The organism is Nocardioides aestuarii, assembly GCF_039527245.1.
In the GTDB taxonomy this organism is placed as follows: Bacteria; Actinomycetota; Actinomycetes; order Propionibacteriales; family Nocardioidaceae; genus Nocardioides; species Nocardioides aestuarii.
In genome coordinates this window covers 1,421,279-1,625,197 of record NZ_BAAAJT010000002.1, presented here as the reverse complement: position 1 = coordinate 1,625,197, position 203,919 = coordinate 1,421,279, and the positions used below count along the sequence as shown (strand labels likewise).

Annotated in this window: 186 protein-coding genes and 2 tRNA genes; 93 read left to right on the top strand and 95 right to left on the bottom strand. The window is 72.8% G+C overall.

Going from position 1 to position 203,919, the window contains the following annotated elements:
• From ABD091_RS08245 to ABD091_RS08235, 3 genes are all read left to right on the top strand, one after another.
• The coding region (locus tag ABD091_RS08245) for an nSTAND1 domain-containing NTPase (protein ID WP_343917254.1) at positions 1 to 3,924 on the top strand (3,924 nt) is incomplete at its 5' end.
• Between the two features lie 100 nt (positions 3,925 to 4,024).
• Entirely contained in the window at positions 4,025 to 4,228 is a 204-nt protein-coding gene (locus tag ABD091_RS08240) for a hypothetical protein (RefSeq protein WP_343917252.1), read from the top strand.
• A 94-nt stretch (positions 4,229 to 4,322) separates the two neighbouring features.
• Complete coding sequence (locus tag ABD091_RS08235) at positions 4,323 to 5,669, top strand: hypothetical protein (protein ID WP_343917250.1); 1,347 nt, start codon at positions 4,323 to 4,325, stop codon at positions 5,667 to 5,669.
• Positions 5,670 to 5,697: 28 nt separating this feature from the next.
• Here ABD091_RS08235 and ABD091_RS08230 read toward each other — a convergent pair whose 3' ends face one another.
• Positions 5,698 to 7,167, bottom strand: coding sequence for a M1 family metallopeptidase (locus ABD091_RS08230; protein ID WP_343917248.1), 1,470 nt, complete (start codon positions 7,165 to 7,167; stop codon positions 5,698 to 5,700).
• 48 nt (positions 7,168 to 7,215) lie between these two features.
• Positions 7,216 to 8,643, bottom strand: coding sequence for an FAD-binding oxidoreductase (locus ABD091_RS08225; protein ID WP_343917246.1), 1,428 nt, complete (start codon positions 8,641 to 8,643; stop codon positions 7,216 to 7,218).
• Positions 8,644 to 8,784: 141 nt separating this feature from the next.
• Between ABD091_RS08225 and ABD091_RS08220 the strand changes: the two genes are divergently transcribed.
• Complete coding sequence (locus ABD091_RS08220) at positions 8,785 to 12,114, top strand: ATP-binding protein (RefSeq protein WP_343917244.1); 3,330 nt, start codon at positions 8,785 to 8,787, stop codon at positions 12,112 to 12,114.
• Here ABD091_RS08220 and ABD091_RS08215 read toward each other — a convergent pair.
• Both ABD091_RS08215 and ABD091_RS08210 read right to left on the bottom strand, forming a co-directional pair.
• A complete protein-coding gene (locus ABD091_RS08215) occupies positions 12,102 to 14,231 on the bottom strand; it encodes an MMPL family transporter (protein ID WP_343917242.1) in 2,130 nt (709 codons plus the stop codon). The two genes, ABD091_RS08220 and ABD091_RS08215, sit on opposite strands and share 13 nt — an antisense overlap.
• 106 nt (positions 14,232 to 14,337) lie before the next feature.
• Positions 14,338 to 14,913 (bottom strand): RNA polymerase sigma factor, encoded by a 576-nt coding sequence (locus ABD091_RS08210; protein ID WP_343917240.1) that lies wholly within the window; start codon positions 14,911 to 14,913, stop codon positions 14,338 to 14,340.
• A gap of 55 nt (positions 14,914 to 14,968) precedes the next feature.
• Between ABD091_RS08210 and ABD091_RS08205 the strand changes: the two genes are divergently transcribed.
• Positions 14,969 to 16,465 (top strand): serine/threonine-protein kinase, encoded by a 1,497-nt coding sequence (locus ABD091_RS08205; protein ID WP_343920916.1) that lies wholly within the window; start codon positions 14,969 to 14,971, stop codon positions 16,463 to 16,465.
• A 3-nt stretch (positions 16,466 to 16,468) separates the two neighbouring features.
• Here ABD091_RS08205 and ABD091_RS08200 read toward each other — a convergent pair whose 3' ends face one another.
• Positions 16,469 to 17,182, bottom strand: a complete 714-nt coding sequence (locus ABD091_RS08200; protein WP_343917238.1) for a hypothetical protein — start codon at positions 17,180 to 17,182, stop codon at positions 16,469 to 16,471.
• A 38-nt stretch (positions 17,183 to 17,220) separates the two neighbouring features.
• Here ABD091_RS08200 and paaN point away from each other — a divergent pair, with 38 nt between their 5' ends.
• Complete coding sequence (gene paaN, locus ABD091_RS08195) at positions 17,221 to 18,909, top strand: phenylacetic acid degradation protein PaaN (RefSeq protein ID WP_343917236.1); 1,689 nt, start codon at positions 17,221 to 17,223, stop codon at positions 18,907 to 18,909.
• An 88-nt stretch (positions 18,910 to 18,997) separates the two neighbouring features.
• Positions 18,998 to 20,494, top strand: a complete 1,497-nt coding sequence (locus ABD091_RS08190) for an amidohydrolase (protein WP_343917234.1) — start codon at positions 18,998 to 19,000, stop codon at positions 20,492 to 20,494.
• Position 20,495: 1 nt separating this feature from the next.
• On the opposite strand, the gene ABD091_RS08185 is transcribed toward ABD091_RS08190, so the two are convergent.
• A complete protein-coding gene (locus tag ABD091_RS08185; protein ID WP_343917232.1) occupies positions 20,496 to 21,608 on the bottom strand; it encodes a PucR family transcriptional regulator in 1,113 nt (370 codons plus the stop codon).
• Positions 21,609 to 21,723: 115 nt separating this feature from the next.
• On the opposite strand from ABD091_RS08185, the gene ABD091_RS08180 reads away from it, so the two are divergent.
• Positions 21,724 to 22,815: a ferredoxin reductase gene (locus tag ABD091_RS08180; RefSeq protein WP_343917230.1), complete on the top strand. Its 1,092-nt coding sequence runs from the start codon at positions 21,724 to 21,726 to the stop codon at positions 22,813 to 22,815.
• A gap of 21 nt (positions 22,816 to 22,836) precedes the next feature.
• Entirely contained in the window at positions 22,837 to 24,075 is a 1,239-nt protein-coding gene (locus tag ABD091_RS08175) for a fatty acid desaturase family protein (RefSeq protein WP_343917228.1), read from the top strand.
• Positions 24,076 to 24,093: 18 nt separating this feature from the next.
• Here ABD091_RS08175 and ABD091_RS08170 read toward each other — a convergent pair whose 3' ends face one another.
• Genes ABD091_RS08170 through ABD091_RS08160 form a run of 3 tightly spaced genes read right to left on the bottom strand, consistent with a single transcriptional unit; the run spans position 24,094 to position 28,053 of the window.
• Positions 24,094 to 24,975 carry a GNAT family N-acetyltransferase gene (locus ABD091_RS08170; RefSeq protein WP_343917226.1) on the bottom strand — a complete coding sequence of 294 codons (882 nt, stop codon included), beginning with the start codon at positions 24,973 to 24,975 and terminating at the stop codon, positions 24,094 to 24,096.
• A gap of 15 nt (positions 24,976 to 24,990) precedes the next feature.
• Complete coding sequence (locus tag ABD091_RS08165; RefSeq protein ID WP_343917224.1) at positions 24,991 to 26,040, bottom strand: NAD(P)-binding domain-containing protein; 1,050 nt, start codon at positions 26,038 to 26,040, stop codon at positions 24,991 to 24,993.
• Between the two features lie 27 nt (positions 26,041 to 26,067).
• A complete protein-coding gene (locus ABD091_RS08160; RefSeq protein WP_343917222.1) occupies positions 26,068 to 28,053 on the bottom strand; it encodes an MMPL family transporter in 1,986 nt (661 codons plus the stop codon).
• Positions 28,054 to 28,149: 96 nt separating this feature from the next.
• Here ABD091_RS08160 and ABD091_RS08155 point away from each other — a divergent pair, with 96 nt between their 5' ends.
• Entirely contained in the window at positions 28,150 to 28,569 is a 420-nt protein-coding gene (locus ABD091_RS08155) for a MarR family winged helix-turn-helix transcriptional regulator (protein WP_343917220.1), read from the top strand.
• Between the two features lie 4 nt (positions 28,570 to 28,573).
• Here the strand turns inward: ABD091_RS08155 and zwf are convergent, their stop codons facing one another.
• The 3 genes from zwf to ABD091_RS08140 form a co-directional block, all read right to left on the bottom strand.
• Entirely contained in the window at positions 28,574 to 30,022 is a 1,449-nt protein-coding gene (zwf, locus tag ABD091_RS08150; protein ID WP_343917218.1) for a glucose-6-phosphate dehydrogenase, read from the bottom strand.
• 31 nt (positions 30,023 to 30,053) lie between these two features.
• On the bottom strand, positions 30,054 to 31,265 hold the full coding sequence (locus tag ABD091_RS08145) for an HNH endonuclease signature motif containing protein (RefSeq protein WP_343917216.1): 1,212 nt from the start codon (positions 31,263 to 31,265) through the stop codon (positions 30,054 to 30,056).
• A 121-nt stretch (positions 31,266 to 31,386) separates the two neighbouring features.
• Positions 31,387 to 31,653 (bottom strand): hypothetical protein, encoded by a 267-nt coding sequence (locus ABD091_RS08140; RefSeq protein ID WP_343917214.1) that lies wholly within the window; start codon positions 31,651 to 31,653, stop codon positions 31,387 to 31,389.
• A gap of 230 nt (positions 31,654 to 31,883) precedes the next feature.
• Here ABD091_RS08140 and ABD091_RS08135 point away from each other — a divergent pair, with 230 nt between their 5' ends.
• Positions 31,884 to 32,243, top strand: coding sequence for an MmcQ/YjbR family DNA-binding protein (locus ABD091_RS08135; protein WP_343917212.1), 360 nt, complete (start codon positions 31,884 to 31,886; stop codon positions 32,241 to 32,243).
• On the opposite strand, the gene ABD091_RS08130 is transcribed toward ABD091_RS08135, so the two are convergent.
• A complete protein-coding gene (locus ABD091_RS08130; protein ID WP_343917210.1) occupies positions 32,240 to 32,716 on the bottom strand; it encodes an SRPBCC family protein in 477 nt (158 codons plus the stop codon). The genes ABD091_RS08135 and ABD091_RS08130 overlap by 4 nt on opposite strands.
• Complete coding sequence (locus ABD091_RS08125) at positions 32,713 to 33,039, bottom strand: ArsR/SmtB family transcription factor (RefSeq protein ID WP_343917208.1); 327 nt, start codon at positions 33,037 to 33,039, stop codon at positions 32,713 to 32,715. Before ABD091_RS08125 ends, ABD091_RS08130 begins: the two co-directional genes overlap by 4 nt.
• Positions 33,040 to 33,247: 208 nt before the next feature.
• Here ABD091_RS08125 and ABD091_RS08120 point away from each other — a divergent pair, with 208 nt between their 5' ends.
• Together ABD091_RS08120 and ABD091_RS08115 are read left to right on the top strand one after the other, a co-directional pair.
• On the top strand, positions 33,248 to 33,613 hold the full coding sequence (locus tag ABD091_RS08120; protein ID WP_343917206.1) for a hypothetical protein: 366 nt from the start codon (positions 33,248 to 33,250) through the stop codon (positions 33,611 to 33,613).
• Entirely contained in the window at positions 33,610 to 34,086 is a 477-nt protein-coding gene (locus tag ABD091_RS08115; protein WP_343917204.1) for a SigE family RNA polymerase sigma factor, read from the top strand. Before ABD091_RS08120 ends, ABD091_RS08115 begins: the two co-directional genes overlap by 4 nt.
• Here the strand turns inward: ABD091_RS08115 and ABD091_RS08110 are convergent.
• Both ABD091_RS08110 and ABD091_RS08105 read right to left on the bottom strand, forming a co-directional pair.
• On the bottom strand, positions 34,076 to 35,092 hold the full coding sequence (locus tag ABD091_RS08110) for a serine hydrolase domain-containing protein (protein WP_343917202.1): 1,017 nt from the start codon (positions 35,090 to 35,092) through the stop codon (positions 34,076 to 34,078). The two genes, ABD091_RS08115 and ABD091_RS08110, sit on opposite strands and share 11 nt — an antisense overlap.
• Before the next feature lie 9 nt (positions 35,093 to 35,101).
• Positions 35,102 to 35,953, bottom strand: coding sequence for a helix-turn-helix transcriptional regulator (locus tag ABD091_RS08105; RefSeq protein ID WP_343917200.1), 852 nt, complete (start codon positions 35,951 to 35,953; stop codon positions 35,102 to 35,104).
• Between the two features lie 86 nt (positions 35,954 to 36,039).
• Between ABD091_RS08105 and ABD091_RS08100 the strand changes: the two genes are divergently transcribed.
• From ABD091_RS08100 to ABD091_RS08090, 3 genes are read left to right on the top strand one after another with little or no spacing between them, the layout of a single operon-like run.
• Positions 36,040 to 36,969: an SDR family oxidoreductase gene (locus ABD091_RS08100; RefSeq protein WP_343917198.1), complete on the top strand. Its 930-nt coding sequence runs from the start codon at positions 36,040 to 36,042 to the stop codon at positions 36,967 to 36,969.
• 59 nt (positions 36,970 to 37,028) lie between these two features.
• On the top strand, positions 37,029 to 37,460 hold the full coding sequence (locus tag ABD091_RS08095; protein ID WP_343917196.1) for an iron chaperone: 432 nt from the start codon (positions 37,029 to 37,031) through the stop codon (positions 37,458 to 37,460).
• Between the two features lie 10 nt (positions 37,461 to 37,470).
• On the top strand, positions 37,471 to 38,052 hold the full coding sequence (locus ABD091_RS08090) for a DUF1294 domain-containing protein (protein ID WP_343917194.1): 582 nt from the start codon (positions 37,471 to 37,473) through the stop codon (positions 38,050 to 38,052).
• Positions 38,053 to 38,158: 106 nt separating this feature from the next.
• Here the strand turns inward: ABD091_RS08090 and ABD091_RS08085 are convergent, their stop codons facing one another.
• The 4 genes from ABD091_RS08085 to ABD091_RS08070 all read right to left on the bottom strand — a co-directional run bounded on the left by ABD091_RS08085 (position 38,159) and on the right by ABD091_RS08070 (position 43,116).
• Entirely contained in the window at positions 38,159 to 38,833 is a 675-nt protein-coding gene (locus tag ABD091_RS08085) for an MBL fold metallo-hydrolase (protein WP_343917192.1), read from the bottom strand.
• A gap of 298 nt (positions 38,834 to 39,131) precedes the next feature.
• Entirely contained in the window at positions 39,132 to 40,124 is a 993-nt protein-coding gene (locus ABD091_RS08080) for an LLM class flavin-dependent oxidoreductase (protein WP_343917190.1), read from the bottom strand.
• Positions 40,121 to 41,974 (bottom strand): GMC family oxidoreductase, encoded by a 1,854-nt coding sequence (locus ABD091_RS08075; RefSeq protein WP_343917188.1) that lies wholly within the window; start codon positions 41,972 to 41,974, stop codon positions 40,121 to 40,123. The genes ABD091_RS08080 and ABD091_RS08075 overlap by 4 nt, the downstream gene beginning before the upstream one ends.
• A 104-nt stretch (positions 41,975 to 42,078) precedes the next feature.
• Positions 42,079 to 43,116 (bottom strand): zinc-binding dehydrogenase, encoded by a 1,038-nt coding sequence (locus tag ABD091_RS08070; protein ID WP_343917186.1) that lies wholly within the window; start codon positions 43,114 to 43,116, stop codon positions 42,079 to 42,081.
• 125 nt (positions 43,117 to 43,241) lie between these two features.
• On the opposite strand from ABD091_RS08070, the gene ABD091_RS08065 reads away from it, so the two are divergent.
• From ABD091_RS08065 to ABD091_RS08050, 4 genes are all read left to right on the top strand, one after another.
• Positions 43,242 to 44,330 carry a heme-binding protein gene (locus ABD091_RS08065; protein ID WP_343917184.1) on the top strand — a complete coding sequence of 363 codons (1,089 nt, stop codon included), beginning with the start codon at positions 43,242 to 43,244 and terminating at the stop codon, positions 44,328 to 44,330.
• A 338-nt stretch (positions 44,331 to 44,668) separates the two neighbouring features.
• Positions 44,669 to 45,241, top strand: a complete 573-nt coding sequence (locus tag ABD091_RS08060; RefSeq protein ID WP_343917182.1) for a CGNR zinc finger domain-containing protein — start codon at positions 44,669 to 44,671, stop codon at positions 45,239 to 45,241.
• An 83-nt stretch (positions 45,242 to 45,324) separates the two neighbouring features.
• The gene (locus ABD091_RS08055) at positions 45,325 to 45,654 is read left to right on the top strand and encodes a PadR family transcriptional regulator (protein WP_343917180.1); all 330 of its coding nucleotides are present in this window, start codon (positions 45,325 to 45,327) and stop codon (positions 45,652 to 45,654) included.
• Positions 45,651 to 46,019, top strand: coding sequence for a hypothetical protein (locus ABD091_RS08050; protein ID WP_343917178.1), 369 nt, complete (start codon positions 45,651 to 45,653; stop codon positions 46,017 to 46,019). Before ABD091_RS08055 ends, ABD091_RS08050 begins: the two co-directional genes overlap by 4 nt.
• Positions 46,020 to 46,030: 11 nt before the next feature.
• Here the strand turns inward: ABD091_RS08050 and ABD091_RS08045 are convergent, their stop codons facing one another.
• From ABD091_RS08045 to ABD091_RS08035, 3 genes are read right to left on the bottom strand one after another with little or no spacing between them, the layout of a single operon-like run.
• Positions 46,031 to 46,609 carry a dihydrofolate reductase family protein gene (locus tag ABD091_RS08045; RefSeq protein WP_343917176.1) on the bottom strand — a complete coding sequence of 193 codons (579 nt, stop codon included), beginning with the start codon at positions 46,607 to 46,609 and terminating at the stop codon, positions 46,031 to 46,033.
• Positions 46,610 to 46,662: 53 nt separating this feature from the next.
• Positions 46,663 to 47,625: an SRPBCC domain-containing protein gene (locus ABD091_RS08040; RefSeq protein ID WP_343917174.1), complete on the bottom strand. Its 963-nt coding sequence runs from the start codon at positions 47,623 to 47,625 to the stop codon at positions 46,663 to 46,665.
• On the bottom strand, positions 47,622 to 48,005 hold the full coding sequence (locus ABD091_RS08035) for a cupin domain-containing protein (RefSeq protein WP_343917172.1): 384 nt from the start codon (positions 48,003 to 48,005) through the stop codon (positions 47,622 to 47,624). The genes ABD091_RS08040 and ABD091_RS08035 overlap by 4 nt, the downstream gene beginning before the upstream one ends.
• Positions 48,006 to 48,107: 102 nt before the next feature.
• On the opposite strand from ABD091_RS08035, the gene gndA reads away from it, so the two are divergent.
• Positions 48,108 to 49,553 (top strand): NADP-dependent phosphogluconate dehydrogenase, encoded by a 1,446-nt coding sequence (gndA, locus tag ABD091_RS08030; protein ID WP_343917170.1) that lies wholly within the window; start codon positions 48,108 to 48,110, stop codon positions 49,551 to 49,553.
• On the opposite strand, the gene ABD091_RS08025 is transcribed toward gndA, so the two are convergent.
• From ABD091_RS08025 to ABD091_RS08000, 6 genes are all read right to left on the bottom strand, one after another.
• On the bottom strand, positions 49,543 to 50,424 hold the full coding sequence (locus ABD091_RS08025) for an RNA polymerase sigma-70 factor (protein WP_343917168.1): 882 nt from the start codon (positions 50,422 to 50,424) through the stop codon (positions 49,543 to 49,545). The genes gndA and ABD091_RS08025 overlap by 11 nt on opposite strands.
• Positions 50,421 to 51,017, bottom strand: coding sequence for a carboxymuconolactone decarboxylase family protein (locus tag ABD091_RS08020; protein ID WP_343917166.1), 597 nt, complete (start codon positions 51,015 to 51,017; stop codon positions 50,421 to 50,423). The genes ABD091_RS08025 and ABD091_RS08020 overlap by 4 nt, the downstream gene beginning before the upstream one ends.
• Before the next feature lie 137 nt (positions 51,018 to 51,154).
• A complete protein-coding gene (locus ABD091_RS08015) occupies positions 51,155 to 51,421 on the bottom strand; it encodes a hypothetical protein (protein WP_343917164.1) in 267 nt (88 codons plus the stop codon).
• A gap of 83 nt (positions 51,422 to 51,504) precedes the next feature.
• Entirely contained in the window at positions 51,505 to 52,332 is an 828-nt protein-coding gene (locus tag ABD091_RS08010) for a hypothetical protein (protein WP_343917162.1), read from the bottom strand.
• 136 nt (positions 52,333 to 52,468) lie between these two features.
• On the bottom strand, positions 52,469 to 54,376 hold the full coding sequence (locus ABD091_RS08005) for a hypothetical protein (RefSeq protein ID WP_343917160.1): 1,908 nt from the start codon (positions 54,374 to 54,376) through the stop codon (positions 52,469 to 52,471).
• Between the two features lie 6 nt (positions 54,377 to 54,382).
• Positions 54,383 to 54,967: a hypothetical protein gene (locus tag ABD091_RS08000; protein WP_343917158.1), complete on the bottom strand. Its 585-nt coding sequence runs from the start codon at positions 54,965 to 54,967 to the stop codon at positions 54,383 to 54,385.
• A gap of 430 nt (positions 54,968 to 55,397) precedes the next feature.
• Between ABD091_RS08000 and ABD091_RS07995 the strand changes: the two genes are divergently transcribed.
• The 7 genes from ABD091_RS07995 (at position 55,398) to ABD091_RS07965 (ending at position 61,095) form a co-directional block, all read left to right on the top strand.
• Entirely contained in the window at positions 55,398 to 56,366 is a 969-nt protein-coding gene (locus tag ABD091_RS07995) for a hypothetical protein (RefSeq protein WP_343917156.1), read from the top strand.
• Positions 56,367 to 56,390: 24 nt separating this feature from the next.
• Positions 56,391 to 56,840, top strand: coding sequence for an SRPBCC family protein (locus tag ABD091_RS07990; protein WP_343917154.1), 450 nt, complete (start codon positions 56,391 to 56,393; stop codon positions 56,838 to 56,840).
• Positions 56,841 to 56,924: 84 nt separating this feature from the next.
• Complete coding sequence (locus ABD091_RS07985; RefSeq protein ID WP_343917152.1) at positions 56,925 to 57,908, top strand: RNA polymerase subunit sigma-70; 984 nt, start codon at positions 56,925 to 56,927, stop codon at positions 57,906 to 57,908.
• Positions 57,905 to 58,360: a DUF6069 family protein gene (locus ABD091_RS07980; protein ID WP_343917150.1), complete on the top strand. Its 456-nt coding sequence runs from the start codon at positions 57,905 to 57,907 to the stop codon at positions 58,358 to 58,360. Before ABD091_RS07985 ends, ABD091_RS07980 begins: the two co-directional genes overlap by 4 nt.
• Positions 58,357 to 59,019, top strand: coding sequence for a hypothetical protein (locus ABD091_RS07975; protein WP_343917148.1), 663 nt, complete (start codon positions 58,357 to 58,359; stop codon positions 59,017 to 59,019). The genes ABD091_RS07980 and ABD091_RS07975 overlap by 4 nt, the downstream gene beginning before the upstream one ends.
• Positions 59,020 to 59,059: 40 nt before the next feature.
• Positions 59,060 to 60,454, top strand: coding sequence for a sensor histidine kinase (locus tag ABD091_RS07970; RefSeq protein ID WP_343917146.1), 1,395 nt, complete (start codon positions 59,060 to 59,062; stop codon positions 60,452 to 60,454).
• Positions 60,445 to 61,095: a response regulator transcription factor gene (locus ABD091_RS07965; protein ID WP_343917144.1), complete on the top strand. Its 651-nt coding sequence runs from the start codon at positions 60,445 to 60,447 to the stop codon at positions 61,093 to 61,095. Before ABD091_RS07970 ends, ABD091_RS07965 begins: the two co-directional genes overlap by 10 nt.
• Before the next feature lie 20 nt (positions 61,096 to 61,115).
• On the opposite strand, the gene ABD091_RS07960 is transcribed toward ABD091_RS07965, so the two are convergent.
• A complete protein-coding gene (locus tag ABD091_RS07960) occupies positions 61,116 to 65,363 on the bottom strand; it encodes an nSTAND1 domain-containing NTPase (RefSeq protein ID WP_343917142.1) in 4,248 nt (1,415 codons plus the stop codon).
• A 146-nt stretch (positions 65,364 to 65,509) separates the two neighbouring features.
• Between ABD091_RS07960 and ABD091_RS07955 the strand changes: the two genes are divergently transcribed.
• Positions 65,510 to 65,830, top strand: a complete 321-nt coding sequence (locus ABD091_RS07955; protein ID WP_343917140.1) for a hypothetical protein — start codon at positions 65,510 to 65,512, stop codon at positions 65,828 to 65,830.
• 28 nt (positions 65,831 to 65,858) lie between these two features.
• On the opposite strand, the gene ABD091_RS07950 is transcribed toward ABD091_RS07955, so the two are convergent.
• The 3 genes from ABD091_RS07950 to ABD091_RS07940 all read right to left on the bottom strand — a co-directional run bounded on the left by ABD091_RS07950 (position 65,859) and on the right by ABD091_RS07940 (position 68,020).
• The gene (locus tag ABD091_RS07950; protein WP_343917138.1) at positions 65,859 to 66,305 is read right to left on the bottom strand and encodes a cupin domain-containing protein; all 447 of its coding nucleotides are present in this window, start codon (positions 66,303 to 66,305) and stop codon (positions 65,859 to 65,861) included.
• Between the two features lie 106 nt (positions 66,306 to 66,411).
• Entirely contained in the window at positions 66,412 to 67,323 is a 912-nt protein-coding gene (locus ABD091_RS07945; protein ID WP_343917136.1) for a CPBP family intramembrane glutamic endopeptidase, read from the bottom strand.
• The gene (locus ABD091_RS07940; RefSeq protein ID WP_343917134.1) at positions 67,304 to 68,020 is read right to left on the bottom strand and encodes a hemerythrin domain-containing protein; all 717 of its coding nucleotides are present in this window, start codon (positions 68,018 to 68,020) and stop codon (positions 67,304 to 67,306) included. Before ABD091_RS07940 ends, ABD091_RS07945 begins: the two co-directional genes overlap by 20 nt.
• Positions 68,021 to 68,158: 138 nt before the next feature.
• On the opposite strand from ABD091_RS07940, the gene ABD091_RS07935 reads away from it, so the two are divergent.
• Entirely contained in the window at positions 68,159 to 71,512 is a 3,354-nt protein-coding gene (locus ABD091_RS07935) for an ATP-binding protein (protein ID WP_343917132.1), read from the top strand.
• Here the strand turns inward: ABD091_RS07935 and ABD091_RS07930 are convergent.
• The 4 genes from ABD091_RS07930 to ABD091_RS07915 form a co-directional block, all read right to left on the bottom strand.
• Positions 71,509 to 72,804, bottom strand: a complete 1,296-nt coding sequence (locus ABD091_RS07930; RefSeq protein WP_343917131.1) for an RNA polymerase sigma factor — start codon at positions 72,802 to 72,804, stop codon at positions 71,509 to 71,511. The genes ABD091_RS07935 and ABD091_RS07930 overlap by 4 nt on opposite strands.
• A 16-nt stretch (positions 72,805 to 72,820) precedes the next feature.
• On the bottom strand, positions 72,821 to 73,171 hold the full coding sequence (locus ABD091_RS07925; RefSeq protein ID WP_343920914.1) for a YciI family protein: 351 nt from the start codon (positions 73,169 to 73,171) through the stop codon (positions 72,821 to 72,823).
• 186 nt (positions 73,172 to 73,357) lie between these two features.
• Positions 73,358 to 74,269, bottom strand: coding sequence for a glutaminase (locus ABD091_RS07920; protein ID WP_343917129.1), 912 nt, complete (start codon positions 74,267 to 74,269; stop codon positions 73,358 to 73,360).
• A gap of 10 nt (positions 74,270 to 74,279) precedes the next feature.
• Positions 74,280 to 74,705 (bottom strand): hypothetical protein, encoded by a 426-nt coding sequence (locus tag ABD091_RS07915; protein ID WP_343917127.1) that lies wholly within the window; start codon positions 74,703 to 74,705, stop codon positions 74,280 to 74,282.
• 95 nt (positions 74,706 to 74,800) lie between these two features.
• Here ABD091_RS07915 and ABD091_RS07910 point away from each other — a divergent pair, with 95 nt between their 5' ends.
• Positions 74,801 to 75,460: a GntR family transcriptional regulator gene (locus ABD091_RS07910; protein ID WP_343917125.1), complete on the top strand. Its 660-nt coding sequence runs from the start codon at positions 74,801 to 74,803 to the stop codon at positions 75,458 to 75,460.
• 28 nt (positions 75,461 to 75,488) lie between these two features.
• Complete coding sequence (locus ABD091_RS07905; RefSeq protein WP_343917123.1) at positions 75,489 to 76,499, top strand: 1-aminocyclopropane-1-carboxylate deaminase; 1,011 nt, start codon at positions 75,489 to 75,491, stop codon at positions 76,497 to 76,499.
• Positions 76,500 to 76,515: 16 nt separating this feature from the next.
• Here the strand turns inward: ABD091_RS07905 and ABD091_RS07900 are convergent, their stop codons facing one another.
• Positions 76,516 to 77,175, bottom strand: a complete 660-nt coding sequence (locus tag ABD091_RS07900; protein ID WP_343917121.1) for a DedA family protein — start codon at positions 77,173 to 77,175, stop codon at positions 76,516 to 76,518.
• A gap of 68 nt (positions 77,176 to 77,243) precedes the next feature.
• Here ABD091_RS07900 and ABD091_RS07895 point away from each other — a divergent pair, with 68 nt between their 5' ends.
• Complete coding sequence (locus ABD091_RS07895) at positions 77,244 to 77,981, top strand: lipoyl protein ligase domain-containing protein (RefSeq protein WP_343917119.1); 738 nt, start codon at positions 77,244 to 77,246, stop codon at positions 77,979 to 77,981.
• Between the two features lie 70 nt (positions 77,982 to 78,051).
• Here ABD091_RS07895 and ABD091_RS07890 read toward each other — a convergent pair whose 3' ends face one another.
• From ABD091_RS07890 to ABD091_RS07880, 3 genes are read right to left on the bottom strand one after another with little or no spacing between them, the layout of a single operon-like run.
• Positions 78,052 to 79,071, bottom strand: coding sequence for a LacI family DNA-binding transcriptional regulator (locus tag ABD091_RS07890; protein ID WP_343917117.1), 1,020 nt, complete (start codon positions 79,069 to 79,071; stop codon positions 78,052 to 78,054).
• Positions 79,072 to 79,081: 10 nt separating this feature from the next.
• Positions 79,082 to 80,254 carry an MFS transporter gene (locus ABD091_RS07885; RefSeq protein ID WP_343917114.1) on the bottom strand — a complete coding sequence of 391 codons (1,173 nt, stop codon included), beginning with the start codon at positions 80,252 to 80,254 and terminating at the stop codon, positions 79,082 to 79,084.
• Positions 80,251 to 81,156 carry an ABC transporter substrate-binding protein gene (locus tag ABD091_RS07880; protein ID WP_343917112.1) on the bottom strand — a complete coding sequence of 302 codons (906 nt, stop codon included), beginning with the start codon at positions 81,154 to 81,156 and terminating at the stop codon, positions 80,251 to 80,253. Before ABD091_RS07880 ends, ABD091_RS07885 begins: the two co-directional genes overlap by 4 nt.
• A gap of 150 nt (positions 81,157 to 81,306) precedes the next feature.
• Between ABD091_RS07880 and ABD091_RS07875 the strand changes: the two genes are divergently transcribed.
• The 4 genes from ABD091_RS07875 to ABD091_RS07860 are packed head-to-tail and all read left to right on the top strand — an operon-like array spanning position 81,307 to position 86,149.
• Positions 81,307 to 82,425 (top strand): alpha/beta hydrolase family protein, encoded by a 1,119-nt coding sequence (locus ABD091_RS07875; protein WP_343917110.1) that lies wholly within the window; start codon positions 81,307 to 81,309, stop codon positions 82,423 to 82,425.
• Positions 82,426 to 82,428: 3 nt separating this feature from the next.
• Entirely contained in the window at positions 82,429 to 83,397 is a 969-nt protein-coding gene (locus tag ABD091_RS07870) for an NAD(P)-dependent oxidoreductase (protein WP_343917108.1), read from the top strand.
• Between the two features lie 13 nt (positions 83,398 to 83,410).
• On the top strand, positions 83,411 to 84,664 hold the full coding sequence (locus ABD091_RS07865; RefSeq protein WP_343917106.1) for a M24 family metallopeptidase: 1,254 nt from the start codon (positions 83,411 to 83,413) through the stop codon (positions 84,662 to 84,664).
• A gap of 24 nt (positions 84,665 to 84,688) precedes the next feature.
• A complete protein-coding gene (locus ABD091_RS07860) occupies positions 84,689 to 86,149 on the top strand; it encodes an NAD-dependent succinate-semialdehyde dehydrogenase (protein ID WP_343917104.1) in 1,461 nt (486 codons plus the stop codon).
• 18 nt (positions 86,150 to 86,167) lie between these two features.
• Here the strand turns inward: ABD091_RS07860 and ABD091_RS07855 are convergent, their stop codons facing one another.
• The 3 genes from ABD091_RS07855 to ABD091_RS07845 all read right to left on the bottom strand — a co-directional run bounded on the left by ABD091_RS07855 (position 86,168) and on the right by ABD091_RS07845 (position 88,948).
• Entirely contained in the window at positions 86,168 to 86,782 is a 615-nt protein-coding gene (locus tag ABD091_RS07855; RefSeq protein ID WP_343917102.1) for a hypothetical protein, read from the bottom strand.
• Complete coding sequence (locus ABD091_RS07850) at positions 86,766 to 87,299, bottom strand: SigE family RNA polymerase sigma factor (RefSeq protein WP_343917100.1); 534 nt, start codon at positions 87,297 to 87,299, stop codon at positions 86,766 to 86,768. Before ABD091_RS07850 ends, ABD091_RS07855 begins: the two co-directional genes overlap by 17 nt.
• Before the next feature lie 83 nt (positions 87,300 to 87,382).
• Entirely contained in the window at positions 87,383 to 88,948 is a 1,566-nt protein-coding gene (locus ABD091_RS07845; RefSeq protein ID WP_343917098.1) for a peptide chain release factor 3, read from the bottom strand.
• Positions 88,949 to 89,010: 62 nt separating this feature from the next.
• Here ABD091_RS07845 and ABD091_RS07840 point away from each other — a divergent pair, with 62 nt between their 5' ends.
• Positions 89,011 to 89,622, top strand: coding sequence for a M23 family metallopeptidase (locus ABD091_RS07840; RefSeq protein ID WP_343917096.1), 612 nt, complete (start codon positions 89,011 to 89,013; stop codon positions 89,620 to 89,622).
• A 9-nt stretch (positions 89,623 to 89,631) separates the two neighbouring features.
• Here the strand turns inward: ABD091_RS07840 and ABD091_RS07835 are convergent, their stop codons facing one another.
• On the bottom strand, positions 89,632 to 90,870 hold the full coding sequence (locus ABD091_RS07835; RefSeq protein WP_343917094.1) for an HNH endonuclease signature motif containing protein: 1,239 nt from the start codon (positions 90,868 to 90,870) through the stop codon (positions 89,632 to 89,634).
• 351 nt (positions 90,871 to 91,221) lie between these two features.
• Here ABD091_RS07835 and ABD091_RS07830 point away from each other — a divergent pair, with 351 nt between their 5' ends.
• From ABD091_RS07830 to ABD091_RS07810, 5 genes are all read left to right on the top strand, one after another.
• Positions 91,222 to 92,049: a TIGR04255 family protein gene (locus ABD091_RS07830; protein WP_343917092.1), complete on the top strand. Its 828-nt coding sequence runs from the start codon at positions 91,222 to 91,224 to the stop codon at positions 92,047 to 92,049.
• Positions 92,046 to 92,855: a hypothetical protein gene (locus ABD091_RS07825; protein ID WP_343917090.1), complete on the top strand. Its 810-nt coding sequence runs from the start codon at positions 92,046 to 92,048 to the stop codon at positions 92,853 to 92,855. The genes ABD091_RS07830 and ABD091_RS07825 overlap by 4 nt, the downstream gene beginning before the upstream one ends.
• A 331-nt stretch (positions 92,856 to 93,186) precedes the next feature.
• Positions 93,187 to 93,666, top strand: a complete 480-nt coding sequence (locus ABD091_RS20230) for a Fic family protein (RefSeq protein ID WP_379189419.1) — start codon at positions 93,187 to 93,189, stop codon at positions 93,664 to 93,666.
• A 147-nt stretch (positions 93,667 to 93,813) separates the two neighbouring features.
• Positions 93,814 to 95,145 (top strand): ApeA N-terminal domain 1-containing protein, encoded by a 1,332-nt coding sequence (locus ABD091_RS07815; RefSeq protein WP_343917088.1) that lies wholly within the window; start codon positions 93,814 to 93,816, stop codon positions 95,143 to 95,145.
• Positions 95,146 to 95,457: 312 nt separating this feature from the next.
• The gene (locus ABD091_RS07810) at positions 95,458 to 96,033 is read left to right on the top strand and encodes a hypothetical protein (RefSeq protein WP_343917086.1); all 576 of its coding nucleotides are present in this window, start codon (positions 95,458 to 95,460) and stop codon (positions 96,031 to 96,033) included.
• 195 nt (positions 96,034 to 96,228) lie between these two features.
• Here the strand turns inward: ABD091_RS07810 and ABD091_RS07805 are convergent, their stop codons facing one another.
• Both ABD091_RS07805 and ABD091_RS07800 read right to left on the bottom strand, forming a co-directional pair.
• Positions 96,229 to 96,771: a dihydrofolate reductase family protein gene (locus ABD091_RS07805; RefSeq protein WP_343917084.1), complete on the bottom strand. Its 543-nt coding sequence runs from the start codon at positions 96,769 to 96,771 to the stop codon at positions 96,229 to 96,231.
• Positions 96,772 to 96,856: 85 nt separating this feature from the next.
• Positions 96,857 to 97,078, bottom strand: coding sequence for a hypothetical protein (locus tag ABD091_RS07800; RefSeq protein WP_343917082.1), 222 nt, complete (start codon positions 97,076 to 97,078; stop codon positions 96,857 to 96,859).
• A 118-nt stretch (positions 97,079 to 97,196) separates the two neighbouring features.
• Between ABD091_RS07800 and ABD091_RS07795 the strand changes: the two genes are divergently transcribed.
• Together ABD091_RS07795 and ABD091_RS07790 are read left to right on the top strand one after the other, a co-directional pair.
• Positions 97,197 to 98,834: an alpha/beta fold hydrolase gene (locus ABD091_RS07795; protein ID WP_343917080.1), complete on the top strand. Its 1,638-nt coding sequence runs from the start codon at positions 97,197 to 97,199 to the stop codon at positions 98,832 to 98,834.
• Positions 98,831 to 99,058, top strand: a complete 228-nt coding sequence (locus ABD091_RS07790) for a hypothetical protein (RefSeq protein WP_343917078.1) — start codon at positions 98,831 to 98,833, stop codon at positions 99,056 to 99,058. The genes ABD091_RS07795 and ABD091_RS07790 overlap by 4 nt, the downstream gene beginning before the upstream one ends.
• Before the next feature lie 9 nt (positions 99,059 to 99,067).
• Here ABD091_RS07790 and ABD091_RS07785 read toward each other — a convergent pair whose 3' ends face one another.
• From ABD091_RS07785 to ABD091_RS07745, 9 genes are read right to left on the bottom strand one after another with little or no spacing between them, the layout of a single operon-like run.
• Positions 99,068 to 99,751 (bottom strand): fumarylacetoacetate hydrolase family protein, encoded by a 684-nt coding sequence (locus ABD091_RS07785; RefSeq protein WP_343917076.1) that lies wholly within the window; start codon positions 99,749 to 99,751, stop codon positions 99,068 to 99,070.
• Between the two features lie 7 nt (positions 99,752 to 99,758).
• Entirely contained in the window at positions 99,759 to 100,199 is a 441-nt protein-coding gene (locus ABD091_RS07780; RefSeq protein ID WP_343917074.1) for a cupin domain-containing protein, read from the bottom strand.
• Positions 100,196 to 101,116, bottom strand: a complete 921-nt coding sequence (locus ABD091_RS07775; RefSeq protein ID WP_343917072.1) for an NAD(P)-dependent oxidoreductase — start codon at positions 101,114 to 101,116, stop codon at positions 100,196 to 100,198. Before ABD091_RS07775 ends, ABD091_RS07780 begins: the two co-directional genes overlap by 4 nt.
• An 8-nt stretch (positions 101,117 to 101,124) precedes the next feature.
• Positions 101,125 to 102,054 (bottom strand): alpha/beta hydrolase family protein, encoded by a 930-nt coding sequence (locus tag ABD091_RS07770; protein WP_343917070.1) that lies wholly within the window; start codon positions 102,052 to 102,054, stop codon positions 101,125 to 101,127.
• Complete coding sequence (locus ABD091_RS07765) at positions 102,051 to 102,686, bottom strand: carboxymuconolactone decarboxylase family protein (protein WP_343917068.1); 636 nt, start codon at positions 102,684 to 102,686, stop codon at positions 102,051 to 102,053. The genes ABD091_RS07770 and ABD091_RS07765 overlap by 4 nt, the downstream gene beginning before the upstream one ends.
• Before the next feature lie 10 nt (positions 102,687 to 102,696).
• The gene (locus ABD091_RS07760; protein WP_343917066.1) at positions 102,697 to 104,733 is read right to left on the bottom strand and encodes a xanthine dehydrogenase family protein molybdopterin-binding subunit; all 2,037 of its coding nucleotides are present in this window, start codon (positions 104,731 to 104,733) and stop codon (positions 102,697 to 102,699) included.
• Positions 104,730 to 105,197 carry a (2Fe-2S)-binding protein gene (locus ABD091_RS07755; RefSeq protein WP_343917064.1) on the bottom strand — a complete coding sequence of 156 codons (468 nt, stop codon included), beginning with the start codon at positions 105,195 to 105,197 and terminating at the stop codon, positions 104,730 to 104,732. The genes ABD091_RS07760 and ABD091_RS07755 overlap by 4 nt, the downstream gene beginning before the upstream one ends.
• A complete protein-coding gene (locus tag ABD091_RS07750; protein WP_343917062.1) occupies positions 105,194 to 105,862 on the bottom strand; it encodes a GntR family transcriptional regulator in 669 nt (222 codons plus the stop codon). The genes ABD091_RS07755 and ABD091_RS07750 overlap by 4 nt, the downstream gene beginning before the upstream one ends.
• Complete coding sequence (locus ABD091_RS07745; protein WP_343917060.1) at positions 105,859 to 106,362, bottom strand: VOC family protein; 504 nt, start codon at positions 106,360 to 106,362, stop codon at positions 105,859 to 105,861. Before ABD091_RS07745 ends, ABD091_RS07750 begins: the two co-directional genes overlap by 4 nt.
• A 134-nt stretch (positions 106,363 to 106,496) precedes the next feature.
• Here ABD091_RS07745 and ABD091_RS07740 point away from each other — a divergent pair, with 134 nt between their 5' ends.
• The 4 genes from ABD091_RS07740 (at position 106,497) to ABD091_RS07725 (ending at position 115,188) form a co-directional block, all read left to right on the top strand.
• Positions 106,497 to 108,677, top strand: a complete 2,181-nt coding sequence (locus tag ABD091_RS07740) for an alpha-ketoacid dehydrogenase subunit alpha/beta (RefSeq protein ID WP_343917058.1) — start codon at positions 106,497 to 106,499, stop codon at positions 108,675 to 108,677.
• Positions 108,677 to 109,978, top strand: a complete 1,302-nt coding sequence (locus tag ABD091_RS07735; protein WP_343917056.1) for a 2-oxo acid dehydrogenase subunit E2 — start codon at positions 108,677 to 108,679, stop codon at positions 109,976 to 109,978. The genes ABD091_RS07740 and ABD091_RS07735 overlap by 1 nt, the downstream gene beginning before the upstream one ends.
• Positions 109,979 to 110,027: 49 nt before the next feature.
• On the top strand, positions 110,028 to 111,419 hold the full coding sequence (locus tag ABD091_RS07730; RefSeq protein ID WP_343917054.1) for an amidohydrolase family protein: 1,392 nt from the start codon (positions 110,028 to 110,030) through the stop codon (positions 111,417 to 111,419).
• Positions 111,420 to 111,501: 82 nt separating this feature from the next.
• Complete coding sequence (locus ABD091_RS07725) at positions 111,502 to 115,188, top strand: AAA family ATPase (protein ID WP_343917052.1); 3,687 nt, start codon at positions 111,502 to 111,504, stop codon at positions 115,186 to 115,188.
• On the opposite strand, the gene ABD091_RS07720 is transcribed toward ABD091_RS07725, so the two are convergent.
• Positions 115,175 to 116,170, bottom strand: coding sequence for a hypothetical protein (locus tag ABD091_RS07720; RefSeq protein WP_343917050.1), 996 nt, complete (start codon positions 116,168 to 116,170; stop codon positions 115,175 to 115,177). The two genes, ABD091_RS07725 and ABD091_RS07720, sit on opposite strands and share 14 nt — an antisense overlap.
• Before the next feature lie 197 nt (positions 116,171 to 116,367).
• Between ABD091_RS07720 and ABD091_RS07715 the strand changes: the two genes are divergently transcribed.
• Positions 116,368 to 119,619, top strand: a complete 3,252-nt coding sequence (locus ABD091_RS07715) for an MFS transporter (protein WP_343917048.1) — start codon at positions 116,368 to 116,370, stop codon at positions 119,617 to 119,619.
• Here the strand turns inward: ABD091_RS07715 and ABD091_RS07710 are convergent.
• A complete protein-coding gene (locus ABD091_RS07710; protein ID WP_343917046.1) occupies positions 119,603 to 121,144 on the bottom strand; it encodes a phytoene desaturase family protein in 1,542 nt (513 codons plus the stop codon). The genes ABD091_RS07715 and ABD091_RS07710 overlap by 17 nt on opposite strands.
• A gap of 226 nt (positions 121,145 to 121,370) precedes the next feature.
• Between ABD091_RS07710 and ABD091_RS07705 the strand changes: the two genes are divergently transcribed.
• From ABD091_RS07705 to ABD091_RS07690, 4 genes are read left to right on the top strand one after another with little or no spacing between them, the layout of a single operon-like run.
• Positions 121,371 to 122,618: an amino acid ABC transporter substrate-binding protein gene (locus ABD091_RS07705; RefSeq protein WP_343917044.1), complete on the top strand. Its 1,248-nt coding sequence runs from the start codon at positions 121,371 to 121,373 to the stop codon at positions 122,616 to 122,618.
• Complete coding sequence (locus ABD091_RS07700) at positions 122,618 to 123,502, top strand: branched-chain amino acid ABC transporter permease (protein ID WP_343917042.1); 885 nt, start codon at positions 122,618 to 122,620, stop codon at positions 123,500 to 123,502. Before ABD091_RS07705 ends, ABD091_RS07700 begins: the two co-directional genes overlap by 1 nt.
• Positions 123,499 to 125,370 (top strand): branched-chain amino acid ABC transporter ATP-binding protein/permease, encoded by a 1,872-nt coding sequence (locus tag ABD091_RS07695; RefSeq protein ID WP_343917040.1) that lies wholly within the window; start codon positions 123,499 to 123,501, stop codon positions 125,368 to 125,370. Before ABD091_RS07700 ends, ABD091_RS07695 begins: the two co-directional genes overlap by 4 nt.
• Entirely contained in the window at positions 125,367 to 126,149 is a 783-nt protein-coding gene (locus ABD091_RS07690; protein ID WP_343917038.1) for an ABC transporter ATP-binding protein, read from the top strand. Before ABD091_RS07695 ends, ABD091_RS07690 begins: the two co-directional genes overlap by 4 nt.
• On the opposite strand, the gene ABD091_RS07685 is transcribed toward ABD091_RS07690, so the two are convergent.
• The 4 genes from ABD091_RS07685 to ABD091_RS07670 all read right to left on the bottom strand — a co-directional run bounded on the left by ABD091_RS07685 (position 126,146) and on the right by ABD091_RS07670 (position 130,818).
• On the bottom strand, positions 126,146 to 127,417 hold the full coding sequence (locus ABD091_RS07685) for a zinc-binding dehydrogenase (RefSeq protein ID WP_343917036.1): 1,272 nt from the start codon (positions 127,415 to 127,417) through the stop codon (positions 126,146 to 126,148). The genes ABD091_RS07690 and ABD091_RS07685 overlap by 4 nt on opposite strands.
• Entirely contained in the window at positions 127,407 to 128,912 is a 1,506-nt protein-coding gene (locus ABD091_RS07680; RefSeq protein WP_343917034.1) for a PTS mannitol transporter subunit IIBC, read from the bottom strand. The genes ABD091_RS07685 and ABD091_RS07680 overlap by 11 nt, the downstream gene beginning before the upstream one ends.
• Positions 128,909 to 129,649, bottom strand: coding sequence for a nucleoside/nucleotide kinase family protein (locus ABD091_RS07675; protein ID WP_343917032.1), 741 nt, complete (start codon positions 129,647 to 129,649; stop codon positions 128,909 to 128,911). The genes ABD091_RS07680 and ABD091_RS07675 overlap by 4 nt, the downstream gene beginning before the upstream one ends.
• Before the next feature lie 176 nt (positions 129,650 to 129,825).
• A complete protein-coding gene (locus ABD091_RS07670; RefSeq protein ID WP_343917030.1) occupies positions 129,826 to 130,818 on the bottom strand; it encodes a sugar-binding transcriptional regulator in 993 nt (330 codons plus the stop codon).
• Positions 130,819 to 130,947: 129 nt separating this feature from the next.
• Here ABD091_RS07670 and nagA point away from each other — a divergent pair, with 129 nt between their 5' ends.
• Positions 130,948 to 132,084 (top strand): N-acetylglucosamine-6-phosphate deacetylase, encoded by a 1,137-nt coding sequence (gene nagA / locus ABD091_RS07665; protein WP_343917028.1) that lies wholly within the window; start codon positions 130,948 to 130,950, stop codon positions 132,082 to 132,084.
• Between the two features lie 55 nt (positions 132,085 to 132,139).
• Here the strand turns inward: nagA and ABD091_RS07660 are convergent, their stop codons facing one another.
• A complete protein-coding gene (locus ABD091_RS07660) occupies positions 132,140 to 133,417 on the bottom strand; it encodes a TolB family protein (RefSeq protein ID WP_343917026.1) in 1,278 nt (425 codons plus the stop codon).
• Between the two features lie 289 nt (positions 133,418 to 133,706).
• Here ABD091_RS07660 and ABD091_RS07655 point away from each other — a divergent pair, with 289 nt between their 5' ends.
• Complete coding sequence (locus tag ABD091_RS07655; protein WP_343917024.1) at positions 133,707 to 133,844, top strand: hypothetical protein; 138 nt, start codon at positions 133,707 to 133,709, stop codon at positions 133,842 to 133,844.
• A 116-nt stretch (positions 133,845 to 133,960) separates the two neighbouring features.
• The gene (locus tag ABD091_RS07650) at positions 133,961 to 134,101 is read left to right on the top strand and encodes a hypothetical protein (RefSeq protein ID WP_343917022.1); all 141 of its coding nucleotides are present in this window, start codon (positions 133,961 to 133,963) and stop codon (positions 134,099 to 134,101) included.
• Here ABD091_RS07650 and ABD091_RS07645 read toward each other — a convergent pair.
• The 5 genes from ABD091_RS07645 to ABD091_RS07625 are packed head-to-tail and all read right to left on the bottom strand — an operon-like array spanning position 134,079 to position 139,394.
• Positions 134,079 to 135,128, bottom strand: a complete 1,050-nt coding sequence (locus tag ABD091_RS07645; RefSeq protein ID WP_343917020.1) for a serine hydrolase domain-containing protein — start codon at positions 135,126 to 135,128, stop codon at positions 134,079 to 134,081. The two genes, ABD091_RS07650 and ABD091_RS07645, sit on opposite strands and share 23 nt — an antisense overlap.
• Entirely contained in the window at positions 135,125 to 136,756 is a 1,632-nt protein-coding gene (gene pgm, locus ABD091_RS07640) for a phosphoglucomutase (alpha-D-glucose-1,6-bisphosphate-dependent) (RefSeq protein ID WP_343917018.1), read from the bottom strand. Before pgm ends, ABD091_RS07645 begins: the two co-directional genes overlap by 4 nt.
• 39 nt (positions 136,757 to 136,795) lie before the next feature.
• Positions 136,796 to 137,743 carry an oxidoreductase gene (locus ABD091_RS07635; RefSeq protein WP_343917016.1) on the bottom strand — a complete coding sequence of 316 codons (948 nt, stop codon included), beginning with the start codon at positions 137,741 to 137,743 and terminating at the stop codon, positions 136,796 to 136,798.
• On the bottom strand, positions 137,740 to 138,546 hold the full coding sequence (locus ABD091_RS07630) for a maleylpyruvate isomerase family mycothiol-dependent enzyme (protein WP_343917014.1): 807 nt from the start codon (positions 138,544 to 138,546) through the stop codon (positions 137,740 to 137,742). The genes ABD091_RS07635 and ABD091_RS07630 overlap by 4 nt, the downstream gene beginning before the upstream one ends.
• Positions 138,543 to 139,394, bottom strand: a complete 852-nt coding sequence (locus tag ABD091_RS07625) for an NAD(P)-dependent oxidoreductase (RefSeq protein WP_343917012.1) — start codon at positions 139,392 to 139,394, stop codon at positions 138,543 to 138,545. The genes ABD091_RS07630 and ABD091_RS07625 overlap by 4 nt, the downstream gene beginning before the upstream one ends.
• Positions 139,395 to 139,450: 56 nt before the next feature.
• On the opposite strand from ABD091_RS07625, the gene ABD091_RS07620 reads away from it, so the two are divergent.
• On the top strand, positions 139,451 to 140,197 hold the full coding sequence (locus tag ABD091_RS07620) for a YqjF family protein (protein WP_343917010.1): 747 nt from the start codon (positions 139,451 to 139,453) through the stop codon (positions 140,195 to 140,197).
• A gap of 50 nt (positions 140,198 to 140,247) precedes the next feature.
• Here the strand turns inward: ABD091_RS07620 and ABD091_RS07615 are convergent, their stop codons facing one another.
• Positions 140,248 to 140,460 (bottom strand): DUF6458 family protein, encoded by a 213-nt coding sequence (locus ABD091_RS07615; protein WP_343917008.1) that lies wholly within the window; start codon positions 140,458 to 140,460, stop codon positions 140,248 to 140,250.
• 138 nt (positions 140,461 to 140,598) lie between these two features.
• Complete coding sequence (locus tag ABD091_RS07610; protein ID WP_343917006.1) at positions 140,599 to 142,488, bottom strand: acyl-CoA dehydrogenase; 1,890 nt, start codon at positions 142,486 to 142,488, stop codon at positions 140,599 to 140,601.
• 193 nt (positions 142,489 to 142,681) lie between these two features.
• Here ABD091_RS07610 and ABD091_RS07605 point away from each other — a divergent pair, with 193 nt between their 5' ends.
• The 3 genes from ABD091_RS07605 to ABD091_RS07595 all read left to right on the top strand — a co-directional run bounded on the left by ABD091_RS07605 (position 142,682) and on the right by ABD091_RS07595 (position 144,489).
• Positions 142,682 to 143,140, top strand: a complete 459-nt coding sequence (locus ABD091_RS07605) for an RrF2 family transcriptional regulator (protein ID WP_343917004.1) — start codon at positions 142,682 to 142,684, stop codon at positions 143,138 to 143,140.
• 84 nt (positions 143,141 to 143,224) lie between these two features.
• The gene (locus ABD091_RS07600) at positions 143,225 to 143,734 is read left to right on the top strand and encodes a SigE family RNA polymerase sigma factor (RefSeq protein ID WP_343917002.1); all 510 of its coding nucleotides are present in this window, start codon (positions 143,225 to 143,227) and stop codon (positions 143,732 to 143,734) included.
• 11 nt (positions 143,735 to 143,745) lie between these two features.
• Positions 143,746 to 144,489, top strand: coding sequence for a hypothetical protein (locus tag ABD091_RS07595; RefSeq protein ID WP_343917000.1), 744 nt, complete (start codon positions 143,746 to 143,748; stop codon positions 144,487 to 144,489).
• A gap of 5 nt (positions 144,490 to 144,494) precedes the next feature.
• Here ABD091_RS07595 and ABD091_RS07590 read toward each other — a convergent pair whose 3' ends face one another.
• The 4 genes from ABD091_RS07590 to ABD091_RS07575 are packed head-to-tail and all read right to left on the bottom strand — an operon-like array spanning position 144,495 to position 147,974.
• A complete protein-coding gene (locus ABD091_RS07590; protein ID WP_343916998.1) occupies positions 144,495 to 145,142 on the bottom strand; it encodes a DUF2461 domain-containing protein in 648 nt (215 codons plus the stop codon).
• Positions 145,139 to 145,738, bottom strand: a complete 600-nt coding sequence (locus ABD091_RS07585) for a DUF2238 domain-containing protein (RefSeq protein WP_343916996.1) — start codon at positions 145,736 to 145,738, stop codon at positions 145,139 to 145,141. Before ABD091_RS07585 ends, ABD091_RS07590 begins: the two co-directional genes overlap by 4 nt.
• Positions 145,739 to 145,757: 19 nt before the next feature.
• Positions 145,758 to 146,834 (bottom strand): hypothetical protein, encoded by a 1,077-nt coding sequence (locus ABD091_RS07580; protein WP_343916994.1) that lies wholly within the window; start codon positions 146,832 to 146,834, stop codon positions 145,758 to 145,760.
• Positions 146,835 to 147,974, bottom strand: coding sequence for a papain-like cysteine protease family protein (locus ABD091_RS07575; RefSeq protein WP_343916992.1), 1,140 nt, complete (start codon positions 147,972 to 147,974; stop codon positions 146,835 to 146,837). It abuts the gene before it with no gap.
• A gap of 193 nt (positions 147,975 to 148,167) precedes the next feature.
• On the opposite strand from ABD091_RS07575, the gene ABD091_RS07570 reads away from it, so the two are divergent.
• On the top strand, positions 148,168 to 148,581 hold the full coding sequence (locus tag ABD091_RS07570; protein WP_343916990.1) for a hypothetical protein: 414 nt from the start codon (positions 148,168 to 148,170) through the stop codon (positions 148,579 to 148,581).
• Positions 148,582 to 148,671: 90 nt separating this feature from the next.
• On the opposite strand, the gene ABD091_RS07565 is transcribed toward ABD091_RS07570, so the two are convergent.
• Together ABD091_RS07565 and ABD091_RS07560 are read right to left on the bottom strand one after the other, a co-directional pair.
• Positions 148,672 to 148,747: transfer RNA gene (locus tag ABD091_RS07565), tRNA-Gly, on the bottom strand.
• 28 nt (positions 148,748 to 148,775) lie between these two features.
• The gene (locus tag ABD091_RS07560) at positions 148,776 to 149,558 is read right to left on the bottom strand and encodes an SGNH/GDSL hydrolase family protein (RefSeq protein WP_343916988.1); all 783 of its coding nucleotides are present in this window, start codon (positions 149,556 to 149,558) and stop codon (positions 148,776 to 148,778) included.
• Between the two features lie 37 nt (positions 149,559 to 149,595).
• On the opposite strand from ABD091_RS07560, the gene dcd reads away from it, so the two are divergent.
• The 6 genes from dcd to ABD091_RS07530 all read left to right on the top strand — a co-directional run bounded on the left by dcd (position 149,596) and on the right by ABD091_RS07530 (position 155,195).
• A complete protein-coding gene (gene dcd, locus ABD091_RS07555) occupies positions 149,596 to 150,171 on the top strand; it encodes a dCTP deaminase (RefSeq protein ID WP_343916986.1) in 576 nt (191 codons plus the stop codon).
• Positions 150,172 to 150,273: 102 nt separating this feature from the next.
• The gene (locus ABD091_RS07550) at positions 150,274 to 151,326 is read left to right on the top strand and encodes an iron-siderophore ABC transporter substrate-binding protein (RefSeq protein WP_343916985.1); all 1,053 of its coding nucleotides are present in this window, start codon (positions 150,274 to 150,276) and stop codon (positions 151,324 to 151,326) included.
• Positions 151,323 to 152,357: a FecCD family ABC transporter permease gene (locus ABD091_RS07545; RefSeq protein ID WP_343916984.1), complete on the top strand. Its 1,035-nt coding sequence runs from the start codon at positions 151,323 to 151,325 to the stop codon at positions 152,355 to 152,357. The genes ABD091_RS07550 and ABD091_RS07545 overlap by 4 nt, the downstream gene beginning before the upstream one ends.
• Positions 152,354 to 153,403 (top strand): FecCD family ABC transporter permease, encoded by a 1,050-nt coding sequence (locus tag ABD091_RS07540; RefSeq protein ID WP_343916982.1) that lies wholly within the window; start codon positions 152,354 to 152,356, stop codon positions 153,401 to 153,403. Before ABD091_RS07545 ends, ABD091_RS07540 begins: the two co-directional genes overlap by 4 nt.
• The gene (locus tag ABD091_RS07535; RefSeq protein WP_343916980.1) at positions 153,400 to 154,245 is read left to right on the top strand and encodes an ABC transporter ATP-binding protein; all 846 of its coding nucleotides are present in this window, start codon (positions 153,400 to 153,402) and stop codon (positions 154,243 to 154,245) included. Before ABD091_RS07540 ends, ABD091_RS07535 begins: the two co-directional genes overlap by 4 nt.
• Positions 154,242 to 155,195, top strand: coding sequence for a siderophore-interacting protein (locus tag ABD091_RS07530; protein ID WP_343916978.1), 954 nt, complete (start codon positions 154,242 to 154,244; stop codon positions 155,193 to 155,195). The genes ABD091_RS07535 and ABD091_RS07530 overlap by 4 nt, the downstream gene beginning before the upstream one ends.
• A gap of 5 nt (positions 155,196 to 155,200) precedes the next feature.
• On the opposite strand, the gene ABD091_RS07525 is transcribed toward ABD091_RS07530, so the two are convergent.
• The 4 genes from ABD091_RS07525 to ABD091_RS07510 form a co-directional block, all read right to left on the bottom strand.
• The gene (locus ABD091_RS07525) at positions 155,201 to 157,051 is read right to left on the bottom strand and encodes a CocE/NonD family hydrolase (RefSeq protein ID WP_343916976.1); all 1,851 of its coding nucleotides are present in this window, start codon (positions 157,049 to 157,051) and stop codon (positions 155,201 to 155,203) included.
• A gap of 51 nt (positions 157,052 to 157,102) precedes the next feature.
• Complete coding sequence (locus tag ABD091_RS07520) at positions 157,103 to 157,270, bottom strand: hypothetical protein (protein WP_343916974.1); 168 nt, start codon at positions 157,268 to 157,270, stop codon at positions 157,103 to 157,105.
• 78 nt (positions 157,271 to 157,348) lie between these two features.
• Positions 157,349 to 158,173: a DUF4097 family beta strand repeat-containing protein gene (locus ABD091_RS07515; protein WP_343916972.1), complete on the bottom strand. Its 825-nt coding sequence runs from the start codon at positions 158,171 to 158,173 to the stop codon at positions 157,349 to 157,351.
• Between the two features lie 95 nt (positions 158,174 to 158,268).
• On the bottom strand, positions 158,269 to 158,802 hold the full coding sequence (locus ABD091_RS07510; RefSeq protein ID WP_343916970.1) for a toxin-antitoxin system HicB family antitoxin: 534 nt from the start codon (positions 158,800 to 158,802) through the stop codon (positions 158,269 to 158,271).
• Positions 158,803 to 158,993: 191 nt separating this feature from the next.
• On the opposite strand from ABD091_RS07510, the gene ABD091_RS07505 reads away from it, so the two are divergent.
• Positions 158,994 to 160,718: a sodium:solute symporter family protein gene (locus tag ABD091_RS07505; protein WP_343920910.1), complete on the top strand. Its 1,725-nt coding sequence runs from the start codon at positions 158,994 to 158,996 to the stop codon at positions 160,716 to 160,718.
• A 10-nt stretch (positions 160,719 to 160,728) separates the two neighbouring features.
• Positions 160,729 to 160,965, top strand: a complete 237-nt coding sequence (locus ABD091_RS07500) for a hypothetical protein (RefSeq protein ID WP_343916968.1) — start codon at positions 160,729 to 160,731, stop codon at positions 160,963 to 160,965.
• Positions 160,966 to 160,995: 30 nt separating this feature from the next.
• On the opposite strand, the gene ABD091_RS07495 is transcribed toward ABD091_RS07500, so the two are convergent.
• Entirely contained in the window at positions 160,996 to 162,123 is a 1,128-nt protein-coding gene (locus ABD091_RS07495; protein WP_343916966.1) for a glycerate kinase, read from the bottom strand.
• Positions 162,120 to 163,163: a LacI family DNA-binding transcriptional regulator gene (locus tag ABD091_RS07490; protein WP_343916964.1), complete on the bottom strand. Its 1,044-nt coding sequence runs from the start codon at positions 163,161 to 163,163 to the stop codon at positions 162,120 to 162,122. Before ABD091_RS07490 ends, ABD091_RS07495 begins: the two co-directional genes overlap by 4 nt.
• 128 nt (positions 163,164 to 163,291) lie before the next feature.
• Here ABD091_RS07490 and ABD091_RS07485 point away from each other — a divergent pair, with 128 nt between their 5' ends.
• From ABD091_RS07485 to ABD091_RS07445, 9 genes are all read left to right on the top strand, one after another.
• On the top strand, positions 163,292 to 164,527 hold the full coding sequence (locus ABD091_RS07485) for an amino acid ABC transporter substrate-binding protein (RefSeq protein WP_343916962.1): 1,236 nt from the start codon (positions 163,292 to 163,294) through the stop codon (positions 164,525 to 164,527).
• 43 nt (positions 164,528 to 164,570) lie between these two features.
• Positions 164,571 to 165,449: a branched-chain amino acid ABC transporter permease gene (locus ABD091_RS07480; RefSeq protein WP_343916960.1), complete on the top strand. Its 879-nt coding sequence runs from the start codon at positions 164,571 to 164,573 to the stop codon at positions 165,447 to 165,449.
• Positions 165,450 to 165,453: 4 nt separating this feature from the next.
• A complete protein-coding gene (locus ABD091_RS07475) occupies positions 165,454 to 166,572 on the top strand; it encodes a branched-chain amino acid ABC transporter permease (protein ID WP_343916958.1) in 1,119 nt (372 codons plus the stop codon).
• Positions 166,569 to 167,345, top strand: coding sequence for an ABC transporter ATP-binding protein (locus ABD091_RS07470; protein WP_343916956.1), 777 nt, complete (start codon positions 166,569 to 166,571; stop codon positions 167,343 to 167,345). The genes ABD091_RS07475 and ABD091_RS07470 overlap by 4 nt, the downstream gene beginning before the upstream one ends.
• Positions 167,335 to 168,081 carry an ABC transporter ATP-binding protein gene (locus ABD091_RS07465; RefSeq protein ID WP_343916954.1) on the top strand — a complete coding sequence of 249 codons (747 nt, stop codon included), beginning with the start codon at positions 167,335 to 167,337 and terminating at the stop codon, positions 168,079 to 168,081. Before ABD091_RS07470 ends, ABD091_RS07465 begins: the two co-directional genes overlap by 11 nt.
• Positions 168,082 to 168,115: 34 nt before the next feature.
• Positions 168,116 to 169,252 carry a Gfo/Idh/MocA family protein gene (locus tag ABD091_RS07460; protein WP_343916952.1) on the top strand — a complete coding sequence of 379 codons (1,137 nt, stop codon included), beginning with the start codon at positions 168,116 to 168,118 and terminating at the stop codon, positions 169,250 to 169,252.
• On the top strand, positions 169,249 to 170,433 hold the full coding sequence (locus ABD091_RS07455; RefSeq protein WP_343916950.1) for a dihydrodipicolinate synthase family protein: 1,185 nt from the start codon (positions 169,249 to 169,251) through the stop codon (positions 170,431 to 170,433). The genes ABD091_RS07460 and ABD091_RS07455 overlap by 4 nt, the downstream gene beginning before the upstream one ends.
• Complete coding sequence (locus ABD091_RS07450) at positions 170,430 to 171,329, top strand: sugar phosphate isomerase/epimerase family protein (protein WP_343916948.1); 900 nt, start codon at positions 170,430 to 170,432, stop codon at positions 171,327 to 171,329. The genes ABD091_RS07455 and ABD091_RS07450 overlap by 4 nt, the downstream gene beginning before the upstream one ends.
• A gap of 77 nt (positions 171,330 to 171,406) precedes the next feature.
• The gene (locus ABD091_RS07445) at positions 171,407 to 173,020 is read left to right on the top strand and encodes an FAD-binding oxidoreductase (protein ID WP_343916946.1); all 1,614 of its coding nucleotides are present in this window, start codon (positions 171,407 to 171,409) and stop codon (positions 173,018 to 173,020) included.
• Here the strand turns inward: ABD091_RS07445 and ABD091_RS07440 are convergent.
• From ABD091_RS07440 to ABD091_RS07430, 3 genes are all read right to left on the bottom strand, one after another.
• A complete protein-coding gene (locus ABD091_RS07440) occupies positions 173,002 to 173,817 on the bottom strand; it encodes an endonuclease/exonuclease/phosphatase family protein (protein WP_343916944.1) in 816 nt (271 codons plus the stop codon). The two genes, ABD091_RS07445 and ABD091_RS07440, sit on opposite strands and share 19 nt — an antisense overlap.
• Entirely contained in the window at positions 173,814 to 174,392 is a 579-nt protein-coding gene (locus tag ABD091_RS07435; protein WP_343916942.1) for a GrpB family protein, read from the bottom strand. Before ABD091_RS07435 ends, ABD091_RS07440 begins: the two co-directional genes overlap by 4 nt.
• Before the next feature lie 115 nt (positions 174,393 to 174,507).
• A complete protein-coding gene (locus tag ABD091_RS07430; protein WP_343916940.1) occupies positions 174,508 to 177,762 on the bottom strand; it encodes a (Fe-S)-binding protein in 3,255 nt (1,084 codons plus the stop codon).
• 156 nt (positions 177,763 to 177,918) lie between these two features.
• Between ABD091_RS07430 and ABD091_RS07425 the strand changes: the two genes are divergently transcribed.
• Positions 177,919 to 179,085 carry an ADP-ribosyltransferase family protein gene (locus tag ABD091_RS07425; protein WP_343916938.1) on the top strand — a complete coding sequence of 389 codons (1,167 nt, stop codon included), beginning with the start codon at positions 177,919 to 177,921 and terminating at the stop codon, positions 179,083 to 179,085.
• A 116-nt stretch (positions 179,086 to 179,201) separates the two neighbouring features.
• Here the strand turns inward: ABD091_RS07425 and ABD091_RS07420 are convergent, their stop codons facing one another.
• The 3 genes from ABD091_RS07420 to ABD091_RS07410 all read right to left on the bottom strand — a co-directional run bounded on the left by ABD091_RS07420 (position 179,202) and on the right by ABD091_RS07410 (position 183,832).
• Complete coding sequence (locus ABD091_RS07420; protein WP_343916936.1) at positions 179,202 to 181,679, bottom strand: amidohydrolase family protein; 2,478 nt, start codon at positions 181,677 to 181,679, stop codon at positions 179,202 to 179,204.
• A gap of 82 nt (positions 181,680 to 181,761) precedes the next feature.
• Positions 181,762 to 182,535 (bottom strand): IclR family transcriptional regulator, encoded by a 774-nt coding sequence (locus ABD091_RS07415; RefSeq protein ID WP_343916934.1) that lies wholly within the window; start codon positions 182,533 to 182,535, stop codon positions 181,762 to 181,764.
• 34 nt (positions 182,536 to 182,569) lie between these two features.
• Positions 182,570 to 183,832: a choice-of-anchor P family protein gene (locus ABD091_RS07410; protein WP_343916932.1), complete on the bottom strand. Its 1,263-nt coding sequence runs from the start codon at positions 183,830 to 183,832 to the stop codon at positions 182,570 to 182,572.
• A 256-nt stretch (positions 183,833 to 184,088) separates the two neighbouring features.
• Here ABD091_RS07410 and hutH point away from each other — a divergent pair, with 256 nt between their 5' ends.
• The 8 genes from hutH to ABD091_RS07370 all read left to right on the top strand — a co-directional run bounded on the left by hutH (position 184,089) and on the right by ABD091_RS07370 (position 190,622).
• On the top strand, positions 184,089 to 185,639 hold the full coding sequence (hutH, locus tag ABD091_RS07405) for a histidine ammonia-lyase (protein ID WP_343916930.1): 1,551 nt from the start codon (positions 184,089 to 184,091) through the stop codon (positions 185,637 to 185,639).
• On the top strand, positions 185,636 to 187,300 hold the full coding sequence (gene hutU, locus ABD091_RS07400) for a urocanate hydratase (RefSeq protein WP_343916928.1): 1,665 nt from the start codon (positions 185,636 to 185,638) through the stop codon (positions 187,298 to 187,300). The genes hutH and hutU overlap by 4 nt, the downstream gene beginning before the upstream one ends.
• Before the next feature lie 94 nt (positions 187,301 to 187,394).
• On the top strand, positions 187,395 to 187,802 hold the full coding sequence (locus ABD091_RS07395; protein ID WP_343916926.1) for an MmcQ/YjbR family DNA-binding protein: 408 nt from the start codon (positions 187,395 to 187,397) through the stop codon (positions 187,800 to 187,802).
• Positions 187,799 to 188,365 carry a TIGR03086 family metal-binding protein gene (locus tag ABD091_RS07390; protein ID WP_343916924.1) on the top strand — a complete coding sequence of 189 codons (567 nt, stop codon included), beginning with the start codon at positions 187,799 to 187,801 and terminating at the stop codon, positions 188,363 to 188,365. The genes ABD091_RS07395 and ABD091_RS07390 overlap by 4 nt, the downstream gene beginning before the upstream one ends.
• Entirely contained in the window at positions 188,362 to 188,529 is a 168-nt protein-coding gene (locus ABD091_RS07385) for a nucleoside/nucleotide kinase family protein (RefSeq protein WP_343916922.1), read from the top strand. The genes ABD091_RS07390 and ABD091_RS07385 overlap by 4 nt, the downstream gene beginning before the upstream one ends.
• Positions 188,530 to 188,537: 8 nt before the next feature.
• Positions 188,538 to 189,578, top strand: coding sequence for a M48 family metallopeptidase (locus ABD091_RS07380; protein ID WP_343916920.1), 1,041 nt, complete (start codon positions 188,538 to 188,540; stop codon positions 189,576 to 189,578).
• A 25-nt stretch (positions 189,579 to 189,603) separates the two neighbouring features.
• On the top strand, positions 189,604 to 190,317 hold the full coding sequence (locus ABD091_RS07375) for a maleylpyruvate isomerase family mycothiol-dependent enzyme (RefSeq protein ID WP_343916918.1): 714 nt from the start codon (positions 189,604 to 189,606) through the stop codon (positions 190,315 to 190,317).
• Positions 190,314 to 190,622, top strand: coding sequence for a hypothetical protein (locus ABD091_RS07370; protein WP_343916916.1), 309 nt, complete (start codon positions 190,314 to 190,316; stop codon positions 190,620 to 190,622). The genes ABD091_RS07375 and ABD091_RS07370 overlap by 4 nt, the downstream gene beginning before the upstream one ends.
• On the opposite strand, the gene ABD091_RS07365 is transcribed toward ABD091_RS07370, so the two are convergent.
• From ABD091_RS07365 to ABD091_RS07335, 7 genes are all read right to left on the bottom strand, one after another.
• Positions 190,614 to 191,480 carry an HpcH/HpaI aldolase/citrate lyase family protein gene (locus ABD091_RS07365; RefSeq protein WP_343916914.1) on the bottom strand — a complete coding sequence of 289 codons (867 nt, stop codon included), beginning with the start codon at positions 191,478 to 191,480 and terminating at the stop codon, positions 190,614 to 190,616. The two genes, ABD091_RS07370 and ABD091_RS07365, sit on opposite strands and share 9 nt — an antisense overlap.
• On the bottom strand, positions 191,477 to 192,553 hold the full coding sequence (locus ABD091_RS07360; RefSeq protein WP_343916912.1) for an HpcH/HpaI aldolase/citrate lyase family protein: 1,077 nt from the start codon (positions 192,551 to 192,553) through the stop codon (positions 191,477 to 191,479). The genes ABD091_RS07365 and ABD091_RS07360 overlap by 4 nt, the downstream gene beginning before the upstream one ends.
• Positions 192,554 to 192,617: 64 nt before the next feature.
• Positions 192,618 to 193,160 carry a DnaJ family domain-containing protein gene (locus tag ABD091_RS07355; protein WP_343916910.1) on the bottom strand — a complete coding sequence of 181 codons (543 nt, stop codon included), beginning with the start codon at positions 193,158 to 193,160 and terminating at the stop codon, positions 192,618 to 192,620.
• Positions 193,161 to 193,192: 32 nt separating this feature from the next.
• Entirely contained in the window at positions 193,193 to 194,638 is a 1,446-nt protein-coding gene (locus ABD091_RS07350; RefSeq protein ID WP_343916908.1) for an MFS transporter, read from the bottom strand.
• Positions 194,635 to 195,972: a M20/M25/M40 family metallo-hydrolase gene (locus ABD091_RS07345; RefSeq protein WP_343916906.1), complete on the bottom strand. Its 1,338-nt coding sequence runs from the start codon at positions 195,970 to 195,972 to the stop codon at positions 194,635 to 194,637. Before ABD091_RS07345 ends, ABD091_RS07350 begins: the two co-directional genes overlap by 4 nt.
• 27 nt (positions 195,973 to 195,999) lie before the next feature.
• Positions 196,000 to 196,071 (bottom strand) — tRNA-Gln (locus ABD091_RS07340).
• Positions 196,072 to 196,105: 34 nt separating this feature from the next.
• Positions 196,106 to 196,726, bottom strand: a complete 621-nt coding sequence (locus ABD091_RS07335; RefSeq protein ID WP_343916904.1) for a nitroreductase family protein — start codon at positions 196,724 to 196,726, stop codon at positions 196,106 to 196,108.
• A gap of 86 nt (positions 196,727 to 196,812) precedes the next feature.
• Here ABD091_RS07335 and ABD091_RS07330 point away from each other — a divergent pair, with 86 nt between their 5' ends.
• From ABD091_RS07330 to ABD091_RS07310, 5 genes are all read left to right on the top strand, one after another.
• Complete coding sequence (locus ABD091_RS07330; RefSeq protein ID WP_343916902.1) at positions 196,813 to 198,006, top strand: allantoate amidohydrolase; 1,194 nt, start codon at positions 196,813 to 196,815, stop codon at positions 198,004 to 198,006.
• Positions 198,003 to 199,265: a formimidoylglutamate deiminase gene (locus ABD091_RS07325; protein ID WP_343916900.1), complete on the top strand. Its 1,263-nt coding sequence runs from the start codon at positions 198,003 to 198,005 to the stop codon at positions 199,263 to 199,265. Before ABD091_RS07330 ends, ABD091_RS07325 begins: the two co-directional genes overlap by 4 nt.
• Entirely contained in the window at positions 199,262 to 200,410 is a 1,149-nt protein-coding gene (gene hutI, locus ABD091_RS07320) for an imidazolonepropionase (RefSeq protein ID WP_343916898.1), read from the top strand. Before ABD091_RS07325 ends, hutI begins: the two co-directional genes overlap by 4 nt.
• Positions 200,411 to 200,536: 126 nt before the next feature.
• Entirely contained in the window at positions 200,537 to 200,689 is a 153-nt protein-coding gene (locus tag ABD091_RS07315) for a hypothetical protein (protein ID WP_343916896.1), read from the top strand.
• A 38-nt stretch (positions 200,690 to 200,727) separates the two neighbouring features.
• Positions 200,728 to 203,640 (top strand): helix-turn-helix transcriptional regulator, encoded by a 2,913-nt coding sequence (locus tag ABD091_RS07310; RefSeq protein ID WP_343916894.1) that lies wholly within the window; start codon positions 200,728 to 200,730, stop codon positions 203,638 to 203,640.
• Positions 203,641 to 203,919 lie beyond the last annotated feature (279 nt).

Here is a 203,919-nt window from a genome sequence, read left to right as displayed (position 1 = left end):
GTGCGCGGCCGCGGTGCGTCCCCCGGCCGCGCGGGACCCGGGCTCGAGCTCCAGCTCGCTGGCCCCGACGAGGAGGCGCCCGGCACCGTCGTCGACCTCGGACCGCTCGACGCCGCCGCGCTGCGGGAGCTGGTCTCCGGCCACGTGGGCGAGGTCGACCTCGACGACGCCGCAGCCACGGTCCGGGAGCGGTCCGGTGGCTGGCCGGGCCGGGCGCACGCGGCTGCCCGGTCGTGGCAGCGCGAGGCCGCGCGGGCCTCGGTGCGGGTCGCGGCGGCTGAGCTCGACGAGTCCGCGGCACGGGCCCACGAGGCCCGACGCCGCTTGGCCGAGGGGGTCCTCGACCTGCAGGGGGAACAGGGTCCCCAGTCCGACGGGTCCCGCTGCCCCTGGCCCGGGCTGGCGGCGTACGACGTCGCGGACGGGGCGTGGTTCGCCGGCCGCGAGCGGCTGGTCGCCGAGCTCGTCGCGCGGGTGTCGGGACCCTCCTTCCTCGCGGTCGTCGGCGCCTCCGGCAGCGGCAAGTCGTCGCTCGTCCGGGCCGGCCTGCTGGCCGCGCTGGCCGACGACGCCCTGCCCGGCAGCTCCGGGTGGACCCACCTCGTGCTGCGACCCGGCCCCCACCCGATGCGCGAGCTGGCGCAGCGGGTGCTCGGCGCGCGACGGCCCGACCGCGGCGCGATCCTCGAGAGCCTCGTGCGCGACGGCGAGCCCGGCGACCGCACGGTGCTGGTCGTCGACCAGGCTGAGGAGCTCTGGACCGTCTGCGACGACGAAGGGGAGCGCGAGGCGTTCCTCGACACCCTGGTCGAGGTCGCCTCCGATCCCGGGTCGGGCGTCACGCTGGTGATCGCGCTGCGCGCCGACTTCCTCGACCGGCTCGCCGGCCACGCCGCGATGACCGCGCAGGTCAACGACCACGCCGTCCTCGTCGGTGCACCGAGCACCGACGACGTGCGCCGCGTCGTGGAGCGTCCCGCGCGACGGGCCGGTCTCCGCCTCGACGTCGGCCTCGTCGACGCGGTCGTCGAGGACGCGGGCGCCGAGCCCGGGCTGCTGCCGCTGCTCTCCACCTCGCTGGCCCAGCTGTGGGAGGCGCGCGAGGGCGACCGGCTGACGTTCGCCGGCTACGTCGGCAGCGGCGGGCTGAGCGGCGCGATCGGCCACCTCGCCGAGCAGGCGTGGGGTGAGCTGTCGGAGGAGGACCAGGAGGCGGCACGGGCCGTGCTGCTGCGGCTGGCCGGGCCGGGCGAGGGTGTCGCCGTGGCCCGCCGGCGCGTGTCGCTCGCCGAGCTCGGCGCGCTCCCCGCGACGAGGGACGGCGTGGTCGAGCGGCTCGCCGACGCCCGGCTGCTGACCCTGTCCGACGGCCACGTCGAGGTCGCCCACGAGGCGCTCTTCCGCGAGTGGCCGCGGCTGCGTGGCTGGCTCGCCGAGGACGCCGCCGGGAGGGCTGTCCAGCGGCGGCTCGCCGTGGCCGCCGGCGACTGGGCCGAGGAGGGACGCGAGCCAGCTCTGCTGTGGCGGGGCGCCCGGCTCGAGGCCGGGATCGAGGTCGCGGCGCTGCGACCCGAGGAGGTCACGGCGACGGAGCGGGAGTTCCTCGACGCCGGCGCCGCGGCGGCCGACGCGGAGCGACGGGAGGTCGAGGAGCGGGCCGCGACCGAGGTGCGCCGCAACCGGCGCCTGCGCGGGCTGCTGGCCGGGGCGGTCGTCCTGCTGCTCGTCGCCGCGCTCGCCGGCGTCGTCGCGCTGGTCGCCCGCGACCGGGCCGACGCGGCTGCCGAGGAAGCCGAGCAGGCCGCCGTGGCCGCCGACGCCAAGCGCCTGGCCGCCAGCGCCCTGAACGTGGAGTACCCCGACCTCGCGCTCCTCACGGCCGTCGAGGCGACGCGCCTGGAGCAGAGCCCGGAGACCTACGGCGCGCTGCTGACCCTGCTGGCGCGGCAACCCGACGTCGTGACCCGGTTCCGCACCCCCGACCGGTTCCTGCGGAACGCCGTGAGCCCGGACGGCCGGACCGTCTACGTCAGCGAGAACGGCGGCGTCATGTGGGCGCTCGACTCGGCCACCGGCGACGTGCGGTGGCGCGCGGAGCTGGCCGGCCAGGCGGCGAGCATCTCGCCGTCCCCCGACGGCCGGCAGGTCAACGTCGTCGTCTTCGCCGACGGCTACGACGAGGTGGTGGCCCTCGACCCCGCGGACGGCAGCGAGGTCGACCGGCTGGGTCCGCAGGGATACCGCCGGTTCTTCGCCCGGGGCGCCCCGCCCTACCTCGGCTTCGGGAGCGGCTGGACGACGCACGACCGGTTCGTGATCGGCAACGACACCCATGCCCTCGTGCTGGACGAGCAGCTCCGGGTCGTCGACTCGTTGCGCTGGCCCGGTCCCGCGGACAGCCCCTTCGGGCTGGTCGTGTGGCCTGACGGGTGGGTCAGCGTGAACGGCGACGGCGAGTTCGGGCCGACGACGGTGATCGACCTCGACCGTGGCGGCCGTGAGGTCGGCCGGACCGCAGCCTGGATCGCGGCGGTCTCACCGGACGGCAGGCGCGCCCTGGAGATGCGCGAGACCACGGTGGGCATCTCGGTCCGGCTCCTCGACGGGAGGACGCTGCGGCCGGTGTCGCGCACCTGGCCGATCGAAGGTTTCGTGCAGAGCGCGACCTTCTCCCCGGACGGCCGGACCGTCGCGCTCGGCGTGGGCGAGGAGCTCCAGCTGCGCGACGGCCGGACGCTGGCCCCGCAGCAGGTCATGCTCGGCCACAGCGGAGCGGTGATGGCGCTGGCGTGGACGGGGGAGCAGGGCGAGGTGCTGTGGACGGCGGGACGGGACGGCTCGGCCGTGGCCTTCGACACCACCGGCGGCCGGGGCGTGGTCTCCGCGGTCCCGAGCCGGGGGGAGCCCAACGCCGGGGAGGAGTCGGGCGACCTCGCGGTGTGGACCGACGCGCAGGCCGACCGGGTCAACCGCGCCTACCTGCTCCGCCCCGGCGACGACCGGGGCCGGCCGCTGCCGATGACGGGGCTGGGCGACTGCCTCTGCCAGGCCGCCGCCACGGACCTCCTCGCCGACGGGAGCACCGTCCTGGCCGGCATCGAGATCTTCACGCCGCAGATCGAGCCGGTCACCGACCGCGGCCATCTGCTCGCCTGGGACACCGGATCACGCCAGGTGGTCGGGTCGGTCGAGCTGCCGTGGCCGGTGCGCGGGGTGGGCAGCTCGCCCGACGGGTCGACGGTCGTGGTGCAGTCCGAGGAGGGCGCGGCGGTGGTGGACACCGACACCTGGACGGTCGTGCACGGACCGGTGGAGCTCGAGCCGGGCGCCGTGATGGCTGACGGCGTCGCGACCGTGGAGTTCTCGCCCGACGGGCGCCGAGTCGTCCTCGTGAGGGGGGAACGCGTGGTGGTGCGCGACCCCACCACGGGCGAGGTGGTGGCCGACGAGCCGCTGTGGAGCGCCGACGCGGACGAGCCGATCTCGGCCGCGTTCACCCCCGACGGCGAGGACCTCCTCGTGGGCTCCCTGTCCGGCTGGCGCTACGTGCTGGACCCCGAGACGCTCGAGCCCCGGGTGCCGCGCCGGCTGATCGTGGGCGGGTTCGTCCTCGACGTGGAGATCAGCCCGGACGGGCGTACGGCGGCGACGCTGGGCACCGACGGTGACGTGGTGCTCTGGGACACCGCGACGTGGCGCCCCTACGGCGAGCCGGTGCTCGACGACCGGGGGTGGGGCCTGCTGGGCTTCGACGACGACTCGACCACGCTGCGGGTCGACTACCAGGCCGGCCCGTGGATGGAGGTCGACGTCCGGCCCGCGGCCTGGGTCGACGCCGCCTGCCAGGCGGCCCACCGCGACCTGACGGCCGACGAGAACGCGGTGCTCCGCCCGGGCCTGCCCGCACGACCGACCTGCGACTGAGCTGACACCGGGTCGACACCGGTCCGCGGTCGAATTGCGACCGGTCCCACCCAGCCTGAGGTCAGAGGCAGCACCCGCTGCCCGTTCCGAGGGGGACACCATGGACATCATCGCGATCGAGTACGCCGCCCAGGCGGCCCGGATCCGTCAGGAGGCGGCCGCCGCCGCCGCCGAGCAGCAGCGGCTGCTGCGGGAGGCGCGGCGCGCAGGACGACCGGCCGAGACGCCGGCAGGCGATCGGCGCCGCCACGCGACGGGACCGTCGGTGGCGTGGCTCTGGCTCCACGGCCGGCTCGCCCGCTGAGCGCTGCGACCGCGCTGCGACCGGGTCGCGACCGGCGCTGCCGAGGCTGCTGGCACCGGGCGGCACCCGCTGCCCCGGGGGAAGGAGTGGAGCAGTGGACTCTCGCAGCACAGCATCGATCGGGGGCCTCGCGGCCCTTGCCGTGGCAGCGGCGGGCCTGACGGTCACCGCGCCACCGGCCAGCGGCGCGGCCTCGGCCTCGGGCCTGGTGCCCGGCGAGTGCCGGGTCGTCCGGATGAAGCAGGCCGCCGGCTTCCGCGACGGCAGCATCATCGACCTCGAGCGGGTCGGGGACCAGGTCCTCTACTACGGCAACGGCTTCACCGGGCCACGCGACCGCGAGCGGCAGCGCGCCTTCCTGTGGTCCGGGCTGAGGGCGGAACCGCAGATGATCGGGCCCCGCGCGAAGCGCTACGCCTACGTCGTCGCCCTCGAGCTCACCGAGTCGGGGATGGTCAACGGGACGGCCGAGAGCCGGGACGGCAGCATCGCCCGGAGCTGGGTCATGGACCTCGCGACCGGCGACCTCCAGTGGTACGACGTCGACTCCGGCCCGCGTGGTGAGGACCACGGCTTCACCTGGATCCGTCGCATCGACGACGCCGGCGCCGGAGCGGGCACGGCCGTGCGCAACGACGACGGGGAGACCGAGCCCGGCACCGACGCCGTCGGCTTCGACGACCCCGGGGCGCAGATGGAGTTCCTGACCCACCCGGTCGACTACCTCGAGTCCGGCGCCTTCGGGATCAACAACCTCGGGCAGCGGGTCGGCTACTACGCCGACGAGTTCTTCTATCCCGAGGAGCAGTTCTGGACGATCTGGCAGCCCTCGGTGTGGGAGGCCGACGGCAGCCGCACCGTGCTGCCGACGCCCTACGGCATCGAGGGCTTCCCCCGGGTGATCGAGGACGACGGCGGCATCGGCGGTGCGATCGCCGTCGGCGACACCCCGGAGACGTCGCACGTCGAGGCCGGCTACTGGCCGGACCCGGAGACCAACATCGGTCTCGGCCTGCTGCCGGGAGGCGACTACTCCGAGGCCTACGGGGGCGACGCGGCCGGCCACCTGACAGGGCTCGCCAACCGGCGTTCGGAGAGCCGCTTCGCCCGGCACGGCTACGTCGACCACACCTTCTGGTGGGCGCCGGAGACCGGTGAGGGCCGGATCCGCGTGCTGCCGTCGGTCTACGGCGACCGCCGCGACCTCGGGTGGCGCACCTGGGTGGCGGGAGCCGGGCACGCCGTCGACAGCGAGACCGACCGGGCCGGCACCACCACCCACGTCGGGTTCGACGGCCGCCGACTGGTCTTCGCCCCGACGGTCTACGTCAACGCCAGCGCGTGCGGTCGCGAGGTCACGACCAGCCACGAGCTGCCCGCCGACGGCCGTCGCGATCCCGGCTCGCTGCTCCGCGACTGGAAGCGGACAGCCCTCGACTAGGGGGAGGCAGGTCGACCCAGCCGGTCGCTCAGGCGGCCGGCTGGGTCCTACCCAGCAGGTGGGCGCGGAAGAGCGGCGCCAGGTCGGTGCCGGACTCGTCCGACCACCACGCGACGATCTCGTCGTAGTCGGCGTTGCCGTTGTCGCGGCTCGCCGGCCACTCCTTCATCAGCCGGAAGAACGTCCGGTCGCCGATCTCGCCGCGGACGTCGTGCCACATGACCGCGGGCAGGTAGTAGACGTTGGGCTCGGCGAACTTCGCCGCGTCGTACGCCGCCGGCGGGCCGGTCTCGTCGCGCAGCGCCTGGCCCCCGGCCGCCCACTGGTCCATCCGCTCGTCGAGCGCGAGGCCGCCGTTCTCGGACTCCCACATCGCCTGGAGGTACATCGTCATGCCCTCGTTCATCCAGACGTCGCGCCAGTCGCGCGGGGTGACCTGGTCGCCCCACCACTGGTGGACGACCTCGTGGACGAGGACGGGCATCGAGAAGGTGTAGTCGGTGGTGCCGAGGGTGATCATCGTCTGGGTCTCCATGCCGCTGGTGGAGTCGACGTAGAGGAAGCCGAGGGTGTCGAACGGGTAGTCGCCGAGCAGGTCCTCGGTCCAGTCGACGGCGTCGACCGCGTCGCGCCGCAGCTGGTCCATGCGCTGCCCCGCGATCGGCTTCGGCAGCCACAGGCTGATCGGGATGCCGCTGGCCGAGGTCACCTCGTCGGTGGCGTAGTCGCCGAACGCGACGGTCATCAGGTAGGACGCCGCCGGCTCGGCGAGCCGCCACTCGGTCGTCGTCGTGCCGCCCTCGCTGTTCCGGGAGACCAGCTCGCCGTTGCTGACCCCGACCATCGGGTCGGGCACCGACAGCGTGACGTCGTAGAGCGCCTTGTCGGACGGCTGGTCGTTCACGGCGTACCACGTGTAGGCGCCGAAGGGCTCCTGCATCGTCCACACCGAGCCGTCGCCGGTCGTCGTCCAGCCCAGCGCCGGCACGTCGGCGCGGGTCGTGGGCGCCCTCACCGGTGCCGGCGTCCCGACGTAGTCCAGCGTCAGCGTGTAGCGCTCGTCGGCCACGACGTCGGTGCGGAGGACGAGGTCCTTGCCCCGCCGGTCGAACTCGACGGGCTCGCCGTCGATCCGGGGCTGGCCCACCGTCAGCTCCGGCGACAGGTCGAGCCGCACGAGGTCGGCGTCCTGCGTCGCGCGGAAGGTCAGCGCCTCGGTGGCGTCGAGGTCGCGGGCGTCCGGGTCCCACGTCAGCTCGAGGTCGTAGTGGAGGGCGTCGATCCCCGGATCGCCGACCCGGGGATAGACCCGGTCCTCGACCGGGTCGCTGAGCCCCGGATCGTACGCCGGGTCGTCGGCCGGGTCGGGGGTCCTGCTCGCCGAGGGAGCGGCCTCGGTGTTCGCGGAGTCGGGCGGGTCCGCGGGCTCCTCCGTCCCCGAGCAGCCGCCGAGGAGCAGGGCCGTGACGACGAGCGCAACCAGGGGGCGCACGGTCATGGGCTCTGCTCCTCGGTCGGCGACGGGTGCCGCCGAGTGTAGGTCGGCTCAGCCGTCCCGGTGCTGCTCCTCGTGGAGCCGCGGCACCGGGTGGTTGCCGACGAAGCGGCCGTCGGGGTCGACGGCCGACCGCACGCCCTGGAGCACCTCCCACGCCCCGGCCGGGTAGCCGCGGCGGGCGTCGGTCGGCTCCTCCTCGAAGTTGAGGTAGGTCCGGTCGCTGCCCCAGGGCGCCATCGCGGCCACGAGCTCGGCGGCCGCCGCGTGGGCGGCCGCGCCCATCTCGGGGGTGGCGGCGATGCCGACCGCGAACAGCAGGAAGGCACCGTCGAGGTGGGTGAGCACCCCGGCGTCGGGGTGGGGCCGGCCGACCGCGCCGCCGAGCTGGCGGAGCTCGGCCAGCAGCAGCGGGCTGGTCCGGCCGGGCCCGACGAGGTCGAGCATCCGCTCCATGGCGTCGGTCGGGAGCTCGGCCAGGGTGAGCGTCCCGGACGCCGCCGGGGTCGGACCCTCAGGGTCCATGTGGATCCGGACGAGCGCGGCTGCGGGGACGCGGGCGAAGGTGTCGATCTCCGGCTCGAGCGCCCGCAGCGGCGCCAGCACCGCCTCTGCGTCCTCGTCGGTGCCGAGGACGGCGCCGTCGACGACGACGAGCTCGCGACCCCGCAGGAAGTCGGGCAGCTCGGGCATCGGCGGCAGCCGGAAGAGCCTCAGCGACGTGGTGACGCAGTCGGGCGCCGTCTCGGCCCAGGCCGCCCAGGCGGGCAGCACCTCGGGGGCGCGGGTCAGGTCCCACACCATCATCCCGCCGAACGCCGTGTGGTGGTCGAGCAGCCGCAGCTCCAGCGCGGTGACGACGCCGAAGCTCCCGCCCCCGCCGCGGACCGCCCAGAACAGCTCGGGGTGGTGGTCGGCGTCGGCGCGGACCAGCTCACCGCGGGCGTCGACGAGCTCGACGGCGACGACGTGGTGGGCCGAGAGGCCGTGCTGGCGGGCATACCAGCCCATGCCGCCGCCGAGGGTGTAGCCGACGACGCCCACGTCGGGCGAGGAGCCGTGGAGGACGCTGCGGCCGACGGCGGCCGCGGCCGCCACCACGGGCTCCCAGGTCACGCCCCCGCCGACGCGGACGATCCCGCGCTCGAGGTCGACGCTGACCTCGTCGAGGTGGCGGGTCTGGAGCAGGACGACGTCGTCGAGCCCCTGGCCCGCGAGCGGGCCGGCGTTGTGGCCGGTCGACTGGGGCGCGACGCGCAGCCCGAGCTCGGCGGCGCAGCGGACGACGGCGGCCACGTCCGTCGGCGTACGGGGGAAGGCCACGGCGGCCGGTCGTTGGTCGACGGCGACCGCCCACGGGCTGCGAGCGGCGTCGTAGCCGGGGTCGCCGGGCAGGTGGACGTCGCCGCCGCACAGCTCGCGCAGCGGTGCGAGCGGCTCGTGGGTGACGGGACGGGTACCCAGGACGGGTGTGGTCATGACGGGTTCTCCTCTGAGGATGTCCAGGTGTGGTCGGGACGCCGGTGGGCGTGGAGCCACGGTCGGTCACGAGGCTTGAGGACCGCTTGACGTTGACTTGACCTCTCCCCGGACGGGCCTCGGCGGACCTATGCTCTGGCCGTGCAGCTGGCGGTCCTCGGCCCGGTGGAGGTGCGCCGCGACGGGGAGGCCCTCGACGTCGGCGGCCCGAAGCCGCGCGCCCTGCTGGCGGCGCTCGCGCTCGCCGAGGGTCGCGCGGTCCCGGTCGACACCCTGCTCGACCTGCTCTGGGGCGACTCGCCGACGCCCGGCGCGATGACCAGCCTCCAGGCCTACGTCTCCGGGCTGCGCAAGGTGCTCGAGCCCGACCGCGCCCGCCGGGGATCCGCACGCGTCCTCGTGACGGTCGCGCCCGGCTACGCCCTCCGGCTTCCCGGCGACGTCGACGCCGCCGCGTTCGCCGCGGCGGTCGCGACCGCCCACCGGGTCGTCGCGGGGCCGCTCCTAGGACCCCCCTCCGCGTCCGCTGCGGAGCTCGACGCCGTCGTCGCCGACCTCGACCGGGCCGTGGGTCTCTGGCGCGGGACGCCGTACGTCGAGCTCGGTGACGCCGCGGTGGCGGAGGCGGAGCGGGCGCGGCTCGAGGAGCTGCGGCTGGTCGCGGAGGAGGACCGGGCCGCCGCCCGGCTCGCGCTCGGCGACCACGGCACCGCCGCCGCCCAGCTCGAGGCGCTCACGGCTGCCCACCCGTTGCGCGAGCGGCTCTGGGCACTGAGGGCGCTGGCGCTGGTGCGGGCCGGTCGCCAGGCCGACGCGCTCGAGGTGCTGCGCGAGGTCCGTGACCTGCTGGCCGACGAGCTCGGCCTCGACCCCGGTCCCGAGCTCGCCGACCTGCAGACCCGGGTGCTCCAGCAGGACCCGGCGCTGGCGTGGTCGGCCCCGGCGGCCGGGTCGGCACCGGCCCCCGAGGCGGTCGAGCCGCTCCGCGCCGAGACCGCCGACCCGGTGGTGCCCGGCCAGGACTGGCCGATGCTCGGCCGCGACGGCGAGCTCGCCGGCCTGCGCGCGCTGCTGTCCCGGGCGGTCGCCGGCTCACCCGCCTTCGCCGGGGTCACCGGCGAACCCGGGATCGGCAAGAGCCGGTTGTGCGCGGAGCTGACCGCCGAGGCACGGCGCCGGGGCGCCCGGGTCGTCGTCGGCCGCTGCTCCCAGGACGACGGCGCCCCGCCGCTCTACCCGTGGGCCGCGGTGCTCGCCGACCTCGGCGCCGCGCTGCCGAGCGGCGGCAGCGCCGAGGCGGCCGACTTCCGGCTGCGCGAGGAGGTCGTCCGGACGGTGCTCGACGCGACGGCCGACGGCCCGCTCGTGGTGGTGCTCGACGACCTCCACTGGGCCGACACCGCGACGTTGCGCGTCCTGCGGCTGCTGGTCGAGTCGGCCACCTCCGAACCCGTGCTCGTCGTCGGGACCTGGCGCGACCGGCCCGCCCCGGCCGGTGACCTCGCCGACGTCGTCGAGGCGCTCGTACGCCGCCACGCCGACCGGATCGTCCTCCAGGGGCTCGACCCCGGCTCGACCGAGGCGGTGGTCACCGCGGTCACGTCGCGACGGCCGTCCGCGGCCGAGGTCTCCGCGCTCCAGGAGCGCACCAACGGCAACCCGTTCTTCCTCGTCGAGTACTCCCGGCTCGTCGGCCGCGGCGACGACCTCGCGCGGGTCGTCGACGACCCCGACCCGCCGACCGCGGTGCAGGAGATCGTCGGGCGTCGGCTCGAGCGACTGCCGGACGACAGCCGCCGAGCACTGCTCCTCGGGTCGGTCGTCGGTCGGCAGTTCGAGCTCGGCGTGCTGGCCGGCGCCGCCGAGGCCGACGAGGAGGAGCTGCTCGACCTGCTCGATCCCGCCCTGGCCGTCGGGCTGCTGCGCGAGGACGGCGTCGACCGCTTCTCCTTCGACCACGCGCTGGTCCGCGACACCCTGGTCGCCCAGCTCTCGCCCAGCCGTCGTGCCCGGCTCCACGCCCGCGTCGCCGGTGCGCTGGCCGACCTCCCGGGTCGTCGGTCGGAGGAGGCGCGCCACTGGCTCGACGCCGGGCCGGCCTACGCCGACCGGGCGTGGCGGGCCGCGCGCGACGCGGGCGACGAGGCCGCGTCGCTGCACGCCCACGTCGAGGCCGACGTCCTCTACGCCCAGGCGCTGGCCCGGTGGGCCGACGACCCCGCCCGAGAGGAGGACGACCGGTTCGAGCTCCTCATGCGACGTGCCGACTCGCTCCGGCGTGCCGCCGACTGGACGGCGCTGACCGCGGTGGCCCACGAGGCGCTGGCCTCCGCCCGCCGCATCGGCGATCCGGAGCTGGTCGCCCGCGCCGCCTGGTCGACGACGCAGGGCGCGCTCTGGCAGCCGACCCGCTACGGCGAGGTGGACGAGGAGATCGTGGCGGCCCTGCGGGAGTGCCTCGACGTGCTCCCGCCCGGGGACTCGGACGCCCGCTGCCGGACGCTGATGGTCCTCGCGTGCGAGGCCTACCACGTCCTCGAGCCCGAGCAGCGGCGTGCCCTCGTCGACGAGGCGCTGCCGATGGCCGAGCGGATCGGTGACCCGCTGCTGCTGGCCCACGTCCGGCTGATCGCCTGCATCGCCGCGTGGGAGCCGGCCACGGTGCACGACCGGCTCTCCCTCGCGTCGGAGGCCGCCACCACGTTCGAGGAGCGCGACGACCTCCACTCCCTCGTGCACGCCCTGACCCATCTGGCGATCACGGCGAGCGAGGCCGGGGACCCGCGGCTGATGTGGGAGGCGCACGCCCGAGCCTCGGTGCTCGCCGCCGAGCTGCGGCTCACCTACGCCCAGTTCGTCCTCGAGGGGCTCGCCGGCCCCTGGTTGCTCATGCAGGGCGAGGTCGAGAGGGCGATGCAGAGCTTCGCGGCCTTCGAGAGCGCCCTCGCCCTGGCCTCGCTGCCCCACCTCGAGGACGGCCGCATGGCCGCGATCGTGGCCGTCGCGCTCTGGCTCCACCGGTTCCCGATGCCGGTGCCGGAGCTGGTGAAGCTGTCGGTCGGGATCCCGATGCCGGCCGGCCCCGCCCTCGCGATGTGCCTGTGGGTCAACGGCGAGGAGGAGCTGGCGCGACAGTCCTTGGCGAGGGTCGGCTCCGACATGCGCCCTCGGGACTGGTACTCCCTGTTCAACTGGGCGACGGGGTGCGCGGTCGGGCTGATGATGGACGACCCGGCGCTGGCCGCCGACGCCTACGCGCGCCTGCTGCCCTATGCCGACGGTTGCGTCGGTGCGGGCAGTGGTGTCTCGTCCGGACCGGCTCACGGCTACCTGGCGATGGCCGCCGCCGCGATGGGCGAGCAGGAGGCTGCTCGCGAGCACGCGACGGCGGCCGAGGCGCTGGCTGCCGACTGGCGGATCCCCGTGTTCGCCGAGTGGTTCACGGGGATCCGCCGCCGCTACGCGTTCTGAAGCACGCGGTCCTCCTCGCCGGCCGGTGCCGTCTCCCCGGACCGTCCCTCGACGTCGAGGTGCGGCAGCACCCGGTCGAGCCAGGCCGGCAGCCACCAGTTCCAGCGGCCGAGCATCGTCATCGTCGCCGGCACCAGGACCATCCGGACGACCGTGGCGTCGAGGACGACGGCGACGGCCATCCCCAGGCCGATCTGCTTCACGATCACGTCGGTCTCCGTGGCGAAGCCGAGGAACACGGCGACCATGATCGCGGCGGCTGCCGAGATCACTCGACCGGTGTCGGACAGGCCCCGCACGATCGCGTCCCGCGGCTCCTGCCCGGCCAGCCAGTTCTCACGGATCCGCGAGAGCAGGAACACCTCGTAGTCCATCGACAGGCCGAAGAGGATTGCGAAGATCAGGATCGGCACCCAGCTCGACACCGGGAACGTCGAGTCCAGGCCGAGCAGGTCCGCGCCCCAGCCCCACTGGAAGACCGCGGTCATCGCGCCGTAGGCGGCGCTGACCGACAGCACGTTCATCAGGGCTGCCTTGACCGGCACGGCGATCGAGCGGAAGACGAGCATCAGCAGCGCGACCGAGACCAGGACCACGAAGAGCACCACCACGACCAGCCGGTCGGCCAGCATGTCGGCGATGTCGTCGAAGAAGGCCAGGTCACCGGTCAGCTCAGCGCCCTCCGGCAGCTCGGCCCGGATCGTGTCCACGAGGCCGGGCACCCGCTCGTCCGTCGCGCCGTACGCCGGGGTCAGGTCGATCACGGCAACGGCGCCGTCGGGCGACTCCATCGGAGGAGTCACCGCCACCAGGTCGTCCTCGGCCCGCAGCGACCGCTCGATGCCGGCGAGCTCGCCGGCGTCGACCCGGCTCAGGTCGGCGACGACCACCAGGTCGGTGGCGGCGCCGGGGCCGAACTCCTCGGTGACCAGGTCGTGGGCCCGACGGGTGGTGAGCTCGGTGCTCTGGGCGCCGGCGTCCTGCGGCCAGGTCCGCATGTCGACCACCGGGAGGGCGATCAGCACCATCAGGGTGGCCGCGGCGATCGCCCACGGCGCCGGGCGGCGCGTGACCACGCGGGCCCAGCGGGCGGTCAGCGGCGTGGTGTCGCGCACCCGGCCGCGGCGTACCCGGCGCGGCAGCACCTTGCGCCCGGCCAGCCGGCACAGTGCCGGGACCAGCACCAGCGCCGAGACCATCACACAGAGCACGGCGATCGCGGTGGCGTAGCCGAAGGCCGAGTAGGTCGCGAGGTTCGCGAGCCGCAGGCCCATCAGCGAGACCAGGACGGTCGTGGCCGCGAAGACGACCGAGCGGCCGGCGGTGGCGGTCGCCCGCGCCGCGGCCTCGACGGGGTCGAAGCCGGCGCGGAGGAACTCGGTGTGGCGCACGACCATCAGCAGGGCGTAGTCGATGCCGACGCCGAGGCCGACCATGGTCGCGACCATCGGGGCCGACGGGCTGACGTCCATGACCGCGGCGAGCAGGGCGAGCCCGCCCGAGGCGAGCACCAGCCCGCCGACGGCCACCGCGACCGGCAACCCGGCCGAGACGACCGAACCGAAGGCGAGGACCAGGATCAGCAGGGCGGCGACGATGCCGATCATCTCCCCGTAGCCGGCCATCGGAGCCGCGGCGGTGTCGGGCAGCGCCCCCCTCAGCTCCACCTGCAGGCCGGCGTCGCGCAGCGGCTCGGCGACCTCCTGGAGCGGGCTGATGTCCTCGAAGAGGTCGGCGTGGGTGACGGGGACGTCGTAGCCGACGTGGACGACCGCGGTGTCGCCGTCCTCGGAGAGCTGCGGCGGGGCGACGGTGGCGACGTGCGGCAGGGCGGCCAGCGAGTCGCTGAGGCCGGTGAGGGCCGACTCCTCGATCGCGCCGTCCTCGTCGTGGACGACGACGTCGGCGTAGGCGTTGCCGGCGCCGGGGACGTGGTCGCGCAGCAGGTCGACGCCGGCCTGCGAGGCGACCCCGGGGACGTCCCAGTCCTCCTGGGTCTCACCCCCGAAGGCAGCGGCGGCGCCGAGCAGCGCCACCATCAGGGTCAGCCACGTGGCCAGCGCGCGCCACGGGTGGGCGGCTGCTGCGTGGCCCGTGCGGTACAACAGCCGGTCCATGTCGATCTCCTCGGTGGGTGGGTTGGTGCACCCACCGTCACGGGGACCTCTTGGACCTCACTTGGCCCCGACTTGCAGCCGCCTTGCGGTCAGCCTCGCTCCCGGCTCATTCCTGGCCGCGGAGCATCGGCCGGACCAGCTTGCGGCCGTGGTGGATCTGCGCCTTCACGGTGCCGAGCGGCGCCTCGACCAGGCGCGCGATCTCGTCGTAGGGCAGGCCGTAGACGTCGCGCAGCAGCAGCGGCTCGACGAACTGGGGATGGTCGCGCTCGAGGCTCTCCATGGCCTCGAGCAGGTCCAGCCGGGTGCCGGCGATGACGCTCGTGGTCCGCGGGTCGGGCCGGTCGACCTCGGCGACGTCGATGCCGCTGGCCGTCGCCTGGTTCTTCAGCCGCCGATAGGTCGAGCGCGCGGAGTTGACCGCGACCGCGTGCATCCAGGTCGTGAACCGGCCGTTGCCGTGCCACGAGCCGATCTTGCGGCTGATGTTGATCAACGCCTCCTGGCAGGCGTCCTCGGCGTCGGCGGAGTAGGGGAGGACGCCGCGGCAGACGTTGAGCGCCCGCGGCCGGACCGCTCCCAGCAGCGCCTCGAGCGCGTCGCGGTCGCCGTCCTGCGCGCGACGCGCGAGGTCGTCGATCTCGTCCGGTGTCGTGGGGTCCCACCCCGACTGACCCGCCATGTGCTGACCCTTCCCCCGTGGTACGTGTGCGTCCGAACATAATGCAGGCGTGTCCATGCCCTCTCGGATCGGTCGCTACGTCGTCCGACGTCGCATCGGCTCCGGAGGTTTCGCCACCGTCTGGCTGGCCTACGACGAGCAGCTCGACTCGCCCGTCGCGGTGAAGGTGCTCGCCGAGAACTGGACCGAGGACCACCACGTCCGCCAGCGGTTCCTCGAGGAAGGCCGCTTCCTCCGCAAGGTCGAGTCGCCGCACGTCGTGAGCGTCTACGACGCAGGCGAGCTCGACGACGGCCGGCCCTACCTCGTCATGTCCTACGCCGACCAGGGGACGCTCGCCGACCGGCTGGAGATCGACGGCCTCTCGACCGCCCAGGGCCTGGAGGTGGTGCGGCAGGTCGGGGCCGGGCTCACGGCCCTCCACGAGCGTGGTGTGCTCCACCGCGACGTGAAGCCCGCGAACGTCCTGTTCCGCACCGTCGAGTCGCGCACCGGCGATCCGCAGGTGCGGGCGATGCTGGCCGACCTCGGCCTCGGCAAGGCGCTCGACATGTCCTCGCGGCTGACGATGATCGCCGGCACCCCGTCGTTCGTGGCCCCCGAGCAGGCGCAGGGCGAGTCGCTCGACCCTCGCGCCGATCTCTACGCGCTCGCGGCCCTCACCCACCTGCTGCTCTCCGGCAGCGCGCCGTTCCGCTACTCGTCCCTCAAGGAGGCAGCCGACCCGGGGCCGGCGCCCGACCTCAACGACGGCCCGCGCCGCTATCCCGCCGTGGTCGCCGACGTGGTGCGGCGGGGGCTGGCGGCCGACCGCGACGACCGGTGGCCCGACGTGACGGCGTTCGTCGACGCGCTGGGCCGCTCCCTCGGCCCCACGCTCGCCACCGAGCTCGGGACCGACGGCGAGGCCCTCCCCGGACCCTGGTTGCCGGTCGACCCCCAGCTCACCCAGCCCGGACCGCGGCCGAGCTCGTTCTCCCCCGGGGGATCCCTTCCGGACCCGGCGCCGCCACCGAAGCCCCCACCCAGCCGTCGGAGGCGGCTGCTGGTCGCGGCCGCGGCGGTCTTCGCGCTGGTCGCCGGTGCGGTTGCCGGCGCCGTGCTCCAGCAGGAGCAGGACCTCGACGTCGTCGTGCGCGACTCCACCGGTGCGCTCGAGGTGACCGTGCCGGAGTCCTGGAGCGCGGCCGTCGACACCGGGCAGTGGTCACCGCCCGACCAGGACGCCACGCTGCCCGCGCTCTCGGCCGGCACCAGCGGTGACTGGGAGTCCACCGACGCCGGCCAGGGCGTCTTCCTCGGCATCCTCGACGTCGACGACATGCCGGAGGAGCTGCCCGGTCACCCCGGGTGTGACGCCACGCTCGACCCGGTCACCGACGTCGTCGGCGACGACGCGGTGCTCACCCAGGTCAGCACCGGCTGCCCCGGGGTGGTCGTCGAGCGGGTGCGGCAGGTGGCGACCAACCGCTACCTGTGGGTGCAGGTGCGCAGCGCCGAGCGCAGCCTGGCCTACGACGTGCTCGAGGGCGTCAGCGCCCCCGGCTTCTGAGGCTCACCCGGCCGGCGTCGTCGACGGTGCCTCGCTGGGCTCGGGCCGTTCGTCCGGGGGGATCGCCGGCGCCTGGCGCCGCACGCCGGACGCGATCCGTGCCACCAGCTCCTCGAGCCCGCGCTCGTCGACCAGCCGCCCCACGGCGGCGATCTCGACGTCGGCGCTGCCGCCGCGGAAGCTGACCCAGCGGATCACCTGCAGCTGGCGGTAGCCGCCGAGGACGTAGGTCGCGGTCAGGGTGTCGCCGCTGGAGTCGAGGATCTCCAGCGACCCGTCGGCGAGCCGGTCGTCGAACCGGAGCGCCGCCTCGCGCTCGGCGACCTGCTGGATGAGGGAGCGGTCGTCCTCGGGGAGGCTGTGGACCCGGACGAAGTAGGACCCCGGCGGGTTGCCCGGAGCGGTCCACCGGCTCTGGATGCCGGTCTCGTAGTCCACCCGGTCCCAGCCGTCGGGGACCGGGACGATGAGTCCCTCGGAGGTCTTGGGCCCCATCTTCTCCTCGTGGGTGGCGATGCCCTCGCCGAGCGGCGGGAGGTCGCTGTCCTCCTTGACCTTCTCGGGCGCCGTGTAGGGCAGGGAGGGATCGGCGGCACCGACCGGGGTGGGGGCGTCCTGCGTCGTCACCGACGTGTCGCGGCCCTCGGCCCATGCCCAGCCGCCCACGCCGCCGACGAGGGCGAGCGCGAGCAGCAACCCGAGCGTGCGCAGTCCCACGGGGCGAGCGTATCCCGGCCTGTGGTTGCATCTGCGGTATGACCACCGTCACGTCCACCGGGCTCGCCCTCGACCTGCTCGGTCGCCACCGCGACCGCCTCGAGGCCGCCGTCTCCGCCTGCGCCACCCGCGAGTTCTACGCCGCCTTCGACGAGTCGCCGTCGCCCCGTGTCTACGGCGAGACCGCCGCGGCCGACGGCAAGGCGGCGTACGACGCGTGGCTGGGGACCGACTTCCCGCTGGAGACCCCGGGTGCGTCCGGGACGGTCGCGACCGAGCGCTCGCCCTTCGGCATCGACCTCGAGGTGCGCTACCCCCGCGTGACCGACGTCGACGCGCTGATGGCTGCCGCCCAGCGGGGGATGAAGGGCTGGCGCGACGCCGGTCCCGGCGGCCGGACCGGCGTCTGCCTGGAGATCCTCGACCGGCTCCATGCGCGGGTCTTCGAGCTCGCCAACGCCGTCCAGCACACGAGCGGCCAGGCCTTCGTCATGGCCTTCCAGGCCGGCGGCGCCCACGCGCTCGACCGGGCGCTGGAGGCGATCGCCTACGCCCACACCGAGATGACCCGGACGCCCGCGACCGCCCGCTGGGAGAAGCCCGGCAAGCACCCGCTGGTGATGGAGAAGACCTTCACCGTGGTGCCGCGCGGCGTCGCGCTGGTCGTCGGCTGCAACACCTTCCCGACGTGGAACTCCTGGCCCGGCCTGTTCGCGTCGCTCGTGACCGGCAACCCGGTCGTCGTGAAGCCCCACCCCGGCGCGGTGCTGCCGCTGGCGATCACGGTCCAGGTCTGCCGCGAGGTGCTCGCGGAGGCCGGCTTCGACGCCGACCTGGTCACCCTCGCGGCGGAGGAGCCCCACGACGGGCTGGCCGCCGAGCTCGCCGTACGCCCCGAGGTGAGGCTGGTCGACTTCACCGGCGGCAACGCCTTCGGCGACTGGCTCGAGGAGCACGCGACCCAGGCGATCGTCTTCACCGAGAAGGCCGGCGTCAACACCGTCGTCGTCGACTCGACCGACTCCTTCCGGGCGATGTGCCAGAACCTCGCCTTCTCCTTCTCGCTCTACACCGGCCAGATGTGCACCGCCCCCCAGAACGTCTACCTCCCGGCGTCCGGGATCCTGACCGACGAGGGCGTGAAGTCGCCCGCCGAGGTCGCCGAGGGCATCGGTGCGGCGTTCGAGAAGCTGCTCGGTGACGACGCCCGCGCCGTCGAGCTGCTCGGCGGCGTGGTCAACGGCGGCGTGCTGGAGCGGCTCTACGCCGCGGGCGAGCGCGGCGAGGTGCTGGTGCCGTCCCGCGAGGTCACCCACCCGGCCTATCCCGACGCGGTGGTCCGCACGCCCACCCTCATCGGGCTCGACGCGGGTGAGGACGCCGACGTCTACGAGCAGGAGTGCTTCGGCCCGGTCGCCTACCTGATCTCGACCTCGTCGACCGACGTCTCGATCGAGCTCTTCCGCGACACGGTCCAGCGCCACGGCGCGATGACCGCCTCGGTCTACTCGACCTCCGACGCCGTCGTCGGCGACATGCGGGAGGCTGCCCTCGACGCGGGTGTCGCGCTGAGCGAGAACCTGCTCGGCGGCGTCTTCGTCAACCAGTCGGCCGCCTACTCCGACTTCCACGGCACCGGCGCCAACCCCGCCGCCAACGCCTCCTACACCGACGGCGCCTACGTCGCGAGCCGCTTCCGCATCATCCAGTCCCGCCGCCACGTGTGAGCGCGTCGTACCCGACCTGAGGGTCGTCGTGTCCCGAAATCACGACCCTCATGTCGGGTACGACGGCGCGGTGCTTACCGTGGCGGCCATGAGTGCGCACCCCCGTGACTTCGTGCTCCGTCATGCCCGGCTGGCCGACCTCGACGGCAACGGTACGCCGGACGCGCCGGTCGACCTGCGGATCGTCGACGGCGGCGTGACTGAGGTGGCGCCCGGGCTCGACGCGGGCGGCCTCGAGGAGGTCGACGCCGGCGGGCGCTGGGTGATGCCCGGGCTGTGGGACCACCACGTCCACCTGACCCAGTGGGCGCTGACCAGCGCCCGGCTCGACCTGGCCTCGGCACGCTCCGCGGCCCAGGCGGTCGCCATGGTCGAGGCACGGATCGCCGAGTGGCCCGACCTCGCCGTCGTCGGCTGGGGGCACCGGCCGACCGACTGGCCCGAGGACCCGGTCGTCTCCATGCTCGACGCGATCGACACCTACGTCCCGATCATCCTCATCGCCGGCGACGGCCACCACGCCTGGCTCAACACGACCGCCCTGCTGACCCTCCACCTGCCGCTGCGCGAGGGGGTCGTCGCGGAGGCCGAGTGGTTCGCCGCCTACGGTCGGCTCGGGGCGACCCTCGGCGACGACGGCACCGGCCCCGAGGCCATCCTCCGCACCCAGCAGCTCGCCGCCGAGCTCGGCGTCGTCGGCGTGACCGACCTCGAGTTCTCCGGCGGACCGTCCGCGTGGAGCGAGCGGTTCGAGGCCGAGGCCGGCCTGCTGCGGGTCCGCGCGGCGACCTACGCCGACGGGCTGGACGACGTCATCGCCGCCGGGCTGCGGACCGGCGACGTCCTCCCCGGCTGCGACGAGCGCGCCCGGATGGGGCCGCTGAAGATCATCAGCGACGGCTCGCTCAACACGAAGACGGCCTGGTGCTGCGAGCCCTACGCCGGGCCGTCGCCGCTCGGCTTCCCCCACGGCTCGCCCAACCAGACGCCGGAGGAGCTGCGCGAGCTCCTCAGCCGCGCGACCGCGAGCGGCCTCGACGTCGCCGTCCACGCGATCGGCGACCGTGCGGTCGGCGAGGCGCTCGAGGCCTTCGGCGACACGGGCGCGCGCGGCACGATCGAGCACGCCCAGCTCGTCCGCCGCGAGGACCTGAAGCGGATGGCCGACCTCGGCATCGTCGCCAGCGTCCAGCCCGCCCACCTCGTCGACGACCGCGACGCGACCGACCGGCTCTGGCCCGACCGCGGCGAGCGCTGCTTCGCCTTCCGCTGGATGCTCGATGCCGGGGTGCGCCTCGCGATGGGCTCCGACGCCCCGGTCGCCAGGCTCGACCCGTGGCTGGCCGTCATGGCGGCCGTCCATCGCTCCGTCGACGGCCGCGAGCCGTGGTACGCCGACCAGGCGATCACCCTCCGCGAAGCCCTCGCCGCCTCGACGGACGGGTGGGGCACCGTCGCCGCCGGCCACCCGGCCGACCTGGTGCTCCTCGACGAGGACCCGCTCGGCGACTGGTCGGAGCGGCGTACGTCGCCCACCGTCGCCGCCACCTGGGTCGGCGGCCGGCTCGTCCACGACGCCCGCTGACTCAGGCGAGCGCCAGCGTCAGCATCAGCACGGTGTGGGGGTCGTCGAGCGCGTCGCCGTAGAGCTCGCGCAGCTGGCCCATGCGATAGCGGACGGTCTGGGGGTGGACGAAGAGGTCGGCGGCGACGTCGTCGCGCCGGCCCTGGTGGAGCAGCCACGACTTGAGCGTCGCCTCGAGCTTCTCCGCGGTCGCGGGCTTGAGGTCGGCGAGCGGCGCGAGCGCGCGGGCTCGCAGGTCGGCGTGGGCCTCGGGATCGGCGGTGACGACGAGCGAGGCGAGGTGGGTCTCGGTGTCGACGGGGTCGGCGCCGTGCCGCAGCGGCAGGGCCCGGACGGCGCGTGCGTACGACGAGCGCGCCTCCTGCCAGGGGCGCGCCGGGCCGACCACGGCGTGCCGGTGGGCGAGCGTCTTCAGCAGTCGGGGGCGGGACCGGCCGCCCATGTCGGGGACGAGCGCCACGACCAGGTCGTCGGGCAGCCCGGCGTCACCGACGACGAGGGCGCGCGAGGTGATCAGCCCGAGGAAGGGCCGGACCTGCGAGGGCGGCAGGAGGACGGCGGTGAGGGTCTTGGGCGGCGCCCAGTCGGCGCGATCGGCGGCGTCGGCCAGCGCGTCGGGCGCGTCGCCGCGGATCAGCGAGGTCGCCAGCCGCTCGAGGTAGCGCTGCTGCACCCGGCCGCTCGTCTCGAGCTCGTCGGTGTGGCCCGCGACCGAGGAGGCGGACAGCTCGTCGATGTAGGCGAAGACCATCTCGGCGAAGGAGGCCAGCGTCGCCGCCGACACCCCGCTCGAGACCGCGGTCGCCGAGAGCTCGCGCCAGGCGACCCGCGCCCCGACGCGGTAGGCCGCCAGCAGGGCGTCCGCCGACCGACCTGACCGCGCCTCACCCCGGCCCAGCGCGTAGGCGCCCTCGACGGTCGGCGACAGCGGCGTCCCGGGGTCGGTCGCCCGGCCCGCGACCCGCAGGAACCCGGCCAGGGCCATCTGCACGGCGTTCTCGATCGTGGCGGCCATCTGCTCGCCCATGCCCTCGCCGTAGGCCGGGACCTCCTCGCGGACCGCCGTCACGACGTGGACCGCCACGTCGGGCAGGGTGCCCCGCAACAGGTCCACCAACGGTCTCTCGAGCCTCAGCGGTGCGCCCATTTGTTCACTCCGAACAATCGGTGGCGTGATATTCACGCCGTGATGTCATGAGTTGAGCCTAGCGTTCAGTCAGGCTGGAGGCATGCCCCCGAGTATTCGTGACCACGCGCGCACCTTCGTGCACGCCGCCACGACCCCGCTCGTGCCGGCCGACTTCCTCGACCTCGTCGCGCCCCTCCGCCGCGGCACCGACCTGCGCGGTCGCGTCGAGCAGGTCGTCCCCGAGACCCGCGACGCCGCCACCATCGTGATCCGCCCCGGCAAGGACTGGGCCGGCCACGTCCCCGGCCAGTACGTCCGGATCGGCATCGACGTCGACGGCGTCCGCCAGTGGCGCGCCTACTCCCTCACCCACGGCCCGCGTCGCGACGGCCGGATCGCGGTGACGGTCAAGGCCGTCCCCGACGGGCTGGTCAGCCACCACCTCGTCCACGACCTGCGCCCCGGCACCATGGTCCACCTCGAGCAGGCGGCCGGCGAGTTCGTGCTGCCGCCCGGCGGCGGCCGCTACCTCTTCGTCACCGCCGGCTCCGGCATCACCCCGGTCATCGGGATGCTGCGCAACCTCTTCCCCAGCACCGACGAGGGCGTCCTCCACGCCGACCGCGCCCAGACCCACGACATCACCGTCGTCCACGTCGCGCCGAGCCACCCCGACTCGATCTTCATCCGCGACCTCGAGGCGCTCGCCGCCGCCGGCGCGATCCGACTGGTCGCGCGCTACGACGACGTCCACGGCGTCCTCGACGTCGACGAGCTGCCGGCCCTCGTCCCCGACCTGGTCGACCGCCGCACGCTCGCCTGCGGCCCGGCCCCGCTGCTCGACGCGCTCCAGCGGCTCTACGACGACAAGGGCCTCGAGCTCGTCACCGAGCAGTTCCGTACGGCGCGGGTCGAGGCGGGCGAGGGCGGCACCGTCACCTTCGCCGACGGCCGCGTCGTCACCGCCGACGGCGCCACCCCGATCCTCGACGCCGCCGAGGAGGCAGGCGTCCTGATGCCGAGCGGCTGCCGGATGGGCATCTGCTACGGCTGCGTCCTCCCCATGCGCGAGGGCAGCGTCCGCGACCTCCGCAACGGCGACATCACCACGGCCGTCCCCGGCGAGAGCGGCGCCATCAAGATCCAGACCTGCATCCACGCGCCCGCCGGCGCCTGCACCCTCGACCACTGACCTGAGAGGACTGACACCACCGTGACCGTCATCCAGAAGAAGTCCGACAACCCGATCGCCCACCTGAGCCCCGAGGACATCGAGGAGCTCGGCCGCAAGCTCGACGCGATCCGCCAGGAGGTCATCGAGTCCCGCGGCGCCGCCGACGCGGCCTACATCCGCCGGGTCATCAAGACCCAGCGCGGCCTCGAGGCCGGCAGCCGCGCCGTGCTGCTCTTCAGCGCCTTCCCGCCGGCCTGGCTGCTCGGCACCGCCGGCCTGTCGGTGGCGAAGATCCTCGACAACATGGAGATCGGCCACAACATCCTCCACGGCCAGTGGGACTGGATGCGCGACCCGAAGATCCACTCCACGACGTGGGAGTGGGACATGGCGAGCCCGTCGGAGCAGTGGAAGCACAGCCACAACGAGCTCCACCACACCTACACCAACGTCATCGGCAAGGACAACGACCTCGGCTACGGCATCATGCGCGTCGACGAGGACCAGACCTGGTACCCCTTCCACCTCGGCCAGCCGGTGTGGTGCTTCATCAACGCCATGTTCTTCGAGTACGGCATCGCTGCCTACGACCTCGACCTCGGCGCCGCGATCAAGAAGAAGCAGACCAAGGACCCCGAGTTCCGCCGCCGCGCCAAGGAGGTCCTCCAGAAGGTCCGCAAGCAGGTGACGAAGGACTACGTCGTCCACCCGCTGCTCTCGGCCCCGACCGGCTCCTTCCTGCCGACCCTGGCCGCCAACTTCACCGCCAACATCGTGCGCAACCTGTGGTCGAACTCGGTCATCCTCTGCGGCCACTTCCCCGAGGGCGTCGAGACCTTCGAGAAGCGCTCGATCGAGGGCGAGACCAAGGGCGAGTGGTACGTCCGCCAGATGCTCGGCAGCGCCAACATCTCCGGCTCCAAGGCGCTCCACATCGCGACCGGCAACCTGTCGCACCAGGTCGAGCACCACCTCTTCCCCGACCTGCCGTCCAACCGCTACGCCGAGATCGCCCCGAAGGTGCGGGCCCTCTTCGACGAGTACGGCCTGACCTACTGCACGCGGCCGATGCCGCAGCAGGTCTACTCGGCCTGGCACAAGGTCGTCCGGCTCTCGCTGCCCAACGGCTGGCTCGACGCGACCAACCGCAAGAACCTGCCCCGCCAGCTCAAGGCCCTCTACAAGATGGCCACCGGCACCCCGCGCGAGCGTCGCGTCATCCAGATGGCGATGCAGCGCGAGGCGAAGAAGGCCCAGCAGGTCGCCAAGGCCGCCTGACCGCGACGGGTCTCGGCCTCACACCGGACGCGCCCACCGCCACGAGCCGTACTGCTGCTCGTAGCCCAGGGCTGCGTTCACGTGGCGGATGCCCTCGTTGTGCTGCTCGTTCTCCGTCCCGAGGACCCGTACGCCGCGGCGGCGGGCCTCGGCGTGCACGGCCTGCTTGAGCAGCGACCCCAGGCCGCGGCCGCGGAAGGCGGGGTCGACGCCGGTGTAGCCGACGTAGCCGTCCTCGGTGGCGTGCATCGCGGCGACGATCGCCGCCGGCGCGCCGTCGACGCGCAGCACGCCGAGCAGCAGCCGGTCGCCCTCCTGCTGGTGGACGAAGTCGCCCAGGGTGAGGACCGACCCCGTCAGGCGTTCGGGGTTGGTCTGGCTGCGGTCGAGCATCGCGTCGACCGCGTCCCGGTCGTCGAGGTCGACGTGGTCGAGGGTCTCGACGCTGACGCCGGCCGGCAGCTCGGGGTCGTGCGCGCTCGAGACGTCGACGGTCGAGGCGATCGAGAGCTGCAGCGGCTCGTAGCCCCAGTGGCGGGCGATCTCGCACGAGACAGTGTCGTCGTCGTAGGTGATCGCACGGAGCCGGTCGACGCGCTCGGGCAGCCGCTGGAGGACCGCGTCGTAGAGGCGCCCGCCGACGCCGTGGCCACGCTCCGGGGTGGCGACCACGACCCACGCCAGCTGGTCGCCCGGCACCTGCCAGGGGAGGTGGGTGAGCAGGCCGAAGCCGACCAGGGTGCCGGCGTCGTCCAGGGCCCCGACGACCCGGCGGCCGTGGGAGGTGGCGTCGTCGAAGAACATCGTCGCCTCGGCCGGCACCAGGTGGGTCAGCTCGCGCAGCATCAGCGGCACCGCGAGGTCCCGCTGCTCCGCGGTGTCGAGCTCACGCACCTCCATGCGCCGAGTGTGGCGTCAGGAGGCGGCTGACGTCACGCGTTCGAGCTCGCGGATCACGCCCAGCGTGGCGGTCCGTCCGGCCCGGTTCGCGCCGATCGTGCTCGCCGACGGCCCGTAGCCGACCAGCTGCACCCGCGGGTCCGCGACCGCCGTCGTGCCGTCGAGCTGGATGCCGCCGTGGCGGCTGCGCAGCCCGAGCGGTCCGAGGTGCGCGACGTCGGGCCGGAAGCCGGTCGCCCACACGACGACGTCCACCGGCTCGAAGGAACCGTCGTCCCACCGGGCGCCGTCCCGCTCGAGCCGCGCGAACATCGGTCGGCGCTCGTAGGCCCCCAGTGCCGCCGCCGCCTGCTCCTGAGGTCGCAGCGCCAGGCCGGTCACGCTCACCACCGACGCCGGTGGCAGGCCGCGGCGTACCCGCTCCTCGACGAGGGCGACCGCCGCCCGGCCGGCGTCGGGGTCGAAGTCGTCGGTCCGCCAGACCGGCGGCTTCCGGGTCACCCACACCGTGTCGGCCACGGGCGCGAGCTCGCCCAGCAGCTGGACCGCGGACGCGCCACCGCCGACGACCAGCACCCGTCGCCCGGCGAAGTGGTCGGCGCCGGGGTAGCGCGAGCTGTGGAGCTGCTCGCCCCCGAAGTCGTCGGCGCCGGGGTAGTGGGGGACGAAGGGCCGCTCCCACGTCCCGGTCGCGTTGACCAGGGTCGGCGCGCGCCAGCTGTCGGCGTCGGAGTGGACGACGAGCAGCCCGTCCTCGTCGGTCACGCTCGTGACCCGGACCGGGCGGACGACGGGCAGGGCGTGCTCCTGCTCGTAGTCGGCGAAGTAGGCCGCCACCGCGCGGTTGGCCCGCTCGTCACCCCGCGCGGGCGGGTCGCTGTCCGGCAACGCCGCGACGCCGTGGACGTCGTCCATCGTGAGGCTGTCCCAACGGTGCTGCCACGCACCGCCGGGGGCGCCGTTCGCGTCGAGGACGACGTGGCGCACCCTCCGGCGGCGGAGGTGGAAGGAGGCGGACAGGCCCGCCTGCCCGGCCCCGACCACCACGCTCTGCAGCTCGCTCACGGGGTCGGAACGCTCGAGGCTCCCCGGCTATGCCCCCGAGCCGACCTTCCGCGGCCACCAGAACTTCTCGCCCAGCAGCCAGGTCAGCGCCGGGACCAGCACCGTCCGCACCAGCAGCGTGTCGAGCAGGACGCCCACGAAGATCACGATGCCGAGCTGGGCGAGCACGACCAGCGGCAGCACACCGAGGACCGCGAAGACCGCCGCGAGCAGGATGCCGGCGCTGGTGATCACGCCACCGGTCGCCGTCAGCCCGCGCAGCATCCCCTCGCGCAGGCCGTGGCCGCGCGCCTCCTCGAGCGCCCGCGTCACCAGGAAGATGTTGTAGTCGACGCCGAGCGCGACCAGGAACAGGAAGGCCAGCAGCGGCACCCCCACGTCCATCGCCTCGAAGCCGAACACCCCGGTGTAGACCCACCACGACGCGCCCAGCGCGCCGAAGTAGGTCCCGACCACGGTCGCCACGAGCAGCAGCGGCGCCGCGATGCTGCGCAGCAGCAGACCGAGCCCGAGCAGCACCAGGCCGAGGATCAGCGGGATGAGCAGGAAGCGGTCGCGCTGCGCCGCGTCATCGGCGTCCAGCGCCTCCGCCTCGGAGCCGCCGACATACGTGCCGTCGTACGCCGCCAGCGCGGAGCGCAGGTCGACGACCGTCTCCTCGGCCTGCTCCGAGCCGGCGCGGGCGTCGAGGACGACGTCGAGGCGGGCCAGCCCGTCCCCCTCCTGCCCGGGCCGCACCGACGCGACCCCCTCGACGCCCTCCGCGGCGGAGGTGACCTCGGCCGGGTCGGCACGGGTGAGGACGATCGTCGGGTCGACGGCACCGGCCGGGTAGGACTCGGCGAGCCGGTCGGCGGCGGTGATCGACTCGGGCGTGTCGAGGAACTGCTCGCTCTCCGACAGCCCCTGCTTCACCTGCGTCAGTCCGAGCGCGAGGGACGCCACGACGAGCACGGCGGCGCTGGCGAAGATCGCTGGGCGGGCGGCGACCCGCTCGCCGAGCCGGCGCCACAGCGAGGTCCTGGAGTCGACCAGCGCGTCCTGTCCGACCCGCGGCACCAGCGGCCAGAACACCCACCGGCCGAACAGCACGAGCGCGCACGGCAGGACGGCCAGCGCGAACGTCGCGGCGATGACGACACCGATGGCGCAGGCGAGGCCGAGGCCGCGGGTCGTCGGGATGACCGACAGCAGCAGCGTCAGCAGTCCGAGCACGACGGTCGTCGAGCTGGCGAGCACGGGCTCGAGGGTGCCGCGGACGGCGGCGCGCATCGCGACGTACCGGTTCTCGTGGCGACGCAGCTCGTCGCGGTAGCGGCTGATCAGCAGCAGCGCGTAGTCGGTGCCGGCGCCGAAGACGAGGACGCTGAGGATCCCGACCGTCGACTCGTCCCACGTGACCCCCGCGAACGCGAGGCCGTGGGTCGCCACGACCGCCGCGAGCCGGTCGGCGACCGCGACCACGATGAGCGGCACCAGCCAGAGGAACGGGCTGCGGTAGGTCGCGATCAGCAGGACGGCGACCACCGTCGCGGTGGCGAGCAGCAGCGTGAGGTCGGCCCCGTCGAAGACGCCCGCGAGGTCGGCCTGGATCGCGGCCGGACCGGTCAGCTGGGCGGTGACCCCGTCGGGCGCGAGGTCGCCGATCTCCGTGCGGAGGTCGGCCACCTCGTCCGCGATCTCCGTCGCTCCGGTCGCCTCCACCGGGATCACCGCGATGACGGCGGTCCCGTCCTCGCTCGGCTGGATCGCGTCGTACTCGCTCCCGAGCTGGCCGAGGAACGCCTGGTCGAGCTCGCCCTCGTCGGCGGTGAACAGGGCGATCGCGACCGACCCCTCGCCGCTCGGGAGCTCCTGGCTCAGGTCGGCGACGGTCGTCGAGTCGTAGCCGTCGGGCAGGTTGTCGCTCACGCTCGGGGAGCGCTCGGCCTCGCCCACGGCGCCGATGAGGGCGCCCGAGGAGAGCAGGGCGAGGAGGACGACGACCACCGCGGTCAGTGGACGGAACGACATGGGGGACTCCTGGCGGTACAGTGGTAGTTCAGGAACTGAGTCAGCAATTTAACTAAGTTGGTGAGTTAAATCCAGCCCGAGGACGTCGAGACCCAGATGGGGACCTCCACACTGGTGCTGCTGCGCCGGCTGCTGGACCTGTCCCAGCGGGCCAACCCGGCCCTCGCGCGGCGCGCTGACCTCAGCCACTCCGAGCTCACCGCGCTCGAGATGCTGACGCGCGAGTCCGTGGGTCCCGGCGACCTGGCCCGTCACCTCGGGGTCACCTCGGCCGCGGCGACCGGCATCGTCGACCGCCTGGTCGCCCGCGGTCACGTCGAGCGGCAGCCCCACGCGGCCGACGGACGGCGTACGCAGGTCGTCCTCACCGACTCCGGCCGCGCCGAGGTCATCGGCCACCTGATGCCGATGTTCCTCGCCCTCGACGAGCTCGACCGCTCCCTCGCGCCCGACGAGCGCGACGTCGTCGACCGCTACCTGACGGGCGCGATCGAGGCGATCCGCCGGATCCTCTGAGGTCTCAGGCTCCGGTCGCGTTGGGGTCGCGCCAGCTGCGCTCGAAGGGCAGGCGCCAGGTGAAGGGCGCGACGAGCTGGTGGATCTGGTTGGGTCCCCAGGACCCGGGGCTGTAGGGGCGCACGACCGGCGGGTTCTCGAGGATCGGTGTCGAGATCTCCCACAGTCGCTCGATGCCCTCGGCGCTGGTGAAGAGGGTGCGGTCGCCGCGGGCGGCGTCGTGGATCAGCCGCTCGTAGGCCTCGAGCACCGAGCCGGCCCAGCCGGTGTCGTGCATGGCGAACTGCATCGACAGCTTGTCGAGGTGCATGCCCGGCCCGGGGCGCTTGCCGTAGAAGGACAGCGACATCCGCGACTGGTCGGCGAGGTCGAAGGTGAGGTGGTCGGGGCCGTGGTCGCCGACGCCGGAGCGCTCGGGGAACATCGAGCGAGGCGGCTCCTTGAAGGCGATGGAGATGATGCGGGCCCCTTCGGCCATCCGCTTGCCTGTGCGCAGGTAGAAGGGGACGCCGGCCCAGCGCCAGTTGTCGATGTAGCACTTGAGGGCCACGAAGGTCTCGGTGTCGGACGCCGGGTCGACCCCGTCGAGGTCGCGGTAGCCGACGTACTGCCCGCGGACGACGTCGTGGGGCTCGATCGGCAGCATCGAGCGGAAGACCTTGTTCTTCTCCTCCGAGATCGCTGCCGGGTCGAGGTTGGTCGGGGGCTCCATCGCCGCGAAGGCCAGGACCTGGAAGAGGTGGGTGACGACCATGTCGCGGTAGGCGCCGGTCGCCTCGTAGAAGGACGCGCGCTGGGCGAGGCCGAGCTCCTCGGGGACGTCGATCTGGACGTGGTCGATGTGGTGGCGGTGCCAGATCGGCTCGAAGAGCCCGTTCGCGAAGCGGAAGGCGAGGATGTTCTGGGCCGCCTCCTTGCCGAGGAAGTGGTCGATCCGGAAGATCTGCTCCTCCTCGAAGACCTCGTGGAGCTGGGCGTTGAGGTCGATCGCCGAGGCGAGGTCGGTGCCGAAGGGCTTCTCCATGATGATCCGGCTGCGCTCGACGAGGTCGGCGTCGCGGAGCTGGTGGACGACGGGGAGCGCGGCCTTCGGCGGCACGCTGAGGTAGTGGAGGCGGCAGGTGTTGCTGGCGTCGTCGAAGGTCGACTCGGCCTCCTCGACGGCCTTGCGCAGGCCCTCCGGCCCCTCGTCGCCGGGCGCCCAGTAGAGGAGCTTGGCGAACTCCGGCCAGGCCTCGGTGTCGCTGTCGTCGTCGCCGAACTCGTGGACGGCGTCCTTGGCGAGGTCGCGGAAGCTGTCGGTCGTGTGCTCGTCCAGGGACGTGCCGACGACGCGGAGCTCGCGCAGGAGTCCGGTCTTGAAGAGGTGGAGGAGTCCGGGCAGCAGCTTGCGCCGGCTGAGGTCACCGGTGGCGCCGAACAGGACAACGGTCGTGGGTCGCTCGGAGGACACGCCTCCACAGTAGGGCGTCACGCGCTGGGCTTCACGTGCGGAGCGGAACGGATCCGCGGGCGTGGAGGCGTCGGTGGTGGTGGCCGCAGAGGGGGATCATGTCGGCGAGGTCGGTGTGTCCGCCGTTGGCCCAGGGTCTGCGGTGGTGGAGCTCGCACCAGGCGTAGGGGATGTCGCAGCCGTCGGCGGCGCAGGTGGAGTGTGTGGTGGCGCCGGCGACTCGTTGGGCTTGGCTGAAGAGTCGTTTCTCGCGGCCGAGGTCGAGCGGCTGGCTGTGACCGTCGAGGACGGCGGGGACGAGGCCGGCGTTGCAGGCGAGGCGGCGGGCGTGGGCGGCGGAGACGAGGTCGCCGGTGTCGAGGCCGGCGGCCTTGAGCTGGTCGCGGAGGGTGTCGAGGTCGAGGGTGATGACGATGGTGGCGGCGACCTTGCCGTGGAGGTGGTCGGTGGGGAGGTGCTCGAGGACCTGGGCGAAGGCCTGGCCGCGAGCCTGGGCCCAGTCGGTCCGCTGGCCGTTCTCAGCGGCCGCGCGGGTCCGGCGGGGTGCGGTCATCGCGTCGAGGACCTTCTTGAGGACCATCGCGGCGAGGGTCGGGACGGTGAAGTGGCCGGTGGTGGTGCCGTCACCGTTGTCGTGGAGGGTGAGCCTGGTCTTGGCCCAGGCTGCTTCTTCCTCGTCCTGGACCTGGGTGTTCTCCTCCGCGTCGACCGTGTCCCGGTCGGGTTCGACGGCCTCGATGGCGCGGCGGGCGACCTTGCGGAGCTGGTCGGGGGTGAGCGTGCGGGCTTTGCGCACCAGCGAGGCCTCGACGGTGGAGCGCTGGTCGTCGTCCAGCCGCGAGGGCAGGCGGCGCATCGCGGTCGCGATCGCTGCGGCGTGGGCGGCGGAGATGTCGCCGGTGCTGAGGGCGTCGGCGGTGTCGGTCAGCGGGCCGTCGAGGTCGTCGGCGAGGCGGGAGTCGCGGGAGGCCGGTGCGGACCCGGACCTGGTCTGCTGGGAGAGCCAGTCGCCGGTGGAGCGGGCGCCGGACTGTGTCGGGACGTCGGCCTTGGCGGCAGCGGCGACGAGGCGGAGCTTGAGTGATTCCAGGCGGCGCACGGCCCGGTCGACGTCAGTGAGGACGCCGGCGTACTCGCCGGGATCGAGGTCGACCGGTCCGACGGAGTCGAGCATCTCGTGGACGGCCGTGACCACGACGCCGGGGTGGCCCGGGTCGGGGTGGAGGTCCAGGAGTGCTGACATGCCCTCAGGTTAGTCGAACACATGTTCGAAAACCAGTGATGATTCAGTGGTGTTTGCGCAGCTCAGCAACGGTTTCGGTGGTCGATGCGCCGAGTGGTCAGAAGCGGCAAGAGTGCCGCGGTCAGTCCCTCGAGAAGCTGTCCGTCAAGTCGCTGAAGGTGCCGGTTCCCAGAGCCGGCCACAGCAGCACCGGCACCACGACCACGACGAGTCCGAAGATCAAGAGGCCCCACCACGGTCGCCCCTTCCCGACGTGGAGCACGCCTCCGCCCAGCACGGCCGCGGGCACCACGAACGGAAGCGTCTGAGGCAGTTGCCACCAGGCCCACGCCACGGCGGCGCCGTAGAAGATGAGTCCCGCAAGTCGGACGCCCACCGCGCGGGCCACGGAACGGCTCCGTCGTGTGCCTGAGGAGTGGCGGACGACGTCGGCCATCGGGAGGGGGCAGGGCCGACAGCCGGACGAACCAGCGGCGACCGACCCCCCGCACAGCGGACAGGTCAGCTCGGCACCACGGCGGCTGCTCTCGATCGGCACCGCCACAGGCTAGGCAGCGACCGCCGTCGCCGCAGGCGAATCCCGATGACTTCGTCACCGGAGGGTGGTCCACTCCCCACATGGCGACCGTCGACGACGTCCGGGCCCTCGGGAGCGAGCTGGAGCGCTCCTACGAGGTCTTCGTGCGCGGGCGCCTGAAGTTCCGGGTGGGCCAGATCGTCTACGTCGCCTTCGACCTCGAGGAGACGGTGATGGGGTTCGCGTTCCCCAGGGAGGAGCGCGAGGCACTGGTCGGCGGGGCGCCGGAGACGTTCGAGATGCCGGGGGAGTCCGACCTGCGCTTCAACTGGGTCCACGCCCGCTTGGCGGCGCTCGACCCGGGCGAGGCGCGCGAGCTGGTCGTCGATGCGTGGCGGATGGTGGTGCCGCAGAAGGTCTGGCGCGCCTACGACAGTGCCCACCCGGACGGGCCGGGCTAGGCCGACTGCCAGTCCGTCAGCAGCTCCGCCCACCGGCCGTCGGCCGGCCGCCGCGGCCCGCCGGCCACGTGGTCGCCGAGGTCCTGGAGGTGCAGCTCGTTGCCGGCGCCGTACGCCGCGAGCAGGTCGAGCGGCAGGCCGCGCTCCTCGAGCACGAGCAGCGTGCGGTCGCCGTCGGCGGTGAGGGTCACCTCGATCTCGCCCTCGTCGGACGTCTCGTCGTCGACCGTCGAGACCAGGAGGCGGCGGGGTGCGTCGCACGCCTCGACCCGGCCGGTGCCGCTCCACTCCGAGGCGTAGAAGCGGGCGGTGAACGCGCCGCCGACCGTGAGGTCGCCGGACACCTCGCCGAGCCAGCGGCCCAGACGTGCGGGGTCGGTGATCGCCTCCCACAGGTCGGCGGGGTCGGTGTCGTAGTGCTCCTCGAGGCGTACGGCGCCACGTGCGTCGCCCGGGACCTTGGTGCGGTTCATGTGTCGCTCCTTCGGGCCCGCTTGCCGCGGGCGACCTCGGTGTGGAGGGCGTCGAGGCGCTGCCGCCAGACCCCCTGGTGGTGGGCGAGCCAGGCCTCGACCTCGCCGAGCGGTTCGGGACGCAGGTCGTAGATGCGCCGTTGCGCGTCCTGCCGGACCTCGACCAGGCCCGCCTCTCGCAGCACCCGCAGGTGGCGGGAGACGCCCGGTCGGGCGATCGGCAGCAGCGCGGCGAGCTCGCCGGCGGTGGCCGGACCGGAGGCGAGGGCCTCCAACAAGGTGCGGCGGCCCTCGTCGGCGAGGGCGTGCAGTGCTGCGTCCATGGAGTTTAGGTAACTAGTTAGTTACGTACCCGTCAAGGTACGCACCAAGCCCATGTCAACCGCCCGACCCATCCACTCCGTCTTCATGGCATGGACACCTTGCAGGACGACCTCGAGCGGGCCGTGCCCCACGTCGACGCCGGGCCGGACGGGCTCGAGGAGCTCCTCACTGCCGGTCGTCGCGCCGTACGCCGCCGGAGGACTGGTCGTGGCGACCCTCGCAGTGGGCGCGACCGGCATGCTCCCCGCGGACGACCGTCGGGAGGCGGGCGACCCGGCGGTTGCATCCGCGCCGAACGCCCCTCAGTCCGCGGCGCCGGAGGTGGAAGGGCCCCACGTGCGGTTGACCCTGTCCGACGTGCTCGAGGTCCGGACGACGTGCGGACGGCGCGGCGATGCCGAGCGCGTCGACGAGGTGCGTGGCGACGGCTGGGCCGCGGTCGAGTTCGCGTGTGGCGGCACCACGGTCCGGGTGTTGCGCACCTCCGGCGGCGGGCTGGTCGAGCGCCTCGAACGGGGCGACGGGAGCACACTGGAGCAGTGGGGAGAGGCGAGAGTCGGCTGCGGCCGGTGAGCCGCGACGCCGAGTTCACCGACTTCGTCACGGCCCGCCGCTCCCACCTGTTGCGGATCGCCCTGGCGCTCACCGGAGACCGCCACCGGGCGGAGGACCTGCTCCAGACCGCGCTCGTGAAGCTGTACGTCGCGTGGTCGCGCGCCCGCAACCCCGAGGCCTACGTCCGTACGACGATGGTGCGCGCCAACGTCGACGAGTCCCGCCGGCCGTGGCGCCGCGAGACCAGCACCGACGCCCTGCCGGAGGCGGCGACCAGCGACCCGGAGCCCGGGGACGGTGGGCTGTTCGCCGCGCTGCAGGCGCTTCCGCCCATGCAGCGCAAGGTGATCGTGCTGCGCCACTGGCTCGACCTGTCCGTCGCGAGGACCGCCGAGGAGCTCGGCATCTCCGAGGGCGCGGTGAAGACCCACAGCCACCGCGCCGTCGCCGCGCTCCGCGGGAGCCGGTCGCTCAGCGACGTCAGCGACTGAGCTCGGCGTCGATGAGGTCGTCGAGCACGCCGACCACCGGCCACGCCCCCTCGCTGCTGTTGCCCAGCACGGTCACGGTCGTCGCGCTGTCGACCAGGTGGGTCGACCGGAAGGAGGCGCCGGCGTCGTAGCCCTCGAGGATCACCGCGTGGCCGGTCGCGTGGAGCCAGAAGCCGAGGCCGTAGCGCTTCCGCTCCTGGGGTACGTCGTGGCGCGGCGTGGTCATCAGGTCGACGCTCGCAGGGGAGACGATCCGCCCGTCGAGGACGGCGCGCCAGAACAGGTCCACGTCGTCGGCGGTCGTGAAGACGCCGCCGTCGCCGTTGCCGAGGATCGGCAGGTGGAGGGTGTTGGTGAGGTCGCCCTCGTCGTGGACGTAGGCCGTCGCGGCGTCGCCGGGCAGGGCGTTGAGCGGCAGGAAGTCGGTGCGGTCCATCCCCGCGGGCGACAGCACGAGGCGGCGTACGACGTCGTGGTAGACCTCGCCGGTCGCCCGCTCGAGCAGCAGCGCCAGGACCATGAAGCTGCCGTTGCAGTAGGAGAACCGCGCCCCGGGCTCGAACTTCTGCGGATAGCCCTCGAGGGCGGGCAGGAAGGCCTCGGTCGAGGTGAGCGTGTGGACCGGCATCGGCAGGACGTGGGCGGCGGGCTCCCAGTCGCCCTCCTCGTCGAGGTAGTCGCCGATCCCCGAGGTGTGGTCGAGGAGCTGCTCGACGGTGACGTGGTCGTCGATCAGCGGCAGGTCGTCGCCGAGCAGCGTGCGGACCGGCTGGTCGAGCGCGAGCGTGCCGTCCTCGACGAGGCGCATGACCGCCAGCGCCGTGAACCCCTTGCCGCCGCTGGCGACGGCGATCCGGGTGTCGACGGTCATCGGGACGCCGTAGCCGCGGTGCCGCCACCCCTCGACGCGCTCGAAGGTGCGCTGCCCCGCGACGTGCACGGTCGCGACCCCGGTGAACGAGCTCCTCGTCACCGCGTCGTCGAGCGCACCCTCCGGGACCTCCATCCCTCGATGCTAGGAGCCGGAGACCCCGGCGAGCACCCTGATTAACGCCAGCTTCTCGTGGCTCTCGCTGCCGGGCACGGCGGTGTAGACGAGCAGCGCGTGCGACTGCTCGGGGTCGTGCAGCACCTGGCAGTGGAGCTCGAGCAGCCCCACCTCGGGGTGGACGTAGCGCTTGAGCTCGCGCGGCTGGATGCCGACCTCGTGGCGCTCCCACACCTCCCGGAACTCCTCGCTCTCCTCGAGCAGCAGGTCGGCGTACGCCGCCGCCCGCGAGCCCGGACCGCGCTGCGTGGCCACTCCGCGCAGGCCGGAGGCATACATCCGGGAGTAGAACTCGTGGTCCTCGGCCGGGTGGAGGTCGCGAGCCCCGGGCTGGGCGAACCAGCGGTAGCCGATGCTCCGCATCGCCCCGTCGTACGCCGTGTTGTCGCCGACGAGCGCGGCGCCGAGCGGTGTCTGGCGCAGCGTCTCGCCGAGCTCGGTGACGATCTCGGCGGGGGTGTCGCCGAGGCGGTCGAAGATCCGCAGCATGCCCGGTCCGACGTGGTCGCTGCCCGGGCCGCGGGCGGGTGGTGCGAGGCCGGCGAGCCGGAAGACGTGGTCGCGCTCGGCGACGGTGAGGTGGAGGCCCTGGGCGATCGAGGCGACCATCTGCTCGGAGGGGTGGGGCCCCTTCTCGCGCTCGAGGCGGGAGTAGTAGTCGGTCGACATGTGGCACAGCGCCGCGACCTCCTCGCGCCGCAGCCCCGTCGTACGCCGCCGCTGGCCGCGCGGCAGGCCGACGTCCTCGGGCTGCAGCGCCGACCGACGCGTGCGCAGGAAGTCGGCCAGCCCGGCGCGGTCGATCCTCGGAGCGGTCATGGCGCCATCGTGCCCGGCCTCGGACGGGGGAGCCACGGATCGTCAGGCCGTGGTTGGAGTTCGAGAGCCGAGGCAGCCTCGATGGCATGCCCCGGACACATGACCTCGACCTCCCCGACCTCAGCGGCCGCCGCGCCGTCGTGACCGGTGCCAGCGACGGCATCGGCCTGCGGATCGCGTCCCATCTCGCCGGCGCCGGCGCCGAAGTGGTGATGCCGGTGCGGAACGCCGACAAGGGCCGCGCCGCCGCCACGCAGATCCGCGACCGACACCCCGACGCCGACCTGGTCCTCGCCGACCTCGACCTGTCGTCGCTCGAGTCGGTCGCCGACCTGGGGGAGAAGCTTCGGGCCGACGGCGCGCCGATCCACCTGCTGGTCAACAACGCCGGCGTCATGACACCGCCCGAGCGCCGTACGACGGCGGACGGCTTCGAGCTCCAGCTCGGCACCAACCACCTCGGTCACGTCGCCCTGACCGCCCACCTGCTGCCGCTGCTGCGCGAGGGTCGCGCGCGGGTCGTCTCGCAGACCAGCGTCGCCGCCCGCAGCGGCTCGATCCACTGGGACGACCTCCAGTGGGAGCGGTCGTACGACGCCATGAGGTCCTACCGGCAGTCCAAGATCGCCTGCGGACTCTTCGGGCTCGAGCTCGCGCGTCGCAGCGAGGCCGCCGGGTGGGGGATCACGAGCGTGCTGTCCCACCCGGGCGTCGCGCCCACCAGCCTGCTCGCCGCCCGCCCCGAGATGGGTCGCGACGGCGACACTCGCGAGGTGCGGATGATCCGCTGGCTCTCCCGCCACGGCCTGCTCGTCGGCACCCCCGAGACCGCCGCCCTCCCCGCCGTCCTCGCGGCGACGACGTCGAACCCGGCCGACTTCTACGGCCCGCAGGGCCTCGGCAACGCCGGCGGCCCGCCCGGACCGCAGAAGCTCTGGAAGCCGCTGCAGGACACCGAGACCGCCTCCCGGCTCTGGTCGGTCTCGGAGGAGCTGACCGGGGTCTCCTTCGGCTGACCGCACATCGGTCAGGAATCGAGAAGGCGCCACCGCCGACCGGGGCTAGCGTCGTCCCCATGACCAAGACAGACGGATTCTCCGAGGCCGAGCGGGCCGCGATGAAGGAGCGCGCGGCCGAGCTGAAGGCCAGCGGCAAGAAGGGCGCGAAGAAGGCCGACGAGGCTCAGGCGTGCCTCGACAAGATCGCCGAGATGGGCGACAGCGACCGCCAGATCGCCGAGCGCTTCCACGCGATCGTGACCAAGCACGCGCCGATGCTTGACCCGAAGACCTGGTACGGCATGCCGGCGTACGCGCTCGACGGCAAGGTCGTGACGTTCCTCAAGCCGGCCGAGAAGTTCGGATCGCGCTACGTCACCGTCGGCTTCGAGGACCCCGCCACGCTCGACGAGGGCAACGTGTGGGCGACCTCCTACGCGGTCACGAAGCTGACCAAGGCCGACGAGAAGACCCTGGCCGATCTGGTGAAGAAGGCCGTCGGCGGCTAGAACTCTCCCCATGGCCACGGGGGAGATCACGAGCTGGAACGACGACCGCGGCTTCGGCTTCATCACGCCGACCGGCGGCGGACCGCGGACCTTCGTCCACATCACCGCCTTCCCCGGCGGTGGCCGCCCGCGGGTCGGCCTGAAGGTCTCGTACGCCGAGTCACGCGACGAGCGCGGCCGCCCGAACGCCTCGGCCGTGCAGTACGTCGGCCGCGCACCGCGGCCCCGACGGCGGGGCGTCAGGCCGGCGGTCGCCGTGGCCGCGGTCTTCCTGCTCCTCGTTGTCGGCCTGGCGCTGACCGGCAGGGTCTGGACCTGGCTGCCGCTCGCCTACCTCGTCCCGAGCCTGATCTCGCTGCTGCTCTACCGCACCGACAAGCGCGCGGCGGAGACCGGCCAGCAGCGCGTCATGGAGATGGTGCTGCACCTCTGGGACGCGGTCGGCGGCTGGCCCGGCGCCCTCGTCGCCCGCCACCTCTACCGCCACAAGACGACCAAGCAGCCCTTCGTCACGATCTTCTGGCTCACCGTCGGCGTGAACTGCCTGGTGCTCGCCTGGCTCGCCGCCGGTATGCCGACTCGCCTCGTCTGAGCTTCCTCGATCCGCCGCGTCTGACCTTCGCCGTGGCGGACGGCAGCACGTGGCCGTGGCCGACTCGTGCCGTGACGTCGTCCGCACAGCCCGCACTACGGCTCGATCAGGATTCAAAGTCACCCGTGGTCTTCGGGGTTGGTGGCGTCGATCGCCACGGCTCGCGCACGTGCGCGAGCCACACCTTCTCGGGATCGAGCGCACGGATGAGCCGCTGTCCCTCGGTCAGCGGCTCGTCCAGCTCTCCGAACCACACTGCGGTATCACCGCAGATCACATCTGGTCGTCCCCCTGTCTCCACCACGACGACCTGTGAACCGGGCGTGTGACCCGGCGCTGGGACGAGCCGAATACCGGGAAGCAGCTCGAGCTCTCCGTCGATCGCCACGTATCTCAGGTCGGGCGCGTCGGCCCACTCGCGAATCGTGTAGCCCTCCTCGCGACGAGCGTCGTCGAGCTCGCGGCGCTGGACGTAGATCGGCCGTCCCGCGAAGAGATGATTGCCGCCGCAATGGTCGGCGTGCAGGTGGGTGTTGACAACGATGTCGATGCCGGCGACGTCGAAGTCCTGCTCACTCAGTGGATAGAGGCGCGGCTCGAAGGCGGCTACGACCGCGGGGTGCAGCTCCGTCATGCCGGTGTCGACCAGGACCCGACCATCCGGATGGTCGATGACGTGCACGCACACGGGCATCACCTCGCCCTCGACGTGCAGGTCGGCGACGACGATCGGCGTCACGGTGATGGCCGCCTCGGCGTCCATCGGTCTCGGGCTCTTCATGCGTCCTCCTCGGGCCTTGGGGTACGCCGGCACGGCCGCGCGGTCCCGGGCAGTGGTCATGGTTGCGGGCGTCGGAGTGTGGTCCCCGGTCAGCTGATAGGTGTCGACCTGTGGCCCCGCGCGAACTCATCGGAGCCAGGTTCGACGGGCGGGATGCTGCATGCTCGCCACTTCGAGAGCGATCACGTTGATTCAAGCCCGCACGCGGACCTGTGTCGTGACGCCGCAAGGTGGCCATGTCCTACCGCCGCGTTTGAGGAACGACCGGAGTCCGAAGGACTCCGCGCTCCCAAGACGCCTACGGCCGCAGCGCCTCGAGCATGTGGTCGAGCTCCTCGAGGGGGCGACCTGGGGGCAGGACGAGGGTGGGGAGCTGCGCGCCGGCGGCGTACCACCGGTCGAGAGCCTCGCCGGCTGCGTCACCGTCGCCGTGGAGGGTCAGCTCGTCGAGCAGTGCTCGCGCTGACTCGGGGACGTCGAAGGTGCGGCCGGTGGGGTTGGCCGTGGTGACGGCCTCGACCGCGTCGGCGTGCCCGAGGCGTTCGAGCGTCTGGCGGTAGAGCGGGCCCATGCTCGTCAGGTAGAACGCCACCCACCACGACGCCATCTCGAGGGCCCGGTCCGGGTCGCTGGCGACCGCGGCGGGGATGCAGGGTGCGACCAGCGGCAGACCGCGCGGTACCGCGGCCTCGGTTGTCCCGGCCTCCAGCTGCTGCAGCCCGGCGGCGAGGCCCGACAGAGGGAGCAGGAAGGGGGCCCAGCCGTCGGCGAGGGCGCCCGCCATACGCACGGATCGGGGTCCGAGCGCGGCCAGGTGGATCGGGACGGGGCTTGCCGGGACGGCCGCCAGCTTCAGGGGCCGGGTGGTGCGCTCGGTGGCGGGTTCCAGGCGTTCGCCGGACAGGAGGCCCCGTACCTGCCGGGTCATCGACTCGAGCCGCTGGACCGGCGCGTGGAAGTCGACGTCGTGCAGGCCCTCGGCGAGGGGTGGGCTGTCGGCTCCGAGCCCCAGGACGAAGCGGCCGCCGGACACCTCCGCCATCGTCGAGGCGAGCATGGCGATCGAGGCGGCCGAGCGGCCCCACACGTTGAGGATGCCCGTCCCCAGGGTGATGCGCTCGGTGCGTGTCGCGATCTCCGCGAGCAGGACGCCGGCGTCGTGGCCCCAGCCCTCGGCGACGAAGAACGCGTCATAGCCGAGCGCCTCGGCCCGGTCGGCCAGGTGCAGCACGACCGGGCGGCGGGTCTCCATGGGGGTGAGACCGACCGCCAACCGCCGCGTGGTCGTCACTCGGTCGTGCTCGATGTGTCCCGCCCGACCATGGTGTGGAGACGCACGCCGTGGTCGCGGGCGATCATCTCGGCCGCCTTCTCGCCGATCATGATGCAGGCAGCGTTGGTGTTGCCGCTGACCACATTGGGCATGACGCTCGCGTCGGCCACGCGCAGCGACGCGATGCCGTGGACGTGAAGCCGCGGGTCGACGACGTCGCCGATCCGACAGGTCGACGTCTCGTGGTAGACGGTCAGGGCGTAGTGGCGAGCGAGGTCCTCCAGCAGCTCGTCGCTCGGGTCCTCGCCGGCGACGTGGCCGTGCGCCTCGGCGAGGTGCGGCGGGATGACCGGGTCGCCCAGGCCGCCGCCGGGCCAGGCCTTGGCGATCTCGAGCGCCTTGCGCATCACCGCGATCATGACCTTCACGTCGTGCGGGTCGTCGAAGTAGTTGAGGTCGATCCGCGGCGGGGCGGCCGGGTCGGCGCTGGCCAGGGTCACCGAGCCCTCGGAGTGGGGCTGTACGGGGTTGGGCAGCACCACCACCTGGCCGCGGGTCGGGTCGAGGAACGACTCCGGGTCGTCGAAGAACTTCGACGGCGGCAGCCGGAAGACGGCCTCCCAGATCGGCGGCGTGTAGCCGGTCGCGAGGAACCCGATCTGCGCGTCGTGGGTGTGCTCGTCACCGAGCCCGGTCGAGTAGAACACGACCGCGTCGTAGAGGGAGGACGAGGCGAGGCCGCGGCCCGTGGTGAACCACTCGGTGATCCGGCGCTCGGCCTCGGCCTTGGCGGCCGCCAGCGGCTCGGGCAGGTCGACGTCGTCCGCGGGGTCGGCGGGCAGCGGACCGGCAGGCGCCCGCAACGCATCCGGACCCAGGGACATCGCGACCTCGGTCATCGTCTCGCCGATCCCGTCGGCGGCGAACATCAGGGGTGCGTGCAGGTGGTCCTTGAGGTGGCGCCCCACGTCGGGGAGGTCGACGATGCAGTCGACCCCGACGTCGGTGAGCTCCTCGCGCGGCCCGACCCCGGAGAGCAGCAGCAGGTGGGGCGACCCGATCGCGCCCGCACACACCACGACCTCGGTCGTCGCCGAGACCTCGGAGGGCCCCTCGGCGGTGCGGTAGGCGACCCCGGTCGCCCGGACCGTGTCACCGTCGGCCTCGAGCACGACCCGCTCGACGAGCGCGCCGGTGACGACGGTGAGGTTCTCGCGCTCCATCGCGGGCTCGAGGTAGGCGTGGAAGGTCGAGCTCCGCCGGCCGTCCTTCGTCGTCGTCTGGAAGAGCGAGGCCACGCCCTCGGGGTTGAGGCGGTCCTGGCTGTTGTAGTCGCCCTGCTTCATCCCGGTCGCGCCCGCGGCCTCGACGAACTGGTTCGAGGCGCCCAGGACCGGCTGGCGCACCGACACGCCGACCGGGCCGTCGTGCCCGTGCGCGTCGGGGTCGGCGTGGAGCTCGGGGCTGTCGACGAACCCCTCGGCCTTGAGGAAGTAGGGCAGCACGTCGTCGTAGGACCAGCCGTCCGCGCCACCGGCGGCCCACGTGTCGAAGTCCCCCGGGTGCCCCCGGACGTAGGCCATGTAGTTCAGGCCCGACGAGCCGCCGAGCATCTTGCCCCGGGGCACCATCATCTGCCCGCCGATCAGGCCCTTGCCGACGCCACCGGGATCGCCGTTGAACATCCAGTCGGTCGCAGGGTCGTTCTGCAGGCTGGCGACGGCAGCCGGCACCAGCTCCGCCGCCGGCGGCGGTCCGCCGGCCTCCAGCAGGCAGACCCGGACGTCCGGGTCCTCGGTCAGCCGGGCGGCGACGACGGCGCCCGCCGAGCCCGCCCCCACGATCACGTAGTCGTACGTCGAGTCCATCAGTCCACCTCGTTGTGGCACCTCGCCGGCCGGCGGGGACGGTCTCGCCACGCAACCACACCCGACCGGGAGTGACAAGGGAGCCGAGGCCTCGACGTGCGGGATCAGCGTGCGGGGTCGACGATGGTCATGCCCGCGACGGTCGCCCGGTCGAAACGGGGCAGCAGCGTCGCCGCCTCGGCGAGCCCGATCGTGCGCTCGACCAGCCGGTCGGGACGCAGCCGGCCCTGCTCGATGAGGCCCAGCATCTCGGGATAGTCCGCCGCAGCCATGCCGTGGCTGCCCAGCAGGTCCAGCTCCCAGGCGATGACCCGGTCCATCGGGATCCGCGGGTGACCCTCGACCGGTGGCAGCAGCCCGACCTGCACGTGGCGGCCGCGTCGGCGGAGACTGAGGATGGCGTCGGCGCAGGTCTGCTCGGTGCCCACGGCGTCCACGGCGACGTGGCTGCCGCCGCCGGTGAGGTCGGCGACCACGCCCGGGACGTCCGTCCCGTCGGCACGTACGACGTGGGCCGCCCCGAGGTCGGCGGCGACCGCGAGCGCCTCGGGGTTGCGGTCCACCGCGACCACCCGTGCCCCCAACGCGACGGCGATCATCACCACGCTCAGCCCCACACCGCCGGCGCCGACGACGGTCACCCACTCACCCTCGGCGAGGCGGGCCCGCCCGACGAGGGCGCGATAGGCGGTGGCGAACCGGCAGCCGAGACCGGCGGCCGTGGCGAAGTCGACCGACGCCGGGATCGCCACGAGGTTGCTGTCGGCGGCGTGCAGCGTCACCAGCTCGGCGAACGAGCCCCAGTGGGTGAAGCCCGGCTGCTGCTGGTCCGGGCAGACCTGGGCCTCTCCGGCCCGGCACCACTCACAGGTCCCGCAGCCGCAGACGAACGGCACGGTCACCCGGTCGCCGGCCCGCCACCGGCGTACGCCGTCACCGACCTCGACGACGACCCCGGCCAGCTCGTGGCCCGGGACGTGCGGATAGGAGATGTCGTCGTGGCCGGCCCAGGCGTGCCAGTCGCTGCGGCACATCCCGGTCGCCATCACCCGCACGACCGCGCCGCCGGCCGGGGCCGAAGGATCCGGGACGGCGCGGACCTCCGGACGGCCACGGGCAGCATCGACGACCACGGCGCGCACCTGCGCATCCTGTCACCCGGGTCCCGGCCTACCCGCGCGCCGTCCGTATCAGCGGCCCGCCGCGCCGCTCCTCCTTCCCGACGGCGCCGGCGCTGTCGGACCACACCACACGGGGAGAGGCACCCATGCCCGAGAACACGAACGACCAGCCCGACACGACGGCGAGCCCGCTCGAGGAGTTCCTCGACACGACGCCCACGGCTGACGAGTCACGGGCCCCGCTGCTCGGGACCACCCGCAAGCAGGGCCGCCAGCGCAAGCTGCAGATGGCGAAGTCCAAGGACCCCGAGCTCGGTCCGCTCGAGCTGCTCCCCGGGACCTGGGAGGCGGACGGCACGGGCTGGAACATGATCGCCCTGCCCTTCGCCGGCGGAGACCACGGCTTCCGGCTCCTGCTCAACCAGTACGACGAGACCCTGGTCTTCAGCCTCGTCGACAAGGGCATCCCCAACCGGGGTGTCAGCCACGACCACGACCGCGAGACCGACCAGTTCCTCGTCGCGCTCGACTACGAGCAGGGCATCCACCAGGTCGCGGTGGTCGACCGGCCGGAGAGCGACGTGCACGGCGACCCCGGCGCGGCGATCCACCACGAGCCAGGGCTCTTCCTCAACATGCTCAACCGGATCCCCGACGGCTTCGACATCGCGCGGCTCGCGACGATCCCGCACGGTGACTCCGTCCTCGCGCTCGGGAAGAGCCGGAAGCGCAAGGGACTCGCTCCCATCCCGCGGATGTTCGGGACGCCCATCGGCGAGGACGACACGTTCGAGGACGACGACTACCTCGAGCCCTACAAGTTCTTCCACGAGCACCCGTTCAAGGGCACCGTGGGCGCCGCCTCGTTCCCGGGCTTCGACCCGACCGAGCCCCACCAGCTGCTGCGGCTCGCCAACCGGGGGCTGGAGGACCAGGTCAAGGCCACGACGATCCTCGAGTTCGACTCGACCCACCCCACCGGCGGGATCTCCAACATCCCGTTCGTGGTCCGGCAGGCCAACGCCTCGTCGATGAAGTCGATGTTCTGGATCCACGAGATGAAGGACGGCAGCCTGCGCATGCAGTACCTGCAGGTCGTCATGCTCGACTTCTTCCGCCGCGAGGACGGGCTGCCCGGACGCATGCAGTGGCCCCACGTCAGCATCAACACGCTGACGCGCCGCCCCGACGTCGAGCCCGGCCCGCGGGCGCTCACCACCGACGCCGACCGGTGATCGTGCGTCAGGCGGCCGGCGGCTTGCTTCGGGCCTGACCGGCCTGAACGCGGTGGACGGCGGTGAAGGACACCGTGAGCGCGCGGGGTGCGGGGGCGACCCGGGGCGTGCGACGGCGGGGGAGTCGTAGCCACGACCGGGACCTCCCCCTCACTCGCGACCCGGGTCGGGGCGTTCGTCGTGGTGGGAGGAGCGGCTCGGAGGCAGCTCGGTTCAGCGCCTCGGCGACCTCCCGCGTCATCGGCAGTCTCATGTCGGACCTCTCTCCTGCGTTACCAGCAAAAACCGTACGCCGGTAACGCGCCGACCGCAACCACCAAACGCGTTATGCTGGTTCCGTGGCCGATGACGTGATCTCCCGCTACCCCGACCTCCCGCGGCCGGAGGCGCCGCAGGCCATCGCGACGGTGCGCGACTTCGTCAACACGGACGACCTCGAGACGGGCATCGACCTGCTCGTGACGGCTGTCGGCCTGTCGACCTACCTACGGGACGAGGGGCTGCTGGCGGGGACGGCGCGGGCGAGCAGGCGCGATCTGGAGCAGGCGCGCGAGCTGCGGGCCGGGCTCCGTGCGGCGCTGGTCGCCAACCACGACGGCAGCGGCGCCCCTGTTGAGATGCTCGGCCCTGCCGTCGAGCGCCTCGAGCTCCGGCTGACGTGGGGGGAGGACGGTCCGCGGCTCGAGCCGAGCCGCGCCGGCGTCGCGGCGGCGTTGGCCCGGATCGGCATCGCGGCGTACGAGGCGGCCCGCGACGGGACCTGGCCACGGCTGAAGATCTGCTCCTCCGACGCCTGCGAGTGGGCCTACTTCGACCACTCGAAGAACCAGTCGCGGCGCTGGTGTGAATACGGCTGCGGCAACCGCGCGAAGAGCCGGGCGCTGCGCGAGCGTCGCCGCGCCGCGCTCTAGTGGAGCTCGCGCGGATCCTCGAAGACGTCGGCGCTTCCCATGGGTGTCTTGTTCTCTAGCAAGGGGGTGGCTAGAGTACGAGCATGACGATGCCGCGGATGACGATCCCGACCCAGCGGGTGCTGCGCGCCCTCCTTGAGGACGCCGGCGTCGAGAGGTACGGCCTCGAAATCGCTGACCTGGCCGGGCTCGCCACAGGAACGGTCCACCCGATCCTGGCGCGGCTCGAGGGTGTGGGATGGCTGGAGTCGCGCTGGGAGGACATCGATCCGCGCGCCGAGGGTCGGGCCGCCCGGCGCTACTACCGGCTCACCGCCGACGGCATCGAGGCAGCCCGCGACGCCCTCGCCCGTGCCTACCGGCCACCGAGCCGCCGCGGCTTCGCGCCGGCCCCGAACCCGGGGCAGTCATGACCACCCCGTCCTGGGCGAGGACCCTGGTCACGCTCGCCTGCCGGCTGCTCCCCGCAGGACAGGTCAGGGACCGGTGGCGCGAGGAGCTCCTCGCTGACCTCGAGGTGCTCGCCGGCCGTGAGCGGGCGGCATACGTCGTCGGCGTGGTCGTCAACGCCTGGGCGCTCCGGTCCGCCGTGCGCGGCGGACAGGCCGGCGTCGCGGTCGCCCGGGCGGCGCGACGACCACTCGGGTGCCGGCTCAACCTGCGCCACTCCTGGCACGTCGTCAGCACCGAGGACGGCCACCCCTACTGGGAGTGCCGCGACTGCCACAAGACCTGGGTGACCGTACGGCCGCCCGGTGACTGGAGTCCCGGCTTCTAGCGGCAGCCCCGTCAGTGCGCGGTCGGACGGTAGACCAGCAGCTGGCTGCGTCCGTCGAAGGTCCGGGCGTCGAGCAGCTCGAGGTCGAAGTCGCCCGCGCCGCGGAGGATCGGGCTGGTGCCTGTCCGGCCGGAGATGACGGGGAAGATCGTCACCTCGATCCGGTCGACGAGGCCCGAGGCGAGGAGCGACCAGTTCAGCGAGAGGCTGGCCTGCGACCGCAGCGGGACGTCCGACTCCGCCTTCAGCCGCGTGACGACCTCCGCCGCGTCGCCGCGGGCGATGGTCGCGTCCGGCCAGCCCATGGTGTCCTCCAGGGTGGAGGAGATGACCGTGGCGGGCATGCGCAGCGTTCGCCGATTCCACTCGTCCTGGTTGTGGGGGTCGTCGCTGCCCAGCAGGATCTCGGCGTTCTCACGGAAAGTCGTCGCGCCGAAGACCATGCGCTGCTCGCTCTCGAAGATCGACGCCCGGTGCGCGAGGAGGTCCGGTCCCTGCTTGCTCCAGTAGCCACCCCAGTCGGCGTCCGGCCCGAAGGAGCCGTAGCCGTCCAGCGTGGAGAACACGTCCCAGGTGTAGGTCGCGGTCATGGTCCTGCCTCTCCGTCGGTGTCAGGTATGACGACCGGGGCGGGCGTTGAGACTCATCGGCGTTCGCTGCCCCTGCCGGCGACGTAGGCCGCGAGGTTGTCCAGGGTCGACGCGAGGGCCGCGAGGTGGACCTCCTCGTCGATGCCCTCGGGGACGTCGTCGGCCGTGACCGAGACGACGGTCCCGTCGTCGTGGGGTTCGAGCGCCCACGTCATCGTCATGGTGCCCGCCATCGAGGGGTGGTCGGAGACGAAGTCGGCCTCCTCCACGAGCCGCCGCGGCTCGTCGAGGTCGACGAACCTGACCTCGACCAGGTCGGTGTTGTCGCCCGCCTTGCCGATCGCCGTCTCGTCGTCGTAGGTCAGGACCAACCGGTAGCCACCACCGGCCCGCGCGTCGAATGACTCGAACCGGCCGGTCATTCCGGCCGGCGGGAGCCACGCGGTCCGGGCCTGCTCGTCGGTGAGCGCCGCCCAGACGACGCCAGGGGAGGCGGGGATCAGCGACCGGGCCGCGTCGGTCCGACCGGCCCGCGCAAGCGGTACCTCCTCCCGCGTCCCGCCACCCAGGACGTACGCCGCCACCGGCCGCGCGACCCACAGCCGCGGCCGCGCCGGCTCGGACACCTGGGCCCGGGTCCACGGGCCGCCCCCGGCCGCGAGGGACGCGGCGGAGAAGACGGCGGCCGCCTCGTCGAGCCGGTCGTCGGGGACCAGCTCGGCTCGCGCGGCGAGCTGGAGACCGTCGCCGGTGCCGGCGGGCTGGCCGCTGTCGAAGATGCTGATCCCGACGTCGGGCCGGGCCTCGAGGTTCTGCGAGTGCTGCGCCGCGGGCAGCGACAGCCAGACCAGCTCGAGCGACCACGCGTCGGCGGAGGGCGCCGGCTGCCACGCGGCGTACCAGACCGTCGACGACCAGGGCCGTCCCGAGGCGTCGGCGGTCGCCAGGGTGAGGTACTGGTTCGCCTCGAGCAGCCGCTGCGCCCGCTCGACCAGCTCACGCACCGGCTCGCTCATCGCGTCGGCCCGTCGACGTTGACCGTCGGGATGCCACCGCCGACCCGGGCGATGACGGCGAGCGACGGCTCGCCGGTCGGGTTCGACTCGCGGTGCACCGTCCAGGCTGGGACGTGCACGAAGTCCCCCGCCTGCGCGTCGAGGTGACCCTCGTGACCCTCGAACTCCAGCCGCAGCACGCCGCGCACGACGTAGAGGCTCGACTCGTTCCGCTCGTGGTGGTGCCAGCCCGACATCGCGCCGGGCTCGGTCACGACCTGCCCGGCCCAGAGCAGCGGCTGCTCGAAGGCCAGCGAACGCGCCATGCCCGGCGTCGGGTCGGCGGCGGTCAGGTCGGCCGGGGTGATGACCCGGACCGGGCGCGGCAGCTCTCGGCTCATGACGGTCAGCGTGCCACTTCGCGCGCCGATGCCGCAGCCGTGCGACGTTGGAGCACGCGCCTAGGGTCGAGAGGCGGAGTGACCGTCGACCGAGGAGCAGGCGTGAGCGAGAACGACCAGACCGGGCAGGCCACCATCGGCGTCATCGGGCTGGCGGTGATGGGATCCAACCTCGCCCGCAACCTCGCCTCGCGCGAGGGCAACACGGTCGCGGTCCACAACCGGACGACGTCGAAGACCGAGGCGCTGGTCGAGGAGCACCCCGAGGCCGGCTTCGTCGCGACCGAGACCATCGACGATTTCGTCGCCGCGCTCGCGAAGCCGCGCAAGGCGATCATCATGGTGCAGGCCGGTGCCGGGACCGACGCCGTCATCGACCAGCTCGCCGAGCGCTTCGAGGAGGGCGACGTCATCGTCGACGGCGGCAACGCCGACTTCCACGACACGATCCGTCGCGAGGAGGCGCTGCGCGAGCGCGGCCTCCACTTCGTCGGCTGCGGCATCTCCGGCGGCGAGGAGGGGGCGCTCCACGGGCCCTCCCTGATGCCCGGCGGCTCCGACGAGGCCTGGGAGGTCCTGGCCCCGGCGCTGCGCTCCATCGCCGCGGTCGCCGAGGGCGAGCCCTGCGTCACCCACGTCGGCCACGACGGCGCCGGCCACTTCGTGAAGATGGTGCACAACGGCATCGAGTACGCCGACATGCAGCTGATCGCGGAGTCCTACGACCTGCTGCGTCGCATCGGCGGACACGACCCGGACGCGTTGGCCGACGTCTTCGAGGAGTGGAACGGCGGCGACCTCGAGTCCTACCTGATCGAGATCACCGCCGAGGTGCTCCGCCAGACCGACGCCGACACCGGCCAGCCACTGGTCGACGTGATCCTCGACCAGGCCGGGTCCAAGGGCACCGGCGTCTGGACGGTCCAGAACGCGACCGGGCTCGGCGTCCCGACGACCGCCATCGGCGAGGCCGTCTTCGCCCGGGCGCTCTCGTCCTCCGAGGACCACCGCGACGCCGTGCGGCGTACGTTCCCGGACCGGCCCGACCTCCCCGAGGCGCCCGACGGCTTCGAGGACGACGTCCGCTCGGCGCTCTACGCCTCCAAGGTCGTCGCCTACGCCCAGGGCTTCGACCTGATCCGCGCCGGCGCCGAGGAGCACGACTGGGACATCGACCTCGCCGCGGTCGCCCGGATCTGGCGCGGCGGCTGCATCATCCGCGCGAAGTTCCTCGACCGGATCGCCGAGGCGTTCGACGACGACCCGTCCCTCGTCACCCTGCTCGCCCATCCCTACTTCGCCGACGCCGTCCGCGACGGCGAGGCCGCCTGGCGTCGCGTCGTCGCGCTCGCCGCCACCTCCGGGGTGCCGGCGCCTGCCTTCGGGTCCGCGCTCGCGTCGTACGACGCGCTCGCCTCCGAGCGGCTGCCGGCCGCACTGATCCAGGGCCAGCGCGACTTCTTCGGCGCCCACACCTACCGCCGGACCGACCGCGACGGCGTCTTCCACACCCTCTGGTCGGGCGACCGGTCGGAGGTCAGCGAGTGAGCGTCGCCTCCTGCGCGATCCCGCCGAGCTTCTCGGGGTTGCGGACGGCGTAGATCCGGGTGATCCGGCCGTCCTCGACGGTCATGCTGATCGCGGTGTCGTAGCCGTCGACGACGTCGACGATCTTGGCGGCGGGGGCGCCGTTGAGGACGACCGGGACGATCCTGGCGCCGGCCCCGAACTTCGGGAAGGTGCGGAGCAGGTTGGCGACCTTCTTGGCGCCGAGGACCGGGTTGAGGGTCGCCTGGGCGATCCCGCCGCCGTCGGCGACCAGCACGACGTCCGGGGCGAGCGCGTCGAGCAGGGCTTGGAGGTCGCCGCCGGTGACCGCGGCGAGGAACCGCTCGACGACCTCCTGCTGCTCGCTGCGGCTGACGGCCGTCCGGGGGCGCCGGGCGGCGACGTGCTCGCGGGCGCGGTGGCCGATCTGGCGCACCGCGGCGGCGGACTTGTCGATCGCGTCGGCGATCTCGGCGTACGGCACGTCGAAGACCTCGCGGAGCACGAACACCGCCCGCTCGGTCGGGGTCAGCGTCTCGAGCACCGTCAGCATCGCGAACGAGACGCTCTCGGCGAGCTCGACGTCGTCGGCGACGTCCGGCGTGGTGAGCAGCGGCTCGGGCAGCCACTCGCCGACGTAGTCCTCGCGCCGTCGCGCGTTGGCCCGCAGCCGGTCGAGCGCCTTGCGGGTGACCATCCGGACGAGGAAGGCGCGCGGGTCGCGGACCTCGCCGCGCGCCGCCTCGCCGATCGCGTCCCACCGGATCCACGTCTCCTGCACGACGTCCTCGGCCTCGGAGGCGGCGCCGAGCATCTCGTAGGCGACGGTGAAGAGCAGGCCGCGGTGGGTGACGAACGGGTCCACGCTCACGACCGTACGACGTGCGGCCGGTCCGGTCGGGCTGCCAGCGGCTTGAGCCCGCACGCCGCCGCGAACCCGTCGGACTCGATGCCGAGCGCGACGTTGGGGCGGGTCGTGAAGTTGGCGAAGGCGACCACCGCGGTCAGCTCGAGCAGGGCCGCGTCCCCGAGCTGCTCGCGCAGGGACGCGACCATCTCGTCGGTCACGGTCGGTTCGGTCTCGGTCATCGCCTCGGCGTAGGCGAGCACCTCGCGCTCGAGCGGCGTGAACGCTTCCGACTCGCGCCAGCGCGGGACCTCGCGCGCCTTGTCCATGTCCAGGTCGCGGTTGTGGGCCTCGAAGTAGTTGAAGTCCAGGCACCAGGAGCAGCCGACCTGCGACGCGACGGCCATGTGGGCGAAGGACTTGAGCTGCTCGTCGCACTCGCTCCACTTCTTGAGCTTGCCGCCGAGCCCGGCCAGGTCCATCAGCAGCCGTTGGTGGTGCCAGTAGACGCCGATCGACGTCGGCACCGTGCCGAGCGTCTTCTTCGCGAACCGCTTGACCAGCCAGCCCTTGGGGCCGGTGATCTCGGCGGCCGGGATCCGGGTCGTTCCAGACATGACGTCCTCCTGTGTCGATGGGGTTCGACATCAAGACGCCGGCCGCGGCGCAGATGTGACACGTCCGCGCTGACACGCCGGACGTCATACGAATCGGTCGTCATGGCGCACGATTCGTATGACGTCCCGCGGCGGGCTCAGCGGCGCTTGATCTGGGAGATGATCGTCTCGTCGATCCGCCTCGGGGGTCGCGTGCTGTAGAGGCGCTTCTCGTGGCGCTCAGGCTGGACGAGACCTCGGTAGGGGGTGGGGTCGCTCGACGCGTGGTGCGCCCGCACCTCCGCCTCGACTCGCGACCGGATCAGCTCGGCCACCGTCAGCCGCTCGCTGGCCAGCTGGAGCGCGAGCTCCTGCAGGACGTCCCCCGACGTCGTCTCCTCCCGGATGGTCACGTCGATTGACATGGCCGCATGGTGTCACCGCTTCGCGCGCGTGTCAGGCGTCCGGCGCCGCGCGTACGTCCCCAGTGAGAGCTGAGACCGCGCGCTCACGCTGAACCGCTGTAGGCCCCGCTGACCACCGCGTCGACGTCGATCCGCGGGCGTCCACTCGTCCCGACGTTCACGACAGAGAGGGTGTGGGCGCCCTGAAGGGTCCCGGTCCACACGATGCTGCGGTGGACCTTGGACGAAGCGCGGGTGTCGACGGTCGCGACGCGGACGCCATCGACGAGGACCCGTGCCTGCCCGCGATCCGGTGCACGTTCCATGACGAGCGCGACCGGGTACGCCGATCCCGCGAGGTCAGCAGGCATGGAGAAATTGATCCGTGCTCCCGAGGATGACGTGCGAAGCGCCGTCCCAGCGGACCAGCATGCGCAATTGGTGATGGCCCAGCTTCCAGTCTTGCTGACGACCAGGGGCTCGTAGCGATAGGCCAAGCCGTCCTGTTGGTAGACGACCGGCGCGAGGCGCACGAAGTCGGTCGCGATGTTGCCGGCGCAGTCGCGAGCGCGGACGTCGTAGCCCCAGAACTTGTCGGACCCGCCGCCTTCCTGGTCGTCGTAGTCACTGACCGTTCTCGTGACCGACTTGGTGCTGCTCCAGGCGGTCCAGGGCCTCGTCTGGTCGTCGAGCACCTCGCGATAGCTGTAGCCGCAGATGCCGGACGCGTCCGTGGCCGACCACTGCGCTCGCATCTGGAGCGACGACGAGAGCGGCCAGTTGGCCTCAGCGTCGAAGGTGGTTGCACTGATCGTCGTCAGGCGTACGAATGCTCCGCGCTCGGGTAAGTCCAGCACTGGTGGGGTGGTGTCCGCAGCGGCGGTTGCGGCCCCGCCCGCGAGGGTGGGTGCGAGGACGGCGAGCGCCGTCATCAGCAGGACATGTCCGACTCTTGGCTTGGTCATCGCTGCTCCCCATGTGAGACCTCAGTCCACGGCCTTGGGTAGCACGCTCAGAGGTGCAGATGTGGGCGCTCGGCGAGGATCCCCAACTTCGGGTGTCAGCGCCTCACTCCGGTGCCATCCGTACGACGGGGGCCGGGGTGGGCCGAGCGTGGGTGAGTGGCGGCCAGCGGGTGTCGCGCCAGCCGCCGACCAGACCGAGCAGGGCCTCGGTGGCGAGCCGGTCGCCGCGGCGCCAGGTGGCGGAGCCGAGGTAGGACGAGCCGGGGGCATCGGCGTCCGGATACCCGTCGAGCAGCGCCGCGTAGTCCCCGCGGTCCCACGCCGCGTCGAGCTGGGCGAGGGCGTCGACGAGGCGGGACATCGCGGTGCGGTAGCGGATCACCCGGTGGGGATCCCACGCGAACTCGTCGACCAGCCGGTCGCCGGCCTCGGCACCCCGCGCGACCAGCGCGAGGATGACGTCCTCCGGCATCCGGAGGTTGAGCCCGCCCTCGCCCTCGCGCAGCCGGATCTCGACGACGCGCTCGGCGTAGCCGCGCTGGGTCACCTGCGTGTTGTCCGACCAGTTCTGGACCGTGTCGCGCAGCGCCTGGGCGAAGCCCCCGACCGAGTCGAACGGCACGACCCTCGGGTCGACGCCGCCCTCCGCCGGTGACGGCAGCCAGGTCAGGTCGTCGGGGTGCTGCGGGTGCGGGGTCGCGAGGTTGATGCCGAAGGTCGGGCGGCTGGGCAGCAGGGAGTCGAAGAAGTGCATCGGGAAGTTGCTGCTGATCCCGCCGTCGGAGAAGAGGTGGCGCACCACGCCCTGCCCGCCGGCGTGGTCGACGGCGTAGAGCGGCACCGCCGCCAGCAGCCCTGGGAAGCTCAGGCTCATCCGCGCCATCACCACCAGCGGCAGCGCCTCCGGGCCCGGCCGTCGCTCGCCGTCGGACGAGCGGCCCGGACCGGGGAAGTAGAAGAGCGGCTCACCGGTCGTCGGGTGGTGGTGGTGCGAGGCCGGGAAGCCGCCCTTGAGCGCGGTCACGACGCGCTCGGGGAACAGGCGCATCATCTCGGCCTCGTCGAAGAGGAAGACCTGCTGGCTGAAGGGCAGCCGGAACGGCCGTCGCAGGGTCAGGTCGGTGGTCATGCACTGCAGGTCGATCGTGCGCTGGCCGCGGACCTCGCCGACCGGCGTACGCGCATGTCCGTCGAGGTACGCCGCCCACGCGGCGAGACCGTCGGCGCCCCAGAGGTCGCCGAGCGTGAGGCAGCGTCCCTCCGGCAGACCGGCGACGCCGTCCACGGCATCGGCCAGCCACTCCGTGAGGCCGGGGGTCTTCGAGTCCCCCGAGTGGGTCCCACCGTCGGTCAGGCCGAAGTCGTGCTGCGGCAGGACGCGGAGCGCCGACCGGGCAAAGCCGACGACCGCCAGCGCGACGCCCGCGACCAGCGCGAGCACCAGCACCAGCAGCAGACCGAGACCGACGCGCAGCCACTCGCCGCCGTCCTCCGGGACACCGGCGGCGAGCAGCTGCGCGAGGAAAGTGAGGGCGAGCACCAGCGACAGTCCGCCCCAGAACCAGGCCCGGTGCTGGCGGACCAGGGCGATGAGCGCGGCCCGGGGGCCGTTCCCGCCGATCGCCGCGAGCAGCACGTGGAATACACCCTCGGTCCGCGGTGTCGGCTGGAAGAGCGACTCGAGCCGCTTCGAGACGTCGAGCGGCAGCACCGCGAGCGACTGGAAGCCCGTCGCAGGACGCTCCGTGTCGTGGGTCCGGCGGTACTCGGCCGCGGCCGCGACGACCGCCGCGATGGCGCCGGCCGAGGTGCCGCCGATGTTGCGTAGCCGGTAGCGCGTCGCGAGCTTGCAGATCGTCAGCGGATAGACGACACCCGAGGTGATGCCGCCCTTCATGATCACGTCGCACTCGGCCGGCGCCACGCCCTGCGGCACGACGTACGACGCGCGGCTCAGCTCGTCGATCTCCTGGATCGCCCGCTCCTGCTCGGGTCCCTGCACCTGGTCCATGCCGACCTACGATCCGCTCGTGCCGGGTCGACGAGCAAGGTAGTCGGGCGCCTCACGGCGCGCCTGGGTGAGCCGGTCCGCGGCCCAACGACCCCGTCCCTCGCTGTCGAGGGAGCGGTCGGCGGCCATGATCGTGACGTCGTCGGCGATCACCTCCGCGTACTGCTCCCACGCGCGCTGCTCGACCCGCAACGACCCGAGTCCGCGTGCGACACCCTGCATCGACGCGCTCCCACCCGCCGCGGCGGTCGCGGCGAGCGCGATCCAGCCGGCGGTGCTGCTGCCGATCAGGGTGCCGACCGTCCCGAGGCCGGCGACCGCCGAGAGCACGGCGGCGGCCGCGGTCAGCACGCTCGACACGCAGCTCCGGACCGAGGCCCGGCGGCCCAGCCTGCCCGCGTACCACTCGGCGTCCCGCGCCTCGTCGGCGAGCGCCCACAGCGCTTGGTAGTAGCCACGCTCCTCGGGCCGCAGCTCGGCTTGCGGGTGCCAGCCGAGGTCGACGACGACCTGCCAGGCCCGTGAGCCCGGCTCGAGACCTCCCCGGTCGGTCTCGTGCCGGAGCACGCGCTCGGTGATTCCGATGCTCACGGTCCTCACCTCCCCGATCGGTCCGTGACGGCGATGAGGAGACGGCGACGGGTCGCGTGATACCGCGCCGGAGGAAGAGGAAGGATCCGGCTGCGCCCGCGCCCGGCGGGGTGATCTAATGCCGATCGTCATCACCGTCGGGGGAGAGCAGGAACCGGTGCATCGTCTCGTCTCGGGGTTGCTTGCTGCTGCGCTCGCAGCCACCCCGCTTGTGGCCGCGGCCGCGCCGGCGCAGTCATCCTGTCGGCCGAAGGTCGCGCGCATCGCCCTCCCGGACGACTTCCGGGCCGGCGAGACGGCCGTGGGCCGCGTCAGGCTGACCTGTGCTCCGGGCGCCGACCTGGTCGTGCGGGTCTCTGAGAACAGCGGACACGTCGAGATTCCGGCCTCCGTGGTCGTGCGGGCAGGGCGACGATCGACGCCGTTCACGATGACCGCGGACACGCACTACAGCCCGTCCTACGTGGCGAAGGTGACGGCACGGCGGAACCGCTCCTCCCTGACGGCGCGGCTCACGGTGGCGCCCGGGCTCAACGTGATCCAAGTCCCTGTGGGCGACCGGCCGAACGACGTCGGGCTCCAGGTGTACTTCACCGGCCCGCTCCCCGAGCCGGGCGGCACCGTCGCGGTGCGCTCGGACGACCCGGCCGTCAGCGTGCCCGCGACCCACACCTTTCAGGGCGGGGCGACGGGTGGGGGCGTCCCCGGGATCACGGTGCAGCCGGTCACCGAGGAGACCGAGGTCGCCCTGTCGGTGACCTATGGCCGCAGGACCGTGGCCACCACGACGACGCTCGTCCCGCCGGCGGACCCCTACGACGTCATCGCCACGCTCGTGGCGCAAAACGCGCGCGAGACCGAGTACGGCGGGACACGGTCGGGCCAGTACGACGTGTGGCTCGACGCTCCTGCACCCCCTGGTGGCCTGGAGTTCGCGTGGCGGATCCGGGACGAGGATCCCGTCGCTACCCTCGACACATCCCCGTATGGACACGTCCCGGGCGGCGGGACGAAGGCTGCGGCGCGCCTCCTCCTCGCGCCGGTGGCTTCCACGCACGTCGTCGTCCTGGAGGCGGCGTTCGGTGACCGGGTGTTCGAGCTCCCGATCACCATCGAGCCTCGCCCTACAGACCTGGTGCTGCCCGACTCCGTGGTCGGCGGCGACACGTTCACGGGCTCCGTTGTCACCGCGGGCCCTGCCTCCGTCGACACCGTCGTGGAGCTCGTCGCCTTCGGGCCGGTGGACCTCCCGGCTCGGGTCGTGGTCAGGGCGGGCGAGACGGCGGCGAGCTTCACCGGGACCACCTTCAGCGTCGAGGAGGAGCGCGTGGTCACCGTTCACGGCTCCTTCGGTGCTGGTCACTCCCTCGAGACGGCGTACACGACGGTCGTCCCCTGACCCTCTGGACGCGCCGCTCGCCCGGTGCTCCACTGGAGGATGCGGTTCACGCTGACGACCCGGGCCACCCCGGACCAGGTGCGGGAGGCCCTCACCGACTTCTCCGAGCGCCGCCTCGAGACGTGGAGCCAGACCCTCGACCCGACGACGTACGACGCCCGCGTGGTCGGCGACACCTGGGCCGTCGCGAAGGAGAGCACGCCACGCTCGCCATACTGGGTCGTCTGCCGCTATGACTGGTCCGACCCTGACGTCGTGCGCTGGACGATGACCGAGACGAGCTGGGGCGGTGGTGGCTCCGGCTCGGTGTGGATCGAGCCGGCCGGCGAGGGCAGTCGGCTCGACGTCGAGTGGACCTACACGGGCAAGACGAGCTTCCGCGACCGCCTGCTGCTGCCGCTGATCCAGGCCTGGCCGATGAACCGGGTCATCGCCGGGATGTGGACCAAGGCGCTCGACCGCTTCGCGGGGTGATGAGTTCTCGCCGCTCCGCCCGTCATACCTCCGACACGACGAGACTGGAGGACGACGATGACCGTGAAGCCGGAGGATCGGGACGTGGACGACCTGCGCGACCTGTCGGGCGTCGGTGAGGCCGAGTTCTCGGTGCTGGCCGAGCGCCACCGCCGTGAGCTGCACGTCCACTGCTATCGGATGCTCGGCTCCTTCGAGGACGCCGAGGACGCGGTGCAGGAGACGTTCCTGCGTGCGTGGCGGCGGCGCGAGACCTTCGAGGGCCGCTCGACGTTCCGCGCGTGGCTCTATCGGATCGCGACCAACACCTGCCTCGACCTGCTGGAGCGGAAGCGGCCGGCGGCGGCGACCGGGGGCGAGGTGCTCTGGCTGCAGCCCTACCCGGACCGGCTCCTCGACGAGCTCGTCACCGGCGAGGCCGACGACCCCGAGGCCGTGGTCGTCGCCCAGGAGACGATCGAGCTCGCCTACGTCGTCGCGGTCCAGCACCTCGCCCCGCGGCCGCGCGCCGTCCTCATCCTCCGCGACCTGCTCGGCTGGCCGGCGAAGAACGTCGCCGAGCTCCTCGGCGACTCGGTCAACTCCGTCAACAGCGCCCTCCAGCGGGCCCGCGCCGGCATGCGGGAGCACCTGCCCGCCGAGCGGCAGGACTGGCGCGGCACCGGCGCGGAGGACCCGGAGACCCGCGAGCTCGTCCGTCGCTTCAGCGAGGCCAGCGCGGTCGTCGACATCGACGCGATCGCGGCCATGCTGCGCGAGGACGTCCGCTACGCGATGCCGCCGATCCCCGGCGTCTTCGCCGGCCGCGAGGCGGTCCTGGCCGACTGGCGCGACCAGGGCTACGACGACATGCCGGCGCTGCGGGCGCTGCCGACCGCCGTCAACCGGCAGCCGGCCGTCGCCTACTACCACTGGCACGAGGACGAGTCGGCCTGGCTGCCGCTGGCGATCGACGTGATCCGGGTCAGCGGTGGGGAGGTCACCGAGGTCTACATCTTCTCCGCGGACCGGTTCCCGACGCTCGGCCTGCCCGAGCGCCTGGAGGCCGACGGGACGGTGCGGTCGTGAAGCGGCTGCTGGGCAGGGGGCTGCTCGCCACCCTCGTCGCGAGCATCGCCACGACCGTCGGCGCCGCCCTCGCGCAGTCCCTGGGAGTGGACTTCTGGCTCCCCGGGGCTCCCGAGCCGATCCCGGTCGCGGGGTTCGGGGTCATGACCGGGATCTGGTGCGTGGTCGGCCTCGTGGTCGCGTCGCTGGTCCGGCGCTTCGCCACCCGGCCCGACCGGCGGTGGGTGCAGGTGGCCGTGGCGCTGACCGTGGTGTCCCTCGTGCCACCAGTGATGACCGGCGCCGGGGCCGCGACGGTGGCGACGCTGATGGCGCTCCACCTCGTCGCCGCGGCCGTCGTCATCCCGGCGGTCGCACGCGCCCTCGCACCGGCGGCCGGGGTTAACCCTCGTCGACCCGGGGGCTCGCCCCGTGTCGCGGACGGGTCGCCCGCCCCGACCGTGGAGGCATGACACAGGAACTCGACACCCGCACCACCGCTGCCGCGGCGACGTCCCGTCCTCGGGACGTCGTCGTCGGCGCCGCCCTCGTCGCCGGCGCCCTTCTCTTCCTCCCCTCTGGGCTGCTCCACCCGGAGCCCGGGCCCGGAACCGGCCTCGAGCAGGTCCACGACATGGTGACCGACCCGCTGTGGATCCCGTCCGCGGCACTCATGGTCGGAGCCTTCGCCCTCTTCGCCGTGGCGTTCGTCCGGCTCCGCAACGGCGCCGAACGGCTGCGCCGGGTGCTCGGCTGGGGCGCGCTGACCTCGGCGGCCGTGGCTCTCGGAGCCTTCGTCTACCTCTTCGGACAGGTGGGCGCCGAACCGCTCGCCCGCGACGAGGCCACCTGGTTCTCCTGGGTCATGTTCGCCACCCACCTGGTCGTCAACCCCGCCTGGGGACTCGCGGTCGCGGCGATCGCGGTCGCCGGCGCCAGCACCCAGCGCCGCCACGGACCGAGCTGGCTGCTCAGCCTCGTCGCCGGCGTCGTCGGTGGCCTCGCCTGGGCGGTCTCGATGGTGACCGCGCCCTACCTCGACCTCGACGACGTGCTCTTCCCGATCGCCGGCACGCTGCTGACGCTCTGGTTCCTGGGCCACGGGATCGCCTTCCTGCGCGGCGGCAGGTGAGCCCCTGCCCCCGGCCGCCCGTCCGTGGAAGCATCACGCCATGACCCGGACCGGGCGGCTGGCCTGGCCCACGGCGATCGCGGTGGCGGTCGTCGTGGCCGTCGGCTTCCTGTGCGGCGTCCACGTGGAGAACCTCCACAACGGGCTGCTCGGTCTGTCCTTCACGTTCGTCGGCGCGCTGGTCGTGCGCCACAGCCCGGACCCGGACTCGCCGGGCCACCGGGAGGGTCGGCTGTTCCTCCTCAGCGGCGTGGCGTCGGGGCTGATGTTCACCTGCCGCCAGATCGGCTACGCACCCGAGGTGCCGGGTGCCGCGTGGTTCGCGTGGTGCGGGATCTGGCCGCTGCCGCTGGTGATGGTGCTCACCGGCGTGACGATCATGGCCTTCCCGACCGGCCGGCTGCCCGGGCCGCTGTGGCGGCGACTGGCAGTGGCCTCGGCGGCGGTCGCCGTACCGCTGGCGCTGATGTCGGCCCTGTGGCCCGTCGAGTACGGGCGCACCGGCGTGCTGGTGGACCACCCGATCGACCTCCCGGGGGCCGAGGCCGTGCAGGGCTTCTTCACCGTCGCCAGCAACATCGCCTACCCGGGCTTCCAGGTCCTGTGGGTCGCCTGCCTGCTCGTCCGGATGCTCGGGGCCGAGAAGCCCGAGAGCCGGCAGCTGTGGTGGTTCGTGGGCGCCGCCGCGGCGAGCGTCGTCGCGATGGTGCTCGGCATCGTCGTCGGTGACTCGCCCATCGCCGGCCTGCTCTTCGTCTCCCTGCTGCCCGTCGCGGCCGGCATCTCGATGGTCGAGTCGTCCTACGAGCGCCTGGTCACCGACCTGCGTACGTCGGCGCAACGCATCGTCACCGCGGGGGACGACGCCCGGCACCGGCTCGAGCGCGACCTCCACGACGGCGCGCAGCAGCGGCTGGTCACCCTCGGCCTGGACCTGGGGTCGCTGGTCGAGCTGGCGGCGGCCTCGGGCAACACCTCACTGAGCGACGCGGCCTCGCGAGCACGGGTCGAGCTGCTCGAGGCGACGGCGGAGCTGCGCGAGCTCGCCCAGGGCATCCACCCCACGATCCTGACCGAGCAGGGGTTGGTCCCTGCGGTCGAGCGACTGGCCGACCGCTCCCCGATCCCGGTCACCGTGCGCGCCCGGCTGTCCGCTCGCTTGCCCGGCGAGCTCGAGGAGGCGGCCTACTACGTGGTCTCCGAGGCGCTCACCAACGCCGTGAAGCACTCCGGCGCCGGGGCCGTGAGCATCGAGCTCGAGCTGGTCGCGGACGGGGTCGCCGTACGGGTCAGCGACAACGGCCGCGGGGGAGCCGACGTCGGCGGGCACGGGCTGGTCGGGCTGGCCGACCGGATGCTGATGCTCGGCGGCCGCCTCGTCGTCGACTCGGGCGACGGCGGCACGACGGTCGAGGCGGTGCTGCCGTGCGCGTGATCGTGGCCGACGACGCCCTGCTGTTCCGTGAGGGCCTGACCCGCGTCCTGGCGTCGATCGGGTTCGAGGTGCTCGGCGTCGCGGGCGACGGGGAGGAGGCGGTGCGGCTGGTCGGGCAGGACCCGCCCGACGTCGCGGTCCTCGACCTCCGGATGCCGCCGGGCCACGGCACCGAGGGGCTGGAGGCGGCGGTCCGGATCCGCGAGCGCTGGCCGTCCGTCGGCGTACTGCTGCTGTCGCAGTACGTCGAGGCGCACTACGCGCTGCGGCTGATGACCGAGTTCGAGGGCGGTGTGGGCTATCTGCTCAAGGACCGGGTCTCGGCCCTCGAGTCCTTCGGCCAGGACCTGCGCCGGGTCGCGGCGGGCGAGACGGTGATCGACCCGGAGCTGGTGTCGCTGCTGGTCGCCCGCCGCCGGGAGGAGGACCCGCTCGGCGCGCTGAGTGAGCGGGAGCGCGACGTGCTCAGCCTGATGGCGCAGGGCCTCTCCAACGTGGCGATGGCCGAGACGCTCTTCCTGTCGACGAAGACGATCGAGGCCAACGTCAGCAGCATCTTCACCAAGCTGGGCCTCGCGCCCGACGCCCGCGACCACCGGCGCGTGCTCGCGGTCCTGACGTTCCTGCGCGGTGGCGGCTAGCTGGTCGACTCGTGCCCGGCTCAGCTCCCGGCAGGGAACTGGGGGCAGGTCCTGCGGTAGGCGTCGTCGCCGAAGTAGGTCTGCCACTCGGCGACGGTGAGGTTGCGCCCGGCGAGACGGCAGGCGGCCTGGGCCATCCGGTCCGGGTCGAGGTCCCACTCCACGACGCCGAACCGACCGTTGGCCGCGACCGCCTCGCCGTCGGGGCGGAGGAACGCCTCGGGGAAGTTCATGGCCGTCTCCGCCGGGATGGATCCGACCCGGGTCCAGTCCTCGCTGTCGTAGAGACGAGCGGCATTGCTCCCTCCCGACGTGAGCAGCCGGTCGCCGTCGGTGCTGAAGCTCATCTCCCGGATCGTCCCGACCGAGCCGGGGAGCACAGCGGTGGGCGTCATGGTGCCGGGGTCGAGCTCCACCATCTGCCCGAGGTCGTCCGCGACGACGATGCGACCGATGCCGCCGTCGGTGGCGCTGACGACGCCGCCGTAGGCCCGCACGCTCCGGCCGTGGCCCCCTGCGAGGTCGAACAGCGCAGCGCGGAGTCGGGTCCGCTGGCCGTAGACGATGTGGCTGTTCGGCAGGTCGTAGCGGACGAGCATCTGGCGTCCGGCGTCGGTGAGGGTGACCGCCACCGGAGCCCCCGGGACGTCCACGGCGCGACCGGTCAGGTCGCCCGAGACCGTGCTGAACTCGCGCAGCGCGAAACGGCCCTGCGACCGGGGGACCGACACCCAGGCGACGGACTCGTCCTCACCACGAAAGACCCAGTCGCCGCGCCGTACCGGGGACAACGGGACCCGCGGTCCTCCCGAGGAGGCGTCCGCCAGACGGATTCCCTCCTCCTCCAGGAGGGCGAGCACGCGGCCTCCCGCCCAGAGGGCGCCGGCCTCGACGTCGACCCGCGCGACCTCGTCGCCGGTCCGGACGTCGATGATCCGGTGCGGGCCGAAGCCCCCGAGCGGCACGGTGTCGAGCAGCCGGCCGGTGTCGTCGTAGCCGGCCATCGCGCTGGCGCCCGGCGCCACGATGCGCGCGATCGGCCCGGACCCGTCGAGCCGCCACCGGTGGATCCCGTACTGGAACGAGACCAGCTCGTTGCCGCGCGAGACGGCGAGGTCGCCGACCTCCCCGAACTGGGGGTCCCGCCGGATGCCCGTGACCTGCCCGTCGACCAGGGAGCGTTCCTCGACCTCCCCGAACAGGCTGCCGCAGTAGAGGCGGTCCATGGCCGGCGCGACGGCTGCCGCGGCGCACGGCCACAGGTCGGGGTCGTCCCGCAGGTCGACGGTCCACCGTTCCCTGCCCGTACGGCGGTCGAGCGCCACGATCTGGTCGTCCCCGGTGCCGACGACGAGCCCGCCCCGGGTCACGGACACGAAGTTGTGCGTGGAGAACGGTGGCGTGGGATAGGTGCGCTGCACCTTCAGGGTGCGGGCGTCGACGACACGCAGCGGACCGTTCATCGAGCCGAGGTAGAGCCGACCGGAGTGGTCGAAGGTGACCGCACCCGTGTCGCGCCAGTTGTAGGCCCCCTCGGGTCGCGGCAGCCCCGGGAGGACCGCGAGCCGGGTGGCCTCGTCGACGTCGTAGGTGGCGAGGTCGCCGTTGAAGCCGCCGGTGACGGCGGCGATCCGGCCGGCGTGGTTCAGGGCGAGGTCGCCCCCGCTGAAGGGAGTCGGAACCGGGCCGAACAGCGCTCGTCCCGAGGCGATGTCGAAGACCGTCAGCAGCGTACAGGCCCGCCCGTTGGTGGCCTCGATCTGTTCCGGGAACCCGCAGTCGTCGACCGTGGCTGGGTTGAACACGAGCTGGGCGACCCGCGTGCCGTCGCCGCTGACCCGCAGCACCTGCTGGTTGGTGTTGGGCCTCACGACGCGTTCGAAGGCAGGTCCGAGTTCTCCGGTGTCGAGATCGACGACGTGGAGGCGCTCGCCGCTGGCGATGACCGCCTCGGAGGTCCCGGGGATCGTCGCCCCCTGGCTGACCTCGTAGGGAAGCGGCAGGTGGCCCATGAACCCCGGCGCGTCGGTGAAGGTGCCGAGCAGGGCCGACTCGGAGAGCGGGTCCCGCCGCCCTCGCCACGCCTCGACGGCCAGGAGCGCCGCGGCCGACCGGTTGGTCGTTCGCAGGGTCAGCGACCGGCTCACCAGGGCCTCGTGGGCGGCCAGGGTCCGTGCCTCCCGGGCGGCGTCGCGCTCCACCGCCGCGGTCCGGCCGCGGTCCACGGCGACCAGGCCGGCGACGAGCGCGCCCACCAGTCCGGCGGCGACCCCGGCCAGGAGGATCCGCAGCCGGCGGTTCTGCGTCCGCTCGCGACGCGCCTGGCGCTCCAGCTCGGTCCGCTCGGCGTCGGCGTGCCCGATCGAGGCCTCGAGGAAGGAACGCTCGAGGCTGGTGGGCTGGGCGTCGGGGCGCGCGGCCCACTCCCGCGCCGCGGCCAGCCGGACGCCGGTGTAGAGCTCGCTGTCCGGTCTCCCCAGCCGGTCCCACTCGGCGGCCGACTGGGCGAGGTGCCGCCACCGTCGTTGCCCCTCGCGGTCCTCCTCCAGCCACGTCCGCAGGCGCGGCCAGGCCCGGACGAGCGACTCGTGGGCCAGCTCGACCGCGCCGCCCGTGGTGGTGAGCAGGCGGGCGCGGACCATCAGGTCGACCACACGGGTCCGCTCGGCGTCATCGCCGACGGTCGCCCGGTCGACGGGCGCCCGCACGGCCTCACCGTGCTCGGAGAGCCCGGCCATCCGCAGCATCAGCCAGCGCACCTGGGACCGGCCGTCGTCGGTCAGGCTCTCGTAGAGACGGTCGGCCGACGCCGCCACGGCGCCGCTGATCCCGCCGCTCGACCGATAGCCGCCCACGGTGAGCAGGGTGCCCTCGCGCCGCTGCCACGTCTCGGCGAGCGCGTGGGAGAGCAGTGGCAGCGCCCCGGGCTCGCTGGCGGCGTCACGCAGCAGGAGGTCGACGAGCCCGGACTCCAGGTGTAGCCCGGCGACCCGGGCCGGGCCCTCCACGGTCGCCCGCAGCCGCTCACCCACCAGCGGTGCGACGAGGTGCACGCCCCGTTCCGCCAGCGTCGCCACGGCCGGGCTCGCCACCAGGCCGGCCACGTGGTCCGACCGGAGCGTGAGAACGACCAGCCCGCACCCGGCGAAGGCGGCCACCTGGTCCAGCCAGGAGCCGACGTCGGCGTGCTTCAGCGAGCCCGCGAAGAGCTCCTCGCACTGGTCGATGCACAGCACGCCGTCCTCGCCCACCTCGGCCCTGGCAGCCGCCAAGGCGCCGAGCGGGTCGGCGCCCGGGCTGAGCACCGCGACGGCATGACCCCGGGCCCGCAGCGCGGGGACGAGCCCGGCCCTCATCAGCGACGACTTGCCGCATCCCGAGGGGCCGACCAGCACGAGCAGCGGGTGCTCGGAGAGCCGCTCGAGGCACTGGTCCACGTCCTCCTGGCGGCCGAAGAAGGTGTCCCGGTTCTCGCCGTCGTAGGGCACCAGGCCCATCCATGGGCAGTCCCCGGACGCCGCGCGGGCGTCGTGGTCCGCGGCCAGCGACGGGTCCTGGGTCAGGATCGCGCGCTCGAGGGCGACGAGTCCCGATCCGGGGTCGAGACCCAGCTCGCTCCCGAGCGCCCTCCGGGCGGTCCTGATCGACGCGAGGGCGTCACGCTGACGGCCGCAGCGGTACTGCGCAAGCGCCAGCAGCTCCCAGCGGCGCTCGCGCCACGGCTGCTCGCCGGCGAGCACGACCGCCTCCGACACGGCCTCGTGGTGGCGGCCGGCGTCCAGCTCCGCCTGGAGCCTGTCCTCCTGCGCGGCGTGCCGGACCTCCTCCAGCCGAGCCGCCTCCAGACGTCCCGGCACCCAGTCGACGAGCTCGGTCAGCGGCGCACCTCGCCAGAGGCCGAAGGCCCGGTCGAGCGCCGCGACGGCTCGCTCGGGTGCCTGGCTGAGGAGGTGCTGCCGCGCGTCGTCGACCAGGGACTCGAACTCGTCGCGGTCCAGCTCGACCCGTCCGGGGACCAGGCGGTACCCGCGGTCGGTGGTCTCGATCGCCCCCGGACCCAAGCAGGTGCGGAGGCGGCTGATGCAGCCGTGGATGACCTTGGTCCACGACGCCGGGCGGCCGGCCGGCCACAGCGCGTCGGCGAGGCCCTCGGCATCGATCGGCTGACCTCGGCGGACCGCGAGGGCAGCGAGCACCACCCGGTCCCTCGGCGCCGGCTGTGCAGGAGCCGAGTCGACCTCCACCGGCCCGAGCAGCCGCACTCGCATGACCTCGATTCTCCGCACCGATAACCCGCGGTCAACAGGTCCGATACCCGGCCGATACCACCGCGGCCCTGCACCGGTACCCGGCGCGTCCACGGTCGTGGCATCGGCCGGACCAGCCGGCCGCCGTCGTCACCGGGAGACCCGCCATGAGCACCACCACCCGTCACACCGCCCGTCACACAGCCCGCGCAGCCACGGCCCTCGCCGCCGTCGCCCTGGCCACGGCCTGCAGCGCCGCCGCGACCGAGGCCCGCCCGGCCGCTCCGCCACAGCCGGCCGTCGCCGCCACCCCCGCAGGGACCTACGACGGCTGGGCCGTCCGCGTCCAATGGGACGTGACGACCCCGAGCACCTGCGGCTGGTCCCCGGACCAGGTGGAGCGCCTGCTCGAGGCCGACGCGCCCCTGCCGCCCTGCCTCGACCGGCTGCAGCGCTGGTTCTCGCGCCACTACCCGGCGCAGCGTTGATCCTCCGCAGCCGAGCCCGGGGAGGCGGTCAGGCTCCGGCCAGGGAGACGCCGTGGCGAGCGGCCACGGCGAGGATCTCGCCGAAGGACTCCTCGACCGGCCGGTCGGCCGGTACCGACCTGCTGAAGTCGGCGAAGAAGCGTCCGGCGCCGTCGCCGGTCGTGATCGCGAGGAACCGTGCGGACTCGCCGACGACCTCGAACGTGCTCGGGGTGCGGGCGGGGAAGACGACGAGGTCGCCGGGCCCCGCGTCGTACGCCGTGCCGTCGACCATCGCGGTCACGCGGCCCTCGAGCACGTAGAGCACCCCGCTCCACGGGGAGACGTGCGGAGGAGCCATCGGCGCGGCCGGTGCTCGCACCTCGAACACCTCGAAGGCGCCGGCGTCGTCGCTGACGGCTGCCTTGGCGACGTGGTCGCCGTCGATCATGGGATAGGTCTGTCCCTCGTCGGGGCGGACGTGGATCGTGGTCATGGCTCCTCCTGGTCTGGCGGGTCTCGGGTGTGATCCCGAGCCTGCTCGGTGGTGGCGGGCCGCGCATCGGGGCTGGCCCGCCACCTCGCGAGGGTTGTCCCGGTGGTCAGCCACCGACCGCGGTGACGCCGTCGGGGGTCCGTCGCAGCGGGTATCGCCGCCACCACAGGACCGCCGTCACGACGCTCGACGCGGCGAGAAGCGCACCGGTCTCGGTGGAGAACCAGGTCGTCACCGAGCCGTCGACCGTGACCGGCTCGACCACGTTGTAGAGCGTCGCGTTCCAGACGGCGTGTGCGACGCACGCCGGCCAGATCCCCCAGTGGAGCTGCATGCTCGCCAGGATCGCGCCGAGCGCGGTCAGTGCGATCGTGAACATGACGATCGCGTAGAGGGTCGGCACACCCTCCGGCGTACCGCCGAAGAGCACCAGCAGCTGGAAGTGGCCGGCCGACCAAGCGATCCCGGTGGCCAGGACGACGGTGCGTGGCCGGCTGACCTGCGCGAGCCGCGTGACCACGAGCCCCCGCCAGCCGAGCTCCTCGCCGAGCGCGAGCACGAGGAAGGGGAGGACCATCACGGTCAGCCCGAGGACGGGCGCCACGGGGTCGGAGGCGAGGTCGAGTCCGCCCAGCTCGGTGGCCCAGAGCACGACGCCGCTGGCCAGCACGGTCAGCAGGATCACGGCCCAGGCGGCGCCGAGGCGTCGTAGCGTCGTACGCCGGAGCCCCCAGCCCGACCAACGGATCCTTCCGTGCACGGTGCGGCGGGCGACCAGTGCGGCGACGGTCGGCCAGAGCGCCATGAGCAGGAGGGCCGTGACGCCCAGCGGCGGACCGTCCTCGAGGTGCTGGACGTCGATACCCTGCTGGAGGCCGACGACCGTGGTGAGGACCGTGAGCAGCAGCTGGACGACGCCGAAGATCGTCAGCTCCTTGCGGATCTCCGACCGCGACGCCGCCGGGCTGGCGAGGTCCTCGACGAGCGCGGTGACGTGGTCAGGCGTGGTGGAACGCACGACGCTCCCCCTTCCGGAACGAGCCGCCCAGGACCGTGAGAAGCAGCGACAGGACCGGGCCGGCGATCTCGCGAAGGCACCGGGTGCCCTCCTCGGGCAGCCCCTCGGCAAGCCACGGGAGCAGGAACGGCATCAGCCGCGCGGGATAGGCCCGCTCCAGCGCCTTCTCGATCGCGACGTTGTCCTCGGCGGTCACGACCGACTGGTAGACCGGCAGCGCGCCTGACTCCTCGTGGGACAGGTGCTCCAGCAGCGACTCGCGGAACGCGGTGACGTGGACGTCGAGGGCGTTGCGGTGGTCCTCGCAGGGATGGGCGACCATCGCGGCGAAGCCGTCCGTGCAGCTCCTCAGGGCGGGGTCGATCGCGTCGTGCTCTGCCTCCATCGCCTCCAGGGTCGCGCGGGCCCGGGCGTCGCCCCGCTCGTCCACGCGGCGCAGCAGCACCGGCCAGACCGCGTCGTCCTCGGCGGAGTGGTGGTGGTGCAGGACGTCGGTGAAGCGCCCCCAGCGCCTCGTCAGCGCGGCCCACGTCGCGGCGTCACCGACGGGCGTGCCCCGCACCGCCGACTGGAGGCGACGCAGGTCGCGGCGGAATGCGTGGTGCATCAGGTACATGCCGTTCATGTCGTGCGGACCGGTCGCGACGTGGGCCTGGCCCGGCAGGTCGAGCTGCGTGGTCGGCGTGGTGGTGGTCATGGTGGGTCTCCGGTGTCGGGCCGCCCCGGCGGGTCGGCGTCGGGACGATCCTGCGAGTCGGCTCTTGCGAGCGACTCCAGATCCACTTGTGGCGGCTGAGCCTCCCCGCAGAGGGGTCGCCGGACCTACAGTTCCGCTGTGCGCATCCAGGTGTTGGGGAGCACCCGGGCCGAGGTCGAACCGGGGGAGCACGTGGCGCTGGGGTCCCGGCGACCGCGGTCGATCCTGGCTGCCCTTGCACTGACGCCCGGACAGGTCGTGTCCGCGGACGCGCTCGCCGACCTGCTGTGGGGTGGCCAGCCGCCGCCGGGCGCCCACGGGACGCTCCACTCCCATCTCTCGGGACTGCGGCGCTCGCTGGAGCCCGGCCTCGCCCGCCGCGACCCCGGCAACGTCATCGCGACCACCGACCACGGCTACGTCTTGCGGGTCCCGCGCGACCACGTCGACACCCACGTCTTCGCCGACGTCGTCGCCGCCGCGGAGCGGCAGCTGGCCTCGCTCTGGACACTGGTCGAGGGCCCGGCCGTCGGCGCCGCCGGGCCGCTGCCGGCCGCCGACGAGGTCACCGCGGCGGTCGAGCGGCTCGACGAGGCGCTGGCGACCTGGGAGGGCACGCCGTACGCCGACCTGCCCGACCACGGCCTGGTCGCGGCCGAGCGGAGCACGCTCGAGCGGCTGCGCACCGCTGCCGAGGAGGCGAGGCTGGTCGGGCTGCTGGCGCTCGGCGACCACCTCAGCGTGCTCGCGCGCACCGAGGCGACCACCAGCCAGGGCGTCCTGAGCGAACGGACCTGGGGGCTGCACGCCGTCGCCCTCGCGCGTGCCGGTCGGCAGGCCGACGCCCTCGACGCGGTGCGACAGGTGAGGGAGCTGCTGGCCGACGAGCTCGGGATCGATCCCGGGCCCGGGCTGCAATGGCTCGAGACGGCGATCCTGCGGCAGGTGCCCGAGCTGGCGACCACGCTCACCACCCGTACCGCGGTGGACGCCTCCGGGCCTGCTCCGGCCCTGCCCGCCGCAGCGGGGACGGCCGGTCCGGTCGGCCGCGCGGCCGAGCGCGGGCGTCTCGCCGACCTCCTCGACACGGCGGCCGGCGGCCGGCTCGCCCTGGGCCATGTCGTCGGTGAGCCCGGCATCGGCAAGAGCCACCTGCTCGGCGACCTCGTCGGCCGGGCGCACGACGCCGGCTTCCGGGTCGCGGTCGGGCGCTGCTCCCAGGACGACGGAGCCCCGCCCCTGTGGCCCTGGCGCTCCGTGCTGGCCGACCTGGGATCCGAGGTGGGTCCCGCCGGGTCCAATGCTGCCGACAGCGACGGCCACGCCGCCTTCGAGACCTGGGACCGGATCGCCCGCGCTGTCGGGGCAGCGGCCGTCGACGCCCCGGTCCTGGTGGTGCTCGACGACCTCCACTGGGCCGACGAGTCGACGCTCCGGGCCCTGGCCCACCTGCTGTCGACGGCGCCCGACGGGACCCGCCTGGCCGTCGTGGTCGCCCGCCGGAGCCACCCCGAGCCGGCGGGGCCGCTCGCGGCGGTGGCCGACGCCCTCGCCCGGCGCGACGCCGTACGCCTGGACCTGACCGGGCTCGACCCGTCGGAGGCCGCCGACCTCGTCGCGGACCACCTGGCCGGAGCGGTCGACCCCACGCTGGTCGAGCGCTGGCAGGAGCGGGCCAGCGGCAACCCCTTCTTCCTCATCGAGCTGGCCCGTCTCGGCGCTTCGGCCGACGTGGCGGTCCCGGTGACCGTCCGCGACGCCGTGACCCAGCGGCTCACGGGGCTGCGCCCCGACCTGCTCGAGGTGGTGCGCACGGCAGCCGTCGCAGGCCGCGAGTTCGACGCCGCCACCGTGGCCGCCGCCGACGACCTCGACGCCGACGAGGTGCTCGAGCTGCTCGAGGAGGCAGCCGGTGCGGGTGTGGTCGTGGAACGTGGTCCCGAGCACTTCGGGTTCGCCCACGCCCTGGTGCGCGACGCGGTGGTCGCGTCGCTCCCGGCCAGCCGGGTCGCCCGGCGCCACGCCCGCCTCGCGCGGGCCCTGGCGCAGCCACGCGTGGCCGCTCGTCACGACCCGCAGGAGCTGGTCGCGGAGCGCGCGCGGCACTGGATCGCGGCCGGCCCCAGCCACGCCGACGTCGCCTGGCGGGCCGCGGACGAGGCGGCGGCGCAGGCTCGTCGCCTGTCGTCGTGGACCGAGGCGATGCGGCTCCGCGAGTCTGCGATCGCCGCGCACCGCAGCGCCGTGTCGTCGGAGGCCGCCGACCGCTACCGGCTGCTGGTGGACCTGGCGACCGACGCGGCCCACGCAGCGCAGTGGCCGGGGGTCGAGCAGGCCGTGATCGAGGCGGTCCGCTTGGGGCGTGAGCTCGGCAGCCCGGAGCTGGTCGCCGACGCGATCACGGACCTCACCCGCTACTGCGTGTGGACCCCCCACGACATCGGCGTGGTCTTCCATGACCTGGTCGACGACCTGCGCTGGGCCGTGGCCGAGCTCGAGCCCGGGAGCCCCGGGACCCGGGCGAGGCTGGACCTCGGCCTGGCCGTGGAGCTGATCGCCGTCGACGGCGCCGAGGCGGAGCGTCATGCGCTGGTCGAGAGCGGGCTGGCCCTGGCCCGGGGCACCGGCGATGCGTCGCTGCTGGCCTGGGCGACCCGCGCCGCGTGGCTGGTGGCCTGGGCCCCGGGACGCACGACCGAGCGGCTGGCCTGGGTGGAGGAGGGGGCCGAGGCCGCACGCGCCGCGGGCGACCCGGTCGGGGAGGCGGTGCTGCTGCTCGCCGCGGCCGTGGATCACCTCGAGCTCGCGGATCGTGAGGCGTGGGAGGGTCTGGTCGGTCGTGCGGAAGAGCTCGGCACCCGACACCGGTTGCCCTACGTCCTCATCGTCGTCCGCTGGCTCCAGTACTGCCTGGCGCTGCTGCGCGACGACGAGTCGCTGGTCGCCGAGCGCCTCGACGCGCTGATGCGCACGGTGCCCGAGGTCGCCATCCCGTCGCAGGACATGCAGGTGCCCTTCGCCCACGTCTGGGCTCGGGTGTGGGGTCCCCGGGAGGGGCTGGCCGAGGTGACAGACGCGATCGTGGCCGCCCAGGAGGCGTGGGGCAACGCGGAGACGGCGACCCATCTCGTGCTGGCCCGGGCCGGCGATCCCCGGCTCGGCGAGGTGCTGCGCCGGTGGCCGGCCAGGCTCGGGGTCGAGTCGTGGGAGACCCTGGCCGACTGGTGCTGGGAGGCCGAGGCGGCCCACTCCGTCGGGGACCGACAGCTGGCGGCAACCGCTGTCGAGGTGCTGAGCAGGTACGACGACCGGATGTCGCTGAGCGGGGCGGCCATCGTGGTGGGTCCCGTCGCCGGCTACCTCGCCCTCGCGCACGCCGCGACGGGCGAGCGCGAGGCCTCCGAGCGCCATCGGGCGACGGCCTTGGCCATGGCAACCGAGTGGGACCTGACCCGCTACGTCGACTGGCTCGAGCGGGCCCTCGGCACCTAGTCGGTCGAGCCGGCGTCGCGAGCCGACTGCGTGCGGCGCAGCAGGAGGTCCCGCTCGCCAGCGTTGTCGGTGAGTCCTGCCGCCTCCGCGAAGGCCGCTGCGGCACGAGCAGGGTCGCCGGACCTCTCGAGGAGGTCACCTCGGACGCTCAGGAGGAGCGGAGAGCCGCCGAGGGCACCGGGGTCGACGGCGTCGAGCACGGCAAGGCCCGCCTCGGGGCCGAAGGCCCGGCCGTGCGCGACAGCCCGGTTGACCTCCACGACCGGCCCGGGCGCGGCCCGCGCCAGCACGTCGTAGAGCCCCGCGATCCGGGGCCAGTCGGTGTCCTCGGCCCGTGCGGCGCGGGCGTGCTCCGCGGCGATCGACGCCTGGAGGAAGTACTTCCCGACCGGGACGCCGCGGGAAGCGAGCCCGGTGGCCCGCTCCAGGGCGGCCAGGCCACGGTGGATGAGCAGCTGGTCCCAGCGGCTGCGGTCCTGGTCGTCGAGCAGCACCGGGCGCCCCTCGTCGTCGGTCCGCGCAGCCAGCCGCGAGCCCTGGATCTCCAGCAGCGCCTGGAGCCCGAGGACCTCGGGCTCCTCCGGGGTCATGGCGGCGAGCATCCGCGCGAGCCGCATCCCCTCGGTCGCGAGGTCGGGCCGCATCCAGTCGTCGCCCGCCGTGGCGGCGTACCCCTCGTTGAAGACCAGGTAGATCACGGCAATGACGTCGTCGAGCCGCCGGGTCCGCTCCTCGCCGGTCGGCAGCTCGAGCTCCGCGCCCGCGATGACCAGCGTCTTCTTCGCCCGGGAGATGCGCTGGCCCATGGTCGACTCCGAGGTCAGGAAGCCGCGTGCGATCTCGGCGGTGGTGAGTCCGCCGACGAGTCGCAGCGTGAGTGCCGCCCGCGACTCCGGGGTCAGCGCCGGATGGCAGGACAGGAAGATCAGCCGCAGCGCGTCGTCCTCGATGTGGTCGACGAGCTCGTCGAGGTCGGCCACCTGGTCCTCCTTCCCGGTCGCGGTGCGCTCCAGCTCGGAGACCTTGCGGTCGTGGCGGTCGACGCGACGGACGTGGTCGACGGCGCGCCGCTTGGCGACGGTCATCAACCAGGCGCCGGGGTTGTCGGGCACACCGGTCGCCGGCCACTGCTCGAGCGCGGCGACCAGCGCGTCCTGCGCCAGGTCCTCGGCGAGGCCGAGGTCGCGCGTCATCCGGGTGAGGGCGCCGACGAGGCGGGCCGACTCGGCCCGCCACGCGGCGACGACGGTCTCGCGGATCTCGCGCGAGTCGTCCGTGGGAGGTGCCGGCACCCGGCCAGCGTAGGCGTCAGGCGCCGGCGTCCTCCGGGCCCTCGGAGATCTGGCGCAGCGTGGCGACGACGGTGACCTCGGGCCAGTGCTTGGCGTGGAGCGCGGCGAACTCCTCCTGGTCCGCAACTGCCTCCTCGACGGTGGGGTACTCCAGCAGCGACCACCCGCCGACGATCTCCTTCGCCTCGGCGTAGGGACCGTCCACGCGGGTCACCTCGCCCTCGCGGACGACGAAGTTCACGGCGTCCTCGGTCCCGAACAGCCCGCCGCCGTCGAGGAAGATCCCCTTCGCGGCACGCTCGCCGATGTAGGCGTCCATCGCCTCGAAGAGCGACGGCGGCGGCGCCGTGTCGAGGTTCTCTTCCATCCTCACGAATCCCATGAAACGCGGCATCTCGATCACTTCTCCTGGTTGGTGGGTGAGTGGTTCTCGCCCGTACGTCGACCGGCCGCGGCGCGCTTCGACATCGGTCCTGAAGAAATCTTCCGCAGATCGTCAAGCGGGCGATCTGCAGTCACCAGGTGACTGCGGATCGCCCGCTTGACGACCCGGTCAGAAGACCGTCCAGTCCGAGTAGGTCGTGAACGCGTCGAGGGCTGCGAGCCCGGCCGCCGAGCTGCCGGAGGGGCCGAGGGCGGGGCTCCACACGCAGGCCACGCCCCGGTCGGGGATCACGGCGAGGATGCCGCCGCCGACGCCGCTCTTGGCGGGCAGGCCGACGCGGTAGGCGAAGTCGCCGGCGGAGTCGTAGGTGCCACAGGTCAGCATCACCGCGTTGATCCGCTTGGTCTGCCGCGCGCTGAGCAGCCGGCTGCCGTCGGCGCGGACGCCGTCGCGGGCGAGGAAGAGGCCGGCCAGCGCGAGCTCACGGCAGGTCATCGACAGGGCGCACTGGGTGACGTACTGGTCGATGACCTGGTCGACGGGGTTCTCGAGGTTGTCATAGCTGGCGAGCAGGTGGGCCATCGCGGAGGTGCGGTGGCCGGCCTCGAGCTCGGACTTCGCCACGACCGGGTCCCAGTCGACGTCGGCACGACCGCTCTCCTCGCGCATCAGGTCACGCAGCGCGACGCTCGCGCCGCCGGTCAGCGACTGGAGCCGGTCGGTGACGACCAGCGCGCCGGCGTTGATGAACGGGTTGCGCGGCCGTCCCAGCTCCTGGTCGAGCTGCAGCAGCGAGTTGAAGGGGCCGCCGGACGGCTCGCGTGAGACGCGCTCCCAGATCCGGGCGTCCTCGGCGGCGACGACCAGCGCGAGCGTGAAGACCTTGCTGATGCTCTGGACCGAGAAGCGGGTGTCGGCGTCCCCGACGACGTGGACGCCGCCGTCGACCGAGGCGACCGCCATGCCGAACTGGTCGGGATCCACCGACGCCAGGCTCGGGATGTACTCGGCCGGACGCCCGCGGCCCACCTCGGGGGCGGCAGCCTCGTAGGCCCTCCGCAGCGCCTCCTCGATCTCCACCACGCCATCCTCACGCACCCGCCGGGATGGTGGGGGCCGGGGTCCGGGCGAGGGTCACCGCCCGGAGCATCGCGAGCACTCCGACGAGGAAGGTCACCGCCAGCAGGACGACCTGGAAGGCCGCCATCGCCCCCGTCAGCAGCTCGTTGCCGAGGCCGCCGTCGAAGAAGCCGGAGGCGACGCTCACCAGGCAGGCGGTGGCGAGCAGGCCGGCCGCGACGACGGCGCCGGTGCGGCGTCCCCTCACGGCGATCGTGGTCAGCAGGACCTGGGCGGCGACCATCGGGGCCGGTGCGGCGAGCAGCGCGGTGCTGCCCCAGGCGCCGGCCCAGGTGTTGACGCCGGACGTCGCCGCCCAGACCCCGCCGACGAGATCGGTGGCGACCAGGCCGGCGAGCGCGGCGACGAGCAGGGACGGGATGCGGTTCGGGTTCATGGAAGGAGCGTGGCCCGGGCCTCTTGGCAGCCTCTTGTGCCCGGCTTGCCGATCGAGCGGTTGACAGGGACGGCCGGAGATACGCAATATATTGCATGCCTGTTCCGGTTTCCGCGGAGTCCGTCGCGCGCTCGCTGCTGCGTGACGACGTCTACGTCCGGCTCCGCGACGCGATCGTCGACGGCACCCTCGAGCCGGGCGAGCAGCTGCGCGACGGCGAGCTCGCCGCCTGGCTCGGCGTCAGTCGTACGCCGGTGCGCGAGGCCCTGCTCCGGCTGCAGCAGGGCGGGCTCGTCGTGGCACGGCCGGGCCGGTCGACCAGCGTCGCGACCCTCGACGCCCGGGCGATCCGCGACGCCCAGGCCGTCGTCGCGAGCATGCACGAGCTCGCCGTCCGGCAGGCCGTCCCCCAGCTGACCGACGCCGATCTCGACCGGATGCGGACGGCCAACGAGCACTTTGCCGCCGCGCTGCGGGCGGGCGACGTCGACGCCGCCCTCGCTGCCGACGACGAGTTCCACGACGTGCCGGTCGCCTGTGCCGGCAACCACGCGCTGCGGGGCGTGCTCGAGCAGTACACCCCGTCACTGCGACGCCTCGAGCGCCTCCGTTTCGCCTCGCTCGCCGGTCGCGGCTCGGTCGCGCTCCACGAGCGGCTGGTCGAGCGGTGCGCCGCCGGCGACGTCGACGGAGCCGCCGCGACGTCCTACGAGACCTGGCAGACGCTCGAACCCCTGCTCGCTGCCGATCGATGACCCCCGCCCGATGACCTGAGGAGAACCCATGTCCCTGGCCGACTTCCCCCGTCACCCGCTGCTCTTCGGGCCGAGCCCGGTCCACCGGCTCGAGCGGCTCACCGCGCACCTCGGCGGCGCCCAGATCTGGGCCAAGCGCGAGGACTGCAACTCCGGGCTCGCCTACGGCGGCAACAAGACCCGCAAGCTGGAGTACCTCGTCCCCGACATCCTCGCCCAGGGTGCCGACACGCTGGTCTCCATCGGCGGCTACCAGTCCAACCACACCCGCCAGGTCGCCGCGCTCGCCGCCCACCTCGGGCTGAAGGCGGTGCTGGTGCAGGAGCGCTGGGTCGACTGGCCCGACCCGCTCAACGACCGGGTCGGCAACATCATGCTGTCGCGGATCATGGGCGCCGAGGTCCGGCTCGACCCGTCCGGCTTCGGCATCGGGTTCAAGGACAGCTGGAACGAAGCCCTCGACGACGTGCGCCGCCGCGGTGGCACGCCGTACGGCATCCCGGCCGGCGCCTCCGACCACCCGCTCGGCGGCCTCGGGTTCGCGAACTGGGCCGACGAGGTGGAGCAGCAGGAACGCGAGCTCGGCGTCTTCTTCGACACGATCGTGGTCTGCTCGGTCACCGGGTCGACCCACGCCGGGATGATCGCCGGCTTCGCGGGTCAGGACCGGCCGCGCCGCGTCATCGGGATCGACGCCTCGGCCAAGATCGACGAGACCCGCGACCAGGTCGCCCGGATCGCGCGCAACACCGCCGAGCTGATCGGCCTCGGCCGCGACCTCCGCGACGACGAGATCACCGTCCTCGAGGGCTGGGCGGGTGACCTCTACGGGATCCCGGTGGCCTCGACCCTCGACGCCATCCGCCTCACCGGCTCGCTGGAGGGGATGATCATCGACCCCGTCTACGAGGGGAAGTCGATGGCCGGCCTGGTCGACCTCGTGAGGACCGGCGAGATCGGGCCCGACTCGACCGTCCTCTACGCCCACCTCGGCGGCCAGCCAGCCCTCAACGCCTACAGCAGCCTGTTCACCGCCTGATCCAAGTCAGCAGGGGTCAGTCGCTGCTGCGCTCGCGCCACCAGTGGATGCCCGCGGGGATGATCGTCAGCAACAGCAGGCCGAGGATCAGGTAGTCGATGTTCTTGGCCAGCTCGGGGAAGGCGTCGCCGAGGAAGTAGCCGGCGAGGGTGATCGAGAGGACCCAGAGCAGCGCGCCGACCAGGCTCCACAGGAAGAACCGGGTGCGGTCGAGCTTGGAGGCCCCGGCGACGACGGTGATGTAGGTGCGGACGACCGGCACGAACCGGCCGATCACCAGGGCGGCCCGGCCGTGCTCGTCGAAGAACTTCTCGCTGCGCTCGAAGTAGTCGCGCTTGAGGATCTTCCCGTCGTGCTCGTAGAGCCTTGGCCCCACCCACCGGCCGATCTCGTAGCCCACCACGTTGCCGAGGATCGCCGCCCCGACCAGCACGACGCAGCAGAGCGCGAGGTCGAGGAGGACCGGGCCCGGGAAGACGCTCAGCTCGTCGCTGGCGAGGAAGAGGCCGATCGACACCAGCAGGGTGTCGCCCGGCAGGAACGGGAAGAACAGCCCGCACTCGACCACGATGACGAGCAGGCTCACCCAGAAGAACGCCGGGCCGAGGCTCTCGAGCATCTTCTCCGGGTCGAGCCACGAGATGCCGAGCATCAGGGGGGCCAGCATCGCGTGCATCCGGACAGTGTGACGACACGGACCGTCCGGCGCCATCACCCCAAGGGGGTCGGCGCGATCATGGGGTCGTGAGTCGCGCGTCCCTCCACCTCGGCACCCACGGTGCCGACGAGGCCGCCGAGCTGTCGATCACGCACGCGTTGCTCCGCCTGGCCTCGGACGGCGAGCTCGACGAGGCGGTCCGCGTCTACCTGCCGCGACGTTCCACGGTCGTGTTCGGGCGTCGCGACACCCGCCTCCCGGGGTACGACGCCGCCGTGGCTGCCGCACGCTCCGCAGGCTTCGACACCGCGGTCCGGGTCGTCGGCGGACGGGCCGTCGCCTACACCGCGAACGCGGTCGTCGTCGACCACGTCCGGCACGACCCGCGCGCCGTCGAGACGATGGACGCCCGGTTCCAGTCCTTCGGCGAGCAGTACGCCGCTCTGCTGGCGGGCGAGGGGGTCGACGCCCACGTCGGACCGGTACCCGGCGAGTACTGCCCGGGCGAGCACAGCGTCAACGCCCGCAGTGCCGTGAAGCTCGTGGGGACGGCGCAACGCGTCGTACGGCACGCGTGGCTGTTCAGCGCCCTGGTCGTGGTCGACGACCTCGAGCCGGTCCGCGAGGTGCTGACCGAGGTCTACGGCCGACTCGACCTCCCCTTCCTGCCGGGGTCGGTCGGCTCCGTGCGCGCGGAGGCCCCGCACCTCGACACGGATGCCGTCCTCGACCTGATCGTCGGCCTGGCGGGCGGGGAAACGTCAGCCGGGCTCCCGCCCGGAGTGCTCGACCGTGCTTCGTCGCTCGTGGACCAGCACCGGTAGTCCGGTTGATTCGTGTCGCGATCCGACTCAGGAGGAACACATATCAACCGGACTACTCCTCCGACACGCCTCAGCCCGCAGGCGGGGCCGTCGACCCCCGGACGACCAGCGACAGCGGCAGCAGCACCGACCGCGCCGGCCGGTCCGGCTCGGAGATCGCGTCGAGCAGCAGTCGCGCGGCCTCGGCTCCGATCTGCTGGTGAGGGATCGCGACCGTGGTGAGCGGGGGTGCGAGCTTGTCGAGGAACGGCATGTCGTTGAAGCCGACCACGCTGATCTCGCCGGGGCAGGAGATGCCGCGCTCGGCGAAGACGTCGTAGCAGCCGAGCGCGATCAGGTCGTTGCCGGCGACGACGGCGGTGACGTCGGGGCGCCGGTCGAGCAAACGGCGCAGACCCGCGGCGCCGGAGTCCTCGCTCCAGTGGTCGCAGATCACGACGAGCTCGGGATCGGTGTCGAGGTCGAGGTCGCGCACGGCGTTGCGGAAGGCCCGCAAGCGCGCGACACCCGTCGACGTCGTGCCCGGCCCGGCGAGGTGGGCGACCTTGGCGTGGCCGAGGCCCGCCAGGTGCTGGACCGCGAGCTCGATCCCGGCCGCGTCGTCGGGAGTGATCGAGGGGATGTCGACGCCGTCGGGGCGGCGGTTGACCATCACCATCGGGACACCCTCGGTGTGCAGCCGTGCCATCAGCGGGTGGTCGATCAGCGCCGTCGCGACGATCAGCCCCTCGACCTGACGCCCGCGCAGCAGCTCGATCTGCGCCTGCTCGCGCTGCGGGTCGTTGTCGGTGTTGACGATCAGGCCGCTGTAGCCGGCCGGTTCCAGCACGTCCTCGATCCCCCGCACGATCGGCGGGAAGAGCGGGTTGGTGAGGTCGGGGATGACCAGCCCGATGGTGCTCGACTTCGCGGTCTTCAGACCGCGCGCGATCGGGTTCGGGCGATAGCCGAGCCCCTCGGCGACCTTGATGACGCGCCGCGCCGTCTCGGCGTTCACGAGCCCGCGGGTCGCGGGGTTGAGGGCGCGGGAGGCGGTCGCGGGGTGCACGCCCGCGGCGTCCGCCACGTCCCGGAGCGTGGGCGTCTGCACGGGAGGCATCCTAGGGTTCACCGCCCGCGACCGGACGCCGCCAGTGCCTGCGCGCCGCCCACGCACCGACACCGAGAGGGAGGGCGAGCGCCGCGTAGCCGGCGTACACGGCCCCGAAGCGACCCGACTCGACCGGGGCCGCGACCGCCGCGGCCGCGAGCGCGCTGCCGACGAAGAGCGCGCCGGCGAAGAGCGAGACCACGACCGCGCGGGCGCCCGGGAGGACCTCGGTCGCCCAGGTCTGGAGCGAGGAGTGCATCGCCGACCACGCGACACCCAGCAGCACCGCGACGACGACGGCGGTCAACGGCGCCTGCGACAGCGCGAGCAGTGCGGCGCCGAGCGCGCCGCACCCGGCGCCGAGCAGGATCAGCCGGGCCGGGTGCCACGCGAGTGACAGCCGCCCGACCGACGACGAGCCGAGCAACACCGCGACGCCGTAGACACCGGTGACTGCGCCGGCGAGCGTCGCCGACGCGCCGGCGCTCTCGACGGCGGTCGGCAGCAGCGTGAGAGCGCCGAGCAGGACGACACCCTCGGTGAAGGCGAAGGCGAGCACCAGCAGGGTCACCCGCGACCGGGCGATCGCGCCGAGCGAGGAGCGGACGGTCGCCCGGGGTCCGCCCGAGTCCGGCTCTGGCAGCGCCCGCAGCACGAAGGAGAGCACGACCGCCGCCGTGCCGGTGAGGACGAACGCGAGCCGCCACGAGGTCAGGTCGGCCAGGGCACCCGCCCCGGCGGAGGCCGCCGCCGTCCCGACCGCGACACCGACCATGAGGCCGGTGATCGCCTGCTGACGCCGCGCGGGCTCGACGGTGTCGCCGAGGTAGATCAGCGCCGAGGGGTAGGCGGCGCCGAAGAACCCGCCCGCGAGGCCTCGGGTGATGCCGAGCACGAGCACGGTCGGGCTGAGGGCGGAGACGAGGCTGAGGACCCCGGCGACCAGCAGGCTGCCGCGCAGCACGGTGACCCGGCCGTAGCGGTCGGACGCGAACCCCCACAGCGGCTGGCCGAGGCCGTAGACGAGGAAGTAGGCGCCGGCGGCGGTCACGACGGACGCCAGGGGTACGCCGAGCCCCGCCGCGATCGCGACGAGCATCGGTGGCATCGCGAACCGGTCGAGGGTGCTGACGAGGGTGGTGACCTGGAGCAGCCGCAGCGGGGGCGGCCGGCGTCCGCTCACCGGGTGACCACGAGACCGGGGTCGTCCCCGGCGGCGTCGAGCACGTCGCGGCCGTCGACCACCCGCGGCAGCCAGTGCTGTCGCAGCCCGACCAGCGTCCGCAGCGCGGCCGGGTCGACCCGGCCGTCGGCGACCAGCCCGCCGGGTCCGGCCAGGTTGGCGACGTAGCGCTCGGCCAGCGGTCGGTCGAGGCCGAGCCGGTCGGCGGCCGCGGCCACCGCCTCGTCGCGCAGCTCCCCGGACAGGATCGCGCGCGCCGTCGCCAGCAGGACCCCGGCGAGGTCGTGGCCGACCTCGACGTGCTCGTCGCGGACGACAGCCAGCACGGTCCCGAGGTAGGGCGCCAGCTCCTCGGCCACGCTGGCGACCAGGGTGGCGCCACCGGCCTCGGCGACCAGCTCGTTGCCGGCGCCGAGGACGGTCGCCACGCAGGCGCCGGCGAGCAGCGCCGTGACTCGCCGGGGCGTCGAGCCGAGCAGTGCCAGCTCGTAGTCGTCGATCGCCAGTCCGCGGCGCTCGAGGATCGTGAAGAGGGCGAGCGCGAAGCCCGAGCCGGGCACGTCGACGCCGACCTCGCCGCCGCGGACGTCGTCGAGGGTCGCGCCCGGTCGGAGCCAGACGCCGAGGCCGAGGCCCGCGTCGACCGCCGCGAGGATCCGCGCGTCGGCGAGCTCGCCGAGCGGGTTCTGCGGGTCGTAGCGATAGGCGAGCACGTTGTCGGGACTGGTCATCGCCAGGTGCAGCTCGCCGTCGAGGAGTGAGCGGAACTGGGCCGGCGAGGAGGTGACGAGCCGCTCGTTGACCTCCAGTCCGGCGGCGTCCACCGCGCCCGACCGTCGGGCGACCTCGAGCACCACCGAGGGCGTGAACGAGCCGAGCTCGACGGGGCGGGTCGCGGGCATGGTGCCGGACGCTACCGGAATCTGCACTCGATTGCAGCAGTCGAGCGTCCACGGTCCGTCCGGCTTGACAACCTGCGCCTCCACAGTCAGGCTGCACTCGTTTGCAGAACCGATGCAGCGATCGCTGCCGGGAACCGGGGAGGTGGCCACGTGGACGAGCTCGTCGCATCGGCTGTCGCCCATTGGGGCCCGCGGTTCACCACCAACGGCGTCACCGCTGCGGACTTCTCGCGGATCACCGCCTCGGTGGACCGCTGGGAGGACTGGTGCCGCGCGTGGACCGCGGAGGGGGCGGCCCACGAGGCGCTGGGCCGGGCGGCGTTGGACGAGGGCCGGTCCCGGTCCGCCGGCGACCACCTGGCCCGCGCCGCGGTCTACCACCACTTCGCGAAGTTCGTCTTCGTCGTCGACCCCGACCAGATGCGCGCCGCCCACGCGCGCGCCGTCGCCTGCCTGACCGACGCACTGCCCCACCTCGACCCGCCGGGTCGCCGCGTCGAGATCCCCTTCGAGGGGAGCCGGCTCGTCGCCGTCGTACGGACGCCTGCGGGGGAGGGGCCCCATCCGGTCGTGCTGATGATCCCCGGCCTCGACTCGACCAAGGAGGAGCTCGGGTCGACCGAACAGACCTTCCTCGACCGCGGCCTCGCGACCTTCACGATCGACGGGCCCGGCCAGGGCGAGGCGGAGTACGACCTGCTGATCCGTGGCGACTGGGCGCCCGTCGCCGAGGCGGTCTGGGAGGCGCTCGACCAGGAGCCCGACCTCGACCGTGACCGGCTCGGGGTGTGGGGCGTGAGCCTCGGCGGCTACTACGCGCCGCGCGTCGCCGCCGCCCTCGGCGACCGGGTCTCGGCCTGCGTCTCACTCGCCGGTCCGTTCGACTTCGGCGCCGGCTGGGACGGCATGCCCCAGCTGACCCGCGACACCTTCCGCGTCCGCTCCGGCGCCCGCGACGACGACGAGGCCCGGCGCCTCGCGTCGACGTGCTCGATGGCCGGCGTCGCGGCCGACCTCGTCGCCCCGCTCCTCGTCGTCTTCGGCCGTCAGGACCGGCTGATCCCCTGGCAGAACGCCGAGCGACTGGTCGCCGCCGTCTCCGGCCCGGCGACCCTGCTGATGCTCGAGGACGGCAACCACGGTTGCGCCAACGTCGCCCCCCACCACCGACCCCTCACCGCCGACTGGATGGCCGCGCGCCTCGCCGGCGGCCCCGAACCCGTCATCGCCGACACGCACCAGCCCGACACCCTCCAGAAAGCAGGCTGACCCATGACCGATGCGACCACCGAGTCCCACACCCCCGGCACGCTGCGGATCGGCTGGATCGGCGCGGGCCGGATGGGCGCCGCGATGGCCGGCCGGCTCGCCAAGGCCGGCGAGGACGTCACCGTCTGGAACCGCACCCGCTCCAAGGCCGAGGCCCTCACCGAGGTCGGGTGCGCCGTCGCCGACACGATCTCCGACCTGCGCGGCCACGACGTCGTCTTCACGATGGTCTCGACGCCGGCCGACCTCGAGCAGGTCCTGACCGGCGAGGGCGGCCTCCTGGCCGATCCCGACCACGTCCCCGGCGCGGTGGTCGACTGCTCGACGGTCTCGACCGAGTCGTCGGCCGCGATGCGCGCGGCCTGCGCCGAGCGCGGCGTCGACTTCCTCGCCTCCCCGGTCAGCGGCAACGGCAAGGTCGTGCGCGCCGGTGGCCTGACCCTCGTCGTGTCCGGACCGGAGGAGACCTACCTCAAGGTCGCGCCGCTGCTCGACCACCTCGGCAAGGGCTCGACGTACGTCGGGGAGGGCGAGCTCGCCCGGCTGGCCAAGATCTGCCACAACGTGATGCTCGGGGTGGTCACCCAGAACCTCGCGGAGATCACCGTGCTCGCCGAGAAGGGCGGCATCTCGCGGGCGGCGTTCCTGGAGTTCCTCAACAAGTCGGTCATGGGCTCGGTCTTCACGACCTACAAGAGCCCGGCGTTCGTCCACCTCGACTACACGCCGACCTTCACGCCGGTTCTGCTGCGCAAGGACTTCGACCTCGGCTTCGCCGCCGCCCACGACCTCGACGTACCGATGCCGGTCGCGGCCGCGGCCGCCGCTGCCGTGCAGGGCACCGTCAGCAGCGGGCGGGTCGAGGAGGACTTCGCGATCCTGCTCGACCAGCAGGCCATGCTCTCCGGCCTGACCCTGAAGCCCGAGGATGCGTTCGTCGACGACGGTCTCTCGGCCGCGGACGAGGCCTGAGAGGCAGGTCGACATGAGCGTGCTGGGTCCCTCGGGGCGGCTCTCGGCGCCGGGCCACATGGGCGTCGACTACGAGGAGCGGGTCGACTTCGCGCGGCTGCGCGACTACCGGATCGGCCGCGCGCGCCAGGCGCTGGAGTCGAGCGAGTGCGGGGCCTTCCTGCTCTTCGACTTCTACAACATCCGCTACACGACCCAGACATGGATCGGCGGCGCGCTCGGCGACAAGATGATCCGCTACGCGCTGCTCGCGCGCGGCAAGGACCCGGTGCTGTGGGACTTCGGCTCGGCGGTCAAGCACCACAAGACCTACTCGCCGTGGGTGGCGGAGGAGAACTACCGGGCCGGCTTCCTCGGCTTCCGCGGTGCGGTCGCGCCCTCGGTGGGCCTGATGGTCGACGCCGTCGCCGAGATCAAGTCGCTGCTCGAGGAGGCCGGTGTCGCCGACATGCCGGTCGGGATGGACATCGTCGAGCCGCCGTTCCTCTTCGAGATGGAGCGTCAGGGGCTGCGCGTCGTCGATGCCCAGCAGCTGATGCTCGACGCGCGGGTCATCAAGAACGCCGACGAGATCATGCTGCTCAACCAGGCCTGCGCGATGGTCGACGGCGTCTACCAGGACATCACCGAGGCGCTGAAGCCCGGCGTCCGCGAGAACCAGATCGTCGCGCTCGCCAACCAGCGGCTCTACGAGATGGGTTCCGACCAGGTCGAGGCCATCAACGCGATCTCCGGCGAGCGCTGCAACCCCCACCCGCACAACTTCACCGACCGGATCATCCGCCCCGGCGACCAGGCCTTCTTCGACATCATCCACTCCTTCAACGGCTACCGGACCTGCTACTACCGGACCTTCACCGTCGGCTCCTCGACACCGGCGCAGCGCGACGCCTACACGAAGGCGCGGGAGTGGATGGACCGCGGCATCGACGGCATCAAGGCCGGCGTCGGCACCGACGAGGTCGCGGCGCTGCTGCCGAAGGCCGAGGAGTTCGGGTTCGGCAGCGAGATGGAGGCGTTCGGCCTCCAGTTCGCCCACGGCCTCGGCCTCGGCCTCCACGAGCGGCCGATCATCTCCCGCCTCAACTCGATGAAGGAGCCGGTCGAGCTGCAGGTCGGGATGGTGTTCGCGCTCGAGACCTACTGCCCCGCCTCCGACGGCGTCTCCGCCGCGCGGATCGAGGAGGAGATCGTCATCACCGAGGACGGCCCGAAGGTGATGACGCTCTTCCCCGCGCAGGAGCTGTTCGTCACCAACCCCTACTGAACTGCCGACCAGCAAAGGACTCCCGTGGCTGACTTCTCGCTCTCCTCCCTCCCCGACCTGCCGCTCGACCTCTGGGTCGGCGGCACGGCGCGCCCCGCTGCCGAGGGCGGCCGCTTCGACGTCCTCGACCCGGCGACCGGCGACGTGATCGCCTCCGTCGCCGACGGCGGCGTCGACGACGCGATGGCGTGCGTCGACGCGGCCGAGGCCGCCGCCGAGTCGTGGGCGGCGACCGCGCCCCGCGAGCGCGCCGAGATCCTCCGTCGTGCGTTCGAGCTGATGACGGCCCGCTCCGACGAGATCGCCCACCTGATCTCGCTCGAGAACGGCAAGGCCCTCCCCGACGCTCGCGGCGAGACGGCGTACGCCGCCGAGTTCTTCCGCTGGTACGCCGAGGAAGCGGTCCGCGCCTCCGGGTCGGTGATGACCGCACCGTCGGGGGCGAACCGGATCGTGGTGCTCCAGCAGCCGGTGGGCATCGCCGTGCTCGTGACGCCGTGGAACTTCCCGGCTGCGATGGCGACTCGCAAGATCGGCCCGGCCCTCGCCGCCGGCTGCACCGTCATCCTCAAGCCCGCGTCCGACACCCCGCTGACGGCGCTGCTGATGGCCCAGATCCTCGCCGACGCGGGCGTGCCCGAGGGCGTCGTCAGCGTGCTGCCGTCGCGCAGCAGCGGCAAGGTCGTCTCGGCGATGCTCCACGACCCGCGGGTGCGGAAGCTGTCGTTCACCGGCTCGACCGAGGTCGGCCGCGTGCTGCTGCGCGAGGCCGCCGACCAGGTCGTGAACTGCTCGATGGAGCTCGGCGGCAACGCGCCCTTCCTCGTCTTCGACGACGCTGACCTCGACGCGGCGATCGAGGGCGCGATGGTCGCGAAGATGCGCAACGCCGGCGAGGCCTGCACTGCCGCCAACCGCTTCTACGTCCACGCCGACGTCGCCGAGCAGTTCTCGTCGCGGCTCGCGGAGCGGATGTCCTCGATGACGGTCGGCCCCGGCACCGACGACGCGACCCAGGTGGGTCCTCTCGTCAACGAGGAGTCGGCCGCGAAGGTCGACGAGCTGGTGCAGGGCGCTGTCGGTGCCGGTGCGCGGGTCGTGACCGGCGGGAGCCGTCCCGACCGCCAGGGCTTCTACTTCGAGCCGACGGTGCTCGTCGACGTACCTCTCGGTGCGGAGATCCTCGGTGAGGAGATCTTCGGCCCGGTCGCCCCGGTCATCACCTTCACCGACGAGGACGAGGCGATCCGGATGGCCAACGACACCGAGTACGGCCTGGTCTCCTACGTCTACACCGGCGACCTCGCGCGCGGCCTGCGGGTCAGCGAACGGCTCGACTCCGGCATGGTCGGCCTCAACCGTGGCCTCGTCTCCGACCCGGCGGCCCCCTTCGGCGGCACCAAGCAGTCCGGCATCGGCCGCGAGGGCGGCCACGAGGGGATGCTCGACTACCTGGAGAGCAAGTACGTCGCCGTCACCTGGTGAGCCGGGGACGCACCCTCGTCACGGACTCGTGTAGGCCAGGCTGAGGGAGTCCTCCTCGTCGCCCCACCGGAGGGCGAGGCGCCAGCACCCCGGTTCCGGCAGGTCGAGGTAGGAGGGCCCGGGACCACCCTCGACCACGCGGCTGACCCGGCGCGAGCCGTCGTCGAGCGTTGCCGTGATCCGCAGCGGAGACCCGTCGCCGGTCTCCCGGGAGACCCACAGCACCTTGTTGTTGTGGTCGTCCGACGGCGGTGACGTCAGCGGCTGCGCGAAGAGGATCGCGGCGATGCCGCCGTCGTCACCCACGACGTGGGGGATGCGGGGACGGGGGGAGGAGAACCCCGCGCGCGCCCACGCCGGCAGCAGTCCGCTCGGCACCGGGGACACGCAGGACCCGGCGGTCGTCGGGTCGGCGGGGGAGGCGGGGGCGCGACCGGTCTCGTCGGGCCCGAGCGCGACCGGCAGCAACGCCGCGACGACGCCGGCCGTGCAGACGGCGGAGCCGGCGGCGACCCAGCGGCGACGCCGGCGTACGGCGCCCCGCGTGGCGAGCTCCGCGGAGGGCGCGGTCGCGACGTGGATGTCGTCGCCGGCGGCCCGCAAGAGGGCGGTCGCCTCACTCTCCTTGATCATTGGTCCTCCTCGGGGTCTGGGTGACGAGGTCGCCGAGCGACGAGTCCTCGGAGAGCGCCACCAGGGCGCGGGACGCGCGGCTCTTCACCGTGCCGGGGGCGATGCCGAGGACCGTGGCGATCTGGGCCTCGCTGAGGTCGGCGAAGTAGCGCAGCACGAGCACCTGGCGCTGCGCGGGCGCCAGCCTGGACAGCGCCGCGCGGACGCTGTGTCCGACGACCACCGCGGCAGCAGGGTCGGCGGCCGACGGGCTCTCCGGCAGCTCGCCGTGCGGGATCTCGCCGCGCCACCGGCGGCGCCAGCCGCGCACGATGCCGTTGACCAGCACCCGGTAGACGTAGGCCTCGCGGTCGTCGGCGGCCGAGACCCGTCCCCACGCGCTGTAGCACCGGACCAGCGCGTCCTGCACGGCGTCCTCGGCGTCCTGCTCCCGACAGCCGATCAGCACCGCGGCGCGGACGAGCCGGGAGTATCGAGCGTCCACGAACGCCCGGTAGTCGTCGTCGTCAGGTCTCACGGTGGGTCCTCGCTGGTGGTCGTCCTACCAGGGAGAGCACCTGGACCATCCTGCCGGTTCCACGAGGCCCGTGGGCCCGACGGTCAGGACCCGCCGGCCGGCAGGGCCTCGAGCATGATCTCGGGGTTGTCGCGCGCGGTGACCTTGGCCCGCCACTCGTCGACGAAGAGCGCCATGGGCGTGCCGTCGCTGCGCTGGAGGACCTCGACGCCGCGCATGCCGGCGAGTGCCGCGGCGCCGGCGGCGTCGGTGATCCGGGCGACCTGGTAGTTGAGCGGCGAGAACCGGATGGGGGAGTTGAACTCGTTGACCATCCGGTCCTCGACGACCTCGAACTGCATCGGTCCGACGGCGGCGAGGACGGGGCTCTGGTCGCCGCGGAGGTCCGAGCGCAAGACCTGCACGACGCCCTCCTGGTCGAGCTGCTCGATTCCGCGGCGGAATTGCTTGTAGCGGCTGATGTCGCCGGCCGTCGCGGTGACGAAGTGCTCGGGGGCGAAGCTCGGCACGGGCGGGTACTCGATGGCGTCGCCGACATAGACGGTGTCGCCGACCCGGAGCGACTGGGCGTTGACGAATCCGATGATGTCGCCCGGCTCGGCCGTCTCCACCACCGTGGTGTCGCGGCCGAAGACCGCCTGGGCGAACTTGGTCGCGAACGGCTTGCCGGTCGAGGCATGCGTGACGACCATGCCGCGCTCGAAGGTGCCGGAGACGACGCGGGCGTAGGCCAGCCTGTCGCGGTGCGCCCGGTTCATCCCGGACTGCACCTTGAAGACGAAGGCGCTGAACTCGTCGGAGACCTCGCGGACCGAGCCGTCGACGCCGGTGGTCGCCCCGGGGTCGGGCGCCAGGTCGAGCAGCAGGTCGAGGAGCTGGGCGACGCCGAAGTTCTGCAGCGCCGAAGCGAACATCACCGGCGTGGTCTCCCCGGCGAGGAAGCGCTCCTGGTCGTGGTCGGCGTCGTCGAGGGTGAGCAGCTCGTGCTCCTCCGCGGCGGCCTCCCACAGATGGCGGTCGTCGTCCCCGACCTCGTCGGCCGCGAGCCGGCGTTCGGGGGCGCGGGTGGCGCCGCCGGCGGTGCGGGTGTACTTCACGAAGTCACCCGTACGCCGGTCGAGGACGCCCCGGAAGTCGCCGGCCTCGCCGACCGGCCACGTGAGGGGCGTGGGGCGCAGGTTGATCTTCTGCTGGATCAGGTCCATCAGTTCGAGCGCCGACAGGCCGGGGCGGTCCCACTTGTTGATCACGGTGATGACGGGGATGCCACGCAGGGCACAGACCCGGAACAGCTTGAGCGTCTGCGGCTCGAGCCCCTTGCCGGCGTCGACCAGCATCACCGCGGAGTCGACGGCCGAGAGCACCCGGTAGGTGTCCTCGGAGAAGTCGCTGTGGCCGGGGGTGTCGACGAGGTTGACGACGTGGTCGCGATAGGTGAACTGCAGCGCCGCTGACGTGATCGAGATGCCGCGGGCCTTCTCCATCGCCATCCAGTCCGACACCGTCGCCCGGCGGTCGCCCTTGCCGTGGACCGCGCCCGCCTCGTTGATGACCCGCGCGTGCAGCGCGAGCGCCTCGGTGAGGGTCGACTTGCCGGCATCGGGGTGGCTGATGACGGCGAAGGTACGGCGGGGGCGGGTGTCGGGCACCGACCGAAACTACCTCCCAGATCGCGGCCGGCCCACATCGTCCGGCAGGCACCATGGTCGTCATGGCACCGCTCGACCTGGCGTACCCGTTCGAGGGTCGCTGGCTGGTGCAGAACAGTCCGGCCGACCGGGTGCCGAGCCACGGCACGGCGAGGTTCGCGGCGTCCCACGCGATCGACTTCGTGCCGGTCGACGAGTCGGGGCGGACGGCGTCGGTCACGTGGCGGACGCTGGTGCGCCCGGAGGCTCCGAATGCGTTCCCGGGGTACGGGCGTCCGGTGCTGGCGCCGGTCGCGGGCACGGTGGTCGGGGTGCTCGACGCGGTTCCCGACCACGACGCCTTCCGCGGCCTGCCGTCAGTGGGCTACGCCCTGACGCAGGGCCGGCGTGCGGCTGCTGGGTGGGAGGCGCTGGCCGGCAACCACGTGCTGCTGCGGACAGGCGGGGGAGTCGTGGTGGCGTTGTGTCACCTGCAGCAGGGCAGCGCCGAGGTGGCGCACGGCGACCGAGTCGGGGTGGGGGATGTGCTGGGGCGGTGCGGCAACTCGGGCAACAGCACGGAGCCGCACGTGCACGTCCAGGCGGTCGACCGGGCCGAGGTCGAGGACGCGGCGGCGGTGCCCATCACCTTCGGTGGCCGGCTCCCTGTCAACGGTGAGGTCGTCGAGGTGTAGGCGGTCGGCCTAGGTACGCCGATGGAAGGTGACGGTGTGGTCGGCCGCGGTCTCCATGCGATAGCGAGGGTCGTGGGCGAGTCGGTGGTGGCGCGGGCAGAGGAGCCGGCCGTTGGTGAGGTCGGTGGTGCCTCGGCGTGACCAGGGCTGGTCGTGGTGGGCGTGGCAGAGGCCGGGCGGCAGCCCGCAACCGTCTGCCGTGCAGCCTCGGTCGCGTAGGACGAGCGCCCGGCGCTGGGCGGGACTGAAGAGTCGTGCGGTGCGGCCGAGGTCAAGCGTCTCGGAGGCGCTGCCGAGCACTGCGGGCACGATCCCGGCGCGGCAGGCGAGCCGTCGTGCCTCGCTGGCTGAGATTCGCTCGCCGGTGGTGAGGGACGCAGCTCCGACGCCTCGTACGAGGGTGTCGAGGTCGAGCGTGACGGTGAGAGAGAGCCCGGTGCCGGCAGAGGCCGGGAGCTTGTCGACCGGGTAGGACTCGACGTACTCCATGAGCGCCTGGCCGAGCGCCAGGGGAGTGGCGAGTGGAGCGGGTCGCGGGGTCTCGCCCGAAGTCTGGTGGCGACGCGGTGAGGCGAGGGCGTGCAGGTGCTCCTTGAGCAGCCGGCCGTGGAGGGTGGGGAGGGTGAACCGGCCGTGGCAGCGCCCGTGCCCGTCGTCGATGAGGGTGAAGGAGGCGGTCGCGAGGGCGCGGGCTTCCTCTTCCTCGAGCTTGCGCTGCTCGTGCTTCTCGCCGACGTCGGGTGCGACGACGTCGAGCACCCGCTTGCCGAGGATGCGTAGCGCGCGGGCGTCGTGCTCGCGCGCGTGGGCGAGCAGGGAGTCGCGAGCCTCTCTGCGGATGGGCAGGTCGACGAGGTCAGCGGGCAGCGCGTCGACGGCCCGGGTGATGACGTCGGCCTGGTCGACTCGCAGCCACCCGTCTAAGAGGGCGTCGGCGACCGGCTCGTGGAGGTCGGTGTCGAGACGCTCAGCGAGGCCGCAGACCCTCCCGGCCTCACCGCGGGTGACCCGACTGCGGTGCGCCCACCAGCCACCGGTGGTGCGTGCGCCGATCGCATCGCCCACTCGCCGCCGATCGGCCTCCCGGAGTGAGCGACCGAGCGACGAGGTGAGCCGGGACTGGGCCTCGGTGAGCGCGTCGACCAGCTCGACCACCTCGCCCTCCGTCACGGTCGAGAGGCGCAGGTCGCCGAGGTCGTCCAGCGCCGTGCGCAGCGAAGCCAGCGCCTGGTTCACCGGTCCCTCCACGGCCTTCCCCTCACCTCTGGTTGCGACCCCAGAAAGAAGTCTCTGCCTGCTCGACGTCAGGCGGAAGGTCCCCGATTCCGGCTGTGGAAGGTGGTGCACGAAGGCTCACTTGTGAGCAACAAGTGGCTCTTCAGACCTACGACGATCCGCCCAGAATGGGGCACCGGGAATGCCCGGCGTTACCGAACACGGCGCTCTCTCACCACTCCCCGGCCCGGCCGTCCCCGGCGACACTGACTTCGGTCGAACTGACGATCCGACACGCGTGTGATTGGTTCGAGGTTCGGGCGACCCGGACTGTGAGTATGGCTACAGTACGGCTATAGTTGAGCGCGAGAGAGACGACACTTGATGCTGAAACTTCCCCAGGCCGACCACTCCCCGCTTCCGTCGCCTGCGCTGCCGCTCGTGGTAGCGCAGGCGCGGTACTCGCCAGTGCGCGCGGAAGTGACCGCGGAGGTCGTCGCGGCTATACAGCATCGCTTGCGTGAAACGGTAGCTGTCGATCTAAGCCGGGTCGCGCCTCTGATGTCGACTGACATCGTCATCGGTCCGGGTGTAACGGTGCCGCCTCAGGTGCAGCACGGGATGCAATTGTCCGCTGAGGATGGTCAATGGCAGGCGACGGTGACGCCAGAGTGGGTATCGCTCGAGACGCCTTCGTTCCGCAGCTACGCAGAGGACTTCCGACCGGTTTGGGGCGAGGTACTTGGTGCTGTTAGCGATGCGCTGGCGCCGGTGACGGTGATGCGTGCTGGCCTGCGATTCGTGAACGTGCTTAAGCCGCCGGTGGAGCTTGCAGCAGGAGCGCCCGTGGCGACATGTGGATGGGATCGCTGGATTCGCGGCTCGTTGGCGGGTCCCGCAGGTGATGAGTGGCTGCTCGAGGGGGCGCTCGCGTACTCGCAGCAGATGTTGGTGGAATCGGGTCAAGGTGTGCGCAGCGGCGTGCGCTCGGGGCCGGTTGAGAACGAGGATCGTCCGGCGTTCTTGCTGGACATTGACACGTTCTCAGAGCCGCAGGCGGTTTGGGCGGTCGACGACGTTGTCGCGCTGTTCGAGCGGCTGAACGGTTGCGGCGTGGCGCTCTTCCAGGAGCTCGTCACGCCTGAGATGCTCAACCACCTTCGTGGCAGTGAAGCTGCTGGGGGGCATGTTCGGGGGAAGGACTTGTTATGACGACGTTGATGGGCAGCACGACTGCTGGGACGCCGGCTCCGTCGAGCAGCGACCTGCTGCTTCGGAAGCCGTTCTCGTGGACAGAGGATGCCACGTATGTAACGTTGCCGATGGTGCGGACACACCGCTCGGAGGCGCTTGAGGCGTTGCTTCAGCATTCTCTGTCGGTCGTCTCCCGCGTCGAGGCTGAGCTGGCACGCGACCAGCACCTGCGGTTCGCGGCGCGTGCCCAGGAGGCTGTGGCGGCGGCATCTTCGGCGGCATCGAGGGCGGCATCGACCGCTGCGGGCGTTCTCACGCGTTCGCGCGCCGCGAAGCCTCACGCGGTTGGTACCGATCGCTGTGTCCACCCCGGCACAGAGGCGTTGGACCAACTGCAGGGGTGGCTCAACATGCCACTGGACGACATCGTCGCGGTTGTCGGCCTGTCGCCCTCAACGAGGGCGTTCTGGCGCCGGAATCCGACCGCCGCGGTGCGCCCCGGTAAGGCGGGCCGGCTCCTGCGATTCCGCACGTCCGTCGGGCTGCTCGTGGGCGCGGTCGGCGCCGAGGAGGCGCGGCACGTGCTGCATGACGAGAGGTGGTTGGAGCCGCTGGACGAGGCTCGTCTAGTTGCGCTTGAAGCGCGGGTACGCCGGCAGCTGGCACCAGAGCCGCCGATAGCTCCCGCAGGGCTTGCAAACCTGTCGCGCCAGCAACTGCTTGCGGCTGTGACGGACCGGGACGGGGAGGTGGTTCAACGACAACTCGAGTCCTCCCGGGACGGAGAGTTCGTTGGGCCAGTTCAGGAAGATGACGCCGGCTAAGGGCCACAACCCTCGCCGCGGGAACCCACGCGGAAATCGAGGAAAGAATGCGGGTGGAGGCCGCGGCGGGCACAACCGTCGCGGCCCTACTCCTTTTCCCTGGGATGCCGAGAAGTTCAAGCCGCGGATCACCAGCAACTTCAAGGGGATTGAGGCGGAGGTTGCCGATTCAGCCCTAGACATGGTGCGGCCGACTTCGGACGGGGTCCGTGCGTGGCATGCAGCGTCATTGGAGGGTGTCCCGCTCGCCGAGCCGTGGGTTGCGGGGCGGTACCGAGGGCAGGGTCCACCGAATTCTCGACTGGCCAACTGCCCGGTGCATGTGGGTGGCGTGTTTGGTACGCCACCCGCGCGCGTCCGTGGGGAGGTCACGGCTGCATTCGCCGAACTCGACCGCCGGCTGGACGCGCTGGACGCGCGGATCGCGAACGGCGAATCGGTCGAAGACGTGTACGAGGACGTGCTCGCGGTCTGTGCGTGGATTCACGGCCAGTGGGTGCGCATTCACCCATTCGTCGATCACAACGGCAGCACCGCGCGGCTGCTGACGGTGGCGGTTGGTCTTCGGTATGGCATCCCGTTGCAACTGCCGGGCAAGCCCCGGTCTCAATTGCCGACTGATGGTCTTGTCGTCGACTACAACCTCGCGGCGGGGAACCAGATGTCGGGCGACGATCACTTGATGAAGCTGTTCCTTCACGATCTCGTGGAGGAGACGTTGCGGCAGGCCACGACCGCCACCGCGGCTGAAGGCTCCGCCATACCGGTCGAAGGACGCTTCGATTCAGCCGCGGACGCGTCTGCCGAGTGAACCATCGGCCACGACGGTGGACTCGTGGGTCGCGCGTCGGGTGGCTGAGACGTAGATCAGCCAGCCGAGCGCGCCTTGCCATGTCGTGTCTATCCGCCGCGAGTCCTGCGGTAGTTGGGAACCACGGAAACCTACGCTTACAACACGATGGCGACGGACCCGAGCAGTGAGATCCTCGAAGGTAACGTTGGCTTCTTCTGGCCGCAGGAGGACCACCGGGTCGATCTCGATGATGCGATCGTTGAACGCGGCTACATCGCTCAGGCGCCTGATTCGTTCGTGCAGGTCCGAGCTCTAGACGAGACCGAAGTTCTCCCGGGCATAACTATGCACAGCTCGTCGCGGCCGATGGCGTTGTTCGGCTCTACGGAGAAGGCCGGGATCCTGATCCCGGACCTGATGAGCGCCGGCCGCACGGGACACTTCGGTGGTTCCAAAGCGTCGGTTCGACGCTACCGGGCTCGATCGCTCATCAGCGGCGTCGACCTGCACTCGGCTCGCAGTAGCAAGCTGGTGTCAGCTTCACTCGTCTTCGCTGAAGGCTTGGAGTTCGCCGCCCTCTCGACGTTGCATACAGAGTTCAAGGCTGACCCGCTCACGCATCTGGTCACGGAAGCGCAGTTCACGCTGAAGGCCGACCCTGCAGCGAACGGCGGGAAGTACGGCCCTTACGAGCTTGTACTAGAGCCTGACTGGTCGACCTCCAACAGCGGGTCGACTACAAATCTGAGCACAGGTCTCTCGATCACTCTGACGGTCAAGCGTCCACGTCCGTTTAGCCAGTTCAGACACCTCCTTGTTGGCATCCAAGACTTGCTGAACGTGACCTACGATCGATTTGTCCCGGCCCAGTCCGGACGAGCGCTCGTTGACGGTGCCTCCTCAGAACGCTCCTATCTGTGGCTCCAGGACACCATGGTCCAGCCGCCTCATAGTGCCGGCGTATCAGGCCGGCAGGGATCCACGCCGCTGTTCCAGCTCGCCGACATCGGCGGCTCAGCTGGCCTGCGCCGCTGGTTAACGCTTCGCGACCAGTTTCCCGACGTGGCCAAGTCCGTCTCGTCCGGTCATCGCTATGGCGGATCCCGCCAACCGGCTCGACTGCTGGAGTTGGCCGCTGCCACCGAGATCTACGTCGCCGCGCACCGCAAGGCCGGGGCAGCGTGGGCGAAGAAGGCGACCGCGCCGACCCCCGCCGAAGCCCTCGCAAGACGCGTGGGGAAACCATTCCTCGACCTTGTCGGCGACTATTCGACCTGGGGCGCACGCGTCCAGGACACGTACAACAGTGTCAAACACAATCCGTCGTTCGCTCGCGATCCGGAGGAGCTTCGGCTGCTCTCGTGGTCGGCACAGGTCGCTCTGTTGTGCGTGCTGCTAGACCGAGCCGCGCTCTCAAAGGCACCGAGCCGACGGATCCTCAGCGACTACCGCGTCAAACGTGGCAGCGACGAACTTCGGAACCTCCTAGGAACGTAGCCAACTCTCGGCGACGGGCTCCCGCGACACTGCGCGTCTTTCCGCCGCGACTCATCGGTGCCGTCACGAGCCCAGTGATGATGCGCGGGGTCCGCGGTGGCTGACGCTGAGTGGTCCATTCCGGGCCCAATCGTGGGGCAGGATCTGCTTATGGCAGTCGTCAGGCGCATCTGGCTTTGGCCGAATGACGACGGGCCCACGGGTGGAGCCAGCAGGACCGCGGCTGGGGGCGCTTTCGCTCAAGGCCTCGACGGGTCAACTTGAGAGGTGAATGCTATGGGCTACAGCGAGACGGACTCCAGGGTCGACGGAGTGGACACCAACGGGATCGAGGTGTCGTTGGTCAGCCACGCTCGAAGTACCTCTACAGAGTCGTGGACAACGATGTCCTGGAGGACGCGGCTCGCACCCGGTGGAAGTAATCGCCGCTTCTACATGCATCACGGCGAACCATGGACCATCAGTTCGCAGCTCGCGATTACGATGCTCAGCGAGCTGGACGGTCAGCGCCCCTTCGCCAGCGACCCAGGCACGACTGTCCGTCCCGAAGTCCTCTTCTCTTGCTCCATGACACCGGAGATGCGCTCCAAGTACTGGCTGGAGATACGCCTCCCCGAGGACCGCTGGAGTAGGGACGTCGAGTTCGTCGTGACGCAAGACCCGTTTCGACGCAACCACTGGCGCAAGATCGGCATCGTTGATCACTCGACGGGTCGGGCCACATTCCGATCCACAACTCGGGACGCGACGTACGGGCAGAAGAAGGCGATCCCCGACTGGAATGGCTGGTTCCTGGACAACTCCATGCTGGATGCGGGCGGCCGTGAGATGGGCGCCTTCCTCGATCTACTGAGTCATGGTGGTTCGAGCCAAGAACGCCTGACGTAGACAGCCGCGAGCAATCGGCCGGCGGCCGTCGCTTCCCATCGACCGCATGCATCACCGGATCGGCAGGACCTAGCCCATTCCGCCGCGTACGTCGCACGTCCGGCAAGGGACGGATCTTGGCTGCGAGTGAGCGGCACCCGACCCGACCCGACCCGGGCTGGTGCCCCGCGAGAAACGTGTCTGGCGCGTTCCCGGTTAGAGCGTGTAGCGCAACGCGGTGAGGTCTCCGTCCCGGGTGGCCGAGACGAGGTGGAGACCGACAGCCGGGGTGTTGCGGCTCTCGAAGAGCCGGACGCCGTCACCGAGAAGCACCGGAGCCACGTGCACAACCACCTCGTCCAGCAGTCCTGCCTCGAGGCACTGTCGGGCGATTGCTGCGCCGAGCACGCCGACGTCGGCGCCGCCGGCAGCCTCCTTCGCGATGGCGACAGCCTCCACGATCCCGACGTCGAGGAACCGCCCGGTCACGCCCTTCACCACAGGGGGATCGACGGGCGGGTGGTGACGGAGCACCAAGAAAGGGCCGCTGAACGCGCCGCCGTAGAAGCCCGGCTGATCGCGGTCCTCGACGTCCTGGGTCCGTCGCCCCACGAGCAGCGCGCCGGTCGACCCCACGATCTCGTCGACGGTCTCGCCCGATCCGAGCTGCGCCCCGAGCGCCCACCCCATCTCGTCGTGCGGGCCGGCGATGAAGCCGTCCAGGCTCATCAGCGTGTGCCAGCGGACCAGCTGGGTCATGTCGCCTCCGTGATCGTCTCGTCCTCGGGTCGTGCCGGCCGTCGACCGACGCACGATGGGGGCAGACCGCGGAACGCGGCGGGACTCATCGGTGGTTCTGCCTCGCCTCCTCCACGGTGCCGGGCGCGAGGTCAGGTCTGCTGGCCGGGTCCGGTCGCAGGTCAAGGCTCGACACCGGCAGGTAGAAGAAGTGGTCCGCCACGCAGCGGACCTGGGCGTGCTCGACGGGTCCGTCGGTGCTCTCCAGCACGTCGCGGCGGAGGATCTCGGCGAGCGAGCCGCACACCGGACAACAGGTGGCGTCCACGGTCCATCTCCTCGGGTCGACGATGGAGTCACCAGGCAGGCGCTACGCCGGCCGTCGCGGTGCGACGGCAGCCGTCGCGGCGGCACGTGTGCCACGATGCGACGGGAGAACGATCGACTTGCCGACACCGCAGACGCGCTACACCCGAGCCGGAGACGCCGAGATCGCCTACCAGACGGTGGGCTCCGGTCCGGTCGACCTCGTGTGGGCCTACGGGATGATGACCCACCTCGAGGTCAAGTGGGAGGAGCCGTCCCTCGCGAGGATGCTCGGCCAGCTGTCGGGCTTCACCCGGTTGATCCTGTTCGACCGTCGCGGCTGCGGGCTCTCCGACCGCGGTGACCGTCATCTCGCGCCGACGCTCGAGGAGCGGGTGCACGACGTCCTCGCGGTCCTCGATGCCGTCGGCTCTGAGCGAGCCTCGCTGTTCGGGGTGTCCGAGGGGTGCGCGTTGGCAGCGATGTTCGCCTCGATGCATCCGGAGCGGACGGATCGCGTCGTTCTCTACGGCGGGATGTCGCGGTTGCTCCGCGACCCCGAACACCCCTGGGGCGTCATGGACGCCCAGCAGTACGACGCCGCGTTCGGGCCGGTCTTCCGCCACTGGGGCACGCTCGACGGTGCAGCCGCGCACGTGCGGCTGATCGCGCCCTCGGCTGTCGACGACTCCGACTACCTCGCCTGGTTCGCACGACAGCAGCGGCTCTCGCTCAGCCGCGACGCCGTGGTGCGGTTCATGCGTGTCGCCACCGAGTACGACCTCGACGACATCCTCCCCAACGTCCAGGCGCCCACGCTGGTGCTCCACCGGTCGGACGACGCCATCGTCCCCGCCAGCAGCGCCCGCCGTCTCGCCTCCAGGATCACCCACGCCAGCCTCGTCGAGGTGCCCGGCGCCGACCACCTCCCCTACGTCGGTGACGCCGACGCGATCGTCGAAGCGATGCGGGCCTTTCTGGGGGCACCGTCCCCACCACCGGCTGCGGACGTCCGGCTGGTCACCCTGGTGGCGACCGACGCGCAGGACCCGGACACCGCGAGCCTCGTGGCGCGCCACGCCAGGCGGTTCGACGGCGTCGAGGTGTCCGACCCGACGGGTGGCCGCGTGACCCGGTTCGACTCCGCGACCCGGGCAGTCCGGTTCGCGCTGGGGGCGGTCCGCGCGGCCCGGGACGGCGGGGTGGAGCTGCGCGCCGCCGTGCACGCCGGGGAGTGTCACATCGACGGCAGCAGCATCGACGGCCCGGCGGCCGCGGTCGTCACCGCGGCGCTCCGGGACGCGCCACCCGGGCGGGTGGTCGCGACCGCGACCGTGCGCGACATCGTTCCGGGCTCGGGGATCGTCTTCGCCGACGGTGCCGCCCGTCCCCGGCAGGAGGTGAGGGTGTCGCGGTGCTCACCCTCGCAGGCGGCGGCGCGGACGACGAGACGCCGTCCCGGCCCGACGCACCGGACCACGTCTTCCGGAGGGACGGCGACGTCTGGACGCTCCGCTTCGAGGGGAGGGCGACCAGGCTGCGGGACAGCAAGGGCATGCGTGACCTCGCGGTGCTGCTGGCCGATCCCGGCCGTGAGCGGCACGTCCTCGACCTCTGGTCAGGAACAGCGGGTGACGAGCGGCAAGGTCCCCGCAGCGGTGCGGCGCCGCGCCACGAAGTCATCGATGGGCAGGCACGCGCGGACTACCGCCGACGCCTGGCGGCACTGGACGCTGACCTCGGCCCCGGGACGGAGGAGGAGCGCGACTGGCTGGTGAAGCAGCTGGCCCTGTCCTACGGCGTGGGGGGACGGGAGCGGGTGTTCCCCGACGAGGTCGAGCGGGCCCGCAAGGCGATCTACCGACGCGTCGCCGACGCGCTGCGGAGGGTGGAGGAGGCGCACCCCGGCCTCGGGCGTCACCTGCGCGCCTCGGTCCATACGGGGACCTACTGCAGCTATGCGCCGGAGCGGCCCCTGGCCTGGGTCACCTCCGGCGCGTGACTGGCCTGCTCAGGCCAGGTCGACCGACACCCGTCCCAGGCCGACGGCCTCGACGGTCCACCGTCCGGGGCCGACCTCGATCGGAGGCACGACCGAGCCGGTGATGACGACGTCGCCGGGGGCAAGGCCTCCGGCGCCGCACGACGCGAGCGTGTCGGCAGCCGCGGCGAGGACGGTGGGGAGGTCGCCGGTGAGCGCGGTCGGTTCGTCGGTGGCGGCGACCTCGTCCCCGTCACGGCGTACGGCGAAGTGCGGCCCGGCGAGCAGCGGCGGAACGCGGTGACCCACGATGACGTGGCGGTGGAAGATGTTGCCGGCCAGGATCTCGCCGATGTCCTCGGGTGGTTGGTCGAGGTCGGCCAGCTCGATCGCCACCGACCAGCCGACGACGGCGTCGAAGGCCTCCTCGGCGGTGGCGCCGGCGCCGAGCGGGGCGCCGACGTGCACGGCGACCTCAGCCTCGAGGACGGGCTTCGTCCAGCCCTCGAGGGAGACGGTGCTGCCGTCGTCGAGGGCGAGGGTGTCGACGAGGAAGCCGACGAGGGGCCGGTCCGTGCCGAGCTTCGACAGAGCCGCCGGGGCACCGAAGCCGAGCTTCCAGCCCAGGTGCTCGGCGCCGTCGGCGAGCACGGCGTCGCGGCGCGCCAGCATGCGCGCCGTACCGTCGGCGATGCGTGGGTCGAGGGTGCTCACGTCTCGATCATGCCGGGTCGTCGAAGGACTCGTCGGGCCCCGGCATGCCGTAGCCGGCGGCGGCCAGCGATCCGGCTCCGCTCCAGCCCCAGATCAGCAGCACGTCCTCGTCGCCGGTGTTGACGAAGCCGTGGTAGTTGCCGCGCGGCGTGAAGATCACGTCGCCCGCCTGCGACGGTTCGCGCCCGGCGTTGGTGTGGATCTCCCCCTTCCCCGACATCACGACCAGGAACTCGTCGGCGTCGGTGTGGAAGTGCCGGTCGTGGCGGGCGCCGGGCGGCAGCACCGTGCGGCCGACCGTCAGTCCGTCGGACCCGCCGCGCTCGGAGTTGATGAGGTATTGCACCTGCATGTCGATCCAGCCCTCGTCCTCGCGCAGGTTCTGCTCGAGCGGGACGTCGTCGATGGTGGTGCGGAACGGAGGCTTCGCCTCGTCGGGAGTGGTCATCGGATCCCCGCCGCCTTCCGGTAGACGTCCGCGACGCTGACGAGGAAGTCGCGATCGGACAGGTCGCTGCTGCGGGCCGCGCTGAGCATCTCGCTCGCGGCCGAGCAGGTGGGCACCATCGCGCCGAGGCGGCGCCCGAGGTCCTGGGCCAGCACCAGGTCCTTCTGCTGGAGCTCGACGTCGGCGAACACGTTGTCGTCGTCGACGAGCAGCGGCGCGCGATAGCCGATCACCGGCGACGCGATCACGCTCTTCAGCGCCGCGTCGACCACGGCTGCCCGGTCGACGCCGGCCTTCTCGACCAGCGTCACCGCTTCCGCGAACGCCGTCACCGACACCACCAGCGACAGGTTGATCGCGACCTTGGTCAGGATCGCGTGGCCGTTGGGACCGATGTAGGTCACCTTCGGGCCGATCGCGTGGAGCACCTCCTCCACCCGGAGGTACGCCGCGCGCTCGCCGCCGACCATGACCGACATCTGCCCGGCGGCCAGCGTCGCCGGGCTCCCCGAGACCGGGGTGTCGAGGTAGCGGGCGCCGGTGGCGGCCACCTCCTCGGACAGCGCGACGCTCGCGTCGGGGGCGATCGTGCTGAGGTCCGACCAGATCTTTCCCTCGCCGAGCCCGGCGAGCAGGCCGTCGTCGCCGCGGGCCGCGCCCTCGATCGCGGCGGTGTTGGTCAGCATCGTGAAGACCAGCTCGCACTGCTCGGCGACCTCCCGCGGGCTGTCGGCCCAGGTGGCGCCGGCCGCCAGCAGGTCGTCGGCCTTCGACCGGGTGCGGTTCCAGACGACGAGCTCGTGGCCCGCGTCCATGATCCGGCGCGCGATGCCGGCCCCCATGGCGCCGAGTCCCACGAACCCGACCCGGGTGATCGATGTGCCCATCCCTTGCTCCTGTGTCGTCTCGCTGGTCATGTGCTCGGTCATCCGTTGTGCCGGTCGAGGAAGTCGACGACGGCCGCCAGCGCCTCGCGCTGGACGTCGTCGACCCGGGGGACGCCGTCCGCGTCGCACTCGGGGTAGAGGTAGCCGTGGACGTCGTGCGACCACGAGCGCCACTCGGCGTCCTCGCGGTGCTCCGCGAGCAGGTCGTAGGTCAGCCGGAAGATCCCCTGCAGCTCGTCCTGCTCGCGCCCGAGGACCAGCACGGGGATGTCGACGGCCTCGAGCCGGGCCGCCACCTCGTCCTTGTCGGAGATCCGGGCCCGCGCACGCTCGACGCTGCGGATCTCCATGCTCTCGATGTCCCGCAGCCCGCCGATCGTCGTGACGGTCTCGACGTCCTCGAGCCGCAGCGTCAGCAGCTCGTGGTTGGCCGGCTCGGCGGCGACACCGGCCCGCAGCAGGCCGGGATAGTGCGACAGCAGCTTGAAGAGCATCTCGCCGGCGTGGCTCACCCCGACGTGGAAGAGCCGGTCGCCGTCGATCGCGGGGTGGGCGGCCGCGTGACGCAGCACGGCGACCTCGTCCTCGTACTCCAGCGGCGCCCGGTTCATCAGCCCCATGCCCTGCCGGATCGTCGTCCGCAACGCGCCGCCGGTCTGGTAGCCGAGCTCGACCTCGGTGCGGTAGCGGATCCACGCGCAGGCGTAGCCCGCGTCGAGCAGCACGTCGGTGACGTGGCGGAAGCGGTGGACGCGGTCGCGCAACCACGCCATGCCACCCCCGCCGTTGCCGTAGGCGATGACGACGAAGGGGTGCGGACCGGGGCCGTCGGGGAGCCGGAGGGCATAGGGGATGTAGAGCCCGTCGAGGCTCTCGGCGAGGAGGTAGTGCGCCGGCCGGTCCGACCCGGCGACGTCCTCGACCATGACCGGCGTCGGCGCCGCCGGCGCAGGGGCCGTCCCGCTCACCCGCGCGACCCGGCCGCCCAGTAGTCCTCCTTGGCCTTCGACGCCGCGAGCGCCTCGGCGTCCTCGAACCCGGGGGCCATGGAGGCCGAGGTACCGGCCATGTACTGGTGGTGGTCGACGTCGAGCAACCGGATCCAGCTCTGCTGCCCGAAGGTGAGCGCGATGACGCACCCGAGCTCGACGAGCTCGTCCTCGCTGAAGTGGGCGTACAGCCTGTCCCACAGGCCGTCCCGGTCGTCCTCGTTCCAGGCGATGGCCTGCGCGTAGGCGAGAGCCGCCTTCTGGCGGTCGTCGAAGCGGTCGGACGACTCGAAGTTGAGCAGGTCGTCGTACTGGCCCTCGACGAGTCCCTCGGCCGCGCCGCGCTCGGACCGCTGGTTGCCACAGAACTCACAGGTGACCGTGCGCGAGATGTAGACCCGGCACAGCTCCTTGATCGCGTGGTCGCACACGCCGTTGCGGAACATCTCCTCCCACGGCTTGGCGAAGGCCCAGAACGCCGCCGGCACGTGGGCCCGGATCGCGTTGGTCTCCGGTCGCGGGGTGCCGTGGGCGGCAGCGCGCTGCATCTCGGCCTGCATGTGCTCGTCCATGTCCTCGTAGGGGACGTAGGAGATGCGGGGCTTGCTCATGATGACTCCTTCACTCGGTGTTCTCGATGGCGCGCACCACGGCCTCGGCCGTGAGCGGCAGGTCACGCACCCGGACGCCGAGTGCGTGGTGGACGGCGTTGGCGATGGCGGCCGACGTCGGGCCCTGGGCGGCCTCGCCGGCGCCCAGCGGCGGCTGGTCGCTGTCGACGAGGTGGACGACGACCTCGGGCGCCTCGCTAAACCGCAGGATCGGGTAGAGCTCCCAGTCGCCGGACAGCAGCCGCCGCCGGTCCATCCGGACCCGCTCCTTCAGCGTCCAGCTGGTCGCCTGGGTGGCGCCGCCCTCGAGCTGGTTGCGGGCGCCGTCGGGGTTGACGACCCGACCGAGGTCGGCCACGACGACGAGCCGTCGGACCCGCAGCTCGCTGCCGGCCTCGACGTCGGCGACCACGGCGCAGTAGGCGCCGCGGTCCTTGTAGCGCGCGTAGCCGAGGCCGCGGCCGGAGTCCTCCGGCATCGCCGACCCCCAGCCCGCGAGCCGGGCGGCCTCGCGCACGACGTGGGCCGCGCGCGGGTCGTCGAGGTGGGCGACCCGGAAGTCGACGGGATCGGCGCCGGCCGCAGCGGCGAGCTCGTCGACGAACGACTCGATCGCGAAGACGTTGAGGTGGGCGCCGAGCGCGCGCATCGCGGACGTGCGCAGCGGGGAGTCGGTCTTGCGGTGGCCGAGGATCCGGCGCGGTCCGACGGCGTAGCCCGGCACGGCGTTGCGGGTCGAGCCGCCGCCACCGGCCGCGGGCGGGTCGGTCGCGGGCGGCAGCGGCACCGGGTCGGCCAGGTGGGCGCCCGCCAGCAGGCCGGGGTTGCCGGCATAGCCCGGACGAGCGGTGTGGCCCTGGCTCCACAGCTCGTGGCTCCACGACGTGATCCGGCCGTCGGCGACCGTCGCCTGCAGGTCCACCGTCATCGCCGACGAGAGCGGTCCCCACGTCAGCTCGTCGGGCCGCGTCCAGCGCAGCAGCACCGGCCGGCCGGGCACCGCCCGAGCGAGGAGCACGGCGTCGAACGCTGCGTCGTCGGCGGCGTTGTGGCCGTAGCAGCCGGCGTTCTCGACGTGCTCGACCGTGACGTGCTCGCGGTCGAGGCCGAGGGTCGTGGCGATCGCGTCGCGCAGCCCGTGGACGCCCTGGCTGTGCGACTGCACGTGGACGCCGGTGTGGGTGCCGTGGTCGGTCCACACCGCCAGCCCGGCGCTCGGCGCGATCGAGGCGTGCAGCAGGAACGGCCGTGAGTACGACGCGCGCAGGGCGTCGGGGGAACCGGGACCGGGAGCGCCGGGCTCGTCGAGGACGGGGACGTCCTCGTGGCTCCCGCTCCGCAGCCAGGTCGGGAGGTCGGTGTCGTCGGGCAGCAGGTCGTGCTCGTCCCAGTCGACGTCGCGGGCAAGCTGGTCGAGGCCGCGGTCGACGTCGGCCTCGCGCTCGCCGACGAGGCCGAGGAACGAGCCGTCGCGGACCAGCGTCACCCCCGGCGCCTTCCACCCGTCGGGCACCGACCGCAGCGTGGCGCCGACCGACGGCGGTCGCAGCACCCGCCCGTGCAGCAGTCCCGGCGGCCGCTGGTCGGCGAGGTAGCGCGGCCGGCCGAGCACCTTGTCGGGCAGGTCGGTGCGCGGGACGTCGGCCCCGACCGCAGCGGCCGCCACCGGTCCGGCGGCCGGCTGGTCGGTCAGGTCGAGCGCCGGGTCGAGGCCGGCGATGCGCGCGACGTAGTCGTCGACGGAAGCGGTCGGCCCGGCGAGGGTGCGGACGACCCCGCCGACATGGGCGAGGGCGGGGGCCGACTGGGTGACCGACAGGCTGCCGGCGGTCAGGCCCTGGTCGGGCCCGAGGCCGGTGTGGGGTGCGACCGTCCGGACCCGGTCGAGCGGCAGCCCGAGCGCGTCGGCCGCGAGCTGGGCGAGGGCGGTCGCGATGCCCTGGCCGAGCTCGGCCTTGCCGACCCTGACCTCGACCACGCCGTCGGCCACCGCGACCCAGCTCCCGAGGCGCGGGTTGGCGGTGACGTGGGCGGGGAGGTCGGTCACGACGGCGAGGCCACCTTCTCGGCGGCGGCCAGGACGGCGTCGACGATCCGGCGGTGGGCGCCGCAGCGGCACAGGTTGCGGTCGAGCGCCTCGGCGACGCGGTCGGGGTCGGCGTCCGGCTCCTCCTCCAGCAGGGCGGCCGCGCGGACGACGATGCCCGAGATGCAGAAGCCGCACTGGGCGGCCTGGTGGTCGAGCAGCGCCTGCTGGACAGGGTGCGGTGTGTCCTCGGCCGACAGCCCCTCGACGGTCGTGACCGGCTGGCCCTCGGCCTGCCACACCGGCGTCTGGCACGACGGCACGACGGTGTCGCCGAGCCGGACGAAGCAGGCGCCGCACAGCCCCTGGCCGCAGCCGAAGCGCGTGCCGACCAGTCCGAGGTCGTCCCGGAGCACGGTCAGCAGCGGGGTGTCGGGGTCGCCCTCGACGGTGACCGGGGCGCCGTTGACGACGAGCTCGGTCACGGGAACACCTCCGGGTGCCGGCCCAGCTCGATCCTGGTGCGACGGATGTGGCCGCCGAGGTAGCGCTCGCCGTCGTCCGCGTCGCGGCGTACGACCGCGTCGAGGATCAGCCGGTGCTCGGAGTTGACCACCCACATCCGGCTCCGACCGCCGAGCGCGACGAAGCTGCGCCGGTAGTGCTGGGTCGAGTTCCACAGCCGCGTCACGTTGGACATCAGCGGGTCGATCGAGCAGCCGGAGTAGGTGAGCATGTGGAACTCACGGTCGAGGTCGAGGAACTTCTCGAGGTCGGTGTTGTCCTCGATCCGCTGCTGGACCTCCTCCAGCTGCTCGTGGTCGGCGTCGGTCAGCAACGGCAGGCTCTCGGTCAGCGCCAGCGGCTCGAGACGCTCGCGCATCCGGTAGATCACGTCGACCTCGTGCTGGGTCAGGCTCGTGACCCGTGCCCCCTTGTGGGGCTCGTGCTCGGTCAGGCCCTCGCTCTCGAGCATCCGCAGCGCCTCGCGCACCGGGAGCCGGCTGGCCCCCAGCCTCGCCGCGACCTCCTCCTGCCGGATCCGGTCACCGGGACGCAGGTCGCCGCCGAGGATCGCCTCGCGGAGGTAGGCCGCCACACGGGTGCTGCCGATGCCCGAGGTCTCGGGAGGTGTCTCGTCGCTGCTCATGGTCGGGGATTCTCCCGGTCGAACCGCTTGCCGTGGGGGTAGGAGACCAGCTCGAGCTGGAGCCCCCAGGGGGCGCGGAAGTAGATCCACCGGTTGCCCTCGGCCGGGCCGCGGCTCGCGGTCGGGCCGGCGAACACCTCGACGTCGTGGGCGCGCAGGTGGTCGACCGCCGCGTCGAGGTCGTCGACGTAGAGCGCGACGTGGTGGCCGCCGACGTCGCTGTTGCGCGGCCGCACCACCAGCTGGTCGGGGGAGGAGTAGTGGAAGACCTCGAAGAACTGCTCGCCGAGCCGGAACCAACGGTTCTCGACCATCACCGCGCGCGGGTGGACGTCGAGGTGGGTGGCCATCCAGTCGTCGCCCTCGTCGGGGTGGGCGAAGGGGCCGAGCGAGTAGAGGTAGTCGCAGCCGAGGACGTCGACGAGGAACCGGTGGGCCTGCTCGAGGTCGGGCACGGTGAACCCGACGTGGTCAAGGCGGCGCAGGCCCGGCAGTCCCATCGACGTCCTTTCTGGATCCGAAACGGCGAGGAGATCTAGGAAAGCACGCTCGCAGTTGTGGTGTCCATCACGCTCGGGCCTAGATTTTGGATCCAAACGTGTGTCACAGTGCCCGAGTCCACCGAGGAGGATCCATGCCCCAGCACCGTCCGCTCGAGCCCGCGTCGCCGTGGGTCGAGGTCGTCGCCACCGACGACGACTGGGACGCCGCGGACCCCGCGCTGCTGCGCACGTTCCTGGCGCAGCTGGTGTGGATCCGCGCCTTCGAGCAGCACGTCCTCGACCTCGCCGGCGCCGGGCTGATCCACGGTCCGGCCCACTCGAGCATCGGCCAGGAGGGCGGCGCCGTCGGTTCGGTCCTCGCCCTGACCAGCGACGACAGCGTCAACGGATCCCACCGCGGCCACCACCAGTTCCTCGCCAAGGCGCTCCACCACGTCGAGCCCAAGGGCATGGACCCGCTCGCCGCGCCCTCGGAGGAGGTGCGCGAGGTGCTGCTGCGCACCCTCGCCGAGATCGCCGGCCTCGACCGCGGCTGGAGCCACGGCCGCGGCGGGTCGATGCACCTGCAGTGGAAGGACGCCGGCGCGATGGGCACCAACGCCATCGTCGGCGGCGGTGTCCCGCAGGCGGCCGGCTTCGCGTTCGCCCACCAGCGCTCCGGGACCGACGCGGTCTCGGTCACCTACTTCGGCGACGGGGCGGTCAACATCGGCTCCACGCTCGAGACGATGAACCTCGCGGGCGCCTGGTCGCTCCCGGTCTGCTTCTTCATCGAGAACAACCGCTACGCCGTCTCGACCTCGGTCGAGGAGGCGACCGCCGAGCCGCGGCTCTCGGCCCGCGGTGCGGCGTTCAACCTCGCCTCCTGGAAGGTCGACGGCCAGGACCCGCTCGCGGTCCACCTCGCGATGACCGAGGCCGTCGACCACATGCGCCGCGGCGGCGGCGCGACCGTCGTCGAGGTCGACACCTACCGCTTCTTCCACCAGAACGGCGGCTTCGCCGGCAGCGCCTTCGGCTACCGGACCAAGGAGGAGGAGAAGGAGTGGCGCGAGCGCGACCCGATCACCCTCACCGCGTCCCAGCTCGAGCGGCTCGGACTGGTCGAGGCCGGTGACGCCGACCGGGCGATCGCCCAGGCGAAGGCCGTGATGGAGGAGATCGGCGACGTCCTGCTCGAGCCGGTGCCCGACGGCAAGCCGGGCCAGCGCCGGATCCGTGAGCGGGAGTGGCCCGACCCGGCCTGGGTCGACGTCGGCGTACGCGGCGACCTGAGCGAGCTCGACGACGCCCCCGTCGTCGCACCCGACGGGCACGCGGTCGAGGTGCAGGAGACCAAGCTGGTCGAGTCGATCGCGGCCGTGCTCGGCCGCCGGATGGAGACCGACCCCGGCGTCGTGGTCCTCGGCGAGGACGTCCACCGGCTCAACGGCGGCACCAACGGCGCCACCCGCGGCCTCACCGACCGCTTTCCGGGCCGGATCCTCGGCACCCCGATCAGCGAGAACGCCTTCACCGGCCTCGCCCTCGGCATGGCCCTCGACGGCCGGTTCACCCCCGTCGTGGAGTTCATGTACGCCGACTTCATGTGGGTCGCGGCCGACCAGCTCTTCAACCAGGTCGCCAAGGCCCGCCACATGTACGGCGGCGACGGGGGCGTCCCGCTGGTGCTCCGCAGCAAGGTCGCCATGGGCACCGGCTACGGCTCCCAGCACTCCATGGACCCGGCCGGCGTCTTCGCGACCTCGGCCGGCTGGCGGATCGTCGCGCCGTCGACGCCCTACGACTACGTCGGGCTGATGAACACCGCCCTGCGCTGCCAGGACCCCGTCGTCGTGCTCGAGCACGTCGACCTCTACAACGCCGTCGGCCCCGGACCGGTCGACGACCTCGACTACTGCCTGCCCGTCGGCAAGGCCGCCGTGCGCCGCCCCGGCAACGACGTCACCGTCCTGACCTACCTCGGGATGGTCCCCTACGTCCTCGAGGCCGTCGAGGGGTTCGGCCAGGTCGACGCCGAGGTGATCGACCTGCGCTGGCTCGACCGCGCCAGCATCGACTGGGACACGATCGAGGAGAGCCTGACGAAGACCAACCAGGTCCTCATCGCCGAGCAGGGCGCGGTCGGCACCTCCTACGGCGGCTGGCTCGCCGACGAGATCCACCGCCGCTTCTTCGACCTGCTCGACGCGCCCGTACGCCGGGTCACCGGTGCCGAGGCGTCGCCCAGCATCAGCAAGGTGCTCGAGCGCGCGGCGATCGCCCAGAAGGACGAGGTCATCGCCGAGCTCACCGAGATCGCGAGCTACTGATGGCGCGCGTGCTGCGGATGCCCGGCCTGTCCGCCAGCGACACGACCGGGGTGCTCGCCGAGTGGCTGGTCGCCGAGGCCGCCACCTTCGCCGACGCCGACGCGCTCGCGACGATCGAGACCGACAAGGCGCTCGTCGACGTCGAGGCCGAGGGCGGCGGCGTCGTGCTCAAGACCCTCGTCCCGCCGGGGTCGCAGGTCGACGTCGGCGCACCGATCGCCGTCCTCGCCGACCCGGGCGAGGAGGTGGCCGATCTCGATGCCCTGCTCCAGGAGCTCGGGGTCGCCGACACCGCCGTGCCCGTCGTCGCGGAACGCCGCGACGTCCCAGACACCGACCCGGGCTCGGGGTCCCCCGTACCCGAGCCCGGGCCGGTCACCACCCCCTCGGTGGTCGAGCCCGCCGAGACCAACGGCCGCGTCTTCGCCAGCCCGCTGGCCCGCAAGATGGCCCGCGAGGCCGGCATCCCCGTCGAGGAGATCACCGGCACCGGCCCGCGCCACCGGGTCCTGCGCCGTGACGTCGAGGCCGCGATGGCGTCGCGCACGCCGGCGTCCTCCTCGCCGGCGCCGGCACCGGCATCTCCTCCGGAGCCGGCGACCAGCGGCTCCTCCTACGAGGACGTCCCCCACACCCGGCTGCGGCGCACGGTCGCCGAGCGGCTGGCCGCCAGCAAGCAGCAGGCGCCCCACTTCTACGTCCGCGCCACGATCCGGGCCGAGCGACTGCTGGCCCTGCGGGCCGAGCTCAACGCGGCGCTCGCCGCCGAGGACGCCGCGCCCGTCTCGGTCAACGACCTCGTCGTGAAGGCCGTCGCCGTCGCGCATGCCCGCGTGCCGGAGATGAACGTGACGTGGGGCGAGGACGCCGTACGCCGCTGGCAGGTCGCCGACGTCGCCGTCGCGGTCGCGACGGACCGGGGCCTCGTGACCCCGGTGGTGCGCGACGTGGGCTCACGCCCGGTGACGGCGGTCGCCGCCGACGTCCGCGAGCTGGCCGGCCGTGCTCGTGAGGGTCGGCTCCGCCAGGACGACCTCGAGGGCGGCTCGATCACCGTCAGCAACCTCGGCATGTTCGGCGTCGAGGAGTTCGCGGCGATCATCAACCCTCCGCACGCGGCGATCCTGGCCGTCGGCGCGGTCCGCGACGAGCCCGTGGTCGAGGACGGCGCCGTCGTCCCCGGCCGCGTGATGAGCCTGACCCTCTCGGTCGACCACCGGCCCGTCGACGGCGTGGTCGCCGCGCGCTGGCTCGCGGTGCTGACCGAGGTGCTGGAGCGACCCGTGCGGTTGCTCGCCTGACATCGGCGCCAGGAAGGCGCCACCGAGTCCTGGGAGGGACTTCATGGAGATGAGCAGGAGAGGTGTGCTGGGAGGTGCCGCCGCGGCAGGCGGCCTGGCGGCGGCCGCGGTCGCAGGACCGGCCCACGCCGGACCCGGCAAGGGGGCACCGCGCGCCACGGAGTACGTGATCGCCGGAGCCCATGTCCTGTCGATGGACCCCGACGTCGGTGACCTCGAGGTCGGCGACGTCCACGTCCGCAACGGCCGGATCGTCGCCGTCGGCCGCCACCTGAAGGGCCGCGGTCCGCGGATCGACGCCCGCGGGATGATCGCGATGCCGGGCCTCGTCGACACCCACTGGCACCTGTGGACGACGCTCTACCGCGCGATGTCGAGCACGTCGCCGGCCACGGCCTACTTCGCGCTCAACGTCGCGAACGGCGTGCGGTGCCTGCCGTCCGACCTCTACCACGGTGCGCGGCTGTCCCTCGTGGACGCACTGAACACCGGCATCACGACCGTCCACGACTGGTCCCACAACCTGCGCTCGCCCGCGCACGCCGACGCCAACCTGCGCGCCCACCAGGAGATCGGCCTGCGCGGCCGGTTCTCCTACGGCACCCCGCAGGGCTTCCCGACGACGTCGGTGACCGACCTCGACGACATCGCGCGGGTGAAGGAGGAGTGGTTCGACAGCGGCGAGGTCCCGCTGCTCCACCTCGGCCTCGCGGGGCGGCCACCGGGCTTCTCGCCGGAGTCGGTCTTCCGCCCGGAGTACGACTTCGCGCAGGAGCTCGGGATCCCGGTGAGCTACCACGCCAACAGCACCCGCGCCCAGGGCGACCTCCAGATGATCCGCCAGCTCGCCGAGCAGGACATGCTCGGCCAGGACACCCAGCTGATCCACGCGCTCTACACGACCGAGGCCGAGCGGGCGGCGGTCCGCGACAGCGGCTCGTCGGTGAGCATCAGCCCGTGGTCGGAGCTGCTGATCGGCTACGGCGTCACGCCGGTCCCGGAGATGGAGCGGAGCGGGATGCTGGTGACGCTGTCGGTCGACACCATGTCGCTCGTCGGCTCCGCCGACCTGTGGTCGGTGCTGCGGCTGACGACCGGCCTCTATCGCGGCATCGCCGAGCAGGAGCTCGCCGTCAGCACCCGCCGGGTCCTCGAGATGGCCACGATCGACGCCGCCCGCAGCCTCGGTCTCGGCGACGAGGTCGGCTCGCTGACGCCGGGCAAGCGCGCCGACGTGGTGCTGGTCCGGCAGCACGACGTCGCCACGGCTCCGGTCACCGACGTGCCGAACACCCTGGCCCTCGCGACCGGGGCCGAGAACGTCGACACCGTCATCGTCGACGGGCGGTTCCGCAAGCGCGGCGGCCGGCTGCTCGACGTCGACGCGGCCCGCGTCGTGCGCGAGACCGAGGAGGCGCTGGCCGCGCTGCTCGCGCGCTGACCGGGACCGCGGCGGCTAGCATCGCTGCTCGGACGGACCCGGAGGACCGGTGGCCCTGGACGCGACTGACGAAGCTTCTCGGTTGCTGCCGTACGCCCCGTCGGTGCTCGGTCGCTGGTCGCCGGAGAACGGCGACCCCCGGCACCTCCGGGTCGCGGGCACGCTCGCGCTCGTCGACATCTCGGGCTTCACCCGGCTGACCGAGCGGCTCAGCCGCCGCGGCAAGGTCGGCGCGGAGGAGATGAGCGACGTCCTGGACGCGACGTTCGCCGCCCTCCTGCAGCACGCGGTGGAGGAGGGCGGCGACCTGCTCAAGTGGGGTGGCGACGCCGTGCTGCTGCTCTTCGACGGGCCGGGCCACGCCCTGCGGGCGGTGCGGGCCACCCACCGGATGCGGGCGACGCTGCGCCAGGTCGGCCGGATCGACACCTCGTCCGGCGTGGTCGTCCTGCAGATGTCGGTCGGCGTCCACACCGGCGACGTCGACCTCTTCCTGGTCGGCGACCCGGCCCACCACCGGGAGCTGCTCGTCGCCGGGCCGGCCGCGACCACGACGGCGGCCGCCCAGTCGGCGGCGTCCGCCGGCCAGATCGGCCTGAGCGCGACGACGTCCGCCCTGCTGCCCGACCGGCTGCTGGGCCGTCCCCTGCTCGACGGTCGGCTGCTGCGCGGCATCCCGGCCCCGGTGCCCGTCGTGGCGCCCGCGCCGGTGGCCGCCGGGGGCGGCGTCGCCCCCACGGAGTCGTTGTCCGCACCGTTGCGCGAGCACCTGTCGGACCCCGACGGTGAGGCCGAGCACCGCGGGATCGCCGTCGCCTTCGTGAAGTTCTCCGGCACCGACGCGGTGCTGGAGCGCGACGGGCCCGGCGCCCTGGCCGACGCGCTCGACCACGTGGTGGGAGCGGTCCAGCGGGCCTGTGCCGAGCACGGGGTCACCTTCTTCGAGAGCGACGTCGACCGTGACGGCGGCAAGATCATGCTGACGGCCGGCGCCCCGCGCAGTGCGGAGCACCTGGAGGAGCGGATGCTGCTGGTCGCCCGCCACGTCGTGGAGGCCGGTGGACGCCTCGCGGTCCGGATCGGCGTGAACCGCGGCCACGTCTTCTCCGGTGACTTCGGCCCGTCGTTCCGGCGCACCTACTCGGTGAAGGGTGACGCGATCAACCTGGCCGCGCGGCTGCTGGGCCGGGCGGAGGAGGGCAGTGTGCTCGCGACCGTGTCCGTCCTCGACCACTCCCGCACCGCGTTCGCCACCGAGGAGCTGGAGCCGTTCGCGGTCAAGGGCAAGGCCGGCACCGTGCGGGCCGCGGTCGTCGGTCCCCCGGTGGGGTCGAGGTCGGACGACGACGTGGACGGACCGATCGTCGCCCGGGAGTCCGAGCTGGGTCAGCTCGCCGGTGCGCTGGCCGACGCCCGGGAGGGACGCGGCGGCACCCTGCACGTGGTCGGCGACGCCGGCATCGGCAAGTCCCGCCTGGTCGGTGAGGCGGCCCGGGAGCCCGGCGTCCGGGCCCTGAGCACGCGGTGCGAGGCCTACCAGTCGGTGACGGCCTACTACCCGTTCCGCAAGGTCCTCCGGGAGGCGCTCGACCTGCCGGCTGACCGCACGGCCGACCTCGCGGCGGCGCTGCACGACCGGGTTTGGGCGGTCGCTCCACACCTGATCCCGTGGGGTCCGCTGCTCGGCACCGTGCTCGAGCTCGAGCTGCCCGAGACACCGGAGACCGCCGAGCTCGATCCCCGGTTCCGTCCGGCACGGCTGGAGGCGGTGCTGGTGGAGCTGCTCGGCGCGGCCCTTCCCGGTCCGACCGTGCTGGTCGTCGAGGACGCGCAGCACGCCGACGCGGCCTCCGCCGCTCTGGTGTCGCGTCTCGGCGAGGCCGCCCGGGAGCGGTCGTGGCTGCTGGTCGTCACCCGCCGGGACCGCCCCGAGGACGATCCGGACGACCCCGTGCTCGGGGTCGGACCGCTGGCGGAGGCCGATGCCGCGACGCTGGCCCGGCAGCTCCTGGCCAGGCAGGTGCCTCCGGGGCGGGCCCTGACCCCCCACGTGATCGCCACGGTGGCCCGCCGCAGCGGCGGCAACCCGCTCTTCCTCGGGGCGCTGCTGCGCGAGGCCCAGCTCGCGGGGGACGGTTCCGACCTGCCCGACAGCATCGAGTCGCTCGTGGCCGGGGAGGTCGACCGGCTCGCTCCCGACGACCGGCGTGCGCTGCGTTACGCGACGGTGCTCGGCTCGGTGGTCGACGAGGAGGCGCTCGGGCTGCTGCTCGCCGAGCACGGCGGGATGGGGCCGGAGCGACTCCACCGGCTCGGCCGATTCCTCGTCCGGGGCCAGTCGGGCAGGCTGCGGTTCCGCGACGTGCTGCTGCGCGACGTCGCCTACGAGGGGCTGCCCTACCGCCGGCGGCGGGCGCTCCACCAGCAGGTGGGCGCGGCCATCGAGCGCTCGACCGAGGACCCCGACGCCCTGGCCGAGACGCTGTCGCTCCACTTCTTCCACGCCGGTGACCAGGAGCGGGCCTGGCGCTACTCGGTTGTCGCGGGCACCCGCGCCGCCGACCAGCACAGCCACGCCGCCGCCTCGACCTTCTGGGGCAGGGCGGTGGCCGCGGTGCCACGCGACGGCTCCGTCCCGCCCAGCCAGCACGCGGCCGTGCTCGAGCGGCTGGCGGACGCCCGCTTCCTGCTCGGCGACACCGTCGAGGCGTCCGCGGCGTACGCCGCCGCGCGGCGACTGCGGGCGGACGACCCGGTCGCCCAGGCGCTGCTCGTCGCCAAGGAGGTGCGCATCGACGTCCGCCGCCGCCGCTTTCCCCAGGCGATGCGCCGGCTGTCCGAGGGGCTCCACCGGCTCGAGGGGGTGGCCGGTCCGGAGGCGGAGGCGGCCCGGTCGTTGCTGACCCGGCGCTATGCCTACAACCGCTACGCCCAGGGGCGGATCGACGACGCGCTGCAGTGGGCGGAGGTCGCCGCCCGCCACGCGGAGGAGTCGGCCGACAAGACCGCGCTGGCACAGGCCTACGAGATGCTCAACGGCATCTACGCCGGATCGGGTCGCCCCGAGCCGCTGCCCTACGGGCGGCTGGCCCTGCAGGCCAACCGGGAGCTGGGCGACCTGGCACGGCAGGGCCACTGCCTCAACAACCTGGCGGTCGAGGCGTTCACCCACGGGCGCTGGGACGAGGCCCTGGCCCAGTACCGCGAGGCCGCCGACCTGTTCCGGCGTACCGGCGACGCGGCCAGCGAGGGCAACGCCGCCTTCAACCTCGCCGAGCTGCTCGTCCGGCAGGGGCGCCACCAGGAGGCGGCAGACCTGTTGCCGGAGGTGCTGCTCGTCGCCCGGGGCCTGGAGGACCACGAGCTGGTGGCGCTGGCACTCCGCGAGCAGGCGCAGACGGTGGCCGCCGCCGGTGACCCGGCCGGCGGCCTGGACCTGCTCGCCCGGGCGCGCGAGATGTTCGTCGACCTCGGGCTGGAGCCCGAGCTGCTCGTCACCGACCTGGTGCGGGCCGAGCTGGTCCTGCGCGCCGGGGACGTCGGCGCGGCCGGCTCGCTGCTCGACGCGCTCGCCTCGGCCTCGGGACCCGAGGTGGCGACGAGTGCCCGGTGGCACCGGCTGGCGGCCGCGGTCGCACGGCGACGCGGCGACCTCGCGACGGCACGCGAGCGCCTCTCCCGGGGCCTGGAGCTCGTCGGCGACGACGGTCTCGAGCGCGAGGGCCTGCGCGGCGAGCTCGCGGAGGTGGAGCGGCTCAGCTCACGCTGATCCGAGCGTCGCGGGTGAGCAGCAGGACGAGCAGGGTGTCGCCCGCGTTGTCGCGGGTGCTCTGCACGTAGTCGACGCACGCCTCCTGGTCGGCGCCGAGCGTGCTCTTCGCCGGGCAGGCGGGGGCCGCGGCCAGTGCTCCGTTGCCGAGGAGCGAATAGCTGAGCCCCATCTTCTTGATCGAGCCCGTGCCGCAGAGGGTCTTGTCGCACCGCACCAGCACCGCGGCCGGGGCCGAGGGCGTGTAGAGCCCGCCGAGGTCGGCGAGGAACTGGATGACCGTGCCTCGGGAGCTGCCGCAGCGCGCGTACGCCCTGTCGCACAGGCCGGTCGACAGCAGCACCGAGGAGCTGACGGCTCCGCGGGGCAGGGTCACGATCCCGCACACCGGCTGCGCCTCCGTGGCGTCGGCGCACCCGTCGGTGCCGCCGACAGCGGCCGAGAACGGGGTCTCCGGAGCGCTCGCCTCGAAGCGGAGGGAGGAGAGGACGTCGAACCGCTGGGCGGGCGTGCTGGTGCCGGGCGCGACGCCGCGCGGGCCCCCGAGCCCCGGCACGCTGACCGTGACCGACACCTGGTTGGCGGGGGCGGCCAGCGTGGTGCTGAGCGTCGCGCTGGTCGCGCCGCCCGGGGCGACGCCCGTGGCCGGGACCGGCAGGTTGGTGCTACCGGCGCTGGTGCTGATGGCGAGCGTGGTGTCCTGGGAGAAAGCGGCCGGCTGGCCGTCTGCGTCGTAGAAGCTGACCTCGATCGAGAACGGCTGACCGGCGACCACCAGCGCGGACGGAACCGCGCTGGCGGGCGTCCCGTCGGGCGCGGTGATCGCGGAGAGGACGGCGTCGACGCGGATGGACGCGGGGCGTGGTGGCGCCGCCGAGGCCGTCCCGAGCTGGACGAGCGGCACCAGCATCCCGAGGACCACGGCCAGGACCGCGAGGCCGCCTCGCCGTGCTCGGATCGGTCGGCCTGGCGCTCGCGTCATGGGTTCCCCCTGGTTGTCCCGAGACGGGACGGACGCTCCACCATGACCACCCGGCGACGCTCGGACAAGACCGGTCCGGACCACCGGGGTACGGCGGTCCCGCATCCCTTGACCCGCCCGGGCGCACGCAAGGATGCTGCCCGGGCGGTCCAGCCGCCGCGGCCGGCCCGGCCGACGGGCTGGTGTGAGGGGGTCCGGTGTTGCAGGTCCCGGCCGCACGCGTCCCGGCCTCGCGGGTGCTGCTGGTCGCCTCGTTCGGCGCCTTCCTCGCGTTCCTCGACGCCACCATCGTCAACGTCGCGTTCCCCTCGATCCGGGAGTCGTTCGAGGACGCGTCGATCGAGCACCTCTCGTGGGTGCTCAACGCCTACAACATCACCTTCGCCGCCTTCCTCATCGTGTTCGGACGGCTCGCCGACCTGCTCGGACGACGCCGCGGCTTCGCGCTCGGCGTGCTGCTGTTCACGATCGGCTCGGGCCTGTGCGGGCTGGCCCCCACCCTGGACCTGCTGGTGGCAGCCCGGGTGGTGCAGGCACTGGGCGCGGCCATGCTCGTGCCGGCCTCGCTCGCCCTGGTCGTCGAGGCGTTCCCCGAGGAGCGTCGCGCCCACGCGATCGGGTTGTGGGGCGCCACCGCGGCGGTCGCGGCCGGCCTCGGCCCTCCGGCCGGCGGCGCGCTGGTCGAGCTCGGCGGGTGGCGGTGGGCGTTCCTGGTGAACCTCCCGTTCGGGCTCGTCGCCTGGTGGGTGGCCCGGAGACAGCTGGTGGAGAGCCGCGCCCCCGGCCGGCGGAAGCTCCCGGACCTGCCGGGAGCGGTCCTGCTCGCCGGGTTCCTCGCGCTGCTGAACCTCGGCGTCGTCAAGGGCGGCGACTGGGGCTGGGCGGCGGGCCGGACCTGGCTCACCTTCGCCGGTGCCGCGGTCGTGCTGGGGCTCTTCGTCCTGAGCTCGAGCCGTCACCGGTCCCCGGTGCTCGACCCGGCCCTGCTGCGGATCCGCTCCTTCAGCGTCGCGAACCTCGCGACGGCGGTGGCCGGCTTCGGGTTCTTCGCCTACCTGCTCACCAACATCCTGTGGCTGCAGTACGTGTGGGGCTACACCGTGCTCCAGGCCGGCCTGGCCCTGGCACCGGGGGCGCTGGTGGCGGCCGTGGTCGCCAGCCGGCTCGGCCCGCTCGCGGAGGAGCACGGCTACCGCGTGTTCGTCGTCCCGGGTGCCCTGGTGTGGGCCGGCGCCTACCTCTGGTACCATCAGCAGGTCGGGGTGGTCCCCGCCTTCTGGGCCGAGTGGCTGCCGGGCCAGGTGCTGAGCGGCATCGGGGTCGGCGCGACCCTGCCGCTGCTGGGCAGCGCTGCGCTCGCCGCCGTGCCGGGCGGCCGCTACGCCACCGCCTCCGCGGTGGTCTCGAGCGCCCGGCAGTTCGGCGGGGTCCTCGGCATCGCCGTGCTCGTCGTGATCCTGGGGACCCCCACCGGTGCCGACGCCGTGGCGGTGTTCCGCGACGGCTGGCTGCTCTCGATCATCGCGTTCCTCGTGGTCGCGGTCGTGTCCCTGCCGCTGGGCCGGCTCCGGTCCGCCACGACGCCGGTCGACGAGGACGACGAGACCGCCGGTGCCGTCGTGCACCCACCCCTCGGTGTCGCCGCCGGCGCGGTGACTCCGGGGGAGGACACCCACGCTGGGGCGACGACACCGGACCTGTCCGACGTCGGGCTGCTGGCGGGGTTGTCCCCGGAGGCGCGCCGACGACTCGAGGACTCCGCGCGGGAGCTGACGGCCCCGGCAGGCTCGTGGGTGATGCGGGAGGGCGACCCCGCCGGCTCGGCGTACGTCCTGCGCCGGGGGCGGCTCGAGGTCAGCGTGGCCGGCCAGCCGGTGCGGGAGCTCGGGCCGGGCGCCGTGCTGGGCGAGCTGGCCCTGCTGACCGACGAGGAGCGCTCGGCCTCGGTGCGGGCCCGTCGTGACTCGGTGCTGCTCGAGCTCCCGCGCGACGCCTTCGAGGGCCTCGTGTCGACCGACCCGGCCGCGAGCCGCGTGCTGCTCTCCCAGGTGGCCGACCGGTTGCGGACCGCGGGAGCAGCCGTGGTCAGCGCGGAGCGGCCGGTGCGTCCCACCGTGGTCGCGGTGGTCGGGCTCCACCCCGGCAGCGGCGCGGCCGAGGTCGCCGACGTCCTGCGGCGCCGGCTGGCCCGTCACCTGTCGGTGGCGGCCCCCGGCGAGGTCGACCCGGTTGCCCTCGACCGGCTCGAGCAGGACCACGACCGGGTGGTGCTCGTCGCGGAGGGCGTGACCGACGACGCCCCGGCCGCCGCCCGGGACTGGCACGAGTTCTGCCGGCGCCAGGCCGACGCCGTGGTGCTCGTCGGCCGAGCCGGCTCGGCTCCACCGGAGTCGCCGTGCCCGCCGGGACCTCCCGCCGGCCAGCAGCCCGAGCTGGTCGTCCTGGGCGCCGTCGCGTCCCCGGCGGAGCGTGCCGCGTGGGTCGCCGCGACCGACGCGTGGCAGCTCACCGTCGTCGAGGGCGACCACGACGTGTCGTTGCGGGCACTGGCCGACCGGCTCGCCGGCCGCTCCCTCGGTCTCGTCCTCGCCGGGGGCGGCGCGCGGGCGTTCGCCCACGTCGGCGTCCTGATGGAGCTCGAGGCGCAGGGACTCCACGTGGACCGGGTCGCCGGGGCCAGCATCGGCTCCGTCGTCGCCACGCTCCACGCCGCGGGGATGGGCAGCGCCGAGGTCGAGGAGCGGCTGTACGCCGAGTTCGTGCGGCGCAGCCCCTTCGCCGACTGGCGGCTGCCGACCCGGTCGCTCGCCAAGGGGCAGCGCGTCCGCGCAGCGCTGGTCAGGCACCTGGGGGCCGACGCCACCATCGAGGCACTGCCCCGGCAGCTGCGCGTCGTCAGCACCGACCTGGTCACGCGAAGCCGGCAGGTCCACCGCCGGGGCAGCGCGATCGACGCTGCGCGGGCCTCGGTCCGGCTGCCGGTGCTGTTCGCGCCGATCCCCGACGACCAGGGTCGCCTGCTCGTCGACGGCGGCGTCCTGGACAACCTTCCGACCGACCTGCTGGTCGAGCGCGACGAGGGGCCCGTGGTGGCGGTCAACATCGCCATGGGCGGATCCGGGTCGTCGGGCCGCGCCCACGTCGGGCCGCGCCGCGTGCCTGCGCTGGGGGAGACCCTGCTGAGGACGATGATGATCGGCAGCGGCGGCGCCGTGGCCTCGGCCCGTGCCCACGGCGCCTGGGTGGTGACGCCCCCGACGATGGGGGTCGGGCTGCTGGAGTTCCACCAGATGGACCAGGTCGTGCGGGCCGGCCGGCTGGCAGCACGTCAGCTGCTCGACCAGGCGGGCGACCACCTCGGGCAGCCGACCCCGACGTCGGACGCGGGGTCGGACGCGGGGTCGGACGCGGCGGCCGGAGGACCTCCTTCGCTCAGCCCGGCCCCATGACGGTGAGCGGGTCGACCCCGAGGGCGGTCAGGGTGGTGCGGGCGGCGTTGCGTCCCGGACGGCCGGACACCGATCCGCCCGGGTGGGTGGTGGAGCCGGTCAGGAAGAGGCCGTCGACCCCGGTGTCGTAGCGCGGCCAGCCGGCCACGACCTCGCCGTCGAGCAGGAACTCCCCGCCGTGGCAGGAGCCGCCGAGGTTCTGGGGGTTGTGGGCGGCGACGTCGACCGGTGACTCGGTGCGGATCGACAGGATGTCGGCGGTGTCGAGGCCGCGGCCGCGGCGGCGCACGAGGTCGACGAGTGCTTCGCCGTGGGCGTCCTTCGACCCCTCCCAGTCGCGGCCGTCGGCCCGCTCCCACGGAGCCATGGTCAGGATCTTGAAGGTGCCACCGTCCCCGGCGACGCGGCTGCGGTCGACGACCGTCTGGTTGACGACCAGCAGCCACGGGTCGTCGGCGTCGACCTCACCGGCGGCGCAGCGGTCGAGGTGGCGGGCCATGCCCGTCGTCGTGCCCAGGCCGGCCGCAGCGCTCGCGACCCCGTCGGTGCCGAACGCGAGCTCGCCCGACAGTGCGGCGTGGACCGCGAGCACGCTCAGCCCGGGACGCCAGCTGTCACGGGCCTCGAGGACGTCGCTGCTCGCGGCGTCACCCAGCCGGTCCGCCACGCGCGCGAGGTGGCCGCCGTCGACGACCGCCCGGCCGACCTCGATCCGCTGGTCATCGACCCGGACGGCCGTGACCCGGCCGCCCTTCGTGTCGATGCCGGTCACCGCGGCGTCGCAGACGACCCGGCCGCCGTGGCGCTCGACGACCCGGACCAGGGCGTCCGGCAGCGCCTGGCTGCCGCCGACCGGGGTGGTCCAGCCGAAGTCGAGCCGGCCCGCCGACAGCGACGAGGGGAGGAACCCGGTGCCCGGACGCCGCGGGTCCTGGATCGTCGCCATCGCCAGCCACAGCACGAAGGAGCGCACGACCTCGCTCTCGAAGGTCTCGTGCACGACGTCCCAGGCCGAGCGGCGTCGCAGCGCGAGGTAGTCGCCGGTGATCGCGTCGCGCGGCTGGGGGAGGTGGGAGCTCCACCGGCCGTGGGCCGCGGCCAGCCCACCCTTCCACGCGGTGACCATCTGCTCGAACGCGTGCGCGTCCGCGGCGGAGAAGCGACCGAGCTCGTCGACGGTCGCGGCCAGGTCGGGCCGCATGACGAGCACGTCGCCGTCGGGCTGCGGCATCACCACCGCCGGATCGGTCGTCAGGTAGGTCAGGCCCTCGTCGGCGACCAGGCCGAGCTCGTCGTCACGGATCAGCGGGTTGTTCTGGATCAGGACGTGGGCGCTGCTGCAGGAGTCGTGGGCGAAACCGGGCAGCGTGAGCTCCTCGGTCCTGGTGTTGCCGCCGACCTGGGAGCCGGCCTCGAGCACGAGCACCTCGAGCCCGGCACGGGCGAGGTAGGCGGCGGCCACGAGCGAGTTGTGGCCGGCGCCGACGACGACGACCTCGACGGAAGCGGGCAGGGAGTCGGTCATGGGAGCGAGCCTGCACCTTGGCCACAACCGATTGCAAGCGTGAGTGTGCCACCACCTGCCGCGCCGGACCGACCGGGACGAGCGCGCTGCGCCCGCGCCATATGCCTCAGGTGAGGCACGTTCCGGGAAATTCCGGACCATCGGCGGGTCTGACCCTTGACACGTGTGGCGGGCGCCACAACACTGGCCGTGCCGCAATCGATTGCGGATTCACCGAGGAGGAAGCATGGCCCAGATTTCCCGACGCCGGGGCCTGATGGCCGCGGCACTGACCGGTGTCCTCGCGACCAGCCTGGCTGCCTGTGGAGGCGACGACAGCGGTGGCGGCGGTGGCGGCGGTGGCAGTGACGAGCCGATCGTCATCGGCACCTCGCTCCCCCTGACCGGAGAGTTCTCCCAGCCGGGCCAGGCGGCCGAGCAGGGCTACAAGGTGTGGCAGGAGATGGTCAACGACGAGGGCGGTCTGCTGGGTCGCGAGATCGAGCTGGTCGTCAAGGACGACGCCTCCAACCAGAACACCATCGTCTCCGACTACAACGCCCTCATCAGCCAGGACAAGGTCGACCTCCTTCTCGGGACCTTCTCCTCGCTGCTCAACCTCCCCGCCTCGGCCGTCGCCGAGCGCAACCAGATGGTCTACGTCGAGCCGGCGGGCGGCTCGCCCGACATGTTCAACCGCGGCTTCGAGTTCCTCTTCTTCGCCCAGCAGGCGACCGCCGACAAGCAGGGCAAGGTGTTCGCCGAGTGGGTGGCCGGCCTGCCCGACGGCGAGAAGCCCGCCACCGCTGCCTACCCGACGCTCGACGACCCGTTCGCCGCCCCCAACGTGGCCGGCATCCGTGAGATCCTCGAAGGCGCTGGCGTGGAGACGGTCTACGAGGAGACCTATGCGATCGACACGAAGAACTTCGACACGATCGTGAGCGCCATGAAGAACGCCGACCCCGACCTCGTGGTCCACGGCGCCCAGTTCGAGGACGGCATCGGCATGACCCGCGCCATGCTCAAGGCGGGCTTCACGCCGGACATGTTCTTCCAGACCAACGCGCCGTCGTTCGGCGGTCAGTTCACCGAGGGCATCGGTGAGGAGAACACCGAGGGCATCTTCTACGCCGTGAGCCACTCGGTCGACGCGGAGACGCCCGGCAACGCCGAGTTCGTCGCGAAGTACGCCGAGATGTTCGGCGAGGGCGAGGTCCCCGAGGACGCCGCCGACGCGTTCGCGGCTGCCGAGGTGCTGCAGGCGGCTGTCGAGGCCGTGGGTGGCATCGACGACCAGCAGGCGCTCGCCGACTGGCTCCACGAGAACGAGGTCGAGACGATCCTCGGCCCGCTCTCGTGGGACGAGACCGGTGCCCCGCAGGGCGAGTTCCTCATCGGCCAGTGGCAGGACGGCGCGCCCGAGATCGTGCTGCCCGAGGAGGCCGCCACCGCCGAGGTCGAGCGCGACTGGATGCCCGGCGGCGCCGGCTGATGACCGTCCTCCTCCAGAGCGTCGCGCTCGGGCTGCTCCTGGGCGGCGTCTACGCCCTCGCAGCCAGCGGGCTCACCCTGATCTTCGGGGTGATGAGGGTCATCAACATCGCCCATGGCGCGTTCCTGATCCTCGCGGCGTTCATCACCTACACCCTGTGGGACGTGCTCGGCATCGACCCGCTGCTGGCCATCGTGATCACCACCCCGGTGGTGTTCGCGATCGGCTGGGCCACCTACAAGGTGGTGGTGTCCCCGGTCCGGTCCGCTCCCATGGCCTCCACGGTGCTGCTGACCTTCGGGCTCGCGCTCGTCCTGGAGGGCGCGATGGGTGAGATCTGGGGGAACAACTCCACCGCGATCCGGCCGTCCTACGCCGACGAGTCCTTCACGATCGGCGGGATCTTCCTGCCGAAGGCCCAGGTCTACGGCGGCCTGATCGCGATCGCGGTCCTGGTCGTGCTCTGGCTGGTGCTCACCCGCACCTGGCTCGGACGCGCGATCAGGGCCGCGGCCAGCAACCCGTCCTCGGCCCAGCTCGTCGGGATCCGCACCGCCTCCGTCGCCGCCCTGGTCTTCGCGATCGGGATCGCGGCGGCCGGGGCGGGCGGAGCGATCACCGGCGTGCTCTACCCGTTCGTCCCGGGCTCCCACTACCAGTGGATCGCGCGACTCCTCGCCATCGTCGTGCTCGGCGGCCTCGGCAGCCTCAACGGGGCCGTGCTGGGCGCGCTGCTGTTCGGGCTCGCCGAGACCCTCACCTCGACCTACGTCTCGCCCTCGTGGGCCACGGCAGTGCCCTACGCCATCGTCTTCGCCGTCCTGCTGATCCGTCCGCAGGGGCTGCTCGGGACCCGACTCCGTGAGGATGCCGTCGCCACATGACCAGCTCTCCTGCCGCCACCGACACCGGTGGCACCGAGACCCGCAATCGGGTGTGGGCCCAACCGATCTGGCTGGGCCGGGCCGTCGTGCTCGTCGCCGCGATCGCGCTGATCGCCTTCCCGCTCGCGAGCGACGACCTCTACTACCAGAACATGATCATCCTCTCGCTGGTCTTCGCCGTCGGCGCCAGCGGGCTCAACATCATCTCCGGCTTCGCCGGCTACATCTCGCTCGGCCAGGGTGCGTTCCTCGGCCTCGGCGGCTACACCATCGGCGTCCTCGCCGCCCGCTACCCCGACACCTCCATCTGGCTGTGGGTCCCGGTCGCAGGCATCGTCGCGATGCTGATCGCGCTCATCCTGGGGCTGGTCTCGCTGCGGTCCTCGGGCCCGGCGTTCGTCATCATCACGGTCGCCTTCTTGTTCCTCGTCCAGGTCATCGCGGTCAACTGGGTCTCGCTGACCAACGGCACGGCCGGGCTGACGATGCCGCTCCCCGACTGGGACCTCGCCCTGTTCAACATGCCGTTCTACTACGCGCTGGTCGCGGTGCTCGCGCTCCAGGTCCTGATGACCTGGTGGATCCGGCGCACGAAGCTCGGCATGGGCCTGGTCGCGATCCGCGACGACGAGACCAAGGCGGCCACCATCGGCATCAACCTGCCGGCGGAGAAGATCATCGCGTTCATGGCGAGCGCCGTCTGCGTGGGCATGGCCGGCGCGGTCTACGGCTACTACCTGACCTTCATCGACCCGCGCGGCATGTTCAGCATCCTGATCAGCGTGCAGCTGGTCCTCTCGATGCTGATCGGCGGCAAGGGCACGCTGTGGGGGCCGGTGCTGGGCGCGTTCCTCATCGAGCCCCTCAACGAGATCGCCAACAACAGCTGGGGCGGCGGCAACACCCGGCTCTTCCTCTTTGGCGGCCTGCTCGTGCTGGTCGTGATCTTCCTGCCCAAGGGGATCCTGCCGGCGATCGAGTCGCTGCTGAGCTGGCGGCGTACGCGCGGCAAGGCCGGCCGCGTCGGCGCCCGGATCGGCACCGGCGGCAGCCTCGCCTCGATCACCGACCGCGTGCAGGTCGTCGACCGGTCCGAGATCCCCGACCGACCGCTGCTGGAGGTCAAGGGCCTCCAGAAGCACTTCGGCGGGCTCAAGGCCGTCGACGGCGCCAGCCTGGTGGTGCCCGAGGGGTCGATCACCGGACTCATCGGGCCCAACGGCTCGGGCAAGACCACCCTCTTCAACCTGATCGACGACACGATCCGCGCCGACGCCGGCGAGATCTGGCTCGGTGGTGAGCGGATCGACGGCATGAAGTCGTGGCAGCGCGCCCACCGCGGCCTCGGCCGGACCTTCCAGATCACCCGGCTCTTCCGCGAGATGACCGTGCTCGAGAACGTGGTCGCGGCGCAGCGCAGCTTCTCCCTCCGGGGTCTCACTCGAGTGGCCGTGAGCGGCGCGGAGGCGCGTGCGGCGGAGGAGCTGCTCGAGTTCGTCGGGATGCGCGACTTCCGTGACCAGCGTGCCTCCGACCTCTCCTACGGCCAGCAGAAGCTGGTCGAGCTCGCCCAGGTGCTGATGCTCGACCCGAAGCTGATCCTGCTCGACGAGCCCGCGGGCGGCATCAACCCGGTGCTGATCGAGCGGATGGGCGAGATGATCCGGGAGCTCAACTCCTACGGGAAGACCTTCCTCATCGTCGAGCACAACATGCCCTTCGTGCTCGGGCTCTGCGACCCCGTGCACGTCCTGGGCCGCGGCCGCACGATGGCCACCGGGACGCCCGAGGAGATCAAGAACGACCCCGCCGTCATCGACGCCTACCTCGGTGAGGACTTCCAGCTCGAGGAGGGTGCACGCCGATGACCAGCGAAGCGACCGGTGCAGTCCCGATGCTGCGGATGCAGGGCGTCGTCGCCGGCTACGGCGGAGGCGACGTCCTCCAGGGCGTCGACATCACCGTCCCGAAGGGGTCGGTCGCCTGCATCGTCGGCCCCAACGGGGCCGGCAAGTCGACCGTCCTCAAGACCGTCAGCGGCCTGCTCACCCCGCGCCTCGGCGAGGTCCACCTCGACGGCGAGCCGATCCACACCGCGAGTGCGGCACAGATCCTCGAGCGCGGCATCTCCCAGGTGCCCCAGTCCAACGCCCTGTTCCCCTCGATGTCGGTGAAGGAGAACGTCCTGCTCGGCGCCTACATCATCCGGCGGGACAAGTCGCTGGTGAAGCAGCGCTACGACGAGGTCGCCTCGCTCTTCCCGATCGTCGCCGACCGCGCCAGCGAGAACGCCGGCAACCTGTCCGGCGGCCAGCGACGGATGGTCGAGTTCGCCCGCTCCCTCATGCTCGACCCGATCCTGCTGCTGCTCGACGAGCCCTCGCTCGGCCTCGATCCCAAGGCCCTCCAGACGCTCTACGAGTCGGTGATGCTGCTGTCGGAGAGCGGCAAGACGATCCTGCTCGTCGAGCAGAACGTCCGCTTCGGCATGCGGATGGCGACCGACGGCATCGTCATGGAGAGCGGCAAGGTCATCACCCAGCGCAGCGCCGACGCCGTGCTGTCCGACCCCGAGCTCGCCCAGATGTACTTCGGAGGCGTGGCCCACGACCCGAAGCAGCCGGCGCCGGCCGACCCGTCCGCCTAGTCGGGGTGGGCGAACGCCTCGAGCACGTAGGCCTCGGCCTCCCGGTTCCAGATGTTGTCGTGGGGGGCGCAGATCTCGGCGAGGCGCGCGAACCGGGGGTCGTGTGCCCCGGCAGCCGCGAAGTCCGCGATCGCCGTGAGCTCCAGGTCGATGTGCGGGTAGATCAGGATCTTGCCGCCGGTGAACCCCGGCAGCGTGGACAGGGCGTCGGGCACGGCGTCGAGGCCTCCGACGTGCGTCACCATGCGTGAGGGGTTGATGTCACCGGCGGCGGACAGGTCCAGCGACTCCTCCATGTCCGAGCGGGAGCCGCCCGACGTGCCGACCATGTGGGTGCGCTCGTAGTGGACGTTGTAGAGGTTGATGCTGGCCATGAACTCACGGTCGGTGGGGCCGGCGAAGAAGTTGAGGCAGCCGTCCTCGCCGAGGACGGCGTCCCCGGTCTCCACCAGGGCCTTGCTGGCGGCGAAGACCACCACGTCGTCGTAGCCCTTCCCCTCCGACATGTCGAGCAGGGCCTCGCGCGCATCGACGTCACTGGCGTCGAGGAAGACGAGCCGGGTCCCCCGGGCGAGCGCCTCCTCGGGCGGGAACAGCCGCTCGAGTCGTGCGAGCCGCTCCTCGTTGACGTCCACGGCCACGACCAGGCGCGGCCGGTAGGGGCCGTGCAGGGCGTAGTCGATCGCCCCGATGCCCATCGCCCCACCGCACCCGAGCAGGGCCAGGGAGCCACCCGTCCGGATGCCCATCTGGTGCTCCCAGACCAGCGGCTCGGTGTGATAGCTGGCGTGCAGCGCGCCGATGATGCACGACATCGGCTCGGCCAACGAGGCGTTGGCGAAGTAGGTCTCCTCGTAGGGCAGCACGCAGCCCTTGTCGATCGCGACCTTCGGCACGATGCAGTACGTCGCGTCGCCTCCGTAGTAGGGATAGCTGTAGCCCGGCGACCAGCCGCTGGGCAGCCCCATCGTCGGCAGGACCGCCACCCGCTCGCCGGTCGTGAACCGGTCGGCGAGGGCGCTGCCGGCCTCCTCGATCACACCGGCGAACTCGTGGCCGGTGATCACGGGGACGTCCTCGACGTCGTCGGGGACCCGCTTGTGCTCGGTCCCCAGCGAGAGCGCCTTGGAGGTCGACAGGCACATGCTGCTGCTCACCACCTTCAGCAACAGCTCGTCGTCCCCGGTCGGCGGCAGCGGGAACTCGCCGACGGCGACCTTGTCCTTGCCGTGGATCCGGGCGGCCCTGATGAGTCGGTCAGTGGTCACGCGCTGCCTCCTGGGTGCTCAGCTCCTGCTCGAGGCGGTCGAGCGCGGGGTCGCCGAGGAAGTTCTTGATGGTCACGAGCTCGACCCCGGGCCGGGCGCCGGCGGCGCGGTCGGCGAGGTTCTCGTGCACCACGACGAGGTCGGTGTCGTCGGGGATCGCCTCGATGGCCGCGTGGACCACGCTCACGTCCCCACGGCCGGCCTTCTCCAGCTTCTTGCGGAAGGCGTTGGCACCCATCGCGCTGCTGCCCATCCCGGCGTCGCAGGCGAACACGATGCTGCTGACGGCGCCTGCCTGCAGCGTGGGCCCGCCGCCGTCGCCGGACGAGGCTCCGCCCCCCGGTGCTCCGGACAGCACGGCCTGGCCCTCGGCCTTCATCGCCTTGGAGCGGTCAGCGTACTGCTCGAGGTCGTCCTCACCGTCCTCGGCCTCGGGGGAGATCTTCAGGATCGCGGCGGTGACCAGGAAGCTGACGGTCGCCGCGACCAGCACCCCCGCGATCACGCCGACGTGGTCGCCCCGGGGCGTGAGGATCAGGTAGGAGAAGATCGAGCCCGGGCTCGGGCCCGCGGTCAGGCCGACACCGAAGAGCATGAACGTCGCGATCCCGGACATCCCGCCCGCGATCATGCCGAGGATGGTCAGCGGCTTCATGAGGACGTAGGGGAAGTAGATCTCGTGGATGCCGCCGAGGAAGTGGATGATGATCGCGCCGGGCGCGCTGTCACGGATCACCCGGTTGCGGTGGAACAGCCAGAACGCGACCAGCAGGCCGAGCCCGGGTCCGGGGTTCGAGGCGACCATGAAGAAGATCGACTTGCCGTCCTCCGCCGCCGCCTGCAGGCCGAGCGGGTAGTAGATGCCCTGGTCGATCACGTTGTTGAGGAAGAGCACCTTCGCCGGCTCGTTGAGCACCGACAGCAACGGCAGGGCCCCGGTGTCGACGAGCGCGTTGATCGCCGTGAGCAGGACGTCGTTGATGCCGCTGATCACCGGTCCGATGGCCTTGTAGGAGGCGATGATCAGGCCCAGCCCGAGGAACCCGAGCGTGAAGTTGTCGACGACCATCTCGAAGCCGGAGCGGACCCGCGGCCGCACGGCCGCGTCGACCTTCTTGATCAGCCAGGCGCTCAGCGGCCCCATCACCATCGCGCCCAGGAACATCGGGATGTCCGCGCCGACGATCAGCCCGATGGTGCCCAGGGTGCCGGCGACGCCACCCCGGTGCCCGTGCACCAGCCGCCCGCCCGAGTAGGCCAGCAGCAGCGGCAGCACGTAGGTGATGATCGGGCCGACGGGGGCCGCGAGGTCCTCGTTCGGCAGCCACCCGGTCGGGATGAACAGGGCCGTGAGCAGGCCCCAGGCGATGAAAGCGCCGACGTTCGGGATGACCATCGCGGTCAGGAAGCCGCCGAAGGCCTGGACGCGCGCTCGTCGGCTGGGCTTCCTGGTCGACGTCGTCTCGTTCGCTGTCGTGCTGGCTTGCTGTGTCACGCTGAGCCCCTTCGCTCGGTTGTTCCGTCGGTGTTGAGGTGCAGCGGCAGGTCCACCGTGCTCCGGTCGCTGCGTGCCAGGACGCGTTCGACGTTGAGCCGGTCACTGCGCTCGTAGAAGTCGACGGCTGCCTCGCGGCTGAGTCCGCCGCGGACCTTCCGCTCGATCAGCCGGTCGCGGAGCAGCGCGGGCTCGGCCTCGAGGAAGACGGTGAACGAGGAGTACGCCGACAGCCCCGACCACCCTGGCTCGTCGAGCAGCAACCAGGTGCCCTCGACGACCACGAGGCCGGCGGTCACCGGCTGACTCGCGGGCACGACGTCGTGCAGCACGCGGTCGTAGCCGGGCCACGGCAGCGGCTGCCCCTCGCGTCCGGCCTCGAGCATGCGGATGAGGCCGTCGACGTCGAAGGTCTCGGGAGCGCCCTTGACCGAGCTCAGCGGCACCTGCTCGCCACCACGGAGGAGGTGGTGGGTCTCGAGGTGGGTCGCCGGGTGGTGGAAGCCGTCGATGCCCACCACGTCGAGGTCGAGATGGCGGGCGCGGTGCTCGAGCAGGGCCGCCAGGGTCGACTTGCCGGCACCGGGTGGCGCGACCAGGAAGACGTAGTCGCGACGACCGGGCTTCACCCGGGCTGCGAGCCGCTCCAGGGTCGGCAGCAGCACGCCGTCGATCAGCTCGTGGTCGACGACGGCCTCGACCTCGAGCCCGTTGACCACGACCGACGTCGTGTCCATGGTGACCTCCATTGCTCATGTGAGCGACATGCGCTCATATGAGTAGAGCACTGCGGGAGAGCCGCGTCAAGGGTCGGGTGTGACGACGGTCTCACCGGAACGCGCCGCAGGGCGCCGCGTCGGGCAGGAGGCAGCCACGACGTCCGCCCGGTCAGCGGCGTACGGCGTGGGTCGGCTCAGGAGGTCCGGCGGGCGCCCTGGTGGGGTCGCGGCTGCCGGACGAGCGCGCGCGACGTCACGGCCGGGAGGCCGAGCAGTGACGCCGCCGTGCGGTCGTCGGTGACGAGGGACGTGAGCAGGCCGGAGCGCGCGGTGGCGGCGATGGCAGGAGCCTTCTCCACCGACCCGGCCACAGCCGTGACCTGGGGGGTCGCGAGCAGCTCGTCGACCGAGACCGAGATCCGTCGGCGAGCAGCAGCAGCGTCGACGGGTGAGCCGTCGGCACGCAGGAAGATGCCGGCGACCTCCGCCGCGGTGCCCTCGCGGGCCAGCTCCTCGAGGTCGCGCTCGGTGACCAGGGTGTCGAGCTGCGTGATGGGCGGGACCCACGACCCCACCGCCAGGACGGCGTGGTCGAGGTGGTCGTAGCGCTGGAGCGCCGCCCGGATGGCCGGATCGCGGCGGAACGTCCGGGCTGCTGCCTCGGACGCGGCGAAGAGCGGGGCGAAGATCGCCACGGCGTCGACGCTGGAGCGACCCGCGATCCGGCGGATCACCTCCACCGGTGACTGCCTGAGGTCGTGACCCACGGTGCCGGTGAGCTGGATGATCGTGCACGGAGGGAGGTCGGCCAGCTCCTCACCGATCGCCGCGAGGGTGCGTCCCCACGAGAGGCCGAGCACGTCGCCCTCGTTGACCTGGTCCTGGATGCGCGCCGCCGCGACCTTGGCGAGCCGCCGACGGTTGTCCGCGTCGTCGTCCCCCGCCTTGACCACGACGCACTCGTCCAGCATCAGGTGGTGCGCGAGCTCTGCCGACAGCGACTCGCTCCGCTCGTCGTGATCGGCGATCTGGATCGTGACGATGCCGGTCTCGCGGGCCTGCTGCAGCAGCCGCGCGACACGGAAGCGCGAGATCGAGAACTCCGCGGCCAGGTCGGTCTTGGAGGCGTCCTCGAGGTAGTAGCGGCGAGCGAGGGCGGACAGCAGGCGGCGCTGCGCGTCGTCCACCTGTCTCACCTCCGAACGAACGCCGGCCACGACGACGACAACCCTACGGCAGCGCGGACCACGCAGACCGCGGCTCCTCCCGTGCCTAGCATGGCCAGCCCGTGCCCGAGACCGGTGAGGAGGAGCAGCATGGCGCCGAGAGCCGAGGGGCTCGTCCTCGCCGCGCGACGCGTCATCACCACGGAGAGCACCTTCGCTCCCGGGTGGCTCCACGTGTCGGGCGGTCGCGTCGATGCAGTCGGGGCGGGCGAGCCACCCCGCACCGCCGACCTCGACCTGGCGGGCACGGTGGTGCCGGGGTTCGTGGACACCCATGTGCACGGCGGCGGCGGTGCGGCGTTCGACGGGGGACACCCCGACGCCGTGGCCCGGGTCGTGGCAGCGCACCGCGCCCACGGCACCACCACCCTGCTGGCCAGCCTGGTCACGGACACGGTCGAGGGGCTGGCGGCCTCCTGCGAGCGGCTCGCCGCACTTGTCGACGATGGTCTGGTCGCCGGCATCCACCTCGAGGGCCCGTGGCTCGCGCCCGGCCAGCGGGGGGCCCACAACGCCGGCCTCCTGCGCGAGCCGACGCCGGCCGACGTCGACCGGCTGCTCGAGGCCGCCCGCGGCCACCTGCGGATGGTGACGATGGCGCCCGAGCTGGGCGGCGCCGACGACGCCGTACGCCGGTTCGTGGCGGCCGGCGTGGTCGTCGCGATCGGCCACACCGACGCGACGTACGACCAGGCCCGGAGGGCGCTCGACGCCGGAGCCTCGGTCGGGACCCACCTGTTCAATGCCATGCGGGGCCTCCACCACCGCGAGCCCGGACCCGTCGCGGCCCTGCTCGAGCACCCGGACGCCTGCGTCGAGCTGATCTGCGACGGCGTGCACGTCCACCCCGCGATGCTCGGCCTGGCCGCGGCTGCCAAGCCGCAGCGCACGGTCATCGTCACCGACGCGATGGCCGCGGCCGGTGCGGCCGACGACGACTACCGACTGGGCGGGCTGGACGTCACGGTGCGCGACGGCGAGGCGCGGCTGCCCGACGGGACCATCGCCGGCTCCACGGCGACGATGGCCGGGTCGGTGCGCTTCGCCGTGCACGAGGCGGGGCTGTCGCTGGAGGACGCCGTCCGCGCCGCGACCGCGACGCCCGCGGCGCTCCACGGCCTCGGCGACGTCGGCGCGCTGCGTCCCGGCGCCCACGCCGACCTCGTCGTCCTCGACGACGACCTCGCCGTCACCCGCGTCATGCACCGGGGCGCCTGGCTCACCTGAGCGCGCGTGCGCCCCAGCGTGCGCCATGGCGCACGCTGGGGCACACGACACCAGGTCAGCGGTGCCAGACGAGGACCTCGCGCTGGTCCTGGGTGTCGCCGGGGACCAGGTTGTCGGCGTAGGTCTGGAACGAGACCGCGGTGCCGGTGCGGTTCACGACGACGTCGTTGGCGCCGTTCTGCCGGTTGCCGCCGGTGCCGTCGGCCGCCTGCGAGACCCGGATGGTGGTCCGCTCGCGCAGGTCGGTCAGGAAGGCGTCGACCTTGCCCTCGTCGTCGCCCGCGACCAGGTTGGACGCGTCGGAACCGAAGGCGACGAACCGTCCCGTGCGCGAGAGGCTCGGCAGGAAGCTGTGGTCGTTGCCGACCTTGTTCACCCGAACGATCCGCCCGGACGCGAGGTTGACGCGGTAGACGTCGGTCGCCTTCCCGTTCTCGCCGGGGAGGTCGGTCGCGCAGCTCGCGAACGCCGCGAACCTCCCGTTGCCGGAGATCGCCGGGCGACCCGCGCTTCCGCTGGGGAACGGCTGGCACGGCGGGCTGTCGGGCTCCTGCCAGAAACGGGTCGTACGCCGCGCCGCGGTGTCGCGCATCCACAGGTGGTTGGCGTCACCGAAGGTGACCCGGGTTCCGTCGTCGGAGATGCCGCCGACGAGCACGGACCCGCGGACGTCGCGGTTGGTGTTCGGGAGCAGTGAGACCTGCGTCGTGCGGCCGGCCTCGAGGTCGCGGACGTAGACGTCCTCCTTGCGGTCGTCGTCCTTGATGCCGAACGACCCGAAGGTCTGGAAGGCGACGAAACGGCCGTCGCCGGAGATCACGGCGTCGACGGTCGACCGGTCGCGCTGGAAGCCGGCCGTGGTCTGTGAGACCAGCTCGATGTCGCCCGTGCCGAGGTCGGCGACGACGGCGTCCAGCTCGGAGCCGTTGGTGTCCTCCGCGCCGGTCAGGTCGGTCGCCCAGGTGATGAAGGCGACCCGCTGGCCGTCGGCGGAGATCGTCGGGTTGGCGCTGAAGTCGTTGCCGGGGTGGCCGTCGCGCTGGCTCACCAGCGTCGTCGTCCCGGCGACGGTGTCGCGCACGTAGACGTCCTCGATGCCGTTGTCGTCGGAGGCGACGAGCGGGGCGTCGGTGGCGAAGACCGTGCGGGTGCCGTCGGCGGAGGTCAGCTGGCCGGTGCCGCTGCCGCCGCTCGAGAAGGGCAGCTGCTCGCCGGTGCCATCGACGACGGCGACCTGCTCGAGGTGGCTGGTCGTGCCGGCCAGCGCCGGCGCGGCGAGGGTCGCGAGGGCGAGGGCCGCGAGGCCGGCGCCGAGGGTGCGGTGGTGCGTCATGTCGGTTCCTTGGGTCGGGTGGTGCGAAGTCGATGTCCACCCCAGTACGCCGCCGGCTGCCGCCGAGTTGCGACGGCCGACGACCGGTCTGGACCGCCTGCGTCGCAGGCGTCCCGTCCCGGGCGACCGGGCTCGGGACAGTGATCGGGACGCCGGTCCCTGTCCGGGGGACAGCCCCGGCTGGCTGACTTGGAGCCGCGATCAAGTGCGCTTCAAGTGGAGCGCAAGCGGTCACCGGTCTGCTGGGTCCACCGGCACACCGCCGGCCACACCGACACAGGAGCACGAGATGACCATCACCACCCGCCACCGCACCGCCGAGCGGCAGCGTCGCGCCCGCACCAGGGCGACCCTCGCGACCCGCCCGATCGTGCCGAGTCGCTACTCGGCCCAGCTCGAGGCGCTCGCGATCCTGCGACGCGCATGACCCCCGAGCCGCCGGACGCCCCCCGCGTCCGGCTCCCCGACGAGGCCGGTCCCGGATGATCCCGGGACCGGCCTCGTGCTGTGTATCACCGTGAGGACGCCCCGCTCCTCGACCACATGACCATCACGACCCGCCACCGGACCGCCGCCCGTCGCCGCCGAGCGAAGACCCGCGCCACACTGGCCGCCCGGCACGAGCTCCCGACCAGCCGCTACACCGCGCCGTTCGAGGCGCTCACCCAGATGCGGATCCGCTGACCGCCTGCCACACCGCGTCGCCGCGGTCGTGGTCGCCCAGCCCGCGGGTGACGTAGGCGGCCGCACAGCCGTCCACGAACGACCACCAGCCCGAGCAGCCACCGGCGCCACCCATCCCGAGGTCGTCGTCGTCGACCTGGAACCCCAGGGTCCACGTGACCTCGCGGTCGAGCAGCCGGTCGTGGCCGCGTGCCGCCGCCGAGACGTACGCCGTGTGCAGCTCGGACCCGAGCCGCTCCCGGACCGGTCCGCCCATCAGGTCGGCGTAGAACCGGGCCAGGCCACGGGCGCTCGCGTGCAGCGCGATCGCCGGGAAGCTGCAGCGCCGGAACCGCTCGCCGTTGAGGACCGCCGGGTCGAGCAGGCCTGCCGGCCGTGCCATCGCCGGACCCCACCGCGGGTCCTCGGTGTAGACCTCCGGCCAGCCCGCCAGCGGCACGACGTCGGCCACCCGCGCCAGGTCGTCGGTCGCCACCCGCAGGTGGAGGTCCCAGCCGTGCTCGTCGGCGATCGTCGCGAACCGGTCGGCGAGGTCGTCGCCCGTGGTCCGGCGTACGAGCGCGTCACAGAGGTGGCCGTAGGTGAGCGCGTGCTCGGCCACGGCCGCTCCGGGCTCGTGGTCGGGAACGGCGCCGGCGAGGGAGTCGCTCAGGCCGGCGACGTCGTCGAAGGCCAGGTCGGCTGCGGCCTCCGGGAAGGAGGGGACGCCGGCCGCGTGGCTCAGGACGTGACGCACGGTGGTCGCGCCCTTGCCGTGGTCGGCGTAGCCGGGCCAGACCTCCGCAACCCGTTGGTCGAGCCGGAGGTCGCCGGCCGCGACGACGTCGAGCACGGTCAGGGCCGCCAGCGGCTTGGCGACCGAGTAGGTCATCACCAGGGTGTCGGGCGTCCAGGGCGAGCGGCCGTCGCGGGTGCCGACCTCGTGCTCGACGAGCACGTCGTCCCCGCGCAGCACGCACACCGCTCCTCCGGGCTCACGGCCCGATGCCGCCCAGTCGTCGAGCAGCCGGACGAGCGGCTGGCTCATCCGAGCGCCGCCGACACCACCTCGCGCGCCTCGGCCTGGACCTGCGCGAGGTGGTCGGGACCCTGGAAGCTCTCGGCGTAGATCTTGTAGACGTCCTCCGTGCCGCTCGGCCGGGCCGCGAACCACGCGCTCTCCGTCGTCACCTTGAGGCCACCGATCTTCGCGCCGTTCCCGGGTGCCTCGGTCAGCCGGGCGGTGATCGGCTCGCCGGCGAGCGACGTCGCGGCGACGTCGTCGGGAGACAGCGCCGCGAGCTTCGCCTTCTGCGCCCGGTCGGCGGGGGCGTCGACGCGCGCGTACGCCGGGTCGCCGTGCTCGGCGACGAGGTCGGCGTAGTGGGCGCTCGGCGACTTCCCGGTGCGCGCGAGGATCTCGCTGGCCAGCAGGCACAGCAGGATCCCGTCCTTGTCGGTCGTCCACACCGAGCCGTCGCGGCGCAGGAACGACGCGCCCGCCGACTCCTCGCCGCCGAAGCCGAAGGAGCCGTCGATCAGTCCGGGGACGAACCACTTGAAGCCGACCGGAACCTCGACGAGCGGCTTGCCGAGCCCGGCAGCGACCCGGTCGATCATCGAGCTCGACACCAGGGTCTTGCCGATCCGCGCGCTGTCGGGCCAGCCGGGCCGGCCGCCGCCGAAGAGATAGCCGATCGCGACGGCGAGGTAGTGGTTGGGGTTCATCAGCCCGGCGTCCGGTGTGACGATGCCGTGGCGGTCGGCGTCGGCGTCGTTGCCGGTCGCGACGTCGTAGTCGTCCTTCCGCGCGATCAGCGAGGCCATCGCGTAGGGGGAGGAGCAGTCCATCCGGATCTTCGCGTCCCAGTCGAGCGTCATGAACCGCCACGTCGGGTCGACCGTCGGGTTGACCACGGTCAGGTCGAGGCCGTGCCGCTCGCTGATCGCGCCCCAGTAGTCCACGCTCGCGCCGCCCAGCGGATCGGCGCCGATCCGCACCCCCGCGTCGCGGATCGCGTCGAGGTCGAGCACGTCGGTCAGGTCGTCGACGTAGGAGCCCATGAAGTCATAGCGTCCGGCGCCGCCCACGTCCGCGACGCGGCGTACGTCGGCGAGGCCGCCACGCATCAGCTCGTTGGCGCGCGCGGCGATCACGCTCGTGGCGTCGGAGTCGGCGGGACCGCCGTGGGGCGGGTTGTACTTGAAGCCGCCGTCGCTGGGCGGGTTGTGGCTCGGGGTCACGACGATGCCGTCGGCGAGCCCGCTGCCCGTCGTACGCCCGCCGTTGGCCCGCAGGATCGCGTGGGAGACCGCCGGGGTGGGCGTGTAGCCGTCGCGGCTGTCGACCAGGACCTGCACGTCGTTGGCGAGCAGCACCTCCAGCGCCGACACCCAGGCCGGCTCGGACAGGGCGTGGGTGTCGCGCCCGATGAACAGCGGGCCGTCGTAGCCCTGCTCGCGCCGGTAGTCGCAGATCGCCTGGGTCGTCGCGAGGATGTGGTGCTCGTTGAACGAGGTCTTCAGCGACGTCCCCCGGTGACCGCTGGTGCCGAAGGCGACCTGCTGGTCGACGTCCTCGGGATCGGGGACCCGGTCGTGGTAGGCCGCCAGCAACGCGGACACGTCCACGAGATCGGCGTCAGTGGCAGGGGTTCCGGCGCGTGGGTCGACCATGCCCTCATCCTGCCGTCTGGTGGCCGGATGACAAGGGGATCACGGCCAGGCCAGGCCGACGGCCTGCTCGCTGACCTCCCACAGTCTCGCCTGGAGGTGCTCGTCGCGGGCGCGACGGCTGCAGCCGACCAGCCGGGGGAGACCGCGGAGCTCGCGGAACCCGCCCGGGCCGCAGTAGGTGCTGCCCGGGATGTCGGCGGTGGCGGCCATCAGCAGGGGCAGGGCCCCGTCGGCCGCCGACTGGGACACGGCGCGGTTGGCGCCGTGGACGATCGAGGCGACCGGACCGCCGAGGCCGCCGGTCTGACCGTTGACGACGAGGTGGGTGCCGGCGTAGCCCGGGTGGGCCGCCGTGGCGACCACCGGGAGGTCGGCGTGACGCAGCCGACGGTCGAGCTCGAAGGTGAAGAGCAGGTTGGCCAGCTTGGTCCGGGCATAGGTCTGCCAGCGCTGGTAGTGGCGTGTCGCCGGGGCGCGAGGGTCGTCGACGGGCGCCGCGTTGGCGACCCGGTGCATCAGCGAGGACACCGCCATCACGCGTCCGTCTCCGCTCTCGACGAGCTGGGGCAGCAGCAGGCCGGTGAGCAGGAACGGCCCGAGGTGGTTGGTCGCGAGCTGGAGGTCGAAGCCGTCGACGGTGCGCCGCGGCGGTGTCGCCATCACGCCGGCGTTGTTGACCAGGCAGTGGATCGGGCCGTACGCCGCCGCCTCGGTCGCCGCGCCTCGGACGCTCGTGAGGTCGGCGAGGTCGACCACCAGCGTCGCCGTGTCGGCGCCCGGCACCTCCCGCTCGATGGCGGTGACCGCCTCGTCGAGCCGCGACGACGTCCGGCCGGACAGCACCACGCTGCCCCCGCGCCGCGCGAGCTCGAGCGCGACGTGGAAGCCGAGCCCGCCCACGGTGCAGCCGGTGACGAGCGTCCGCCTGCCGGTCTGGTCGGGGAGGTCGTGCAGGTCCCAGGTCAGGTCGGTCCTCAGGTCGGTCACGGGGTGACTGCCAGCCCCTCCAGCACGCGTCGGCCGAGGTCGGCGTCGCCGCTCACGGCGACGGCACCCGGCTCGGGCTGGCGGCGCCCGCCGGCCAGGAGGATGAACGACTCGCGGTCCATCGCGAGGCACGCGGTGCGGTCGCCCGGGACGCCGACGGGACGTGCGCGGCCGTCGTCGCCGACCTGCACGGCGGTCGGGGCGTGGCCGGCGATCTCGAGCACCACGGAGGTGCCGACGGGGGCCCCGACCCGCTTGCCGACGACGAAGCCCAGGCTCTCGGCGAGGTAGTCGGCCGTGTGGACCGCCGCCGGCCCGTCGAGGTTGCCGGGACGACCGAGGGCGCGGCGTACGTCCTGCTCGTGCATCCAGAGGTCGAGCGGGCGGTTGCGCAGCAGCCGCTGGGTGTCCCACCCGATCAGCCCGAAGACGCCCGGTGCCGGCGCGGCCGGGTCGGTGGGCGGGTCCGCGAGCAGCGCGGTGTGGCGGGTGGTCGCGGAGGAGCGGAGCTCGTTGATCAGCTCGTCGGGGGTGCGGTCGCGGCGGACGACGACGCCCTCCTCGGTGAACTGGCCCATCATCCCGCGGACGTGGGCCGGCTCGCCGATGTCGACCGGCTCGTGCTCGGCGCCGGCGAGCAGCGCCTCGAGGTGGGCGGAGTGGGCGGCGACGGCGTGGACGTCCCAGCCGGGGAGGTCGGTCGCGGTCGACCAGTCCTCGCCCGCCACCTCCTCGAGGAGCGACGAGAGGTCCTCGACCGCCTGCCACCAGACCTGGACCCAGGACGTCAGCTGATCGCTCATGGCCGGAGCCTAGTGAGGACCGACGTCAGGTCGGTCAGCGCCCGGGCCTCCTCGGGTGAGAGCTCCGCGAGGTCGGTCGCGGCCAGCCGGCGGTAGACCGCGGCCATCCCCTCGAAGAGCTCGCCGGAGGCGCCGGCAGCGGCCTGGGTGGCTGCGATCTGCTCCATCTCGCCGACGAACCGGTGGGCCTTCGTCGTCGAGACCGCGATCCGACGACCGACGCCCGGCACCTGCTCCGGGAAGGCCTCGGCGAGGTCGTCGAGGACGACGTCGAGGACGCCCGACGCGTGGGCGGTCTGCAGGGCCTGCGCCCACAGGGCGGTCGTGCCCTTGTAGACCGAGGCCGTGCACATCTTCACCCCGGACGCGGCGCCGACCGCGTCGCCGACGACGCGGGTGCGGATCCCGTCGGCGGGAAGCGCGGCGACCTCGGCTGCCCGTCCGCCGCTCAGGTAGACCATGGTGTCGTCGCCCGGCTCCGGTGGCCCGCCGCTGATCGCGCCGTCCACCAGGTCGAGCCCGTACGACGCGGCGCGGTCGGCCAGCCCGCGGACCGTCTCGGGCGAGACCGCGTTGAGGTCGGCGAGCAGCGGCCGGTGGTCGCCGACCACGGCCAGGACGTCGTCGAGGACCGTGGCGGCGTGGGCCGGCGGGCAGACGCTGACCACGAGGTCGGCGCTGCGGACGACGTCGGCCAGCGACGGCAACAGCTCCAACCCGTGGGCCAGCCCTCGCGTCCGCTCGCTGCGGCCGTCGACGGTGGCGACGACGCGCGCACCGCCCGCCGCCCAGGCCCGCCCGAGCGCCGAGCCCATCGCGCCCGGCGAGATGATCCCGATCGTCGTCACCTGGTCCAGCCTAGGTGGGCGTGGCCGGTCGAAGGTCTCGGATACGCTCGGTGGGGATGCGTGACCCGGAGCCGCTCTCGCCCGAGGCGCCGGACCTGACAGGTCCGGTGATCATGAACCAGGACTGGCGCGACCTGACGTTCCTGCACTGGGCGGTGGACCCGGCCGAGGTGGCCGACCGCATGCCGCCCGGTGTCCGGCCCGACACACTGGACGGCGTCACGTACGTCGGCCTGATCCCCTTCCGGATGGTCGACGCCGGCATCGGCCGTGGCCCCGGGGTGCCCTGGTTCGGGACGTTCCTCGAGACCAACGTCCGGCTCTACTCCGTGGACGGCACGGGACGCCGCGGGATCGTCTTCCTCAGCCTCGACACCGACCGCTCGGCGGTCGTGGCCGGCGCCCGCGCAGCCTTCGGGCTGCCCTACCGGTGGGCCCGGATGCGCCACTGCCGGGACGACGCGACGCACACGTACGACGCGCAGCTGCGCGGTCGCCACGGCGCGACCAGCCACGTGGCGATCCGCGTCGGACCACACCGTGCGGCCACTGCGCTCGACCACTTCGTCAGCGACCGCTGGGGGTTGCACACCCGCTGGTTCGGCCGCACCCTCTACGTCCCGAACCGGCACGAGTCCTGGCGGATGCAGGAGGCCGAGGTCGTCGCGCTCCACGACGGACTCATGGGCTCTGTCGGCCTGGGCCACCTCGCCCACCGACCCCCCGACCACGTCGCCTTCAGTCCCGGCGTCCACACGGAGTTCGGGCTGCCGGCCGACGCCCGGCGGCCCCGCGGAGGCTGACGGTCGGGGACCGCCGTGGGGGGACGTGGGAGCGCTGCCGGCTCAGGGCATCACATCTGGCGGCGCTCCTCGACGTGCTTGGTGCGCGAGCGCTGCTGGTTCATGACCAGGGCGAGGACGAGCGCCAGCGCGCCCATGATCACGCAGATCCAGCCGATGGTGCCGGCCTCGACGTTGGAGGTCACGGCCTCCGGCAGGTCGATCGCGCCGGTCACGAGGATGAGGCCGATCACGAGCAGCACGATTCCCACACCGATACCCATGTCACTCCTTCGTCGCAGGTCCCCGCCCGTCCGAGCCTAGCGACCGGTGACCGGGTTGTGGGGGAACGACGACGCCCCCGCCCGGAGCGGGCGGGGGCGTCGTACGCGACGCGTCAGGGACGCAGGATCAGAACAGGATCAGAACGCGGCCTCGTCGAGGTCCATCAGCGAGAGGTCGGTCGCCTCGGCGATCTTCCGCTCGGCCGTGAGCCTCGGCAGGTTGTGCTGCGCGAAGAACTGCGCGGCCGCGACCTTGCCCTCGTAGAAGTGCTGGTCCTTCTCCGACAGCTCGCCGCCCAGCTTCTGGAGCGCCACCTCGGCGCCGCGGAGCAGCAGCCACGCGCAGACGACGTCGCCGAGCACCATCAGCAGGCGGGTGGTGTTGAGGCCCACCTTGTAGATGTTGCGCAGGTCGCCGTTCTCGGCGGTGGCGTCGGCCGACATCAGGTCGTTGATCATCAGGCCGACCAGCGCGTTGGCGTCGCCCAGCGCCCGGCCGAGCAGCTCGCGCTCGGTCTTGAGGCGGCCGTTGCCGGCCTCGGAGGCGATGAAGCCCTCGATCTCCTTCGCGAGGTGGCCCAGCGCGCGGCCCTGGTCCTTGACGATCTTGCGGAAGAAGAAGTCCTGGCCCTGGATCGCGGTGGTGCCCTCGTAGAGGGTGTCGATCTTGGCGTCGCGGACGTACTGCTCGATCGGGTACTCGGTGAGGAAGCCCGACCCGCCGAGGGTCTGCAGCGACTCGGTGCCGAGCAGCACCCACGAGCGCTCCGAGCCGTAGCCCTTGACGATCGGGAGCAGCAGGTCGTTGACGGCCATGGCGAGCCTGGCCTCGTCGCTGTCCGTGGTGCCCTCGTGCTCGGCGACCTGGACCTTGTCCTGCCACGTCGCGGTGTAGAGCACCAGGCTGCGCATCGCCTCGGCGAAGGACTTCTGGACCATCAGCGAGCGGCGTACGTCGGGGTGGTGGGTGATCGTGACGCGCGGCGCGGTCTTGTCGGCCGCCTGGGTCAGGTCGGGGCCCTGGACGCGCGACTTCGCGTAGTCGAGGGCGTTGAGGTAGCCGGTCGACAGCGTCGCGATGGCCTTGGTGCCGACCATCATCCGGGCGTTCTCGATGACCTGGAACATCTGGGCGATGCCGTCGTGGACCTCGCCGAGCAGCCAGCCCTTCGCGGGCTCGCCGCCGCCGACCGACGGGTCGCCGAAGGTGACCTCGCAGGTGTTGGAGACCTTGATGCCCATCTTGTGCTCGACGTTGGTGACGTAGGCACCGTTGCGCTCGCCGGTCAGCTCACCGGTCTCGTGGTCGAAGTGGACCTTCGGGACGATGAAGAGCGACAGGCCCTTGGTGCCGGGGCCGCCGACGCCCTCGACGCCGACCGGGCGGGCCAGCACGAGGTGGATGATGTTCTCCGAGAGCTGGCTCTCGGCGCTGGTGATGAAGCGCTTGACGCCCTCGATGTTCCAGGAGCCGTCGTCGTTCTGCGTCGCCCTGGTGCGGCCGGCGCCGACGTCGGAGCCCGCGTCGGGCTCGGTCAGCACCATGGTGGTGTTCCAGCCCTTCTCGACCATGATCTGGGCGATGCGCTTGTCGCGCTCGTTGCCGTTGCGGTGGACCACGCCGGCGAACGACGGGCCGGCGGCATACATCCAGATGGGGGCGTTGGAGCCGAGCACCATCTCGCCGATCGCCCAGTTGAGCGAGGAGGGGGCGGGGGTGCCGCCGAGGTCCTCGACGACCTGGAGCCGCCAGTACTCGGCGTCCATCCACGCCTGGTAGCTCTTCGCGAAGGACTCGGGGACCGGCGCGGTGTTGGTCTTCGGGTCGAAGACCGGCGGGTTCTGGTCGCTGTCCTCGTAGGACGCCGCGAGGTCCTCGCGGGCGAGCCGGTCGACCTCGGAGAGGATGGCGCGAGCGGTCTCGGAGTCGATCTCGGCGAAGGGGCCCGCGCCGAGGACGTCGTCGCGGCCGAGCACCTCGAAGAGGTTGAACTCGATGTCGCGGAGGTTGCTCTTGTAGTGGCTCACAGCTCCACCTGTTCGTTCGTGGGAGACGTTGGTCGGTGTCCGGTTACTGAGTAGTTGTACTCACCGGTAACAACGAGTATCGCCGTCCGGGGTCACGCACGCAAGCGATCTGCCCGGTCCGGTGCCGCGGCGCGGCTGGCCGGACCGTGTGGTGTGACCCGGCCCACCGTCACCCGTCTGACAAGATGGCGCCATGCGCGTCTCCGCCAAGTCCGACTACGCCCTCCGGGCGCTGATCGAGATCGCGCGCGAGACCGAGCGCTCGGCCATCAGCGCCGAGGAGCTCGGACGCCGCCAGGACATCCCCCACGGGTTCCTGCAGGCGATCCTCGCCGACCTGCGCCGGGCGGGGGTCGTGATCTCCCAGCGCGGCCAGTCCGGCGGGTGGCGGCTCGCGCGTGCCGCCGACTCGGTCTCGGTCGCCGACGTGATCCGGGCCGTCGACGGCCCGCTGGTCTCGGTCTACGGCCTGCGGCCCGAGGCGGTGGAGTACAACGACGAGGCGGCCGTGCTCCAGCACGTCTGGATCGCCGCCCGACGCTCGCTGCGCGACGTCTTCGAGCACGTCACCATCGCCCAGCTCGCGGTCGGCGAGCTGCCGGGAGAGGTCACCTCGCGCACCGCCGACGAGGACGCCTGGCAGCCTCACTGAGGGGTTCGTCGGCGTCACCGCGTGACGTACCCGGCTTCTCGCGCGTCATAGGGGTGACGCACGACGGCGAGAGGGACGGCGGACATGGCAACCGGTGACGACGCGGACTTCGCGGAGTTCGCCCGCGCCCGGGCGGGACAGCTCTACCGCTCCGCGTTCCTGCTGTGCGGCGACCGCCAGCTCGCCGAGGACCTCGTGCAGGAGACCTTCGCCAAGGTGTACGTCGCGTGGCGCAAGCGGCTGGCCGCGCCGATCGACAACCCCGCGGCCTACGCCCACACCACGCTGGTACGCACCCACATCAGCGCCCGCCGCCGGCGGAGCAGCACCGAGCGGCCGTCCGACCGGTTGCCGGAGCAGCCGGCCACGGGTCCCGACAGTGCGCTGCGACTGACCCTCACCCAGGCGCTGGCCCGGCTCGAGCCGAGCGACCGCGCGCTGCTCGTCATGCGCTACCTCGACGACGTCAGCGTCGCTGACACCGCCGAGGCACTCGGGATCTCCTCCGGCGCGGTGCGCAACCGGAGCCTGCGCGCCCTGGACCGGATCCGACCACTGCTCGGTGACGTCACCTTCGCCGAGCTGCACGCCTGAGAGGCCTCGCCATGACCGATCCGCACCAATACTTCACCGAGGCGACCGCCACGCTCGAGCCCGACGTCCAGGGCCTGGTCGCCGGCGGCCTCCGCCGAGGCCGTGCGCGACGCCGACGCCGCCAGGTGCTCACCACCCTCGCGTCGGGGGGAGCGGTGGCGGTGCTCGCCCTGGCGTCCGTCGGCGTGCCCCAGCTGCTCCGCTCCGAGGCCCCCGTGCAGCCGGCCGGGGGAGGTGGCGGCGCCACGGAGTCCGCGCAGGAGGAGCCGACGCCCTCGGGGGTGGCGCCCGAGCCAGCCCAGCCGCGGACCCTCGCCGTCACGCCCGGGCAGGTGCCCGGGGTCGTCGCCGACGTCATCGGCGGCGACGTCGAGACCGTCATGGCCTACCCGGGGGATCGGGACGGGGTCGTCGCGCACTTCCGGTGGGACGGCGCCTACACCACGGTCTTCGTCGACGGCTTCCTCGAGGACCGGGCGCCGCTGGCCGAGTGCCGTGCCACGGCCGCGCAGGGCATGCAGTGCTCCTCGTTGCCGGACGGATCGGCCGAGCGGCAGTGGCAGGAGCAGCAGCCGGCCGCGGACGGCGGCACGACCGGGCGTGGGCTGTCCCTCTTCACGGTCGACGGCTGGGCACTCGAGGTCATCTCCTACAACGCGGCGGAACCCAAGTCATCGGTGCAGACGTCGCCCGAGCCGCCGATCAGCTTCGACCAGATGCGGCAGGTCGTCACCAGCGACGCGTGGTTCGCCTGAGTCGTTCAGGTGCGGGAGTGCTCGGCGCACCACTCGACCAGCGGCCGCAGCGCACGCCAGTCGTCGCGCACCCGCTCGAGCAGGCCGGGCCCGATGTCGTCGGCCTCGAAGCCGTAGCGCCGCCCGGCCATCAGCTGCTTGTGGCGCAGCAGCTCGATGCGCGGGTGGTCGGCGTCGTAGCCTCGGGGCGACGTCTTGAGCTTCTCGCCGCTGATCTCGAAGCCCTCGGCCTCGAGGTCGGCGACGATCTTCTCCAGCTGCGGCCCGAAGCGGTCGTGGGCGACGGCCTCGCGCATCGCGGAGAGCCGCGGTCCCGACGCCTCGTAGTAGCCGGCGCCGACGCGGGTGCCGCGCGCCGAGATCTCGACGTACCAGCCGGTCGACTCGCCGGCGGGGACGAACGCGCCCTGGTGGGTCTTGTAGGGCGTCTTGTCCTTGGCGAACCTGACGTCCCTGTGGGGCCGGAAGACCTTGACGCGCAGCCCGGGCTGGGCGAACTCGGGCTCCAGCGAGGCGACCAGCGCCTGCATCGGCGCCCGGACGTCGCGGTCGTAGGTCGCCTTGTGCTCCTCCCAGAACGTCCGGGAGTTGTCCATCTCGAGGTCGTCGTAGAAGTCGAGGGCGCTGACGGGGAAGCCGGCGAAGTCGGTCACCCCGCCACGATAGGTCGCTCCCGTCGAGCCACCAGCGGCGCGTAGACCGCCGTCGCGACGACCGCGCCGGTGAAGTTCGAGCAGAAGTCGAGCATCGTGTTGTCGTAGCCGCCGACCCCGTTGGCCATGGTGAGCGAGATCAGGAACTCCATGAGCTCGTTGAGCGAGCTGATGCCCAGCGCGATCAGCACCGCGCTGACCGCGACCGCGACGTCGTGGCCGCGGATCGCGAACACGTGGCGCAGGACGTGGTGCGACATCATCGCGACCAGGCCGTAGAGATAGCCGTGGACGACCTGGTCGTACTTGAGGACGTAGAAGTCGCCGCCGCGGTCGATGAACGGGACGAGGTGCTGGGCGAACAGCACGTGGTCGCCGATCTCGACGGCCCCGCCGAGGACGTGCATCAGGCCCCAGATCGAGAAGCCCCAGAGCATCCACGTCGGCCACTGCGCCGTCCGCTGCGCGCGGAGCACCCCGCCGAGCAGGACGACGATCACGAGGACGTAGATGACGAACTCGCTGTTCGCCGTGCGCAGGAACCAGACGCTGCCCGCAGCCAGGTAGAGCGCGGAGAACGCGATGACCGGCTTCATGGGCGGACGCTACCGCCCGTCAGGGCAGGCGTGCCGTCACCTGCTCGTCGCCCTCGTTCGTGTACGCCGTGATCGTGAGGTCGCTGCCACCGCACCGCGGCTCGGAGAGGAAGGCCCTCCCGGTCGCCTCGGTCTCGTAGACGACCTCGGTGGTGCCGCCCTCCACGTCGACCCGCAGCAGCCGTGCCGGGTCCTTGCTCCGCTGCGGGTCGCGCACGACGTACGCCGCGTCGCCGCACCAGGTCAGCGAGCCGGTGGTGCCGGGGCCGAGCTCGACGGGCCCGCCACCGCTGTCGACGAAATAGCTGCCGGCCTCGATCCGGCGCTCGTTCGCGACCTCCCCCCAGATGGCGAACGTCTCGGACACGACGGCCTCCCAGCCCCGGCACTCGGCGACGCCGGCCAGGGGCGAGAACTCGCCGCCCTCCAGCCGGTTGAGGGTGCGGCAGGAGGGGCGGCCGTCGTCGAAGGTCATCGCGGAGATGCCGGCCGGGCCGACGTCGAGGTTGGAGATGCCGTGGCGCGGCGGCACGCACGGACCCTGGCTGCTGCGGCCTGCCACCAGGTCGACGACCCCGAGGCAGTAGTCGCGGCCGCGGGTGGCCGTGCTCGCGAGGAGCCCGGACCCGAGGGCGAAGGAGCCGCCGACACCGGGCTCGACGTCCGCGTCGACCTCGCGGCCCCGGCGGAGGTCGACGACCGTGACGTCGTTGGGCCTGCCCGCCTGGTCGTGCTCGGCGACCACGGCGGCGTACTGCCCGTCGATGAGGGCCTCGCTGATGCTGAAGCCGGCTGGCGCCTCGACCGTGCGGGACCGTGGGCCGTCGAGGGTCGCGGACCCGCCGTCGGCCGCGACCGTGAGGGTCCAGCGCCCACTGACCGTGACGACGTCGTCGACGGAGCCGGCCACCGGCTGCCAGTCGAGGGCAGCCGGCGGGTCGCTGCTCGGCTCACTCGAGGGTGTCGGCTCGTCCGTGGTCGGCTCCTCCGACGGCGTGCTGCTCCCGGTCGGCTCCGGTGGTGCCGGCTGCTCCTCGGTGCAGCCGCTCAGGGCCAGGGCCGCGACGAGGCCGAGCGCGGTGAGCCGGGCGCGCACTCAGACCCCGATGTTCTGGTGGGGGTGGGCCTTGTTGGCGCGGAAGCTGTTGTAGGCGCGGCGCCACTGCACGCGGGCGATGTAGGGCTCGGAGGGGTCGAACCGCTGCTGGTTCCACGGCTCGAAGTAGCCGATGAGCCCGGGCTTGCGGCCGTTCTTGTCGTAGCCGCGGCCGACCTGGAAGTGCCCGGAGGCGTCGTCGTCGAGGTAGGGGTAGAACTTCTTGAGCAGGATCGGGTGGAGCACCAGCGGCGCGCGGTAGTCGTGGACGTGGCGCAGCTGCAGCAGCATCCACTGCTTGAACTTCCAGTCGGAGATGTCGAGCACGACGTACTTCCCCGCTCGGTCCGCGCGGTCGTAGCCGGTCGAGCCGTTGACGACGCGCACCATCTCGGAGATGGCCGAGCCACTGGTGGTCGTGCCGAGGCGGCGTGCCCAGTGCTGCTGGGTCTTGCGCTGCTTCTGCCAGCCCCACGCGATCGACTGCATCGTGCCGGGGCCGCACCAGTAGGTGCGACGCTGGGCCCGGATGTGCTTCGGGTTCAGGACCGTGTCCCGCCTCGGGTAGTCCTTGAACCCCTTCGCGGCGGCGCTCGTCGCAGCCGCCCGGGCCTGGGGATGGCGCTCCGAGAACCCGTCGGGCAGCGGCTCGCCGAGGATCTCGTGGCGGAGCATGACGACCTTCGCGACGCTGCGGGCCGCTTCCTCGAGCTCGGCGCGCTCGGCCTCCTCCCGTTGGGCGGTCGGCATCGCCGCGCGCTGCGCCAGCAGGTCGGAGGTGGTGAGGTCGCCGGTCGTCTCGACCGCCCGGCGCCGGCCGGCCCGCTCGGTGGTGATCCTGGCCTGCTCCTCCGCGGCGGTCCGGGTCGTCCAGCCGATGCCGAGGCAGTAGCGCTGCTCCTCGAACACCGCGCACCGCACCTGCCCCTCCTCGGCGAGCGCGCGCTCGATCTCGGCGCGGGGGGCGTACGCCGGCTCGGCGGCGGGGGTCAGCGACCCCTCGTCGGGATCACCGCGCTCGGGAAGCAGCAGGGCGCCGACGAGGACCAGCGAGAGCAGGGCCGCGCTTGCCAGCACGGCGCGCTGGCGGGGTCCGATCTGGGTCAGGGAGGAGGTCGGGTCGGTGGGGTGCCGAGACATCAGGATGCTCAATCCGTCCGGGGAAGGGGACACCCCACTGTCCCCATAGGTCACAAAAATCGCAAGAGTCACACCGACGCCGCACCCGCCGACCCCCACTGGGCCGGCACGCACCCCTCAATTCTGAGGGTTGTGAGGGACTGCGGCCGGGAGGAGCGTGGCCAGGGACGAACTTCCGAGCTGAGGAGCGAACATGAACCGAGGTGTCATCCGTGTCGCGACCGTCGGAGCGGCTGTCCTGACCGCGCAGCTGCTGGTGGCGACCCCCGCCCAGGCCACCGTCCACGAGATCGTGGGGCAGTGGTGCTCCGGCCACGATCCGTTGGGCCCGCCGGGCATCAGTGGCGGCAGCAAGGCGGACAACGTGGCCAAGCCGCTGTTCGCCAACGGCTTCATCGGCGACCCGGTGCCGTTCGATCCCGAGGGCGATCAGCCTGCGGGGCTGCTGATCCCCTTCAACTACCAGCTGCCGGCGTCGAAGGTCGTCGGGACCGGGGTGTACTTCGCCATCGACACGACCCCCGCGGGGCCGCTGTACATCGAGGCGATCGCTCCGGACCCGACCTTCCCGGCTTTCCAGCGCTGCCCGCGCCTGGCCACCGGCTGAGGGGGATCGTCGGCCACCTGTGACACGCCCGACGTGCGGCGTGTGCATGAGGCCTGCCCGGAGGTAGTGCTCAGGCACACGAGGCAGTCGTGGAGCGGATGACGAGACTCGAACTCGCGACATCGACCTTGGGAAGGTCGCGCTCTACCAACTGAGCTACATCCGCACTGGTGCGCGCACAGGCTACCCGACGCTCAGATCGGTTGCAGGGTGGGTCGCTTGGGCTCGACGTCGTCGCCGGAGGAGCGTCCGGTGAGGCGGCGGCGGACCCACGGCACGGCGTGGCGGACCAGCCAGTCGACGTCGGCGCGGCGGCCGGCCTTGAAGGGCGAGTCGCCGATCGCGCCGGTCGGGTCCGTCGCGTCGAGGTCGTGGGGGACGCCGAGCGTCGTGAGCACCTCCGCGGCGACGGCGCGGTGTCCGAGCGGGCCGAGGTGGAGCCGGTCTTCCGACCAGAGCAGCTCGGGGTGCTCGGGCCGCATCCGCCAGGAGTCGAGGACCACGGCGCCGTGGCCCTCGGCGATCTCCCGCACCCGCTCGTTGTAGAGCGCGAACCGGCCCCGTAGCCGGCCGAACGGGCCGCCCGCGCCGGGATCGAAGGCGGTGAAGACCCCGAGGGTGGCGCCGGTGGCGGCGAGCCGGCCCAGCGCCGCGTCGTACGTCGAGGCGAGGGCGTCGATGTCGATGCGCGGCCGGATCAGGTCGTTGCCGCCGGCGTAGATGGTCACCAGGTCGGGCTCGAGGGCGATCGCGGCGTCGAGCTGCTCCTCGAGGATCGGGCCGAGCAGCCGGCCGCGCACGGCGAGGTTGGCGTAGCGGAAGTCGGGGTCCTGGAGCGCCAGCACCTCCGCGACCCGGTCGGCCCAGCCGCGCAGTCCGTTGGGGCGGACCGGATCGGGGTCGCCGACCCCCTCGGTGAAGGAGTCGCCGAGGGCGACGTAGCGGCGGAACACGGGGGAGGAGGCCGGTGCGGACACGCAGCAGATGCTGCCAGAGGCGGGGTAGCCTGCCGCCGTGCTGCTCAGCGACCGCGACATCCTGGCCGAGATCGACGGTGGGCGGATCACGCTCGACCCCTGGGACGAGGCGATGATGCAGCCGTCGAGCATCGACGTGCGGCTCGACCGCTACTTCCGGGTCTTCGACAACCACAAGTACCCCTCGATCGACCCGGCCGCCGACCAGTCCGACCTGACCCGCGTGGTCGAGACGGCGGGCGACGAGCCGTTCATCCTCCACCCGGGCGAGTTCGTCCTGGGCTCGACGTACGAGACCGTCGGCCTGCCCGACGACATCGCCGCCCGCGTGGAGGGCAAGTCGTCGCTGGGCCGGCTCGGGCTGCTGACGCACGCGACCGCCGGCTTCGTCGACCCCGGCTTCACCGGCCACGTGACGCTCGAGCTCGCCAACGTCGCGACGCTGCCGATCAAGCTCTACCCCGGGATGAAGATCGGCCAGTTCTGCTTCTTCCGGCTCTCGTCACCGAGCGACCACCCCTACGGCTCGGAGAAGTACGGCTCGCGCTACCAGGGGCAGCGTGGTCCCACGGCGTCGCGCTCGTTCACGAACTTCCACCGCACCTCGATCTGAGGACTGCCGTTCCGAGGGGTGGGCACCCGTCTGTCCGGAGGAGGCAATAGTTAGGTTAGCCTTACCCAAGTAAGGCATACCTAACTGGAAGCGAGCATCCTCATGACGTGTGTCCGTCGCCGGACGACGCTGGCCCTCGCGGCGGCCCTCGTGGTCCCCGCCCTCGCCGCGTGCAGCACCGGCTCGACCTCGGCGGCCGACACCGGGTCGGGTGCAGCTGCACCCGTCGCCGAGTCCACCGCCGACGCGAACGCGTTCCCCGTCACGATCGAGCACGACCTCGGCGAGACCACGATCGAGGCGGAGCCGCAGCGCGTGGTCACCCTCGGCTGGACCGACCAGGACCTGGTGCTCTCGCTGGGGGTCGTTCCCGTCGGCGCCACCAAGCTGACGTGGGGAGGCAACGACGCCGGCTCCTCCGACTGGTTCGACGCCGCGCTCGAGGAGGTCGGAGGCGAGCAGCCGGTGCGCCTCGACGACACCGACGGCACCCCGATCGACGAGGTCGCCGAGCTCGCACCCGACGTCATCCTGGCGACCAACTCCGGCATCACCGAGAAGGACTACGCGAAGCTCTCGAAGATCGCGCCCGTCGTGGCCTACCCCGAGGCTCCGTGGGTCACCTCGTGGGACACCTCGCTCGACATGGTCGGCGCGGCGCTCGGTCGCTCCGAGCTCGCCGACGAGGTCGCGGCCGACACCGAGCGGGTGATCGCCGACGCCCGTGAGGCCTACCCGCAGCTCGAGGGCACCTCGGTCGTCTTCGCCTACCTCACCGCCGCCGACCTCTCCACCATCGGCATCTACGGGGCCGAGGACAACCGGGTGCGCACCCTGACCGAGTTCGGCATGACCAACGCCCCGATCGTGGAGGACGTCGTGAAGCCGGGTCAGTTCTACGGCAGCATCTCGGCCGAGCGCGCCTCCTCCGTCGACGCCGACGTCCTGCTGACCTACGCCGAGACCGAGGACGACCTGCAGACCTTCGCCGACGACCCCCTGCTCGGTGAGATCCCCGCGATCAAGGACGGCCACGCCTACGCCGAGGTCGACAAGCACGTCGGCCTCGCCATCACGAACCCCTCGCCGCTGTCGATGCCCTGGATCGTCGAGGAGTTCCTGCCCCACGTCGCGGACGTCGCGCCGCAGTCGTGACCCTCACCGCCGAGACGCCGGCCACCCGGTACCCGCGCGCCGCGGGTGCCGGGCGGTCGCGGGGACCCCTCGGCGTCGTCGCGACCGTGGTCGGCGTCCTCGCGGTGGCCACGGTGCTGTCGGTCTTCGTCGGCTCGCGCCCCGTCCCGCCGGCCGCGTTGTTCGACCCCGCCCACCCGCTCCACGCGGTGGCGGCCGCCCGGGTGCCGCGCACGCTGGTCGCGCTCGCGGTCGGGGCGGCGCTGGGTCTCGGCGGCGCCTGTCTCCAGGGCCTGACCCGCAACCCGCTCGCCGACCCGGGCATCCTCGGCATCAACGCCGGCGCGTCCTTCGCGATGGTGCTGGCGATGGGGACCTTCGGGATCTCCACACTGTCGGGCTTCCTCGGCTTCGCCTTCGTCGGCGCGGGCGTCGCGATGGTCGTCGTCCACGCGATCGCCGCGTGGGGGCGCGAGGGCGCGACGCCCGGCCGGATCACCATCGCCGGCGCCGCGGTGACCGCCGCGCTCGGCAGCCTCACGACGGCCGCCCTCCTCGTCGACCGCGAGACCATGGAGGCCTTCCGCTACTGGCAGGTCGGCACCGTCGGCGGCCGCGACCTCACGGCGCTCGGGACGGTGCTGCCGTTCCTCGGCGTCGGCGCCCTGCTCGCCGTTCTCAGCGCGCGGCGCCTCGACGCGCTCGCGCTCGGTGACGACCTCGCGTCCGGCCTCGGTGCGCGCCTCGCCTGGAGCCGCGCGGTCGTCGGCGTCGCGTGCGCCCTGCTCGCCGGCGGCGCCACGGCCCTGGCCGGGCCGATCGCCTTCGTCGGACTGCTCGTCCCGCACGCCGCGCGCCTGCTCGCCGGCCCGTCGTACGCGCGGGTGCTGCCGCTCTCCGCGCTCCTCGGCGCCGCGCTGGTCGCGCTCGCCGACACCCTCGGCCGCGTCGTCCTGCCGCCGACCGAGGTCCAGGTCGGGATCATGACCGCGCTCGTGGGCCTCCCGGCGTTCCTCTGGCTGCTGCGACGGGGGAGGTGGGGAACCGCATGACCGCGGTGCTCGTCCCCGAGGACCTGGCTGACCGGACGGAACGGGTGGAGCGCGCCCGCCGTGCTCCCGTACGCCGCGAGCGGCTCGTCGTGGCCGTGCTCTCCGGCGTGCTCCTGCTCGTGGTCGCGGCGCGCGTGCTCCTCGGCGACTTCACCGTCACCATCCCCGACTTCGTCCGGATCCTCGCCGGCGCCGACATCCCCGGCGCGACCTTCATCGTGATGGAGTCCAAGCTCCCGCGCGCGCTGCTCGGCGTGACGGTCGGGCTCTGCCTCGGCGTCGCCGGCGCGATCTTCCAGTCGTCGCTGCGCAACCCGCTCGCGAGCCCCGACATCATCGGCGTCAGCATGGGCGCGAGCGCCACCGCGGTCTTCGGCATCGTGGTCCTCGGTGTCGGTGGCGCCGACCTGTCGCTGCTCGCCGTCGCCGGCGCGCTCGCCGTCGCAGCCGCGACCCGGTGGGTCGCCGGTCCCGCCGGCGGCCAGCGGCTGGTGCTCGTCGGGGTCGGGGTCGCCGCGGTGCTGGCCTCGGTCATCCAGTATCTCTTCACCCGCGCCGACGAGTGGGACGCCCACGTCGTCCTGCGCTGGCTGACCGGCAGCCTCCAGCAGGCCGACTGGCCGACGGTCCGCTGGCTGGCGCTCGCGCTCGTGGTGCTGCTGCCGCTCACCGCGTGGCAGGCCCGCGACCTGCGGGTCACCGAGCTCGGCGCGGACACGGCCGCGGGGCTCGGCGTCTCGCCGCGGCGTACGGACCTGATGCTGGCGACCGGCGTGGTGCTGGTGTCGGTCGCCGTGGCTGCCGCGGGTCCCGTCGCGTTCGTCGCCTTCACCGCAGGACCGGTGGCCCGTGCGCTCTGCGGCGGCCGGACCTCCCTCGTCGCCGCCGGCCTGGTCGGCGCGTGCGTGGTGGTCGGGGCCGACTACGTCGCGGACTACCTCCTCGCCGACGTCAACGTCCCGGTCGGCGTCGTCACCGGTGCCGCCGGCGCGCCGTTCCTGCTCTGGCTGCTCGCCAGCGGCCGTACCGGAAGGAGGGCGGCATGACCGCTCCCAGCTCCCGCCTCGCCACCCGCGACCTCACGCTGGGCTACGCCGACCGTACGGTCGTGCGCGAGCTCAGCCTCGACGTGCCCGACGGCGAGGTGACCGTGATCGTCGGCCCCAACGCCTGCGGCAAGTCGACGCTGCTGCGCGGGCTCGCACGACTGCTGCGGCCCAGCGGCGGCAGCGTGCTCCTCGACGGCGAGGAGATCCACCGGATGCCGACGGCCGCCGTCGCGCGCACCCTCGGGCTGCTGCCGCAGCAGCCGGTCGCGCCGGAGGGGATCACCGCGGCCGAGCTGGTCTCCCGGGGCCGCCACCCCCACCAGCGGCTGTTCCGCCGCTGGAGCCGCGAGGACCAGCAGGCCGTCACCGAGGCGATGCTGCTGACCGAGACCTACCCGCTGGCCGACCGGATGGTCGACGAGCTCTCGGGCGGCCAGCGGCAGCGGGTGTGGATCGCGATGGCGCTGGCCCAGCAGACCGAGCTGTTGCTGCTCGACGAGCCGACGACCTACCTCGACGTGACCCACCAGGTCGAGATGCTCGACCTCGTCGACGACCTCAACGCCACGCGCGGGACGACGGTCGTCATGGTGCTCCACGACCTCAACCTCGCCGCCCGCTACGCCGACCACCTCGTCGCCATGCGCGACGGCGAGGTCGTGGTCGCCGGCCCACCGGACGAGGTCGTCACCGCCGACACCGTCGGCGACGTCTTCGGGCTCGACTGCACCGTCGTGCCCGACCCGTTGACCGGCACCCCGCTGGTCGTCCCCTTCAGCCGCCGCAGCCAGCGCGGCGCCCGACCCGAGCTCCCCGCTCCCACCAGGAGGCCCGCGTGACCGCCGTGCTCGCCCCGCTGCCGATGATCCTCGACGAGGTCGAGGTCGTCTCCGTCTCCCGCCTGTCCACGAGCTTCGTCCGGATCGAGCTCGGCGGCGCCTGCCTCGCCGACCTCGGTCCCGACGGGCCGGTCCACGACCAGCGCTTCAAGCTGATCTTCCCCGGCGCCTCCGGTCGCGTCCCGGCGGTCACCGCCGCCGAGGACTGGTATGCCGCGTGGCTCGCGCAGCCGGAGGACGAGCGCGGCCACATGCGGACCTACACCGTGCGGGAGGTCCGTGGGGAGGGGGCCGACACCCGGCTCGTCGTCGACGTCGTGATCCACCCCGACGACCCCGCGAGCGGGCCGGGGGCTCGCTGGGCGTCAAGCGTCCGGGTCGGTGACCGGCTCGTGACGGTCGCCCCCCGCCGCGGCGTCGCCTTCGGCGGCATCGAGTTCGACCCCGGCAACGCCGGACACCTGCTGCTCGTCGGTGACGAGACGGCCGTGCCGGCGATCTCCTCGATCCTCGAGTGCCTGCCGGATGGCGCGCGCGGCACCGCGTTCCTCGAGGTCCCCCACGCCGACGACGTGCTCGACGTGGACGGCCCGGTCGGGGTCGAGGTCGTCTGGTTGCCGCGCGGCGGCGTACCCCTCGGCGAGCGGCTGCACGCCGCGGTCGTCGCGCACCTCGGCGTCCCCTCCCCGGCCGGCGCTGCGGACCGGACTGCGGACGACGTCGACGACCTCTGGGAGACGCCGACCTTCTCCTCCTCGGGGGAGCCACTGACCGGTGCCGGGGCCGCGCCTCGAGAGCTGGGTCCGCACGCGGACCTCTACGCCTGGATCGCGGGGGAGTCCGGCGTCGTGACCGCGCTGCGCCGCCACCTCGTGCGCGACCTCGGCATCGCCCGCCACCAGGTGGCCTTCATGGGCTACTGGCGCCGTGGCGTCGCCATGAGGGGCTGACCTCCTCAGCGGGTCGGCAGCGTGATCGTCGACGGGTGCCGCGGCGAGGTGTGGATCGTCAGCGGCACCAGGGTGGACGGCAGGTCCGGCACCGGCGGGAGCAGGTGGGGGACGTCGAAGGCCTGGACGCTGACGCGCAGCCGGTGGCCGGGCCGGATCGCCGCGCCGGTCGGGAAGACCTCGACGTCGACGGGGGCGACCTCGCCGTCGGCCAGCGGGGCGCGCGCCGTGCGCGTGAAGGGGTGCCACGGCTGGACGAGCGCGCCGTCGACGTAGGTGCTCCGGGCCCGGTCGAGCGCCCGGTGGGAGATCACCTGCCAGCCGCCGGTGAGCCGGTCGACCGTGCCGTCGGGTGCGACGTCCTCGACCGTCACCGACCACATCCCGTCGCCGCTCGGCGTCGAGGTGAAGAGCCGGGCGTTGATCGGACCCTGGATCCGCAGCGGTGAGGCCAGCGGCTCGGTCTCGAAGACGGCACCGGTGAGGTCGTTGAGCCGGTTGTCGCGCAGGCACGGGTTGTCGGCCCAGACCTGCTGCATGATCCCGGCGGTCCACTGGTTGGCCGACCGGGTGCAGAGCCCGCTGACCGGCACCGGCGGCAGGACGCTCTCGCCGGTCGTGACCTCGCCCTGCGTGAGCGAGCCCGGGGAGAGGGCCGGCACCGCGGACCCGGAGAGCCGGAGGGTGGTCGGCTCGAGGTCGCGGGCCAGCCACTGCCCCTTCGACACCCATCGGTCGGTGCCCTGCTCGTAGTAGGTCATCGGCGGGATGTCGGCGTCGAGCGCCGGGTCGGCCTTGCCGCGGACGTAGTGGTCGAACCAGCGCAGCTGCAGCTCGCTGAGCGTGCCGTAGCCGGCGTCCTCGAGCCCGGTCCCGGCCGAGCCCTGCAGGTGGTCCCACGGTCCGACGACCATCTTCACCGGCACGCCGCGCCGCCGCAGCGCGTCGAACACCATCGGGGTGCCGCGCTGGAAGAGGTCGTCCTGGCCGCCGACCAGGAAGGTCGGGACGTCGACCCGGTCGATCACCTCGATCGGCGAGCGGTCGCGGTAGAACCTCCCGTCGTACGCCGGGTCGCGGCCGAGCACGGCGTCGGTGAGCAGCGGGGCCGTGAAGGTCGTGGCAGTCATCAGCCGGTCGACCAGGGTCCCGAACCCGGACTCCGGCTCCTCCGCGCCGTACGCCGGGGGCACCAGGCCGGCGCCGGTCACGAGGCCGAGCCAGAGCGGGATGAATCCGACGTCGACCTGGCCGCCGGAGGCGACGACGTCGCGGTAGACGTCGGCTGCGGGGACCTGCGGGAAGATCGCCCGCAGCCCGGCCGGCTTGCGCGAGGCGGCGAAGAGCTGGGAGATGCCCATGTAGGAGGGGCCGGACATGCCGACCCGGCCGTTGCTCCACCGTCGCGAGTGGGCCCACTCGACCACGGCACCCGCGTCCTTCGCCTCGCGCCTGCTGAACGCGCCCCAGACCCCGCCGCTGCTGCCGGTGCCGCGGGCGTCGACCGTGAGCTGGGCGTAGCCGCGGCTGACGAGGTAGTCGGGCGGCGCGCCGGCGAGGCCGCCAGCCGCGCCGCCGGTCGCCGACTTGTTGTAGGCGGTGATCGTCACGATGACCGGGAGGCGACGGTCGACGGGTTCCCCGTCGGCGCCGGTCGGGAGGGTGAGGTCGCCGCGCAGGACGACCCCGTCGTCCATCGGGATCCGCAGGTCGGTGCGGGTCGTGCTGCCGTCGAAGCGCGCGGGTCGCGGCTGCCAGCCGGACTCGGCGGCGGCGCCCGCCGGCGCAGGCCCGGTCGCGACGAGGCCGGCGGCCACCAGCGCGACGGTGGTCAGGACCGTGATGCGTCTACCCATGAACAACCCCTCCTGACCCCCCAACGAGCGGGGTCAGGAGGGGCTACGGGGTCACTGCTCCAGGCGGTCGGCGAACCGGCGCAGGCTGGTCGCGAGCTGGTGGCGCCGGGTGGTGCGGACGCCGGTCTCGCGGTCGGCCCGGTGGGCCCGGTCGACCTCGTGGGTGGCCAGGTCGAACCGGCGGGTCATCTCGCCGGCCTCGGTCAGGTGGCTGCTCATGTCGCCCTCCTCTCGGTTGAGTCGTGGGTGTGTGACAGGTGAGTCGCGGGTGTGTGACGGCTGAGTCGCGGACGGGGGTCAGCGGGGGAGCAGGACGACGTCGCCGCTGACGGTGGTGGCGCGCAGCTCGACGTGGTCGGCGCCCTCCTCGGGCTGGCCGACGCCCTGGACCTCGTTGTGGATCCGGCCGGAGATGGTCGAGACGTCGGTCCAGATGGGGGTGCCGGACGGCACCCCGACGCGCACCGAGCCGGAGGCACCCTTGGCCGTGACCTTGCCGCGGCGCGCGCTGTCGATCTGGAGGTCGCCGCTGCCGGTCTGGAGGGTCACGTCGCCCTCGGAGTCGCCCAGGTGGACGTCGCCGGACCCGGTCTTGATGACGGTCTTGCCGCGGCTGAGCGCGATCTCGACGTCACCGGAGCCCGTGGACACGGCGGTGGAGGCGCCGGACGTGCGGAGGCTGACGTCACCCGAGCCGCACTTGATCGCCGCGGCGGCGCGTGTCTCCTCGATCTCGACGTCGCCGGACCCGGTCTCGACGGTGACGGGACCCCGTACGGCGTCGAGCCTCACGTCGCCCGAGCCGGACTTCACGACCACGACGCCGACCTCGCCGACGACGCCGGTGTCGGCGCTGCCGGTGCGGGACGTGAGGTCGCTGCCGGTGGGGACGAGCGCGGTGACGTGGAGGCTGGTGTCGTCGTGGAAGAAGCCGTTGCGCCGGCGCGGTGCGACGACCCGGAGGTCGCGACCGTCGAGGGTCACCTCGACCTCGTCGGCGTGGCGGCCGGTGACCTCGACGCGGCTCTCGGTCGTGTCGGTCGCGGTGACGTCGACCTGGCCGGAGCCGATCTCGACGAAGAGGGCGACGGGCTCGTGGGTCTCGAAGCGGTGGTCGGTCATGGGTGTCTCCAGGGTGTGCTCGGCCACGGGGCCGGCCCGGTGCCGGTCCCTGGTGGGTGGATGTGGTGGTGGGGGGGTGTCGTGCCGGGGCCGGCTCAGAGCCAGCCGTTCATGCGGCGCTCGCCCTTGCCCTTCCCGAAGGGGAACCCCTCGCCGAAGGGGAGGCTGGTCAGGTCGATGTCGACGTTGACGGCGGCGTCGGAGGTCGCGCCCCGGATCACCTTGACCAGCCAGGTGTTGAGGCTGTCGCCGGCCCGGGCGGCCTTCTCCTCGGCCCGGGTCTTGACCGACTCCGGGATCCGGAGGGTGATCCGCGAGAGCCCGCCCTCGTCGGCCTCCTCGGCCGTCGGCGGGGTCGGCGGCACCGGGGGTGCGGGGGCGCTCGGCGCGGGCAGGTGGACGACGAAGTCGAGCTCGCGGCCCGCGAGTCGTACGTCGACACCGCCCGCGGGCAGCTCGGCGGTGATCTCGGCGGCGGCCTGGGAGATCGCCTCCATCAGCGCCAGCCGGGCGGCCGGGTCGAGCGCCAGCAGCAGCCGCTCGGCGGCGCGCTGGGTGTCCTCGCCGCCGGCCTCGGCGGCGGCGACGAGGTCGCGGCGGAGGCCGTCGACGTACGGGGTGATGTCCATGTGCACCACGATGACATCAGTGTGATGTCATGTCAACACCTTCATGATGTCATCTCGACCGCAGGTGGCGACAACCTGGCGTCACGTGGCGTCACCCGGGTGGGGGAGCGACAGGCGGGACGCACGAGGTCTACGGTGATCGGGTTTGCGCACGTTCTCGGAAGGGGGAGCGCATGCACGCCCAGCTCACGGTGATGGCCGGCACCCTGATCGACGCCCATCTCGTCGACTACGCCATCCTCGCGCTCTACTTCGGCTTCGTGCTGAGCATCGGGCTGCTGGCCCGGCGCCACGTGTCGAACTCCGTCGACTTCTTCCTCTCCGGGCGCTCGCTGCCGGCGTGGGTGACCGGCCTGGCCTTCATCTCCGCCAACCTCGGCGCGGTCGAGATCATGGGCATGTCGGCCTCGGGCGCGGAGTTCGGGCTGCCGACGGTCCACTACTTCTGGGTCGGGGCGATCCCGGCCATGCTCTTCCTCGGCGTCGTGATGATGCCCTTCTACTACGGCTCGAAGGTCCGGTCGGTGCCGGAGTTCATGCTCCGCCGGTTCGGGCCGGGCGCCCACCTGGTCAACGCGATCTCGTTCGCGCTCGCCCAGCTGCTGATCGCGGGCGTCAACCTCTACCTGCTCGGCACCATCGTGCGCGCCCTGCTCGGCTGGCCGCTCTCGGTCGCGCTCCTCGTCGCCGCCGCGGTCGTGCTGTCCTACATCACCCTCGGTGGCCTCTCGGCCGCCATCTACAACGAGGTGCTGCAGTTCTTCGTGATCGTCGCGGCGCTGCTGCCGCTGACGCTCATCGGCCTCCACCGCGTCGGCTGGTGGGGCGGCCTCACCGACAAGATCACCCAGGCGGCGGCCGAGGGCGCCGGTCCGCCGGCCGAGCAGCAGCTCGAGTCGTGGCCCGGCCAGGCGCTCTCGGGGATCGACAACCCGGTGCTCTCGGTCATCGGCATCGTCTTCGGCCTCGGCTTCGTGCTCTCGTTCGGCTACTGGACGACCAACTTCGTCGAGGTCCAGCGGGCGATGGCGACGAACTCGATCAGCGCCGCGCGGCGTACGCCGATCATCGGGGCCTTCCCGAAGATGTTCATCCCCTTCATCACGATCGTGCCCGGCATGATCGCCGCCGTCCTCGTCACGGAGATCGCCGACCTCAAGGGGGGCGGCAAACCCGAGGGCGTCGCCACCGGAGCCGCGGTCACCTACAACGACTCGCTCCTCTACCTGATGCGCGACCTGCTGCCCAACGGCCTGCTCGGCCTGGCGATCACCGGACTGCTGGCCGCCTTCATGGCCGGCATGGCGGCCAACATCTCGGCCTTCAACACGGTCTTCAGCTTCGACCTGTGGCAGGGCTACGTCGTGAAGGACCGCGAGGACGACTACTACCTGAAGATCGGCCGGATCGCGACGGTCGTGGCGACGCTGGTGGCGATCGGGACCGCGACGTTCGCGGCGTCGTTCTCCAACATCATGAGCTATCTCCAGACGCTGTTCGGGTTCTTCAACGCCCCGCTCTTCGCGACCTTCATCCTCGGAATGTTCTGGAAGCGGATGACGCCGACGGCCGGCTGGGTCGGGCTCGTGGCCGGCACCCTGTCCGCGGTGCTGGTGGCCTTCCTCAGCGAGGACGCCTTCGGCTCGTTCAGCGTCGGCCTGATCCCGGTGGGCGGCCAGGGCGCGGCCTTCCTCGCCGCCTCGACCGCGTTCGTCGTCGACATCGCGCTCAGCCTCGTCGTCTCGATGGTCACCAGACCGAAGCCGGTCGATCAGCTGCGCGGCCTCGTCTACTCCGAGACCCCGGTCGACGAGCGCACCGACCCCGAGGAGGCGTCCGCACCCTGGTACCGGCGTACGGTGCCCCTGGCCGGCGTCGCGCTGGTCATGGTCATCGTCCTGAACGTGGCGTTCTGAGGAGGCAGTGATGGCTGAGAAGAAGACCGCAGGCGCGTTCGACGTCCGCTCGATCATCGGCATGCTGCTCAGCGCCTACGGCGTGATCCTCACGCTGATGGGGCTCCTCGGTGACGCCGAGACCGACAAGACCGGCGGCATCAACGCCAACCTCTGGGCCGGCCTCGCGCTGCTCGTCGTCGGTGTCGGCTTCCTCGCGTGGGCGCGGATCAAGCCGATCGTCGTGCCCGACGACCCCGAGGGCTGAGCCGAGGGCCGGCCCCGTCCCGGGTCTCCCTCAGGCCAGGTGGTCGCGGGCGATGCTCGCGCCCGTCCGCTCGAGCAGCGGCAGCGGCTCGGCGATGCAGCGCTCCACGTCGGGCTCGACGTCGAGCAGCGCGTAGGCGGCCTCGATGCCCGCGCCACGCAGGGCCTCCGCCGTGAGGGCGCAGCGCCCGCAGACCGCGACGGTCCGTACGCCGGCCGTGGCTGCGCGCCGGGAGACGCCCACGGGCGCCTTGCCGTGCAGGCTCTGGTCGTCGAGCGAGCCCTCCCCGGTGACCACCAGGGCGGCGCCGTCGAGGTGGTCGTCGAACCCGACCAGGTCGAGGACCAGGTCGATGCCGGGACGCAGCTCGGCGTCGAGGAGCGCGATGGCGGCGAAGCCCACCCCGCCGGCGGCTCCGGCCCCCGGTGCCGCACGGTGGTCGTGCCCCGTCTCGCCGCCGACCACGTCGGCCCAGTGGACCAGCCCGCCGTCGAGCTGCCTGACGGCGGCGGTCCCGGCGCCCTTCTGGGGGCCGAAGACGGCCGCGGCGCCGCGCGCGCCGACCAGCGGGTTGTCGACGTCGCAGGCGACGGTGAAGCGGGTCGCGGCCAGCGCGGGGTGGCGTCGGGAGGTGTCGATCCCGGTGATGCTCGCCAGCTTGCCGCCCGTGACGACCTCGTCACCGCGGGCGTCGAGCGCGCGGAGCCCCAGGGCGGCGAGGAACCCGGTCCCGCCGTCGGTGCTCGCGCTGCCGCCGATGCCGAGGACGATCTCGCGGCACCCGGCGTCGAGGGCAGCCCGGACCACGTCGCCCAGCCCGCGGGACGAGGACCCCTCGGCGTCGAGGCGCCGCTCGGGGAGTCGCTCGAGCCCGCAGGCGTCCGCCATCTCGACGACCGCGGTGGTGCCGCGCCGCGCATAGCCGGTCGTGACCTGCCCGCCGGTCGGACCGGTCGCCGTCACGTCGACCCGGTCCCATCCGCCTGCGAGGGCCGCCGCGAGCGTGCCGTCACCACCGTCGGCGACGGGGAGCAGCGTCACGTCGACGTCCGGACGGACCCGGCCGACGCCGCGCGCGAGCGCGGCCGAGACCTCGGCCGCGGTGGCCGAGCCCTTGAACTTGTCGGGGGCCACGAGGACCCGGGGCGCGCCGCTCATGCGGACGGCGCCGCGGTGGAGTCGCGGACCACCAGCTCGTGACCGACGCGGCGGCGGCGCGGCCGGTCCGTCGGGTCCGACAACGCCAGCTGGAGCACCTTCTCGCCCATCTCCACCATGGGCAGCCGGACCGTGGTCAGGGAGGGGGAGAGGTCCCCCGCGACCGCGACGTCGTCGAAGCCGGAGACCGAGATCCGACCGGGGACGGCGATGCCCTGCGACCGGAGCATCGAGAGTGCGCCGATGGCCATGTCGTCGTTGAGTGCGAGCACCGCGGTCACCCCGGGGTGGGAGGCGAGCGTCTCGAGGACGGCCGCCTTGCCGCCGGCCCGGGTGAACTCGGCCTCGACCACCGGCACGCTGTCGGGGTCGAGGCCGGCCCCGGCGAGCCCGTCGGCGACGCCCCGGAGCCGGTCGGCCACGGTGGTCAGCGCGCGCGATCCGGAGATGACGGCGATCCGCCGGTGTCCCAGGGACAGCAGGTGCTCGGTGACCGCACGACCGCCGGCGACGTTGTCGGGGAGCACCGCGTCGACGCCGAGGTGGTGGCGCCCGATGACCGCGACCCGGCCGCCGTTCTGGCGGTAGGCCTGGAGCTCGGCGCGCGCGGTGGACTGGACGGCCGCGTCGACGAAACCCGACCCGGCGACGACGATCGCGCCGACACGGTTGGCGATCAGCATCCGGATCTGCTCGAGCTCGCGCTCGGGGTCGCGGCCCGAGTGGCAGATCTGCACGGTCAGCCCGGCGGGTGCGGCCACGCGCAGCACGCCGCTCGCGATCTCGGAGAAGTAGGGGTCGCCGATCTCGTGGACCACCAGACCCACCGACGCGGAGGTCCCGGCGGCGAGGCTCCGGGCGTGGAGGTTCGCGACGTAGCCCAGCTCGCGGGCGGTGGCGCGGACGCGGTCGGCGACCGCCTCGCTCACCCCGCTGGTCCCGCTCAGCGAGCGCGACGCGGTGGCCAGGGAGACCCCTGCCGCCTCGGCGACGTCCTGCAACCGCAGGGTCCTCGTCCGCTCGATCTTCTCACGGGCCATCGGCACCTCCTCCGCTCCTCGTCGCGACACTCTCGCACCCTGTGACCCTTGCCACAGACGGGTGGCCGCGCCTACAGTACCGCGAAAGCGCTTACGAAAGCGCTTTCGTCAGATCTTCGAGGAGCGCCATGAAGTCACGCACCACCACTCCCGTCCGGATCGTCGCGCTCGCCGCGGCGTCCTGCCTCACCCTCACCGGCTGCCTGAGCAGCGGGAGCGGCAGCGAGGCGGAGGGCGGCGACGACGACACGATCACCATCGGCATCTCCCTCCCGCTCACCGGTGACTTCTCCGAGCCGGGGAAGGGGGTCCAGCGCGGCTACGAGGCGTGGGCCGACTGGACCAACGAGAACGGCGGGCTGCTCGGCAAGGACGTCGAGCTGATCGTCCTCGACGACCAGTCCAACGCCGACCGCGTCGCCTCCGACTACGAGAAGCTGATCAACCAGGACGGCGTCGACCTCGTCTTCGGGCCCTTCTCGACGCGCCTCGTGGTGCCGGCCGCCCAGGTGGCCCAGGACTACGGGTTCCTCTTCGTGGAGCCGGCCGGTGCGGCCGAGGAGGTCTTCACCCAGGGCTTCGACAACCTCTTCTACGCCGCCCCCGCGGTCGCGAACGACCACTACGACTACCTCGCCGACCACCTCGAGGAGATGCCGGCGGCCGAGCGGCCGAAGACGGCCGCCTTCGCCTCGATGGACGACCCCTTCGCGATGGGGACCGCCTACGGCCTGCGCGACCGCCTCGACGAGATGGGCGTGGACGTCGTGGTGGACGAGGTCTACCCGCCCAACACGACCGACTTCGGCTCGATCGCGGCGAAGATCGCCGACAGCGACGCCGACCTCGTCGTGGGCGGCACGCAGTACCAGGACGCGGTGAACCTGATCGTCGCGCTGCAGCAGCTCGACTACCAGCCGCGGATGGCGGCGTTCTCCACCGCGCCCACCAATCCGGAGTTTCCCGAGGCGATCGGCGACAAGACCGAGGGGATCATCTCCCCGACGGGCTACACGCCGGAGGCGTCCTACGACTCGAACAAGGAGTTCGTCGACTACTACACCGAGAAGAACGGCAACCCGCCGGCCGAGGACGAGGCCAACGCGTGGACGACCGGCCAGGTCGTCGCTGCCGCGGTGGAGGCCGTGGGCTGTGCCGACGCCGATCCCGACTGCCAGCAGCAGCTCATCGACTGGCTCCGGGAGAACGAGGTGGACACGGTCGTCGGGCCGCTCAGCTGGGACGCGGAGGGCCGGCCGCAGGGCGCCCACCTGATCCAGCAGTACGTCGACGGCGCGATCCGCATCGTGCTGCCCGAGGAGGCCAAGGAGGCCGACCTCGTGCTCGACAAGCCCGACTGGTGAGCCGCGACCCGTCCACCTCCGACCCCACGGAAGGCACCACCTGATGGCACTGCTCCTGCAGAGCATCGTGCTCGGCGTCCTGCTGGGAGGGCTCTACGCCCTCCTGGCAGCCGGGCTCACGCTCTACTTCGGCGTGATGCGCGTGGTCATGATCGCCCACTCGGCGTTCCTGATCCTCGCCGCCTACCTCGCCTGGTTCTTCACCAGCACGACCGGCATCGACCCGCTGGTGTCGCTGGTGGCGACGGTCCCGCTGTTCTTCGTGCTGGGCGTGGCGATGCAGCGGCTGCTCATCTCCCGGCTGCGGCCGGCCACGCTGACGATGATGTCGGTCCTGCTGACCTTCTCGGTGGCGCTGACGATCGAGGGCCTGCTGGGCTTCGTGTTCACCGGCACCCAGCGACGGATCCGGCTGCCCTACGGCGGCGACAGCTTCGAGCTGTTCGGAGCGAACGTGGCCGTGGTGAAGCTGATCGCCTTCGGCCTCGCGGCGGTCTCCCTGCTCGGCCTCTACCTGCTGCTGAAGATGACGCAGTTCGGCCAGGCGCTGCGGGCGACGATCCAGCACCCGGAGGCGGCGCGGCTGGTCGGCATCAACACCGACCGGGTGGCGGGCTACGGCTTCGGCCTGGGCCTGGCGACGGCCGCGATCGGGGGTACGGCGCTGGCGCTCGACTCGACGATCTACCCGTCGCTGCACTGGCACTGGATCGGGCCCCTCATGGCGATCATCGTGGTGGGCGGGCTCGGGAGCATCCCCGGCGCGGCGATCGCCGCGATGGTGCTCGGGATGGGGCAGAGCCTGCTCCAGATCCCGCTGGGCACCACCTGGGCCCAGACCTTCTTCTACGTCGCGTTGTTCGCCACCTTGATGGTGCGGCCGCAGGGATTCTTCGGAGGTCGTCTTGCCCAGCGCTTCTGACACCGTGACCGCCCGCCCGGGGCGCGGCTCGACCGCGCTGAAGGCGGTGGGGCTGCTGCTCCTGGTCGCCGCCGTGGTCTCGTTCCCGTCCCTCGCCGCCGACCCCTTCATCCTCTCGGTCGGCGTGGTCATCATGAGCTACGCCGTGCTGGCCACCTCCTGGAACTTCGTGGGTGGCTTCACCGGCTACATCTCGCTGGGGCATGCCGCCTACTCCGGGCTCGGCGCCTATGCCACCGGGCTGCTGGTCATCCACACCGGCACCAACCCCTGGCTGGCCATGCTGCTCGCGGGCGTGGTGGTCGCCCTGATCGCGATCCCGATCGGCATCGCGAGCCTGCGGGTCCGCGGGGCGTCCTTCGTGATCGTCTCCATCGCGATGGTGCTGATCCTGCTCCTGGTCTTCCAGTCCTGGGGCTCGGTGACCGGCGGATCCAACGGGCTGCGCGTGCCACGGCCCTTCGACCCCTCGGTGCTGCGGCCCGAGCAGCACGAGCGGTTCTTCTACCTCCACGCCGCGCTGCTCGCCGTCGCGCTCCTCGCCTGGTGGGCGATCGACCGGTCGCGCTTCGGGATGGGGCTCAAGGCGATCCGGGAGGACGAGGACAAGGCCCAGTCGCTGGGCGTGCCGACCTTCTCCTACAAGCTCGTGGCCTTCGTGGTCTCCGCGTTCTTCACCGCCCTGGGCGGGGGCCTCTACGCGCTGTGGTTCGGCTTCCTCGACCCGATCTTCCAGTTCTCGATCCTGGTCGGCTCCTACATGGTCCTGATGAGCCTGCTCGGCGGCATCCGCAGCCTCTTCGGCCCGCTGCTGGGGGCGGTGATCGTCGGCTATGCGGTGGAGTACTTCAAGAGCCAGTACGGCGACACCCAGTTCCACCTCGTCGCCATGGGCCTGCTGCTCGGCGCGGTGGTGCTCTTCATGCCGGACGGGATCATCCCCGCCCTCACCCAGCTCGTCCGCCGGTTCCGGCCCCAGGCGGCCTCGATCCGCGAGGTCAGCCAGGCCGACCTCGCCGAGCAGCGCCGCGCCGCGGCCGACGGGTCGGAGGGCTCCACCGCCGACCCCGGTGCTGCCGCGGCGGGCGCCGGCGACCGCGAGACCGAAGGAGTCAAGCGATGACCGCCACCAGCCCGGCCCCCGAGGCCGCGCCGTCCGCCGTCGAGGTGAGCCTCGCGACCGAGGGGCTGGCCAAGTCCTTCGGCGGGGTCAAGGCCGTCGACGGGGCGTCGGTGACCTTCCAGCACGGCAAGGTCAACGCCCTGATCGGGCCGAACGGGTCCGGCAAGACCACGTTCTTCAACTGCGTGACGGGCATGATCCAGCCCGACGCTGGGACGGTGAGCTATCGCGGCCGCGACCTGACCGGGAAGGCGCCCCACCGCGTCGCCCGGGCGGGCATCGGCCGGAGCTTCCAGCTCTGCCGGGTCTTCCCGCGGATGACCGTGCTGGAGAACCTGCTCGTCGCCGTACGTCCCGGTGGCCTCGGCAGGTCGATGCGGAGTGCCCGCGACCGCGAGGACATCGCCCGTGCCCGCGAGCTGCTGTCCCGCGTCGGCATCGACCACCTCGAGCAGGCGGAGGCACGGGACCTGTCCTACGGCCAGCAGAAGCTGCTCGAGCTCGCCGGTGTCCTGATGGCCGATCCCGAGACGATCATGCTCGACGAGCCCGCCGGTGGCGTGAACCCGGCGCTGATCGACCGGATCGCCGGCCTGGTGCGCTCGCTCAACGCCGAGGGCAAGACCTTCATCGTCGTCGAGCACAACATGGACCTCGTCATGAGCCTGTCCGACCACGTCGTCGTCTTCGACCGGGGCCGGCAGATCTGCGAGGGCACCCCCACGGTCGTGCAGAACGACCCCCGAGTCCTGGAGGCCTACCTTGGCGTCTGAATTCCTGCTCGAGCTCGACGACATCGAGGCGGGCTACGGCCGCGCGGCGCTCGTGCTCCGCGGCCTGACCGTGAAGGTGCCGCCGGCCACCATCGTGTGCCTCGTCGGACCCAACGGAGCCGGCAAGTCCACCGTCCTCAAGGTGGCCAGCGGGATGCTGACACCGCGCTCCGGCACGATCCGGGTCGCCGGCGCCGACGTCACCCGCAACACCCCCCAGCAGATGCTGGGCGCCGGTCTCTCCCACGTGCTCCAGGGCCACAGCGTCTTCAAGGAGATGACGGTCGAGGAGAACGTCCGGCTCGGGGCCTTCTCGGTGAAGGACAAGGCGGAGTTGTCGGACCGCATCGACTTCGTGAAGTCGCTCTTCCCCGTCGTCGCCGAGCGGTGGGGCGCCCTGGCCGGCGCGCTGTCCGGTGGCCAGCAGAAGCAGGTGGAGTTCGCCCGCTCGCTCATGGTGAGCCCGCAGGTCGTCCTCCTCGACGAGCCGTCGATGGGCCTGGACCCCAAGGCGACCGGGACCGTGTTCGAGCAGGTCGTGCGGATGCGCGACGCCGGTACGGCGGTCCTGCTCGTCGAGCAGAACGCCCGCCGTGCCCTCGAGACGGCCGACCTCGGCTGCGTGCTCGACCTCGGCCGGGTCCACATCTCCGGCCCCGCGGACGAGCTGCTCCGCGACCCCCAGCTCGCCGAGCTCTACCTCGGCGGGCGACCGCAGCCCACCTCGACCAGCTGACCGTTCCCGTACGAGAGACCTGAGGACCACGACCATGGCAGACACGACCTACCGGATCCTGATGAACGGCGTCACGGGCCGCATGGGCTACCGCCAGCACCTGCTCCGCTCGATCCTCGCGATCCGCGAGGACGGCGGCGTGCCCCTCGGCGACGGCAGCCGCCTCCAGGTCGAGCCGGTCCTCGTCGGACGCAACGCCGACAAGCTGGCCCGGATGGCCGCCGAGCACGACATCGCCGACTGGACCACCGACCTCGACTCCGCGCTCGCCGACGACCCGGCGCCGATCTACTTCGACGCCCAGGTCACCAGCGAGCGGAAGAAGGCGATCCTCAAGGCGATCGCCGCCGGCAAGCACGTCTACACCGAGAAGCCGATCGCCGAGTCCGTGGCCGAGGGCGAGGAGCTGGTCGCCGCCGCGAAGCGCGCCGGGGTGATCGACGGGGTGGTGCACGACAAGCTCTACCTCCCCGGCCTGATGAAGCTGAAGCGGCTCGTCGACGGCGGCTTCTTCGGTCGGATCCTGTCCGTGCGCGGCGAGTTCGGCTACTGGGTCTTCGAGGGCGACTACCTCCCGGCGCAGCGACCCAGCTGGAACTACCGCGCCGAGGACGGCGGCGGCATGGTCCTCGACATGTTCTGCCACTGGAACTACGTGCTGGAGAACCTCTTCGGCCGGGTCGAGGCGGTCACCGCCAAGGCAGTGACCCACGTCCCCGAGCGGTGGGACGAGCAGGGGACCCGCTACCGCGCGACCGCCGACGACGCCGCCTACGCGATCTTCGAGCTCGAGCGCGACGTGATCGCCCAGGTGAACTCCTCGTGGGCGGTGCGCGTGGAGCGCAAGGAGCTCGTCGAGTTCCAGGTAGACGGGACCCACGGCTCGGCCGTGGCGGGACTGTTCGGCTGCCGGATCCAGACCCGCGAGGCCACGCCCAAGCCGGTCTGGAACCCCGACCTCCCGACGACCGAGGACTTCCGCGGCCAGTGGCAGGAGGTGCCGGACAACCAGGAGTTCGGCAACGGCTTCCGGGCCCAGTGGGAGCAGTACCTCCTCGACGTCCACCACGGGCGTCCCCACCCCTACGACTTCGCCGCGGGCGTACGGGGCCTGCGCCTCGTCGACGCCGGCCTCGCCTCGTCCGCCGAGGGCCGCAGGGTCGAGCTGTGACGGCGATCGACGCCACCACCACGCTCGGGACGCTCACCGTCCCGAGGGCCGACGGTGGACTCGAGATGGTCCGGCTGCGCGAGCCACGGGTCTGGGAGGAGCACCCGGGGGCCTTCCACTCACGGGTGGCGTTCGCCGCGGCCCACGTGGTCGCCGACCCGCTGGGCGAGAACGTCCCGGGAGCACCCGCCGTCGTCGACTGGGACTCCACCCTCGCCTTCCGTCGCCACCTGTTCCGCCACGGCTTCGGGGTCGCCGAGGCGATGGACACGGCCCAACGCAACATGGGCCTCGACTGGCCCGCCGTCCAGGAGCTGGTCCGCCGCAGCGCCGCCGAGGCGCGCGCCCACGGCGCCCGGATCGCGTCCGGCGCCGGCACCGACCACGTCGCGACCGCGCGCGGGGTCGACGAGGTCCGCGACGCCTACGCCGAGCAGGTCGAGTTCGTCGAGGGCACGGGGTCCCAGGTGATCCTCATGGCCTCGCGACAGCTCGCGGCGGTGGCGTCGTCGGCCGACGACTACCTCGACGTCTACGGCGACCTGCTGGACCAGGTCTCCTCGCCGGTGATCCTGCACTGGCTGGGTGAGGCGTTCGACCCCCACCTCGCCGGCTACTGGGGCTCCACCGACGTCGCCACCGCGACCGAGACCTTCCTGTCCCTGGTGCGGTCCCACGCCGACCGGGTCGACGGGGTGAAGGTCTCGCTGCTCGACGCCGACCACGAGCGGCAGGTGCGGGCCGCCCTGCCGCCGGGGGTGCGCCTCTACACCGGCGACGACTTCCACTACCCCGAGCTGATCCGCGGCGACGGCGAGCGCCACTCCGACGCGCTCCTCGGCGCCTTCGCCGCTGTGGCGCCGGCAGCCTCCGCCGCGCTCGCGGCGCTCGACCGGGGCGACCTGGCGACCTACGACGAGGAGATGGCGCCGACGCTGTCGCTGTCGCGCCACGTGTTCGAGGCGCCCACCTACCACTACAAGACGGGTATCGCCTTCCTCTCGTGGCTGTGCGGCCACCAGCCGGGCTTCACGATGGTCGGCGGGCTCCAGTCGGCGCGCAGCGTCGTCCACCTCGGGAGGCTGCTGGCGCTCGCCAACGACGCCCGGCTGCTGCCCGACCCCGAGCTCGCCGCGCGCCGGTGGCGGCTGTGGCTCACGGCCGCCGGGGTGGAGACGTGAGCGTGGCGACCCACGTCGACGTGCCCTCGGGATCTCCGGCGCGGGTCGACACCCCGGCGCCGGGGGACCCGCGGCTGGAGCGGCTCTCGCTCAACCAGAAGACGACCGACCGCTGGAGCCTCGCCGAGGCGGTCGCCGGCTGCGCCGAGGCCGGGATCCCGGCCCTCGGGGTGTGGCGCGAACCGGTCGCCGACGTGGGTACGACGACGGCCGCCCGGATGGTCGCCGACGCCGGCCTCCGCGTCTCCTCGGTGTGCCGTGGCGGGTTCTTCACCGTCGCGGACGCCGCGGGCCGCCGGGCCGCCCTCGACGAGAACCGGCGCGCGCTCGACGAGGCCGCCGTGCTCGGAGCGCCCTGCCTGGTGCTGGTGCCGGGAGGGCTGCCCGGTGACCGTGACCTCCGCGGCGCCCGTGCCCGTGCCGCCGAGGCCGTCGAGGCCCTGGTGCCCCACGCGCTCGAGGTCGGCGTACGCCTGGCGATCGAGCCGATGCACCCGATCTTCGCGGCCGACCGGGGCGTGGTGTCGACCCTGGGCCAGGCCCTCGACATGGCCGAGCCCCTCCCGGCCGACGCGGTCGGGGTCGTCGTCGACACCTTCCACGTCTGGTGGGAGCCGGGCGTCGAGGAGCAGATCCTCCGCGCCGCGGACCGGATCGCGTCCTACCAGGTGTGCGAGTGGATCACGCCGCTCCCGGCCGACACGCTCCTCAGCCGCGGGATGATGGGCGACGGGCACATCGACTTCGCCCACCTCACCTCCCTCGTCTCCGCCGCCGGCTACGCCGGCGACGTCGAGGTCGAGATCTTCAACGCCGACGTCTGGGCGGCCGACGGGCGCGACGTCGTCGCGACCCTCGCCCGGCGCTACGTCGAGCTCGTGGAGCCCCATCTGTAGGTGACGCCCAGGGATCGCCGCGGGCTGAGCCCGAGAACCCATGCGGCCGACGGGTCCGGACCTCCACCATGAGGACCATGACGGAAGCAGCCGACGACGCACGCGTGACCGGGCTGCGGCGTCACCCGGTGAGGACCGCCGTGGCCGCCCTGCTCCTGGTGCTGGTGCTGGTCGCGGGGCTCCACGCCGAGCAGTACACGGGTGCTCCCGAGGTCGGCCAGGAGTGCGCGGCGAAGGAGCAGCTCGCCCCGGCGCCCGAGCAGCGCGAGCCCCGGGTGTCGGAGGCCTACCCGCGGTGGCTGACCCAGGTCCGCGGCACCGTCAACGACGCCTCCTGCCTGGGGGCGACCCCGGTCTACGGCGTCGCCCGCCCGCAGGACCTCGACGACGTACGCCGGGCCCTCGCCTTCGCGCGGCGCCACGACCTGGTCGTGGTCGCCTCCGGGACGCGGCACGCCATGGGCGGGCAGAACGTCGCCCCGGGCGCACTGGTCCTGGACATGCGCGGGCTCACGGCCGTCGCCGTGGACGCCGGGCGCCGGACCGCGACCGTGGGGGCCGGTGCCCTGTGGCGCGACGTGCTGGAGGGAGCGCACGCCGAGCGGCTGGCCGTCTCGGCGATGCCGAGCATCGACTCGCTCAGCGTCGGCGGGACGCTGTCGGTCAACGCCCACGGAGCCGACTTCCGCGCCGGCAGCCTGGCCTCCTCCGTCCGCTCGCTCACGGTCGTCACCGCAGACGGGGAAGTGCACCGGGTCTCCCGCACCGAGGAGCCCGACCTGTTCCGGGCGGCGATCGGGGGCTACGGGCTGGTCGGGGTGATCGTCGAGGCCGAGCTCGACCTCGTCCCGAACCGGATGTACGACCTGCGCCAGACCACGGTCGCCACCGCCGACCTCGCCGACCACCTCCGCGAGCAGGTCTTCACCGACCCGACCGCCCGCCTCACCTACGCCCACCTGTCCACGTCGCCGGGCTCGCTGCTCGAGGAGGCGGTCGTCTACACCCATCGCGAGGTGGCCGGCTACCCCGTCTCCGACATCCCGGCGCTCCGGGCCGAGCAGGACTCCCGGTGGGGGCGGCTGGTGCTGAACCTCGCGCGCCACGGCGGCGTGGCCCAGCGGGCGAAGTGGGCGCTGCAGCGGGACCTGCTGCCGCGGGTGCGGCAGTGCCACGAGTCGCGCAACGAGGCCCTACGAGCGGGCGAGGCGTGCCTGGTCTCGCGGACCCAGGCGATGTACAACGACCTCGGCCTGCTCCGCAACAACATGACGTCCTACACCGACGTGCTCCAGGAGTACTTCCTCGAGCCCGACCAGCTGGCGCCGTTCCTCGCCGCGGCGCGGACCAGCCTCGAGCGTCACGACGCCGAGCTCCTCAACGCCTCCGTCCGCGTGGTGCACGACAGCGACGTCGTCCTCGACTACGCGCGGGGCGACCGGCTGTCCGTGGTTCTCTACCTCAGCCAGGACGTGAGCGCGGCCGGGAACGCCGACATGGAGTCGCTGTGCCGCGAGCTGGTCGCCGCGTCCCTGGAGCGGGGCGGCACCTTCTACCTCCCCTACCAGCAGCACTACACCCGGGCCCAGGTCGCGCAGGCCTACCCGATGCTCGACCGCTTCTTCGCCCTCAAGCGGCGCTACGACCCCGAGGGACGCTTCCGCAACAGCTTCTACGACCGCTTCGCCTGAGGGAGCTCGAGCAGCGCCTGCACGGGCAGGTGGTCGCTGGGACGGTCGCCGTCGCGCTCGTAGGCGTTGGCGACGGCGTGGGTCGTGCGGACCCCCGGCGTGGTCAGGATCCAGTCGATCCGGTCGCCACCCGGGGTCGGTGGCTGCCAGTCGTGGAACGTGCCGAGGTCGGGGCCCCGCTCCTCTGCCTCCACCCAGGTGTCGACGAACGGGCCGCGGGTGACCAGCGCGTCGTACGCCGGGCTGGTCGGCGCGGCGGGCTCGTTGAAGTCGCCCGTGACCACCACCGGGAGCGCAGGGTCGAGGTCGTCGGACGTCCGCTGCCGGAGCAGGGCCGCACCGCGCTCGCGTGCGCGGGTGCCGAAGGCCTCGAGGTGGGTGTTGACGAGGTAGAGCTGCCCGCCCGTGCGCCGGTCCTCGAAGCGCACCCAGGTGACCATCCGTGGGCAGCTGCCGCCCCACGTCTCGGAGCCCGCGACCTCGGGGGTGTCGGAGAGCCAGTAGTGCCGGTGCTCGACGGCGCGCAGCCTCCGGGTGTCGAAGAAGACCTGCATCGCCTCGCCGGCGGTGCCCCCGTCGCGGCCCTGACCGATGTCGTCGTAGTGGCCGGGAAGGTCCGAGCGGACGTCGTCGAGCTGGTCGTGCAGCCCCTCCTGGGTGCCGAGCACGTGGGGCGCCTCGCGCCGCAGGAGGTCCGCGACGAGTGGGCGTCGCTCGGGCCAGCTGTGGGGTGGGGTGTCGCTGGCGAAGCGGAGGTTGAAGCTCATCACGTGGAGCTCGTCGCCCTCCGGCCTCACGCAGGCTCCTCGGGCGCCCCGGCGCTGCGGGCCCGGTCCTTGATCCCCGCGATCACGTCGGTCTTGGCGTCGGCGTAGGCGTTCATGTCCGACCAGTCCTGGTCGACCAGGTCGCGCTTGGTCTGCTCGTAGAGCTCCCGCTCGTCCGGGTGGGACCGCAGCCGGTCGCGGAAGAGCAGGTAGTCCTCCGCGGCCGGGGCGCCGACCTCCAGCACGTGCACGTGGACGTCGCGACCCGGCGTACGCACCAGGCGGTGGGCGGGCTCGCGGACGCGCAGGACGTAGCCGGCGGCCAGCAGCGGTGCGAGGTAGTCCTCCTCGGCGGTGATGTCCTCGACGGTGACGAGGACGTCGAGGATCGGCTTGGCCGCGAGCCCCGGGACGGAGGTCGACCCGATGTGCTCGACCTGGACGGCCGCCGGTCCGAGCGCGTCCCGGATCCGCCGCTCGTGCTCGGTGAACCTCCCTGCCCAGGCGGGGTCGTGGTCGACGAGGAAGAGGTCCCGCTTCTCGATCCCGCCGACGATCTCGACCGTGGTCACGTCCGGACGTCGAGGAGGTCGTGGTGTGGTCATCGTCGCGAGTGTTCCAGACCGGCCGGGGCCTCGGACGTCATACGGTCCGGTCGCCATGGCGACCGGACCGTATGACGTCCTGCGGCGTCACGCCGCTCGAGGTTGACCTCGACGGTCAGAGGTCGAAGAGCGACCCCTTCTCGTCGATGTCCACGTCGGTCTTCGGGGTGTGAGCGTCGCGCGAGGACGGGGCGGGCGCCGGGGCCTCCTCCTGCTCGGGCTCGTCATCGGCCTGCGGCTCGTCGGTGACGGCCTCGGGCTCGGGCTCCGGCTCGGGCTCCACGTCCGCGCTCGAGGGTTCGTCGGCCGACGCAGCGGTCGCGGCGGCGCTCACGGCCGCCGGGTCCGGCTTGCCGGTGTCCACGGGCGGGGCGGTCTCCTCCTGGGCGGCCTCGGCCTCGACGGGCTCCGGGGTCGGCTCCGTGGCAGCGGGCTGCTCGGCGGCGGGCTCCGGCGCGGCGATGTCGAACAGCGACCCGCCCGAGGGGATCTCCGAGGACGGCGCGGCGGCCGGCTCCTCGGGCTCGGCAGCCTTCTCGGGCTCGGGCTCGGGCTCGGGCTCCGGCTCGGCCGTCGGCTCGGGCTCGGCCGCCTTCGGCGCCTCCTCCTCGGCGGGTGCCTCGATGTCGAACAGCGACCCGCCCGAAGGGATGTCGGACGACGGCGCGGCGGCCGGCTTCTCCGGCTCGGGCTCGGACTTCGCCTCGGGCTCGGCTGCCTTCGGCGCCTCCTCCTCCTCGGCGGGGGCCTCGATGTCGAACAGCGAACCGCCGCCGGACGCAGCGGGCTTCTCTGCCGGCTCGGCCTTCTCCTCGGCCGGGGGCTCCTCGATGTCGAAGAGCGAACCCCCGGACGCGGCAGGCTTCTCCGGCTCGGGCGCGTTCTTCTCCTCCGCTGCCGGCTCGTCGCCCCCGAGGTCGAACAACGATCCGCCGGCCTCCGCCGGCACGGACGTCGACGTGGAGGCGGTGGCGGGCTCGTCCGGCTCGTCGCCGCCGAGGTCGAAGAGCGACCCGCCGCCCGAGGCCTTCGCGGCCGGGCCGGCGTCCGCCGTCTCGGTGATCGTGCCGGGGGTCTGCGTGTCGTCGCCGGCCGCAGGCTCGGCGGCCGTCTCCTCGGTCCGCTCGTCGTCGCGCGTCAGGGTGGCCGTGCCGCCGGCGGCGGACGCGGTCGCGCCTGCCGAGGACTTCTTCGTCCTCGTCGCGGGCTCGCCCTTCACCGACGCCAGCAGCATCTGGGCGACGTCGAGGACCTCGACCTCCTCGCGGGCGTCACCGGAGTCCTGCATCGCGGTGAGGCCGTCGGAGAGCATCACGCGGCAGAACGGGCAGCCGACGGCGATCTGGTCGGCGCCGGTGCCGACGGCCTCGGTGGTGCGGTTGAGGTTGATCCGCTCACCGATCGTCTCCTCCATCCACATGCGCGCGCCACCGGCGCCGCAGCAGAAGGACCGCTCGGAGTTGCGCTCCATCTCGACCAGCTCGGCGCCGGGCATGATCTGGAGCAGCTCGCGCGGCGGCTCGTAGACCTTGTTGTGGCGGCCGATGTAGCAGGGGTCGTGGTAGGTGATCGAGCGCTTCGCCGCGCCGGCGCCGTCCTTGACCGGGGTCAGCTTGCCCTCGCGCACGAGGCGGTTGAGGAGCTGGGTGTGGTGGACGACCTCGAGCTCGATGCCGAGGTCCTTGTATTCATTCTTGAGCGTGTTGAAGCAGTGGGCGCAGGTCGAGACGACCTTCTTGACCTTGTACTCCTTGAACGTCTCGATGTTCTGCTGGGCGAGGCCCTGGAAGACGAACTCGTTGCCGGCACGACGGGCGGAGTCGCCGGTGCAGGTCTCGCCCTTGCCGAGGACGCCGAAGGAGATGCCGGCGATGTTGAGCAGCTCGGCCACCGCGCGGGTCGTCTTCTTGGCGCGGTCCTCGTAGGCGCCGGCGCAGCCGACCCAGAACAGCCAGTCGACCGAGTCGAGCGACTCGAGGTCCTCGCCGACGACCGGCACCTCGAAGTCGAGCCCCTGCGCCCAGTCCATGCGCATGTTGGGCGAGAGGTTCCACGGGTTGCCCTTGGACTCCATGCCCTTGAAGAGCTGGTTGAGCTCGGCGGGGAAGTTGGCCTCGACGAGGACCTGGTAGCGGCGCATGTCGACGATGTGGTCGACGTGCTCGATGTCGACGGGGCACTGCTGGACGCAGGCGCCGCAGGTCACGCAGGACCACAGGACGTCGGGATCGATCACGCCGCCGGCGTCGGGCATCGACGGGTCACCCTCGGTCTCGCCGACGAGCGGGCGCTCGGCCTCCGCGACCGCCGTACCGCTCATGGACGCGCGCTTCTCGGGGTCGGCCAGCAGGTAGTCGCCGGCGCCGAACGCGTGGTCGCGCAGCATCATGATCAGCAGCTTCGGCGAGAGCGGCTTCTCGGTGTTCCAGGCCGGGCACTGCGACTGGCAACGACCGCACTCGGTGCAGGTCGCCAGGTCGAGCAGGCCCTTCCACGAGAAGTCCTCGACCGAGCCGACGCCGAGCGTGGTGTCCTCGTCCATGTCCTCGATGTCGTCGAGGGTGACCGGCTTGCCGCCCGAGGTCAGCGGCTTGACCGCGCCGAGGGCCACCCCCTCGTCCTCGCGCTTGAAGAGGACGTTGAGCGGCGCCAGGAAGATGTGGAGGTGCTTGGAGTGCACGACCTCGATGAGGAACACCAGCATGATGCCGATGTGGAGCAGCAGGCCCACGCCCTCCATGACCTCGAGGGTGTCGTGGTCGAGGCCGCTGAAGAGGGCGCCGACGGTCTGGGAGCCGTAGGCGCCCCAGCCGTAGGGCAGGTTGTCGAGCGCCGCGGCCGCGCCGCGGAAGAAGAACATCGTCCAGATGACGTTGAAGATCATGAAGAGGACGAGGTAGGCGCCACCGAGGTGGGAGCCCTTGAAGCGTGACTTCCGGCCGAGCTTGTCGGGGGAGTTCTTCAGACGGATCTGCCAGAAGAGGAACAGCCCGACGAGGCAGAGCAGCGCGATCGTGTCCTGGGCGAAGCCGAGGACGTCCCAGTGGCCGACCAGCGGGATCGCCCACTCGGGGTTGCGGCTGAACATGATGCCGAAGGCCTCGAGGTAGACCGTCCCGAGGATCACGAAGGCCCAGAAGACCATCGCGTGGGCGGCGCCGGGGATGCTCCACTTCAGCAGCCGCCGCTGGCCGAAGACCTCGACCAGCTGGTTGCGCAGCGCGGAGCCCAGGCGCCCGGTGACGCCCTCGATCCGGTCGGGAGCGGGCTGGCCGCTGCGGATCAGGCGGAAGAGGAACAGCACGCGCCGTCCCACGATCGGTAGCGCCACGGCCAGCATCAGCAGGCCGACGATCAGGACCCAGGTCACAGGTGTCTCCTCGAGGGGCACGGGTACGACGACGCCAGCGACCGAACGGGCACGGCGCGTGCGCCGAGACTACGGCGCCGCCCGCTCCCGGGTCAGCCGTCTGGAGGTGTGAGAAAGGCTACCCGGCAGTAACGTCGCCGTGGGAGGGTGCCTCCGATGTCACAGCAGATCCGCCCCACCGGTGACTACGCGACCACCCTCGACGGCGAGCTCTGGGACGTGGACGGGCCGGCCACGGTCGAGCCGCTCACCCTGCGCCGGCGCGACGGCAGCGGGGAGCGTCGCTCTGCCCGCTTCCACGAGATCGGTCCCGTCGAGCGGGTGACGACGTACGGCGAGTGGCGCGGGCGGCGGGTGCGCGTCGACGCGCTCACCGCCAGCCGCGCCGGCCTCTACACCTGGGACCGCCGGATGGCGGGGCCGCGGTGGACGGGTGACGACCGCGACGGGTGGTCGACGGAGGTCCCGCGCGACGAGGTGGCCGACCTCCGCGAGGTGGTCACCTGGGTGACCCGTGGCTGGCCGGTCGCCGACCCGCCCCCGGACGCGGTGTCGGGGCGCATCACCGACGGCGAGCGCGTGGTGCGACGCATCGTCACGGCGTCGTGGCAGGGCGAGCCGGTCTCGGTCGACGCCCGCCGCGACGACGGCACCGTGCTCGTCGGCTACCACCGCTCGGCGGCGCGCGCCGCCGAGCTCGGGATGGCCGGCGACCGCGACCAGGGCTGGCACCGTTGGGTCGCCGCGCAGGAGGTCCGGGACGTCCGGGTGCGCGACGAGGAGCTGTCGCCGCCGGAGCCGAGGCCGGAGCCGGCGCCCGGGACGGTCCGGACGGCGACCCGGGAGCAGGTGTCCACGCTGCTGGGGGCCCTGGAGAAGCTGCCGCCCCACCGGGGGGTGAGCTATCGCGGGATCCCCGCCGCGGCGCGCTTCGGCCACCACGAGGGGCAGGTGGTCGTCACGCAGCTGCTCACGGCGTCCTCGCGCGACGTGCGGGTGGCGACGGAGAACTTCACCTCAGCAGGGCTCTACGTCATCGTCGGTCGCACCGGCCGGGCCATCGAGCGCCTCTCGCAGCACCCCGAGGAGCGGGAGGTGGCGTTCCTGCCCGTGAGCACCTTCCTCGTCCTGCAGCGGGCGCGGATCGGCGACCTGCTCGTGGTCGTCGTCGAGCAGCTCAACCCGGAGCTCGGGATCCCCGACGACCCGCTCGCGACGCTGGAGGACCTCGGCCGCCTCGCTGCCGTGCGGGTCCGGGAGGGGCGGGAGCAGCCACCGGTGCGGGTCGGGTCGCCCGGCAAGTACTGCGGCGATATCGAGTAGCCGCCGGCACGCAGCCGTCCCGACACGACGACGATCAGTTCGCCGCCAGACGACCCCGGACCACGCTCGACAGGGGTGCTGACGCGCTGAACTGATCGTCGTCCTGTCTGAGGCGCTCAGCCGAGGCGGCGTACGGCGTCGACCCGACCCGACCTGGTGAGGTCGACGGCCATCCGGACCTCGCCGCGGCGCGCCGAGGCGCAGTAGGTGTAGGTGAGGTCGCGCCGCAGGAACGGCTGGCCGAGGGTCTGCATCACCGCGCGCGACGTCATGCCCGGGCGGACCAGGTCGGCCATCCGGCCGGCCCGCACCTGCAGGTCGGGGTTGCGGCAGGGGTCGGGGGCGATGCCCTGGGCGCGCTCCCACGTCTGGAGGTAGGCCTCCGCGCCGCGGGCCATGTCCTCGCGGATGGCGGCGCCGTCGTCGTTCCCGGCGTCGGCGACCTTCGTCAGGTCCTCGATCCAGTCGGGGTAGAGGCCGTACTGCGCGACGCCGTCGACGTTGATGTCGTAGACCCGCTCGCCGGCGCGCTGCCGGTCGATCGTCACGCCGCCGAGGCCCTCGAACGGGTAGGTCACCGGGTTGGGGACGTCGGCACCACGGGGGTCGCCCTGCGCACCGAGTCCGTTCATGTCGGCGCCGTAGCCGATGCCGAAGAAGTACTTCGGGTTGGCCCACTCGACGTGGCGGCGCCACTTCGCGACGAACCCGGTCGAGTCACCGGCGTACGGCGCCACGAACCCGCCGAGGTCGTAGATCCGCGGGTAGGCGTCGGGGGTCGACCACGAGTGGCTGGAGATCACGCCGGGGTAGGCGCGGTCCTCGGCCAGGTCGAGGAGCGAGTCGCGGGCCTCGACGCTCATGTGGTCGGGGTCGACGAGCATGCCCTCGTCGGCGAGGCGGTCGACGAGGTGAGCGCCGAGGTCGGTGAGGCCGCGACGGTTGCAGTGGTCGGGCGGGGGATAGAGCGGCAGCGCGTTGCCGGTCAGTCCGTAGACCTGGCCGATCGCGCCGAAAAGCGCGTCCTGCTGCTGCGGGTCGATCTCCGGGACGGCGTACTGGTTGCGGTCGTGGGCCTCCGGGTCCGCGGGGTCGCAGTGGCGCATGTCCCAGTAGGACCCGGTCTCGAGGAAGTTGGCGTTGTTGACGATCGCACCGGTGCTGCCCTCGTCGCCGGCCACGCCGGACAGCGCATTGTCGAACTTGTTGACCAGCTCCATCTGACGCACGCCGAGGGCGCGCACCTCGTCGAGCTGCTCGTCGATCGAGTTCTTCGTGCACGAGGCGGCCGGGACGTCCTCGCCGAGGACGGCCTTGAACGTGCAGCCGAACGGCACGCTGGTCTCGATCCCCATGACCACCGCCAGCTTGCCGTCGTTGATGACGCGCCGGGCCTCCCACGGGCTGGTGACGATGCGGTACCAGCCCTTGCCGGGGCCGCCCCACTGCGCGTCGACGTAGTCCTGGAGCTGGTACATCCGCTTGGCCTGCAGCCGGATCGAGTCCATGTCGTCGCAGGAGTTCTTCGACAGCGGGGTGCCGTCCTCCCCGAACGGGTAGAGCTGGCAGAGCTGGTTGTTCTCGACGAGCAGGTTGGTGAAGAGCCTCAGTCCGCCGCGCCACGAGCGCTCCATCCACTTGTAATAGGTGCCCTCGTGGGTCAGCGACTCCGGCGCCGGCCAGTCCGCGAACGTCGGCCAGCCGACCGGGTCGTGGGTGGGCTCCCCGGAGAGCGCGAGCTCGAGCGGGTTGGTGCGGGTGGCGCTGTGGTCGGGGCAGTCGACGAGCGCGTAGGGCGCGCCGAACCGGTCCCACGGCTTGCCGCAGTGGGCACCGCCGCCGAGGAACTCGAAGGCCATGCCATGGGTGTGGGCGTCGACGTAGCCGCGCACCTCCTGGAAGGCCGAGGTCCCGGCGAAGGGGTCCCCGGTGACGTCGACCTGCGACTCGGGGTAGCGCGCACACCCGCTCGACCTCGTCGGCAGGAACCGGCTGCGCCCCTCGAAGGAGAGCGGCTCGCCCTCCCGCAGGAAGCGGGTCCTCCCGTCCGTACGCCGGGCCGTCCAGACGGCAGCGCCGGACGGGTCGTCGGCCTTCCCGTCGGCGACCACGAACCGGCGGTCGGCGTCGTAGAGGAGATAGCTGCCCAGGGCGGTCGGCTTGAGGAAGAGCGGCTCGCCGCCCACGGTCAACGTGTAGCACCCGTTGGCCATGGCGTAGCGGGTCGCCGGGTGCAGCGCCCGCGGCATCGCGGCGGGCCGCGTCGTCAACCGCGGCGGGGCCTGTCCGCGTCCGGCCGCCACCGCGGCGGCGTTCGCGACCTTCTCCTGGGCGGACGTCGGGTCCTGGGCCCGCTCGGCGGTCTCGCCGGCGCGGGACACCGCGTTCTTGGTGTCGGGGTCGGCGTGGGAGTGCGGGCGCGCCTCCCGGGCCGCGTCCTCGGCCGCCTGCTCGGCGCGACGCGGTGAGGCCTCCGCCGCGGCACGGTCGTACGTCGCCAGCAGGTCGCCGGGCCGGTCGCCGGCGCCGAGGGACGTGACGGAGGCGGTCACCGCCCCGCCCACCAGGAGGGCAGCGGCGGTCACGGGCGCCATGAGGCGCAGCCAGGGGTGTCTGCTCGCAGGTCGGGTCGCAAGTCGGGTCACCGGGTCCTCCTCGGCGGTGGCGGTGACCCTCCTAACGAACCGGTGCGAGGGAGGTCACACGACCCCCGATGCGCTGGGTCAGCGCCCGCGCCGTCTGCTGCACGGCGTCGACGAGTGGCTGGACCCGCGCCTGGTGGTGCTCGTAGGTGATCGCGACCGCGCCGACCGGGTGGCCGGAGTGGTCGTGGACCGCGGCGGCGACGCTGGAGAAGCCCGGCGTCACCTCACCGTCCTCGACCGCGTGGCCCCGCTGCCGGGTCTCGGAGAGCAGGGCACGCAGCTCGCTGGGGGAGGCAGGTCCGCCCCCGTGACGGTCGGCGAACGCCGCCGCGTCGGGGTAGAGCACGCGGACCTGTGCCGGGGGGAGGGCGGCGAGGATCGCGCGCCCGCTGGCGGTGAGGTGGGCCGGGAGCCGGACCCCGACGTCGGTGACCAGGCTGGCCCGGCCCTGGGCCCGCTCCTCGACGACGTAGAGCACGTCGCGACCCTGCAGGACGACGAAGTGCGCGCTCTGGCGGGTCTGGTCGACGACCGTGGTGAGCACCCGGCGGGCCAGACGCTGCAGCGGTTCCTGGCGGGAGTAGCCACTCCCGACCTCGAACGCCGCGACGCCCAGCCCGAACCGGTGCTCGTCCTCGAGGTGGTCGACGAAGCCCTCTTCGACCATGGCCTGCAGCAGGTGGTAGGCCGTGCTGCGCGGCAGGTCGCACGCCCGCCGGATCCGGTCGAGCGGGACCGGCTCCGGCTGGCTGGCCAGGAAGGTGAGCACCCGGAGGCACCGGGTGGCTGCGGGGACCTGGCTCATGACGAGAGGCTAGGGCTTCGTCGACCGTGTGGCACTAGCGACCGGACCTCTTCCCGCCGATCTTGGCGGTGCCGAGGTCGATGACGCCGCCGGTGCCCTCGAGGAGCGTCACCCGCAGGCCGACGACCTCGAAGGTCTGCTTGGTCCGCTTGGTGACGCGCGGCTCGATCGTCGCGAGGCCGGGGATCTCGAGCGGCCCGGTGTCGGGGAACTCCTGGCGGTCGCCGTTGAAGAAGACCCGACCGACCGTCGTGCCCTTCGCGTTGAACCGCGTCTTGTGGCCCTTCCGCTTGATCAGGTTGGCCTTGGCCTGGACCGCCTCGATGACGAGCTCGCCGTCACCGAGGTCGAGACCCGCGACCCTGCCGCGCTCCCACGCCCGGGTGACCTTGCCCTTCTTCCACGTCCGCTGTCCGCTGCTGAGCGCGCCCAGCACGATGGCGTCGGTGAGGTCCACCCCGGCGATGTCCTTGGTCTGGGTCTTGCCGCCGGTGCCCTGGCAGGGCATGAGCGTGAGCGGGGTGCGCTTCTTGGTGAGGAGGCCGTCGAGCGCCTTGGCGCGGATCCCCGACGACGAGCCACGGAACAACAGGTCCTGGACGCCCGGCTTCATCCGTGCGCGGGCCAGGCCGACGATCGCCCGGGTGTCGGAGGGAACGACGTCGATGATCAGGGTCGTGGCCTGGGCTGAGGAGCCGCCGGCCCGGGCCGTGCTGCTGCGCGGCCCGACGCTGATGGTCGCCAGGCCGGGGATCTCGAGCGGCTGGTCCGCCGAGGGCAGCTCGAACTCCTGGGGGTCGCCGACCGCCGGCGTGAGCACGATCTTGCCCACCTCCGTCGTGGCGGTGGCGTGGAAGCCCGAGCCGTTGTGGAAGGCGCGCGCCTTGGCCCGCAGGCCCTGGATGCTGAGCGAGCCCAGGGGGGTGTCGACGAGGTCGACCGACGCGACCCGCTGGACGGCGGTGGTCGCCCGGGTCCCGTTGCGGCTCTTCGTGGTGCGCAGCACCGTGCTGATGCCGGACACGGTGCCGAGGCCCGGGACGTCGACGTCGGCCTCGCTGATCCGCTTCACGATGCCGGCCCGGTTGGTGCAGCCGATCCGCTGGAAGGCGGTGGTGTCGGACTCGACCGGCACCTCGCCGCCGTTGACGCGCGTTCCGAAGCCGCGTGAGGTGAAGGCGAAGGCGGTGGGGCCCTTGGCCCCGGCCCGGTCGGCGCCGGCGGGGGCGGCTCCGGCCGGTGCGGCGAGCGCCCCGGCACCGGTGAGGGCCACCGGCAGCGTGAGGGCGAGGGCCACCAAGGACCCTCGGAGGGTGTGCTGAGACATACGTACTGCTCCCCGTTCCCGCCCCGGGTGACTCGTCTGGTGACGAGGAGGGGACACCCACGGGCGCGTGACGTCAGGCCTAACTTGACGGTACGGCCGACGAGACGCGCGATCTCGAATCCGAGATCTTCGGGTGTCTCGGTCTAGACCATCTCGTCTCGGATCCCAGACAGCACCCGTCCGCAGCCCCTGTTCGGGGCGCTCCGAGGAGGCTTCGATGTGGGGCATGCAGCAGCTCACCGTCACCGTCGGCCGCGGACCCGTCTCGCCGGCCGAGCTCGTCGCCGTCGCCCGCGACGGTGCCGGCGTCATCCTGTCCGACGACGCCGTCGCCGCGATCGGTCGCGCCCGGGAGGTCGTCGAGACCCTCGCGGCGGCTGCCACCCCCGCCTACGGGATCTCGACGGGTTTCGGCGCCCTCGCCACCCGGCACATCCCCACCGACATGCGTGCCCAGCTGCAGCGGTCACTGGTCCGCTCCCACGCCGCGGGTTCGGGTCCCGAGGTCGAGCGCGAGGTCGTCCGCGGCCTGATGCTGCTGCGGCTCTCGACCCTCGCGACCGGCCACACCGGCGTCCGGCTCGAGACGGCGCAGCTGCTGGCCGGCCTGCTCAGCCACGGCATCACGCCGGTCGTCCGGGAGTACGGCTCGCTCGGATGCTCCGGCGACCTCGCGCCGCTGTCCCACTGCGCCCTCGCGCTGATGGGGGAGGGCGAGGTGCGTGACGCCGACGGGGTGCTCGTGCCGGCCGGGGACGCCCTGGTCGCGGCCGGGCTGTCGCCAGTGGAGCTCGCCGCCAAGGAGGGGCTCGCGCTCATCAACGGCACCGACGGGATGCTGGCGATGCTGCTGATGGCGATCGCCGACCTCGAGCTGCTGCTCCGGACGGCCGACGTCGCGGCCGCCATGTCGGTCGAGGCGCAGCTCGGCACCGACCGCGTCTTCGCGCCCGAGCTGCAGGCGATCCGGCCCCATCCCGGCCAGGCCGCCAGCGCCGCCAACCTGGTGCGGCTGCTCGCCGACTCCGGGGTCGTCGCGTCCCACCGCGGCCCCGACTGCAACCGGGTCCAGGACGCCTACTCGCTGCGCTGCTCTCCCCAGGTCCACGGCGCCGCCCGCGACACCGTCGCCCACGCAGCGGCGGTCGCCGGACGCGAGCTCGCGAGCGCGGTCGACAACCCGGTGGTGCTGCCGGACGAGGGGCGCGTCGAGTCCAACGGCAACTTCCACGGCGCGCCCGTCGCCTACGTCCTCGACTTCCTCGCGATCGTCGCGGCCGACGTCGCCTCGATCAGCGAGCGGCGTACGGACCGGTTCCTCGACAAGGCCCGCAACCACGGCCTGCCCCCCTTCCTCGCCGACGACCCCGGCGTCGACAGCGGCCACATGATCGCGCAGTACACCCAGGCGGCGATCGTCTCCGAGCTCAAGCGGCTCGCGGTGCCGGCCTCGGTCGACTCGATCCCCTCCAGCGCGATGCAGGAGGACCACGTGTCGATGGGCTGGTCGGCCGCACGCAAGCTCCGGCGCTCGGTCGACGGGCTCTCCCGCGTCGTCGCCGTCGAGGTGCTGACCGCGGCCCGGGCCCTCGACCTCCGGGCGCCGCTCGAGCCCTCACCCGCCACCGCGGCCGTCGTACGCCGCCTGCGCGACTCCGGCGTCGCCGGCCCCGGGCCGGACCGCCACCTCTCGCCCGAGATCGAGACGGCCGTCTCGCTCGTCCAGTCCGGCGCCGTGCTCGCGGCCGCCGAGTCCGTGATCGGAGAACTCTCGTGACCTCGACCGACAACCCGCGCCTGCCCGTCCACGCGCCCACCGGCACCGAGCTGTCCTGCGGCTCGTGGCAGACCGAGGCGCCGCTGCGGATGCTGATGAACAACCTCGACCCCGCCAACGCCGAACGGCCCGAGGACCTCGTCGTCTACGGCGGCACCGGCAAGGCGGCGCGCAGCTGGGAGGCCTACGACGCGCTCGTGCGCACCCTGCGCACGCTGGCCGACGACGAGACGATGCTGGTGCAGTCGGGCAAGCCGGTCGGCGTCATGAAGACCCACGCCTGGGCGCCGCGGGTGCTGATCGCCAACTCCAACCTGGTCGGCGACTGGGCCAACTGGGAGGAGTTCCGCCGCCTGGAGGACCTCGGGCTGACGATGTACGGCCAGATGACCGCCGGCTCGTGGATCTACATCGGCACCCAGGGCATCCTCCAGGGCACGTTCGAGACCTTCGCCGCCGTGGCGGACAAGAAGTTCGGAGGCACCCTCGCCGGCACCATCACCCTGACCGCCGGCCTGGGAGGGATGGGCGGCGCCCAGCCGCTCGCCGTGACGATGAACGACGGCGTCGCGATCTGCATCGAGTGCGACGAGAGCCGGATCGAGCGCAGGATCGAACACCGCTATCTCGACGTGAAGGCCGACTCCCTCGACCACGCCCTCGAGCTGGCCGTGGCCGCCCGCGACGAGCGGCGGCCGTTGTCGATCGGCGTCCTCGGCAACGCGGCGTCGATCCTCCCCGAGCTGCTCGAGCGGGACGCGCCGATCGACGTCGTCACCGACCAGACCTCGGCCCACGACCCGCTCGCCTACCTGCCGGTCGGCGTCCCCTTCGAGGAGTGGGACGCACGTCGTACGGCCGACCCCGCCGGGTTCACCAAGGAGGCGCAGGCCTCGATGGCCGCCCACGTCCGGGCGATGGTCGAGTTCCAGGACCGCGGCGCCGAGGTCTTCGACTACGGCAACTCGATCCGCGACGAGGCCCGCAAGGGCGGCTACGACCGGGCCTTCGAGTTCCCCGGCTTCGTGCCGGCCTACATCCGGCCGCTGTTCTGCGAGGGCAAGGGTCCCTTCCGCTGGGCGGCGCTCTCGGGCGACCCGGCCGACATCGCCGCGACGGACCGGGCGATCCTGGAGCTGTTCCCCGACAACGAGCGCCTCCGGAAGTGGATCACGATGGCCGGCGAGCGCGTCTCCTTCCAGGGCCTGCCGGCCCGGATCTGCTGGCTCGGCTACGGCGAGCGCCACCTCGCCGGGCTGAAGTTCAACGAGATGGTCGCCTCGGGCGAGCTCAAGGCACCCGTCGTCATCGGGCGCGACCACCTCGACTGCGGCTCGGTCGCCTCGCCCTACCGCGAGACCGAGGCGATGCTCGACGGCTCCGGCGCGATCGCCGACTGGGCCATCCTCAACGCGCTGGTCAACACCGCGTCGGGCGCCTCGTGGGTCTCCTTCCACCACGGCGGCGGCGTCGGCATGGGGCGCTCGCTCCACGCCGGCCAGGTGTGCGTCGCCGACGGCACCGCCCTGGCCGCCGAGAAGATCGAGCGCGTGCTCACCAACGACCCCGGCATGGGCGTGATCCGCCACGTCGACGCGGGCTACGACCGCGCCGCCGAGGTGGCCGCGGACCGCGGCGTACGGATCCCCATGGCAGAGTGAGTCCCGTCGTACCCGACCTCAGCGTCGTGAAATCGCGAGATGACGACGCTGAGGTCGGGTGCGACGTGCTCCGGGTCGTGCGAGGCTGGCCGACGTGACGCACCCGCAGATGTTCGACGACGACGACCCGGTGCTCGAGCGGGTGAAGGAGCTCGCGCTCGCGTTCCCCGACGCGGCCATGAAGGTCTCCCACGGGCGACCGGCGTTCTTCACCACGAAGGTCTTCGCCTACTACGGCGGCTCGGTGAAGATCGACGGTGAGTGGCGCGGCCACGACAGCTGCGTGATGGTCCTGCTCGACCCGGTCGACCGGGAGGCGATGCTCGGGGAGGACCGCTGCTTCGTCCCGGCCTACCTCGGCCCCTCGGGCTGGGTCGGCGTCGACCTCGACGGCGTCGACCGCACCGACTGGGACGAGGTCGCCGAGCTGCTCGACGCGTCCTACCGCCTGACCGCCGGCGTACGCCGCGTGGCGGCCCTCGACGCACGGGTGGCGTCGTGAGCGGGGCGGCCGAGGAGTTCCGCGGTGTCGCGGGCCGCTTCGGCGAGGTCGTGGCGGCGGTGCCCGCCGACCGGTGGGACGCTCCGGCGCCGGTCGACGGCTGGGTCGCGCGCGACGTGGTGCGCCACCTCGTCGAGTGGTTCCCGGGGTTCCTGGCCGGCGGGTCGGACGTGGTGCTGCCGCCCGTGCCGTCGGTCGACGACGACCCGGTCGTGGCCTGGGAGTCCTTCGCCGGCTCGGTGCAGTCGCTGCTCGACGACCCCGCGACGGCCGACCGCTCCTTCGACAACCCCCACACCGGCTCGTGGCCGCTGCCGCAGGCGGTCTCGCAGTTCTTCACCTCCGACGTCTTCCTCCACACCTGGGACCTCGCGGTCGCCTCCGGTCAGGACCCTGCGCTCGACCCCGAGCGGTGCGCCGGCATGCTCGCCGGGATGGAGCAGTGGGAGGAGGCCATGCGCAGCAGCGGCCAGTACGGCCCGCGCGTGCCCGTCCCCGACGACGCCCCCGCGCAGGACCGGCTCATGGGGTTCATCGGCCGCGACCCGGCCTGGCGTCCGTGACGGCTCGCGACGAGGTGGCCGATCCGGACCAGCAGGGCCACCTCGGCGCGCAGGAGATCCACCGCGACCTGTGCGACCCCGCCGGCTCGGCCGACGTAGCGGTCGACAACCGGGACTGGGCCGATCCGCGGATCGTCGATGTCCGTCGGCGGCATCCGGTATGAATGGCGCCATGGCAGGCAACACGGGGGAGAAGCGGCCGGCGAAGAGCCGGGTGACGCTGACCGACATCAGCTCGCGCGCATGGGAGCACCCTGCCGACAAGGGCGCGCTGGTCGCGCTGCGTCGGCTCAAGGGCTTCGACAAGCTGCTGAAGACGATGTCGGGGCTGATCAACGAGCGGGCCGTGCGGCTGCTCTACCTCGGGTCGGCGGTCAAGGTCGACGAGCGTCAGTTCGCCGACCTCCACCGCTCGCTCGCCGAGGTCGGCGCCGTCCTCGACGCCCCGGAGCTGCCGGAGCTCTACGTCCAGGCCAGCCCGATGTTCAACGCGATGACGATCGGCCTCGACAAGCCGATCATCGTCGTCGACTCCGGGCTGCTCGACCTGCTCGACGAGGACGAGCTGCGGTTCGTGATCGGCCACGAGCTCGGCCACGCGCTGTCCGGCCACGCCCTCTACCGCACGCTGCTGATGCGGCTGCTCGCGCTGACCGGCGTGCTGTCCTCGATCCCGCTCGGCGGCATCGGCTTCCGCGTCATCACCGCCGCGCTGATGGAGTGGGTCCGCAAGTCCGAGCTGTCCGCCGACCGCGCAGGTCTGCTCGCGACCCAGGAGCCCGCCGTCGCCTTCCGCGCCCACATGAAGATGGCCTCCGGCGGCCACCTCGACGACCTCGACCAGACGTCGTTCTTCGCCCAGGGGCAGGAGTACGACGAGGCGCAGGACATCCGCGACGCCGTGCTCAAGCTGCTGCTGATCGAGAACCGCACCCACCCGTTCCCGGTCTCGCGGGCCAGCGAGCTGCGCCGCTGGGTCGACTCCGGCGACTACACCCGGATCCTCGGCGGCGACTACCCGCGCCGCGAGGACGACGCCACGGCGCCGGTCAGCGAGGCCGCCCAGGAGGCTGCCCGCTCCTACTCCGAGGCGTTCCGCGACTCCCAGGACGTCCTCGGCCGACTCGTCCACGACGTGGCCGGCTGGCTCGGCTCCGCCCGGACCTGGCTCGACGACCAGCTCCGCCGGCGGACGGGCACCGACGACGCCTGACGCCCCTGCCGGGCAGGATGTCCGGGTGATCCCGACTCCCGAGCACGTCGCCACGGCCGCCGAGCGGTTCGCCACGGTCCTCGCCGACGCCGACCCCGCTGCCGTCGTCCCCGCCTGCCCCGGCTGGACCGTCCACGACCTCGTCGCCCACCTCGGCAACGTCCACACCTGGGCGGCCGCGATCGTCACCTCCGGCGGCCCGGTCGAGGAACCGACGACCGACCCGGGCAAGGTCCCCCTCGACCAGTGGTACGCCGCCCGCGCGGCCCACCTGGTCCAGGTGCTGGCCGACAGCGACCCCGAGGCCCCGTGCTGGAACTTCGCCCGCGTCGGCGAGGTCGCTGGCTTCTGGCGACGGCGCCAGCTCCACGAGGTCCTCATGCACCTCGTCGACCTCGACCAGGCCCACGGCCGCACGACCGACCTCGAGCCGACCACCTGCGCCGACGCGGTCAGCGAGACGTTCGAGGTGTTCGGACCGCGGCTCCACGCCCGCGGCGTACGCGTCGACCTGGAGGCGCCCGTGTCCTTCGTCGCGACCGACACCGGTGACACGTGGACGCTCCGGCCCAGCGGCGACGGGCCGCCCGCGCTCGACCGTGACGACCTCGTCGCAAACCGGGTGACCGGCACCGCCGAGCAGCTCTGGCTGAAGATCTGGAAGCGCGCCGACGACGTCACCGTCGACGGCGACGCCGACCGCGTCGGCCGGCTGCTCTCTTCCAGGCTCTCGGCATGAGCGACGACGTCGAGGTCAGCGCGATGGCCATCAACGTCGCCGTCCCCGAGGACCTGCAGTGGACCGACGTACGCCGCGGCGAGGAGTTCGTGCTGCTGACCCTCAACGTCCGGATGCTCCCCGACGGCCGGCTCGCCGCGAAGGCCTACGGCCGCCCGACCGCCGGTGGTCGCGGCGGCTACACCTCGTTCCCGGTCCCCGACCGCCCGGAGCTGCACGCCCTGGTCGACGCCGCCGCCACCCGCGCCGCCGCGCTGTGGTCGGCGCACCGCGGCCTGGGTGGAGGAACCCCCGACTCACCCTGACCGGCGGGCCGCGATCGCGTCGTGGATGGCGAGGGTGCGGTGGGCGGAGTCGACGTGGAGGGCCTCGATCATCCGGCCGTTGACGGTGACGACGCCGGAGGTGCGCGACTCCCAGGCCTCGACGATGCCGCGGGCGTCCTCGACCGCCTGGGCCGACGGGGCGAAGGCCTCGTTGGCGCCCTCGACCTGGCCGGGGTGGATCAGGGTCTTGCCGTCGAAGCCCATCTCGCGGCCCTGGCGGCACTCGGCGAGGAAGCCGTCGGTGTCCTTGACGTCGTTGTAGACGCCGTCGATGACGGCGATGCCGGCCGCACGCCCAGCGAGCAGGGCGGTGTGGAGCGAGGGCAGGATCGGCCCACGGCCCGGCACGTGCTCGGCGAAGAGCTCCTTGACCAGGTCGTTGGTGCCGATGACGAAGGCGCCGAGCCGCTCGGAGGCCCGTGCGATCGCGAGGGCGTCGAGGATCGCGACCGGGGTCTCGACCATCGCCCAGAGCATCGTGTGGTCGGGGGCGCCCGCCGACTCCATCGCCGCGACGAGCGACCGGACCTCCCCGGCGCTGCCGACCTTGGGGACGACGATCGCGTCCGGCCCGGCCTGGGAAGCGGCCCGCAGGTCGTCGTCGTGCCACTCCGTGCCGATCGAGTTGACCCGGATCGTCAGCTCGCGCGCGCCGTACTCCCCGGACGTCGCGGCCGCGCAGACGGCGTCACGGGCGGCGGGCTTGTCGTCTGGGGCCACCGAGTCCTCGAGGTCGAGGATCAGCCCGTCGCAGGGGATCGTCTTCGCCTTCTCCAGCGCCCGGGCGTTGGCGCCGGGCATGTAGAGGACGCTGCGGCGGGGCCGGAAGTCGCTCACCGGTCGACCTCGATCGCGTCGTACTGCTTCCTCAGCTCGGGGTCGATCGCCGCGAGCTGCTCGGCGAGCTCGACCATCACCAGGCACTGCTTGAGGGAGGCGTCGTCCTCCATCTTCCCGTCGAGCATGACCGCCCCGGTGCCGTCACCCATCGCGGCGACGACGCGGCGGGCGTGGCGGATGTCCTCGACGCTCGGGCTGAAGACCCGGTTGGCGATCGCGATCTGCTTCGGGTGGAGGCTCCAGGTGCCGACGCAGCCGAGCAGGAAGGCGTTGCGGAACTGGTCCTCGCAGGCCGTCTCGTCGGCGATGTCGCCGAAGGGGCCGTAGTAGGGGTAGACGCCGTGCATCGCGCAGGCGTCGACCATCCGCGCGATCGTGTAGTGCCACAGGTCCTGCTGGTAGGTCTGGCGCTGCTTGTCGGGCTGCTGCGGGTCCGGGTCCTGCCGGACGAGGTAGCCCGGGTGACCGCCGCCGACGCGGGTCGTCTTCATCCGGCGGTCGGCCGCGAGGTCGGCCGGGCCGAGCGAGAGGCCCTGCATCCGCGGGGAGGCGCCGCAGATCTCCTCGATGTTCGCGACGCCGCGGGCGGTCTCGAGGATCGCGTGGACCAGGATCGGCCGCTCCAGGCCGGCCTTCGCCTCGAGCTGGGCGAGCAGCCGGTCGACGTAGTGGATGTCCTCGGCGCCCTGCACCTTCGGGACCATGATCACGTCGAGCTTGTCGCCGATCTCGGTGACCAGCGTCGTCAGGTCGTCGAGGACCCACGGGCTGTCGAGGGCGTTGATCCGGGTCCACAGCTGGGTCGGACCGAAGTCCGTCGCCTGGGCGATCCGCACCAGCCCGGCGCGGGCGGCCTCCTTGTTGTCCGCCTTGACCGCGTCCTCCAGATTGCCGAGGAGGACGTCGGGCGCCCCAGATCCGGGGCCGACCATGTCGGGGATCTTCGACGCCATCTTCTCGTTGCTGGGGTCGAAGAAGTGGATGGCACGGCTCGGCCGGGCCGGCACCTCGTGGACGGGGTCGGGGGCGCCGACCGCGAGGGGTCGGAAGAAGTCCTTGGCAGGGCGCATGGGCCGGAACCTACCGCCCGGTCACCTCGTCGGGGTATGACGAACTCCACTCCCCGGGACCCGGTCAGCGCCGGCGCCACCACCGTCGTCGCGGCTGCTCCGGCCCCGGCCTCTCGGTCGCCGTACGCCGCGCGGCGAGCGCAGCCGTGCGCCGGGACCGCCACGCGTCGACCGTGTCCTCGACGTCACGCGTCGGCGTGATGACCGGCGGGCCGCCCTCGAGCTGACGGCGGGCGGCGACCACCCGGGCGTTGAAGTCCTCGACCTCGCGGCGCACCTCGGCCGGGGTCGCCAGCCGGTCGAGCCAGCCGTCGAGCTCGACGTCGTCCTTGCGGAGCTGGAGCGCGGGCGGCAGGACCCCGGTGATCTTCTCCCGCTCGATCAGCTTCTTGACCCACCAGTCGGGGTCGTGGCTGCTGCCCAGGTCCTTGATCGGCTTGCCGGCCCCGGGCAGGTCGTCGAAGTCGCCGCGCGCCATCGCCTGCTGCACCTGCAGGTCGACCCACTTGTGCTGCTCGCGGATCCGGGCCGCGGCGGCGGGGTTGCCGGTGCGGCCGTCGCGCTCCTGGTGCGCCCGGCCCTGCCCCTGCTGTCGTTCCTCGGTCATCGTCGCCCCCTCGTGCCGACGTGCCGTCGATTCTACGAGGCGGCGGTGGGGGCGTCGGAGAACGTGTGCTGGGGCACGACGAGGAGCGCGGCGGCCGCGCAGAGCGCCGCGACGGCGCAGACCGCCCACACCGTGAGGTAGCCCGACAGCGGGGCGTGGCCGGCCGCCGGTCCCTCGAGCGAGCCGGTCGAGGCCAGCGCGATCGCGAAGACCGACGAGGCGATGGCGCCGCCGACGGTCTTGGTCGCGTTGGTCATGCCGGTCGCGAAGCCGGTGCGCTCCGGGGGAGCGGCCGCCGCGGCGGCGGCCGGCAGTGCGGCGACCAGCGCTCCCGAGCCCACCCCGGCGACCGCCATGTTGGTCAGCGCCTGGGCGGTCGTGTCGTGGAACGGAAGCCACAAGGCGTAGCCGGCCGCCACCAGCAGGCAGGAGACGAGCAGCGCGTTGCGTGCCCCGAGCAGCCGCGAGGTCAGCGGCAGCGTGAAGGCGCCGACCGCGAGCGCGACGACGTAGACCCCGATCAGGGTCGAGACGAAGGCCGCGTCGGCGCCGAGGCCGTAGCCGACCTCGGCCGGGTCGGTGCGGGCGAAGGTCGAGAGCGGGATCTGCGCGCCCAGCACGGACATGCCGAAGAGGAACGCCGTCAGCTGCACCGGCCACTGGCCGGGCGTGGCCATCAGCCGGACGTCGATGATCGGCTCCTCGATCGCCCGCTCGGCCCGCACGAAGGGCACGACGAGCACCAGCGAGAAGACGATGAGCAGCCAGGCCAGCGGGCTCCCCACGCCCTCCAGCCGGATCACGATCAGCCCGGCCATCAGCACCGCGAGGACGCCGGTGATCAACGTGAAGCCGACCCAGTCGATGCCGCCGGTGGCCTGGCCGGGCGCGTCCTCGACGCCGAACCAGATCACGACCAGCACGACGGTGACGACGATCGCGGGGAGCATCAGCAGCACCGTCATCGACGTCGACTCGACCAGCGCGCCGCTGGTCAGGGCGCCGATGATGACCGACAGCTCCAGCGCGCCGACCAGCACCGCGGCGGCCCGCCTGGTGAGCAGCGCCTGCCGGCCGCTCGTCGCCGTCCGGCGGTGGACGATCGCGACCTCGAGCGGCAACCACACGACGTACGCCCCCTGGATCGCCCAGCCGATCAGGAAGGTCGTGAACGACGGGGCGAAGGCGAGGACCCACGAGCCGAGGGCAGTGACGGCCGTCGAGATCAGCAGCACCTTCTTGTGGCCGATCAGGTCGCCGAGCCGCGCGAGGAAGGGCACGCAGAGCGCGCTGACGATCAGCTGGGCCGCCTCGAACCAGTTGACGTCGGCGTCGGTGATGTCGAGGTGGTCGGCGATGTCGCTGAAGATCGGCGTGTAGTAGCCCTGGAGGACACCGCTGGCGACCTCGACGCAGACGAGGAAGCCGACGATCGCGGCGAGCCCGTGGGCGGGGCGAACGGGTGCCGTCGTGGTCATCGCAGCTCCTCGAGCAGTCGGCGGTACCAGGTGATGCCGGCGAGGTAGTCGTCGACGCCGACGTGCTCGTCGTAGGAGTGGATCGCCTCGCGCTGGGCCTTGGTCATCCGGAACGGGGTGAACCGGTAGACCCGCTCGCAGATCGCGGTGAAGTGGCGCGCGTCGGTCGCGGCCATCATCACGTAGGGCGACGGGACCGCGTCGGGGAAGACCTCGGTGATCGTGCGCTCGAGCAGGCCGAACGCCTCGTCGCTCCGCGACGCGTCGGAGTAGGGCGAGACCGGGCTCGGCTCGCCGTGCTCGACGACCTCGATGTCGACGAGGTCGTCGCGGATCGCCCGGCGGACGTGGTCGACCACGCCGGCGACGGTGTCGCCGACCATCACCCGCACGTTGACGCCGGCGCTGGCGCTGCTGGCGATCACGTTGAGCGCGGGGGAGCCGGAGAGCGTGGTGACGGCGACGGTGGTGCGGGTCATCGCGGCGGTCTCCGCCCCGGCTGCGACGAGGGCGCGGGTGAGGACGGGGGTGATCCGGTCGGCGCGGGCGAGGACCGCGCCGAGCGGGCGCGCGGCGTGCGGCGCGATCCGACGCATCAGCTCGAGGGTCGGCGCCGGCGTCGAGGCCGGGAAGGGGGAGCGGTCGAGCCGCTGGATCGCCCGGGCCAGCCGGACGGTCGGGCCGTTGCGCTCCGGGGTGCTGGCGTGGCCGCCGCGCCCCTCGACGGTCAGGCGGAGCGACGTCGTGCCCTTCTCGGTCACCCCGACGACGCCCACCGGACGGTCGACGGTCGGGAAGGCCTCGTGGGCGATCGCCCCGCCCTCGTCGAGCACGAACCACGGCGCGACGCCGGCGCCCCGCAGGGCGAGGACCGCCTGCTCGGCGGCGTCGCCGGAGACCTCCTCGTCGCAGCCGAAGGACAGCCAGACGTCCTGGGCGGGGGTCACGCCGTCGGCCAGCAGCGCCTCGACCGCCTCGCAGATCGCGGCGAGCGAGCCCTTGTCGTCGAGGGTGCCCCGCCCCCAGACGGCGCCGTCGTGGATCTCGGCGCCGAACGGCGGGTGCTGCCACGGCGCGTCCTCGTCGATCGGGACGACGTCGAGGTGGGCCATGAGGACGACCGGCCGGGTCGCGCTCTCGCCCGCCCAGCGGAACAGCAGGCCGTGGCTGCCGACCCGGTGCAGATCGCACGCGGCGTACAGCCGGGGGAAGCAGCGCTCGTGCTCGACCAGGAACGCCTCGAAGGCGTCGGTGTCGACGAGGTCGGGATCGCGGTGCGAGACCGTCGGGATCCGGACCAGCGCCTGGAGTCGTTCGATCGGGCCGTCGTGCACGGGCCGACACTAGTGGCTCCGCGTCAGCTCCCCCGCCAGGATTTGAACCTGGGCTGCGAGATCCAAAGTCAGGCGTGCTGCCAGCTACACCACGGGGGATCGTCCCGAGCGCGGGTGCGCCCGGGCGCCCTGTCTACACCCCCGCGTTCCAGCCGCCGCGGTGGACGAGCTCGTCGAGCGGCGTACGCCGGCGGCGCGACGGGGAGCCGGGGGCACCGGCGTCGTCGGTGAGGTGGCCGATGGTGATGGCGCCGATCGGGTCGTGGGAGTCGGGGATCGCGAACTCGCGGCGCACGTCGCCGATCCGCTCGGGCGGGATGCCGAAGAACAGCGCGCCGAGGCCCTCGTCGACGACGGTCTGCAGGATCAGCAGGCTCGCCATCGCGGTGTCCATGTGCCAGAACGGCATCGGCCAGCGCGCCTCGTCCTTGTCGGTCCAGCCCTTGTCGCCCTCGGCGTAGCGGTCGAGGTAGGCGGCCTTGCTGGAGCAGGGGATGACGACGACCGGCGCGGTCAGCATCCCGCGCAGCCACGAGTCGGGTCGCGCCCGCTGCTCGGGCGTGGTGGTGGCCTCCCAGTAGCGGCGGACGTCGTCGGGCTGGTCGAGCAGGACGAACGCCCACCCCTGGCTGAAGCCGGCGCTGGGCGCCCGGGTCGCGTTGCGCAGCGCCCGCTGCACCGCGCCCGGGTCGACCGGCCGGTCGGCGTAGTGGCGGATCATGCGGCGCTGGTCGACGACCTGCTGGAACTCCATGCCTCCACCCTGTCACGTCTCGGATGTGAGACACGCCGACCGGAGGGCTCCTTGCCGCCGCTGGCGGCCACCGGTGGGATGGGGTCATGCACTTCGAGGAGATGTGGGCCGCGCTCGCACCGGTCGGCCGGTCGACCTCCTCGGGCGGCTACTTCCGCCAGCCGTGGACGTCGGCCGAGAGCGAGCTGCGCGCGTGGTTCGCCGAGGAGGCGACGAGGCGCGCGCTCCGGCTCGAGACCGACGCGCTCGGCAACACCGTCGCGTGGTGGGACAGCGCGGGCGGGCCGGGTCAGAGCGACGCGGTGCTCACCGGTTCCCACCTCGACAGCGTCCTCGACGGCGGCGCCTACGACGGGCCGCTCGGCGTCGTGTCCGCCCTCGCCGCGGTCGACCTGCTGCGTGAGCGCGGCGTCGTCCCCGCCCGACCGCTCGGCGTCGGGGTCTTCGTCGAGGAGGAGGGGTCGCGCTTCGGCCTGGCCTGCCTCGGCTCGCGGCTCGCTGCCGGGACGGTCGCGTGGGACGACGTGGCCGGCCTGCGCGACCGTGACGGCGTCGCCCTCGGCGACGTCGTCGACGGCACGGCGGGGTCCACGCTGCTCGACGGTGTCGGCTGCTTCGTCGAGCTCCACGTCGAGCAGGGCCGCGACCTCGTCGACCGGGGCGCCGCCGTCGGGGTCGGCAGCGGCATCTGGCCCCACGGCCGCTACCGCTTCGACTTCACCGGCGAGGCCAACCACGCGGGCACCACGCGGATGGAGGACCGCCGCGACCCGATGCTCAGCTATGCGATGACCGCGCTGGCCGCCAACAAGCGGGCCCGCCTCGGGGACGCGCGCGCCACCTTCGGCCGGGTCGCGGTCGAGCCCAACGGCACCAACGCCGTGCCGTCGCGGGTCACCGGCTGGTTGGACGCGCGGGCCGACACCGAGCAGGCGCTGGGCGCGCTGGTCGACGCGGTGGTCCGCCAGGCCCAGGACCGCGCCGGTCGCGACGGGACCACCCTGGAGGTGACGCCCGAGTCGGTGTCCGGGCTGGTCTCGTTCGACGCCGACCTCGCGCAGCGGCTCGCCGCCGACCACGCGGAGGGCGACTGGCCGGTGATCCCGACCGCCGCGGGCCACGACGCCGGGGTCCTCGCCGCGGCGGGCGTCCCGACGGCGATGCTCTTCGTCCGCAACCCGACCGGGGTCTCCCACTCGCCTGACGAGCACGCCGACACCGCCGACTGCCTCGTCGGTGTCTCCGCCCTCGCCGACTCCCTCGAGCGGCTGCTCGCGTGAGCACCTCCTACCTGTTGGAGCGCGCCTGGGTCGGCGGCCGGGTCGAGGCCGACGTGCTCGTCGAGATCGCCGACGGCCGCTTCACCCGCGTCGAACCGGGCGCCACGACGGACGCCGCGCCGCTTCGCGGCCTGACGCTCCCCGGCCTCGCCAACGCCCACAGCCACGCGTTCCACCGGTCGCTGCGGGGACGGACGCAGCGCGAGCGCGGCACGTTCTGGACCTGGCGCGACCAGATGTACGCCGTCGCGGAGCGGCTCGACCCCGACTCCTACTTCCGGCTGGCCCGCGCGGCCTACCGGGAGATGGTGGCGGCCGGGTTCACGAGCGTGGGGGAGTTCCACTACGTCCACCACCGCCCCGACGGCAGTCCCTACGAGACCGACGCCATGCGCGAGGCGCTGACCGCGGCCGCCGGCGAGGCCGGGATCCGGCTGGTGCTGCTCGACACCTGCTACCTCTCCAGCGGGTTCGGTGCGCCGCTCGAGGGGGTGCAGGTCCGCTACAGCGACGGCAGTGCGGCGGCGTGGGCCGCGCGCGCCGGCGACGGTCCGGCCGCGATCCACTCCGTCCGGGCCGTGCCCCGCGACCAGCTCCACGCCTTCCGGGGGCGCCGGACCCTCCACGTCCACCTGTCGGAGCAGGTCGCCGAGAACGAGGCCTGCCTCGCGGCGTACGGCGTGACGCCGACGCGGCTGCTCCACGACGAGGGCCTGCTCGGACCGGCCACGACCGTCGTCCACGCGACCCACCTCGCCGACGAGGACGTCGAGCTCCTCGGCAGCACCGGCACCAACGTCTGCATCACCCCCACCACCGAGCGCGACCTCGCCGACGGCATCGGCCCGGCGCGCCGGCTGCGGGACTCGGGCTGCCGGGTGAGCATCGGCACCGACAGCCACGCGGTCGTCGACCCCTTCGAGGAGCTGCGCGGGCTCGAGATGGACGAGCGGCTCGCCACGCAGCGCCGCGGTCACTGGACGGCCGGCGAGCTGCTCGACGCCGGCACCGCCCACGACGTGCTCGGACTCGACGACGTCGGCCGGATCGAGGTCGGTGCCCGGGGCGACCTGGTCACGATCGACACCACCAGCCCGCGCACCGCGGGCACCGGGTCCGACGAGCACACGGCGGTCTTCGCGGCCACCGCGGCCGACGTCCGGCACGTCGTCGTGGACGGTGCGACGGTCTACGGCGAGGGTGACGACGAGCAGATCGGGCGCGAGCTCGGCGAGGCGATCGGAGCACTCTGGACATGACGGCCACCACCCTCCTGACCAACATCGGGGAGCTGACGACCCACGACGTCGAGCGGCCGCTCCGCCACGATGCCGCGCTCGTCCTCGAGGGCAGCCGGATCGCCTGGGTGGGCGACGCCGCCGACGCGCCCGCGGCCGACACCGTCGTCGACGCCGGCGGGCGGGCGGTGATCCCGGGCTTCGTCGACAGCCACAGCCACCTGGTCTTCGCCGGCGACCGCAGCGAGGAGTTCGCGGCCCGCATGGCGGGGGAGTCCTACGCCGCCGGCGGGATCCGCACGACGGTGGCCGCGACCCGCGCCGCGACCGACGAGCAGCTCACCGCCCACGTCGCGCGCCTGGTCGCCGAGATGGTGCGCCAGGGCACGACCACCGTCGAGATCAAGAGCGGCTACGGTCTCAGCGTCCACGACGAGGCGCGCAGCCTCGCCGTCGCGCGCCAGTTCACCGACGAGACGACCTTTCTCGGCGCCCACGTCGTGCCCGCCGGCACCGACCCGGAGGCCTACGTCGAGCTCGTGACCGGGCCCATGCTCGAGGCGTGCGCGCCCCACGCGTCGTGGGTCGACGCGTTCTGCGAGGAGGGCGCCTTCGACGTCGACCAGGCGCGCACCGTCCTGGCCGCCGGAGCAGCGGCCGGTCTGCGCGGCCGGCTCCACGCCAACCAGCTGAGCTACGGCGGCGGCGTACGGCTCGCGGCGGAGCTGGGGCTCACGGCGGTCGACCACTGCACGTTCCTCACCGACGACGACGTCGCGGCGCTCGCCGACAGCGGGACCGTCGCGACCCTGCTCCCCGGCGTCGAGTTCTCCACCCGCCAGCCCTACCCGGACGCCCGCCGGCTGCTCGCCGCTGGCGTGACGGTCGCGCTCGCCAGCGACTGCAACCCCGGCTCGTGCTTCACCAGCTCGGTGCCGCTGTGCATCGCGCTCGCCGTCCGCGAGATGGGGATGACGCCGACCGAGGCGGTGTGGGCCGCGACCGCCGGCGGCGCGCGCGCCCTCGACCGCGAGGACGTCGGCGTCCTGACGGCGGGCGCCCGCGCCGACCTGCTCCTGCTCGACGCCCCCTCCCACCTCCACCTCGCCTACCGCCCCGGCGTCCCGCTGGTCGCCGGCGTCTGGCAGGGCGGCCGCCCGGTCTGACCGCGCCTGAGGTAGCCGGGGCGGGCAGGCCCGTGATCCGGGGCCAGGGATAAGGCACCTGCCCGATGCGCGCGCCTACCTCAGGCGACGAATCTCGACCTCACCACCACCTGAGGGGCGAGAGAGATGAACGAGACCACCACGACCTTCCTGCAGTACGAGGCCGCCTACCGCGCCGAGCGGCTCCGCGGCCAGACCGCGCCCCGCCGGGCCGAGCGTGCCCGGCCCGCGACCGCGCGCTTCCTGCGCGGCCGCAGCGGCAACCGCACCGTGCGGTGACCGCACTGGTGTCGGCCGCTCCCGCCATGATGGGGGACGTGGCCACCCGCACGACCGTCCCCCTCGTCGGACGCGACACCGAGCTCGAGCAGCTGTGCTCCTGGCTCGGGTCCGGCGAGGGGGACGAGCGCGTCCCGGTGGTGCTGCTCGCCGGCGACGCCGGCGTCGGCAAGACCCGGCTGCTGACCGAGGCCCGCGACCGGCTGGTCGGCGAGGGGCGCCGCGTGGTGGCGGGCCACTGCCTCGACCTCGGCGACTCCGGGCTCCCCTACCTCCCGTTCACCGAGCTGCTCGGCCGGCTGGCGACCGACCTCCCCGACACCGTGGCGACGATCGTCGGCCACCACCCCGCCCTCGCCCGGCTCCAGCCGGGCCGGCGGACCCTCGCCGGCGACGAGTCCGTCGGCGCCGTCGACCGGTCCGCCCTGTTCGACGGCGTCCACGCCCTCCTCGGCGCTGCCGCCGCCGACCAGCCGCTCGTGGTCGTCGTCGAGGACGCCCACTGGGCCGACCAGTCGACCCGCGACCTGCTGACGGTCCTCTTCACCCGTGACCTCGGCCCCGACGTCTCGCTCGTCGTCTCCTACCGCGCCGACGACCTCCACCGCCGCCACCCGCTGCGACGCCAGCTCGCCGAGTGGTCGCGCCTGTCCGGCGTACGCCGCCTCGGGCTCGCGCCCCTGGCCGACGACGCCGTCGCGGCGCTGGTCGGCGCGCTCGTGCCGGGCGGGCTCGGCGCCGCCGAGACCGGCGACATCGTCGCGCGGGCCGAGGGCAACGCGTTCTTCGTCGAGGAGCTCGCCAGCGCGGCCGCCGAACCGGGCCGCTGGGTGCCGACCGACCTCGCCGACGTCCTCCTCGTGCGGCTCGACCGCCTCGACGACGACGCCCGCCAGGTCGTGCGGGCCGCGAGCGTCGCGGGCCGCACGGTCTCCCACGCGCTGCTCGCCGCGGCGTCGGGGCTCGACGACATCGCGCTCGAGGTCGGGCTGCGGTCGGCGGTGGAGTCCCACGTCCTCGTCCCCGACGGCGAGCGCTACTCCTTCCGCCATGCGCTGCTCGGCGAGGCGGTCTACGACGACCTGCTCCCCGGCGAACGGGTGCGGCTCCACCAGGCGTTCGCCGCGAGCCTCCGGGAGGGCCAGGCCCCGGGAACCGCCGCCGAGCTCGCCCGCCACTCCCGGCTCGCCCACGACCTCGACACCGCCCTCCACGCCTCGATCCGCGCGGGCCGCGACGCGATGGCCGTCGGCGGGCCCGACGAGGCGGCGACCCACTTCGAGGCGGCGCTCCAGCTCCTCGGCGACCCCGAGCGCGGCCGCGCCCTCGACGTCGACCGGGCCGGGCTGGTGGCCGACCTGGCCGAGGCGCTCACGGCGTCGGGTCGCTCCCAGCGGGCCGCTGCCCTCCTCGGCGAGGAGCTCGACCGGCTGCCGCCCTCGGCCCCCGACGCCTGGCGGGCGCGGCTGATGGTGCTGCGCGCCTACCTGCTCCTCATCACCGAGACCGAGGACGACCCGTCCGAGCTCTCGACCGCGGCCGTCGCGCTCCTCCCCGACGACGAGACTCCGCTCCGTGCCCGGGTCCTCGCGACCCACGCGCGGGTCCTCGCCGCCTACCGCCGCCACGACGAGGCCCAGACGGTCGCGCTCGAGGCGCTCGCCCTCGCCGAGCGGCTCGGCCTCACCGACACGGTCTCCGACCTCGTCGTGACCCTGAGCCAGGCCCGCCACACCGGTCCCCGGGCGGGGCTCCGCGAGGCGCTCGTCGAGGCGGTGGCGACGGCTCGGGCCGCCGGCGCGGCCGAGGCCGAGCTCCGCGCCCAGTTCCTGCTCGGACGCAGCTTCGAGGACCACGCCGAGTGGGAGCAGGCCGAGGAGACCTTCCGCCGCGGCCTCCAGCGCGGCGACGAGCTGCGGCTGCCCTGGGCGCCCTATGCCTTCGAGGCTCGGTGGCACCTCGTCTTCCAGTACGTCGTCCGCGGCGACTGGGACGCCGCCCTCGAGGTCGCCGAGACGCCGGGTCGCCCGCCCGCGCTCCAGGAGGGGCTGCTCGACCTGTTCCGGCTCCACGTCGAGCAGGCCCGCGGCGGCGACGTGTCCGACCGGCTGCCCGCGCTGCGCCGGCTCTGGTCGACCGAGGGGCTGTTCGCGGTCCACTCCGCCCCGCTCGAGATGGTCGAGGCCCGGCGCCGGGGCGACGCCGCCGGGACGCTCGCGCCCTACGACGACGCGGTCGCCGTCCTCACCCGGCTCTGGGGCTCGACCTTCCCGGCGCGCGTACGCCTGGCCGCCACCGCGCTCGGCTCGCTGGCCGAGGTGCTGCCGTCGACCCCCACCGCCGAACGCCCCGCGCTGCTCGAACGTGTCGACCGGCTGCTCGACGACGGGCGTGAGGTCGCGGCGCGGTTCGAGGAGCGGGCCGGTGGCTGGGGGCCGGAGGGTCGCGCCTGGTCGGCGCGGCTCGAGGCGGAGGTGCTCCGGCTCCGGCGACTCGCCGACCAGCCGGTCGACCACGGCCGGCTCGTGGCCGCCTGGCGGGAGGTGGAGGAGCTGTTCGCCGCCTACGGCGAGGCCCACGAGCTCGCCACGGTGCGGGTCGTCCTCTCGGGCCTCCTCCGTGCCGGCGGCGACGTCGCCGCCGCCCGCGAGGTGGCCGAGCTCGCCCGTGAGGAGGCGCGGGCGCTGGGGGCGCAGCCGCTCCTCGACGCCCTCGTCGCGACCGGGGCCCGGCCCGCCCGTCAGCCGGTGGCCAGCGACGCCCTCACCCCGCGCGAGGCCGAGATCCTGGCCCTGGTCGCCGAGGGACGGACCAACGGCGAGATCGGGCGCCAGCTCGTCATCGCCACCAAGACCGTCTCGGTCCACGTCTCGCGGATCCTCGCCAAGCTCGGCGCGTCCTCCCGGACCGAGGCCGCCGCCCTCGCCCACCGCCGCGGCCTGCTCGGCTGACCTGTCGCCGCTCTCGTCCGCGGTAGTCCGGTTGATTTGTGCTGCTTCCGCGCTCGATCTCGACACGAATCAACCGGACTACCGATCCCTGCCGCGGCCGCGCCACCCGCTCGGGGGTGGGACGGCCTACGCCGGGGCGCTAGGTTCGAGGGACTGCCCGACCCGACCGTGAGGAGACGTCCGTGAGCGACGAGTCCCTGTCCGACGACGAGATGACCACCGGCGCCCCGCAGGCGTCCTCCACCCCGAGCCCGGCCGACGCCGACGGCTCCGACGGCG

Coding starts and splice junctions, on each gene's coding strand:
- ABD091_RS08240 (WP_343917252.1), top strand. CDS start 4,025: ATGGACATCATCGCGATCGAGTACGCCGCCCAGGCGGCCCGGATCCGT.
- ABD091_RS08230 (WP_343917248.1), bottom strand. CDS start 7,167: ATGACCGTGCGCCCCCTGGTTGCGCTCGTCGTCACGGCCCTGCTCCTC.
- ABD091_RS08225 (WP_343917246.1), bottom strand. CDS start 8,643: ATGACCACACCCGTCCTGGGTACCCGTCCCGTCACCCACGAGCCGCTC.
- ABD091_RS08215 (WP_343917242.1), bottom strand. CDS start 14,231: ATGGACCGGCTGTTGTACCGCACGGGCCACGCAGCAGCCGCCCACCCG.
- ABD091_RS08210 (WP_343917240.1), bottom strand. CDS start 14,913: ATGGCGGGTCAGTCGGGGTGGGACCCCACGACACCGGACGAGATCGAC.
- ABD091_RS08205 (WP_343920916.1), top strand. CDS start 14,969: ATGCCCTCTCGGATCGGTCGCTACGTCGTCCGACGTCGCATCGGCTCC.
- paaN (WP_343917236.1), top strand. CDS start 17,221: ATGACCACCGTCACGTCCACCGGGCTCGCCCTCGACCTGCTCGGTCGC.
- ABD091_RS08190 (WP_343917234.1), top strand. CDS start 18,998: ATGAGTGCGCACCCCCGTGACTTCGTGCTCCGTCATGCCCGGCTGGCC.
- ABD091_RS08180 (WP_343917230.1), top strand. CDS start 21,724: ATGCCCCCGAGTATTCGTGACCACGCGCGCACCTTCGTGCACGCCGCC.
- ABD091_RS08170 (WP_343917226.1), bottom strand. CDS start 24,975: ATGGAGGTGCGTGAGCTCGACACCGCGGAGCAGCGGGACCTCGCGGTG.
- ABD091_RS08160 (WP_343917222.1), bottom strand. CDS start 28,053: ATGTCGTTCCGTCCACTGACCGCGGTGGTCGTCGTCCTCCTCGCCCTG.
- ABD091_RS08155 (WP_343917220.1), top strand. CDS start 28,150: ATGGGGACCTCCACACTGGTGCTGCTGCGCCGGCTGCTGGACCTGTCC.
- ABD091_RS08145 (WP_343917216.1), bottom strand. CDS start 31,265: ATGTCAGCACTCCTGGACCTCCACCCCGACCCGGGCCACCCCGGCGTC.
- ABD091_RS08135 (WP_343917212.1), top strand. CDS start 31,884: ATGGCGACCGTCGACGACGTCCGGGCCCTCGGGAGCGAGCTGGAGCGC.
- ABD091_RS08130 (WP_343917210.1), bottom strand. CDS start 32,716: ATGAACCGCACCAAGGTCCCGGGCGACGCACGTGGCGCCGTACGCCTC.
- ABD091_RS08125 (WP_343917208.1), bottom strand. CDS start 33,039: ATGGACGCAGCACTGCACGCCCTCGCCGACGAGGGCCGCCGCACCTTG.
- ABD091_RS08110 (WP_343917202.1), bottom strand. CDS start 35,092: ATGGAGGTCCCGGAGGGTGCGCTCGACGACGCGGTGACGAGGAGCTCG.
- ABD091_RS08105 (WP_343917200.1), bottom strand. CDS start 35,953: ATGACCGCTCCGAGGATCGACCGCGCCGGGCTGGCCGACTTCCTGCGC.
- ABD091_RS08100 (WP_343917198.1), top strand. CDS start 36,040: ATGCCCCGGACACATGACCTCGACCTCCCCGACCTCAGCGGCCGCCGC.
- ABD091_RS08095 (WP_343917196.1), top strand. CDS start 37,029: ATGACCAAGACAGACGGATTCTCCGAGGCCGAGCGGGCCGCGATGAAG.
- ABD091_RS08090 (WP_343917194.1), top strand. CDS start 37,471: ATGGCCACGGGGGAGATCACGAGCTGGAACGACGACCGCGGCTTCGGC.
- ABD091_RS08085 (WP_343917192.1), bottom strand. CDS start 38,833: ATGAAGAGCCCGAGACCGATGGACGCCGAGGCGGCCATCACCGTGACG.
- ABD091_RS08075 (WP_343917188.1), bottom strand. CDS start 41,974: ATGGACTCGACGTACGACTACGTGATCGTGGGGGCGGGCTCGGCGGGC.
- ABD091_RS08065 (WP_343917184.1), top strand. CDS start 43,242: ATGCCCGAGAACACGAACGACCAGCCCGACACGACGGCGAGCCCGCTC.
- ABD091_RS08055 (WP_343917180.1), top strand. CDS start 45,325: ATGACGATGCCGCGGATGACGATCCCGACCCAGCGGGTGCTGCGCGCC.
- ABD091_RS08050 (WP_343917178.1), top strand. CDS start 45,651: ATGACCACCCCGTCCTGGGCGAGGACCCTGGTCACGCTCGCCTGCCGG.
- ABD091_RS08045 (WP_343917176.1), bottom strand. CDS start 46,609: ATGACCGCGACCTACACCTGGGACGTGTTCTCCACGCTGGACGGCTAC.
- ABD091_RS08040 (WP_343917174.1), bottom strand. CDS start 47,625: ATGAGCGAGCCGGTGCGTGAGCTGGTCGAGCGGGCGCAGCGGCTGCTC.
- ABD091_RS08035 (WP_343917172.1), bottom strand. CDS start 48,005: ATGAGCCGAGAGCTGCCGCGCCCGGTCCGGGTCATCACCCCGGCCGAC.
- ABD091_RS08020 (WP_343917166.1), bottom strand. CDS start 51,017: ATGTCTGGAACGACCCGGATCCCGGCCGCCGAGATCACCGGCCCCAAG.
- ABD091_RS08015 (WP_343917164.1), bottom strand. CDS start 51,421: ATGTCAATCGACGTGACCATCCGGGAGGAGACGACGTCGGGGGACGTC.
- ABD091_RS08010 (WP_343917162.1), bottom strand. CDS start 52,332: ATGACGGCGCTCGCCGTCCTCGCACCCACCCTCGCGGGCGGGGCCGCA.
- ABD091_RS08005 (WP_343917160.1), bottom strand. CDS start 54,376: ATGGACCAGGTGCAGGGACCCGAGCAGGAGCGGGCGATCCAGGAGATC.
- ABD091_RS07995 (WP_343917156.1), top strand. CDS start 55,398: ATGACCGCGGACACGCACTACAGCCCGTCCTACGTGGCGAAGGTGACG.
- ABD091_RS07975 (WP_343917148.1), top strand. CDS start 58,357: ATGACACAGGAACTCGACACCCGCACCACCGCTGCCGCGGCGACGTCC.
- ABD091_RS07970 (WP_343917146.1), top strand. CDS start 59,060: ATGACCCGGACCGGGCGGCTGGCCTGGCCCACGGCGATCGCGGTGGCG.
- ABD091_RS07960 (WP_343917142.1), bottom strand. CDS start 65,363: ATGCGAGTGCGGCTGCTCGGGCCGGTGGAGGTCGACTCGGCTCCTGCA.
- ABD091_RS07955 (WP_343917140.1), top strand. CDS start 65,510: ATGAGCACCACCACCCGTCACACCGCCCGTCACACAGCCCGCGCAGCC.
- ABD091_RS07950 (WP_343917138.1), bottom strand. CDS start 66,305: ATGACCACGATCCACGTCCGCCCCGACGAGGGACAGACCTATCCCATG.
- ABD091_RS07940 (WP_343917134.1), bottom strand. CDS start 68,020: ATGACCACCACCACGCCGACCACGCAGCTCGACCTGCCGGGCCAGGCC.
- ABD091_RS07925 (WP_343920914.1), bottom strand. CDS start 73,171: ATGGAAGAGAACCTCGACACGGCGCCGCCGCCGTCGCTCTTCGAGGCG.
- ABD091_RS07915 (WP_343917127.1), bottom strand. CDS start 74,705: ATGAACCCGAACCGCATCCCGTCCCTGCTCGTCGCCGCGCTCGCCGGC.
- ABD091_RS07910 (WP_343917125.1), top strand. CDS start 74,801: ATGCCTGTTCCGGTTTCCGCGGAGTCCGTCGCGCGCTCGCTGCTGCGT.
- ABD091_RS07905 (WP_343917123.1), top strand. CDS start 75,489: ATGTCCCTGGCCGACTTCCCCCGTCACCCGCTGCTCTTCGGGCCGAGC.
- ABD091_RS07900 (WP_343917121.1), bottom strand. CDS start 77,175: ATGCACGCGATGCTGGCCCCCCTGATGCTCGGCATCTCGTGGCTCGAC.
- ABD091_RS07880 (WP_343917112.1), bottom strand. CDS start 81,156: ATGCCCGCGACCCGCCCCGTCGAGCTCGGCTCGTTCACGCCCTCGGTG.
- ABD091_RS07870 (WP_343917108.1), top strand. CDS start 82,429: ATGACCGATGCGACCACCGAGTCCCACACCCCCGGCACGCTGCGGATC.
- ABD091_RS07865 (WP_343917106.1), top strand. CDS start 83,411: ATGAGCGTGCTGGGTCCCTCGGGGCGGCTCTCGGCGCCGGGCCACATG.
- ABD091_RS07855 (WP_343917102.1), bottom strand. CDS start 86,782: ATGATCAAGGAGAGTGAGGCGACCGCCCTCTTGCGGGCCGCCGGCGAC.
- ABD091_RS07840 (WP_343917096.1), top strand. CDS start 89,011: ATGGCACCGCTCGACCTGGCGTACCCGTTCGAGGGTCGCTGGCTGGTG.
- ABD091_RS07830 (WP_343917092.1), top strand. CDS start 91,222: ATGCTGAAACTTCCCCAGGCCGACCACTCCCCGCTTCCGTCGCCTGCG.
- ABD091_RS07825 (WP_343917090.1), top strand. CDS start 92,046: ATGACGACGTTGATGGGCAGCACGACTGCTGGGACGCCGGCTCCGTCG.
- ABD091_RS07815 (WP_343917088.1), top strand. CDS start 93,814: ATGGCGACGGACCCGAGCAGTGAGATCCTCGAAGGTAACGTTGGCTTC.
- ABD091_RS07805 (WP_343917084.1), bottom strand. CDS start 96,771: ATGACCCAGCTGGTCCGCTGGCACACGCTGATGAGCCTGGACGGCTTC.
- ABD091_RS07780 (WP_343917074.1), bottom strand. CDS start 100,199: ATGACCACTCCCGACGAGGCGAAGCCTCCGTTCCGCACCACCATCGAC.
- ABD091_RS07775 (WP_343917072.1), bottom strand. CDS start 101,116: ATGACCAGCGAGACGACACAGGAGCAAGGGATGGGCACATCGATCACC.
- ABD091_RS07765 (WP_343917068.1), bottom strand. CDS start 102,686: ATGAGCAAGCCCCGCATCTCCTACGTCCCCTACGAGGACATGGACGAG.
- ABD091_RS07750 (WP_343917062.1), bottom strand. CDS start 105,862: ATGAGCAGCGACGAGACACCTCCCGAGACCTCGGGCATCGGCAGCACC.
- ABD091_RS07745 (WP_343917060.1), bottom strand. CDS start 106,362: ATGGGACTGCCGGGCCTGCGCCGCCTTGACCACGTCGGGTTCACCGTG.
- ABD091_RS07740 (WP_343917058.1), top strand. CDS start 106,497: ATGCCCCAGCACCGTCCGCTCGAGCCCGCGTCGCCGTGGGTCGAGGTC.
- ABD091_RS07735 (WP_343917056.1), top strand. CDS start 108,677: ATGGCGCGCGTGCTGCGGATGCCCGGCCTGTCCGCCAGCGACACGACC.
- ABD091_RS07730 (WP_343917054.1), top strand. CDS start 110,028: ATGAGCAGGAGAGGTGTGCTGGGAGGTGCCGCCGCGGCAGGCGGCCTG.
- ABD091_RS07720 (WP_343917050.1), bottom strand. CDS start 116,170: ATGACGCGAGCGCCAGGCCGACCGATCCGAGCACGGCGAGGCGGCCTC.
- ABD091_RS07710 (WP_343917046.1), bottom strand. CDS start 121,144: ATGACCGACTCCCTGCCCGCTTCCGTCGAGGTCGTCGTCGTCGGCGCC.
- ABD091_RS07705 (WP_343917044.1), top strand. CDS start 121,371: ATGGCCCAGATTTCCCGACGCCGGGGCCTGATGGCCGCGGCACTGACC.
- ABD091_RS07700 (WP_343917042.1), top strand. CDS start 122,618: ATGACCGTCCTCCTCCAGAGCGTCGCGCTCGGGCTGCTCCTGGGCGGC.
- ABD091_RS07695 (WP_343917040.1), top strand. CDS start 123,499: ATGACCAGCTCTCCTGCCGCCACCGACACCGGTGGCACCGAGACCCGC.
- ABD091_RS07690 (WP_343917038.1), top strand. CDS start 125,367: ATGACCAGCGAAGCGACCGGTGCAGTCCCGATGCTGCGGATGCAGGGC.
- ABD091_RS07675 (WP_343917032.1), bottom strand. CDS start 129,649: ATGGACACGACGTCGGTCGTGGTCAACGGGCTCGAGGTCGAGGCCGTC.
- nagA (WP_343917028.1), top strand. CDS start 130,948: ATGGCGCCGAGAGCCGAGGGGCTCGTCCTCGCCGCGCGACGCGTCATC.
- ABD091_RS07660 (WP_343917026.1), bottom strand. CDS start 133,417: ATGACGCACCACCGCACCCTCGGCGCCGGCCTCGCGGCCCTCGCCCTC.
- ABD091_RS07655 (WP_343917024.1), top strand. CDS start 133,707: ATGACCATCACCACCCGCCACCGCACCGCCGAGCGGCAGCGTCGCGCC.
- ABD091_RS07650 (WP_343917022.1), top strand. CDS start 133,961: ATGACCATCACGACCCGCCACCGGACCGCCGCCCGTCGCCGCCGAGCG.
- ABD091_RS07645 (WP_343917020.1), bottom strand. CDS start 135,128: ATGAGCCAGCCGCTCGTCCGGCTGCTCGACGACTGGGCGGCATCGGGC.
- pgm (WP_343917018.1), bottom strand. CDS start 136,756: ATGGTCGACCCACGCGCCGGAACCCCTGCCACTGACGCCGATCTCGTG.
- ABD091_RS07630 (WP_343917014.1), bottom strand. CDS start 138,546: ATGAGCGATCAGCTGACGTCCTGGGTCCAGGTCTGGTGGCAGGCGGTC.
- ABD091_RS07620 (WP_343917010.1), top strand. CDS start 139,451: ATGCGTGACCCGGAGCCGCTCTCGCCCGAGGCGCCGGACCTGACAGGT.
- ABD091_RS07615 (WP_343917008.1), bottom strand. CDS start 140,460: ATGGGTATCGGTGTGGGAATCGTGCTGCTCGTGATCGGCCTCATCCTC.
- ABD091_RS07605 (WP_343917004.1), top strand. CDS start 142,682: ATGCGCGTCTCCGCCAAGTCCGACTACGCCCTCCGGGCGCTGATCGAG.
- ABD091_RS07600 (WP_343917002.1), top strand. CDS start 143,225: ATGGCAACCGGTGACGACGCGGACTTCGCGGAGTTCGCCCGCGCCCGG.
- ABD091_RS07595 (WP_343917000.1), top strand. CDS start 143,746: ATGACCGATCCGCACCAATACTTCACCGAGGCGACCGCCACGCTCGAG.
- ABD091_RS07585 (WP_343916996.1), bottom strand. CDS start 145,738: ATGAAGCCGGTCATCGCGTTCTCCGCGCTCTACCTGGCTGCGGGCAGC.
- ABD091_RS07575 (WP_343916992.1), bottom strand. CDS start 147,974: ATGTCTCGGCACCCCACCGACCCGACCTCCTCCCTGACCCAGATCGGA.
- ABD091_RS07570 (WP_343916990.1), top strand. CDS start 148,168: ATGAACCGAGGTGTCATCCGTGTCGCGACCGTCGGAGCGGCTGTCCTG.
- ABD091_RS07550 (WP_343916985.1), top strand. CDS start 150,274: ATGACGTGTGTCCGTCGCCGGACGACGCTGGCCCTCGCGGCGGCCCTC.
- ABD091_RS07540 (WP_343916982.1), top strand. CDS start 152,354: ATGACCGCGGTGCTCGTCCCCGAGGACCTGGCTGACCGGACGGAACGG.
- ABD091_RS07535 (WP_343916980.1), top strand. CDS start 153,400: ATGACCGCTCCCAGCTCCCGCCTCGCCACCCGCGACCTCACGCTGGGC.
- ABD091_RS07525 (WP_343916976.1), bottom strand. CDS start 157,051: ATGGGTAGACGCATCACGGTCCTGACCACCGTCGCGCTGGTGGCCGCC.
- ABD091_RS07520 (WP_343916974.1), bottom strand. CDS start 157,270: ATGAGCAGCCACCTGACCGAGGCCGGCGAGATGACCCGCCGGTTCGAC.
- ABD091_RS07515 (WP_343916972.1), bottom strand. CDS start 158,173: ATGACCGACCACCGCTTCGAGACCCACGAGCCCGTCGCCCTCTTCGTC.
- ABD091_RS07510 (WP_343916970.1), bottom strand. CDS start 158,802: ATGGACATCACCCCGTACGTCGACGGCCTCCGCCGCGACCTCGTCGCC.
- ABD091_RS07500 (WP_343916968.1), top strand. CDS start 160,729: ATGGCTGAGAAGAAGACCGCAGGCGCGTTCGACGTCCGCTCGATCATC.
- ABD091_RS07495 (WP_343916966.1), bottom strand. CDS start 162,123: ATGAGCGGCGCGCCCCGGGTCCTCGTGGCCCCCGACAAGTTCAAGGGC.
- ABD091_RS07490 (WP_343916964.1), bottom strand. CDS start 163,163: ATGGCCCGTGAGAAGATCGAGCGGACGAGGACCCTGCGGTTGCAGGAC.
- ABD091_RS07485 (WP_343916962.1), top strand. CDS start 163,292: ATGAAGTCACGCACCACCACTCCCGTCCGGATCGTCGCGCTCGCCGCG.
- ABD091_RS07480 (WP_343916960.1), top strand. CDS start 164,571: ATGGCACTGCTCCTGCAGAGCATCGTGCTCGGCGTCCTGCTGGGAGGG.
- ABD091_RS07470 (WP_343916956.1), top strand. CDS start 166,569: ATGACCGCCACCAGCCCGGCCCCCGAGGCCGCGCCGTCCGCCGTCGAG.
- ABD091_RS07460 (WP_343916952.1), top strand. CDS start 168,116: ATGGCAGACACGACCTACCGGATCCTGATGAACGGCGTCACGGGCCGC.
- ABD091_RS07445 (WP_343916946.1), top strand. CDS start 171,407: ATGACGGAAGCAGCCGACGACGCACGCGTGACCGGGCTGCGGCGTCAC.
- ABD091_RS07435 (WP_343916942.1), bottom strand. CDS start 174,392: ATGACCACACCACGACCTCCTCGACGTCCGGACGTGACCACGGTCGAG.
- ABD091_RS07425 (WP_343916938.1), top strand. CDS start 177,919: ATGTCACAGCAGATCCGCCCCACCGGTGACTACGCGACCACCCTCGAC.
- ABD091_RS07420 (WP_343916936.1), bottom strand. CDS start 181,679: ATGGCGCCCGTGACCGCCGCTGCCCTCCTGGTGGGCGGGGCGGTGACC.
- ABD091_RS07415 (WP_343916934.1), bottom strand. CDS start 182,535: ATGAGCCAGGTCCCCGCAGCCACCCGGTGCCTCCGGGTGCTCACCTTC.
- hutH (WP_343916930.1), top strand. CDS start 184,089: ATGCAGCAGCTCACCGTCACCGTCGGCCGCGGACCCGTCTCGCCGGCC.
- ABD091_RS07380 (WP_343916920.1), top strand. CDS start 188,538: ATGGCAGGCAACACGGGGGAGAAGCGGCCGGCGAAGAGCCGGGTGACG.
- ABD091_RS07370 (WP_343916916.1), top strand. CDS start 190,314: ATGAGCGACGACGTCGAGGTCAGCGCGATGGCCATCAACGTCGCCGTC.
- ABD091_RS07360 (WP_343916912.1), bottom strand. CDS start 192,553: ATGCGCCCTGCCAAGGACTTCTTCCGACCCCTCGCGGTCGGCGCCCCC.
- ABD091_RS07355 (WP_343916910.1), bottom strand. CDS start 193,160: ATGACCGAGGAACGACAGCAGGGGCAGGGCCGGGCGCACCAGGAGCGC.
- ABD091_RS07350 (WP_343916908.1), bottom strand. CDS start 194,638: ATGACCACGACGGCACCCGTTCGCCCCGCCCACGGGCTCGCCGCGATC.
- ABD091_RS07335 (WP_343916904.1), bottom strand. CDS start 196,726: ATGGAGTTCCAGCAGGTCGTCGACCAGCGCCGCATGATCCGCCACTAC.
- ABD091_RS07330 (WP_343916902.1), top strand. CDS start 196,813: ATGCACTTCGAGGAGATGTGGGCCGCGCTCGCACCGGTCGGCCGGTCG.
- hutI (WP_343916898.1), top strand. CDS start 199,262: ATGACGGCCACCACCCTCCTGACCAACATCGGGGAGCTGACGACCCAC.
- ABD091_RS07315 (WP_343916896.1), top strand. CDS start 200,537: ATGAACGAGACCACCACGACCTTCCTGCAGTACGAGGCCGCCTACCGC.